Origin of the sequence: Hymenobacter sublimis, from assembly GCF_023101345.1 — a bacterium.
Lineage (GTDB): Bacteria > Bacteroidota > Bacteroidia > Cytophagales > Hymenobacteraceae > Hymenobacter > Hymenobacter sublimis.
In genome coordinates this window covers 1,170,244-1,400,929 of the sequence record NZ_CP095848.1, presented here as the reverse complement: position 1 = coordinate 1,400,929, position 230,686 = coordinate 1,170,244, and the positions used below count along the sequence as shown (strand labels likewise).

At 59.7% G+C, this 230,686-nt stretch carries 182 protein-coding genes, 1 tRNA gene, 1 other RNA gene and 1 pseudogene (2 of these 185 running past the window's edge); 85 read left to right on the top strand and 100 right to left on the bottom strand.

Going from position 1 to position 230,686, the window contains the following annotated elements; genetic code table 11:
• Both MWH26_RS05900 and MWH26_RS05895 read left to right on the top strand, forming a co-directional pair.
• On the top strand, window positions 1-298 hold the 3' portion of the coding sequence (locus tag MWH26_RS05900) for an ABC1 kinase family protein (RefSeq protein WP_247976467.1). Its footprint begins 1,016 nt before the window's first position; 298 of the gene's 1,314 nt are visible here — the last part of the coding sequence; the start codon falls outside the window, past its left edge; the stop codon is at window positions 296-298.
• A 170-nt stretch (window positions 299-468) separates the two neighbouring features.
• Window positions 469-1,329, top strand: coding sequence for a dienelactone hydrolase family protein (locus tag MWH26_RS05895; protein ID WP_247976466.1), 861 nt, complete (start codon window positions 469-471; stop codon window positions 1,327-1,329).
• Window positions 1,330-1,528: 199 nt separating this feature from the next.
• On the opposite strand, the gene MWH26_RS05890 is transcribed toward MWH26_RS05895, so the two are convergent.
• From MWH26_RS05890 to MWH26_RS05825, 14 genes are all read right to left on the bottom strand, one after another.
• Window positions 1,529-2,308, bottom strand: a complete 780-nt coding sequence (locus MWH26_RS05890) for a phenylalanine 4-monooxygenase (protein WP_247976465.1) — start codon at window positions 2,306-2,308, stop codon at window positions 1,529-1,531.
• Between the two features lie 369 nt (window positions 2,309-2,677).
• On the bottom strand, window positions 2,678-3,412 hold the full coding sequence (locus MWH26_RS05885; RefSeq protein WP_247976464.1) for a phenylalanine 4-monooxygenase: 735 nt from the start codon (window positions 3,410-3,412) through the stop codon (window positions 2,678-2,680).
• A gap of 254 nt (window positions 3,413-3,666) precedes the next feature.
• A complete protein-coding gene (locus MWH26_RS05880) occupies window positions 3,667-3,825 on the bottom strand; it encodes a hypothetical protein (RefSeq protein ID WP_247976463.1) in 159 nt (52 codons plus the stop codon).
• 48 nt (window positions 3,826-3,873) lie between these two features.
• Window positions 3,874-4,266, bottom strand: a complete 393-nt coding sequence (locus MWH26_RS05875; protein WP_247976462.1) for a hypothetical protein — start codon at window positions 4,264-4,266, stop codon at window positions 3,874-3,876.
• Window positions 4,267-4,379: 113 nt separating this feature from the next.
• The gene (locus MWH26_RS05870) at window positions 4,380-5,681 is read right to left on the bottom strand and encodes a helix-turn-helix domain-containing protein (RefSeq protein WP_247976461.1); all 1,302 of its coding nucleotides are present in this window, start codon (window positions 5,679-5,681) and stop codon (window positions 4,380-4,382) included.
• Window positions 5,682-5,886: 205 nt separating this feature from the next.
• A complete protein-coding gene (gene aroF, locus MWH26_RS05865) occupies window positions 5,887-6,900 on the bottom strand; it encodes a 3-deoxy-7-phosphoheptulonate synthase (protein WP_247976460.1) in 1,014 nt (337 codons plus the stop codon).
• A 136-nt stretch (window positions 6,901-7,036) separates the two neighbouring features.
• Window positions 7,037-7,819 carry a tryptophan synthase subunit alpha gene (gene trpA, locus MWH26_RS05860; protein ID WP_247976459.1) on the bottom strand — a complete coding sequence of 261 codons (783 nt, stop codon included), beginning with the start codon at window positions 7,817-7,819 and terminating at the stop codon, window positions 7,037-7,039.
• A 60-nt stretch (window positions 7,820-7,879) separates the two neighbouring features.
• Window positions 7,880-9,076 carry a tryptophan synthase subunit beta gene (gene trpB / locus MWH26_RS05855; RefSeq protein ID WP_247976458.1) on the bottom strand — a complete coding sequence of 399 codons (1,197 nt, stop codon included), beginning with the start codon at window positions 9,074-9,076 and terminating at the stop codon, window positions 7,880-7,882.
• Between the two features lie 81 nt (window positions 9,077-9,157).
• Entirely contained in the window at window positions 9,158-9,787 is a 630-nt protein-coding gene (locus tag MWH26_RS05850; RefSeq protein ID WP_247976457.1) for a phosphoribosylanthranilate isomerase, read from the bottom strand.
• On the bottom strand, window positions 9,787-10,602 hold the full coding sequence (trpC, locus tag MWH26_RS05845; protein WP_247976456.1) for an indole-3-glycerol phosphate synthase TrpC: 816 nt from the start codon (window positions 10,600-10,602) through the stop codon (window positions 9,787-9,789). Before trpC ends, MWH26_RS05850 begins: the two co-directional genes overlap by 1 nt.
• A 284-nt stretch (window positions 10,603-10,886) precedes the next feature.
• Window positions 10,887-11,900, bottom strand: a complete 1,014-nt coding sequence (gene trpD, locus MWH26_RS05840; RefSeq protein ID WP_247976455.1) for an anthranilate phosphoribosyltransferase — start codon at window positions 11,898-11,900, stop codon at window positions 10,887-10,889.
• 91 nt (window positions 11,901-11,991) lie between these two features.
• Window positions 11,992-12,558 (bottom strand): anthranilate synthase component II, encoded by a 567-nt coding sequence (locus MWH26_RS05835; protein WP_247976454.1) that lies wholly within the window; start codon window positions 12,556-12,558, stop codon window positions 11,992-11,994.
• A gap of 61 nt (window positions 12,559-12,619) precedes the next feature.
• Window positions 12,620-14,035, bottom strand: coding sequence for an anthranilate synthase component I family protein (locus MWH26_RS05830; protein WP_247976453.1), 1,416 nt, complete (start codon window positions 14,033-14,035; stop codon window positions 12,620-12,622).
• Between the two features lie 287 nt (window positions 14,036-14,322).
• Window positions 14,323-15,744: an alpha/beta hydrolase-fold protein gene (locus MWH26_RS05825; RefSeq protein ID WP_247976452.1), complete on the bottom strand. Its 1,422-nt coding sequence runs from the start codon at window positions 15,742-15,744 to the stop codon at window positions 14,323-14,325.
• 962 nt (window positions 15,745-16,706) lie between these two features.
• Here MWH26_RS05825 and MWH26_RS05820 point away from each other — a divergent pair.
• The 4 genes from MWH26_RS05820 (at window position 16,707) to MWH26_RS05805 (ending at window position 23,680) form a co-directional block, all read left to right on the top strand.
• A complete protein-coding gene (locus MWH26_RS05820) occupies window positions 16,707-19,724 on the top strand; it encodes a SusC/RagA family TonB-linked outer membrane protein (protein ID WP_247976451.1) in 3,018 nt (1,005 codons plus the stop codon).
• Between the two features lie 11 nt (window positions 19,725-19,735).
• Window positions 19,736-21,334 carry a RagB/SusD family nutrient uptake outer membrane protein gene (locus MWH26_RS05815; protein ID WP_244695706.1) on the top strand — a complete coding sequence of 533 codons (1,599 nt, stop codon included), beginning with the start codon at window positions 19,736-19,738 and terminating at the stop codon, window positions 21,332-21,334.
• A 94-nt stretch (window positions 21,335-21,428) separates the two neighbouring features.
• Complete coding sequence (locus MWH26_RS05810) at window positions 21,429-22,496, top strand: SusE domain-containing protein (protein WP_244695705.1); 1,068 nt, start codon at window positions 21,429-21,431, stop codon at window positions 22,494-22,496.
• A 335-nt stretch (window positions 22,497-22,831) separates the two neighbouring features.
• Complete coding sequence (locus MWH26_RS05805) at window positions 22,832-23,680, top strand: N-acetylglucosamine kinase (RefSeq protein WP_247976450.1); 849 nt, start codon at window positions 22,832-22,834, stop codon at window positions 23,678-23,680.
• A 129-nt stretch (window positions 23,681-23,809) separates the two neighbouring features.
• Here the strand turns inward: MWH26_RS05805 and MWH26_RS05800 are convergent, their stop codons facing one another.
• Window positions 23,810-26,725, bottom strand: coding sequence for an alpha-amylase family glycosyl hydrolase (locus MWH26_RS05800; RefSeq protein WP_247976449.1), 2,916 nt, complete (start codon window positions 26,723-26,725; stop codon window positions 23,810-23,812).
• Between the two features lie 192 nt (window positions 26,726-26,917).
• On the opposite strand from MWH26_RS05800, the gene MWH26_RS05795 reads away from it, so the two are divergent.
• The 7 genes from MWH26_RS05795 to MWH26_RS05765 all read left to right on the top strand — a co-directional run bounded on the left by MWH26_RS05795 (window position 26,918) and on the right by MWH26_RS05765 (window position 38,416).
• Window positions 26,918-27,910 carry a YfiM family lipoprotein gene (locus MWH26_RS05795; protein ID WP_247976448.1) on the top strand — a complete coding sequence of 331 codons (993 nt, stop codon included), beginning with the start codon at window positions 26,918-26,920 and terminating at the stop codon, window positions 27,908-27,910.
• 127 nt (window positions 27,911-28,037) lie between these two features.
• Entirely contained in the window at window positions 28,038-29,150 is a 1,113-nt protein-coding gene (locus tag MWH26_RS05790; RefSeq protein WP_247976447.1) for a Smr/MutS family protein, read from the top strand.
• Between the two features lie 248 nt (window positions 29,151-29,398).
• The gene (locus tag MWH26_RS05785) at window positions 29,399-31,261 is read left to right on the top strand and encodes a M1 family metallopeptidase (RefSeq protein WP_247976446.1); all 1,863 of its coding nucleotides are present in this window, start codon (window positions 29,399-29,401) and stop codon (window positions 31,259-31,261) included.
• A gap of 113 nt (window positions 31,262-31,374) precedes the next feature.
• An RNA gene (gene rnpB, locus MWH26_RS05780) (RNase P RNA component class A) lies at window positions 31,375-31,866 on the top strand.
• Between the two features lie 159 nt (window positions 31,867-32,025).
• The gene (locus tag MWH26_RS05775; protein ID WP_247976445.1) at window positions 32,026-34,587 is read left to right on the top strand and encodes a cellulase family glycosylhydrolase; all 2,562 of its coding nucleotides are present in this window, start codon (window positions 32,026-32,028) and stop codon (window positions 34,585-34,587) included.
• Window positions 34,587-37,007, top strand: a complete 2,421-nt coding sequence (locus tag MWH26_RS05770) for a glycoside hydrolase family 2 protein (RefSeq protein WP_247976444.1) — start codon at window positions 34,587-34,589, stop codon at window positions 37,005-37,007. The genes MWH26_RS05775 and MWH26_RS05770 overlap by 1 nt, the downstream gene beginning before the upstream one ends.
• Before the next feature lie 230 nt (window positions 37,008-37,237).
• Complete coding sequence (locus MWH26_RS05765) at window positions 37,238-38,416, top strand: sigma-54-dependent transcriptional regulator (protein ID WP_247976443.1); 1,179 nt, start codon at window positions 37,238-37,240, stop codon at window positions 38,414-38,416.
• A gap of 185 nt (window positions 38,417-38,601) precedes the next feature.
• Here MWH26_RS05765 and MWH26_RS05760 read toward each other — a convergent pair whose 3' ends face one another.
• Window positions 38,602-39,603: an acyl-CoA synthetase family protein gene (locus tag MWH26_RS05760; protein WP_247976442.1), complete on the bottom strand. Its 1,002-nt coding sequence runs from the start codon at window positions 39,601-39,603 to the stop codon at window positions 38,602-38,604.
• A gap of 116 nt (window positions 39,604-39,719) precedes the next feature.
• On the opposite strand from MWH26_RS05760, the gene MWH26_RS05755 reads away from it, so the two are divergent.
• The gene (locus MWH26_RS05755) at window positions 39,720-40,271 is read left to right on the top strand and encodes a hypothetical protein (protein ID WP_247976441.1); all 552 of its coding nucleotides are present in this window, start codon (window positions 39,720-39,722) and stop codon (window positions 40,269-40,271) included.
• Window positions 40,272-40,346: 75 nt separating this feature from the next.
• On the opposite strand, the gene MWH26_RS05750 is transcribed toward MWH26_RS05755, so the two are convergent.
• Window positions 40,347-42,770 (bottom strand): alpha-ketoacid dehydrogenase subunit alpha/beta, encoded by a 2,424-nt coding sequence (locus MWH26_RS05750; protein ID WP_247976440.1) that lies wholly within the window; start codon window positions 42,768-42,770, stop codon window positions 40,347-40,349.
• Between the two features lie 306 nt (window positions 42,771-43,076).
• On the opposite strand from MWH26_RS05750, the gene MWH26_RS05745 reads away from it, so the two are divergent.
• The 4 genes from MWH26_RS05745 to MWH26_RS05730 all read left to right on the top strand — a co-directional run bounded on the left by MWH26_RS05745 (window position 43,077) and on the right by MWH26_RS05730 (window position 48,070).
• Window positions 43,077-43,850 carry a DUF1573 domain-containing protein gene (locus MWH26_RS05745; protein ID WP_247976439.1) on the top strand — a complete coding sequence of 258 codons (774 nt, stop codon included), beginning with the start codon at window positions 43,077-43,079 and terminating at the stop codon, window positions 43,848-43,850.
• A 314-nt stretch (window positions 43,851-44,164) separates the two neighbouring features.
• Window positions 44,165-45,292 (top strand): alanine dehydrogenase, encoded by a 1,128-nt coding sequence (gene ald, locus MWH26_RS05740; protein WP_247976438.1) that lies wholly within the window; start codon window positions 44,165-44,167, stop codon window positions 45,290-45,292.
• Window positions 45,293-45,467: 175 nt separating this feature from the next.
• Window positions 45,468-46,067, top strand: coding sequence for an SMI1/KNR4 family protein (locus tag MWH26_RS05735; protein ID WP_247976437.1), 600 nt, complete (start codon window positions 45,468-45,470; stop codon window positions 46,065-46,067).
• Between the two features lie 83 nt (window positions 46,068-46,150).
• The gene (locus MWH26_RS05730; RefSeq protein ID WP_247976436.1) at window positions 46,151-48,070 is read left to right on the top strand and encodes an LTA synthase family protein; all 1,920 of its coding nucleotides are present in this window, start codon (window positions 46,151-46,153) and stop codon (window positions 48,068-48,070) included.
• 69 nt (window positions 48,071-48,139) lie between these two features.
• On the opposite strand, the gene MWH26_RS05725 is transcribed toward MWH26_RS05730, so the two are convergent.
• Entirely contained in the window at window positions 48,140-48,595 is a 456-nt protein-coding gene (locus MWH26_RS05725) for a type I restriction enzyme HsdR N-terminal domain-containing protein (RefSeq protein WP_247976435.1), read from the bottom strand.
• Between the two features lie 190 nt (window positions 48,596-48,785).
• On the opposite strand from MWH26_RS05725, the gene MWH26_RS05720 reads away from it, so the two are divergent.
• Together MWH26_RS05720 and MWH26_RS05715 are read left to right on the top strand one after the other, a co-directional pair.
• The gene (locus tag MWH26_RS05720; RefSeq protein WP_247976434.1) at window positions 48,786-49,559 is read left to right on the top strand and encodes an AMP nucleosidase; all 774 of its coding nucleotides are present in this window, start codon (window positions 48,786-48,788) and stop codon (window positions 49,557-49,559) included.
• A gap of 673 nt (window positions 49,560-50,232) precedes the next feature.
• The gene (locus tag MWH26_RS05715) at window positions 50,233-51,891 is read left to right on the top strand and encodes an amidohydrolase (protein WP_247976433.1); all 1,659 of its coding nucleotides are present in this window, start codon (window positions 50,233-50,235) and stop codon (window positions 51,889-51,891) included.
• An 88-nt stretch (window positions 51,892-51,979) separates the two neighbouring features.
• Here the strand turns inward: MWH26_RS05715 and MWH26_RS05710 are convergent, their stop codons facing one another.
• The 5 genes from MWH26_RS05710 to MWH26_RS05690 all read right to left on the bottom strand — a co-directional run bounded on the left by MWH26_RS05710 (window position 51,980) and on the right by MWH26_RS05690 (window position 57,871).
• Window positions 51,980-53,425 (bottom strand): T9SS type A sorting domain-containing protein, encoded by a 1,446-nt coding sequence (locus MWH26_RS05710; RefSeq protein ID WP_247976432.1) that lies wholly within the window; start codon window positions 53,423-53,425, stop codon window positions 51,980-51,982.
• A 115-nt stretch (window positions 53,426-53,540) separates the two neighbouring features.
• The gene (locus MWH26_RS05705) at window positions 53,541-54,056 is read right to left on the bottom strand and encodes a DinB family protein (protein ID WP_247976431.1); all 516 of its coding nucleotides are present in this window, start codon (window positions 54,054-54,056) and stop codon (window positions 53,541-53,543) included.
• Window positions 54,057-54,193: 137 nt separating this feature from the next.
• Complete coding sequence (locus tag MWH26_RS05700) at window positions 54,194-55,618, bottom strand: MFS transporter (RefSeq protein WP_247976430.1); 1,425 nt, start codon at window positions 55,616-55,618, stop codon at window positions 54,194-54,196.
• Window positions 55,619-55,927: 309 nt separating this feature from the next.
• Window positions 55,928-56,515, bottom strand: a complete 588-nt coding sequence (locus MWH26_RS05695; protein ID WP_247976429.1) for a nucleotidyltransferase family protein — start codon at window positions 56,513-56,515, stop codon at window positions 55,928-55,930.
• Window positions 56,516-56,680: 165 nt separating this feature from the next.
• The gene (locus MWH26_RS05690; protein WP_247976428.1) at window positions 56,681-57,871 is read right to left on the bottom strand and encodes an XdhC family protein; all 1,191 of its coding nucleotides are present in this window, start codon (window positions 57,869-57,871) and stop codon (window positions 56,681-56,683) included.
• Between the two features lie 322 nt (window positions 57,872-58,193).
• Between MWH26_RS05690 and MWH26_RS05685 the strand changes: the two genes are divergently transcribed.
• Window positions 58,194-59,696 carry a S8 family peptidase gene (locus tag MWH26_RS05685; RefSeq protein ID WP_247976427.1) on the top strand — a complete coding sequence of 501 codons (1,503 nt, stop codon included), beginning with the start codon at window positions 58,194-58,196 and terminating at the stop codon, window positions 59,694-59,696.
• 122 nt (window positions 59,697-59,818) lie between these two features.
• Here MWH26_RS05685 and MWH26_RS05680 read toward each other — a convergent pair whose 3' ends face one another.
• From MWH26_RS05680 to MWH26_RS05665, 4 genes are all read right to left on the bottom strand, one after another.
• Entirely contained in the window at window positions 59,819-62,158 is a 2,340-nt protein-coding gene (locus tag MWH26_RS05680; RefSeq protein WP_247976426.1) for a xanthine dehydrogenase family protein molybdopterin-binding subunit, read from the bottom strand.
• A gap of 138 nt (window positions 62,159-62,296) precedes the next feature.
• Window positions 62,297-63,280, bottom strand: a complete 984-nt coding sequence (locus MWH26_RS05675) for an FAD binding domain-containing protein (RefSeq protein WP_247976425.1) — start codon at window positions 63,278-63,280, stop codon at window positions 62,297-62,299.
• Window positions 63,281-63,285: 5 nt separating this feature from the next.
• Window positions 63,286-63,933 (bottom strand): (2Fe-2S)-binding protein, encoded by a 648-nt coding sequence (locus tag MWH26_RS05670; protein ID WP_247976424.1) that lies wholly within the window; start codon window positions 63,931-63,933, stop codon window positions 63,286-63,288.
• A 387-nt stretch (window positions 63,934-64,320) separates the two neighbouring features.
• Window positions 64,321-64,653: a hypothetical protein gene (locus MWH26_RS05665; RefSeq protein WP_244695672.1), complete on the bottom strand. Its 333-nt coding sequence runs from the start codon at window positions 64,651-64,653 to the stop codon at window positions 64,321-64,323.
• 238 nt (window positions 64,654-64,891) lie between these two features.
• Between MWH26_RS05665 and MWH26_RS05660 the strand changes: the two genes are divergently transcribed.
• On the top strand, window positions 64,892-65,185 hold the full coding sequence (locus tag MWH26_RS05660) for a hypothetical protein (RefSeq protein ID WP_247976423.1): 294 nt from the start codon (window positions 64,892-64,894) through the stop codon (window positions 65,183-65,185).
• Between the two features lie 143 nt (window positions 65,186-65,328).
• Here MWH26_RS05660 and MWH26_RS05655 read toward each other — a convergent pair whose 3' ends face one another.
• From MWH26_RS05655 to MWH26_RS05615, 9 genes are all read right to left on the bottom strand, one after another.
• Complete coding sequence (locus MWH26_RS05655; protein ID WP_247976422.1) at window positions 65,329-66,033, bottom strand: dihydrofolate reductase family protein; 705 nt, start codon at window positions 66,031-66,033, stop codon at window positions 65,329-65,331.
• Between the two features lie 161 nt (window positions 66,034-66,194).
• Window positions 66,195-66,282, bottom strand: a tRNA-Ser gene (locus MWH26_RS05650).
• A gap of 68 nt (window positions 66,283-66,350) precedes the next feature.
• Window positions 66,351-67,445, bottom strand: a complete 1,095-nt coding sequence (locus MWH26_RS05645) for an asparaginase (RefSeq protein ID WP_247976421.1) — start codon at window positions 67,443-67,445, stop codon at window positions 66,351-66,353.
• A gap of 157 nt (window positions 67,446-67,602) precedes the next feature.
• Window positions 67,603-68,382 carry a TatD family hydrolase gene (locus MWH26_RS05640; protein ID WP_244695669.1) on the bottom strand — a complete coding sequence of 260 codons (780 nt, stop codon included), beginning with the start codon at window positions 68,380-68,382 and terminating at the stop codon, window positions 67,603-67,605.
• Window positions 68,383-68,609: 227 nt separating this feature from the next.
• Entirely contained in the window at window positions 68,610-70,913 is a 2,304-nt protein-coding gene (locus tag MWH26_RS05635; RefSeq protein ID WP_247976420.1) for a glycoside hydrolase family 3 C-terminal domain-containing protein, read from the bottom strand.
• Between the two features lie 288 nt (window positions 70,914-71,201).
• Complete coding sequence (locus MWH26_RS05630; protein ID WP_247977061.1) at window positions 71,202-72,302, bottom strand: glycosyltransferase; 1,101 nt, start codon at window positions 72,300-72,302, stop codon at window positions 71,202-71,204.
• 49 nt (window positions 72,303-72,351) lie between these two features.
• Window positions 72,352-72,981, bottom strand: a complete 630-nt coding sequence (locus MWH26_RS05625; RefSeq protein ID WP_247976419.1) for a polysaccharide deacetylase family protein — start codon at window positions 72,979-72,981, stop codon at window positions 72,352-72,354.
• 127 nt (window positions 72,982-73,108) lie between these two features.
• Window positions 73,109-74,236: a glycosyltransferase family 4 protein gene (locus MWH26_RS05620; protein ID WP_247976418.1), complete on the bottom strand. Its 1,128-nt coding sequence runs from the start codon at window positions 74,234-74,236 to the stop codon at window positions 73,109-73,111.
• Between the two features lie 69 nt (window positions 74,237-74,305).
• On the bottom strand, window positions 74,306-75,709 hold the full coding sequence (locus tag MWH26_RS05615) for an oligosaccharide flippase family protein (protein ID WP_247976417.1): 1,404 nt from the start codon (window positions 75,707-75,709) through the stop codon (window positions 74,306-74,308).
• A 233-nt stretch (window positions 75,710-75,942) separates the two neighbouring features.
• On the opposite strand from MWH26_RS05615, the gene MWH26_RS05610 reads away from it, so the two are divergent.
• Entirely contained in the window at window positions 75,943-77,025 is a 1,083-nt protein-coding gene (locus MWH26_RS05610; RefSeq protein WP_247976416.1) for a GumC domain-containing protein, read from the top strand.
• Window positions 77,022-78,476 (top strand): O-antigen ligase family protein, encoded by a 1,455-nt coding sequence (locus MWH26_RS05605; protein WP_247976415.1) that lies wholly within the window; start codon window positions 77,022-77,024, stop codon window positions 78,474-78,476. The genes MWH26_RS05610 and MWH26_RS05605 overlap by 4 nt, the downstream gene beginning before the upstream one ends.
• A 195-nt stretch (window positions 78,477-78,671) precedes the next feature.
• Here MWH26_RS05605 and MWH26_RS05600 read toward each other — a convergent pair whose 3' ends face one another.
• From MWH26_RS05600 to MWH26_RS05575, 6 genes are all read right to left on the bottom strand, one after another.
• Window positions 78,672-79,904 (bottom strand): PP2C family protein-serine/threonine phosphatase, encoded by a 1,233-nt coding sequence (locus MWH26_RS05600; protein ID WP_247976414.1) that lies wholly within the window; start codon window positions 79,902-79,904, stop codon window positions 78,672-78,674.
• Between the two features lie 167 nt (window positions 79,905-80,071).
• Window positions 80,072-81,226, bottom strand: coding sequence for an ABC transporter permease (locus MWH26_RS05595; RefSeq protein WP_247976413.1), 1,155 nt, complete (start codon window positions 81,224-81,226; stop codon window positions 80,072-80,074).
• Between the two features lie 20 nt (window positions 81,227-81,246).
• Complete coding sequence (locus MWH26_RS05590) at window positions 81,247-81,504, bottom strand: helix-turn-helix domain-containing protein (protein ID WP_247976412.1); 258 nt, start codon at window positions 81,502-81,504, stop codon at window positions 81,247-81,249.
• A 278-nt stretch (window positions 81,505-81,782) separates the two neighbouring features.
• A complete protein-coding gene (locus MWH26_RS05585; RefSeq protein ID WP_247976411.1) occupies window positions 81,783-82,052 on the bottom strand; it encodes a c-type cytochrome in 270 nt (89 codons plus the stop codon).
• Between the two features lie 350 nt (window positions 82,053-82,402).
• A complete protein-coding gene (locus MWH26_RS05580) occupies window positions 82,403-83,620 on the bottom strand; it encodes a glycosyltransferase (protein WP_247976410.1) in 1,218 nt (405 codons plus the stop codon).
• Complete coding sequence (locus MWH26_RS05575) at window positions 83,620-84,666, bottom strand: lysylphosphatidylglycerol synthase transmembrane domain-containing protein (RefSeq protein WP_247976409.1); 1,047 nt, start codon at window positions 84,664-84,666, stop codon at window positions 83,620-83,622. The genes MWH26_RS05580 and MWH26_RS05575 overlap by 1 nt, the downstream gene beginning before the upstream one ends.
• An 86-nt stretch (window positions 84,667-84,752) precedes the next feature.
• On the opposite strand from MWH26_RS05575, the gene ruvC reads away from it, so the two are divergent.
• Window positions 84,753-85,388, top strand: a complete 636-nt coding sequence (gene ruvC / locus MWH26_RS05570) for a crossover junction endodeoxyribonuclease RuvC (protein WP_247976408.1) — start codon at window positions 84,753-84,755, stop codon at window positions 85,386-85,388.
• A 58-nt stretch (window positions 85,389-85,446) separates the two neighbouring features.
• On the opposite strand, the gene MWH26_RS05565 is transcribed toward ruvC, so the two are convergent.
• A complete protein-coding gene (locus MWH26_RS05565; RefSeq protein ID WP_247976407.1) occupies window positions 85,447-85,884 on the bottom strand; it encodes a hypothetical protein in 438 nt (145 codons plus the stop codon).
• Between the two features lie 196 nt (window positions 85,885-86,080).
• Between MWH26_RS05565 and MWH26_RS05560 the strand changes: the two genes are divergently transcribed.
• Window positions 86,081-86,299 carry a KTSC domain-containing protein gene (locus tag MWH26_RS05560; protein WP_247976406.1) on the top strand — a complete coding sequence of 73 codons (219 nt, stop codon included), beginning with the start codon at window positions 86,081-86,083 and terminating at the stop codon, window positions 86,297-86,299.
• Between the two features lie 79 nt (window positions 86,300-86,378).
• Here the strand turns inward: MWH26_RS05560 and MWH26_RS05555 are convergent, their stop codons facing one another.
• Entirely contained in the window at window positions 86,379-87,056 is a 678-nt protein-coding gene (locus MWH26_RS05555) for an MIP/aquaporin family protein (RefSeq protein WP_247976405.1), read from the bottom strand.
• 306 nt (window positions 87,057-87,362) lie between these two features.
• On the opposite strand from MWH26_RS05555, the gene MWH26_RS05550 reads away from it, so the two are divergent.
• A complete protein-coding gene (locus tag MWH26_RS05550) occupies window positions 87,363-88,175 on the top strand; it encodes a DUF547 domain-containing protein (protein ID WP_247976404.1) in 813 nt (270 codons plus the stop codon).
• A gap of 52 nt (window positions 88,176-88,227) precedes the next feature.
• Complete coding sequence (gene arsM / locus MWH26_RS05545) at window positions 88,228-89,196, top strand: arsenosugar biosynthesis arsenite methyltransferase ArsM (RefSeq protein WP_247976403.1); 969 nt, start codon at window positions 88,228-88,230, stop codon at window positions 89,194-89,196.
• Between the two features lie 317 nt (window positions 89,197-89,513).
• Here arsM and MWH26_RS05540 read toward each other — a convergent pair whose 3' ends face one another.
• Entirely contained in the window at window positions 89,514-90,314 is an 801-nt protein-coding gene (locus MWH26_RS05540; protein WP_247976402.1) for a PhzF family protein, read from the bottom strand.
• Between the two features lie 228 nt (window positions 90,315-90,542).
• On the opposite strand from MWH26_RS05540, the gene MWH26_RS05535 reads away from it, so the two are divergent.
• Genes MWH26_RS05535 through MWH26_RS05525 form a run of 3 tightly spaced genes read left to right on the top strand, consistent with a single transcriptional unit; the run spans window position 90,543 to window position 93,705 of the window.
• Window positions 90,543-91,097, top strand: coding sequence for an RNA polymerase sigma factor (locus tag MWH26_RS05535; protein WP_247976401.1), 555 nt, complete (start codon window positions 90,543-90,545; stop codon window positions 91,095-91,097).
• A complete protein-coding gene (locus MWH26_RS05530; protein WP_247976400.1) occupies window positions 91,090-92,697 on the top strand; it encodes a porin family protein in 1,608 nt (535 codons plus the stop codon). Before MWH26_RS05535 ends, MWH26_RS05530 begins: the two co-directional genes overlap by 8 nt.
• Before the next feature lie 27 nt (window positions 92,698-92,724).
• Window positions 92,725-93,705: a hypothetical protein gene (locus MWH26_RS05525; RefSeq protein WP_247976399.1), complete on the top strand. Its 981-nt coding sequence runs from the start codon at window positions 92,725-92,727 to the stop codon at window positions 93,703-93,705.
• Window positions 93,706-93,797: 92 nt separating this feature from the next.
• On the opposite strand, the gene hutI is transcribed toward MWH26_RS05525, so the two are convergent.
• Window positions 93,798-95,066 (bottom strand): imidazolonepropionase, encoded by a 1,269-nt coding sequence (gene hutI, locus MWH26_RS05520; RefSeq protein WP_247976398.1) that lies wholly within the window; start codon window positions 95,064-95,066, stop codon window positions 93,798-93,800.
• A 291-nt stretch (window positions 95,067-95,357) separates the two neighbouring features.
• On the opposite strand from hutI, the gene MWH26_RS05515 reads away from it, so the two are divergent.
• A complete protein-coding gene (locus MWH26_RS05515; protein ID WP_247976397.1) occupies window positions 95,358-96,914 on the top strand; it encodes a T9SS type A sorting domain-containing protein in 1,557 nt (518 codons plus the stop codon).
• Between the two features lie 81 nt (window positions 96,915-96,995).
• Here MWH26_RS05515 and MWH26_RS05510 read toward each other — a convergent pair whose 3' ends face one another.
• Window positions 96,996-97,805, bottom strand: a complete 810-nt coding sequence (locus tag MWH26_RS05510; RefSeq protein WP_247976396.1) for a class I SAM-dependent methyltransferase — start codon at window positions 97,803-97,805, stop codon at window positions 96,996-96,998.
• A gap of 151 nt (window positions 97,806-97,956) precedes the next feature.
• On the opposite strand from MWH26_RS05510, the gene MWH26_RS05505 reads away from it, so the two are divergent.
• Entirely contained in the window at window positions 97,957-98,475 is a 519-nt protein-coding gene (locus MWH26_RS05505; protein ID WP_247976395.1) for a 2'-5' RNA ligase family protein, read from the top strand.
• A gap of 127 nt (window positions 98,476-98,602) precedes the next feature.
• Here MWH26_RS05505 and MWH26_RS05500 read toward each other — a convergent pair whose 3' ends face one another.
• The gene (locus tag MWH26_RS05500) at window positions 98,603-99,532 is read right to left on the bottom strand and encodes a hypothetical protein (RefSeq protein WP_247976394.1); all 930 of its coding nucleotides are present in this window, start codon (window positions 99,530-99,532) and stop codon (window positions 98,603-98,605) included.
• Between the two features lie 108 nt (window positions 99,533-99,640).
• Window positions 99,641-100,072, bottom strand: a complete 432-nt coding sequence (locus MWH26_RS05495; RefSeq protein WP_247976393.1) for a BLUF domain-containing protein — start codon at window positions 100,070-100,072, stop codon at window positions 99,641-99,643.
• Window positions 100,073-100,228: 156 nt separating this feature from the next.
• Between MWH26_RS05495 and pncA the strand changes: the two genes are divergently transcribed.
• From pncA to MWH26_RS05480, 3 genes are all read left to right on the top strand, one after another.
• Window positions 100,229-100,819 (top strand): bifunctional nicotinamidase/pyrazinamidase, encoded by a 591-nt coding sequence (pncA, locus tag MWH26_RS05490; protein ID WP_247976392.1) that lies wholly within the window; start codon window positions 100,229-100,231, stop codon window positions 100,817-100,819.
• 101 nt (window positions 100,820-100,920) lie between these two features.
• A complete protein-coding gene (locus MWH26_RS05485) occupies window positions 100,921-102,015 on the top strand; it encodes a mechanosensitive ion channel family protein (protein ID WP_247976391.1) in 1,095 nt (364 codons plus the stop codon).
• Window positions 102,016-102,117: 102 nt separating this feature from the next.
• Window positions 102,118-102,687 carry a GNAT family N-acetyltransferase gene (locus MWH26_RS05480; protein ID WP_244695634.1) on the top strand — a complete coding sequence of 190 codons (570 nt, stop codon included), beginning with the start codon at window positions 102,118-102,120 and terminating at the stop codon, window positions 102,685-102,687.
• A gap of 90 nt (window positions 102,688-102,777) precedes the next feature.
• On the opposite strand, the gene MWH26_RS05475 is transcribed toward MWH26_RS05480, so the two are convergent.
• Window positions 102,778-103,512: an SDR family oxidoreductase gene (locus MWH26_RS05475; RefSeq protein ID WP_247976390.1), complete on the bottom strand. Its 735-nt coding sequence runs from the start codon at window positions 103,510-103,512 to the stop codon at window positions 102,778-102,780.
• 283 nt (window positions 103,513-103,795) lie between these two features.
• Here MWH26_RS05475 and MWH26_RS05470 point away from each other — a divergent pair, with 283 nt between their 5' ends.
• The 4 genes from MWH26_RS05470 (at window position 103,796) to MWH26_RS05455 (ending at window position 108,163) form a co-directional block, all read left to right on the top strand.
• A complete protein-coding gene (locus tag MWH26_RS05470; protein ID WP_247976389.1) occupies window positions 103,796-104,329 on the top strand; it encodes a hypothetical protein in 534 nt (177 codons plus the stop codon).
• A gap of 304 nt (window positions 104,330-104,633) precedes the next feature.
• Entirely contained in the window at window positions 104,634-104,993 is a 360-nt protein-coding gene (locus tag MWH26_RS05465) for a hypothetical protein (RefSeq protein WP_247976388.1), read from the top strand.
• A gap of 27 nt (window positions 104,994-105,020) precedes the next feature.
• On the top strand, window positions 105,021-106,316 hold the full coding sequence (locus tag MWH26_RS05460) for a PAS domain-containing protein (RefSeq protein WP_247976387.1): 1,296 nt from the start codon (window positions 105,021-105,023) through the stop codon (window positions 106,314-106,316).
• Window positions 106,317-106,642: 326 nt separating this feature from the next.
• On the top strand, window positions 106,643-108,163 hold the full coding sequence (locus MWH26_RS05455) for a malate:quinone oxidoreductase (RefSeq protein ID WP_247976386.1): 1,521 nt from the start codon (window positions 106,643-106,645) through the stop codon (window positions 108,161-108,163).
• A 231-nt stretch (window positions 108,164-108,394) separates the two neighbouring features.
• Here MWH26_RS05455 and MWH26_RS05450 read toward each other — a convergent pair whose 3' ends face one another.
• From MWH26_RS05450 to MWH26_RS05415, 8 genes are all read right to left on the bottom strand, one after another.
• Complete coding sequence (locus MWH26_RS05450; RefSeq protein ID WP_247976385.1) at window positions 108,395-109,501, bottom strand: SPL family radical SAM protein; 1,107 nt, start codon at window positions 109,499-109,501, stop codon at window positions 108,395-108,397.
• 73 nt (window positions 109,502-109,574) lie between these two features.
• On the bottom strand, window positions 109,575-110,525 hold the full coding sequence (gene ctlX, locus MWH26_RS05445; protein WP_247976384.1) for a citrulline utilization hydrolase CtlX: 951 nt from the start codon (window positions 110,523-110,525) through the stop codon (window positions 109,575-109,577).
• Window positions 110,526-110,576: 51 nt separating this feature from the next.
• Window positions 110,577-111,254 carry a class I SAM-dependent methyltransferase gene (locus tag MWH26_RS05440; RefSeq protein ID WP_247976383.1) on the bottom strand — a complete coding sequence of 226 codons (678 nt, stop codon included), beginning with the start codon at window positions 111,252-111,254 and terminating at the stop codon, window positions 110,577-110,579.
• Window positions 111,255-111,402: 148 nt separating this feature from the next.
• On the bottom strand, window positions 111,403-112,596 hold the full coding sequence (locus MWH26_RS05435; protein ID WP_247976382.1) for an acetyltransferase domain-containing protein: 1,194 nt from the start codon (window positions 112,594-112,596) through the stop codon (window positions 111,403-111,405).
• Between the two features lie 672 nt (window positions 112,597-113,268).
• Window positions 113,269-113,460 (bottom strand): cold-shock protein, encoded by a 192-nt coding sequence (locus tag MWH26_RS05430; protein ID WP_019949498.1) that lies wholly within the window; start codon window positions 113,458-113,460, stop codon window positions 113,269-113,271.
• A 254-nt stretch (window positions 113,461-113,714) separates the two neighbouring features.
• Window positions 113,715-114,143, bottom strand: a complete 429-nt coding sequence (locus MWH26_RS05425; protein ID WP_247976381.1) for a BLUF domain-containing protein — start codon at window positions 114,141-114,143, stop codon at window positions 113,715-113,717.
• Window positions 114,144-114,410: 267 nt separating this feature from the next.
• Window positions 114,411-115,424 carry a zinc-dependent alcohol dehydrogenase family protein gene (locus tag MWH26_RS05420; protein ID WP_247976380.1) on the bottom strand — a complete coding sequence of 338 codons (1,014 nt, stop codon included), beginning with the start codon at window positions 115,422-115,424 and terminating at the stop codon, window positions 114,411-114,413.
• Window positions 115,425-115,509: 85 nt separating this feature from the next.
• Window positions 115,510-116,334: a hypothetical protein gene (locus tag MWH26_RS05415; RefSeq protein ID WP_247976379.1), complete on the bottom strand. Its 825-nt coding sequence runs from the start codon at window positions 116,332-116,334 to the stop codon at window positions 115,510-115,512.
• A gap of 199 nt (window positions 116,335-116,533) precedes the next feature.
• On the opposite strand from MWH26_RS05415, the gene MWH26_RS05410 reads away from it, so the two are divergent.
• From MWH26_RS05410 to MWH26_RS05400, 3 genes and pseudogenes are all read left to right on the top strand, one after another.
• Complete coding sequence (locus tag MWH26_RS05410; RefSeq protein WP_247976378.1) at window positions 116,534-117,481, top strand: NmrA family NAD(P)-binding protein; 948 nt, start codon at window positions 116,534-116,536, stop codon at window positions 117,479-117,481.
• A gap of 261 nt (window positions 117,482-117,742) precedes the next feature.
• Window positions 117,743-118,768, top strand: coding sequence for a glycoside hydrolase family 43 protein (locus MWH26_RS05405; protein WP_247976377.1), 1,026 nt, complete (start codon window positions 117,743-117,745; stop codon window positions 118,766-118,768).
• 96 nt (window positions 118,769-118,864) lie between these two features.
• Window positions 118,865-119,608, top strand: a pseudogene (locus tag MWH26_RS05400) (ThuA domain-containing protein).
• A 777-nt stretch (window positions 119,609-120,385) separates the two neighbouring features.
• On the opposite strand, the gene MWH26_RS05395 reads toward MWH26_RS05400, so the two are convergent.
• Complete coding sequence (locus tag MWH26_RS05395; protein ID WP_262921987.1) at window positions 120,386-121,171, bottom strand: NADPH-dependent F420 reductase; 786 nt, start codon at window positions 121,169-121,171, stop codon at window positions 120,386-120,388.
• Between the two features lie 197 nt (window positions 121,172-121,368).
• A complete protein-coding gene (hutU, locus tag MWH26_RS05390) occupies window positions 121,369-123,132 on the bottom strand; it encodes a urocanate hydratase (protein WP_247976375.1) in 1,764 nt (587 codons plus the stop codon).
• Between the two features lie 500 nt (window positions 123,133-123,632).
• Between hutU and MWH26_RS05385 the strand changes: the two genes are divergently transcribed.
• The 4 genes from MWH26_RS05385 to MWH26_RS05370 all read left to right on the top strand — a co-directional run bounded on the left by MWH26_RS05385 (window position 123,633) and on the right by MWH26_RS05370 (window position 128,245).
• On the top strand, window positions 123,633-124,103 hold the full coding sequence (locus MWH26_RS05385) for a hypothetical protein (RefSeq protein ID WP_244695614.1): 471 nt from the start codon (window positions 123,633-123,635) through the stop codon (window positions 124,101-124,103).
• A gap of 240 nt (window positions 124,104-124,343) precedes the next feature.
• The gene (locus tag MWH26_RS05380) at window positions 124,344-124,598 is read left to right on the top strand and encodes a hypothetical protein (protein ID WP_244695613.1); all 255 of its coding nucleotides are present in this window, start codon (window positions 124,344-124,346) and stop codon (window positions 124,596-124,598) included.
• 596 nt (window positions 124,599-125,194) lie between these two features.
• Window positions 125,195-126,934 carry a phosphoglucose isomerase-related protein gene (locus tag MWH26_RS05375; RefSeq protein WP_247976374.1) on the top strand — a complete coding sequence of 580 codons (1,740 nt, stop codon included), beginning with the start codon at window positions 125,195-125,197 and terminating at the stop codon, window positions 126,932-126,934.
• A gap of 306 nt (window positions 126,935-127,240) precedes the next feature.
• Window positions 127,241-128,245 carry an MBL fold metallo-hydrolase gene (locus tag MWH26_RS05370; RefSeq protein WP_247976373.1) on the top strand — a complete coding sequence of 335 codons (1,005 nt, stop codon included), beginning with the start codon at window positions 127,241-127,243 and terminating at the stop codon, window positions 128,243-128,245.
• Window positions 128,246-128,585: 340 nt separating this feature from the next.
• Here MWH26_RS05370 and MWH26_RS05365 read toward each other — a convergent pair whose 3' ends face one another.
• Window positions 128,586-129,464 carry a DUF4097 family beta strand repeat-containing protein gene (locus MWH26_RS05365; RefSeq protein ID WP_247976372.1) on the bottom strand — a complete coding sequence of 293 codons (879 nt, stop codon included), beginning with the start codon at window positions 129,462-129,464 and terminating at the stop codon, window positions 128,586-128,588.
• Between the two features lie 66 nt (window positions 129,465-129,530).
• Window positions 129,531-130,448: an arginase family protein gene (locus MWH26_RS05360; protein WP_247976371.1), complete on the bottom strand. Its 918-nt coding sequence runs from the start codon at window positions 130,446-130,448 to the stop codon at window positions 129,531-129,533.
• 114 nt (window positions 130,449-130,562) lie between these two features.
• Between MWH26_RS05360 and MWH26_RS05355 the strand changes: the two genes are divergently transcribed.
• The 18 genes from MWH26_RS05355 to lysA all read left to right on the top strand — a co-directional run bounded on the left by MWH26_RS05355 (window position 130,563) and on the right by lysA (window position 149,410).
• Window positions 130,563-131,000 (top strand): copper resistance protein NlpE, encoded by a 438-nt coding sequence (locus MWH26_RS05355; protein WP_247976370.1) that lies wholly within the window; start codon window positions 130,563-130,565, stop codon window positions 130,998-131,000.
• A 222-nt stretch (window positions 131,001-131,222) separates the two neighbouring features.
• Window positions 131,223-131,957 (top strand): YebC/PmpR family DNA-binding transcriptional regulator, encoded by a 735-nt coding sequence (locus MWH26_RS05350; protein ID WP_244695604.1) that lies wholly within the window; start codon window positions 131,223-131,225, stop codon window positions 131,955-131,957.
• 157 nt (window positions 131,958-132,114) lie between these two features.
• Window positions 132,115-133,179, top strand: a complete 1,065-nt coding sequence (locus MWH26_RS05345) for a serine hydrolase domain-containing protein (protein ID WP_247976369.1) — start codon at window positions 132,115-132,117, stop codon at window positions 133,177-133,179.
• Between the two features lie 141 nt (window positions 133,180-133,320).
• Window positions 133,321-133,665, top strand: a complete 345-nt coding sequence (locus tag MWH26_RS05340) for a hypothetical protein (RefSeq protein WP_247976368.1) — start codon at window positions 133,321-133,323, stop codon at window positions 133,663-133,665.
• 134 nt (window positions 133,666-133,799) lie between these two features.
• Window positions 133,800-134,939 carry a 23S rRNA pseudouridine(2604) synthase RluF gene (gene rluF, locus MWH26_RS20135; RefSeq protein ID WP_262921986.1) on the top strand — a complete coding sequence of 380 codons (1,140 nt, stop codon included), beginning with the start codon at window positions 133,800-133,802 and terminating at the stop codon, window positions 134,937-134,939.
• 402 nt (window positions 134,940-135,341) lie between these two features.
• The gene (gene yiaA, locus MWH26_RS05330; RefSeq protein WP_247976367.1) at window positions 135,342-135,761 is read left to right on the top strand and encodes an inner membrane protein YiaA; all 420 of its coding nucleotides are present in this window, start codon (window positions 135,342-135,344) and stop codon (window positions 135,759-135,761) included.
• 76 nt (window positions 135,762-135,837) lie between these two features.
• The gene (locus MWH26_RS05325) at window positions 135,838-136,383 is read left to right on the top strand and encodes a sugar O-acetyltransferase (protein ID WP_247976366.1); all 546 of its coding nucleotides are present in this window, start codon (window positions 135,838-135,840) and stop codon (window positions 136,381-136,383) included.
• A gap of 461 nt (window positions 136,384-136,844) precedes the next feature.
• Window positions 136,845-137,852: a biotin synthase BioB gene (gene bioB / locus MWH26_RS05320; protein ID WP_244699057.1), complete on the top strand. Its 1,008-nt coding sequence runs from the start codon at window positions 136,845-136,847 to the stop codon at window positions 137,850-137,852.
• An 89-nt stretch (window positions 137,853-137,941) separates the two neighbouring features.
• A complete protein-coding gene (locus MWH26_RS05315; protein ID WP_247976365.1) occupies window positions 137,942-138,208 on the top strand; it encodes a hypothetical protein in 267 nt (88 codons plus the stop codon).
• 15 nt (window positions 138,209-138,223) lie between these two features.
• Entirely contained in the window at window positions 138,224-139,360 is a 1,137-nt protein-coding gene (locus tag MWH26_RS05310; protein WP_247976364.1) for an aminotransferase class I/II-fold pyridoxal phosphate-dependent enzyme, read from the top strand.
• A gap of 66 nt (window positions 139,361-139,426) precedes the next feature.
• Complete coding sequence (locus MWH26_RS05305; protein ID WP_247976363.1) at window positions 139,427-140,266, top strand: metallophosphoesterase; 840 nt, start codon at window positions 139,427-139,429, stop codon at window positions 140,264-140,266.
• A gap of 148 nt (window positions 140,267-140,414) precedes the next feature.
• On the top strand, window positions 140,415-141,047 hold the full coding sequence (bioD, locus tag MWH26_RS05300) for a dethiobiotin synthase (RefSeq protein ID WP_247976362.1): 633 nt from the start codon (window positions 140,415-140,417) through the stop codon (window positions 141,045-141,047).
• 123 nt (window positions 141,048-141,170) lie between these two features.
• Entirely contained in the window at window positions 141,171-142,493 is a 1,323-nt protein-coding gene (gene bioA, locus MWH26_RS05295) for an adenosylmethionine--8-amino-7-oxononanoate transaminase (RefSeq protein ID WP_247976361.1), read from the top strand.
• Complete coding sequence (locus MWH26_RS05290) at window positions 142,486-143,703, top strand: beta-ketoacyl synthase N-terminal-like domain-containing protein (RefSeq protein WP_247976360.1); 1,218 nt, start codon at window positions 142,486-142,488, stop codon at window positions 143,701-143,703. The genes bioA and MWH26_RS05290 overlap by 8 nt, the downstream gene beginning before the upstream one ends.
• 190 nt (window positions 143,704-143,893) lie before the next feature.
• Window positions 143,894-145,252 (top strand): M20/M25/M40 family metallo-hydrolase, encoded by a 1,359-nt coding sequence (locus MWH26_RS05285; RefSeq protein WP_247976359.1) that lies wholly within the window; start codon window positions 143,894-143,896, stop codon window positions 145,250-145,252.
• Between the two features lie 1,277 nt (window positions 145,253-146,529).
• A complete protein-coding gene (locus MWH26_RS05280; RefSeq protein ID WP_244695590.1) occupies window positions 146,530-146,688 on the top strand; it encodes a hypothetical protein in 159 nt (52 codons plus the stop codon).
• A 135-nt stretch (window positions 146,689-146,823) separates the two neighbouring features.
• Entirely contained in the window at window positions 146,824-148,149 is a 1,326-nt protein-coding gene (locus MWH26_RS05275; protein ID WP_247976358.1) for an aspartate kinase, read from the top strand.
• Between the two features lie 118 nt (window positions 148,150-148,267).
• Window positions 148,268-149,410 (top strand): diaminopimelate decarboxylase, encoded by a 1,143-nt coding sequence (gene lysA, locus MWH26_RS05270; RefSeq protein ID WP_247976357.1) that lies wholly within the window; start codon window positions 148,268-148,270, stop codon window positions 149,408-149,410.
• A 340-nt stretch (window positions 149,411-149,750) separates the two neighbouring features.
• Here lysA and MWH26_RS05265 read toward each other — a convergent pair whose 3' ends face one another.
• Both MWH26_RS05265 and MWH26_RS05260 read right to left on the bottom strand, forming a co-directional pair.
• Window positions 149,751-151,403 carry an ArnT family glycosyltransferase gene (locus MWH26_RS05265; RefSeq protein ID WP_247976356.1) on the bottom strand — a complete coding sequence of 551 codons (1,653 nt, stop codon included), beginning with the start codon at window positions 151,401-151,403 and terminating at the stop codon, window positions 149,751-149,753.
• 59 nt (window positions 151,404-151,462) lie between these two features.
• Complete coding sequence (locus MWH26_RS05260; protein WP_247976355.1) at window positions 151,463-151,657, bottom strand: hypothetical protein; 195 nt, start codon at window positions 151,655-151,657, stop codon at window positions 151,463-151,465.
• An 81-nt stretch (window positions 151,658-151,738) separates the two neighbouring features.
• Between MWH26_RS05260 and MWH26_RS05255 the strand changes: the two genes are divergently transcribed.
• From MWH26_RS05255 to MWH26_RS05240, 4 genes are all read left to right on the top strand, one after another.
• The gene (locus tag MWH26_RS05255; RefSeq protein WP_247976354.1) at window positions 151,739-152,341 is read left to right on the top strand and encodes a sce7726 family protein; all 603 of its coding nucleotides are present in this window, start codon (window positions 151,739-151,741) and stop codon (window positions 152,339-152,341) included.
• Between the two features lie 97 nt (window positions 152,342-152,438).
• Window positions 152,439-153,941, top strand: a complete 1,503-nt coding sequence (locus MWH26_RS05250; protein WP_247976353.1) for an SDR family oxidoreductase — start codon at window positions 152,439-152,441, stop codon at window positions 153,939-153,941.
• 87 nt (window positions 153,942-154,028) lie between these two features.
• Window positions 154,029-154,766 carry a hypothetical protein gene (locus tag MWH26_RS05245; protein WP_247976352.1) on the top strand — a complete coding sequence of 246 codons (738 nt, stop codon included), beginning with the start codon at window positions 154,029-154,031 and terminating at the stop codon, window positions 154,764-154,766.
• Between the two features lie 440 nt (window positions 154,767-155,206).
• Complete coding sequence (locus MWH26_RS05240; protein WP_247976351.1) at window positions 155,207-157,036, top strand: prolipoprotein diacylglyceryl transferase family protein; 1,830 nt, start codon at window positions 155,207-155,209, stop codon at window positions 157,034-157,036.
• 32 nt (window positions 157,037-157,068) lie between these two features.
• Here MWH26_RS05240 and MWH26_RS05235 read toward each other — a convergent pair whose 3' ends face one another.
• The 17 genes from MWH26_RS05235 to kduD all read right to left on the bottom strand — a co-directional run bounded on the left by MWH26_RS05235 (window position 157,069) and on the right by kduD (window position 181,899).
• The gene (locus tag MWH26_RS05235) at window positions 157,069-159,036 is read right to left on the bottom strand and encodes an alpha/beta hydrolase family protein (RefSeq protein WP_247976350.1); all 1,968 of its coding nucleotides are present in this window, start codon (window positions 159,034-159,036) and stop codon (window positions 157,069-157,071) included.
• A gap of 32 nt (window positions 159,037-159,068) precedes the next feature.
• On the bottom strand, window positions 159,069-159,554 hold the full coding sequence (locus MWH26_RS05230; RefSeq protein ID WP_247976349.1) for a hypothetical protein: 486 nt from the start codon (window positions 159,552-159,554) through the stop codon (window positions 159,069-159,071).
• Between the two features lie 572 nt (window positions 159,555-160,126).
• A complete protein-coding gene (locus tag MWH26_RS05225) occupies window positions 160,127-161,668 on the bottom strand; it encodes an aldehyde dehydrogenase family protein (protein WP_247976348.1) in 1,542 nt (513 codons plus the stop codon).
• A 124-nt stretch (window positions 161,669-161,792) separates the two neighbouring features.
• Window positions 161,793-162,833, bottom strand: coding sequence for a class 1 fructose-bisphosphatase (gene fbp / locus MWH26_RS05220; RefSeq protein WP_247976347.1), 1,041 nt, complete (start codon window positions 162,831-162,833; stop codon window positions 161,793-161,795).
• Between the two features lie 339 nt (window positions 162,834-163,172).
• Entirely contained in the window at window positions 163,173-163,646 is a 474-nt protein-coding gene (locus tag MWH26_RS05215) for a nuclear transport factor 2 family protein (RefSeq protein WP_247976346.1), read from the bottom strand.
• A gap of 19 nt (window positions 163,647-163,665) precedes the next feature.
• Window positions 163,666-165,039 (bottom strand): MFS transporter, encoded by a 1,374-nt coding sequence (locus MWH26_RS05210; RefSeq protein ID WP_247976345.1) that lies wholly within the window; start codon window positions 165,037-165,039, stop codon window positions 163,666-163,668.
• Window positions 165,040-165,116: 77 nt separating this feature from the next.
• Window positions 165,117-165,773 carry a beta/alpha barrel domain-containing protein gene (locus MWH26_RS05205; protein WP_247976344.1) on the bottom strand — a complete coding sequence of 219 codons (657 nt, stop codon included), beginning with the start codon at window positions 165,771-165,773 and terminating at the stop codon, window positions 165,117-165,119.
• Window positions 165,774-165,916: 143 nt separating this feature from the next.
• The gene (locus tag MWH26_RS05200; protein ID WP_247976343.1) at window positions 165,917-166,927 is read right to left on the bottom strand and encodes a sugar kinase; all 1,011 of its coding nucleotides are present in this window, start codon (window positions 166,925-166,927) and stop codon (window positions 165,917-165,919) included.
• A 200-nt stretch (window positions 166,928-167,127) separates the two neighbouring features.
• Window positions 167,128-168,564 (bottom strand): glucuronate isomerase, encoded by a 1,437-nt coding sequence (uxaC, locus tag MWH26_RS05195; RefSeq protein ID WP_247976342.1) that lies wholly within the window; start codon window positions 168,562-168,564, stop codon window positions 167,128-167,130.
• 340 nt (window positions 168,565-168,904) lie between these two features.
• Complete coding sequence (locus MWH26_RS05190) at window positions 168,905-170,557, bottom strand: UxaA family hydrolase (protein ID WP_247976341.1); 1,653 nt, start codon at window positions 170,555-170,557, stop codon at window positions 168,905-168,907.
• Window positions 170,558-170,686: 129 nt separating this feature from the next.
• Window positions 170,687-172,210, bottom strand: a complete 1,524-nt coding sequence (locus tag MWH26_RS05185) for a tagaturonate reductase (RefSeq protein WP_247976340.1) — start codon at window positions 172,208-172,210, stop codon at window positions 170,687-170,689.
• A 14-nt stretch (window positions 172,211-172,224) separates the two neighbouring features.
• Window positions 172,225-174,399 (bottom strand): pectate lyase, encoded by a 2,175-nt coding sequence (gene pelA / locus MWH26_RS05180; RefSeq protein ID WP_247976339.1) that lies wholly within the window; start codon window positions 174,397-174,399, stop codon window positions 172,225-172,227.
• 25 nt (window positions 174,400-174,424) lie between these two features.
• Window positions 174,425-174,739, bottom strand: coding sequence for a cupin domain-containing protein (locus MWH26_RS05175; protein WP_247976338.1), 315 nt, complete (start codon window positions 174,737-174,739; stop codon window positions 174,425-174,427).
• Window positions 174,740-174,982: 243 nt separating this feature from the next.
• Window positions 174,983-176,833, bottom strand: a complete 1,851-nt coding sequence (locus MWH26_RS05170) for a RagB/SusD family nutrient uptake outer membrane protein (RefSeq protein ID WP_247976337.1) — start codon at window positions 176,831-176,833, stop codon at window positions 174,983-174,985.
• A gap of 33 nt (window positions 176,834-176,866) precedes the next feature.
• Window positions 176,867-180,118 carry a SusC/RagA family TonB-linked outer membrane protein gene (locus MWH26_RS05165; RefSeq protein ID WP_247976336.1) on the bottom strand — a complete coding sequence of 1,084 codons (3,252 nt, stop codon included), beginning with the start codon at window positions 180,116-180,118 and terminating at the stop codon, window positions 176,867-176,869.
• 38 nt (window positions 180,119-180,156) lie between these two features.
• On the bottom strand, window positions 180,157-180,987 hold the full coding sequence (kduI, locus tag MWH26_RS05160; protein WP_247976335.1) for a 5-dehydro-4-deoxy-D-glucuronate isomerase: 831 nt from the start codon (window positions 180,985-180,987) through the stop codon (window positions 180,157-180,159).
• A 141-nt stretch (window positions 180,988-181,128) separates the two neighbouring features.
• Window positions 181,129-181,899 carry a 2-dehydro-3-deoxy-D-gluconate 5-dehydrogenase KduD gene (gene kduD / locus MWH26_RS05155; RefSeq protein WP_247976334.1) on the bottom strand — a complete coding sequence of 257 codons (771 nt, stop codon included), beginning with the start codon at window positions 181,897-181,899 and terminating at the stop codon, window positions 181,129-181,131.
• A 310-nt stretch (window positions 181,900-182,209) separates the two neighbouring features.
• Here kduD and MWH26_RS05150 point away from each other — a divergent pair, with 310 nt between their 5' ends.
• Window positions 182,210-183,238: a LacI family DNA-binding transcriptional regulator gene (locus tag MWH26_RS05150; RefSeq protein WP_247976333.1), complete on the top strand. Its 1,029-nt coding sequence runs from the start codon at window positions 182,210-182,212 to the stop codon at window positions 183,236-183,238.
• Window positions 183,239-183,446: 208 nt separating this feature from the next.
• Here MWH26_RS05150 and MWH26_RS05145 read toward each other — a convergent pair whose 3' ends face one another.
• The 8 genes from MWH26_RS05145 to MWH26_RS05110 form a co-directional block, all read right to left on the bottom strand.
• Entirely contained in the window at window positions 183,447-185,072 is a 1,626-nt protein-coding gene (locus tag MWH26_RS05145) for a glycoside hydrolase family 43 protein (protein ID WP_247976332.1), read from the bottom strand.
• 117 nt (window positions 185,073-185,189) lie between these two features.
• Window positions 185,190-187,121 (bottom strand): glycoside hydrolase family 88/105 protein, encoded by a 1,932-nt coding sequence (locus MWH26_RS05140; RefSeq protein WP_247976331.1) that lies wholly within the window; start codon window positions 187,119-187,121, stop codon window positions 185,190-185,192.
• Window positions 187,122-187,177: 56 nt separating this feature from the next.
• The gene (locus MWH26_RS05135; RefSeq protein WP_247976330.1) at window positions 187,178-189,517 is read right to left on the bottom strand and encodes a glycosyl hydrolase family 28 protein; all 2,340 of its coding nucleotides are present in this window, start codon (window positions 189,515-189,517) and stop codon (window positions 187,178-187,180) included.
• 425 nt (window positions 189,518-189,942) lie between these two features.
• Window positions 189,943-191,403, bottom strand: a complete 1,461-nt coding sequence (locus MWH26_RS05130; RefSeq protein WP_247976329.1) for a di-heme oxidoreductase family protein — start codon at window positions 191,401-191,403, stop codon at window positions 189,943-189,945.
• 275 nt (window positions 191,404-191,678) lie between these two features.
• Window positions 191,679-191,906 carry a DUF2905 domain-containing protein gene (locus MWH26_RS05125; protein WP_247976328.1) on the bottom strand — a complete coding sequence of 76 codons (228 nt, stop codon included), beginning with the start codon at window positions 191,904-191,906 and terminating at the stop codon, window positions 191,679-191,681.
• A 475-nt stretch (window positions 191,907-192,381) separates the two neighbouring features.
• On the bottom strand, window positions 192,382-194,922 hold the full coding sequence (locus MWH26_RS05120) for a type IA DNA topoisomerase (RefSeq protein ID WP_247976327.1): 2,541 nt from the start codon (window positions 194,920-194,922) through the stop codon (window positions 192,382-192,384).
• A gap of 123 nt (window positions 194,923-195,045) precedes the next feature.
• Entirely contained in the window at window positions 195,046-196,032 is a 987-nt protein-coding gene (locus tag MWH26_RS05115) for a hypothetical protein (protein WP_247976326.1), read from the bottom strand.
• Window positions 196,033-196,453: 421 nt separating this feature from the next.
• Window positions 196,454-197,422 (bottom strand): formylglycine-generating enzyme family protein, encoded by a 969-nt coding sequence (locus MWH26_RS05110; RefSeq protein ID WP_247976325.1) that lies wholly within the window; start codon window positions 197,420-197,422, stop codon window positions 196,454-196,456.
• A gap of 155 nt (window positions 197,423-197,577) precedes the next feature.
• Between MWH26_RS05110 and MWH26_RS05105 the strand changes: the two genes are divergently transcribed.
• The gene (locus tag MWH26_RS05105) at window positions 197,578-198,006 is read left to right on the top strand and encodes an EamA family transporter (RefSeq protein ID WP_247976324.1); all 429 of its coding nucleotides are present in this window, start codon (window positions 197,578-197,580) and stop codon (window positions 198,004-198,006) included.
• A 251-nt stretch (window positions 198,007-198,257) separates the two neighbouring features.
• Here the strand turns inward: MWH26_RS05105 and MWH26_RS05100 are convergent, their stop codons facing one another.
• The 4 genes from MWH26_RS05100 to MWH26_RS05085 all read right to left on the bottom strand — a co-directional run bounded on the left by MWH26_RS05100 (window position 198,258) and on the right by MWH26_RS05085 (window position 203,103).
• Window positions 198,258-198,899 carry a carbonic anhydrase gene (locus MWH26_RS05100; RefSeq protein ID WP_247976323.1) on the bottom strand — a complete coding sequence of 214 codons (642 nt, stop codon included), beginning with the start codon at window positions 198,897-198,899 and terminating at the stop codon, window positions 198,258-198,260.
• Between the two features lie 78 nt (window positions 198,900-198,977).
• Window positions 198,978-200,588, bottom strand: coding sequence for a SulP family inorganic anion transporter (locus MWH26_RS05095; protein WP_247976322.1), 1,611 nt, complete (start codon window positions 200,586-200,588; stop codon window positions 198,978-198,980).
• Window positions 200,589-200,771: 183 nt separating this feature from the next.
• The gene (locus tag MWH26_RS05090) at window positions 200,772-202,178 is read right to left on the bottom strand and encodes a HAMP domain-containing sensor histidine kinase (RefSeq protein WP_247976321.1); all 1,407 of its coding nucleotides are present in this window, start codon (window positions 202,176-202,178) and stop codon (window positions 200,772-200,774) included.
• A gap of 244 nt (window positions 202,179-202,422) precedes the next feature.
• Entirely contained in the window at window positions 202,423-203,103 is a 681-nt protein-coding gene (locus MWH26_RS05085; protein ID WP_247976320.1) for a response regulator transcription factor, read from the bottom strand.
• 281 nt (window positions 203,104-203,384) lie between these two features.
• Between MWH26_RS05085 and MWH26_RS05080 the strand changes: the two genes are divergently transcribed.
• From MWH26_RS05080 to MWH26_RS05015, 14 genes are all read left to right on the top strand, one after another.
• The gene (locus MWH26_RS05080; protein WP_247976319.1) at window positions 203,385-204,179 is read left to right on the top strand and encodes a polysaccharide biosynthesis/export family protein; all 795 of its coding nucleotides are present in this window, start codon (window positions 203,385-203,387) and stop codon (window positions 204,177-204,179) included.
• A gap of 51 nt (window positions 204,180-204,230) precedes the next feature.
• Window positions 204,231-206,624 (top strand): polysaccharide biosynthesis tyrosine autokinase, encoded by a 2,394-nt coding sequence (locus MWH26_RS05075; RefSeq protein WP_247976318.1) that lies wholly within the window; start codon window positions 204,231-204,233, stop codon window positions 206,622-206,624.
• A 132-nt stretch (window positions 206,625-206,756) separates the two neighbouring features.
• Window positions 206,757-208,400: a lipopolysaccharide biosynthesis protein gene (locus MWH26_RS05070; protein ID WP_247976317.1), complete on the top strand. Its 1,644-nt coding sequence runs from the start codon at window positions 206,757-206,759 to the stop codon at window positions 208,398-208,400.
• A 2-nt stretch (window positions 208,401-208,402) separates the two neighbouring features.
• On the top strand, window positions 208,403-209,557 hold the full coding sequence (locus MWH26_RS05065; protein ID WP_247976316.1) for a glycosyltransferase family 4 protein: 1,155 nt from the start codon (window positions 208,403-208,405) through the stop codon (window positions 209,555-209,557).
• Window positions 209,554-210,894, top strand: a complete 1,341-nt coding sequence (locus MWH26_RS05060) for an O-antigen ligase family protein (protein ID WP_247976315.1) — start codon at window positions 209,554-209,556, stop codon at window positions 210,892-210,894. The genes MWH26_RS05065 and MWH26_RS05060 overlap by 4 nt, the downstream gene beginning before the upstream one ends.
• Window positions 210,878-211,924 (top strand): nucleotide-diphospho-sugar transferase, encoded by a 1,047-nt coding sequence (locus tag MWH26_RS05055; RefSeq protein ID WP_247976314.1) that lies wholly within the window; start codon window positions 210,878-210,880, stop codon window positions 211,922-211,924. Before MWH26_RS05060 ends, MWH26_RS05055 begins: the two co-directional genes overlap by 17 nt.
• On the top strand, window positions 211,921-213,219 hold the full coding sequence (locus MWH26_RS05050; RefSeq protein WP_247976313.1) for a glycosyltransferase family 4 protein: 1,299 nt from the start codon (window positions 211,921-211,923) through the stop codon (window positions 213,217-213,219). The genes MWH26_RS05055 and MWH26_RS05050 overlap by 4 nt, the downstream gene beginning before the upstream one ends.
• A 52-nt stretch (window positions 213,220-213,271) precedes the next feature.
• Entirely contained in the window at window positions 213,272-214,111 is an 840-nt protein-coding gene (locus tag MWH26_RS05045; RefSeq protein ID WP_247976312.1) for a glycosyltransferase family 2 protein, read from the top strand.
• Between the two features lie 93 nt (window positions 214,112-214,204).
• The gene (locus tag MWH26_RS05040) at window positions 214,205-215,338 is read left to right on the top strand and encodes a right-handed parallel beta-helix repeat-containing protein (RefSeq protein ID WP_247976311.1); all 1,134 of its coding nucleotides are present in this window, start codon (window positions 214,205-214,207) and stop codon (window positions 215,336-215,338) included.
• 670 nt (window positions 215,339-216,008) lie between these two features.
• Entirely contained in the window at window positions 216,009-218,402 is a 2,394-nt protein-coding gene (locus tag MWH26_RS05035; protein ID WP_247976310.1) for a hypothetical protein, read from the top strand.
• A 298-nt stretch (window positions 218,403-218,700) separates the two neighbouring features.
• A complete protein-coding gene (gene gmd, locus MWH26_RS05030) occupies window positions 218,701-219,813 on the top strand; it encodes a GDP-mannose 4,6-dehydratase (protein WP_247976309.1) in 1,113 nt (370 codons plus the stop codon).
• Between the two features lie 128 nt (window positions 219,814-219,941).
• Complete coding sequence (locus MWH26_RS05025; protein WP_247976308.1) at window positions 219,942-220,892, top strand: GDP-L-fucose synthase family protein; 951 nt, start codon at window positions 219,942-219,944, stop codon at window positions 220,890-220,892.
• A 36-nt stretch (window positions 220,893-220,928) separates the two neighbouring features.
• A complete protein-coding gene (locus MWH26_RS05020; protein WP_247976307.1) occupies window positions 220,929-222,173 on the top strand; it encodes a glycosyltransferase family 61 protein in 1,245 nt (414 codons plus the stop codon).
• 31 nt (window positions 222,174-222,204) lie between these two features.
• Window positions 222,205-223,230, top strand: coding sequence for a glycosyltransferase family 2 protein (locus MWH26_RS05015; RefSeq protein ID WP_247976306.1), 1,026 nt, complete (start codon window positions 222,205-222,207; stop codon window positions 223,228-223,230).
• Between the two features lie 141 nt (window positions 223,231-223,371).
• On the opposite strand, the gene MWH26_RS05010 is transcribed toward MWH26_RS05015, so the two are convergent.
• From MWH26_RS05010 to MWH26_RS04980, 7 genes are all read right to left on the bottom strand, one after another.
• Entirely contained in the window at window positions 223,372-224,718 is a 1,347-nt protein-coding gene (locus tag MWH26_RS05010; protein ID WP_247976305.1) for an NAD(P)H-dependent oxidoreductase, read from the bottom strand.
• 108 nt (window positions 224,719-224,826) lie between these two features.
• Complete coding sequence (gene rfbC, locus MWH26_RS05005; RefSeq protein ID WP_247976304.1) at window positions 224,827-225,381, bottom strand: dTDP-4-dehydrorhamnose 3,5-epimerase; 555 nt, start codon at window positions 225,379-225,381, stop codon at window positions 224,827-224,829.
• Window positions 225,382-225,471: 90 nt separating this feature from the next.
• On the bottom strand, window positions 225,472-226,560 hold the full coding sequence (locus MWH26_RS05000) for an NAD-dependent epimerase/dehydratase family protein (protein ID WP_247976303.1): 1,089 nt from the start codon (window positions 226,558-226,560) through the stop codon (window positions 225,472-225,474).
• A 123-nt stretch (window positions 226,561-226,683) separates the two neighbouring features.
• A complete protein-coding gene (gene rfbF / locus MWH26_RS04995) occupies window positions 226,684-227,574 on the bottom strand; it encodes a glucose-1-phosphate cytidylyltransferase (RefSeq protein WP_311136883.1) in 891 nt (296 codons plus the stop codon).
• A 249-nt stretch (window positions 227,575-227,823) separates the two neighbouring features.
• A complete protein-coding gene (locus tag MWH26_RS04990) occupies window positions 227,824-228,606 on the bottom strand; it encodes a WecB/TagA/CpsF family glycosyltransferase (protein ID WP_247976302.1) in 783 nt (260 codons plus the stop codon).
• A 130-nt stretch (window positions 228,607-228,736) separates the two neighbouring features.
• A complete protein-coding gene (locus MWH26_RS04985; RefSeq protein ID WP_247976301.1) occupies window positions 228,737-230,140 on the bottom strand; it encodes an undecaprenyl-phosphate glucose phosphotransferase in 1,404 nt (467 codons plus the stop codon).
• 266 nt (window positions 230,141-230,406) lie between these two features.
• Window positions 230,407-230,686 carry the 3' end of a T9SS type B sorting domain-containing protein gene (locus MWH26_RS04980; RefSeq protein ID WP_247976300.1) on the bottom strand. Its footprint extends 1,631 nt past the window's final position, so only the last 280 of its 1,911 coding nucleotides appear in the window; its start codon lies beyond the right edge, outside the window; its stop codon occupies window positions 230,407-230,409.

Genomic DNA, 230,686 nt, shown 5'->3' with positions numbered 1-230,686 from the left:
TACTGAGGCCGGCATCGTGCGAGCCGAGGACGTGGAGGCCCAACGCAGCTTCTACGTCAGCACCATGCAGGCCTCGTTGGAGTTGGTGGGTCGGCCTTTTCGTCAGCCGAGCTTCGATTTCGGTGATCCTGCCTACCTGCAGAGTCTGTATGCTCTCGGCGACGACTTGCTGCAACAGCCGGAGCTACGCCAGCAGCGGGAACCGCGCGGGTCGGAGCACTTCATCTACCTCAATCGGACGTACGTAGGCCTCTACGCCTTACTAACTGAGCTGCGGGCATTCGTGCAGACGAATTAGGTTCAGCATGTGCTAAGTAACTCGTGTCATTCCTCGCCTTGTTCGGAATGACACGAGTTACTCACAACGAACTTTTTCCAAACCAACTCTCCGTAATGAAATAGTCCGATGAGACTTGTGTAGTTACATGAGCCTTATCGGACTGTCTCTTTTCACTCTTTTCTCTTTCCATGAAAAAATTCTGGACTCTTTGCGCGGCTCTGCTCGGCGTGGTATCGATGGCTTCGGCCCAAACCCTGAGCTGCTGCGTTAAGCCGACGGCTAGTCAGGATGCCACCGAAGTATTCGCTATGCTGGCCTCTAACGAAGATTTTTCGGGCGGCCACGATGCGCCCCTACCCTTCACGTACCAGGGCGCCGGTGAAATGGTGGAATTCAAAACCACCGATGGGCAAAGCAGCAAAGCGTTCGAAATCAAAAGCAACGTCCGCTCCGACAAGTACCTGCTGGTTATTCATGAGTGGTGGGGCCTGAACGACTACATCAAGCAGGAGGCCGCCCGCTTCGCCAAGGAGCTGCCCGGCGTCAATGTCATTGCCCTCGACCTCTACGACGGGCAGGTAGCCACCGACGCCGACCAGGCCGGTAAGCTCATGCAGGGCGTGAAAACTGAACGTGCCCAGGCCATTATCAAAGGGGCGCTGCTGTATGCTGGCCCCCGCGCCCAGGTAGCCAGCATTGGGTGGTGTTTTGGTGGAGGGTGGAGCATACAAACAGCCTTATTGGCCGGTCCTAAGGCCAAGGGGTGCGTAGCGTACTACGGCATGCCAGAGAAGGATGTGGCCAAACTCAAAACGCTGAATACTGATGTGCTTTTCGTTTTCGCCAAGCAGGACAAATGGATCAATCAGGAGGTAGTCAGTCAGTTTGGAAAGGACATGGCAACCGCCAAGAAAGGCCTTACTGTAAAAGCCTACGACGCGGACCACGCCTTCGCCAACCCCTCTAACCCCAAGTACAACAAGGGCTTTGCCGAGGACGCTCACGCCGCTTCCGTGACCTACCTGAAGAAAAACCTAAAGCTCAAGTAGTTAGGTAGCAGCCACAAGAAGGGCACTGCCTCCTGCTTTCTGGCCAACGTGCTACCCCTCTGACATGTGACAAGCCCTTGACGCTACCATACGGCAAGGGCTTGTCTCGTTAGAAGGCTGGTCATATGGAGAGGACGGGTGGCTTCGTTGCCCTCGTCATGACAACACTTCGCTCATCTACTCATTTACTACCTCATTGTTAATCTGCTAGTTGTGCTTGCAGTTCAGCTAGGCTTTCAGGAAGTTGGGGCATGCTTTCTAATACGAAATACAGCTCCTGAAATTTATCTTTCTCAAAGGCGGTATCCAGCACCCCAGTTAGGCTAAAGGGTAAGCGGGTAGGCTTCTCGCTGAGGCTGAACTTTACTTCTCCGTGCGACGAGAGTAAGCCAGCGCCGTAGATGCGTAACCCATCAGGCTGGCTGAGCAAGCCAAACTCCGCCGTAAACCAGTACAAGCGGGTAAACAGCTCCAGTGAATTGGGCTGGTGGCGGTGGTGTTGGGCAGCAGCACCCAACTGCTGCAGAAAGGCGGCAAACTCCGGGTTGGTAAGCAGCGGTACGTGCCCAAACACGTCGTGAAACATGTCGGGTTCTTCTAGGTAATCGAGTTGCTCCAGCTTCCGCAGCCAAGTTGTAGCCGGGAATTTCTTATCGGCCAGCAGCCCAAAGAAGATGGCATCGTCTACGATACCGGGCACCACCACCAGCTCCCAACCCGTTAGTTCGCGCAGCCGCGGGTTCACCTCGCGAAAATCCGGAATAGCTTCCCGGGTAAACCCAATGTGCTGCACTCCCGCCAGGAAAGCGTCAGCCGCCCGGCCAGGCAATAGGGCCATTTGGCGGTCGAAGAGCAGCTGCCAGACGTGCTGGTCGGCGGCGGTGTAGGCGCTGTAATCCTGGGTTAGCAAGGGCAGGGCGGCTGGGGTTGCGGCAGTAGCGGCGGGCGTAAGCGCAGAAGAAGCAGAAGACGATAACATACTCGGGAAATGAAGGGATAAAAAAACAGCCTGCCTCCGCACGAAGCGGAAGCAGGCTGTGAAAGTGTCAGGGGAAGTAGTACTTATCCTCCGTGGCACGCCGTGGCCGCTCCGCTCCGGGCGGGAGCGTAATAGGCATAAGCGTAATAGCGGGAGGTAAGTAGCATCGGGGCAAAAGTACAACGCAACAGCTAGCAAACAAGCCAGCGGGCAAGAAACCTGTTCTGCGAACCGCTGAGGCGGCGGCCGAAGTGAGCAGGAGCAGCAGTTGGTATCCCACCCCCGCTTGCTGCCCGTCCTGGCTCACTCCTGCCTAAACGCGAAACCGATTGCTAACCCACTGGCTGTTACTGGCCCGCTGCAAGGGTCTTATTTTACGGGCTGCAGTTCCCAGCCCGTGGAGAGCAAGGCGGCCAGCTCGGCTACGCTTTCCGTGAGTTGGTCCCAGCTATTGAGCACGAAGTACTGCTCCTGCAAATGCGCTTCACTATAAGGCGTGTGCAGCACCGTAGCCAGATCGAAGGGGGCGCGGCGAGTTGCGTCGCCGAGACAATGATGAATCTCGCCGGAGGAAGACAGCAAGCCAGCGCCGTACATGCGGGCCTCGTCCTTTTCCAGCACCATGCCAAACTGCACCGTGAAGCCGTAGAGGCGCTCTAGGCGGGTCAGGGCGGCGGCATCATGCAGGTGCTGCGCGGCCACGCGGCCCAGAAAATGCAGAAAGTCGGCAAAGGCATGGTCCATGAGCAGCGGTACATGCCCAAACACCCCGTGAAATAAATCGGGCTCTTCGATGAAGTCAAACTGCTCCATAGACCGAATCCAGACGGTAGCGGGAAACTTGCGCTGGGCCAGCAAGCCGAAGAAGTCGGCGTCGCCGAGCAGGCCCTGCACCGGTTCCAGCTGCCAGCCGGTAGCTTTGAGCAGGCGCTGGTTTACTTGCTCAAAATCGGGAATGGCATTGCGGTGAAAACCAACAGCAGCCAGCCCCCGGCCAAAGGCCGAGCAAGCCCGCTTGTGCAGCAGGGCCGTCTGACGGTCGAACAATACCTTCCAAACCAACTGATCCTGGGCCGTATACCGGTCGTACTGTTGCTGTACCATAGGAGGTAGCGAATAAGGGGCAGAAAAAAAGCCCGGCTCCTGGTAGGAGTCGGGCTTTCGCGAGATTTTCAGGGGAGAAGTGTCATGCTGCGCTTCTAACTTTCCTGTCCGCAAAGAGGCCCGACCTCGCCCTGCACGGGGCGAATATTCATCAGGTTAAAGCACTTTGCGGTTAGGTTCAGCATGATATTACAAATATACAGTTCTCCCTGAATACAGTGCCCTTAGCCCACGATTTTTTCGTGCGCCAAGTCCTACATCTTTAGCACGGCTCCTACAGCCGCCGGAACGGACTGCAGCGGGGCCACCACCCAACTTGGGCGGCGTGTTAGCCAGTAATCGAGGAAGTAGCGGCCAGCGCCGGTGCTTCCCAGTAAGATGTAGCCATAAAACAAGGGCTGTTGGCAGTACATACCCAGCAGTAACTTTTCATAATAGACAGCAGCATTCGGGGTGAGAAACTACAGCTTACCGCTGGGCTCGTAGGTCATACTTAGGCTCTTGGTGTCACCGGATACCTTTAGGTTTAGATGAGCCTGCACCGCAGAAGGGTTCAGAAGCACGGCCGTGGAACCGGCCATGAAGCGCAAGGTGCCCCGGGCCCCGGGAGCCAAAGTGGTTTTGGTGAAGATGCCGCCTCCGCGGGGCCGTTCTTTTATCTCAATGGGAACCTTGCCCACGTTGCGCGCCTCTACCTTGAAGGCCCCAGGCTGCCCGCCGCCCAGCACAAACTGCTTGCCGGCCTCAATAAATAAATCGGATGTCAGGTTGGCCCAGCAGCTGGTAGCTAGGGCGCACACGGCGGCTAAGGTCAGCAGCCAAGAGTGGGAGCGGGAAAAAATGGAAGCAAGCATGAGGAGTAGGGTTAAGGTGCAATGATGGCTCAAAGCAACTACCTGCTAGCTCCCTAACCGCTTCAATTTACCTTCTGGAACGTCCTACTATATGATTTGGCACGTTCATCCGCCTAGGTGCTCCGGCGGGCCACCTCGCTGGGCGTGACGCCTCGCAGCTTCCGAAATACCCGGTTGAAGGTGGACTTGGAGTTAAAGCCTACCTCCAAGGCCACGGCCAACAGGGTGTAGTGCCGAAACTGCGGGTCGCGCAGGCGGCGCTCGGCCTCCCGTATCCGGTATTCATTGATGAAGTCGTTGAAGTTCTGGCCGCAGCCCGCGTTGATGACCCTGGACAACCAGGAAGTGTTAGTGCGCAGCTGAGTTGCCAGCTCCCCCAAAGTCAGCTCGGGCGCCAGGTAGGGCCGCTCGGCTTCCATGTGGCGAAGCAGGCGTTGGGTCCAGCGTTCCAGCTCGGGGGCATCGGGGGCCGGCGCGGGGGTAGGCGCCGGCGCAGCCAGGTTGGCGGCCGCGCCGGCGGCCGCAAGGAGCTGCCGCGCCTTGGCCGGCGCGGCAGTGGGAGGTTGCACCAGGATAGGTGGTTCTGGAAGGAGGTCAGGTACGGGGGCCTCTTCGGCCGGCTGGAAGCGCAGGCTGGCTAGGCGGTAGCCCGTAAGAAGCCCGGCAATGCTGAGGTAGTAAAGCAGCAAGCCCGTGAACAGGTAGTCGTACCAAGCCTGATAGTAGCTCAGGGGCACCACAAGGTTAACAACGCCGAAGACTAGGGTTACGCCCGTGCCAATGCCCACTGCTATCAGTACGTTGCGCAGCCAGCGAAACCGAATTCGGTCGGTGTCGGAGAAGTTATCGTTGAGGTAGCGGGCGTAGGCGCGGTACTCGCGGAGGGTGCGTAGCGTGAAGTAGAGCACCAGCACGTAGCTCAGAATATCCACCACTACTTTAATGGGCTGCTCATCGGCCCAGGCCGCAACGGGGCCCTTGGTGCCGAAGTGGGCCGGCAGCGGCTGGCCCCGCAGCCCGTGCCACCACCCAACATCGTACAGCAACCCCACTAGGTACAGGCCTAGCCAGGCTAGCTCGGGCCCGAAGGCGCGCCAGTGCCGCCGCGTCAGTCGGAACTCCTGGTTGGTGAGGCTGCGAAAGTAGAAATACAGCGCTGGTCCTACGGCCAGCCAGTGGTGGAACGGAAAGTAGAACATGAACGTGCTATGGGCATCGTGCGCGTCGTACCAACCGGCAAAGCCGAGCATCCACTGAGCTAGGCGCAGGGCGTGGAGCAACAGCAACAGGGCCAGCCACCGGTCGGCGGCGGCGTCGTTGCGGCGGCTGCGCACAACTAGCACCGCGGCCACCACCATGCCCTGCACGAAAAACGGCAACAGCAATCCGCTGTACTGGTTGAAACCGAAGACCATACCAGCAAGGTAGCAGTAGATTAGCTTTCGGCTATATAAAACACCGCCCCGGCTCAGTTGAGCCGGGGCGGTGTGTCAAACCATTAACTACGGTAGAGAGGTGAAGTGTCGCGTTACGTCGTTGAACGTCTTGGGGCAGAACGATGCAGTTGTAATAACAGCAACTCACGTAACGCGAAATATTGCCTCTTTACCTCATTCCGGGTTATTCCAGCTCCTGGCGCAGCTGGTACACCTTGCGCAGGTTGTGAACCAAGCGCGCCGACTCCTGAAAATTCAGGGTTTGAGCTCCGTCGGAGGCGGCTTCTTCGGGCTTCTCGTGGGCCTCGTAGATGATGCCGTCGGCGCCGGCCATGACGGCGGCTAGGGCCATGGAAGGCACGTAGTCGCGGATGCCGATGCCGTGAGAAGGGTCCACGATGACGGGCAAGTGGGTCTTCTCCTTCAGGATGGGCACCGCGTTCAAATCCAGAGTGTTGCGCGAGGCCGTTTCAAAGGTTCGGATGCCTCGCTCGCAGAGGATTAGCTTCTCGTTGCCGCCCGAAAACACGTACTCCGCCGAAGACAGCAGCTCTTCGATGGTGCCTGAAATGCCCCGCTTGATTAGCACCGGCTTGTCAACGCCGCCTAGAGCATCCAGCAGGTTGAAATTCTGGGTGTTGCGGGCGCCTACCTGAAACACGTCCACGTAGTCGTGCATTTCCTCTACCTGCGACACCTGCATGACTTCCGTCACGATTTTGATGCCCCGCGCCCGCGCCATCTGGTGGAACAGTTTCAGCCCCTCCATGCCTAGCCCCCGGAAGGAGTAGGGCGAGGAACGGGGCTTAAATACGCCACCGCGCATAATGCGCACGTCGTTGTCCAGCAGGTGCTGCATGATGCTTTCCATCTGGGCCTCGCTCTCGATGCTGCAGGGGCCGGCTGCCAGTGTGAGGCTGCCCTCTCCTACCCGCACGCCGTCGCCGAGGTCGAGCACGGTGGGGCGCACCCGCCACTTGCGCGACACCAGTTGATACTCATCGGAAACTTGGTGAATATCCAGGATGCCCGGCAGCTGCCCAATGGTACGCAGGTCCACATCGGCTTTGCCGATGGCCACAAGGTAGTGGGCGCGCTGGGTTTTGACGTTGGTAATTTTGTATTTGAGGGCCTTGATGTGGCCTTCAATGGTCTTTTGAGCGGCTTCGGAGATATGGGCGTCGAGTTGGATGATCATATTCAGGGGAAGAGAAAGTCGATGGTCATGCCGAGCGTAGCGAAGCATCTGGCTCGGCTGGCTGACATTGCCATAGCAAGCAGGCATCAGCCGAGCCAGATGCTTCGCTACGCTCGGCGTGAGGTTCTTTGTAATGCTAGGCCAGCACCAACTGCACAAACCGGGTAGCGGCGGCCGGGGCATCATCGGTGCCTTCCAGGGCCCGAATCAGGGCCGAGCCGATAATGGCACCTTCGGCGTATTGGCAAGCCCGCTGGAAGGAGGCCTTGTCGCCGATACCGAAGCCGATGAGGCGGGGGTTACGCAGGTTCATGGCCTCAATGCGCTGAAAATAAGCCTCTTGCACGCCCTCAGCCTGGGTATTCGCGCCGCCGGTAGTGCCAGGACCTGATACGAGGTAGAGAAAGGAATCCGTCAGCTCATCAATGCGGCGGATACGCTCCGGGGCCGTTTGCGGGGTAATGAGAAACACCGGCCGCAGGTTGTAGCGGCGAAACAGTTCCTGGTATTCGGCCACGTAGTCGTCGAGCGGCAAGTCGGGCAGAATCACGCCATCTACGCCGGCGGCGGCAGCTTCGCGGCAGAAGTTTTCTACCCCGAACTGCATCACCGGATTGAGGTAACCCATGAGCAGAATGGGCGTTTCGGTCACTTCCTCCCGGATGCCTTCCAGCTGCTGAAACAGCACCCGCATGTTCATGCCGTTTTGCAGGGCCGCGGTACTGCTGGCTTGAATAACGGGCCCGTCGGCCAGCGGGTCAGAGAATGGCATGCCGATTTCGATAAGGTCGGCGCCAGCCATCGACAGCGACTTAATCAGCGGCACCGTATCGTGCAGGCGGGGGTAGCCGGCGGTAAAGTACACGTTGAGCAGGTTTTTACCTTTCTTCTGGAAAGCCTGTTGAATACGATTTTGCATGATGAATTTTGTTTGTCATGCTGAGTTTGCTGAAGCATGACACAGGTAGGTCAGCGGGCTTTACAGAATAGTGTCGGCGTACTTGAGGTAGGTTTCCAGGTCCTTGTCGCCGCGGCCGGAGAGGTTGACCACCACCACATCGTCGGGGCCGGCGCCCAGCTGGCCCAGGGCCGCCAGGGCGTGGGCGGTTTCGAGGGCCGGAATGATGCCTTCCAGGCGGCTCAGCTCAGCTACGGCGCGCAGGGCGTCCTCGTCTTCGATGCTAATGAACTGTGCCCGGCCCGAATCGGCCAGGAAGGCGTGCAGGGGGCCGATGCCGGGGTAATCGAGGCCCGCCGACAAGGAATACGGCTCGGTAATCTGGCCGTCCTCATCCTGCATGAGCAGGGTGCGGGAGCCGTGAATGATGCCCGGCTTGCCCAGCACCGAAGTAGCCGCCGAGTGTCCCGAGTTGACGCCGTGCCCAGCCGCTTCCACGGCCACTAGCTTCACGGAAGGCTCCTCCAGGAAGTGGTAAAAAGCGCCGGCCGCATTCGAGCCGCCACCCACGCAGGCCACTACGTAATTCGGTAACTCAGAACCGGTTTTTTCCAGTAGCTGCTTGCGCATCTCCTCGCTGATAACGGCCTGCAAGCGCGCCACCAGATCGGGGTACGGGTGCGGACCGACCACGGAGCCAATGATGTAGTGCGTGTCGACGGGGTTGCCGATCCAGTCCCGAATGGCTTCGTTGGTAGCGTCTTTGAGGGTGCGGCTGCCGCTCAGGGCGGCGCGTACCTCGGCCCCTAGCAGGCGCATGCGGTACACGTTCGGCTTCTGGCGCTCCATGTCAATTTCGCCCATGTACACGATGCACTGCATGCCCATCAGGGCGCACACCGTGGCCGTGGCCACACCGTGCTGACCGGCGCCGGTTTCGGCAATAATGCGGGTTTTGCCCAGGCGCTTGGCCAGCAAAATCTGCCCCACGGTGTTGTTTACCTTGTGGGCGCCGGTGTGGCAGAGGTCCTCGCGCTTAAGGTACACGCGGGTGTTATACTTCGCCGATAAGCGCTTGGCTTCAAACAGCGGAGTCGGCCGGCCCACGTAGTCGCGGAGTAGCTGCTGGTACTCCTGCTGGAAGGCGGGGTCGGCCAGAATATCGAGGTACTGCTGGCGCAGCTCTTCCACGTTGGGGTAGAGCATTTCGGGAATGAAGGCGCCGCCGAACTGGCCGTAGTAGCCGCGCTCCGTGGGTTGTTGGTAGGTAGTGCTCATGATTTCTCGGGAAGTTTTGGGGTAGGTAGCGCACCAAGCGGCAGCGCCGAAGCCCTGCCAAACGGTGCGCGCAACGGATACTTAAGGGCGTAACTGCTGAAACATCTGGCGCAGCAGCTCGGCATCTTTTACGCCGGGCTCAGTTTCAAATTGGCTGTTGAGGTCCAAGGCAAACAGGCCTGGAAGCTGCAGGTTTTGCAGGACGGCGGCGTGCTCCAGGGCCAGCCCGCCGGCCAGAAAATAGGGCACGGTCAGGTGGTACTGCTTTAAAATCTGCCAGTCGAAGGCCGTGCCGTTGCCGCCGGGCTGGGCGCCGGCCGTATCAAATAGGAAAAAGTCAACCTGCCCCACGTAGGGTAGCAGCTGGGCAAAGTCGAACTTCTCCCCTACCGCAAACGCCTTAATAACTGCTACCCCCGTAGCCCGCAGCAGCCCGCAGGTTTCGGGCGTTTCGGCGCCGTGGAGCTGCACCGCCTGCAAGCCGTACTCCGTGATGCGCTCCTGCATTACGGCCATGTCCTCATCCACGAACACGCCTACCTTGCGGATAGTAGCCGGAACCGTGGCCGCATCGGCGGGCGTGAGCGTGGGCGCGGCGTAGCGCCGGGATTTGGGGTAGAAGATGAAGCCCAGAAAGTCGGGCCGCAGGGCGGCTACCGCCCGCAGGTTGTCGGGCCGGGCCATGCCGCAGACTTTCAGGCGCACACTCATTATAGTAGGGTTACGGCTTCGGTGGCGCGGAGCTGCTGCACCAAGGCGGCGCAGGCCTTTTCGGGCCGCGAGTGACGCATGAACGTTTCCCCGATCAGGAAGCCTCGGTAACCCACCTGGCGTAGCGCCTCAATGTCGGCGGCCGAGGTCAGGCCGCTTTCCGTCACTTTCACGAACTCGTCGGGGATGCGCTGGGCCAGCTCGCCCGAGGTATCCAGGCTCACGCTGAAGTCGTGCAGGTTGCGGTTGTTGACGCCCACCAGGCTCACGGCGTCGGGGTGCAGGGTTTTGTCCAGCTCCTCGGCGTTATGAATTTCGAGCAGCACTTCCAGCCCCAGGCTTTTAGCCAGGCGGCCCAGGCGCAGCACTTCCTCGCCGCTAAGCACGGCCGCAATCAGCAGCACGGCGTCGGCCCCGATGCTCTTGGCTTCCAGAATCTGGTACTCGTCTACCACGAAATCCTTGCGCAGAATGGGGCAGAAATTAAACCGGCGGGCAATGGTCAGGTCCTCATTCTTCCCCCCGAAAAACTCGGTGTCCGTCAGCACCGACAGGGCCGAAGCGCCGGCCTGCATGTAGCCCAGGGTGGTGCGCTCCACCGGAGCGTGGGGGTTGATGAAGCCCTTGCTCGGCGACTTGCGCTTGAACTCGGCAATGATGCCGCTCAAATCGTCGCGCAGCAAGTAGCGGCGCAGGCTCAGGGGCGGCGTCGGCATGTAGAGGCTTTGCTCCAGCAGCTTCACCGGCACAAGGCTCTGGCGGTTGGCAACTTCCTGGCGCTTATGGGCAATGATTTTGTCGAGAATAGTGGGCATTGAAGGGCCGCCGGGTTCGTTGTGGCGGGATTTAGGGTGAATTCCTGTCTGGTGGAAAGGAATTGAGTGAACAGTATTTGGCAGAAAAGGAGCCCGAAAAGGCCAGAATCTTTATTCGGTTCTAGAGACGCGACACTTCGCGTCTGGTCATTGCTGATGGTATTTGTCATTCCAAGCAACGCCAGGAATCTGGGTTACTCATTCAACTATTTAACCCAGATTCCTCCTGCGTCGGAATGACAGTTGGTTCCAGATCATTCGACCAGAGGCACCATATGGCGTCTCTACGTTGTGGTGGCGTGGCTGTGCGTGGCGGCTACCAGCTTGCGTAGCGCCGTCCGCGCCCGCCCTGAGTCCAAGGATTCCTGGGCGGCGGCCAGGGCTTCGGCAAAGCTAAAGGTGGGTTCCAGGCACCGGATGGCCAGGGCCGCGTTGGCCGTCACCACGTCGCGTTGGGCCCGGGTAGCGCGGCCCTCCAGCACATCTACAAACAGCCGGGCCGACTCCGCCGCGCTTTTTCCGCCGGCCAGTTCCTCGGGTACTGTTGTCGTCAGGCCCAGGTCGGCGGCGGTTACTACCTGCTCGCCTGCCGGCGAAGCCAGCTTGGCAGCCGCTGTCAGCGAGAGTTCGTCGTAGCCATCGAGGGCGTGCACCACGGCGTAGCGTGTATTCGTTTGCTGCAGCAGGTAGTGGTAGAGGCGCAGCAGCTCCAGGCTAAAGGTGCCGGCTACCTGGTAGTTGGGCCGGGCCGGATTTACCAGCGGCCCCAGAATGTTGAAGAAGGTCCGCACGCCCAGCTCCCGGCGCACCGGCCCGGCGTGGCGCATGGCTGGGTGGAAGGAGGGGGCGTGCAAAAAGCAAATGTTAGCTTGCTCCAGCTGGCGTTGCAGCACGTCGTTGCCTACCCCAAACTCGACCCCCAATTGGGCCAGCACATCCGACGACCCACACACCGACGACACACCAATATTGCCGTGCTTAGTGACTTTGTAGCCCGCGCCGGCCACCACAAAACACGCCAACGTGCTGATATTAAGCGTGTCCTTGCCGTCGCCGCCGGTGCCCACAATGTCTACCGTGTCATGGGTGCCCAGCTCCGGGTCGCGGCTCAAACTCAGCAGGGCGTCGCGGAAGCCCGCCAGCTCCGGCACCGAAATCGGCCGCATGCGGTACACGCTCATGAAGGCGGCCATTTCGGAGGCGTTGGCCTCGCCCTGCCCAATGCGCAACATGGCTTCGCGCGCCTCGGCGTGGGTGAGCAACTGCTGCTCAAACAACTGATTAAGAATCTGTTTCACAATTCGCGGTAGCGGTCAGCGGATAATTTCCACGGGGGGGTTGGAGGTAGCAACAGCAAGAAAGCAGTGCCCGATAAGTAAGTGTGGCGGCTCAAGCCAACCAATTGGACAGCATCTGGTGGCCGTGCTCAGTGAGAATGGATTCGGGGTGGAACTGCACGCCGCGCACGTCGTACTCGCGGTGGCGAAAAGCCATTACCTGCCCGTCGGTGTCTACGGCGGTTATTTCCAGCGCCGCCGGCACCGATTCGGGCCGCACACTCCAGGAATGGTAACGCCCTACCTTGAAGCGAGCGGGTAAGCCGGCAAATAGCCGGTCCTCGGCGGTTACGGTGGCGTCCGTGGCTAGGCCGTGCACTACCTCGGGCAGGTTATAAAGCTCACCGCCAAAGCTTTCGGCCAGGCCCTGATGCCCCAAACAAACACCCAGCATGCGCTTACTGGGCGCGTAGCGGCGAATAATTTCCGGCATTAGCCCCGCCTCGGACGGTACGCCCGGCCCGGGAGACAGCAGCACGGCATCGTAGCCAGCCACGTCCTCTACCGTCAGCTTATCGTTGCGAATGACCGTTACGCCGTCGGTATGCCCCAACTCCCGCAGCACCTGCACCAGGTTGTAGGTAAAGGAGTCGTAGTTATCAATAACGAGGATTTTCATGACCTCAGGTTAAAACAGATTGGAAACGAATGACACGAATTCAACACACTAGCCGCACAGTTCAGACGGCTTCGGCTTCTTCCAAGGCTTTGCGCAGGGCGGCTAGCTTGTGGTGCACCTCGTTGAGTTCGGAATTGATGTCGGAAGCAGCCACTACCCCAGCCCCGGCCTGGAAGTAGAGCTGGCTGGCTGTGCTCAGGAAGGACCGGATCATGATGGCGTGGTTGAAGTCGCCGTTGAAACCCAGGTGGCCGATGGCGCCGCCGTAGTAGCCGCGGGCCGTGGGTTCCAGCGCATCAATCAGTTGCATGGCCCGGTGCTTGGGTGCTCCCGACAGCGTGCCGGCCGGGAAGGTGTCGGCTACTACCTGCAGGGAGCTGGCCTGCGGAGCCAGCCGGGCCGTTACCTCACTAACTAGGTGAATGACGTGAGAGTAGTACTGAATTTCGCGGAATACCTTCACCTTCACCTCGTCGCCGTGGCGGGCTAGGTCGTTGCGAGCCAAGTCCACGAGCATGACGTGCTCGGCGTTTTCCTTGGGGTCGTCGGCTAGTTTTTGAGCCAGGGCCGCGTCCTCGGCATCATGGCCAGTGCGGCGAAACGTGCCGGCAATGGGATATAAACTTGCCTGTCGGCCTTTTATAAGCAGCTGCGTTTCGGGCGAGGAGCCGAAAATTTTAAACGAGCCGTAGTCGAAGTAAAACAGGTAGGGCGAGGGGTTAATGGAGCGCAAGGCCCGGTACACGTTGAACTCGTCGCCGCTGAAGCCCTGCTGAAACCGCCGCGACAACACAATCTGGAACACGTTGCCCCGGCGGCAGTGCTGCTGCCCTTCGGCCAGCACCCGCAGAAATTCTTCGTCCGTCTGATTGGTCTGCTCCTCTCCTACCGTTTTGAATTTGAAATCAGGCAGGGAAGGATTCCGAATCAGGTTCACCAGCCGCGTAAGCCCGTCTTCATCAACAGTTTGCCCGGCCAGCGTGTGCTCAAACACGTACAGCTCGTTGCGAAAGTGGTTAACGGCAATTACGTAGCGGTAGGTGCTATAGAGAATGTCCGGAATTTGGCCGGCGGCCTGTTTCGCCGAGTTTAGCTCCAGGTCCTCGAAATACTGTACGGCCTCGTAGCCAAGATAGCCAAACAGGCCTCCCGTAATGAAATCGTGCCCCGTGTCCTGGGTCTGGAAGCAGTTAGCAAATTCTTGCAACCGGGCCAGGGCCTGTCGGGGGTCGGCTAGGGTTTCCGTGGCGGTAGTATCATCGGGGAAGGTTAGCGCCAGTTCGTTGCCGCGCAGCTCAAAGCGGGCCAGCGGATCAAAAGCCAGGTAGCTGAAGGCGTTTTGCTGGCCGTGGTAGTCGGAGCTCTCCAGCAGCAGGCAGTTGGCATACCGGTCGCGCAGCCGTAAGTACAGGCCCACAGGGGTTACCGTATCGGCCAGAACGCGCAGGTGGCGGGTGTGCAAGTGGAAGGTTTTCATCGGCTGGTTGTGGTAGTGAGGTAAAGGACCAGCGCCGGGAAATAAAAAAGCCCGGCGGGGCGGCCGGGCTTTTGAGCGAATGCGAAGTAGGTTGTTCAGCTGACCTTAGCGCACGCACAGGATGTCCCGTCCGGAGTTTCCGTAGGGCCACCACCACGCTTGCTGGGTCATTGAGAAGGTCATTGCCAAATAGGGTTGGGCGTTGAACGGGGCAAAGGTAAGTTCAGGTAGGTTTTTGGCAAGCAGAAGCCCGAATTTTTTTACTTAAACCTACACTACCTCGTAACTTATTGTTTCACAAGCAGCTGTCGTCCTACTTGGTCTTTAACCCGGACCAGCACCTCGTAGCTACCCGCCGGCAGGCGGCTGACATCAACGGCGCTACCACCCTTCACGTGCTTGCGAAGTACCGTTTGCTTCTGTTGGTTTAGTATGGCTACCTGCCCCTTGCCACGGCCGGAAGGCAGGTGCACGATCAGCTGGTTCTGCTCGGCATTTAAATAAGCGCCATATGGCAGAGGCCCCCGGTTTCTGCGCTGCTGCATGGTAGCATCCGGCTGATACAGCCACCGGTAGGCCGCCGGAAACTCTCGCTTCCAGAACCACTCCGTGTGCTTACCATCGGCGGGGGTAGTGTATTGCACCCCGGCCCCAGCTCGCGCCAGGGTGTCGTGCACGGCCTTCATCAGCGGCACCATGGTTTCGCTTTCCGTGGTACCGCTCACAAAGTAGAATTGCGTATTGGGCTGGGGCCGACGCGGACGCAGGTAGGCAAAAAGGGAATCTTTGGCAAACCAAAAGGCTGGCGAAAACACGCCTACCTTGCTGTACACCTGCGGGTATTTCAGGGCCGCATAGGTGGAAATGAGGCCGCCCATGCTGCTGCCGGCAATGCCCGTGAACTCCCGTCCGCTTAGGGTTCGGTAGTTGGCATCAATATAAGGCTTCAGGGTCCGGGCCAGAAAATCCACGTATTCGTTGCCCTGCCCGCCGCCGTACTCAGGGTTCTTCCAGGGCGAGAGTTCATTGAGCCGCTCCGAGCCGCCGTTGTCCACGGCCACCACAAGGCAGCCAGTGGCATCCAAGCCCTGCTGCTGCAGTTGGCTCAGGGTTTCATCTATGCCCCATTCACCCGAAAAGCTGGTGCAGGCATCAAACACATTCTGGCCGTCGTGCATGTACAGCACGGGGTAGCGTTTGGTGGGCGCACTGGCATAGTCGCTGGGCAAATACATCCACACGCGGCGAGTGCGCCCTAACTGGGGCATTGGGAAGGAGGTGCTGATAACTTGCACGTTGGGCTGCAGTGCAGTGCTTTGGCAGCGGCTGGCTCCGGCCGCCGACAGATCCTTCCAGTTATGCACCGTAAGCTGCAGCTCGCCATCCTTGTCGCCTGGAGTGCACACGCGGTTTTCAATATCCTGGTTGCGAGCGTCCGTTTCTACAGTTTCCCAGGAGCCGCGGGTTATTTTGTACGCGAAAGCCCCCTTAACAGAGGCCGGTAGCACCAACTGGTAGCTGCCATCTGGGTTGCTCGTAAACCGGTAGGCCGCGCTGGCGGGTTGCCACGAGTTGCAAGAGCCCGCCAAGTACAATGCAGCCCCGGCCGGAGTAGCGGCGGGCACTTGAGCAATGCGCAGGGTGGTTTGGGCTAAGCCCGCATGACGGAACAGAACGCTAAGAAGCAGGATGACCAGGGAAAGTCGCATGGAGCAGAAGGGCAGAATTCAGCGGGCAAGTTACCACTGTTCTCAGCGCTCAATGCCGCCTGATACCATGACAAATAAACTCAACGGTACATCTTTACGCTTGATGCGAAATAGAGGATAAACCCAATCTGTATTTTTCCTAGAATTTACTTTTTTCTCTTACCCGCACTTTCCCGCACGAAGTAAGTAAGCCCTCACCTAAAGCTATATTTTAGAAAACTACAATACGAGGGTTGAGTAGGTGCAGTGATAATTAACTCCCTATGCTAACTCCTAAAATATATACAAAAATCAGCGCTTTAAACCGGCATAAACCAGCAAAAGTCTATGCGCCTGTATTGACAAGTACCCCGAAATTATTATTGATAGTCTTCTTGACAATTTTGCACCAATAATTCCCCAGGTACCTAGCCAAATATGCCATACCAAAGCAAAATGTGTTAGATACTGGCACTAAATGCCATGGATCTTACTACGCTTTCCTCAATTCTTATATAAAGTTGACTAGTACGCCTCTATTGACCTTTTATAATTAGCATCAACACAGCACACTATTTTGTTAATACAGCACAAGGCAATTATACCTCTGTTTCCTCCCTTGAAATGGCCTAATTGCTAGCCTTAACCTATAGTAAGCCACAGCTGCGAAGGTGTGCTAAAGTAACGTGAATAAGTTCCAGATGCTCCGTAAGATTGCAGCATTTTCTTTACTGCCATACTCAGCAAAGAAAGTCCAATTATCACTATACCTGCTTCCCGCTTGTACCCCATTGTTTTTGTTGCTACCAGCGCTTTAACTTGCGCTGTTTAATAACAATTTGGTGATGTTGAACCCGGGCGAATGCGGCGATGATTCAAGCTCTAGCGACTGGAATTATTACGCTCCTACTCCTTGGATGAACCACTAAATTCCCACTCCGGTTTGTCCGGAAAAATCCATTTCAACCCCTAACTTCTTTTCAATGAAACACCCCTATCTAGCGAAACTGGCGCTGCCTCTCCTGTGCGCAGGTGTAAGCGTGAGCAGCGCATATGCGCAGGGAATCGGGACGGTGAGTGGCCGCGTACTCGATGAGAAGGGCGAAGGCATGCCCGGCGTTACGGTCCTGATTGAGGGTACCTCCCTGGGAGGCTCCACGAACTCCGACGGTTCCTTCTCTATCCAGAACGTTCCCTCGGGCCCCCACACCCTGGTAATGTCGTTCGTGGGTTACACCACCAAGCGGCAGCCGATCAATGTGACTGCAGGCCAAAACACTGCCGTTGAAAACCTATCGTTGGCTGAAAATACTACCCTTCTAAATGAGGCAGTAGTTATTGGTTACGGCACTCAGCGCAAGCAAGATCTGACGGGCGCTGTAGAGCAGGTATCGGAACGCCAGTTTGTAAAGGGCCAGGTAACGAACCCCGAGCAGTTAGTACAAGGTAAAGTAGCGGGCTTGCAGGTAACCACCGGCGGTGGTGCCCCAGGCGCCGGCTCCAGCATCCGCATCCGCGGGGGCTCGTCGCTGACCGCTTCAAACGATCCGCTGATTGTAATTGACGGGGTACCGGTAGACAACCGGGGTCTTTCTGGTACGTCCAACCCTTTGTCGCTGATCAACCCCAATGACATTGAGAGCATTTCGGTGCTGAAAGACGCTTCCTCCACGGCCATCTATGGCTCGCGGGCCTCGAACGGCGTTATTTTGATTACAACCAAAAAAGGCCTGCAGGGCGAAAAGCTTCGCGTAAACGTTAGCTCACAGAACTCCGTTTCGAAAGCTCGCAATGAGGTCGATGTGTTGAATGCCTCCGAACTGCGCGCTGTGGTGGCCTCAATTGGCAACGCTCAGCAAAAAACGCTGGTAGGCAACGCCAGCACCAACTGGCAGAACGAAATCTTCCGCACAGCCCAAACTACTGATAATAACGTCAGCATCTCGGGCTCGGCAGGCAAAGTGCCGTTCCGTGTTTCTGGAGGCTACCTGGATCAGGAAGGCCTACTATTACGTAACGATTTGAAGCGCTACACGGGCTCCGTTGGCTTGAACCCGGTGCTGCTCGATGGCAGCCTGCGCGTGAATGTCAATGTGAAAGGTTCTATAGTTGACAACAACTTTTCGAACCAGGGCGCTGTTGGCGCAGCCGTGTATGCTAACCCCACGTTTCCGGTTTACAACGGCAGCATCTACGGTGGCTACACGGAGGTACTGGACCCCAACAATCCTAGCAACCTGAATACGCTGGCTACCCGCAACCCGCTGGGCCTTATCAACCAGCGCCGCGACCGGAGCACCGTAAAGCGCAGCATTGGTAACATTCAGCTGGACTACAAGCTTCCCTTCCTGGAAGGCCTAAGCGCTAACCTGAATCTAGGCTATGATATTCAGCGAGGCCGAGGTACGGTATTCGTGCCAGTACAGGCCGCCTCTGACTTTAACCGGGTAGTAACCGTGAACGGCGCTACGGTTGGTCAGGGTGGCGTAAATAATGAGTACGCCCAGGACAAGAATAACAAGCTGTTGGAAGCTTACCTGAGCTACGGTCGTCAGTTTGGTGTCGGCCGCCTGGATCTGCTGGCAGGCCACTCCTACCAGAGCTTCGAGGATAAGAACTACGTGTTTGCTGACCGGATTGCTAGCGGCGAAGTATACACCGCAGCTCCTACCCTACTCAACGGCCAAAACTTTCGCGACCCACGCTACGTGCTGGTATCGTTCTTCGGCCGGGCGAATTACAACATCAACGACAAGTACCTGTTGACGGCTACCATGCGCGCCGACGGTTCTTCGCGCTTCTTGGAAAGCAACCGCTGGGGCTACTTCCCTTCGGCCGCCGCGGCTTGGCGCATTAAAGGAGAAGATTTCCTGAAAAACTCTACCGCCATTTCTGAACTGAAGCTGCGCGTGGGGTACGGCCAGACCGGCCAGCAAGACATCGGGGACATTTACCCTTACCTAGCGCGCTATACCCCCAGCGAGGCGTCGGCTCAGTACCAGTTTGGGGATGAGTTTACGAACACGTTACGGGCTGCAGCCTATGATCGTAACATCAAGTGGGAAACTTCCACTACCTACAATGCCGGTCTGGACTACGGCTTCCTGGACGGCCGAATTTCGGGTGCTATTGATGTGTACCATCGCAAAACCGATGACCTGCTGAACAACGTATTTATTCCGGCTCTAGCCAACCTCTCTAATAAGCTGACGACCAACGTTGGTTCGCTGGAGAACAATGGTATTGAGGGCTCGGTAAACGTAGATGTTGTTCGGGGCGAAAAGCTCAACTGGACCCTGAACGCCAATGCTACGGCGTACCGCGTGAAAATCACTCAGCTAACTAACGCCTCTGACCCCTCCTATCTGGGCGACGAAACCGGTGGTATTTCGGGTGGTGTGGGCAACAACATTCAAATCAACTCGGTGGGCTACCAGCCAAATGCCTTCTACGTTTTCCAGCAGGTATATGGCGCTGATGGCAAGCCGTTGGAAGGAGTATACGTGGACCGCAACGGAGACGGGGTTGTGAATGTTAACGACCGGTACCGTTACCAGTCGCCAGCTCCACGGGTAAGCTTAGGCTTCGGTTCCAACCTGAACTACGGTAAGGCCAGCTTGGCCTTCACGCTGCGCTCAAACATTGATAACTACGTTTATAACAACGTTCGTTCGCAGGCTTTCTTCCCAGTTGGTGCCTCCAATGGGGTATTGGGCAACTTCAACCGCGAGCTGCTGGTATCGAATTTCACTACCTCCCAGCTGCAGTCGGATTATTACATTGAGAATGCTTCGTTCCTACGGATGGAGAACCTAACGGTAGGATACAACCTGGGCAGTATTTACAATGACAAAGCGAACGTGAACTTGTCTTTTGCTGTTCAGAACTTGTTCGTAATCACCGACTACAAAGGGCTTGATCCTGAAATATTTGGTGGTATCGATAACAACATTTATCCCCGTCCGCGCACCTTCACTCTCGGGCTGAACATCGGCTTCTAATTCCCACCCCTATGAAGAATAAATTCTCGCGTACGCTGGCTACCGCTTTAATAGCGTTCAGCTTAGCACCCTTTACTTCGTGTGTAGGCGACCTAGACCAGACGCCTTCTTACGAGCCAACCACCGAAAACGTCTACAAAGACCCGACCCTAGCCCGGCAGGCGCTGGCTCGCCTCTACGCTACCATGGCTGTGAGCGGGCAGCAGGGTCCGGCTGGTCAGCCTGATATTCAGGGCATCGACGAGGGCTTCTCGAACTATTTGCGCCAGTACTGGATGGCGCAGGAGCTTACTACCGACGAAGCCATCCTCGGCTGGGAAAGTGACCTGGGGGTTCCGGAATACAACCGGATGACCTGGAACGCCTCCCACCCCTTCGTGCGGGCTATGTACGACCGGATTTTCTATCAGATTTCGCTTTGCAATGAGTTTATCCGTCAGACTACGGACTCTAAGCTCGACAGCTACGGCCTTTCTGATACCGAAAAAACCAACTTCCGGGCGTACCGGAGCGAGGCGCGTTTCTTGCGCGCCCTCAGCTACTACCACGCCCTGGACATGTTCGGTAACGTACCTTTCGCCACGGAAACTTCTGAGGTAGGCACTACAGCTCCCCAGCGCATTGAGCGCGCGGCTCTTTTTGACTACGTGGAGAAGGAGTTGAAGGAACTGGAGACGGAACTACCCACTCCCCGCGCCAATGAGTTTGGTCGGGCCGATCAGGCAGGAGCTTGGATGCTGTTGTCTAAGCTGTACCTAAACGCAAATGTGTATAACGGTTCAAACCGCTACACCGACGCCGTTACTTATACGAAGAAAATCATTGGCGCTGGCTACACGCTGGCACCGAGCTACGCGAACCTATTCCGTACGGATAACAGCACTACGTCCCGCTTAGAAATCATTCTGCCGGTACGCTTTGATGGGGTGCGCACCAAAACGTTCGGCGGCATGACGTTCATTGTTCACGCTGCAGTGGGTGGTAGCATGTCCGTGAATGACTTCGGCATTGACTTCGGCTGGGGCGGCACCCGCACCAAAAAGAACTTAGTAAACCTGTTCCCAACAGCAGCTACTGTTACGGACAAGCGTTCCATGTTCTATGCCAATGGCCAGTCGTTAGAAATCAACGACCCCGCCACCTTTACCGATGGCTACGGTATTACGAAGTTTCGTAACGTGTCTTCGACCAATGTAGCAGGCTCCGATAAAACATTCCCCGACACCGACTTCCCCATGTTCCGTTTGGCCGATGTGTACTTGATGTATGCTGAAGCCGTGCTGCGGGGTGGGGCCGGGGGCGACGCCGCCACGGCATTGGGCTATGTTAATGCCTTACGTCAGCGGGCCTACGGTAACACCAGCGGCAACATTACGGCCGCTGATTTGAATCTGAATTTCCTGCTGGATGAGCGGGCACGCGAACTGTATTGGGAAGGCCACCGCCGGACGGACTTGATCCGCTTCGGTAAATACACAACCGGGTACAATTGGCCCTTCAAAGGCAATGTGCGCACTGGTACAGATGTTGCCGCCACCCGGACGCTGTTCCCCATTCCAACCACGGATCTGACGGCAAATCCGAATCTGAAGCAGAACCCTGGTTACTAAATTTTGTGCAAGTGAACCGGAAGCTACCTAGCGAAGTTTCCGGTTCACTTACGTACTCGTAACCAACTTTTCCCACCATCTTACTTTTTCCCCTATGTCACACTGGCTTACTCGCGTTTCCGGGCTTTGCCTATCGGCTGCGGTACTGCTGACTTCTTGCGAGAAGGAAGGCGACCAGGTCACTTTACAGCAAAGTGGCACCGCCGCTTTGACTGCGTCTTCCAGCACGCTGGTTTTGAGCAGTACCAACGCTTCGGCGCAGGCCACTACGCTTACCTGGCAGCCTATTTCCTATGGTTACCAAGCAGCTGTTACCAACACGATTCAGATCGATAAGAAGGGTAACAACTTTGCAACGCCCGTTGAAATAGCAGCAGGAGCCGCTAACACCATGTCCTTTACGGTAGCAGAGTTGAATGCTCTGGCACTGCGGGCCAAAGCTACTCCGGGCTCGACCAATTCGTTGGAAGTGCGCGTGAAGAGCATGATTACTAACAAGGTAGCGGCTACCTATTCTCCTACCGTTGCTCTCACGGTAACTCCTTACCTCGTGGTGATTGAGTACCCGTCGGTGTACGTACCGGGCAACCACCAGGGTTGGGCTCCAGCTACGGCGCCTAAGTTGGCAGCTTTCAATAGCAACAACAACCAACTCTATGAGGGTTTCGTGAACATGACTGATGCTGCGCCAGAGTTCAAAATCACTTCCATGCCGTCGTGGGGTGGCACTAATTATGGCGATGGTACTGGTGGCAAGCTTTCGCCTGATGGCGGTGCGGGTAACTTGAAAGTACCTACTCCTGGTTACTACCGCTTGAAAGCTGATTTGGGCGCCTTGACGCTTGAAACTGTCAAAACCACTTGGTCGATAATTGGTGCGGCTACCCCCGGTGGCTGGACTACTGATACACCGCTGGTATATGATGCAGCTGCCGGTACCTGGAGTGCTAGAATAACCCTGACGGCCGGCCCGATTAAGTTCCGTGCTAATAACGACTGGACTATCAACTTCGGCGACGGAAATGCCAAGGCTACTCCGGCAGTGCCTGCTGATGGCATCCTGGAATACGGCGCCGACGATATTGTGGTACCTGCTGCGGGTACATTCACGGTGACGCTCGACCTGAGCAAGCCGGGGAACTATACTTACTCCATTAAGTAAGCAGCGTACCTTCAGCCTAAAAAGCTCCTGGTCACATCTGGCCAGGAGCTTTTTTGTGTCAGAAAGTGGCAGCCCTATCTCCTTTGCAGACACCTTCACAAAATGTACCTCACCACCCCGAGGCGGTAGTGTGGTAAATAAACATTTTGTGCCATTGATGTCAGTAGTACCTTAGTTAGGTTAGAAAGCACAAAAGGCGGCACTATGTGATTTAAAAGGTTCGTTTTTTTGTGCCAGAATATTTTCCGTGTTTCGCTTATAGTAATTCTCTGATTAGGACTGTAAAACCTAATTCGTACTGGATTTAGCCCATTTCTTCACCTTTCCAACTGAATATGATTCTTATTGCCGACGGCGGCTCGACCAAGAGCAACTGGTGCCAGCTTGATGATGCGGGTAACCGGGTGTACTTCAACACCGAAGGGTATAACCCTGATTTCATGGGTACCACCGCCATTGCGGCATCCTTGGACAAAAACCTGCCCGACACCCTACCTCGTCAGGAAGTAAGTAAGGTGTATTACTACGGCGCAGGCGTGCACAACGCGGAAAAGGCCGAGCGGGTGGCCGCGGCCATGCGCCAGATTTTCCCGAACGCCAACGCCTTTGTAGCCGAAGACCTGCTGGCCGCCGCCCATGCCCTGCTTGGCAACAAGCCCGGTTTTGCGGCCATCTTGGGTACGGGTACCAACTCCTGCCTCTACGACGGCGAGAAAATCACGTATAACGTAGACTCGCTAGGCTACTTCCTCGGCGACGAGGGCTCCGGCTCCTTTATTGGTAAGCGCCTGCTGCGCGACTACCTGCGTGGCTTGTTGCCCGATGGGTTGCAGGATATCTTCCAGGAGGAATTCAAGCTCACCCGCGACGAAATTCTGGACCGGCTTTACAACCAACCCCTACCCAACCGGTTTCTGGCCAGCTTCGCCAAGTTTACCTACGACCACAACAACATCAGCTACTGCCGCGAGATTGTGCTGCAGGGCTTCGAGACGTTCTTCGCCAACTTGGTAAGCCACTACCCCAACTACCAGGACTACACTTTTAACTGCGTGGGCTCGGTGGGCTATAACTTCCGCGACGCACTAACCCAGGTAGCTCGGAGCCACAATATGGAAGTCGGTAAAATCATCCGTTCCCCCATCGACGACCTCGTGTCGTATCACGAAGCTGCCCGGCGCTAAGCGGCCTGCTCGCTTCGCCCGGAGAACATAACTAAAAAGGGCCACCCTGCTGACAGGGTGGCCCTTTTTAGTTTCTCCTTACCTGCTGGCTCCCGAGAGAACCAGCTAGGTAGGAAGCAGATGCCTTCTTTACTTTTGCACTACCAACCGGATGGCTTGCTGCTGCTGACCGGTCGTGAGCTGTACTAGGTACACGCCATTGGCCAGGTTGCGGAGCGGCAATTCCAGCTCGTGGGCGCCGGCGGCCTGACGGGTAGCGGGCAGGGTGTGCACCGTGGCTCCGAGCAGGTTGGTAACCGTAACCTGCACGGTGGTTGCCTGGGGCAGGCTGTAACGCAGCTGGGCCGAAGCAGCGGCTGGGTTGGGCTGGGCGGTTAACTGCAGAACGCTTGCATCGCGCTGGCGCTTCGTGGCCAGCACCGTGCCGGCAGGTACGGCAACTTTGCGCGAGGTGTACACGGCATACTGGCCGGGCGCCAAAGTCATGCTCATGGTAGCGCTTGTCACGTTTAGCTGCTCGCTGGTGAGGTAGTTATACCAGGTGCCAGTTTGCGGGAAGGTAACCGTAGCGGTAGCGGGCACCACATCAAAGTTACCAACCACCGTTACGCTCAGGCGCGGGTCGGTGAGCTGCATGGTTTTCACGGCGCCGCTCAGGTTTTGGGTGAAGCTGGCCGGGTTTTCGAAAGCAGGCTCCTGCACTTTCAGGGCAATCAGGCTGCGGTACACGTCAAATAAACGGCGACGGTTCGGGTCTTGGTAGTAGTTCCACAGGATGGGCTTGTTGCCAAGCTTGCAGTTATCCGTGGGGTAGGGCTGAGGTACCGTACCATCGGGGCAGGAGAAGATCGACTTGTCGTAGCCTAGCTCACCAAACTGCCAAATCATTTTGGGGCCGGGCACGGGGAAGAAGAAAGCGGCTGCCATTTCCTGACGGGCCAGGGCAGTCGGCAGGTTTTTCACGCTGTAGGAACCCGAGGAATTACCGAACGTCAGGTTCTTGTACATCAGGCGCTCCTCATCATGGCTTTCCATGTAGGTAACCAGGTTGGGCTGGCTCCAGCCGCGCCCCCCTTGGGCGGTGCTGCCGTAGTAACCGTAGCTGAAATTGGAGTTGGGCAGGTAGCCCATGGTAGCCTCATTATAGTTGTAGGTCATAATACCCCACAGCATCATCCCCATATCGGACAGCACCTTCTCCTCGTCGTTGTTGCCCAAGTGCTCCAGAATAGGATACGCCGTCTGATCCACGCTCACCATGTAATCGTGGTAGTCTTTCCAGATGTTCACGCGCGACTGGTCATACTGGCCCCAATCGGCGGTGTTGGTGCTTACTTTCTGGGTAAAACCTTTGCTCAGGTCGAAGCGGTAGCCATCCACGTTGTACTCCTTGAGCCAGTGCTCAATAACGCGCTTGGAGAAGTAACGGGTGTAGGGGCTTTCGTGGTTAAAGTCGTAGCCTACGCTAAAAGGGTGCGTGGCATCCGGGTTAAACCAAGGGTTGTTGGCGGCGGGTTTGGTACCATCGAAGTACATCTGCACCATGGGGCTCTGACCGAAGGACTGATTGAGCACTACGTCCAGTACTACGGCAATACCGCGCTTGTGGCACTCATCAATAAAGCGCTTCAAATCGTTTTTCGGGCCGTAGTACTTATCAGGCGCGAAGTAGTACGACACGTTGTAGCCCCAGCTTTCGTTGCCCTCAAACTCATTGGACGGCATCAATTCAATGACGTTTACGCCCAAACGCTTCATGTAAGCCAGCGTATCGGTCAGGGTTTTGTAGTCGTGACGGGCCACAAAGTCGCGGGGCAGCAACTCATACACCACCATATCGGTGCGGGCGGGGCGCTGGAAGTTGGTGGTTTGCCAGGTGTAGGCCGGCGCGTTGCTCTGCAGCACCGACACGATGCCGTTGGTTTTTCCGGCCGGATACGCCTTCAGGTTCGGATACACGGTGTAGCCACCGGCGTTGATGTACTGGTCGTTGTCGGGGTCCAACACCTTTTCCGTGAAGGGGTCGGCTACGCGCATGGTTTCATTTACCAAGAACTGGTAGGCGTATTCCTGGCCGGGAGTCAGGCCATCAATTTGCACCCACCACCGGTCGTCAGCGGCGCGGGTAGCCGTAGCAGTCGTATCGGTGCGCTTAAGCTGGTAGGCAGCACCGGGCTGCCAGTTGTTGAAGTCGCCTAGCACGTACACCGATTTTTTGAAGGGTGCCGTGAGGGTCAGAATAGCGGAAGTGCCGTTGTTAATGTACGTAACGCCATCTTTCTTGGCTCCAGTGGGTAGGGCGGCCGTGGTGAAAGGCGCCCGCACGATTACGCTGCGCGTAGCCGAGGCAGTGTTGGTGCCGCTGGTGGCCGTCAAGACTAGGTCGTTCTGACCAGCTTGGGTTACGGGCACCGTGGCCGTGAGAACTTTGGTGTTGGTTTGCTGGGCTACCTGGGTGCCGTTGAGCGTCAGGGTTAGCGTGGCCTCGGTGGAAGCCTCGCCCCTAACGGAAACACTGGCGCCGCTGTTCACGAAAATGGGGTTTCCGTTCTGCGAAGCAGGGCTAGTAAAAGCCACGGCAAAAGCGGTTTGCGCCACATCCACGAAGATGTCGCCGCCGCCGGTAGCGCGGCCCACGGTGGTGCCGGCCGCGTTTTTAAAGATCATGGCCAACTTCTGAACTTGGTCGCCGGCCGCTACGCCGTACCAGCTGCGCACGCTGGGCGTGAGGGCGATGGTGTAGCGGTTAGGATTAGTGGCGTCGCGCGTCATTTTGGCGGCTGGGTCGGCCTGGTTGAACGTTGGGCTTTTCACGTACTTCCAATCGGAGTTGGAATTGCTTTTATCCGTGATAACGCCCGTCCAGATGTAGACGTCGCCGGTGAAATTGGCTAATGCTCCGTTGCCCTGGGTGGCATCGAACACAATGGTTACCGGGTCAGTGTCGCGGAAGAGGGCCGGCTGCGTAGTGACGACCTGGGCCTGCAGAACCGGGATTCCAGCCAGCAAAACCACCAGACTCAAAAAAAGTCGAAGTATTCTCATGTAAGATGGGGGTTGGGAATTTTGGAAAGTGAGAACAAAACAAATGCTCTATTAACACGAGGTTGCCGAAAGCATCTACTCAAAGCGCAAGAGGGCATTAAAGATAGGGGGTACCGGCGGTTGTTACCAAGTCAATAGCCGCTTTTATTGTAGCTTTACCTACCGCTTCCGGCTTTTTGCCTTTTCCTCTATATGGTGTCTATTCAGCCGTTTCGCCAGCTCGTTGCCTGCCTTACGTGGTGGGCAGCCCTGGCAGTCGGGGTGGCCGCCTTCCCTACCCCGGCTACCGCCCAGATACCCCGGCTGCCGCCCCTAGCCGCCCAGGTCGGTGCCCCTGTTCAAACAGCTGATACAATAAAGGCCCAGTCCGATACCAGCCGTCTAAGTCGACGGCTGCCGGTGCTGGCGGGAGGGCTAGTGGTATCATATTCCGGAACGCTTTACTTGCTAAGCCAAGGTTGGTACACCGGCGAGCGAAGCCGCCTGCACTGGTTTAACGACTGGCCCGAGTGGAAGCAGCTCGACAAAGCAGGCCACTTCTGGGGGGCTTTTCACGAAAGCCGGGGGGCCGTGGATATGCTGCGCTGGGCGGGCGTGCCCGAGCGCCGGGCCCTCTGGTACGGTGGTTTTGTGGGATTTCTGCTGCAGAGCCCCATTGAGCTGCTGGATGGCCGCGACCCAGCCTACGGCGCTTCCGCCACCGACTTGGCCGCCAACTTTTTGGGCTCTGTGGGCCTGATTGGTCAGCAGTTGGCTTGGAACGAGGTACGCATCATGCCCAAGTACTCCTTTCATACCACGTCCTACGCCAAGCTCCGGCCTACTGTATTGGGCCGGAGCTTGGCAGAGCAGCACCTGAAGGATTACAACGGCCAGACGTACTGGCTGTGCGCCGACGTAGGAGCCTGGCTACCAGCCACCTCCCGGTGGCCCCGGTGGTTGCAGCCGGCCGTGGGGTACGGGGCCCAGCAAATGGTATTCAACGACCCGGCGGCCAATGCTGCCCTGGGCCTGCGCTCCTACCGCCAGTATTACCTTAGCCTCGACGTGGACCTGCGCCGCATTCCAACCCGCTCCAAGCTCCTGAAGCGCGTGTTCTACGTGGCAAGCATCTTCCACCTGCCAGCGCCCGCCCTGGAGTGGAACACCAAGCGCGGCTTGGTAGCGCACGGGCTGTACTACTAGCTCCAATACCAGCAAAAAGCGCGGCAAACCGCCAGGCGCGCAGCCCTCGTAAAGTGCAGACGGGCCGGGCTCGTTTTGCCGGTTACCTTTGTTGCTTCTATTCCATCTGCATTTTCTTTCTGTTAATATGAACGTAGGAGACCGAGTACGCCTGCTTACCGGGCGCGAAGAAGGTATTATTACCCGCCTGCTCAGCGACGAGCTGGTGGAGGTAGCCATTGATAATGATTTCACCATTCCAGTGCTTCGCCGCGAGGTAGTGGTAGTAGCCGCCGAGGAAACCAAAGCTTTCGGGCAGAGTGCCGCATCCGTAGCGGCCGAGAAAAAAGCCGCAGCTTCCGGCGCGGCCCGGGCCGCTAAAGCCGCCGGCGTACCCGCTGCAGCAGCTCCTGCCCCCAATAAAGCGGAAGGTCCGGCGCCCATAAAGGCCGACAAGAACCTAACTCCGCCGGTTCAGAAAGGCTTGTATCTGGCCCTTACCCACCAGTCGCCGGAGCTGCTGGCTCTACAGCTTGTCAACCACACCGACCGGGACGTGCTGTACACGTTTGGTGAGGAGCGCAACGGGCAGTATCGCGGATTGTCGGCGGAGCGACTGGCGGCCAAATCGGCCAGCAAGCCCCTGGGCCACTGGCACCTCAAGGACTTCGATCAGTGGCCTGCGCCAGTGGTACAGCTGCTGCCATTTCAGCTCAATGGCACTACCGCCTTCGAGTTGCTAACCAAGCGCCTGCAGTTCAAAGCGGCCAGCTTCTACACCAGCCGTCAGCCCAACGTGCCCGTGCTGCAGCGCGAAGCCTACCTCTTTCAGCTCGACGAAAAGCCCGCCGCGCCGGCAGTGGTAGCCCCCGAGAAACTGGCCGAAACCCTGAAAGCCCAACTCACCGGCAACGCACCGGCCAAACCAGCCGCCGTAGCCCCTGCCCCGGAACCAGCCAAAGCCATTGTAGCCCCGCCCCACGAGGTAGACCTGCACCTGGAAGCCTTAATGCCGGAGGGTGGCACAGAAGGCCTGAGCAACACGGCCATTCTCAAGCTGCAACTAGAAGCGTTTGAGGATGCTCTGAGCCGGGCGCTGGCCACCAACATGCACGAAATCATCTTCATCCACGGCTCCGGCAACGGCACCCTGCGCAAGGAGCTGCACAAGCTGCTCAGCCGCAACCGCGACATCAAGTTCTTTGAGGACTCGCAGAAGGAGAAGTTCGGCTACGGCGCTACCCTCGTGCGACTGAAGTAGATATGGCCTAGTCTGGCAGAGCGTTGTAACTGGTACACTCTCACTCTCATAGGACGTCATTCAGAGCGGAGCGAAGAATCTCACTTGTTTCCATGAGAGCTATTCTCCGAGAAGCAGGCAAGATTCTTCGCTCCGCTCTGAATGACGTTCTGTTTTTTTGGCCAAGCCACCCTTTTACTCGCCGCACTCGCTCCAACGCAACCCTCCGAACCTATGTAGTTACTTTGCGGCAGAACTATATTTTCCGCATGAAACTGCCCGCGCTTCTCGCCGCCGCCCTTCTTTCCCTACCTGCTACGGCCCAGCAGCTGCCGGTTCCTCGCAACTTGCAGGCCACCTACGCCAAAAGCACCCGCGCTGAATCGGGCCTGCCGGGTCCTAATTACTGGCAGAACTCCGCTGAGTACAAGCTAAAGGTCAGCTTCGACCCAACCTCGCGGCGGGTGGCGGGCACCGTGGACATTGCCTACCACAATCAAAGCCCCGACTCACTACGGCAAATCTGGTTTAAACTCTACCCCAACCTCTACCAGAAAGGCGCGCCGCGGGCTAGCGGCATCAGCCCCGAGGACGTGAGCGAGGGGGTGAAAATCACCAAGCTGACCATCAACGGGCAGGCCCTGGACGTGGCCAAGCTGCGCGCCGACTTCACGAACCTCACGGTTCTCATACCCCGCGCCATCGGCCCAAAGCAGACGGCGCAGATGTCGGTTACCTACTCCTACGTCCTCAACAAAGGCTCCCACACCCGCACCGGCGAGGTAGAGCCCAACGCGGATTTTGTGGCTTACTTCTTTCCGCGCATAGCGGTGTACGATGACATCGACGGCTGGAACCGCCACCCCTACCTCGGCTCCCAGGAGTTCTACAACGACTTCGCCAACTTCTCCGCCGACATCACCGTGCCCAAAAACTTCGTGGTGTGGGCCACCGGCGACCTGACCAATGCCGATAAAGTCCTGACCAAAAAGTACGCCCAGCGCCTCCAGGACGCGGAACGCAAGGACGGCATCACCAGCATCATCACCGAAGCCGACCTCAAAGCCCGGGACATTACCGCCCCTAATGCCCAGAACACCTGGCACTTTGAGGCCAAGAATGTGACCGACTTCGTGTTTGCCACCACCGACCATTACGTGTGGCAGTCGAGCAGCCTGGTGGTGGACCCCGCCACCAAGCGCCGCACCCGCGTGGATGCCGTGTACAACATCAAGCACAAGGATTACGAGGAAGTTATTCACTTTGCCCGCCAGACCGTGGAGGCCATGTCGTACACTTTCCCCAAGTGGCCCTTCCCCTACTCCCACGAAACCATTTTCGATGGCCTCGACCAAATGGAGTATCCGATGATGGTGAACGACAACCCCACCAGCACCCGCCAGGACGCCATTACGCTCACCGACCACGAGATATTCCACACGATGTTCCCGTTTTACATGGGCATCAACGAAACCAAGTACGGCTGGATGGACGAGGGCTGGGCCACCATCGGGGAGTGGCTGATTTCGGGCATCATCGACCCCAAGCTGGACGACGACTACGGCATTGCACCCTACGCCGCCGCCGCGGCTACCGAGGTTGATTTGCCCATCATCACGCTCAGCACCCAGCAAACCGGCACGGCCTTTTTCCTCAACTCCTACCCCAAGCCCGGCCTGGGCTACCTCTACGTGAAGGATTTGCTCGGCGACGAGCTGTTCACCAAGGCCCTGCATACCTACATCCGCAACTGGAACGGCAAGCACCCCATGCCCTTCGACTTCTTCAACTCGATGAACGCCGGGGCGGGCCGTAACCTCAACTGGTTCTGGCAGCGTTGGTTTTTCGACAGCGGCTACCCAGACTTAGCCATTCAGCAAGTGCAGAAAACTGTCACCGGCTACGACGTGGTAGTAGAAGCCAAAGGCACCAAGCCCGTCCCCGTCGACCTGACCATTACCTTCCAGGACAATTCCACCCAGAAGCTCCACCGCACTATTGCCGTCTGGGAACAAGGCGCCCGCACCGTCACGGTGCCCGTAGCCACCACCAAACCCGTGAAACAGGTGAAGCTAGGCGCTACCCTCGTGCCCGACAGCTACCCAAAGGATAACGTGTGGGAGGGGAGGTAGACCCAGTGCTAGCCCTGGAGCGGCGACATATTGGAAACAAAACCGCGTGTTAAAGAACACAAAGCCCCAATGAGGCGGCTAATCTTGTTTTAAACCGCCTACCTTTGCCCGCAGTGATGGGTCGCCCCACCGCGGCGCCGGACGCAAGGATGGCGACGAGGAAAGTCCGGGCAACACAGAGCACCCTGCTTCCTAACGGGAAGGACTGGGCGGCGTAAAGCTTCTCAGGACAGCCAGTGCCACAGAAAATTACCGCCAGGCGGTGAAATGGTGAGTTGGTGAAATAGTGAGTTACTGTTCAATCTGCGCAAGCGGAACGTCAAACTCACCATTTCACAATTTCATCATCTCACCTTTGGTAAGGGTGAAAAGGTGCGGTAAGAGCGCACCAGCGGCTGGGTGACTATGCCGGCTGGGTAAACCTCAGGGGTTGAAAGACCAAATAAGCTGGCACGTTGGCCCTTCCGGGGCCGGCACCGGGCGGCTCGTCCGGCGCCAGCGGGTAGGTTGATGGAGCCTTTCCGCGAGGACTGGCCTAGATAAATGGTGGGGCCGCTGTTGCTTGCAAGGGCGGACAAAACCCGGCTTACAGACCCATCACCGAGTATCAAACGGCCGCTGCAGCTTCGGGTGCGGCGGCCGTTTTTGTGTTTATATGGTGTTACTTCGCGAAGTCAAACGTTTGCGTTATGTATAATTCCTTGCGTGCTGTTGGTGCTGCTTGCCGCGGCTGGTTGTCTGTTCCGGCCCTCTATGTTGGATTGTTGTTGCTTACCCAAGGCCCACTTGCGTTTGCCCAGAAGGCTCCTCCGGCCCGGGCCGATGTGTATGTGGATGCCAAAGGCGTACTGCGCTGGCAGGGTAGCAAGCAGGAAGTTGCCCTGTTTGGGGTGAATTATACCACTCCCTTCGCCTACTCCTACCGGGCCCACCAGAAGCTGGGCGTGAACCTGGAAAAAGCCATCGACCAGGATGTGTACCACCTCTCGCGGCTGGGCGTGGATGCCTTCCGGGTGCACGTCTGGGACGTGGAAATTACCGATACTGTGGGCAATTTGCTCCAGAACGAACACCTGCGCCTACTCGACTACTTGGTGCAGCAGTTGAAAGCGCGCCAGATCAAAATTATCCTGACTCCTATTGCTTATTGGGGCAACGGCTACCCCGAAAAAGACACGGCCCAAACCGGCTTCTCCTCCCTTTACCCCAAGGGCCGCGCCTACAACAACGAGCGGGCCGTGCGGGCCCAGGAAAAGTACTTGGGCCAGTTCCTGAACCACCGCAACCAGTACACCGGCCAGCTCAACCGCGAGGACCCCAACATCATTGCCTACGAGGTCTGCAATGAGCCCCACTACCGCCAGCCCGAGGCCGAAGTCAGCCGCTTTGTGCAGCGCATGGTGCAGGCCATGCGGGCTACAGGCTACAAGAAACCCATCTTTTACAACATTGCCGAAAGCCCCACGGTAGCCAATGCCATTCTGGGCAGCCCGGTGCAGGGCTTCACGTTTCAGTGGTACCCCTCGGCCCTGGTGGGCGGGCACACCTTGCGCGGCAACATGCTACCGCTGGTCAACCAGTATCCCATTCCCTACGCCCAGGATCCGCGCTTTGCCAGCAAGCCGCGCATGGTGTACGAGTTTGAGTCGGCCGATATTTTACAGCCCGTGATGTACCCGCTGATGGCCCGCTCCTTCCGCAGCGCCGGCTTTCAGTGGGCGACGCAGTTTGCCTACGACCCGCTGGCTATTGCCTTTGCCAACACCGAGTACCAGACCCACTACCTGAACTTAGCGTACACACCCGCCAAGGCCATCAGCCTGCTGATTGCGGGCAAGGTGTTCCGGCAAGTACCCCGGGGTCAGCAGTTCCGCTCCTACCCCCAGGACTCTACATTCCACGATTTTCGGGTGAGCTACCGCGCCGGCGTCAGTGAACTGAACACGCCCGAGGAATTCTACTACACCAGCTCGACCACCACGCAGCCGCGCAAGCCCGCTGCCCTGCGCCGCCTGGCCGGTACTGGCTCCTCGCCGCTGGTGACCTACGAAGGCACCGGCGCCTACTTCCTCGACCAACTGGCTACCGGCGTGTGGCGGCTGGAGGTGATGCCCGATGCCATTCAGGTGCGCGACCCGTTTGCCACTACCTCCCTGCGCCAGCCCGTTACGCGCATTGCCTGGAACACCCAGCCCCTGCGGTTAACCCTACCTAACCTGGGCTCCGACTTTACGGTGCGCGGGCTGAACGAAGGCAATACCTTCCAGGGTCAAGCCACGAATGGCACCGTGCACCTGCAGCCGGGCGTGTACATTGTGGCCGCGCGGAGCAAAAACACTAGCAACTTCACAGCCCAAACTACCCTGGGCGCAATCAAGCTAGGTGAGTTTGTGGCCCCGTCGGCTACCAACCTGCCTGTACAGGTGCTGCACACGGCCCCTACCCAGCTGCAAGCCGGGCAAGCTGCCACGCTCCAGGCCACGGTAGCCGGCGCCGCAGCCACCGACTCTTTGCTGCTAGTCGCGCAGCACTACTACGGCCCCACCCGCACCATTCCGATGCGCCGCCTCACGCTGACCACGGCCGAGGCCACGGTGCCCGCGAACTTGCTCTACCCCGGCCTGCTTCGCTACTGGATTGTCGTGAAAAGCAATACCCGAAACACCACCTTCCCCGGCGGCCACCCCGGCAGCCCCCGCGACTGGGACTACGCCCCGCGGGAGCAGTGGGAGGCCTCTATTGTGGCTGCTGGCACGGCCTTGCCGCTTTACGTAGCCAGCCAGGACCAGCAACGCACCGAAACCGGGGGCGTTAATGGGGGCGGCTGGGCCGATTACGTGACTACCAGCAATGGCCAGCTGGCGTTGCGCCTGCTTCAGAGTCCGCCGCCCGCTAGCCCCATTCCTTTCGCGGATCCGGCCGCGCCGGTAGCCTTTCTGCGTGCTTACTTCGGCGACCGGCTGGCTTCCCGTGCCTCCGATGTAAGCCGCTTTCAGGAGGTAGTGCTCCGCGGCCGGCGCGGGGCGGGAGCTGGCACGGTACGGCTGGTGCTGACCACCCGCGACGCCGCGGCCTACGTGGCCGACGTGGAGTTAGGCGCCGACATGCAGGAAGTACGGGTGCCCCTCACGGCGTTCCGGCCAGGGGCTCAGTCCTTGCTCCCGCGCCCCTACCCCAGTTTCCTACCACTCACCTTCCAAACGGTCGGCCCGGCTACCCTGCCGCTCGCTCAGGCCGAAGTGCTGCAAGTGCTCCTGGGGCCAACAACTGCTCCGGCTACCCCCGGACGACCTTTCCTTGACCTTGAATCGATATACCTGCGCTAATGCTGTTTCGCTCTTTTACCTTACCAAGCCGGCTGCTGCTGGCCGCGCTGGTAGCCCTGATTTCATGCACGCAGCCCGGTACTCTGTCTAGCCCTGGCTCTTCGCCCCTACCCCTCACCTTCAACGCCGACTGGGAGTTTGTGCGGGACGTGGACACGGCCGTGGGGCCAACCTTCTTCGCGCGCACTGACCCGTCGAAGCCCTGGGAAACGGTGGGCCTCCCCCATACGCCGCGCCTAGAACCGGTTGTTACCGCCGGTCGGCAGTGGCAGGGCACTTGCTTTTACCGCCGCTTTTTCCGGATAAGCCCTGCTGACACGGCCCGCCGAGTGGCCATCCGGTTTGAGGGTGCCATGCACGAGGCCGATGTGTATTTGAATGGCCGCCGCCTGCAACGTCACCAGGGCGGCTACCTACCCTTCACCGTCGACCTGACGCCCTATCTCCAGGTTAACGCCGATAACTGCCTGCTGGTCAAGCTTAACAACCAGGACAACCCCACCATTCCACCCGGCAAGCCGCTCAAAGACCTCGACTTCAACTACTACGGTGGCCTCTACCGCCCAGTGCAGCTGCTGATCCAGGACCGGCTGCGCATCACCGATGCCGTGGAGTCGGGGCGGGTAGCTGGCGGTGGGATTCTGGTGCACTATGAAAACGTGAGCCCCCAGCAGGCTACCCTTCACGTCCAGACCGAAATCCGCAACGACCACCACGCGGCCCGGCCTGCCAAGCTGCGCACCGTGCTACTCAATACAGCCGGCCAGGAAGTGGCCCGCGCTGTCACGGCTGCGCCCCTGCTCACGCCGGGCGCGGCCACGGCTGTTGCGCAAACTTTCTCCCTGAAGTCGCCCCAGCTGTGGTCGCCGGAGCAGCCTACCCTGTATCGGCTGCGGGTGGAAGTCCTGGACGATAAGGGCCGCAGTGTCGATCAGCAGGAGGTAGCAACGGGCGTACGGACTATTCGCTTTGCGCCCGAGGGCTTCTACCTCAATGGGCAGAAAACTCGGTTGCGCGGCACCAACCGCCACCAGGAGTATCCCTATTTGGGCTACGCGCTGTCGGATGAAATGCAGTACCGCGACGCCTGGAAAATCAAGGAAGCGGGCTTCAACTTCGTGCGCTGCTCCCACTACCCGCCCTCCCCAGCTTTCCTGCGGGCCTGCGACGAGCTGGGTATTCTGGTGATGAATTCTATTCCCGGCTGGCAGTTTTTTGGGGGCGAAGCCTTTCAGCGCAACAGCCTGCAGCACGTGCGCGACATGGTGCGCCGCGACCGGAACCACCCCAGCATTGTGCTCTGGGAAGCAGCCCTCAACGAAACCGACATGAGCAAGTCGTTCATGGATCAGGCCCACCAGGCGGTGCACGAGGAGCTGCCTTTCCCGACCGATGTGTACACCTGCGGCTGGCTGGATTACGCCTACGACGTGTTCATTCCGGCCCGCCAGCACGCCAAGGCCCCCGACTACTGGCACAAATACAACAAGCCCAAGCCCATCCTGCTTTGTGAGTACGGCGACTGGGAGTACTACGCCCAGAATGCGGGCTTCAACCAGACGGCCTACGCGGGCCTAAAGGAGTCGGAGCGGACTTCGCGCCAACTGCGCGGGCAGGGCGAGCGGGCCCTGGTGCAGCAAGCCCTCAATTTCCAGGAAGCCCACAACGACAACTTTGTGGGACCCGCCATCGGCGACGCCAACTGGCTGCAGTTTGACTACAAGCGCGGCTACGCCCCGGATATTGAGTCGTCGGGCATCATGGACATCTACCGCCTGCCGAAATTCGCCTTCTACTTCTACCAGAGCCAGTACGGTCCCGCCCCTGATGCTCTAGGGTTTGGCAAGCCGATGGTGTACCTGGCCAGTTACGCCCAGGCCAGCACCGCGCCGCGGCAAGTGCGGGTGTACAGCAACTGCGCCGAGGTAGAGCTGCAGCTTGATGGCAAAACCCTGGCCCGTCAGCGCCCCGACCAAGACCAGTATTCCTCTCACCTCCAGCACCCCTCGTTCACGTTCACCGTGCCGCCGTTCTCGGGAGGCACCTTGCGCGCCGTGGCGTACGTGAATGGCAAGGTGGCCGCCGAGCACCTGCGGCGTACGCCCGGCCCGGCTCATCACCTGCTGCTCCGCATTGATAAGAGCGGCCGTGACCTGACTACCGGCCGCCAGGATGCCGTATTCGTGTACGCCACCGTGGTTGATGCCCAAGGTACACCCGTGCCCGAGGCCGCTACCCCCATCCGTTTCGCCGTAACCAGCGGCGACGCTGAGTTGCTCGGCGACAACCCGGTGGCCGCCGAAGCCGGCATTGCCACCACCCTACTGCGGGCCGGTCGCACACCCGGCACAGTGCAGCTCACGGCCACTGCTCAAGGCCTGCCGGCGGCTACCTTGTCCGTGCGCAGCGTTAAACCGTAGGTAGAAAAGCCCGTCTAACTCGCCCCGGCAAGCAGCCTGATCATCTTTTTAAAGAGCAGAAAATTTAAAGAACGTCATGCAGAGCGCAGCCAAGTATGACGCCTAAGTACGTTCCTAGCACCTAATTTACTACCCCTATCACTCCCCGAACCAAGGTTTATAACCTAGCTAGCTTCATTGCCACCGGCTTTTCGTTACTTTGGTTTCTGCCATTTGCCCTTTCCTAGCCCATGCCCCGCATCTTAATTATTGACGACGAAAAAGCCATTCGGCACACGCTGAAGGAGATTCTCGAGTACGAAAGCTACCAGGTAGACCAGGCCGAAGATGGCCCCACGGGCCTGGATATGCTCATCCGCGACAAGTACGACGTGGTACTCTGCGACATCAAAATGCCCAAGATGGATGGCATTGAGGTGCTGGAGCGGGCCCGCATTGTGGCCCCCAACGCGGCCTTTATCATGGTGTCGGCTCACGGCAACGTAGAAATGGCCGTGGATGCTACCAAGAAAGGCGCCTTCGACTTCCTGCAGAAGCCGCCAGACCTGAACCGCCTGCTCGTGACCGTTCGCAACGCCCTGGACCGCACCAAGCTCACGGCCGAAACCACCAAGCTGGCTACTGAGAACAAAACGCTCAAGAAAAAGCTAGCCAAGAATTCCGAAATGATTGGCGACTCGGCCGCGCTTACGGCCGTGCGCAAAGCCATTGAGAAGGTAGCCCCTACCGATGCGCGTGTGCTCATTACCGGCCCGAACGGCGCTGGCAAGGAAATGGTGGCCCGCCAGCTGCACGAGCTCAGTAACCGCAGTAGTGGCCCGCTGATTGAGGTAAACTGCGCCGCTATTCCCTCGGAGCTAATTGAATCAGAGCTGTTTGGCCACGAAAAGGGCTCGTTTACTTCGGCCGTCAAGCAGCGCATCGGCAAGTTTGAGCAGGCTGACGGGGGCACCCTGTTCTTGGACGAAATCGGCGACATGAGCCTGTCGGCCCAGGCCAAGGTGCTCCGGGCCCTGCAGGAAAGCAAGATTACCCGCGTGGGGGGCGAAAAGGAAATCAGCGTGAACGTGCGCGTGCTGGCCGCTACCAACAAGGACCTGCTCCAAGAAATTGCCGACCGCAACTTCCGCGAAGACCTCTACCACCGCCTCTCCGTCATCCTGATTCAGGTGCCCGCCCTCAACGACCGGCGCGACGACATTCCTGCCCTCATCGAGAAGTTCCTGAAAGACATTGCCGCCGACTACGGCACCAAGCCCAAGCGTATTGAGGATTCGGCTCTGGCCTACCTGCAAAGCCTAGATTGGCGGGGCAACATCCGGGAGCTGCGCAACGTGGTAGAGCGCCTCGTCATCATGAGCGACGACACCATCTCGGAAGCCGACGCCCGCGCGTTTGCAGGGAAGTGACTTCCTGTCATTGCGAGGACCCAGGACGAAGCAATCCGTCCTCTCATTTGTGACCAGCTTTATGATATGACAAGCCCTTGACGTCCGCGCTGGTGTCAAGGGCTTGTCACATTTTAGGGTTAAGTACGTTGGCCAGGACGGATTGCTTCGTCCTGGGTCCTCGCAATGACACTGCCAATCATCCCTTATACCATCTGGTTGCAGCCGCGGATATCAGAATTATCCAGGCGACCCAGCACTTCAAAGGAGCCATCGGGGTGCAGGCGGGCCAGGTCTTTGGTTTCGATGAAGGCGCACGAGTCTACGTTGGCCAAATCGATGACGTTGATGGCGCCCGCGGCCCGGGTAGCCGAGACGGAAAACGGGTCGCTGGGGTCGCGCAGGAGTACGCGTAGCTGGGGCGGGGCGTGAAAGCGGCCGTCGCCGAAGCTGTAGGCCTGGCCCAACAGCTCCGTCATCCCGTACTCGGAGTGAATGCCGACGGGCCCAAAAGCCTGCTGTAACTCCGCGTGTAGCTCCTCCCGAATCATTTCACGGCGGCGGCCCTTCATACCGCCGGTTTCCAGCACCGTCAGGCCGTGCAGGGCCGGGTCGCCGGCATAGGCGGCGGCCAAATCTAGCAGGGCGTAGCTGACCCCAATCAGCAACACGCGGCGGCTAGAATCCTGCTTGGCTTGGCGCAAAGCCGCGAGCAGGGCGGCGTGGTCGTGGAGAAAGAAGGCGGCTTGAGTCTGGCCCGAGACCTGGGCAAAGTAATCGACCATGGCCACCAACGACGACTGACCCTGCTCCAGATACGAGGGTAGCAGCGCCAGCACCGTCCAGCCGCTGAGCGGGCCGTAATAGTGCTCAAAAATGCGGGCCGCGTGCCGGCGGTACAGCTGCGGGTCACGGACGTAGTGGTGGCTGCGCTGCTGCTGGGTAGTGCCGCTGCTCAGAAATACTTCTTGGGGCTCCCACTCGGTGGCATCAGTGCGGACTTCATGGGTTTTGAAGAACTCAATCGGCAGGAAGGGAATGTCCTCGACCCGGGTGATGGTCGTCGGCTCGCGGCCTAGGGCGCTTAGGTAGTCGCGGTAAGGCAAGCAATGCCGAGCTTGGTACTGAAACAGGCGTAGGGCAGCAGCCTCGGCGGTGGCTGTGGTCAGGTGCGATAGATGGTGAAGGTGCTCTTCGCGGAAACTCATTCGGGAGACTCAGGGTTAGCGAAACGGTAGAACAATGTGGGCGCTACTTCGTTCGTTCAGATGTTGTACCTTCCGGCCGGCGGGGCTGCTTCCTCCGGCGCATTATAGCTGTTTTTATGACCCTACTTCGTACTCTGAGCTATGCTGCTCTGCTGGCCTTTGCTGGGCTAGCAACGGCTTCCTGCGTTAGTGAACCCGACTACTCCGAAACGCCGGAAATTGCCTTCAAAAAAATTGTGGTCAACCGCATTATTAGGCCCACAGGTGCCTTCGATACGGTGGCCGTAACAGTTTCCTTCAAGGATGGGGACGGGGACCTAGGCCTGAACAACAACGAAATCAGCTTCCCTTACAGCCAGATAGACCAGAACGGGCAGCCGAACAAGTATTACAACAACTACTTCTTCACGCCCCAGGTCCGCAACAGCGACAACACCTACACTGATTTGCCCCTTGGCAATTTCAACTACAACAGCCGCTACCCCCGGCTGGAGCCGGAAAGCCAGGGTTCCCGGAAGGCGCCGTTGAAAGGCGAATTGACGTTTGGCCAAAACTTCTTCCAAGGCTCCTTTGCCCCTGGCGCCGTAGTTCGCTTTAAAGTGCAGATTGTGGACCGTGCCCTGCACGAGAGCAATGAAATCGTGACCGATCCGATTACCATTCGCTAAACCCAGCACTCCGCTACGAAACAGTCGGCCCTGGCTCTGGTTACCCAGGGCCGGGGCCGACTGTTTGTGGGCTACCTAGTAGATGGCCGGAAAGCGCTTGGGTTCAGCCTCTTGCATCATTTCGTACACGGCATCAAATACGTCCTCCACGTTGGGCTTGCTGAAGTAGTCACCATCGGAGCCGTAGGGCGGGCGGTGGGCCTGGGCTGCTAGGCAGCGCGGCTGGGAGTCGAGGAAGCGGTAGGCCTGCTGCTCGTCCAGCACCTGCTGCATCATGTAGGCGGTTGCGCCCCCGGGCACGTCCTCGTCGGCGAACAGCACGCGGTTAGTACGCTGCAAGCTGTCAGCAATGACGTGGTCTACATCGAAGGGTAGCAGGGTCTGCACGTCGATTACCTCTACGTTAATCCCCACTTCCTCCAGCTGCTTGGCGGCATCCAGCACAATGCGGCACATGGAACCGTAGGTTACGATGGTAAGGTCGTTGCCTTTCTTGAGCGTCTCGGGCTGACCCAGGGGTAGGGTAAACTCGCCCACGTTGCTGGGAATTCGCTCCTTGAGGCGGTAGCCGTTGAGGCACTCAATGACGATGGCCGGCTCATCACTGCGCAGCAGCGTGTTGTAGAAGCCGGCGGCCTGGGTCATGTTGCGCGGCACGCACAGGTGCATGCCCCGGATGGAGCCCAGAATCATCTGAATGGGCGAACCGGAGTGCCAGATGCCTTCCAGCCGGTGGCCGCGGGTGCGCACAATCAGCGGGGACTTCTGCCCGCCCTTGGTGCGGTACTGCAGCGGGGCCACGTCATCACTCAGAATTTGGATGGCGTAGAGCAGATAGTCGAGGTACTGGATTTCCGTGATGGGGCGCAGGCCGCGCATAGCGGCACCAATGCCCTGCCCCACGATGGTGCACTCCCGGATACCGGTATCGGTTACGCGCAGTTCGCCGAATTTTTCCTGCAGACCGGCAAAGGCCTGGTTTACGTCACCGATGCGGCCTACGTCCTCACCAATGGCGAAGATGCGGGGGTCGCGCTGGAAGTTAGCTTCAAAGCAGGCCTGCAGCACCTCGCGGGCATCCACCTGGGGGGCGTTAGCGGCAAACTCAGCCTTCACTTCCTCAATGTTGCCGATGGCCTCTTCGCTCTGGCTGAAGAGGTAGGAGTTGTAGCGGTCGGCGTTTTCGGCCAGGGCTTGCTCCAGCCAGTGTTGCAGGTCGCGGCGGGCGGCGCTGCGCTGGCCGCGCACTTGGCGCAGGGCCCGGCGCACGGTGCGCACCAGGTCGGCGCGGATGGGTGCGGAGTTGTGCTCTAGGGGTTCTACCAGCTCGTGCAGGCTGTTTTCGGCGCCGGTTTCGGCCACCAGCTTGTTGAGCAGCTGCACTACCTCGTCGCGCTCCTGCTTAATGGGGTTGAAGAACTCGCTCCAGGCAGTTGTACGGGCAATTTTTACGGTTTCTTTGGCCTCATTCTCAATCTGGTCGAGCTCAACTTCCGAAGCGTGACCTTCTTGCAGCAACCATTCGCGCATTTTACGCAGGCAGTCGTGCTCTTCCTCCCAGGAGAGGCGGTCTTTGCTCTTGTAGCGCTCATGCGAGCCGCTGGTGCTGTGGCCCTGGGGCTGGGTTACTTCCTGCACGTGTACCAGCACGGGTACGTGCTGGGCGCGGCACACCGCGGCGGCGCGCTGGTAGGTATCAATCAGGCCGGCGTAATCCCAGCCTTTCACCCGGAAAATCTCGAAGCCGTCCTGGCCCTCACCTTCCCGCTGAAAGCCCTTCAGAATTTCGCTGATGTTCTGCTTGGTCGTCTGGTACTCGGCGGGCACGGAAATGCCGTAGTGGTCATCCCACACACTTACGAGCATGGGAATCTGCAGTACGCCGGCGGCATTAATGGCCTCGAAGAACATACCCTCCGAGGTGCTGGCGTTGCCAATGGTGCCAAACGCTACCTCGTTGCCATTCACCGAAAACTGGCTAAACTGGTGCAACTCGGGATTCTGGCGGTAGAGCTTGGAGGCGTAAGCCAGGCCTACCAGGCGAGGCATCTGGCCGCCGGTGGGCGAGATATCAGCCGAGGAATTCTTGCTCTGGGCCAGGTTTCTAAAGTTGCCATCCTCGTCGAGGTGGCGGGTGCCGAAGTGCCCGTTCATGGCGCGGCCCGCCGTGGAGGGCTCCGCCTCCACATCGGCGTGGGCGTACAGCTGGGCAAAGTACTGCTGCAGAGTCAGCTCCCCGATGGCCAGCATAAAGGTCTGGTCGCGGTAGTAGCCCGCGCGCCAGTCGCCGGCCCGGAAAGCACGGGCCATGGCCAGCTGAGGCACTTCCTTGCCGTCGCCGAAAATGCCAAACTTGGCTTTGCCCATAAATACTTCCTTGCGACCGGCCAAGGAGGCCTGCCGGCTTTCCCAGCCCAGGCGGTAATCATGGAGGAGGTCTTCTTTGCTGAGGGAGGCGACGCTGGTTTGCACGTCGGCGGCGGTTTCGGCAGTGGACATAGAATGGGAGGCGGGTGGATTAGGAGCCGGAGGTGAGAAGGGGTGGGAGCCTGCCGCCCGGAAAGCAGGCCCCCAAAAGTACGGATTTACGTTTGATGCGGTGCCAGGCGTTTTTGTGGTTATCTTTGGAGTAGGGTGAGAGGGTAGGAAGCTGAGAGGCCCGGAGGTAAAAGAGTGTCGGAAGTTGCCGGCGACGCGTCAGAACCCTTTTCTGACCGGGACCTTATTCTTGACATTGGCCTTTACACGCTGCCTTCTTACGTCAACTCCTACCCTCCTACCCCCGCACCCTCTTACCCTTTAATTATGAAACACGTATTCTCCTTCCTGCTGGCCCTGCTCGTGGCCGCTGCCGCCCAGGCCCAGGGCGTGCTCAAATTCGAGCAAGAGCTGCATGATTTCGGCTCCGTACCCGAGGGTACCATGGCTACCCACGAGTTCAAGTTCAAGAACGTGGGCAACCAGCCCGTTATCATTGCCAACGTGCAGGCCAGCTGCGGCTGCACTACCCCCGACTGGACCAAGACCCCCGTGCTGCCCGGCAAAACCGGCATCGTGAAGGCCGTGTACAGCAGCGCCGGCCGGCCTGGCATCTTCAACAAAACCGTCACGGTAACCAGCAACGCCGCCAGCCCCAGCACGGTGCTCACCATTAAGGGCAACGTACTGAATAAGGAGCAAGTGAAGTCCACGCTGACGCCGGCCCAACTGGCCCAGTCGCCGCGCCTGGTGCTGGACCGCACCACCCACGATTTCGGTAAGATGGAAGCCGGGCAAGCCCCCGTGGCGCGCTTCACCGTGAAAAATACCGGCAAGCAAGACTTGGTGCTCGGCGCCATTACTTCGCAGTGCTACTGCGTAGGCTACCGCAACGTGCCTTCTCCCATCAAGCCTGGCCAAAGCGCCGTGGTGGAGTTGGTGTATAGCCAGCGGAAGCTGGGTGCCCAGGCCGAGCCCGTCGTCATTACCAGCAACGACCTGAACGGGGATGCCAAGCTGACGCTGAAGGCAACTGTAGTACAGGACCTGAACGCCGGCAGCATGGTCAAGGAAAGCGGCGCCTCGGTTCCGTTCAAGTAGGCATATCGATGTAGTTGCCCTAGTAGCAGCGCCCGTCATCCTGAACGCCGCGAAGGGCCTTGTCACGTTGGAACAGTAATCGTATCAACGATTTGTTCAGGCGGGGCAAGGTCCTTCGCGGCGTTCAGGATGACGGGCGTTTGGGGTGGTTGAAAAGGCTGCGGCGCACTTGTGCTGACTTTGGCGGGCCGATGCTGAGGTGCATTCTTTTTACTGTTCGCCCTCGTCCGCTCCTCACCAAATTCCGCCTTATCTTTGTCCCGCCTTTCCCGGGCAATCCTCATTCCACCCACCTTCACCCTCTGCTTCGAGTCATGATTATCGGCGTACCGAAAGAAATTAAGAACAACGAGAACCGCGTGGGCCTAACGCCCGCTGGCGTAGCTGAATTCCGTAAGCACGGCCACGAGGTGTTTGTGCAAGCAACCGCTGGCAACGGCAGCGGCTTCTCCGACGCCGAGTATCAGCAGGCGGGTGCCACCATTCTGCCCACCATTGCCGACGTGTACGGCAAGGCCGAAATGATTGTGAAGGTAAAGGAGCCGATTGCCTCGGAATATCCGCTTATCAAGGAGAACCAACTGCTGTTCACCTACTTCCACTTTGCCTCCGGCGAGGAGCTGACCCACGCCATGATTGAGCGCAAGGCGGTGTGCCTGGCCTACGAAACCGTGGAGCTGCCCTCGCGCGCCCTGCCCCTGCTCATCCCGATGAGCGAGGTAGCCGGCCGCATGGCCCCGCAGGAAGGCGCTAAGTACCTGGAGAAGCCCCTGAAAGGCCGGGGCATTCTGCTGGGCGGCGTACCCGGCGTGAAGCCAGCCGAAGTACTGGTGCTGGGCGCCGGCATTGTGGGCACCCAGGCGGCTAAAATTGCCGCTGGTCTGGGCGCCCAGGTCACCATCATGGACATCAGCCTGAACCGCCTGCGTGAGCTGGACGACTTCATGCCCAAGAATGTGGTAACCCAGTACTCCAACGAGTACAACATCCGCGAAGCCATCAAAACTGCTGACCTCATCATCGGGGCCGTGCTGATTCCGGGCGCCAAAGCTCCCCACCTCATCACCCGCGAGATGCTCAAGACCATGAAGCCCGGCACCGTGCTCGTGGACGTGGCCGTGGACCAGGGCGGCTGCATTGAAACCTGCGAGCCGACCACCCACGAAAACCCCACCTTCATCATCGACGACATTGTGCACTACTGCGTGGCCAACATGCCCGGTGCCGTGCCGTACACTTCTACCCTGGCCCTAACCAACGCTACCCTGCCCTACGCCGTGAAGCTGGCGAACCTGGGCTGGCAGGAGGCTTGCCGCCGCGACGAGGCCCTGCGCCTCGGCCTGAACGTGGTGCACGGCAAAGTGGTGTACAAAGGTGTAGCCGATGCCTGGGGCCTTCCCCTGGAGTCGGTGGAGTCGGTAATGGAAGAAGCGGTTGCTTAAGCACCCCGTCACTACCCAATAAGCAGAAAGGAAAGCCTTTCCGGCCGGATGGTCGGAAAGGCTTTTTCTGTAGCGCGAAGCTCCAGCCTCGCGCCGTGTTGCACGTAACGCGTTGAACCGGTACCCGTTGCCGTTCTTCAACACTGCGCGAAGCTGGAGCTTCGCCTTACTTCTTATGAGAGGAATTTTGTATACCGGCGGCGAGCTGACGGACCTCGTAAGCTTTGCCCGCCTTCCCTCCTACCTGCAAACCTTTCTGCGGGAGCAGAACGGGGTAGTGGCGTATTTCGGGGGGCTGCACATTCGGGGCTGCGTAACCGGACCGCCATGGCACGCGCTGGCCGAAGCCTGGCAGGGCGAAACGGCTTTCTGGCGCACTTACGACGAGGTTACGGAAACTGATATTCCCTTTGCCCAGGACTCGGTGGGCAACCAGTTCCTGCTGCGCGGCGACGCGGTACTGTTCCTAGACACCGAAACTGGGGAGCTGGCCGATCTGGAGGTGGATTTCAAGCACTTTTTGTTCGGGGCCGAGAAGTTTCCGCTCGACGCCCTCGGGATGGAGCAGCTCCGGGCGTTCCAGCAGGGTGGCGGCGTGCTGAAACCAGGCGAGTTGCTGAGCCTGCATCCGCCCGTGTGCATTGCTACCTCCGGCAACAGCAGGCCAACTTCGAAAGCCGTACCGGTTGCCGCTCGCCTTACTTGGCTAGCCGACTTCTACCGCCAAATCAAGGATTTGCCGGATGGGCAGCAAGTTCGCCTGAAGCCGCTGTAAGAAAGCGGCAGATCTGTTTTTGGTCGCCCGCCGTAGGTGGGTTCGTTTGCCTCTCGCCGGGTAGTCGCCTAGCGCCTCATTGTATGCCTTCATTTTTTTTGCAGTTGCTGCTGCGGCGTTTTGCCCTGCTGCTACTCATCTACATGCTGCTGCGGCTTGGCTTTTACTGGGCCAACCATGCCGTATTTCAGGAAGCCAACACGGCGCAGGTACTGCATGCTTTCTGGCACGGCATCCGGTTTGATATTGCCGCTCTGCTGCTGCTAAACCTGCCGTTTGTGCTGCTTTCCTTGGTGCCACGGGTGGGTGCTGGCTGGCAGGGATTGGTGCGAGGCGTGTACCTCACCCTGAACGCCACGGGCATTGCCTTGAACCTGATTGACACCCAATACTTCAAATTCATTGGGCGACGCACCAGCAACGAACTGCTCACGATTACCGGCGACATCCAGCGCCAGGCCGGGCAGCTGGCGGGCCATTACTGGTTTCTGCTGATTCCGTTTGTATTGCTGTTTGGCCTGCTGTGGTACGCCTACCCCTTGCCGAGTACCGAAGCCGTTGCAGCCCGGCCACTGCAAGGCCGGCGCCGGTGGCTGCAACTGGGTTTGGAGTTGCTACTAGTGGCGGGGCTAACGGTGCTTGGCATTCGCGGCGGCCTGCAGCTCAAACCCTTACGAACGGGGCACGCCTTCGTACAAACGCCCCCCCTGCTAGGCCACGTTACGCTTAACAGCACGTTTACCTTTCTGAAAAGTTTGGGCTACCAACCGCCCGAGCGGCGGAGTTACTTTAGCTCCGCGCCTGCACTCCGGCAGGCGTTGGCAGCGCACGAGCCCACCACGCGTCCCGGTGCTACCCGCCCCCCCGATAACGTGGTTATTTTGCTGGTAGAAAGCTTCGCCTCGGAGTATAACGGCATTGAAAACGGCGGGCAGGGCTACACGCCTTTTTTCGATTCGTTGGCGACTCAGGGTCTGTTCTTTCGAAACCATTACGCCAATGGCCGCCGCTCCATTGAGGCCCTGCCGGCCGTGCTGGCGGGCCTACCGGCCCTCATGGAAAGTCCCTTTATCACGTCCAACTTCCAAACGGATGAGCTGCACGGCTTGGGCGAAATTCTGGGCCGACAGGGCTACGCTACTTCCGTTTTTCACGGGGCGCAGAACGGCACCATGGGCTTTAACACCTTTGCCGGCATCACCGGTATCCAGCAGTACTACGGGTTGCAGGAGTACCCCGGCGGAGCCCAAAGCCCCGACTACGATGGGCACTGGGGCATTTTCGATGAGCCGTATCTGCAATACTTTGCCCGACAGCTTGGCCAGCAGCGGCAACCGTTTTTCTCGACGGTGTTTACCCTGACTTCCCATGAGCCGTTTCCGGTGCCGCCCCAGTACAAAACCCGGTTTGCGCCCGGCCAGCTGCCTATTCACGCCTCTATTCGCTACACTGATTTCGCCCTGCGTGAGTTTTTCCGCACGGCCGCCCGGCAGCCGTGGTACCGCAATACCTTATTTATCCTGCTGGCCGACCATACTTCCCAAACCCTGCGCCCCGACTACCAGAACACGCTAGGTAGCTACAAAACGCCGCTGCTGCTGTTTCATCCCGGCCGCAAGCTCCCGGCCGCCAACCCCCAGCGCATCACCCAGCAGGCCGATTTGCCCGCTACCGTGCTCGACTACCTCAACGTGCCTGCTCAGGGGCGCTTGCTACCCTTCGGCTACTCGGTGTTTGACTCTACAACTACTGGCCGGGCCCTGTTCCTGAGCGGCGGCAGCTACTTCCTCGTCCACTCCGATTTTGTGACGGAGCTGACCGTAGATAATAAAGTGCGGCTCTACCCCTATCAAACCCACCAGCTCCCCACTACCCCCCTAGCCGCTCCCAACCCGCAAAAGCTGTTACAGTACGGCAACGAGCTGAAAGCCTGCGTGCAGTTTTTCCTGAACGGCCTGGCGGACAATACTTTGTATAGGCAAACTGGTGAGATAGTGAAATAGTGAGTTCGATGTTCTGATTGCGCATATCACGCGGTTCAGGCCGCCAGAACGTCAAACTCACCATCTCATCTATCTCACCAGTTCACCATAAGCCGGCACTTCCGCCAGCCGCTCGTTGGTGCGTTCGGCGAAATTCACGCGCCAGCAGAAGTGACTGAGGCCATTGGTGAGTAGCAGCAGCGGGGCCCCGATTGTTTGATTGTAAGTCGCGGCCTGCAGGGCTACGGCGGCTGTAATCGGTACCGAGGGAGCTTTGCACTCGACCAGCAGCAGGGGCTGGCCGGTGGCATCTAGGGCCACTAGGTCGGTGCGCTTCTGGCGCTGGTTGTAGCGGTGGCCGCGTTCCAGGCTCAGCAGGCCTTTGGGGTAGCCGCGGTGGTTCATCAGGTAGTGAACCACGTGTTGGCGCACCCATTCCTCGGGCGTAAGCACCACGTTGCGCCGGCGCAGAACGTCCCAGATTAGCAAATTTTCGCTGGATTGTGTAACTTTGTACGCGAAAGGCGGCAGGTTCAACTCTTGCATCACCTCCAAAGGTACGGCCCTGGGTAGTCAACTCCCGCTTTTCGCCCCGTACCGTCGCACCCGCTCCGCTGGGTTCCGACGGTTTTTTTTGTACCTATTATTTCCGGCTGCGCGTAGCTGGTCACGGTCCTTCGCCGCGGCCGATACCGACGCAGCCTTTCCGTAAGCAACCCATAACCACCAATACCTTATGAAGACTAAAGCCGACATCGTCGAGAACTGGCTGCCCCGCTACACGGGCGTACCCCTGCATGACTTTGGTCAGTACATCCTGCTGACCAACTTTATCAACTACGTACACATGTTTGCCGAGCAGTTCGGGGTAGAGGTACGCGGCTTGGATAAACCCATGCAAACGGCCACGGCCAACGGCATTACCATCATCAACTTCGGCATGGGCTCCCCCATGGCCGCCACCGTGATGGACCTGATTTCGGCCGTGAAACCTAAAGCAGCCTTGTTTCTGGGCAAATGCGGAGGTCTGAAAAACAAAACCAAGCTCGGCGACCTGATCTTGCCCATCGCGGCCATCCGCGGCGAGGGTACCTCCGATGACTACCTGCCCGCCGAAATTCCGGCCCTGCCCTCCTTCCGCCTGCAGCGCGCCGTGTCGTCCATGATCAAGAAGCACGAAAAGGATTATTGGACCGGCACCGTGTACACTACCAACCGCCGCGTGTGGGAGCACGACGAGAACTTTAAAGAGTACCTGCGCCAGATCCGGGCCATGGCCGTGGATATGGAAACGGCCACCATTTTCACCGTGGGCTTCGTAAACGAAATTCCCCACGGCGCCCTGCTGCTGGTATCGGACAACCCGATGACGCCCGAAGGCGTGAAGACTTCGGAAAGCGACAAGAAAGTAACCGCCGATTTCGTAACCTCTCACCTGCAAATCGGTATTGAGTCGCTGCTAGAGCTGAAGAACTCCGGCGAATCAGTAAAGCACATGCGCTTCGAATAAGCAATTCGCTACCCTCTCAAAAGCCCCACTACCTGCGCAGGTAGTGGGGCTTTTCTATTCCGGACACACCTAGATTATATGGAACGTTCTGCCGAGCGCAAGCGAAGCACCTTGCCTGCTGACTCTGTTAAAATGAGCGGTCATGCTGAGCTTGTCGAAGCATCTCTCCCACTTCGTTGCTACTCTAGTTAATTAGAAGCTATTAACAATTGTCTTAAAGGCCGTCATGCAGAGCGTAGCGAAGCATCTCGCTCGCATCGTTGGGCTACTACCACAACCTCAGCACGCGAGATGCTTCGCTGCGCTCTGCATGACCAGCTGATGCAATTCATAAGTTCGAAGTCCAACTGTTCATGCGACCTAGCCAGCAGTAGAGACATTTCTACTCCGCTCAGCATGACCGTATTTTTGCTATTGAAGGATCAACACCAATCTAATGTCAACTAAGGCTGAGTGGACAGTAATTGGAAAGACTGTGACTGTGATGCAGGGGCGCAGCCGAAGGCTCGGCAGTACGGTCCGTAGGCGAGAAGACGCATGCTTTGGTTTTCCTCTATGGGGTAGTTCGTAAATCTGCTGAGCTCCCGCTCAACATCCGATTTTCTGCCTCAACTTGCAGCTTGCGGCACACAACTGCCGACTCTGCCTCACCCCACGACCAACTCAACCGTTCATGACCCAACGTTTCCGCCCGTTACTGGCGCTGCCTCTGCTGCTGGGAGGGTTCAGCGCCTGCCAGACTACCTCCCGCCAGGCCGCTGACTTGCTGGTGTACAATGCCACCGTTTACACCGTTGATTCGGCCTTCAGTAAGGCGCAAGCGTTTGCCGTGAAAGATGGCAAGTTTGTAGCCGTAGGTACGGCCGAGGAGTTGCGCGGAAAGTTTCAGGCCGAGCAGGAAGTGGACGCCAACGGCCAGTTTATCTACCCTGGTTTCTACGACGCGCACTGCCATTTCTACCGCTACGCCCTGGGCCTGCGCGACGCGGACCTGGTGGGTACTGGCTCCTGGCGGGAGGTAGTGCAGAAGCTCCAGCAGCAGCGCCAACAGTACCCGCAGGCGGCCTGGCTTACGGGTCGGGGCTGGGACCAAAACGACTGGCCCGGCAAGCAATTCCCGAACAAAGACACTCTGGATGCGCTGTTTCCGAACACGCCCGTGTTCATTGTGCGGGTAGATGGGCACGCGGCCCTCGTCAACCAGAAGGCCCTGGAGCTGGCCGGCATCACGGCCCGCACGCCCATCAGCGGGGGCACCATCACGAAGAATGCCGCCGGGCAGCTTACCGGCCTGCTGGTAGACAACGCCGTGGACTTGGTTACGGCCAAAATTCCGGAGCCTACCCCCACCGAAGCCAACGCCGCCCTGCTGGAAGCCCAGCAGCGCTGCGTGGCCGTGGGCCTGACCAGCCTCGCCGACGCCGGCCTCGACAAAGCCAACATCGACCAAATGGCCGCTTTGCAGCAGCAGGGTAAGCTCAAGCTGCGCCTCTACACCATGCTCAACCCCACGGCGGCCAACAAAGAGTTCTACTTCAAAAACGGCCCCGTGTATCAGGACCGGCTTACGGTAAACTCCTTTAAGGTGTACGCCGATGGCGCGCTGGGCTCCCGTGGGGCCTGCCTAGTAGAGGCCTACCACGATAAGCCCAAGGAAACCGGCTTCCTACTGTCCACCGAAAAGGAGTACCGGCAGCTGGCCAAGGACATTGCGGCCAGCAAGTTTCAGATGAACACCCACGCCATCGGCGACTCGGCCAACCGCATTATTCTGAACATCTACGGCGAGGCACTTAAGGGCCAAAAAGACCGGCGCTGGCGCATCGAGCACGCCCAGGTTATCACCCCAGCCGACATGCCCAAGTTTGGACAGTTTGGCATTGTGCCCTCGGTGCAGCCCACCCACGCCACCTCCGATATGTACTGGGCTGGGGAGCGACTAGGGGCTGAGCGCCTGAAAACGGCCTACACCTATGAGCAGCTGCGCAAACAGTACGGGCAGGTAGCCCTGGGCTCCGATTTTCCAGTGGAAGATATTAACCCGCTGTTCGGCTTCCACTCGGCCGTAGCGCGCCAAGACGCCAAGAACTACCCCGCTACTGGCTTCCAGATGGAAAACGCCCTAAGCCGCCCCGATGCCCTGCGCGGCATGACCACCTGGGCCGCCCACGCTGCCTTCGAGGACAAACAAAAAGGCAGCATCCGCCCCGGCATGGCCGCCGACTTTGTCATCCTCGACACCGACCTGTTGCAAGCACCCAAGGAAAAGCTCCGCGGCGCCAAAGTGCAGCAAACCTGGATTGCTGGCGAGCGAGTATTCGGAGGGAAGTAATCTAAGGCACAAGGGGTAGAATAGAGTAGAGCAATACTTCAAGAAATTGCTCTACTCTATTCTACCCCTTGTACGTTGGCATATCATGTCAGTCTACTATGACTACGCGTCGCGTTACCAGTTTAGCTTCAGCATACTGTACTTGTAGATGGTAAATGCCAGCTACCAGACCTGTTAGTGATAAAGTAAATGCAGGGTTGGGCTGCATTATTGTCCGGACAGGCCGGCCCAAGGCATCAAGTAGCTGCACCCGTTGGGGGGAATCGGATGCGTCAAGGTTTACATGAAGCACCTGTCGGCTGGGAACAGGCCAAGCGTTGGTGCGGGCGTCCGCGACGGATGAACTCACGTGTAGCACGTTAGCCTCGCGCAGGCGCACCAAGGCTGTTGTGTAAGCTAAACTAGGATGTTGCAGAGAGCCCGCCACCATGATGGCACCGTCAGGCTGCACTAATAGCGCGCTGACACCCCAGTTGTTGTTGGGGTTACTAGCAGCTCGGGGGGCGTCCTTGGACAGGAAATTGCCATCCACAGCTCCTGTAGTCACTACTCGCTCCGTCAAAAGGCCACCTGTCAGAAGGCGGCCATTGGGTTGTATACTCAGTGCTCTTATAGTGTTTAACTGATTACCGCGGTAATCAAAAGAAGCATCGGTTGTGCCATTGGGCCGCAAACGCCGCAGGTAAGGATGGCCGCTACCAGCACTGTTATATAGCCCCGCAGCGTAAATATTACCAACTTCATCCAACGTCAGCGCTCTAATTTCCGACGTATAGTAGTTGGTTAAGCTTGTAAAACTGTTATCTGGGGACCCGTCAGGATGTAGCTGCGTCAGGAGCGTACCCAGTTGGTAGGAGAATGCTGATCCACCTACCACTATTTTGCCATTGGGCAGTAGCAGCAGGGAATAAACGCCAGTATTTGCGGCTTGATATGGCCGAAAGTTAGCGTCGGGTTGCCCGCTAGCACCATCAAGGCGGTCGAGTAGTTGCGTAGTATTAGTACCTCGGACATTGAAATAACCGCCTAACAGGACGCGGCCGTCTGGCTGTACCGCTAAGCTGTATACCGTAGGGGTTGCGCCATTCAGCGCTACCGAGGGTGGGGCAAAGGGAGTATCGAGGGTTCCAGTTGGTAGTAAGCGACCTATTGCCACGCGCGCACCACCAGATAAACTAGAGAATGAGCCACCTACTACAATTTTACCGTCAGTCTGCAATGCCAGCGCCATTACCGGACCGTTGGCAGCACTTGCAGCAGTAAAGGCGGCGTCTACAGTTCCATCAGGCAGTAACCGAGCTAAATTATTAGCTGGCACACCGTTGATTTCCGTGAACACGCCGCCTACTACAAACTTTCCATCAGGTTGCCTTACCACAGCGGTAAGTACGCCACTCACGCGCGGTTGCGTACCGGCGGCTCCTTGCCATACCTGCGTAGGTTGAAAACTAGTGTCTACTACAGGACTCTGCGCTCTACTTGAAGAAGCCAGCCCTACTAGTACGCCGCTCGTGATAACCAGAATACGCCACATATGGGAAACCGCTAGAATGAAAATACCTGAATCTCAGGAACAAGGTCACATATTGCTATTAATATAGAACATTCTATTCACATCTAGATAGTACATAATTAATATATTATATGGGTTATGCTCGTTGCGGGGCCTCGTCGGCGGAGCCTCCGTAGATAGCAGGCACGGGAATGTCGAGCAGGCGTAGGTAGACGGAAAGCTGACCGCGGTGGTGGATGAGGTGATTGAGTACCATAGTGCGGGCTACGGCGGCGCGCGGCAGCGTCAGCAATATTTGCTCTCCGTGACGCAACGACCACTGGCCGTGGAAGGTAGCGTCATCTACCTGCTCCAGGGCCTTGTGGATGTTTTCGCCGTTCACATCAAAGCGGCGCAGCACCTCGTCGGTAGTAGCTGAATTAGGCATTGCTACGGTGGTTACGTCGGTGTCGGGGCCGGTTAGGGAGAGTTCCAGGAAACCAACCAGGTTGGCGATGTGGGAAGCCAGGCCCCCAATTGTCATGGACTTGGGGTGGGGCTGCCAGCAGAACTGCGCGGTAGGTACCCGCTCCAGTAGGCGGCGTGTGAGCTTTAATTCGTGGCGTAGTTCCTGGCTGAGAGCGGCTTGCAGGGTGGGTTGGGTGTTGGGCATGGAAATAGTACGGAAAAGTGGGTGAGAAACGTGCGCCAAAGTAACTACGAAGCCTGCGGATGGTTGTGCCCGCGCCCAAAAGAAAAGCCCCACCGAGTAATTCGGTGAGGCTTTTGGCAAGGGGCCAGCGGTGGCAGCTAGCGAGCCGTAGCTGGAATGCCCACGTTGGGGGTAGCAGGTGGCGGGCCTAGCGCGGCGGTTTCCGGGGCGGCAGCATCGCGCAGCTTTTTGCCGCGCAAGGTCAGCAGGAACAGCAGCCCTAGGATAAAGAACACAATCAGGGAAAGAATGCTGTTGCGCATGGAACCGGTTATCTGAGCGATGATGCCGAAGACGGCCGTGCCGATTACGATACTGAGCTTTTCTGTGACGTCGAAAAAGCTGAAGAAAGCCGCCGTATTGGGGGTGTTTTCAGGGATAATTTTGGAGTAGGTGCTACGCGAGAGGCTCTGGATAGCGCCCATGGTCAAGCCAATTACGGCCGCCAGCGCATAAAATGACCACCCAGCCTGCACAAAGTAACCCGCCACGCAAATGCACATCCAGATAAACACCGACCAGCTCAGGGCCCGGGTATTGCCAATACGCTCCGAAAGCTTGGCAAAGAGGTAGGCACCCAAAATACCAACTATTTGCAGCAGCAAAATGGTGACAATCAAGGCCGTGCTTTCCAGGTGCAACTCCTTGTCGCCGAAGATAGTGGCCACATACATCACGGTTTGTACGCCCATGTTATACGTGAAATAGGCCAGCAGAAAGCGTTTCAGATTGGGCAGGTGCTTGAGCTGATCTACTACCTTGCCCAGCTCCCGAAAACCATTGAGCAGCCAGCCGGAATCGGAAGAAGTAGCGTCTTCGGGGCGACCGGGGTCAGTGGGCAGACTAAAGAACGGAATCTGGGCGAAGCCAGCCCACCAGATGCCCGTGAGCAGAAAAGCTAGGCGAGTCGCGTGGCCCTCTTCCATTCCAAGTGTATCGTGCCCCATGATGAGGCCCAGGCAAATCAGCAGCAGCAGTACCGAGCCAATGTAGCCCATAGAAAAGCCCCGAGCCGATAAGGAATCGTACTTTTCCTCACTGGAAATCAAGGGTAGGTAGGAGTTGTAAAAAACAATGGAGCCGGAGAAGCCGATGGTGGCCGAAATAAAAATAAAGGTACTGGCAGTCAGCGTATCGGGCGTGAAAAAGTACAGGGCCGCGCAGGAAGCTGCCCCGAGGTAGCAGAAAATCTGCATGAATAGCTTCTTGCGACCTGAAAAGTCGGCGAGTGAGGTCAGAAATGGGCTAACCAAAGCAATGACCAGAAAGGCTGCGGAAATGGCGTAGGTCAGCAGAGAGGAGCCAGGCACTTCAAACCCAAGGAAGTTAACAACATCTGTTTGAGGGCTGATTTGCTTGGTGATGGCGCCCCAATAAATGGGGAAGATGGAGCTGGTAATTACCAGCGGGTACACGGAATTGGCCCAGTCGTAGAACGTCCAGCCGCGGGTAATGCGCTTGTCGTCCTTGGGAATGTTTTCGAAGCCCGCCTCGGGGGCCGGAACTGCGGCAGCGTCGCTCATATAGGGAATGGTTGAGGTAGGTTCGGGCAAGATAACGGGAAATCGGCGTGGCCGTTGCGTTGGGTACACCAGGTAGTCTTTTTGCGACTCTGCTCGCTCCGGCTGCCACCCTGCAGCAACCTTGTTGCGCCGGAAGTCACCTTGGGGGTGCCTCTCCAATCCTCATGCTCGACGGGCTTTTCTGTCTGAACCGGCTTCCGGCTAACTCGTAGCTCAACATGCGGCACACTTCACCACTGCTGTTCACTTGTGAAAATTGTGGTGGCTGGAGCTAGCAGGCAACCATGTTGCAGTGCGAGCAGAAATCAGCTACCCAGCCAACAAGGCGGCGTACTGCGCTTCCGTGTCTACATCTACGGCTCCGGCCGGGAACGGCACCGCGGCTACCAACTCAGGGTGTTGCCGCAGCAGCTGAGCAGCGCCAGCGCCGTCGGGTAGGTGCTGGCACCAGCGTACGGCTTCCGGCCCAAACAGCACCGGCACGCCCCGGACACCCGCATACTCGGTGGCTACTATGGGCTGGCCGGAGGTAGTGCGTAACTGCTCCAGCTGCCCCAGCAGACCCGTGCTGACATGGGGCTGGTCGCAGAGCAAGACAATAACGTCGGTCCAGGTAGCGCACAGGCTACGCAGCACGGCCAGACCAAATTTCAGGGAGGCGCCCATTCCCCGTTCCCAGGCTAAGCAGCGTGCTACTGCCACCGGCAGACCGGTAAGCTCCGGGAGCAGGGCTTCGTGCTGGGCGCCGGTAACCACCACTACCGGCGCCCCGGCGGCGGTAGTTACGGCCGTTTCGGCTGCGCGGCGCAGCAAAGTTTTGCCTTGGTATTCCAGCAGCTGCTTCGGTCGGCCCAGCCGCGTGGAGGCCCCGGCGGCAAGAAGTAAGATGGCAGGCATACTAGCGGAGGTTGAAAAGCGGGCTTGTTTTATCTGTCGGGCCTTTTAGCCGGAGCCCATCCTAGGAGAAATATTAATAGCGCTACTCAGTTATTTCTGCTGCACACGGAACTGAGTAAGAACCAAGTATAGCCAGCGGAATGAAGGCTGCAAGCGCCAACCCTCTTACAAGCCACACACCGCATCAACCCGGCCCTCAGTCACGAGCGGCCCGTCGGCGCGCAGGGGCGGATGAATGGGATGGGGCGAGTCGCGAAGGAAGCCGGCCGGCCGACCAGTTAGCACCGCCTGAATTTCGGCTACAATGGAAAGGGCAATTTCCTCAGGCGTCTCGGCACCCAAGTTCAGGCCAATGGGGCTATGAATGCGGCCCTGGAGCAACGTAGCCGCATCGGGCTCGTGTTGACGCAGATCATCGAGCAGGCGCTCATACTTCTTGCGCGGCCCCAGCAACCCAATGTAGCGGGTAGTGGTTGGCGGCAGCAAGTGGCGCAGCACGGCCAAATCGTAGTAATAGTTGTGGGTCATCAGCAAAGCGAAGCTGCCGTCATGGGGCTCCTCCCCTACCTGCGCCAGGGGCAGCACACGCACCACTTCGGCTTCCGGGAAGCGAGCCGGCTGGGCCTGAGCCGGGCGCCCATCCACCACATGCACCCGCCAGCCTAGCCCGGCCGCCAACCGTACTAGGGGCTGCACATCGTTGCCGGCTCCGTACACAGTGAGGCGCACCGGGGGCCGTAGGAGTTCCAAACTCACGCGCACCGTGCCGGCTGCCACGGGGTAGTGGCGGGTAGCAGGTTGCGCTGCTGCAAGGGCAGCGTGAGCATCGGTTAAAATTGACTGATACAGCGCAGCTTGGGCAGGCAGCGTGCCTTGAGCGGCTCCGCCTGAGGTAAGCAACAGGCGCTGGCCCACCTCAACCCCGGCTGCCGCCCCGGCTACGCCAAATACTGTGGCAACCACGGCGGGTTTTTCTACGCCTTCGGCCCAACGGCGTAGCAGCTCCACGGGGTTGTTGGGATTCTGGAAATCGAGGGGCTCCAGCAGAATCTGCACAATGCCCTGGCAGCCCAGCGCCGCCCCAAACTGCAGGTCGTCGTCGGGGTCCGTGGAGTCGTAGGTTACGACCGTGGGGCGACCCTGCTGAATGGTACGGCGGGCGCGCTGGCGGGCGTCGCCTTCTAGGCAGCCCCCACTAATGGCCCCGGTTAACACGCCCTCGTCTGTCACGAGCATCCGGGCGCCGGGGCGGCGGTAGGCGGAGCCGGCCACATCAACCACCGAGGCCAACGCGCAGGCCCGGCCCGCGGCGCGGTGGTCATCGTAGGCGCACAACAGGCGCTGAAGTTCAGTCATGACAATAGAAGCAGGGTGTGACGCTGGTCGGGCAGCAGCGGGTTTCGAAAGGTCGTGGGCAAGCTAGTCGGCCCCGAAGGGTTAGCAGGGAGTACGCGGCGCAAGCAAGGTAAGTTAGCTACCTGAGCCCTCAGCCTACTAGAAGCAGGGTGCTTACCCCACTAGTAACAGTGGGCAAACCAGAAGTAAACCAAGCTGAATACCAGATGTTTTAAACCTAAAATATGCAATACTCTATGTGTAAAATTTTATTTATTAGTCTGATACTACCAATAGTTTGAATTAGTATTACCAACTTACTATCCCACTTAACTACTACTTCATGTTAAAATCATCCACGACGCTCCGCTCTTTCTCTTTATTGAGCCTTGGTCTCGTTCTATTAGCTGGGTGCAGCAAAGAGGATATTCGGGTGGCCGAGCCCCAGAATAGCCTCAGCAGCGCCGCTACTGCCAACTCCGAAACGGTAGTACGCCGCAGCCAGCACTATATCATCCTCTCGTCTACGGACCAACTGCCGGCCGATTTGGCTAGCCAGACCCAGGCGGCCAACGGTACCCTTACTGAACAACTACCCGGAGCTGGCCTAGCCCTAGCCACTTCCTCTGACCCTGATTTCGCAGCTAAAGCTGGCCGCATCACGGGTGTACGCTCTGTTATTCACGACTTTAGCTACCAGGGCTACAACCCCGAGGCTGCCCGCGGAGTAGAGGCCGTGCAGGACGCCGACAACACCAACCCCGCCAGCACCGGCGACAACGACCGGTTCTTCCCGCTGCAGTGGGGTCACACGGCCATTCAGGCTCCCGAGGCTTGGAATACCGGGGCCCGCGGCCAGGGCGCACTAGTAGCAGTGCTCGACGGTGGCTTTGACTTAACCCACCCCGACCTGAAAGCTAACATTGTGGGCGCCGAGTCATTTGTGACCGGGGAGAAGGCCCAGTTCGTAGGCTCTGGCTTCAGCCACGGCACGCACACGGCCGGCACTATTGCCGCCGTTGATAACAACATTGGTGTAGTTGGGGTAGCCCCGGATGCCAAGTTGCTGCTGGTGAAAGTGCTACGTGATGGTGGCTCAGGCTCCTTCTCCTGGATGATTCAGGGTATTTACTACGCCGTATCGAAGCAGGCTGACGTAATTAACATGAGCCTGGGCGCTGCTATTCCGCGCAACAGCAAGTTCCGCGACGACAACGGCACGCCCAACGATACTTCCGACGATACCTGGGTAAACGAAACCAAGGAAATTCAGGAGCTGCTGGTAGCCATCAGCAAGGCTACTACCTACGCTACCAAGAATGGCGTTACGGTAATTGCCTCGGCTGGTAACGACGCCAACAATGGCCAGCGCGACCAGGACCTGATGCACATTCCTTCGGGCGCTACCAGCGTTATTTCGATTTCGGCTACCGGTCCCCTGGGCTGGGCCCTGAATCCGTCAACCACGCTCGACCGGGTAGCTTCCTACACGAACTACGGCACCTCCGACGTAACCTTCGCTGCTCCCGGCGGCGATTCAGAGTATCCTGGCAACGAGATTGTGACGGTAGCTGGCGTACGTCAGTATGCCTTCGCCTTTGACATGGTCTTCAGCTGCACCAGCCTGGGCCGCTACAGCTGGTCGGCAGGCACCAGCATGGCCGGCCCGCACGCCGCCGGTGTGGCCGCTCTTATCGTAGGCAAAAACGGGGGCCAGATGGACCCAACTCAGGTTCGGGCCACGATGCGCGCCTCGGCTGATGACCTCGGCAAACCCGGCCGCGACCCATTCTACGGCTACGGCCGCGTGAATGCCTACCGCGCCGTAACGCAGCCTGCTAACTAAGAATAACTAGTTGGGCACCCGCTTAATGAGTCAACAAAAAGGCCGTTCCCAATCGGGAACGGCCTTTTTGTTGTGCTACTATTGCCAAAGCAGCATTACTTAGCCAGGTAATTTCTAACGCGCTACGCCTGTACCATTTTCGTTTCCAGCACTTTGTCTGGCGTGATGGGGAGGCTGCGGATGCGCTTGCCGGTGGCGTGAAACACGGCGTTAGCCACGGCAGCGGCCACGCCTACCATCGAAATTTCGCCTATACCTTTCACGCCCATGGCGTTGATGTAAGGGTCGTGCTCTTCTACGAACTCTACGGTCATATCCGGAATGTCTGCATTGACGGGAATGTGATAGTCGGCTAGGTTAGAATTGGTATAGCGCGAGAAATTTTGGTCGCGCTTAGTAGCTTCCATCAGGGCCGAGCCGATGCCGAAAATACTACCCCCAATTATCTGACTGCGAGCCGTTTTGGCGTTGAGGATGCGGCCGGCGCCGTGCACACTCACCCAGCGCGTAACGCGCACGGTACCTAGTTCGGGGTCTACTTTCACCTCGCAAAAGTGCGCCCCAAATGAATGCATGGAGTGGCCCGCCATGTCGTCTTGGTGGCCGGAGTCGGCAGGCCCCGCGGCTAGGCCCGACTCATAGCCGGCTCCGTACTTGCCATTGCCAGTGCCCTCAATGTCGGTGGTTTCGTTGCGCTTCATAAGGGTAGCAAAATCCTCACCCTTCTTCTTGTCGTTTTTAAGGACTAAGCGGCCATTTTCTACCATCACATCAGCGGACTTAGCCCGGAACAGCGGCGACTTTTTATCGGCTACTGCCAGCTTAATAAGCTTCTGCCACACGTCCTGGGCCGCCATATAAATAGACGACGACACTGTGCCCGCCGCCACCGAACCGCCCGAGTTCGGGGCCGTGGGCAGCTTGGTGTCGCCTAGCTCGAAGCGCACTTTGTCGGGGGTAAGCCACAGTGCATCAGCCGCTACCTGGGTCATGACGGTGTACGTGCCCGTGCCGAGGTCGGTGGCGCCAGTCTGAACCAGCGCGTGCCCATCGGCATATAGGCGGACCCGGGCGGTACCCTGGTTGTTGTGTACGGGGTAGGAAGCCGTGGCCATGCCCCAGCCTACTAGCAGGCGGCCGTCGCGGGTAGCTCCAGCCTGAGGGTTGCGCTTGCTCCAGCCAAATAGTTCGGCCCCACGAGCATAGCACTGCTTCAGGCTCTTACTCGACCAGGGCTTGCCCGTGCTATGGTCCTTGTCAGCGTAGTTGCGCAACCGGATTTCCAGCGGATCAATGCCCAACTGGTAGGCCAAATCATCCAGGGAGCACTCAATGGCAAAGGAGCCGGGAGCTTCACCGGGGGCCCGCGTGAACGTAGATGTCATCACGTCAGCCCGCGCCAGCTGGTACGTTGCCTCAAAGTTGGGGCAGGCGTAGAGCAGGTTGATGATGCGGCTGTTGGGCTCGGCGTAGTTGTCCCAGGGCGAAGTGGTGGAGGTTTTTTCGTGGATGAGGGCCAAGAGCTTGCCTTCCTTGGTGGCACCCACTTTCAGGGTTTGGGTCTGGTCTTCGCGGTGGCCCATGCTAGTGAACATCTGCGGACGGGTGAGGGCCAACTTCACCGGCCGGCCCACAGCCTTGGCCGTCTGCACCGTTAGTACCGTGTGAGGCCAGGAGGAGCCCTTGCACCCAAAGCCACCACCAAGGTACTTCGTCACAACCCGCACCTGTTCGGCGGCCAGCCCCAGCATGGTGCTCAGGGCCTTCTGAGTTCGGGTTACGCCCTGCGTCGATTCGTACACCGTGAGGCGGTCGGGGGCCTCCCAATGGGCGGTGGTAGCACCCGGCTCCATAGGATTGTGGTGGTTGATGGCGTGCACGTAGGTGTGCGTGAGCTGCACCGGGGCCGCTGCGAAGGCCGCCTTTGGGTTGCCGCGCACAGTGTGACCTGGCGTTTTGCCGTCCTGCACCTTCAGCGGATCAAACAGCTCCGCCCGGGGGTCGGCGTAGGACGCTAAGGGCTTCTCAGCGGCAATGTTTACCCGCACCAGGGTTGCCGCGTGCTGGGCACGCTCCAAGGTATCGGCCACAACAATGGCCACCGGCTGGCCCGCGTAATGCACCTGATCTGAGGTTAGCGGTAGAAAGCCCATGGGCGCGCCAATGGCCTTTTTACCGTCGGCATCGTTGGGGGTTTTGGCCAGTTTGGGCAGGTTCTGATGGGTCAGAACTGCTAGCACGCCCGGCTCCTTTAGGGCCGCACTGACATCAATGCTCTGAATGCGCCCCTTGGTCACGTCGCTGGTTTTGAGCACGGCGTGCACCAGTCCAGGCAAGCTATTGAACTCAGCCGAGTAGCGAGCCTGACCCGTCACTTTGGCCCGACCATCTACCCTATCCAACGGCTGACCTACCGAGCCAGCCTTGGGGTTCGTTTCAAAAAATGCGGGTTCGGTATCCATGAGAAAGTGGAGCGTAATGCAGATAAAACAACGACGCTGAGTGCCAGAAGCTGGCCTCTTGTTCTTGCCGCCGTTGTTGAGAATAAAGGAGTTTTGCGGCAAGCGCCCCATGTGCCGGCTAGGCAGAAAGGGTAGTGCCTAGCTCGCCACTTTCATCAAGGCCTGTACTAGGGTGTTTTGGGCCAGCTCCACTTTGTAGCGGTTGTGCTCCCGGGGCTGGGCCCCCTGCAGCGCCGCCGCCGCCGCGGCTCGGAAGGTAGCCTCGGTGGCCGGCGCCCCGGTCAACACCTGCTCAGCCGCGCGGCTGCGCCAGGGCTGGGCCCCGACCCCGCCCAGCGCCACGTGGGCCGCGCGAATGCTACCCCCTTGCACCTCCAGGCCCACCGCGGCCGAGGCCAGGGCGTAGGCGTAGCTGCTACGCTCGCGCACCTTCAGGTAGGTGGAGCGCTGCGCGGGCGGGGCTGCGGGGATGGTCACGGCCACAATCAGCTCGCCGGGCTCGAGTATCGTCTCCAGGTGCGGCGTGTTGCCCGGCAGCCGGTAGAAGTCCGTGAGCGACACCTGCCGCTGCTTGCCCTTCTGGTTTTGCAGCGTCAGCACCGCGTCGAAAGCGACCAGAGCCACGGACAGGTCGCCCGGGTAGGAGGTGGCAATGCAGCTCTCGCTTACCCCCAGAATGGCCAGGTTGTGGTGGTCCCCCGTGAGGGCCGGGCAGCCCGAGCCGGGCACGCGCTTGTTGCAAGGAAAGGCCGCATCGCGGAAGTAGCCGCAGCGCGTGCGCTGCAGCAGGTTGCCCCCAATGCTGGCCATGTGGCGCAGCTGCGGGGAGGCGGCCAGCAGCAGCGACTCGGACAGGGCCGGAACCTGCTGCTGGACCAGCGGGTGCTCGCCCACGTCGCTCATGCGTTCCAGCGCCCCGATGCGCAGTCCGTCCTTGGTCTGCTCAATGCCGCGGAAGGGTAGCCGATTGAGGTCGATGAGTTGCGGGGGCTGCTGCAGGTTGGCCTTCATCAGGTCCAGCAGCGTGGTGCCGCCGGCAATGTAGGCGGCCTGGGGCGTGTCCTTGCGCAGGGCCGTGGCCTCTTTGGCCGAAGCGGCTGACGTGTAGCTGAAGTTGTTCATGGGGCTTAGCCTTTAGCTGATTGACCGGCCACTTCGCGCACGGCGGCCACAATGTTGGGGTAGGCGCCGCAGCGGCAGAGGTTGCCGCTCATGTACTCGCGCACTTGCGCATCGGAGCCGGCTTTGCCCTCTCGGATGCAGGCCACGCCCGACATGATCTGGCCCGGGGTGCAGTAGCCGCACTGAAAGCCGTCGTGCTTAATGAAAGCCTGCTGCATAGGGTGCAACTGCTCGCCCTGGGCCAGGCCCTCGATGGTGGTGATTTCCTTGCCCTGGGTCATGATGGCCAGCGTCAGGCACGAGAGGGTACGGCGCCCCTCCACGTGCACGGTGCAGGCCCCGCACTGGCCGTGGTCACAGCCCTTCTTGGTGCCGGTCAAATCCAGCCGCTCGCGCAGGGCATCGAGCAGGGTCACGCGCGGCTCGGCGTGGATCGTGCGCACAGTGCCGTTGACGTTCAACTTGATGGCCGATACCCCCTCCACGGTTTTGGAGAAGGCCGTCAGGCGCTCGGCCTGGCTGACCAAGGGTGGGGCCAGGGCCAGGCCTAAGATGCCGCCGGCCTGTTTCATAAAGGAGCGGCGTGTGCCGTCCTCCGGCCGGGGCTCGGGCTGAATCTCGTCCGGGCTGTCGGGAGAGGGAAATGTCGACATAGAAGTAGATAGATTAAAAGCGTACACTACACACCACCCGGAAAAGACACCCACCGTTTGCTACGCTGTTGGCCCGTACCACCCGAACAAAACACAGAGTAGCTGGGCAGCCCAGGGCCTGTTGTGCCTATACGTACTGCGTGGTGTATTGTTCAGGTACCTACATGAGTTATTATGCTGACAGGTAGCGCTCTGACCACTAATCTGATACCTACCCATGTGGTGGCGCCAAAAGCCTGGGGACTACCTCTAGGGTAGGCCACAACGACAGGAAGGTTTCAGAAGGCTGCCGAAGTGTACTCAATGGTCTTCTGCTTCACGCAACAGGCCGAAACTCGCGCAATGCGAATTTCGGCCTGTGTACATTGTTGTCTGTAGGAAACGCTACTAGCGGGTTGTGGTACCCGAAGTAGTGGAGCCCGAAGTAGTGCCGGTGGTAGTACCCGATGTGGTGCCAGTAGTGTTACCAGCGGTAGTACCTGTGCTCGTGCCCGAAGTAGTGCTGCCGCTAGTTGTTCCCATGGTCGTGGAGCCGCTGGTGCTGCCAGACGTAGTACCGGTAGTAGTAGAGCCCGAAGTAGAGCCGCTAGTAGTTGCATCAGTGCCCGTGCCTGAGGGCGAATCGGTGCTGGTGCTGGAGCAGGACGACAGCGCGGCTCCGGCGCAGAACAGTACTGTGAATAACCGAACGGACCAGGTGGAAATCTGCGTCTGTTTCATAGGAAGGAAGTTAGGTGATGGATGAAGTTCAGGCAGAGAGTCAGCCTAGTACGATGCGTATACGCAGTATATTTCAAAACCGATAATAAATAGCAATAAAATACTTTACAAAAAGAGCTTGGCGATGTAGCAGTTTAGCCTGGAAGCCTTGCTGTAACCCGGAGCAGGTAGCTCTGTTAAGTACACGCTTCTTGCTATCAGGAAAGCTACTGCTGGCCGTGCGCCGTATCTTCGGGGCATGAAACCGCCACTATTCCACCCTGGGCAGGAAGTTATCTGTACTAACGATGATTTTACCGTGCTATTGGTGCAGAACCCCAATATTCAGACGCCCAAACGTGGGCCTATCTACACCGTGCGCGGCGTTTATGATACGCACCGCGGTTACGGCATTACCCTAGCGGAAATCAATAATGCTGGGGTAGCGCCGGGCTTTCCAGAAGCCAACTTCCACGAATCGCGCTTTGCCCCCGTCCCTCCCCTGGAAGAAATTGACATAGCCGAAGCCATTGAGGAAGCCGTGACAGCGTAATCTAACTACGGGTAAGCCTATCTGGTAGACGCGGAAAGCGACTTCCTGAGCAGAACTCGCCCGTAGTTAGCATGATACACCAAGCTTATGCACAATCTCGTTTGGGTCAGCACCTCTGCTCCCGAAACGTGATTTTATTGCCTCTAGACTGCTTGAAAGCTATATTTTAGCCATACCACATCGTTGTCGAGCTGCTGCACTTCGGTTAAGTGCAGGCGCGTGGCTGGACCTTTGCGTAGGTAGTCGCTTACTTCAAATGTGGTTGGCGATTTGGGCGTGCCATCGGCAATAGGCAGCAGTAACAAACTCAGCTCATCGATCAGACCCGCGTTCAGTAGGGAACCGTTTAGGTGGCCGCCGCCCTCCAGCATCAGCGTTTCAATGGGAAACAGCGCCGCTAGCTGCTCCAGGGCCAAAGCAAAATCAACTTCCGTGCGGCCGGCAAACAGGTAGGAAATACCCTGGCGTTGCAGATAGTACAAGTAGTCATCGGTTACTTGTTCAGTGAGGACTTCCACAATATGGTCGCCGCCGGTGGTATTAGCGTCCCAGCCGAGGCGGCCGTGCGCATCTACCGCCACAGCAAAGGAAGTAGCTTGGGCATCCCCAACAAAGGGCTCGCGCGCAATTGGGTGCGGGGCAGGTTGCAGGTTGGGCTGCACGCCGCCGGAGAAATCCCGCTCCATGGTCACGCGCCCGCACATCCAAGCCTGGCTAGTAAAGGTTTCGTGGTACTTCTCGAAGTATCCGGCGAAAGTGTCGGTTAGCTTTTCGTCCTGCCAATTAGCAGACAGAATCTTTCCGTCCACGGAGGACATCATGTGGCAGATTACGTGGGGTCGTTTCATAGTATGCCTTAAACGGAGTGTGCGCCGCCGTGGCCCAGCAACTTCCTAATAAGTACCCAACCCACCGGACGAGTCCCGCCCACAACAGCCCACCACTGCGGCCCGGCTCCACCCGTAGAAAGAACAAAAACCGCATTTCTACAACGAAATGCGGTTTTCAGCAGAGAGGATGGGATTCGAACCCACGATGAGCTTTAGACCCATACACACTTTCCAGGCGTGCTCCTTCAACCACTCGGACACCTCTCTAGGATGCGGGGAAGTGGCGCAAAATAACACCCGATTTTCCGGATACGCAAGCCCCGTAGCGCTAAAGCTCAGATTATGGTGATTTCGCCGCGCAGGTCCTGGCTGAGCAGGTGGCGGGTAGCTGCGGGTTTCTGCTTGAGGCCCAGCACAAACATGAGCTTGGTAATGGCCGCTTCCACCGTCATATCGTCGCCGCCGATAACGCCCAGCTCGGTGAGGTAGGCGCTGGTTTCGTAGCGACCTTGCATTACCCGGCCCTCCTCGCACTGGCTCACGTTCAGCAGAAATACGCCCTGCTCGGTGGCGTCGCGCAGGGCCTTGAGAAACCAAGGAGCCGTGGGCGCATTGCCGGAGCCGTAGGTTTCAAGTACGCAGCCGCGCAGCCCATCGGCTTCCAGTTGGGCGCGCAGCATGCGCTCGGTTAGCCCCGGAAACAGGCGCAGAATGGTTACTTGTTCGTCGAGGTACTGGTGGGCACGTAGGTGGGCGGCGGGCAGCATCCGAATCTGCTTGTCGTTGAAATCCAGCTCAATGCCGGCCCGGGCCAGGGGTGGGTAGTTCTCGGAGCGGAAAGCATTGTACTGCTGGCTTTCGACTTTTTTTGCCCGGTTTCCTCTGATTAGCAAGTCATTAAAAAAGACACACACCTCAGGCACGCGCACTGTGCCCACCACGGGGTGGCGGGCGGCGGCCATTTCCAGGGCCGTAACTAGGTTGCGGCGGGCGTCGGTCCGGATGCGGCCTACCGGCACTTGAGCACCGGTAAACACTACCGCCTTGCCTAAATTCTCAAGCAGGAAGCTCAGCGCCGCCGCCGAGTAGGCCATGGTATCCGTGCCGTGTAGCACCACGAAACCATCATACTGCGCATACTTTTCCTCGATCAGAGCCGCCAGCCGCAGCCAGTCGGCCACGGTTACGTTGCTGGAGTCGATGGGCTCGCCGAGGTTGGTAACCTCCACCCGCATGTTAAGCTGGCGCAGCTCGGGCATCTTCTTCCGAATCTGCTCGAAATTCATGGGTACCAATTCCCCGCGCCGGTTATACGTCATCCCGACGGTACCACCGGTGTAAATGACGAGAATGGCCGTTTCGGGTTTGTCGGGTTGGAGGGGCAGCGCAGGGGTAGACAAGGGGTGGGTGGCTTGGGTGGTGGAGGGCATCAAACGAACAATCTGAACTGGCCGTCAAGTTAGGCAACCTCGTTCAGGCTTTGTCTGGCGTGGTACAGCTGAAAGGGACACGACTGGCGTCAGCATGGAGCGTGCTGGCCCAGCAAATGAGCCCCTTCTGCCACTGCCTACGCCCACGAGGTCTTCCCTACCCCTGCGCTGCTTCCCCAAACAGGGTCAAGGTGTTGCGGGTAGTGGCCTCGGCTACTTCTTCAGCGTCCTTGCCCAGGATTTCGGCTACTCGGCGGGCCACCAGGGGCAGATAGGCGGGCTCGTTCCGCTTGCCCCGGTGAGGAATGGGCGCTAGGTAGGGGCAGTCGGTTTCTAGCAGCAGGTGCTCCAGACTGATACCGGGCAGCACTTTGTCGAGGCCCCCGTTCTTGAAGGTGGCGACCCCACCGATGCCAAGTTTGAAGCCCAGCCGAATCACTTCTTCCGCTTCCTGCTTCGTGCCGGAAAAGCAGTGAAACACCCCGCGCAGGGAGCCATCCTGAGCCGCCGTGATGATGTCGGCGGCTTCACGGAAGGCCTCCCGAGTGTGGAGTACCAGGGGCAGGTTGTGCTTTTTGGCTAAGGCTACCTGAATGCGCAGGGCTTCCTGCTGCTCCTGGAGGTGGGTTTTATCCCAGTATAAATCGATGCCGCACTCCCCTACTGCGGCAAAGGGCCGGCGACTAAGCCACGTTTCCACTTCGTACAGCTCTTTTTCAAACTGGCGGGTGACGTGGCAGGGGTGCAGGCCCATTTGGGCAAAGCACTGGGTAGGGTATTTGGCTTCCACTTCCAGCATGGGGTCAATGCTGGTATGGTCGATGTTGGGCATGAAGATGGTCCGGACTCCGGCCTCAAAGGCGCGCAGCAGCATCTCATCTTGGTCGGGCTTAAACTGCTCGGAGTAAACGTGGGCGTGCGAATCGGAAAGTTGCATGCCGCAAAGGTGGTGAAACGGTGAGATAGTGAGGGGGTGAAACGGTGAAGGATGCCTCCTGGCCAGGACACAGGACGAGGCCATCCTGCCCCTCCATCTGACCAGCCTTCTAACGAGACAAGCCCTTGACGTATGGTAGCGTCAAGGGCTTGTCACTTCTTAGGGAGTAAGGAATTGATCAGGAGGGGTGGCTTTTTCGTGCCTCCTGGCCAAGACAACTCACCAATCTACAGCTTTACCTCTCCCGTCTGGCGGATGTCGCGGGAGGAGCTGCCGACTAGTAGCTTGAAGGTTCCGGGTTCCAGTACCCACTGCTTCTTGGCCTCGTCGTAGTAGCGAAAGGCGTCAGGACCCAAGTTCAGGGTCAGGGTTTTCGATTCGCCGGGCTTTAGGAAGACCTTCTGGAAGGCTTTCAGCTCCTTTTCGGGCCGCTTTACGCTGGCCTGGTCGTCGTGCACGTAGAGCTGCACCACTTCGGCGCCGGCTACCTTGCCCGAGTTGCGCACCGTGACCTTGACCGTGGCAGACTGTTTGCCGGGTTGCACGGTTAGCTTGCCGTAATCGAAGGAAGTGTAGCTCAGGCCGTGACCAAAGGCGAATTGGGGGGCAACTTTATAGGTATCGAAGTAGCGGTAGCCCACAAAGATATCCTCTTTGTAAGTCTGTTTCAGCGGGTTACCAGGGGTGCTGGGGTATTCGCCTAGTTTATGTGCCGGCGAGTCTTCCAGCTTCACGGGGAAGGTGAAGGGTAGCTTGCCCGAGGGATTTACCTCACCGAACAGAATGTTGGCCAGGGCGTTGCCGCCTTCCATGCCGGGGTACCAGGCCTCCACAATGCCCTTGGCCTGCCCGGCCCAGGCCGATACGTCAATGGGGCCGCCGCCCAGCAGCACCACCACGGTGTTGGGGTTGGCTTTGAGCACGGCCTGAATCAGCTCGTCCTGACCGAAGGGCATCTTCATGTCGGGCTTGTCGTAGCCTTCCGCGTCGTAGGCGTTATCAGCCCACACTTTGTAGTCGTAGCCGTGGGTAGCGCCCCCCACAATGATGGCTACGTCAGCGGCTTTGGCGGCGGCCACGGCCTGTTCGATTAGCTGCGGATCAGCTTTTTGGTTACGGGCAATTTTGTAGCCGGGGGCGTAGGTAATGGTGGCCTGGGAACCTAGGGCTTTTTGCAGGCCCTGAAGCGGCGTAATCTCATACTTGGCCTTTACCTGGGAACTGCCGCCGCCCAGGGCATTTTCGCGGGTAGCGTTGGCTCCAATGACGGCGAACGTCTTAGTTGTTTTCTTCAGGGGGAGAATGTTGCCGTCGTTTTTGAGCAGCACAATGCCTTCTTCCGCTACTTTACGGGCCGTAGCTTGGTGCGCGGGAGTATTGTAGGCGCCCGGCTTGCGCTTGGCCCCATCCAGCATGTTGGTGGCGTACATCACGCGCAGAATGCGGCGCACCTTGTCATCGAGCAGGGGCTCTAACGACTTGTCCTTTTTCACCGCGTCCAGGGCGGCCGTACCAAAGAAAAACCGGTCGTAGAGGCTGGGCATCTGCTCCGGCTTTACCTGGCTGGCTGTCTGATCGACGCTGTTGTACATCAGGGAAAGGTCGGTGCCCATTTCCAGATCGGTGCCGTTGCGCAGGCCTTCCTGGGTGTCGTGCACCGAGCCCCAGTCGCTGATTACCAATCCCTTGAATCCCCATTCGCCCTTCAGAATATCGTTCATCAGGTAGGCGTTATGGGTGGCGTACTGGCCCCGAAACTTGTTGTAGGAGCCCATTAGGGTATGAGCCCCACCCTCCTGAATAGCGGCCTGGAAGCCCGGCAAGTAAATCTCGCGCAGGGCCCGCTCGCTCATGTACACGTCGATGTCATTGCGGTGTTCCTCCTGGTTGTTGGCGGCGTAGTGCTTCACGCTGGCCGACACGCCCTGGTCCTGCACCCCGCGGATGTAGCCCACCACCATCTTTGACACGAGGTAGGGGTCTTCGCTGAGGTACTCGAAGTTGCGGCCATTCAGGGGCGTGCGCACAATGTTGATGCCGGGCCCCAGAATGATGTCTTTGCCCCGGAAGGCCGCCTCGCTACCCAGCACCGAGCCAAAGGCATAGCCCAGTTCGGGGTTCCAGGTAGAGGCCAGGGTGTTGCCGGTGGGCAGGTAGGTACCCGAGTCGTTTACGCCTTCGTCGGGCTTCCAGTCGCGGCCGTGCTCCAGGCGCACGCCGTGGGGGCCGTCGGAGGTTGCCATTTCCGGAATGCCAAGCCGCTTCACGCCTCCTGAGTTGAAGGAGGAGGTGGCGTGTATCATGGCAATCTTTTCTTCCAGGGTTAGCTTTTTGAGCAGCTGGTCAATTTTAGCCTCATTGCCCATCAGGGCCTGCTGGCGGTTGGGGCCCATTGCGGCAGTGCTTTTCGCCGCTGCCGTGGCCGGGCGAGCAGTAGTGGCTTTCGTTTGGGCCGTGGCTATGTGGGTAGTGGCGCAGAACAAGGCCGCCATGAGCACGGCCCGGGAAGTGGGTGAAAATGGGAGGAACATACAGCTGAGAAACGCGCGGTGGAACGTAAAGGTGGGAAGGTGGGCCAGCCGGTAAAAGCGGCCAGATTGGTTTGGCCTGGAGCTAGGCTTACCGGCTTGTGCTGCCACCGAATGTAGCCAAAGGTATTGGCAGCGGGCAGGAAAATCCACTTCCGAAAGGCGACGCTTATGCCCGTCAGGCAACTTTCCGGGCACCTTTACACACTTACCGCACACGTAGCGCGGGTAGGTAGCCACCCTGTTTGCAGCTGAGCCGCGAAAGCCGAGCGGTTAAAAAACAATCAACTTTTAGCGGTATTGCCGGCCCTTCCAGCTGAAGGATACTGGCAGTAGCCGGAACACCACCAGACTCCCGGTCAGGAAAATCGTGTAGAGCTCAAACGCGGGCAGCAGCACCAGCGGGGCGCGGCGGCCTACCCGTCGGAAACAGAGCACCGCCAGCGCGCCCTGTACCAACACCTTGCCTAGCCACACACTTAGGGCCGCCGCTGGCCCTGCTACAGCAGCCAACGCGGCCAGCAGCACGTAAAAGGAGCCGTACAGGCCGAGGCAGGTTTTCAGCCAAGTGGGCAAGGCCTCCACCCCGCGCAGCCACCGCCGCCGCTGGTGCAGCAGCCCCCGCCACGAGTACATGGGCAGCGACTCGGCCAGGATTTCGGGTCGGTACAGGTTGCGGGAAGTGTATCCCGCTCGGAGCACGGCTTTGAACAGCTCAAAGTCTTCGGTGACGGAAAAGGGTAGCCGCTCGTAGCCGCCGGTGGCCTCGTAGGCGGCGCGGGTTACGAGCATGTTGTTGCCCATGGCCGTTACGGGCCGGCCCAGGTCCGTGACAACCTGGACCAAACCCAGGGCCATCAGCCAGTCGAGGCCCTGGAGGCGGTGGAACAGCCGCGGCCCGGTCACCAGCGTTAGGCCCGTTACAATGCCCACGCTGGGTTGGGCGTGGGCCAGCAGACCCGTCAGCCAGGTAGGCGGCACGGCAATGTCGGCATCAGTGATGAAGAAGTAGGTAGTGGTAGCGACGCGGCTGAGGTGAGCCAGCACGTTGGCCTTGCCGCGGGCCGTGCCCAGGGTATCGGTAATAGGTACCACGCGAAATGAACCGGCGTAACCTTGCATGGCCGCCGCCGCCACGGCTGCCATCTGGTCCGTGGACCCGTCATCCCCGAGGAGCACTTCGAGTAGCTCGGGGGGGTAATGCAGAGCCCGGATGGCGTGCAGGCAGCGAGCAATGGCCGCCTCCTCGTTGCGGGCCGCCAGCAGGATGCTCACCCGGGGCAGGGGCTGGGGCACTGCACCCGGTTGCGCGCCCCGCGCGCGGGCAAACAGCACCACGGCGGTTGTCAGCAAAGCAAACCAGGCGGTAAAATACAGCGTCAGAAAAAGCATAAGGCGCACAAATCGGCCAGGAAAACAGGCGGGCTCCCTTACCCTTTTGTTACAAAGCAGCAAAGCGGTAGCCCCGCTCGGCAAAGTAAGCCAGGTAGCGCGGCAACACGTAGCGCAAGTTTCTGCTAGCCTTCACACTGTCGTGAAATACCACGATGGAGCCGGGCCGGGAGTGCCGGATGGCCGCTTGCAGGCAGGCCTCGGGGGCGAAGTCGGGGTCGTAGTCACAGGTCAGCACGTCCCACATAACTACTTGATGGGTAGGCCGGAGCAAGCGCGCCAGCGGAAGGGTAATGCGGCCATATGGTGGGCGCAACAGGGGTCTGCCTTCGGGCTGAAACTCCTGCAGCAAGGCCTGGCACCGAGCTACATCCTGCAGGTAATGGGCGCGGGAGTGGCTCCAGCCGCTGATGTGGTGGTAGGTATGGTTGGCTAGCCGGTGGCCGCCGGCTAGCACCGCGCGGGCTACCTCAGGGTAGCGGCGCAGGTTGTCGCCGACGCAGAAAAACGTACCGTGCGCCTGGTAGCGGGCCAGTTGCTCCAGCACAAAGGGCGTTTCTTCCGGAATCGGGCCGTCGTCGAAGGTGAGGTAGAGCGTAGGCGGGCCAGTAGCGGGCATCTGCCAGAGGCAGTCGGGCAGCAGGCGCCGCACCAAAGCCGGCATTCGGAACAGATGCATAAGAGAAAAGCAGTTGGTTTTAGCTCCTGATTATCAGTTATCAGCCGGCAGTTTCGATGCGTGTGCAAAGTGGAAAAGTTGTTTTCAGAACTGCTCTAACAACTCACTGACAGCTACAAACTAACAGCTAGCCACGCGCGGCCAGAATTTCCTGCCAGAGTAGGTGGGCACTTTCAGCCCACGAAAAACGCTGGGTGTTTTGTAATCCTTTCTGTATCAGCTCCGCGCGGTAGCTTTCGGAGGCGTGCACCTCCCCCAGCCCGGCGGCAATGGAGTCAACGGAAAGCGGATCAACCAGGCGGGCACCGCCGCCAGCTACCTCAGGCATAGAGCTGCAATTAGACGTAATGACGGGGGAAGCGCAAGCCTGAGCCTCGATGATGGGAATGCCAAAACCCTCAAAATAAGGCACATAGCAAGTAGCTAGAGCCGCCGCGTACAGCGCCACGAGCTCCGTATCGGTTACCCGCCCGGTCAGGTGCACATCGTGGCGGTAGTGCATGCGCTGGTACACCTCGAAAATAGGGCCCGCTTTCCAGGCCGTGCGGCCTACCACCAGCAGCTTGGCGGAGGAACCGGTAGCGGCCTTGAACTGGTCGAAGGCTTGCAGCAGGTTTACCAGATTTTTGCGGGGCTGCAGGGCACCTACGAACAGGAAATATGGCTTGCCGGCACTAAATCGCTCCCGGGTAGCCTGCTGCACAGCCACGGGCTGGGGCCGAAAATGAGCATCAGCGGCATTATAAACCACGCTGATTTTCTCCGGCCCTACCCCGTAGGTTTGCACTAGGTCCTGGCGGGTAGCCTCTGACACGGCCACTACCCGCCGGGAGGCCTTGGCAAAACGGGGCGTAAAGTACCGGTAGTACCGCAGCACCAGCGGGCTCACATCCTGGGGGAAGTGCTCGAAAGCCAGGTCATGGATGACGGTGACGCGGGGCACGCGGGTGCGCAGGGTAGTGTAGCCATCCGGACTCAGGAACACGGCCGGACGGCGGCGGCGCAGCCAGCGGGCTACGGCCCCCTCAAACCAGGCCAGCCACAGCAACGGATGGCGGGCCGGCGGGCCCAGCACGTGCGGCACTACATTCGGCCCAAACCGGTACCGCTCATCAAAGGCCCGGTCGAAGAGAAAGTGAAAGGTATGCTCGGGGTGCTGCTGCACGAGGTGGCGCAACGTCTCGTAGGTGAAGCGGCCGATGCCCTCCAACTTGTCGCCGGGTAGTAAAAAACGGACGTTGACGGCTATTTCCAAGGGCTTACGGAGGGGAAGGAGGCAAAGTAAAAGTAATTACGTGCTTGTTTTCGGTACGAAGGTAGTGAGCTAAACCGCTGGCGGCCGGCGCCGAAGCTGCCGTAACTCATTGACTTTTACTACCCCCAACCCCAGCACCAGCACCAGCAGCCACAGCCCGGCTAGGCCAGCCTCCAGCCACCAGGGCAGCGCGGCGTAGCGGCGCAGCGCGTACCAGCCCGCGCATAAGCCACTGAACGTCAGCATCAAGCGCAATAGCATCGCCCACGGTAGTTGCACCCCGGTGCGGCGCGGCACCAGCCACAGGTACCCTGCTGACACCACCACGGCGCACAGCAGGGTGTTGATGGCCCCGGCTAGGGCCCCGTAGCGGGGCATGAACACGAAATTCAGCCCCACGTTGACCACAATACTGCCCGTTACGAGCCAGGAAACGGGTTTTTCGTGGTCGGTGCTAGTAAGCAGGGTGCTGTAGATGGCGAAGAAGGCGTGCACCAGCACGTTCAGAAACAGCAGCTGCAGACACTGGGTCATGCGGGCTACCTCCTGGGCGGAACTGTGAGTAAACTGAAAAAACAGCAGTTCCCCCCGAAACAGGCCGAAGCCCACCACAAACAGCAAGGGCACCGTGACGACGCGCTGGCCGAACCAGAGAAGCTCCTGCTGCTCCTGAGTCCGGCCGGTGGCGTGGGCAAAGCGGGCAAAAAACAGCGGCAGCACCGTCCAGAGGTACATCATCACGGCATCAACCCAGCGGTAGGCGGCGGCGTAGTAGCTGGCTTCCTTGCTCGACACCAGCCGCTCCAGCATCAGCATATCTACCCGCTCATTTAGGCCGTACACCAGCGTAATGAAGGCCAGCGGCAGGCTCTCTAGCAGTACCTGCCGGGCCTGCTGCCAGCGCGGGCGCAGGGCCACCTTGCCGTAAAAACGTCGAATCAGTACCACTAGCAGCAGAAACGTGAACCCCACGGCCACCGTGCGCACGGCCACGTACCGATCCAGGCTCAGCCCTATGGGGAGCAGCGCCAGTACCAGCCCCAGCAGCAGCAGCCGCTCCAGCACCGACAGCACGGCATCGAGGTTGAACCGCTGGTGGGCCTGCAGCACCCCGCGCAAGAACAGAATGTATTGGGTTAGCAGCAGTCCGGCGGCCGTAATGGCCAGCAGCAGTAGCCAGTGGCCCCGGTAGCCCAGCACCCAGCCGATGCCCACGGTAGCCAGCAGAAAGCCCACACCCAGCCCGGCCCGCAGGGGTAGCAGAGTAGGAAAGAACTCGGTGAAAAAGCCAGGGGAAGCTGCCAGCCGCTTGGTTGTCAACTGGGTAGTACCCACGTCGGACACCGCCGCCACAATGGTAGCCAGGGTCAGCAGGGCCGTGAACGTCCCGAACACCTCGTGGCCCAGCCGGTCCTGGACCACGTTTTCCAGCACTACCCAGCCCGGTTTCACGAGCAGGTTGAGCAGCACCACAAAGCTGATATTTCCTAAAAATCGTTTGATGCTGCTTGCGTTAAGCTGAAAAGATGCCCGGGTTGAGGCGCGTCGCCGGCTAGTAGTCCGCGGGCTGGCCCGGCACAAAACTAGGGAAATTGAGCCGCCCGGCTTCGGGCGCTACGCGCATCCTGCGGCCATTTTTCCTCTATATTTGCTCGCCGCCGCCGTTAGGCCTTTTCCCTTCCCGGGCGGGCGGGCTGGTTTGTATTATGTCTGAATCGTATTCGCTGCTGGGCTTGTGGCCCATTATTAATCGGTGGAAAAAGCTGGTGGGCACGGCCCTAGTGCTGGCCCTCCTGACAAGTATCCTGGTTGCCTTAACCCTACCTAACATTTACAAATCGACGGCCGTATTCTTCCCCACCAACCCGCAAACCACTGACCCCGACCGAATTGCCACGGAAGGTAGCAAGCTGGAGTTGGGCGGCCGCACCGAAGATCTGGACCGTATTATCACCATTGGTCAGTCGCAGCCGGTGGGCGAGCTGCTCATCAAGCGCTACCGGCTGCATGAGCACTACCAGGTGGGCCCCGCCGGTACCGATGCCGCCGACGATGCCGCCCTGCGGGAGTTCAGCGCCAACCTCGATATTGTGCACAACGAGCGGGACGCCATTGAGCTAACGTTTCAGGACAAGGACAAGCAACTGGCCGCACGCATTGCCAATACGTTGGTACAAGTCATCGACTCCGTGAACCAGCAGCTGACGCTGGAAAACCGCCGCAACGTGCTCGGCCTCTACCAGCAGCGCTACCTGTTTCTGAACGCCGAGTTTGAACGTTCCCGCCAGCAACTGCTGCGAGCCCGCCGCCGCTACGGCATCTACGGGCTGGAACAACAGTCGCGCTACCTGGCCCGGGAGATTATTAAAGTGGAAACCGACCTCCGCATCGCCGAGGGTAGCGGGGCCAGTGCCAGCAAAGTGGCGGGCCTGCGCCGGGCTCTGCGTGGCCTCACGGAAGCTGACCAGGGCAACGTCATCAACCTGGAAAACTACACCCAGGGGGTTGACTCGCTGAACCTGTTCACTTCCCGCATGACGGATTTGCAGGACCGCCTGGTGAAGGCGCGCGGCGAGTACGAAACCGCCGATGTGGCCCTGAAAGGCAAGCTCTCGTCGTTGTACCTGGTGCAGAAAGCCTACCCCGCCACTAAGAAAAGTAAGCCCGTGCGTTGGCTGATTGTGGTAGGCTCCGTGTTCCTGACGCTGGCCTTGTCCGTAGTGGTGATTACGCTGCTGGAACTGTGGCGGCGCTCCAACCGCCGCCCCGCGGCACCGCTGGGCACATGAGGCCGCGGTTAGCCCAGTGGCTTCCTCACACCCCGGAGCAGCGCGTGTTTACGGGCTTCATCGGGTTGCTGCTGGGGGGCGGCGCGGCAACAGTGCTGCTGCACTCTCCCCTGGGGCTGCTCCCCCTGGCAGCCGGACTGGGCGTACTCCTGCTCTTTACGGAGTGGCGGCTGCTCTACTACCTGCTGTTCCTGACGCTGGCTTTTTCCCGGGAAATGCCGTTGCCCGGCGGCCTGAGCCTGGATGTTCCCTCGGAACCCCTGCTGCTAGTTCTTACAGGCTGCGTGCTGGCCACATTTCTGATGCATCCCCACGCCGTTTCGGGCCGGGAGCTGCGGCATCCGCTGGTGATTATCCTGCTGCTGATGCTACTCTGGTCGGCGGTGTCCACGGCTTTTTCCGTCGATACTACCAAGTCCGTCAAATACCTGCTGGCCAAAACCTGGTACCTAGTTCCTTTTGGGCTGGGTACACTGCTGCTGCTGCCGCGGCCCGCCGCCCTGTGGCGCGTAGCGGGCATTTACACGGCCGGGGCCTGCCTGACAGTAGTTATTGTAGGAGTTCGGCACGCGGCGCACGGCTTCAGTTTTGAGTCCATCAACGAGGCAGTGCAGCTACTGTACCGTAACCATGTTATCTATGCCACAGTGCTGGCCTTGCTCCTACCGTTCACGCTTTATGGGGCCCGCAGCACCCAGGGCGCAGCCCGCGTGGGCTGGCGCGTGGCCATGGGCATCCTACTTTTTGGGCTGATTACGTCCTACACCCGGGCCTCGGTACTTTCCCTGCCGGTAGCGGGCGTATTCTACGGGGTAGCGCGGCTGCGCCAGACGCGGCTACTGCTGGTCGGGGCCGTGCTGACCCTGGTGGCGGGTGCTGCTTACTTCCTGGACCAGAACAACTACATGCTGTACGCCCCGGAGTTTGAAAAAACGGTGTTCAACGGCGAGAACTTTGGCAAGCACCTGGAGGCCACCTACAAGCTCCAAGACGTGTCGGGGATGGAGCGGGTGTACCGCTGGGTGGCGGCCGGCCGCATGACGGCGGCCAAGCCCCTGGTGGGCAGTGGCCCCAGCACCTTTTACCCTGAGTATAAGCGCTATACTGTACGCAGCTTCCGCACCTACGTGAGCGAGAACCCCGAGAAGTCAACCACCCATAATTACTTCCTGCTGGTGCTAGCCGAGCAGGGCTTCCCGGGCCTCATTCTGCTGCTGATTCTGCTGGGCACAGCCCTGCTCACTTTCGAGCACCTCTACCACCAGACGCGCCCCGGCACCCAACCTCGCTACGTGCTGCTGGCCTGCGGCATGAGCTTGGTCATTATTATCTTCCATCTGTTACTCAACGAGTTGGTGGAAGTAGATAAAATCGGCTCTTTCTTCTTTCTCAACATTGCCATGCTGATTCGGGTAGGCACGTGGGCGAGAGGTGAGGCGGTGAATGAGTGACGTGTTGTCATGGCGAGGCTACCGACGCTATCCGTCTTAGCCAAAGCAATACCCTCCCAGATGTAACAAGCCCTTACCTCCAGTGCGGAAGTAAGGGCTTGTTACGTTATCAGGCTGGTCACAAAGACAGGAAGGATGGCCGCGCTTCGCTCGCCATGACAACTCACTCAATCACTCATTCACCGCCTCACCATTTTACTTAAACCGGCAGCTTAGGATGGTGACGTCGTCGGCGAAGCGGGTGCCGTGGAGGTTGTAGGCCTCTATTTCGCGGAGGAGCTCTTGGTGCACCGTGGCCAGGGGGGCGTAGCGGTTGTGGCGCAGCACGCGCAGCACGCCTTCCTCTCCAAACTCATTTTGCTCAGCGTCAAATACTTCCGTCAGGCCATCGGTATAGGAGAACAGCATGGTGCGCGGGGGCACCTGCACGCGGCCGACTTTCAGCATGGGCAGCTCATCCATCACGCCTAGCATAATGGTGCCTTCCTTGAGCAGCTGAATCGGTCCGCCGTCGGAAATCAGGAGCGGGTCGTTGTGGCCGGCATTTACGTACTGCAGCTCGCGGGTGCTCCGGTCGTAGAGGCCGAAGAAGACGGTAATGAACTTGTCGCCGCCGGCGTTGCGGAAAATCAGGTTATTCAGTTCCTGAGCCACGGTGCCGATATCGGCCTGCTGGCGCAGCAGGGTGCGCAAACCGGCTTGGAAATTAGACATCAGCAACGAGGCCGCCACGCCCTTACCCGACACGTCGGCGACGCAGAACAGGAAGCGGTTGGCATCCAGGTCCACCACGTCGTAGTAGTCGCCGCCCACGGCGGTGTGGGGCACGTAGGAGGCGTGCACGGCCACGTGGGCATCGTTGGGTAGCTTGCGGGGGAAGAGCATGGTTTGCACCTCCTGGGCAATTTCGATTTCCTTGCGCATGGCCGCGTTGGCAACCCGCTGCCGGGCCAGCCGCCGATTTTCAATGGCCCCGATAAGAATGTTGCTCAGGGTTTGCAGAAACTTAGTGGCTTCCTCGCTGGCGTAGTCCTCGTGCACATTGCCAATCAGGACGTAGGACAGCACTTCGCCATTTTGCACCACCGGAATGACGGTTTCCAGGTGCTGCCAATCGGGTCCTAAGTCGCCGAAGCTGCGTAGGGGGCAGGGCGTGGAGGTGCAGTTTTCTAGAATAATAGCCGGGAGAGCCAGCTTGCGAAAGTCGGAAAGCCCAGCCCCGAAGGAGACCATGCACTGCCACTGCCCTTCCTCTTTCACGTAGAGTACGAGCCGACGGATGTTGAGCTGGCCGAGCAGGGTAAACTGGAAAATTTTATACAGAGCCGCTTCCGTGGGGTCTAAATTGATGGCCTGGGTGATTTCCAGCAGAGCCCCCAACTCACGCTCCTTCAGGAACAGACGCTTTTCGGGAGTAATAGTTGGCATATGGTAAACGTGTGAAGTTGTAGAGTAGCGAGACGAGAAGGTGAGGACGGAAACTGATGAACTAGTACGTTTTACGTTCGGCGGGCAGGTGGTTACGCGGTAGGCGCTACTACCCCAAGGTGAGTTGAACAGTAAACCTTCTACTTCACTAGTTACCTCACTCACCCTTATCCCAGCGGAGTTTTTGGGTCGTAGGCGTCGCGCAGGCCGTTGCCTAGCAGGTTAAAGCTCAGCACCAGCAGGCTAATTACCAAGCCGGGCAGCAGCGTAAGCCAGAAACCAGCACTAGTACCCAGCAGTTGAAACCCTTCATTAACCATCAGGCCCCAGGAGGGTGCCGGCGGCTGTACGCCCAGCCCGAGAAAGCTCAGACCGGCTTCCAGCAGAATGGCCGCCGCAAAGTTACTGGTTGCCAGCACAATCAGCGGGCCGGTCATGTTCGGGAGCAGGTGGCGCCAAATCAGGCGGCTTTGGGGCAGGCCCAGCACCCGGCCGGCTTCCACAAAGGTTTTTTCGCGCAGGCTCAGCATCTGGCCCCGCACCACGCGGGCTACATCTACCCACATGGTCAGGCCCACAGCCACGAAGGAAGTCCAGACGCCTTTGCTATCTAGGGCCAGGGAAATGGCAATAACCAGCATAATGCCCGGAATGCTCCACACCACCGTCATCAGGCCCAGCAGCAGACTATCTACCCAGCCGCCCACGTAGCCCGCCACGGCCCCAATGAGCATGCCCAGGGCCATGGATATCAGCACGGCCACCAGCCCGATGCCTAAGCTTACGCGCGTGCCCAGCAGCAGCCGGCTCAGCTCGTCGCGCCCTGATTTATCGGTTCCCAGCCAGTACGTGCGCCGCACAATACGCTCCTGCTCTACCTCCTGGCGCAGGGTAGCAACCGGACCCGCGTGGCCTGCCACGGCGGCCAGGGAGTAGCGCTGGGCTTGGTCGGCCAGGGCCGAATGGTTCTGGTAGGGCGTCGTCAGCAAGGAGTCACCCTCGATGCGGTAGCCGGCAATAGGCACCTCCCGAAAGCGCGGCTCCTGGCCCTGCCACCAGGTGCGCAGAGGGTTGCTACTGGCGCGGTTGGAATCAGGCAGGGGCAGTTGCAGGATGGTGGCCTGGAAGCCCGGCGGCTCCTTTTGCAGCTGCACGAGGCCGTTGTTGGCGTTAGGCGAGTTGTCGGGCAGCACCCAGTAGCCGAGCAGGGCCACCAGCGTGCACAGCACAATAAAGCCCAGGCCCAGCATGGCCGGAGTGTTGCGCAGTAGGCGGCGGCGCACGTAGTAGCCCGGCGGCCGGGCAATCGGCTCAGACGACAAAGGAGCAGTTACGGCCACTGCTAGCGGGTATTATGTTGCAGCAGCCCTTCCTTAGAGGCCAGGAAAAAAGAGTCGCGCACAATGGCCCCGAAGGAGCTTTCCTCGAAAGCCAGCTCCGTATCGGGGTCGGGCCAAAAGCTACGGACGAGGTCCTGCTCCAGCAAACTGCGCAAGTGGCGCTCTAGCTCGGCGGGTGCCAGGCCGGTTTTGCGGCTTAGCTCGGCGAAGGGCGTGACGAAGTACAGTTCGTCCAGGATATCAAATTCAGCGTCGGTCACGGAGAAAGGCAGGTGGTTGTGCTCAGCAAAGGTAGCTTCCGGAAGGCTTAGGTAGGTAGCGGGAAGGAATGTCCCCGTCTAAAGTGCTACAGAGTACTTTTTACTTGACTGTCATTCCGACCGCAGGGAGGAATCTGAGTTACTCACAAGAAGCTAACCCAGACTCCTCCTTGTAGTCGGAATGACAGCTTTAGAGAGTTTGCTGTCTGGGTCACTACCCTTTTGGAGCAGTAAAGTACTTTACTAAGTAGCTAGTCCTGTGGCCCAGTCACTGCTTGTTACTCTTGGTACTCGACATAGGCCACAATGGCTTTGATTTCCTGGTCGGAGAGCTGGAAGCTGGGCATCTGTTGCTTCTGGTACTGGTTAAATATTTTCACGGCGTACTCGTCCTCGCTGGCTACCATTTTGCTGGAGTTCTTTACCCAGGCAGTAATCCAGGACAGGGGCCGGCGCTTGCTCAGGCCTGCCAGGGCCGGACCTACTACTACCTCGTTGATGGCGTGGCACTGGGCGCAGTTGCTTTCGAAGAGGGCAGTGCCGGCCAAAAGTGTTGCTTCTTGTTCAGGTAGCAAGCCTGCGCTTACTATGGTGGCAGAGTCAACCGTTCCCATTGGAGAATCCATAACACCACAGCCGCCGCCGACCTGCGTAGTTGCGGATTCACTCGCATTAGTGCCTGGGCTATCTAGCAGTCCGCTCACCGACAGTCCGAAGACCATAATCGTACAGAAAATCAGCACTAAACTCGCCGGCATCACAATTTCTAACCACGTCTTATTCATACGAAATGGGAATAGATGATGAAACAAAAAGTATAGAATAAGTACGCCCCGAAATGCCGTAAATGCAAGCGAAAATGCAGTTTTTACGTACTTAAAAGCACGCGCAAACTGCTCTAAGGCGAGGTAGCTTTTCGCCCCTTCCACTCGTAGCTGCCGCGCAGGCCCAGCAGACCCGTGGCCAGGGCGTACGGCCCATACGCCAGCTGCAGCACGGGCACCCACCATAGCCACTGCGGCCGCCCCAGAAACCGCAGCACCGGCCGCAAAAACACCACATCGGCCAGGAGCTTGAGGGCCCAGGCAGCTACCACGGCAGTTCCAGGCGCTACGCCTAGCAGCCACAGCCCCGCCCCTACCGGAAACGTGAGGTTGCTGAGCAGCACCAGCACCGCCAAGCGCCGGGGGGCCGCAGCTTGATAGTGGCGCCACTTGCTGGCCCAGCGCACCCGCTGCCGTAGCAGCAGGCGCACAGTGGGCTGGGCGGCGGTTTGTACCACGGCGCCTTCCTGACGCAGAAACCGGATGCTACCCGGAAAAGCCGCGTGCAGCTTATGAAGCAGAAATTCGTCGTCGCCGCTGGGCACAGCCTCGTTGCCCCGAAATCCGTCCACGGCGAAAAAGTCGGCGCGGCGGTAAGCCAGGTTAGCCCCGTTGCACATGGTGGGCTGCTCCCAACCGATAGACGCGGCCCCTACCCCTACAAGTCCCGCCAGCTCCAGCCCCTGCAAAGTAGCCAGCCAGCCCCGGCCCGTGAGCAGCACCGGCCCACTGATAAAGCGCGCGTCGGCATCCTGGGCCACTAGCTCGGCGTAAGTCCGGACCCACCCGGCGGGCACGCGGCAGTCGGCATCGGTGAAGAGCAGCCACGGGGCACGGGCCGCTTGAATACCGGTTTGTACCGCGGCCTTTTTGCCGGTAGGGGCACTGGGCTGACTGGCTAACTGTAGCACTCGCACCGGAAACGGCAAGTTGGCGGCCGCTTCAGCAACCACCTGGGCGGTAGCATCGGTAGAATGATCATCAATGATGAGCACCTCAAAGCCGCCCGCTACGGGCAGTTGCTGGCTTAAGTCGTGCAGCAACCAGGGCAGATTCGCGGCTTCGTTGCGAGCTGCTACCAGCACGGAAAAGGCAGGCGTGGCCGCAGCTTCTCCGTCTACTGCACTCGTGGGCGCGGCTTGCTTGCGGGCCTCTGAGGGTTTTTCAGCTACCTTTTCGGTATCTGAGGAGAGGCGGTGCCGCCAGGCTTGCCGGTACTGCAGCATCTGCCGGAGGTAGACGCCATTCACGCCGAGCAGGGCCAGCGCGGTAGCCCAGGCAACCCCAGGCATCAGGAGGCTACCGGCGCGGGCCGGCTTTTCTGGCGTTTTCGCAGCACCTTCATCCGCAACACAAAAAACAGCCCGATGGCGCTGGGCACGGCAATATTGAGCACCCACAAGCTCAGACTGGCGCTGAGCACTGGCAGTACCGGCTCGCCCAGCAACCCAAACAAATGGGTGGCCGACAGCTCCCGCACGCCCACATCGGCCAGGGCATTCAGGGAGGGCACCAACGACTTCAGCAGAAAGGTGCCGGCCACGGCCGCCGCCGAAGGCCCCAGCGGTGCCCGCACCCCATACGCCAGCAGCAGCAGCCCAAACTGCGCGCAGAATACGGCGTAGCGCAGGCTAGAAATCAGCAGCACGGCCGTAAGGGCGCGGGCCGGGTAGGTAGGCATAACGGCCAGAAACCTACTGAAGCGCCGCAACGGCCCCACGGCCTGCACGGCCGCCACCAGGAGCTGCGAGTAGTATAGGGGTAGCAACACGGCCGCATTCAATGCAATAGTAGCCGCCACTACCCCCAGTTGCGCCGCCGGGTAGCCCGCTAGGTAAAACCGCAGCAGAAAGTACAAAAGCCCCACCGAGCCCGCCACCACAGTAGCCACTAGCTGGCAGTAGCGCCCCAGAAACACGGCGCCCAGCGCATCCAGCCGCCGACTTTTCAGCTCCATGATGCGGCCGGCGTAGTCGCCTACCCGGTTGGGCGTCACGAACCCCAGGGTGAGGCCTACCAGCACGGCCCGGAAGCTGCGCCGGAAGGAAACGGGCTCCAAGTGCCGGGCCAGTCGCCACCACTTCCAGGCTTCCAGGCCCCAGTTGAGAGGCATTAGCAGCAAGGCTAGCAGCACCGGGCCCCGGCCTTCGCCGCTGAGGGTGCGCGTGAGCAGCCCGCGCCAGGCCGCCGCCGTGGCTTCATCGGCCACTACGGAGTGCCAGAGCAGCCCCAACGTGAGCAGGGTAATACCTAGTTTGCCCGCCACTACCAAGCCACGCCGCCGGGGCGCGGGTTCTTCCGGCTTTTGGACGTAGTTTTGTAGGTGGGGCGCAGACAAGTGGGCAGCAGGTTGGTTTGCCTTGGCAAGTTACCGACGAAAATCTACGCTACTCTGCCTATCTTCTCGCCTCCCTGTAACGCGCTATGATTCTACCCCTTGCCTCTGCTGATCTGCTGCCCAAAGTCATTATGGGCGTCGACCCCGGCACCCAAATTATGGGCTACGCCGTGATTGAGGTACAGGGCCAGCGCGTCACGGTGCTGCGCTACGATGTCATCGACATGAAGAAGCTGGGTACCAACCACGCCCTTAAGCTCAAGAAGATTTTTGAGCGGATGACGGAGCTAATCGAGGAGTTTCTGCCCGACGAGCTAGCCATTGAAGCGCCCTTTTTCGGGGTGAACGTGCAAAGCATGCTGAAGCTAGGTCGGGCCCAGGGTGTGGCCATTGCTGCCTGCCTTTCCCGCCAGATTCCCTACGTGGAGTACGCCCCCACCAAAGTAAAGCAGTCGGTAACGGGCTCTGGTAACGCCACCAAAGAGCAGGTAGCCCATATGCTCCGCCAAACCCTGCAGCTGCCCCCCATCGAGGAAGCCCCTAAGTTCCTGGACGCCACCGATGCCCTAGCCGTGGCCCTGTGCCACCACTACCAAAAGGGCAACAACGTGAAAGCTGGCGGCAAAAGCTGGGGCAAGTTCCTGGCCGACAACCCCAGCAAGCTAGCCGCCCCCGTAGCCGGCAAAAAGGTAGCGGTGGCTAAGAAGAAGCCAGCAGCGTAGGAGGCAGTCCAGTTCATGTAAGTTAACTTACCAGACAGGTGCATTAGGCTGGACACATCTAAACGCTCACCCAATCTTCTGTTTCCCGGTGTCGACCAAGTTTAATAGTATCGAACTCATCCATATGCCCTGTTGCAATCACCCCAAGCTCTCGTAGCATACTGTTGATTGCACTAGGTGCTATACTGCGCTGTCCAGCTTGCCAAAGTAAGGAGGCTTGACCACCTCGCCCCCCGAAATAGTCTGCTTCTAAATAGCCGAAGTGCGTGGGTCCGAGTAGTGCGAGTACCCGCTCTTCCATAAGGCGAGTAAGGCAACCAAATGGCATAATTTCTTCTGAAGGGCTAAACATATTAAGCTCATCGAAAAAAACCTCCGTTATTGGAATGAGCGAGAGACCTTGTCCTACCTCGACGAGCACCGCATGGTCATACTGAGTAGCTAGCGGTTGTAAGTCGTGGGTATGACCAATGAAAGCGCGAAGCGAATAGCCCATAGGTCAACTAAGAAAGGGAAGTAAGTAGACAAAAGAAAAATTAACTTGGTGGGTTTAGCGGCTGTCTTCTTCAAAATAGTTATTAACATAATCGATGTTATACCTAATGTCCTAGAAAAGGGCTGAGTTTTCAGCCTTACAGAAAGCTCATACACCTTTGCATATTACCCATAAACAACCAATCACCTACCCCTCCATGCAACGCCGTCCTATCCGCTCTACCTCGCTGAAAGCCGTGGGCTACGATGCTGCTACCCTTACGCTGGAAATAGAGTATCGCCACGGCGGGCTGGTGCGCTACACGGGGGTGCCGGCTGCTATTTACGAGGCGCTGCTGCACATTCCGGGCAAGGCCATGTTCGTGGAGCAGGTAGTGGAGCGCGGCGGCTATTCCCGTGAGCAGGTACGCGGATAGCCGCTGCCGTTGAAGCCCTTACCCTAGCCTAGGTTTCTCTTTCGTATTTTGTGATGCGGCGTGAATGGGTCAACTCTGCTTATGCCGCGGGCGGTTGGGGTGGCTCGCGCAGTTCCAAGAGTCGGTCGGTGACTACAGCCAGAAGCATGCCCGCTACCGGCGCCACCAGGTACACCCAGAACGCCTCCAGATGCCCGCTGACGAGGGCCGGGGCCAGGGAGCGAGCCGGGTTCATGGAGGCCCCACTGAGCGGGCCGCCCACCAAGGCCTCTAGCGCCACGGTGGCACTAATGGTTAGGCCCACCAGCAGCCCTTGCTCATAGAAGCTGGACGTCACGCGCAGAATCACTAGCATCAGCCAGAAGCTCAGGAACAGCTCTACCCCGAAGGCCTGAGCCGCGCCGTGGGCCGGCAGGGTGGCCCCCAGCGTGGAGCCCGGCGTAGCTAACAGCCGGACCAGCCCGCTACCCACCACGGCCCCCACCACCTGCGCTGCTACGTAAGGCAGCACCCGCCCACCCGGAAAGCGCCCCGCTGCCCAGAAGCCCACCGTTACGGCCGGGTTGACGTGGGCCCCGCTCACGTGGCCCAGCCCCTGAATCAGGACCAGCACGACCAGCCCGAAAGCAGCGGCCACACCACCGTGACCCAGGGCCTGCGTTTGCTCATTTACCACCGCCGCCCCGGTGCCGAACACCAGCAGCACGGCCGTGCCCAAGGCCTCAGCCAGCAGGCAATGACGAAGCATGGTTCTCATACAGAAACGCCAAAAAAAGCACAAGTCGCCCACCGGTGGGCACGGAACGGAACGGGTTGGGGCATGGATAGTCGTTTGTTATGAGGATACCGCCTGGGGGCACCCCAGCCGTTACGAGTAGGCCGGAAGATAGACACCGGCGGAATAGCAACGGCAGAAATAAACGCCATTGAGCTGAACAGACAGCTAGTATAGCAGTTGCTAGCTGTAGGTGTACGCCACCTGCCGAGCCTTATGTAGGTAGCCACAGCCGAAGTTTGTCCGAGTTGCATCTTCGGCGACCTAATTTGCCGTATGTCTGCTCCAATGAAGAACTCAACCAAGTCCCTGTTGCTGCTGCTGGCGGTGCCGCTACTGGCCGCCGGCTCGCTCCCCCGCCGAGCCTTTCCAGGGCCCGCGGCCCACCCCCGCACCTTCCGGAACTCTCTCGCCGCCAGCGCCCCCGTGGACCACAGCCCTTATGAGCGGCTGCTGAAAAAACACGTCAATGGGCAAGGTTTGGTTAGCTACGTGGGCTTTAAGGCCGACGAGAAGGAATTCAACCAGTACCTGGCCCTACTCAGCAAGAACCCGCCGGCCGCCAGCTGGAGCAAGCCCGAGCAGATGGCCTACTGGATTAACGCCTACAATGCCTATACCATCCGCCTTATTCTGGACCATTACCCCCTGCAGAGCATCAAGGATATTGGCTCGAAAATCCAGATTCCGCTCGTGAATACGCCCTGGGCAGCTAAGTTCTTCAGCATTGGGGGCGAGAAGATGAGCCTCGACCACATTGAGCACAACATCCTGCGCAAGCAGTACGATGACCCGCGCATTCATTTCGCTTTGGTGTGCGCCTCTATTTCCTGCCCCCGTCTGCGCTCGGAGGCCTATACGGCCGCCCGGCTCGATAAGCAGCTCGACGACCAAGGCCGGGACTTTCTAAATAATAAGGCCAAAAATAAGGTCGGCAAAACAAAGTCCCAGCTTTCCAAATACTTCGATTGGTACAAGGGCGACTGGGAAAAGAACGGGCAGTCGGTGGCGAAATGGGTGAACCGGTACTCCGCCATCAAAATGAACGACAACGCGCAGATTTCTTACCTAGACTATAACTGGAACCTGAACAAGCAGTAATCAACTCTGCCCAGACCTCTTTCAAAGCCTTTCCTTCTACCTCTTTCGTCATATGAGCTACTTAGAAACCACCGCCGATGTGTACCGCCAGGCGGCCCAGGAGCCCCAGGTGGGGCTATGCTGCACCACCAACCCCGTGTGGCAGCTGCCCGGCCTGCGCATTCCGCAGCGCATGCTGTCCATGAACTACGGCTGCGGCAGCACCGTGAACCCGCGCGACCTGACGGGTAGCCCCACGGTGCTGTACGTGGGCGTGGGCGGCGGCATGGAGTTGCTGCAGTTTGCCTACTTCAGTCGGCGCCCGGGCGCGGTGATTGGCGTGGACGTGGTGCCGGAAATGCTGGAGGCTTCCCGCGCCAACATGCTGGAAGCGGAGGCTCAAAACGAGTGGTTTCGCCGCGAGTTTGTGGAGTTGCGGGCCGGCGACGCCCTGCACCTGCCCGTGCCCGACGAGAGCGTGGACGTAGCGGCCCAAAACTGCCTGTTCAATATCTTCAAGCTCGATGATTTGCGCCGCGCCCTGCAGGAAACCTACCGGGTGCTCAAGCCCCACGGTCGCCTCGTCATGTCGGACCCTACCTGCGAGCAGCCCATGAGCGAGGAACTACGCGCCGACGAGCGGCTGCGGGCCCTGTGCCTCACCGGCTCCTTACCCCTGCAGCAATACCTAGACCTGATTACCTCCGTGGGCTTTGGAACGATGGAAGTACGAGCCAAGCGCGCCTACCGGGTGCTCTCGCCCCAGCATTACGCTACCGAGGAGCTGATTTACATTGAAAGCGTGGAAGTGTGCGCCATTAAGGACCCCATGCCCGCTGATGGTCCCTGCATTTTTACCGGCCGCACCGCCATTTACTACGGCCCCGATGAGCTTTTCGACGACCAAAAAGGCCACACGCTACTGCAAAACCAACCCCTAGCCGTGTGCGACAAAACCGCCGGCGCCCTCCTGGCCCTGGGCCGCACTGATATTTTCGTGTCGCCCTCCACCTACTTCTACGACGGCGGCGGGTGCTGCTAGGCCGAAGCCGCCCAAAGCCCGGCACGACAAGCGGTAGAACTAGCGGCGCAATTGACTGCTTGAGTGGCAACAGGATGCCCTTTCTGCAAGTAGCAACCGCCTAGTATAGGCCATAAAGTATAACCTAAAGGTTTCAATTACAACAAGACCGTCATGCATTGGCTCCACCTTTGCATGGCGGCATTATTTGGCTCATTACCAAAACTTTAACTTGTTTTCGGTAGCTTTTTCAAACCGAAAAGCCCGGAGTTGTAGCTGCGTGAATTAGCTGCAACTCCGGGCTTTTGTGGTAGGTAGCAAATTGATGTGCGACTGGCTTACGCGGCGCCTATTTCAATTTCGCCTTTCAGGTAGGTCACGGCGTAGCCGCTCATCAGCACCCGGTTGCCACGCAGCTCACACCACAGGTCGCCGCCGCGGGCTGATACCTGGCGGGCGTGGAAAGTAGTTTTGTTTAGGCGCTCAGCCCAGTAGGGCACCAGGGTAGTGTGGGCCGAGCCGGTTACCGGGTCTTCGGGCACGCCCACGCGGGGTCCAAAAAAGCGCGACACAAAGTCAATACCGTTGGTGCCGGGGGCGGTGGCAATAACGGCGCGGTACTCCACTTTGGCTAGGTGGCCCATATCAGGGTGCAAGGCCCGCACTTCGGCTTCCGAGTTGAACACGCACACCAAATCGGGGCCGGCGTGCATGCTGAGCGGAGTAGCCCGCAATCCATCTAGCAGGCCATCGGGGTGGGTGCTGAAGGGCTGGGGCGGGCGAGCCGGAAAATCAAGAGTCAGCCGGCCTTCTGTGCCCTGACTTACGCGCAACGGACCGCTTTTCGAGTGAAACACAATTTCCGGGCCCTGAAAATTGAGGTGACGGTACAATACGTGTGCCGAGGCCAGGGTAGCGTGCCCGCACAGCTCTACTTCCACGGCGGGCGTAAACCAGCGGATCTCGTACTCATTGCCTGCTTTGGGCACGAAGAAGGCCGTTTCGGCCAGGTTGTTTTCGGCGGCAATGGCCTGCATGGTTTCAGCGGGCAGCCAGGCCGTGAGCGGGCATACGGCGGCCGGATTGCCGGCAAAGGGCCGGTCGGTAAAGGCATCGACTTGGTAGAGGGGCTGGAGCATGATGACGGCGAAGGGTAAAGGATGGTTCAGCAAAACAGATCAGACGCCGAAGCTACAGGTTCCGGCCTTAAATGCATGCCGGGGCCGTGCTAGGTAGGAGCTGCAGCCAGCCCAGAATATAGGATTCAGAAAATAATTAAACCACCACGCAACCCCGGTGCGGTGGAGCCGGTCATGGCTGCAGAACGCTAGCGTACGACATCCTACCCCTTTTATCCGCGGCTGCCTATGCCTGATCCTATTGACATATTATTGGAGGGATGCCGACGAGGAAACCCCGCGGCGCAACGGGCCTTGTACGAGCGGCTGAGCTACCAGTTGATGGGCGTATGCCTGCGCTATTGCCCTTCCCGGGCCGAAGCCGAGGATGCCCTCCAGCTCACGTTCGTCAAGGTTTTCACCCGCCTCGACCAGTTTCGGGGGCAGGGGCCTTTTGAAGCCTGGGCCCGGCGCATTGCCGTTACTACCTCCCTCAACCTCTGGCACCAGCACCAGCAGCGCGGCCCGCACACGGAGTATGAGGAAGCCGCCGACCTGCACCACCCGGATGGCACGCCCTTCGATCAACTCTCGGCGGAGGATGTGGTGCGGCTGATGAGTCAGCTGCCCCCGGGCTACCGCACTGTGCTGAACCTGTACGCCATTGAGGGCTACTCGCACGCCGAGATTGGGGAACTACTAGGCATTTCGGAAAACACCAGCAAATCCCAGCTTTCCCGGGCCCGCCGTCTGCTGGAAGAACGCCTGCTCCTGCAGGCTCATACGCCTCACTACAATGACTGAACACGAATCGGAAGACCTTTACCACGACTTACGCCGCAAACTGGAAGGCTACGGCAGCGCCCCCCCGGAAGGCCTCTGGGCCAGCATCCAGGAGCAGCTACCCGCCCAGCCCCGGCGCCGACGCCGGCCCCTGGTAGCCCTACTACTCTTGGCTACCGCCCTCATCTGCCTGACCCTGGGCACGCGTACCGGGCAACAATCCGCCCCGACGACAGTCCCTAGCGACAACTGGTTTACGCTCTTTCGAGGGAAAAAACAGCCTGCTGGCCGGGCTCAACCGGCAGCCCCTACTGCTTCTGGCGCTAAGGAAGCGTTCTTGAAATCGGGGCCCGTAGCGGCAGATGTGGCGCTGGCCGCTCCGGCAGCTATAAGCGCGGCCAAGACCGAGGTCGGGCAGTTGGCGGAGGAGGAGGCTTTTGCTAGTCTTACTGCTCCCCTCCGTCCGCTTCGCCGCCGCAACGGTCTGGTTCTGTGGCCTTCCCCCCGACCAGTGCCTGAGCCCATTCCCTACCCTGAAGGCAAGAAACTCGCTACACCACCAGCCACCACACCTGAGCAGGCTTCTGCTTCCCAGCGTAAAGCAGGGGTAGCTACCCTGTTCGGGAGCCGCATTGCTTCGGCGGCCCGCCCGCGCCGGGCTCCGTTTGCCCGCTATCGGGAGACGGCCGCGGTTAACCGGGAAACCTCCGCCCGCACAGTTGCTTCGAGCTTAACTGGCCGCTCTTCTGCCCCGGCTCGCCGAGGGGTAGCAGGTCAGCGCGCAGAAAACCGCCCCGCTTCTAAGCTTGGCTCGGGGCAGGATTTTGCGAAGCGGACGGCGCCAACCACCGCTGCCCGGATTAGCAACGAGCCGTTGGCTTTACTAGCGGTTCGCCCCCCAGCCTTCCCTCAAGATGAACCGGAGGTGCGGACCAAGCGCCGCCCCCGCGCCCGGCCTTCACGACGGGAACTGCTGCTGCGCGGTTGGAGCGCCCAACTGCTAGCCGGCACCGGGCTCACTTACCGGGCGGTGGGCAGCGGAGCCACGCAGCTAGAGCAGCTAGAGCGCCCAAGCATGGGCTTCTCGGCACAGGCCAGTGGTGCCTACGCCCTTACCCGCCAGCTTACTGTTTCGGCAGGGTTAGGCTACGCGGAGTATGCTACCGCCCTGCGCTACCAGCTCAGCAAGTCCGGCCAAGACAGCGCAGTGAGCCGGGCCATCAAGTTCCGCGACGTGTACCGGTTTATAACCGTGCCCCTGCAGGTTCAATACACCCTACAGGGCAACCACCGCTGGCGAGTGGGCGTGCTGGGTGGCGGCACAATGGCCCTGCTTACCGGCGCGCGCACCACGGAGGGCACCGCCTGTAACTGCTCGCAACGGCAGTGGCAACCTGGTGTGGGTATTACTAACCCTTTTGCGCGGACGAGCCTGCTGCTGAACGCCGGAGTTTTTGCCAACTACCAATTTGCTCCGGGTCAGTGGCTTACAATTCGACCGCAGGGCCAGCTGTTTTTGAACTCCCTCACTGAACAGGCCTCGGGGCGCGCCGCCCGCCGCCCCTGGAGCTTGGGCATCCAAGCGGGCTACTCCTGGGACCTAGACCCGCGCAAACGCTAATTCTTATATCCAATAACCCATCGTATTATGACTCAGCGTAAGAATTTCCTTTACTCGGCCCTGCTACTGGCGCTGCCGTTGCTCTCTGGCTGCAACTCCGGCTCCGACCTAATTATTTGTGAGGATGGCAGCACTCCCGCTCCCGGCCCGGGCACTCCGGCTAGCATTACGGAGGTGCTGACCCAGCTTGGCGCTCCTACCCAGCAGCTTACCTACGACCCCACCCGCCAAAATCAGTTTACCGGAGCCTTGGGCACTAGGGTAACCATTCCCGCCCGGGCCTTCGTGCGGGCCAATGGGCAGCCAGTTACCACGCCGGTGGCCCTGGAGCTGCGGGAAATATTCGGTAAGGCCGGCATGATTCTTAGCAACCGGCCTACGGTGGCCTACGGGCAACTGCTGGAATCGGCGGGCGAAGTGTACCTGCGGCCAGCCCAGGACTCTAGCCTGCGCCTCAGCCCCGGTACTACCATCCAGATTCAGACCCAGAACCCACCCAACCTGGCCAGTCGGGATTCTATGCGCCTGTTTGTGGCTCCCGTACCTGGCGCCACGGCCACCAACTGTTTTACCTGGTTCCTTAATTCGGATTCGCAATCTAGCCTGAGCCCCACGCCTACCGGCTACCAGCTTGAGATTGGGAAAGTGTTGTTTGATGCCGGCATTGGCTGGTTTAACTGCGACCGGTTCTATGGTACGCCCAGCCCCCAGCCCATTATAGTCGACGTGGCCGGCCCGGGCATCGATCCGCAGCAAAATACTATGGTGTTTGCTGCCTTCCGCTCCTTTAATGGCAGCGTGCGCGTCTGCGACTTTACGGCCCCCGGCACCTTCCGGACCAACGGGGCGCCGGCCGGCGCAGCCGTGAGCATAGTTGTTATTCAAACTGTTGGGGGCAAGCTCTACTATGGTCGTCAGGATGGCCTAATAGCGGCGGGCACCCGTTTCAGCCCAGTGCTCAAGGAAACTACCACGGCTGCCTTGGTAGCTGATTTAGCTACTCTATAATTCGTGCTAATTAGATTGTTGAATGCATTATTATGCCCGGCTGCTTCGGTAGCCGGGCTTTTTAGTGCGCCGCCAACGCAACTGCCGGCTACTTATTCACGCTGCTGCCGCACGCCACCAATGATGACCTCACGCACGGGGTTTTCGCCTAGCCAGTAAGGTATTTCCTCGGCCGTGGGTACGTTCAGCACCAGCATGTCGGCGCGCTTGCCGGGCTCCAGGCTGCCGCACTCTTCTTGCTGCCCGATGGCCCAGGCGGCATTGAGCGTAACCGCGGCCAGGGCCTCCCGAGGCGTCAGGCCCATTTTTAGGCAGGCTACCGACAAGGCCAGCCACAGGTTTTTGCTGGGACAGGAGCCGGGGTTAAAATCGGTGCTAATGGCAACTGGCAACCCGGCCTCAATAAACTGCCGGCCCGGCGCGTACTGCTCTTGGCGCAGAAACAGCGGCACCAGCGGCAGTAGCACGCCCACCGTGCGCCCCCCCGACAGGGCCGCTATGCGGGCGGCGCCGGCCGGCGTCAGGTAGTCGCAATGGTCTACGCTCACGGCGCCCAGGGCCGCGGCCATTTCGCAGCCACCCAGGTCATGCAGTTGCTCGGCGTGAATTTTCAGCCCAAAGCCCAACTCCCGGGCTCGCCGCAAGTAGCGGCGCGACTCATCCACGGAAAAAGCGCCCTGTTCGCAGAAAATGTCCACGAAGGGAATTTGGCGGGGGTCTAGCTGGGGTAGCACATCCGCTGCTAGCATGTTCAGGTACTCGGCGGGACGCCCGTGGTACTCGGGGCCGGGCACGTGGGCTCCCAGGAAGGTAGCCACCACCCGGGCGGGTTGCAACGTGGCGGCTTGCTGGGTTACCCGGAGCAGGCGAAGTTCGGTGGCCACGTCCAACCCGTAGCCGCTTTTGGCCTCTATGGTTGTGACGCCGTAGCGGCGGAAGCCGGCCAGGTGGTGGAGGGCATGGGCCAGCAGCTCGGCCTCAGAGGCGGCGCGAGTGGCACGCACCGTGCTCAGAATGCCGCCCCCGCCAGCCAGAATATCCAGGTACGACTCGCCCTGGAGCTTGCGCTGAAACTCCGCGGCCCGATTTCCGCCGAACACCAGGTGAGTGTGGCACTCCACTAGCCCGGGCATCACAACCCGGCCCTGGGCCTCCAACACTTCCGTTTCTGGCGTTACCTGCGTTTCATCTAGTTCTGCCATCGGCCCCAGGGCTACAATCCGGTTGTGGCGGCAGGCCACGTAGCCATCCGAAATGCTGCGCCACTCGCCCAGGTTCGCGCCCGCCAGGGGGCGGCTGGAGTCGGGTCCGGCCATGGTCAGCAGGTGGTGGCAATGGCGAATGAGCAAGGTGTAGGACATAGCCAGCCCGGAGTGTAGCGTGTGGTTAGTGAGCTAAATATGCACAGATCCTGACTGCCCCTGCCGGTTCAGCTTGCTCGCCGCTTCGGCGGGAGCCAGTTTGCTGAGTGTATGACTTTTACTAGCCAGATGGAATATTTCCCTTGTGAATTGTAAAAAATAACGTGGGAAATACGCATCCATTCCTGGGAAACTACAGTTTATAGTCCGTCTGTGCTTATCTTACTTACAGAGTAATGCATAAGCATTCAGCTACTTACTACTTTTCATACACCCTTGGTCCTTTCCCAAATGAAGAAAACCCTACTCTCCTTGTTCGTACTGCTGGGTGGCCATGCGGGCTGGGCGCAGCTACCCACCAATAGCTACGCAGTTACGGCTCCCTGCCCAGCCAGCGCGGGTAACCCCTCGGTGTTGCAGCAGGTAAATACCGATGGCTCCCTGACTCCCATCGGAACCGTACTAGACGGTACTACTCCCCTGATTTTGAACGCCCTGGGTTTCGATGATGCCAACCCAACGAGCCTCTACGCCATGAGCGTGCAGCAGCCCGTTACAATGGCCAATTTCGACACGCCCCCTACCCTGTACCAGGTGGCTCTTGGTACGGCGCAAGCCACCAGCCTGGGCACCGTGACCCCGCCGCCAACTCCTACCACGGGCCTATCGGCGGTGAGCTTCCCGGAATTTGAGGCGCGCACCATCCGTCAAACCTTCAACTTTATCGGCGACGGCGGGGCCAGCTCCGAGTACTACGTGGGCGGGGCCACGGCCCGGGTAATTGCCAACCTGTTCACGGGTGCCCTCCGAATTGCCGACCTGCGCCTGTACGTCGGGACGGTGCAGCTGGCGCCCTTCAGCACGGCCACGCCGGTCTGGCACACCCTAGACACCTCCGATCCCGCTACGGCCGCCGTGGTAGCCACGTACCAGGGCCAGGTGCAGGCCTACCTGACCAGCGGGGGCAGCGGCCCGGTACCGGAGGGCGGTATTCAGGATTGGGTATATGACGTGCGCACTGGTAACCTGGTTAGCTACCTGGGGCTAGAAGACAAGTTCCTGACCATTCGCAACCCCGCTACAGCTCCGGCTGGCACTACTACCATTCCCACTGCCCCCATTCCAACCCAGCAAAACATCGGCTCCATGTTCACGGACCGCGACGGCAACGTGTACGCCGTGGATGCTGACGGGGGCACTATTTATAAGATTGACCGCCTCACTGGCAACTATTCGGGCAGCTCCTACGGCTCCGCTTTCGGCTGCTCCCGCGGCGACGCCGTGAGCTTGCCCGGCGCCCTACCCTTGCCCGTTACCCTCGTTAGCTTCTCGGCGGCGCGCACGGGAAGCGGGGTGCAGCTGCGCTGGCAGACATCCAGCGAGCATTTGGCTGCTTACTTTGCCGTGGAACGCAGCGCCACGACCACCGACTGGCAGCCCGTAGCGCGGGTGAAGGCCAGCAACCGGCCCAGCGGCCAACGCTACACCGCCACCGACCCTCACCCCCTAGCCGGACGGGCCTACTACCGCCTGGCCATGCACGATGTGGATGGCAGCGTGGCCTACTCTTCGGTGCAGGTGGTAAGCACCGAAGCGCTGGCCGTAACCGCTTACCCCAACCCCGCCCGGGAAGAACTGCGGGTACAACTCCCAGCCCCGGAACTGCCCGGCACCCTGGACTTGCTCAACGCCCGCGGCCAAGTGGTGCGCCACGTACAATCTGGCGCGAGCAGCAACCCGGTGCAATTACTCACCCAAGGGCTGGCGCCCGGGCTGTACCTGCTGCGGGTGCAGCAGGCCGGCGTTACCAGCACCACCCGAGTAGTGTTGGCCGGCGCCGGTAACTAGCCCTTTCACCCTTTACTACCCCAAGCACTACGCCCGCGGTACTGCCGTGGGCGTAGTGCTTGAGTATGCTGTGGTAGGCAGTTACGCGGGCCGATGCATAACGAGGGAGTAAATAAGCGGCAGCTTGCCGGGCAGGGCCGCAAGTTGGAAGCGGCCGGGTGTGGTTTCCTGCATGCCGGCAAAGCAGTTATAAGGCGAAAAGTCGTACTCCTGAAAGTCGGCCAGCTCCACGCCCTGCCGGCGCAGGCTGCCCAGCACTTCGCCCAGGTCGTGGTTCCAGGATACGGATGGATTGGCGAGCGGTGCCCCGGGCTCGGCGTAGGTGCCAACGGTCGTTTCTTCGATGGTTTCCCGATTGAAGTAGCTGTACTCGACTCGCGTAAACTGGCTGTCGAACATCCAGACCACCGGGTGCATTTCCACTAGCAGCAACCGCCCCCCGGGCCGGAGGTAGCGGCTTACTACCGCCGCCCAGCGGTCCAAATCGGGGAGCCAGCCTAGTACGCCGTAGGTAGTGTACACCAGGTCGAAGCCGGGCTCGGAAGGCAAATGCGCCGGCAGGCTGTACACGTCGCAGCACACGAACTCGGCGGGCAGCTGCAAGTCGGCGGCCAAGTGGCGGGCGGCCTTTATTCCCTCGTCCGAAAGGTCGACGCCCGTTACGTGGGCCCCCAGCCGGGCCAGGGAAAGGGTATCTTGGCCGAAATGACATTGCAGGTGCAGCACGCGCTGCCCGCGTACGTCGCCTAGCAGGGCCAGCTCAATTTCCTTGAGCGAGGATTGGCCCTGCCGAAAGCCGGCTACATCGTAGAACTCGGAGCGCAGGTGGTACTCCGTTTTAGCGTTCCAGAGCCTGCGGTTAAGCTCCAGATAGGTAGGGTGGTCAGGCATGGGGGCAAGATACAGGCTTTACTTTGCCTCGGAACTACCGCAGCCCTCCCACAGGGTAGCCGGTTGGTGCGCTGATACTGCGGTTTTTCGGCGTCCTTCTTGTCCTGGTCAAGGCAGTAGTCCGTACTGCTGATTCAACCCCTCCTGTTCCATGCTTGCTCCTACCACCGCGCCCCTCATCCTGACGCTCACGCTTGATGCTGCTGCGCAAGTCCACTTCAATGAGTTGCGCCAGCTGCACTTCCCGCCCGAGCGCAACTACCTGCACGCCCACGTCACCCTGTTTCACCACCTGCCGGGCCCTGAGGCCCCCGCCATTGCTGCTTACTTGGCGCAGGTAGCGGCCCGCTCTCCCGTGCTGCCCCTGCAGGTTACGGGCCTGCGGTTTCTGGGGCGCGGGGTAGCGTATGAGTTGCAGAACCCCGACTTGCAGCACCTGCACAAGCAGCTGCAAACTACCTGGGCCGCCTGGCTGACACCCCAGGACCAGCAACGCCTCAAGCCCCACGTAACGGTACAAAACAAGGTAGACCCCGCCGTAGCCCGCGCCCTGCACCAAGAACTAGCGGCGCAGTTCGTCCCGTTCGAAGCCACGGGCATCGGCCTCACGTTGTGGGCCTACCAGAACGGCCCCTGGCAGCAGTTGGCGCAGTTTGCTTTTACAGAGTAAGCACTGCTCGGCGCGCAAGTTTGCTAGAAAATGGCCGACAAAAGGCTCAGACTGTCAGGGCCACGCGCAACGAGGCCCAGTGGATGTAGCGGCAAAGCCGGAGCTTTTTCCTTGCAGCGGCACCTGCTTATTTCTTGCGGGCCGTGATGGTGTGGGTCAGGGCTTTGAACTGAGCCAGGGCAGTTTCGAAGTCCTGCCGGGCCACGCCCTGCATGGCCACCGCCGTGCTACCAATAATGCTGACCTGTTGGTACACCAGCACCCGCTGACCCTGTAACTGGGCAAAACCCTCGGTTTCGTAGGTAACCAGCTCGTTTACTTTAGTGGAGGACATTTTGCGCGCCGAGTAGCCCGTGAGGCCAGCCCGACGGGCCAGGGCCTGCTGGCTGATATCGGCGGCGGTGAGCGACGGGTTGTAGGGCAGGGTAGTAATCGTTACCACGGGCTCGGTGCCGTAGTCGGCGCGGCGCTGCCCACCCAGCGCGTAGATGTACTGCCCATTTTGGGCTCCCGCTAGGGCAAACGGCGACTTTTTCTCTTCCAGGGCAAATACCGCGTTGGCAAGGGAAGTAGCGCCAGCCGAACCGTCCTTCTGGTAGGTGGCCGTGAGTAGGCTGCGGCGCAGGGCCGTAGCCGTGGCCGTATCGGCGGCGGGGTAGCGCGCATCCAGCAGCACCGCGAAGGTGGAGTCGCCGAAGAGGAGCTGGGCTGATTCCTGGGCCGCCCCGAGTTGCACCCGCACCAGTCGGGCCGGGTAGGTGCCCGCTACTTCCCGAAAGTCGAGCACCTTGCCGCCCCGGGCTTCAAACCGCGCCGGGTTGAAGCCGGCAGCTTGGCGGTAATAGTTACTGCCCTTCAAATCATACACCTGCAACACGGCCCCGCCCCGCCGGAAGCCCGACAAGCCCGCCGCGGGCGTGAAGCCGGGCGGGGGAGTCAGCCATACTTGGGTACCTGCTACCGCCCGGGCCGGGCCAGAGCCTTGAGCCGGGCTGACGAGTGGCACAGTCAGCGAACTAAGCAGCCAGAGAATACGCGGGGTAGCAAACAGAGTCATACGCACGAGGAGGCCCGCAACCCAGCCACCAGCGGCGCGGCCTGGGCCCACAGCCCGCAAGGTAGGCAGGAAACCGGGGCCATGCGCGCCGCGCCAACGCGGCGTCCCTCAGCTAGGCAGTAAAAGAAGCGGACGCCCCGCCCCCACCTGAAACTCCCGCAGCAGCAGCCACAAGGCCGCATCGGTGACGGTGTGCATGCACGGAATGGTCTCGTCGCCTACCCCGCCGCCGGGCTGGCTTACGTCGTCCACCAGGCCCATGGTCCAGCAGGCAAACTGCCGGTGCGAGATGGGGCCATCGGCCAGCACCTGCACGCCGGTGTGGCGGCAATCCGCCTCAATGCGGTTGAAGACGGCTGCTATGGCCGCCGGCGTCCCTTCCAGTACCCCCAAAAACCGGTTGCCATCGTGCAACAACACGCCCGTAATATCGGCCTGCTGGTTATGAGAGCGGCATTGTTCCAGTAATCTGCCTAACTCCGACGCCGAAAGTCGGGCCACAACGTTACTTTGATAAATAAGATGATGAAGTAAACTCATGGGAGAGAATAGGAATGTTCTTTAACCGAGCAACATTGTCCTAAAAAATACGCACTGAGTGCTACTGCAGTCGACTTGTTTTCATCCCTATTTGATTTCCCAGCTTCCTAATTTGGGCCGGCAAAATCCAACCATCCTGTTTTTCTCCTGACACCTATGCAAGCCCTGCTGCTAATTGATATCCAAAACGATTTTCTGCCCGGTGGCTCCCTGGCCGTGGCAGGTGGCCACGAAATTCTGTCAGTAGTAAATCAACTGCAGAACCAGTACGAGCTGGTGGTAGCCACCCAGGATTGGCACCCCGCTGACCATCAAAGCTTTGCCAGCCAGCATCCCGGCCGCCACCCCTTCGAGCACATTGACCTGCACGGGCTACCCCAAACCCTCTGGCCCGACCATTGCGTGCAGGGCACGGCTGGTGCCGAGTTCAGCCCAGGTCTGAACCAGCACCGCATTGAGGCCATCTTCCGCAAGGGCACGAACCCGGAAATTGACTCCTACAGCGGCTTTTTCGACAACGGCCACCGCAAGAGCACCGGCCTGGCCGACTACCTGCGCGGCCGCGGCGTACGGGAAGTGCACGTGTGTGGACTCGCCGCTGATTACTGCGTTAACTTTTCGGCCCTCGACGCCTTGCAGGAGGGTTTTGCCGTGACGTTTCTGGAAGCAGCTACCCGCGCTATTTCCCCCGAAGGATACGCCCAGGCCCGGCAGGAGCTGGTGCGGCGCGGGGCCCGCATGAGCTAGGCGCGCGGACCGGTCGGGTTACTGCCAGGCTAACCTTTCCGACAAGTTCAGGGTAGAAAAAGGCCCCTGCCGGGCCGTTACTGCCCGGCGGGGGCCCTGCTATGGCTGATTTCTTTCCTGATTTGGAGCGGCTACGGCTGCTGGTGTACACGGTGGGCGTGGTGCTAGGCAGCTTGCTGCTGGGGTGGCTACTGAAACGGCTGGCTTTCTGGCTGTTGGGAGCCTATCACCGCCGCGAGCCGTCCCTCCTAGCCCAATCGGTGCTGCTGCACCTGAGTCAGCCCAGCGCCTGGTTTATCCCTATTCTGGTACTTTCTTTCCTGCTTCCGCTAACCTACCTCGATGGCCGGGCCCTGGAAGTAGCCCGCCGACTGGTGGAAACGGCCTTGCTCGCTACCTTCGCCTGGGGCCTGGTCAAAACCGTGGATGTGGTTGAGGACCTGGTGCAGCACCACTACCGCCTCACCGACGATGATAATTTGCGGGTGCGCAAGCTGTTCACCCAGCTGCAGTTCGTCAAGAAACTGGCCATTACGCTCATCATTTTTGTAGCTACCGCCCTGATTCTGATGAACTTTGCGACGGTGCGCAAGATTGGCACCGGGCTGCTGACTTCGGCCGGTATTGCCAGCGTCATCATCGGTTTTGCGGCTCAGCGCTCCATCAGCAACCTGCTGGCCGGTTTCCAAATTGCCTTCACCCAGCCCATCCGGCTCGATGACGTGCTGGTGGTGGAGGGCGAATGGGGCCGGGTAGAGGAAATTACGTTTACCTACGTGGTATTGCGCATCTGGGACGAGCGGCGGCTGGTGCTGCCGCTCAACTATTTCATTGAGAAGCCCTTCCAGAACTGGACGCGCACTACGGCTCAGCTGCTGGGCACCGTGTTTCTGTACACCGACTATACCATTCCCGTGGAGGCTGTGCGGGCGGAACTGCAGCGCGTGGTGCAAAGCAACCCGCTCTGGGACCAGCGCGTGTGCGTGCTGCAAGTTACGGACTCGAAGGAACGCACCCTGGAGCTGCGGTGCCTGGTAAGCGCCTCCAACTCCAGCCGGGCCTTTGATTTGCGCTGCGCCGTACGCGAACAGCTTGTAGGGTTTATTCAGCAGCACTACCCCGCAAGTCTGCCCAAAACCCGGACGCTAGTGGAGGCCCAGGACCAACCGTTTATGCCCGCTCCAAGCGAAGATTAACTTCGTAAAATTGGCTAATAATAGGCATTACTGGCGTATATTTGTAGATTATGCGGCTACCTCTGGTACTATTTCCAGAAGCAGTAAGCTGCTTCTTACTACATGATCCGCCTGGAATATTTCACCCCTTCTGATTTCGACCAACTTATTGCCTGGATTGACTCGCCCCACCTCCTCATGAACTGGTCGGGTCCCATGTTTAACTTCCCCCTCAACCCTGAAAAGCTGGAGTGGTACGTGCAAGATGCCAATGACCTGAGCTTCCCGGACGTATTCATTTTCAAGGCCATTGACACCACTACCGAAACCGTAGTTGGTCATATTTCCCTGGGCGGCATCAGCCAAAAAAACAGCTCGGCTCGCATCAGCCGGGTGTTTATTGATCCGCAGGCCCGGGGCCGGGGCTTTGCGCGCCACATGCTCACGGAGGTGCTTCGCTTTGGCTTTGAACAGCTGCATCTGCACCGCATCGACCTGGGCGTGTACGACTTTAACGAGGCGGCCATCCGGGCTTACACCCGGGCCGGCATGCAGCGCGAGGGCTGCTCCCGCGACATCCTCAAGTACGACGGCGAATACTGGAGCTTGGTGGAAATGAGCATGCTCGACCACGAATGGGCCGCTTTACACCCGACCCTTCCCACTACCACGGCCGCTGATGCCCTAGCGTAATTGGCAAGCGTGGTAGCCAGCACCGCGAGCGTTAGAAAACCAGTTGGTTTTCTAACGCTCGCGGTGCGTACAGGCCCCGCCCAGCAATTGCTACCGGTTATTTAGTAGTTGAAACCGCGCGTCTATCTGCTCGCGGGAAGCGCGCCGGATTTCCTCAGAACTGCCGTAGCCTACCTCTTGCTCGCCGGCCGCGAGGCGCTGCATCACGGAGTCGGCAAAGTCGTTGACGGGAACACCCCACGTGTGCAGGCCGGCCCCGCCCAGGTCAGTATTTACGGCAGGCGGCACAATTTCTAACACCTGAATGGGGGTAGCCGCCAACTGGTGCCGCAACGAAAGGGTAAAGGAGTGCAAGGCCGCCTTGGTGGCGCTATAAATGGGAGCCTGGGCCATGGGCGCAAAAGCCAGCCCTGAGGTAACGTTGATAATAGCCGGGCGGGGCTTCTGGCGCAGGTGCGGAAGCAGCAGGGTGGTAAGGTGAATGGGGGCTTCTACATTAATCACCAACTCCTGCCGCCGGGTTTCCCAGTCCTCGTCCTCTGTCAGCTGGAAGCGGCGCTGAATACCGGCATTGTTCACCAGCACGTTCAGCTGCGGCAGTTCGCGGCTAATCCACTCCACCAGTGCTACCCGCTCCCCGGCCTCGGCCACATCGCAGACCCGGGTGAGCAGCCCGGGCAGCTGCTGCCGGGCCTCCTGCAGCTTGTCTTCGCGGCGCCCCACGGCCAGCACCGTGCTGCCGGCCCGCTGAAACCGCTCGGCCAGCGCCAGCCCAATGCCAGACGCGCCGCCCGTAATTAATACCGTGTTTCCTTCCAAGTTCATGCCAGTGGGGTTATGCGTACGTGCCCGCCTATTGGGGCCCCTGACTTCCTACGACAGCACCCAGCCGGAAGATGTGCTAGCCCCAACCGGCTGCCAGCATAGCCAGCCACCAACCACTTCGGCTTTGCCGGGGGTAGGCTGCAGGCGCGGTACAGGGCTCCACCGGCAGGGCACTGGGCGAAATGTAAAAAGTAAATTTTCTGCGGGTTTGCCCCGCACTTTTATGTACCTTCCGCCCTTCGATATCCAGCCCACCAAGCTGCCCTGTCCTGGGTGCCCGCTCATGAAGCACTGCCTCCTTTTCCTGCTGCCCCTGCTGAGTGCTGCTCCCGTTGGTGTGCAGGCGGGCACGGGCGCTCCGGTCCGGACGACGGCCCCCATCATCCGCGACAAAGAAGTAACGGCGGATTTGCGGGCCGCGTGGCTGGGGGCTCCCCTGAAGCGGTTTCGGCACTTGGTACCGGAGCGGCGCTCCGTGCCCTCGCAAATCACCTACTACACCCGCCCCGACGAGGCCCTAACCATTGGCGGCTACGCCGTTACCGGCATCAGTTACGGCTTTTATAAAGGCCTGCTGTGCTGCGTAGAGGTGCGCGTGCTGGGTTCCAGCAACTGCCAGGGCATCTATAGCTTGCTTACCCGCACCTACGGCCCCAGCCAGATGGCCGCCACCTCGGCCCAGCAATGGACGAACCCGCAAGTGCGCCTTCTCTATACTGAGATGCCCAAGGGCTATGCTACCGTGGTAGTAGCCAGCACGCCCCTGGTGGCCCAGTACCAAGCTGCACGCCAGGCCGTCGGCAACGAAGCCGCCTAGCGCACTGCCAAAACCCGAAGACGCGCCCAAACCCAGCCCTTACTGCCCGGGCAGGCGCCGTAGCCGGAAGACCAGCAAACGATACGCTACCCCTTTTCAGCTGCTCTCCGCTGCCCAGCTGCCAGGCTTTGGGCAGCGTCCACACGCTCCATTCTTAAGCGCCTGGCAAACTCTGCTTTAGCTAGCGTGTGCAAGCTTCTTTACCGCGTTACGTATCGTTAGGAGGCATTTTTATCTTGAATGGATGCTAATAGAACGCCGGTGATGCGCTACCTTGGTCGTCGAATTCACTCAGCGCATCACGATGCCAGATACCTTACTCGATGTTAATCTGCAGCAAGTGGCAGACCAGGAGCTGGCTGGCACGTGGCGGGTTGCCAGCCGGGTACTAAGCCAAGCTGACCCTACTACGGCCCTGGCCTGCGCCACTCAGTTGCAGCTGCAGCCCCAGCAGCTGGTGCTGGTCCTGGACGATAGCTCGGTTGTGGGGCACTGGTCGGTGGAGCGCGACGCCCTGCTGAGCCGGCCCTACCTGCAGCTCAGCCTGCCTGAGCAAACTACCACGGCCCTGGTTACCCGCCTCCGCCGCTCGGCTATGAGCGGCCAGCGGGCCCTTACCCTTTACTTTCATTCAGGCATGGAGCTGCAGCTAGTGCAGCCTTAAGCTTACTGTTTCCGTCTTTCCGCCCGCATGAGTACACCTACTGCCTTTTCGCCCGATTACGAACGCCTGCAAACTGCCGTGGATGCCGCTGGGGTAGGCACTTGGGACTTGAACCCAATCAGTGGCGAGCTTATTTGGTCGACGCGCTGCAAGGAGTTGTTTGGCCTACCGGCTACCGCCACCATCACCTACGACGATTTTCTGCGCGGCCTGCACCCCGACGACCGGGACGCTACCGAAGCAGCAGTGGCCGAGGCCCTGAACCCGGCTGGTAGTGGCACCTGCGACATTGAGTACCGCACCATTGGCCTGCATGACGGCGGGCAGGTACGCTGGGTGCGAGCCACGGGGCGGGCTTTCTTTGATGCGGCCCACACCCAAGCAACGCGCTTTATTGGTACTATCACCGACATCACCCGCACCAAACAGGTGCAGGAAACCCTGAGCCAGAGTGAGGAGCGCTACGCCCTGGCGGCGTTGGCTACCAACGACGCCATCTGGGAGTGGAACCTAGTTACCAACGAGGTGAAGTGGAACCCCGCCATAGAGCGGGTGCTTGGCTACGGCCCCGAAGCTCGGTTTACCACCGCCGAGTGGTGGTACAACCACATTCATCCTGCTGATGCGGAGCGCGTGGTGCATGGCATCCACGAAGCCATTGACGGGGGCCGCACCGACTGGCACGACGAATACCGCTTCCAACGGGCTGATGGCAGCTACGCCAGCATGATGGACCGGGGCCACGTAGCCCGTAACGCCGAGGGCCAACCCCTGCGCATGATTGGGGCCATGCAGGACGTAACCCGTCAGCGCGAAGCTGAAAAAGCCCTGCGCCAGCGCGAGGCCGACTTCACCACCATGGCCGATACCATTGCCCAGCTGGCCTGGATGGCCGCCCCCGACGGCAATATCACCTGGTATAACCAGCGCTGGTATGAGTACACCGGCAGCAACCTGGAGGAAATGCGCGGCTGGGGCTGGGAAAAGGTGCATCATCCCGACCACATAGGCCGGGTAATGGAATTTGTGCGCACCGCTTGGTCGGCTGGGCAGCCCTGGGAGCTGACCTTCCCTTTGCGCAGCCACCAGGGCGAGTACCGGTGGTTTCTGACCCGGGCCGTCCCCATTCGCAATGAGCAAGGTCAGGTGCTGCGCTGGTTTGGCACCAACACCGACATTACGGAGCTAAAACAGCTTCAGGAACAGCTGGAGCGCTCCTACCAGGACTTGGAGCTGAAGGTAACGTTCCGCACGTTGGCGCTGGAGCGTGAGGTGCAGCAGCTCCGAACCCAGATTCAGCCCCCTACCCCGGAAGCCAGGTAGCAGTTTGGTGCACCTTAGCCGGGGCTTACTGGCAAGGCGGAGGAATGATTTTACGTGCCGTTGGCTATGAGGCCCAACAACGTCGAGTAGAAAAGCGGGAGTGCCTGTGCCGAGCGGTGGCGCAGGCACTCCCGTTTCTCTTAACACCTTGTTTGTATCTATTTACTGGCCTTGCACCGCGGAACGAGCCGCCCCTACCTCGTGTTTAGCTCACCTGCCGGGGCTCACCTGAGCCCCGCGGGAAGCGGGAAAAGCAGTTTCTTGGCAAACAAAAGCCACCTTTTCTGACTTTCCCCGTACTTCGTAAGTCCTATTCCGAAATACGCATGAGCACTACCGAATCCGCTGCTTCCCTGTCTGCCGATGTGGTCCTGATTGGGGCTGGCATCATGAGCGCCACCTTGGGCATGATGCTGAAGGAGTTGCAGCCTGATCTTACCATCGCCATTATAGAGCGGCTCGATGTGGCCGCCGCCGAAAGCTCCGACGCCTGGAACAACGCCGGCACGGGTCACTCGGCCTTTTGCGAGTTGAACTATACCCCCGAGAAGCCCGACGGCTCCGTGGACATCAGCAAGGCCATCAAAATTGCCGAGCAATTCGAGGAGTCCAAGCAGTTCTGGGCCTTTCTGGCCGAAACCTACGCCGTAAAGGAGCTGACGCGCTTTGTTAACCACATTCCGCACCTAAGCTTTGTGTGGGGCGCTAAAAACGTAGAATTCCTGCGCAAACGTCACGCGGCCCTCACGCAGTCGCCCCTGTTTCAGGGCATGGAGTTCACGGAGAGCCGGGAAGAAATGGAGCAGTGGATGCCTCTGGTGATGCACGGCCGCGACCCGCAGCAGCCCGTGGCCGCCACCCGCATGGACCTGGGCACCGACGTAAATTTCGGCTCCCTCACCCGGGGCATGTTTACCCTGCTCCAGCAGAAGCCGGGCGTAACGTTCTACTTTCACCACAACGTAGAAAAGCTGCGGCAGAAAGAGGACGGCATCTGGCGCGTGAAAGCCAAGGATTTGTCTACTGATGCTACCATCAAAATCCGGGCGCCGTTCGTGTTTATTGGTGCCGGCGGCGGTTCCCTACCCCTGCTTATCAAGTCGGGCATTCCGGAAGGCGCGGGCTTTGGCGGCTTTCCCGTGAGTGGGCAGTGGTTGAAGTGCGTAAACCCTGCCGTTATTGCTCAGCACCACGCCAAAGTGTACGGCAAGGCGGCCGTGGGCTCCCCGCCCATGTCGGTGCCCCACCTGGATACCCGCGTGATTAACGGCAAGCAGGAATTGCTATTCGGCCCGTACGCCGGCTTCAGCACCAAGTTCCTCAAGCAAGGCTCCTACCTCGATTTACCCCTGTCGGTGAAGCTGAGCAACATGCGCCCCATGATACTTGCGGGCCTGAAGAATATGCCGCTGACCAAGTACCTCATCAACCAGGTGCGCCAGTCGCCGGAAGACCGGCTGGCAGCCTTGCGCGAGTACCTGCCCGAAGCTCGGGCTGAGGACTGGCAACTGGAAATTGCCGGCCAGCGCGTGCAGGTTATCAAAAAGCACGAAACGGAGGGCGGCGTTCTGGAGTTTGGAACCGAGGTAGTGGCCGCTTCCGATGGCTCTATTGCCGCTTTGCTGGGAGCTTCACCCGGTGCTTCTACAGCTGTCAGCATCATGCTGGGTTTGGTGCAGCGCTGCTTCCCGGCCAAAGCCCAAACGCCGGAGTGGCAAGCCAAGCTGCGTCAAATGATTCCCTCCTTCGGCCAGTCCCTGAATGATAATCCGGCCCTAGTGCAAGAGATTCGCGCCCACACCAGCGCCGTACTTGGCCTGAAAGCTGACGTCGAAACTGCTCGCTAACCTTCGGATGCAGCCCAAGTAAAAAAGGCCACCCCAACGTTGGGGTGGCCTTTTGTTGTTATCATCGGTCGATAACTTAATTCGCTTTAAAAAAGGTTGTCATTCCGAACGGAGTGAAGAATCTGGGTCGAACTTAAGAAGCTAGCCCAGATTCCTCTCTCCATTCGGAATGACAACTTCTCGTTTCTGGTGACTACAAGCTAGTGTGGGTGACAGCCAGAAGCCAACTACCTAGGTCCAGTAGAGCAATGGGGAGTTGGGGAAGCGCAGCTGCCATTCCTGGTGGAAGAACTCCTTGAGCGTGCGCATGTCGGCGGGCTGGTACACGAACTTGGTACCACCAAACTTGTTGCGCTTCACGGCCCGAGTAGCCTCCTCCAAATCTAAGGAAGTATTAGGGTACCACTGCAGCAGCACATCCTTGGAGCCGGGCGTGAAGCGGTGTGTGATGCATTCGGCCGTCAGGTCGCAGGGGAAATCGAGGGTAGCGGCTAGCCGGTCGAGCAAGTGGCGGTACTCATCCTGCCAGCCCGGCAGGGGCATAATGGGTGCCAGCACCACACCTACCGGGTAGCCGCCCCCGCCCTGCTCCGAGGGCAGCGCTAGCTGGCGCAGGGCCCGGAGCCGGGCTTCCACGGAAGCAGTACCGCCTTCTAACTTGCGCACGGCGGCTTCAGCATTTAAACTAAAGCGGGCACGCGTGCGGCCGTGGTGGGGCAGCCCCAACAGGGAGTCTACGTGGTCGTACTTGCTCACGAAGCGCAGGTGAGTGCCTTCGCGCTGCCCAAAATACCGAATGCATTCGGCCAAGGAGCCGGTCAGGTGCTCAATGCCCAGCACATCCGTATAGCAACTCACCTCGAAGCTGGTAACGCGGCCGGGCTGCTCGTAGGCCTGGGTATTTTCCAGTAGTTGAGGCAGGTTAGCAAACACCTTCACCACGGGCGGGCCGGCCAAGCTGCCGGCCAGGTAGCAGTACTGGCAGTGGGCGGGACAGCCCTCGGCCAGGTTCATCTGCCAGTCGGCGGAGGGCGGCGTGGGCTGCAAGCGCAGAGAGCTAGGCGGGGCGCACACCACGGCCAGGGTGCTTTTGGCGCGGCGGTACGTGTCGCGGGCGTCTTCGCCACGCACCCCCGTGAGGCGGTTGCTTTTTAGCAGCTCTACTTCTAAGCCGTGCGCGGTAACGCGCTCCAGCATCTGCTGGCCGAAAGGCTGGTCCAGGGCATCAGGGGTAAACACTACCCGTTTGGGCAGCCAGAGCTTGGCCGCGTGCGTACGCGCTTCAGCAACGGGGGGCGTCAGGAGGTCGAGCGAAGGAAACAGCTGGGGTTCTGTCATAGCTAGTTATAACACCACGCGCCCCCAGATAGCTCCCGCAGAACTAGTATTTTACTACCCTCGGGCCGGTTTTTTACTGCTGCCGGTGGGGCCCTGCTACCGGTTCAGCAACGGGTAGAAATACCTCGGCCAGCATGCAGCGGGCACTGCCGCCACCAATGGTTTCAATGGTAGGAATGGTAAGCGGCAACAACTCGGCGTACTGCTCCAACAGCTGGCGCTCCTCGGGCCGTAGGGCATCGTAGGCACTCTGGGAGAGGGCCAGCAGCTCGGGGCCGTGGCTAGGCTGCAGCGTGAGCATGTTGCCGGCAAAACAGGCCACTTGGGCCAGCGTGATGGGCAGTATCTCGTGGCCGGTGCGGGTAAGCGACTCTACCACGGCGGCGCGCTCGGCGGGGTTGGTAATGCTTTCCAGGCACACCACGGCAAAGCGGGCCCCCACGCACATCATTACGTTGGTGTGGTAGATGTCGTGGCCATCAGCATCATGGGCCCGGAAGGCAACGGGCTCATAGCCTAGCTTCGCGGCCACTTCCCGAAACAAGCCTTCATCGGTGCGGGCCGACAGCGCAGCGTAGGCAATGCGGTGCACATGGTCGAAAATAATGCTACCAGTGCCTTCCAGAAACCGGCCCGCCTGTTCGTGCTCCGACAGGTCCACTACTTCCCGAATACCAAAATGCTGGCCCAGAGTTTCCAGAATGTCGGGGCGCCGTTCGGGCCGACGGTTGGGGGCACACATGGGGTAGAGCAGCACCCGACCATCGGGGTGAAATGTGCCCCAGTTGTTGGGAAACACCGCATCAGGGGTGTGCGGCTCGGCTGGGGCCTCGAACACGAGTACCTGCATGTGGTGGGCGCGCAACGTAGCTACTACGGCATCAAACTCGGCAAAAGCTCGCGCTTGAATAGCCTCCGCATCCAGGCCCGCCATATACCGCTGGAAGTGGTTGGACTGGGCCGTTTCGACGTTAAAGGTGAAGCGCGTGGGCCGGACAAGGAAGACGGTGCGGGCAGATTGCATGCGGCGGGAGGCTAGGTGGGAAGCACAAAGAAACAGGCTTCCCGCAGAATCTCACTGAGCGGGCGCCGTATGCTTCGCGGGCAGTGGCCCGGCTGCTTTAGCCCGGGCCACCACGGCAAACAGCGGATCCGTACGGCGCGGATTGGGGCTGCGGTCCAGCAGTTCACTGGGTTCCCAGCCGCCCGCGGCCCGTAGCAGCTGATCCACCAGCACCAGATGGCCCTGGTCGTCGAGGGCGCGCCAGGCGGCTATGGCTTTGCTGGGAAAGCAGCGGTTGGAAAACGTAATGACCAGCGGGGCGCCGGGCCGTAGCACCCGCGCCAGTTCGCGCAGCACCACCACGGGCTGGGTCAGGTAGTCGATGGAGACGCAAATGGCCGCTCCATCAAATTCAGCGGCCGCAAAAGGCAACTCGGGGGTGTGGTTTAGATCCTGCACCACGTAGGCTTGCAGGCGCGGATTGGCGCGCAGCTCCTGCTCATTCATGCCCAGGCCCACTACCCGGGCGTAGGCTACCTCGGCGGGCAGGTGGCTTACCCAGCTACTCATTAAGTCCAGCAGAACGCTGCCCGGCTTGAAATATTCCCGGTAGAGTTGGGTTACGGCAGCCAGCGCGGGCTCGTCGAGGTGGGTAACGAAGCGGGGTTGCCGGTAGAATTCAGCATCCGGGTTCTCGTCAAGGCGGCGGAAGGCGCTGGCGGGAAACGGCGAGGCAGGATCGAGGTGCATACGGTACGGAGGTTGGATACGGGCAGCGCGTTTCGAGGGAATCACCGGAGCAGTTAAAATCAGCCGGCGTAGTGCACCCCGCTGCCTGCGCATCAATACGAATTCTGCCGGCAGAAATACGCAAAAAATAGAGCCGCCAAGTATTTATTTATAGGTAGGAAAGCCACCAATGCCCATGCTGAGCCTTGTAATTGCGGTACCAGCGGCACGGCCAATACAAGGCGCATACTACCAGCAGCCATACCACGTAGGCGCGCAGCAAGCTAGGCTGATACGTGGCGGGCCACTCCTTGGCAGTTATAAACCCAAAGTTAACGGGCGCGCCAAAGCGTAGCTGCGTCCAGACCCAGGCGCTAACGCTAATCAGGGCCAGATGCAGTAGGTAGTAAAAGAATGGTACCTGCCCGAAGGTGCGCAGGATCTGGCTGAGCCGACCAGTGAAACGCTCCGCAGTGCTAAGCAGCAGCAAGGCTACCCCCAGCGTCAGGCACAAAAAAAGCAGGGACGGTGGGTACTTCGTCACGTTCAGAAATGAAAGCACGCTGTAGCTCAGCCCCCGGGCCTGCGTACCCCAGGGAGCGGGGTCACCGTACCAGTTGGTTGCACGCAGGGCCCCAAATAGCACCAGCAGGGCAGCTCCCGCCAGCCGGAGCCGCTGTTGCCGCTCCACCGCTGACCCCAAGAACCAGGGTCCGAGCCAGTAGCCCGCCGCCAGCACGGCTACCCAGGGCACCAGCGTGTAAGCGGCCAGCAAGGGCGGCAGTCCCGGCAGCGGAATAACTGTGGGGCTGTTGTGCAGCAGCGCCAACAGCGCATCAGAAACGGTAGCGAGCTGCACAGGTGGTAGGGCGTTGTGCCCTACCATTAGGACGAGGGCCAACAGGCCCAGCAGCCACCGGGGCAACCACAACAGGCCCGCCAGCAACACCATACCCCAGCCGATTACCCATATGACTTGCAGTAGCAGCAACTGATAGCTCCACTGTAACAGCAGGTTAACGACCACCAGCTCCAGCCCGATCAGCCACAGGCCCCGCGTAAGGAGAAACTTGCTTACGTGGCGGCGGTCAGTGTGCTTTTGTTGGTACAAAAAAATGCTAACGCCCGCCAGCAACACGAAGGTTGGAGCACAAAAATGCGTGATCCAGCGCGTGAAGAACAGCACAACCGAGGCCTGGCTGACGTCTTCGGGCCGCACGGGGGTAGGACTCCAGAATTCGCGCACGTGGTCTAGGGCCATAACCACCATCACCAGCCCCCGTACCGCGTCAATGGCCTGTATGCGCGGACTAGTAACACGGCGAAAGATAGGTAGGGAAGCAGAGTGAGTAGCATGCTGCATATACTAGAACAGGTTGAATAACGAAAAGCCGCACCCAAGCACCAGAGGCAAGCTGGAGATGACAGCTACGCTAACTTGGCTTGAGAACACAGAAAAATAAACAGTTTCCGGCGCCACTGGACTTAGTGCCTATTCATCTGGCTACGCTGAATTCCCTGCTGGTGCGGCAATAAGCACGAAAACAGCCCATCGATTTATGGCTTCCTGTTACCACAAATGCTGCTTGTGTCATGTCATTATATGCTGGTATAAGTTGACACAGGCTTGTGTCAACTTATACCAGCATATAATGACATGACACACAATCGACTCTGCCAATAATGCTGCGCTTAATTCGGCTCTTGTGTAGTGCCCAGCAAGTAGAGCAGAAAGGTGCGTTGCTTTATTTTCAAGCATCCGCTGTTGAAGTGCTATAACTATTAGCAGCCCAGCCTTGACGGCAAGATATAGGTTGGAAGGGAGCAAAAACAAGCCGCGTAGATTCTTACCTGACTTTTATTATTTGTGCTTTTGTACCTCGCCATCTAAAGCACTGTATGCTCACACAAGGTGAATTGCGTAGCGGCTGTCATGCAGGTCGCGGGGCCGCAATGCTCTGCCGTTGGAGTAGGTACCAAACAAAAGAAGCATGCCCAAGGGCATGCTTCTTAGCTTCTGAAAGAAGAGAGGAGATTAAGCGCGACGCACCTTAACGGCGTTCAGCCCTTTGCGGCCCTGCTCTACTTCGAACTCTACCTTGTCATTGTCGCGGATTTCGTCAATGAGGCCGGTTACGTGTACAAAAATGTCTTCGCCGGTTTCAGCGTTGTTGATGAAACCAAAGCCTTTGGTTTCATTAAAGAATTTTACGGTTCCTGTCTGCATGATGCTAGGAGGTGAATGATGATGAAGCAACCAGCAGCGAAACCCTATATATTAATTCAGCACGCGAATTAACGATAGTGACACGAGGCGATTTGCCTTTAACGATGTAAACATACGCATTATTTTTAGATTCTGCCTGCACCAGCGCGGAAGAGCTCTGCCCAGCGGCCCGCCGGAGCACGATGGACGACTACGCCGAACCCGAAGCCCCAGGTGGCTACGTTCCGGTTGGTTTGCCTAACCACCAGCCAGACTTACAGTTGGTAGCCTTCGTTTACCACGAACGTTTTGAGCAAAATGAGCATGCCTTCGTCAATATCGGGCAGATGGGCATCCAGGAAGGTAGACCGGAACGGATTGATGTAGCCAGTGAGGCGGAGGTAATCTTCACTGGACAAGGTTTGAAACCCCATTGACCAATCGGTAAACACCCGGGCTGTAATGGGCCCATCGGCCAGCGTGTGCACGCGGGTATGCCGGTAGTCGGCCTGAATAGTGGCGTAGATTTGCCGCACGGCGGGCGCCTCCCCTTCCAGCACTTGCAGAAAGCTGCCATTGCTGTAAAGCAGTAGCCCGGTAATATGAAGCCGCTGATTATTGGCCCGCGACTGTCGCAGCAGAAACTTCAGCTCCGCCGTAGTGGGTAGCCCAACCGCGGAACTCTGATAGACGATGTGATGCATGGCCGGAGAAAGGGGGCGCCGGTGCCGGGCGAGGTGCGTGCTCCACCAAGGAGCAGGAGGAATAACTTACGCAGTTCCCTCTTGATAAACAAGCTAAACAAGGGCTATTCCCAGACGTAGTCGGGCTGCTACCCACGGGCCAGCTGCCCGCTGCTACAGGCTGAACACCTCATACCGCCAGCCGCTACCACGCACCACGGCCGGCTGCTGAATACACTATCAGCAGCCGGCCTTGGTGCACGCAGATTCCTTAAAGCAGAGTAGTTGCTAGCCTACCTGCACGACAATTTTGCCGAAGTGGGAGCCACTACCCATGTACGCCAACGCTTCTTTAGCTTGTTCGAAACCAAATATTTGGCTGATGATTGGCTTCAGCTGGTTCCGGTCGAAGGCCTGAAGCAGGTCAGTGAGCATGTGGGTGCTGCCTACGTAAATGCCCTGAATGCGCTGGGTGTTGATGGGCACCATGCCCAGGTTAGGCGCCTCGTTGGCAGGACCTCCCACGGCCCCAATCTGGAAGATGCTACCCCCGGCCTTGAGAGCCTTCACGGAGCGGGCCATTTGACCGGCTACTTCCAGCACATAGTCAGCGCCTTGGCCCTGGGTCAACGCCCGGACTTGCTCGTCCCAGTCAGGGGTTGCTTTGTAATTAATAACGTAGTCGGCTCCCATTTCGCGGGCTTGCGCGAGCTTCTCGTCGGAGCTGGAGGTGATAATAACCTGGGCACCCATTAGCTTGGCTATCTGCAAACCAAAGATGGAAACCCCACCCGTGCCCTGCAGCAGCACCATATCGGTGGGCTTGAGCTGCGCCTGCACTACGAGGGAGTGCCAGGCCGTTACGCCGGCGCAAGGAAAAGCGGCAGCTTCCTCAAAGGAAAATGAGTCGGGTACTTTGGCTACCGAGTTTTCCGGGAAGGTCACGTACTCGGCCAGCACGCCGTCGGTGCTGCCACCCAGGGAGCGGGCAGTTTTGGCAGCCGAAAACGGTCCGTCGTGCCAGTCAGGAAAGAAGTTTACGGCTACTCGGTCGCCCACCTGAATGGTTGTTACGCTTTGGCCAACTTCGGTTACTACCCCCGCCGCGTCGCTGAACGGAATAAAGGGTAGCTTCTCGCCGGGGTAGCCAAACCAGCCGTTGGCCAGGGCCCAGTCACGGAAATTCAGGGACACAGCTTTTACCTGAATCTTAACTTCGTGGTCGCGGACCGCGGGCTCGTCGTAGTTGTTGAGCGTGAAGTTTTCCAGGCTTTTGGGTTCGTGCAGCTTGTATGCTTTCATAAGGTAGAGGCGCAGTTGAGTAAGGCCCGAACAACCCGCTCAACCCGCCAATTGTTCGGCCTTCGCCTACCCGCCACGTGGCCTGCTAACGGTAACGCAGGGCATCTTTGCGCATCCAACCGGTGGTCGTTACCTTTTCCCAGTTGGTGAAGCGCACGTACACGGCCTCCCCCCGCTCCTCGCCGAGGCGTACTTTGTCGCCCTGCACGCAGTGGGCTTTGCGGGGCTGCGTCAGATCGGGAGAGTTATAAAAATACGAGCGGGCTACCTGCACCACGGCCGTCTGAGCTCCTACGGCGCGGTCTGGTGCGGAGGAAGCTGCGGGTTCCGGGTCTATTTCGTAGCTGTAAGTATCCTCCGAATTTGCGTTTTCGGGCGGCGGAGTTGAACGAATGGGCTGCGTTGTCCGTGCTGGGGCAGCGGCCGGGCGGCTGCTCAGGCGGCTTAGTTCGGTGGCCTTCAGCCAGCCCGCCACAATAGCGCCGTTCGGGGTTTTAAAACGGGTTTTAACGAAGCCTTCGCTTTCCTCTTCCCCGTGCACTACGTCGCCGCGCAGCAGGTAGCGGCCAGTGGATGTGGTGTGCTCAGGAGAGGTGAAAAAATAAGCGGTTTCGGCAATTACCAGGTATTGGCCGCTGGCCCGAAAAGCCTGCCCTCCGGCCTCTGGGGCCTCATCCAGACCAGTTTTTTCGGCGTGCACGACGGCTGGGCGGCTGGTTTGCAGCTCCGAGTCCGAACGGCGCGCCTTCTCTTCGGAGCAGGAACTTAGCCAGGTTGCCGCCCCTACCCCCAGCAGCATAACCAGCCCGCAGGCGGCCCGGCGCTTGAGCGGCTGGGCTTGCCGGCGACTCCGGGCCTCGGCTGCCGCGGGCCGGAATGCAGACCTTTCTTCTTGCTGTAGCTGGCTCATAGGCGTAGTGGTCAGGGCGAATTTTCTGCCGGTGCTGACCGATATGCCTACGCAGTTTCAAACCTTCCGGCCGAGGAAGTGGTAGTACTATTTCCCGGTAACTGCCGGGCTTGTGTGTCGCTGCTGGAAGTTGCTCCGGCGCGGCTACGTAGGCAACCCATTCACGCCCGACGGTTTACGACCTCTTACGACTTCTATTGTGCCAGAACACCCCTCCTCTACCCCCGCTAACCAGCCAACTACTTCGCCCCCGGCTCCTATTGTGCTAGCCGGCGCCACCGGGGCCCTGGGCTTACTGATTGCCCACCACCTTCGGCAACGCGGCGCTACTGTGCGGGCCCTGGTGCGGCCCGGCGCCGCCAGCAAAGCCGAAGCGGCGTCGTTGCGGCTCCAGGGCGCGGAAATAGTGGCCGTAGACTACGCCGATGCCGCCGCGCTAACGGGCGCTTGCACTGGGGCCTCCTGCGTGGTATCGGCCTTATCAGGGTTGCGCGAAGTGATTGTGGACGCCCAGACCCAGCTGCTGAATGCGGCCGTGGCCGCCGGCGTGCCGCGCTTTATTCCCTCCGACTTTTCCGCCGACTTCAGCCGGCTGCCGGAGGGCGCTAACCGCAACTTCGATTTGCGCCGGGAGTTTCAGCGGCGACTCGATCAGGCTCCCATCCGGGCTACCTCCATCCTGAACGGCATGTTCACGGATTTGCTGACCGGGCAGGCCCCCTTGATTCTGTCGGGTCCGCGCCGGGTGGTGTACTGGGGCGACGCTGACCAGCCCCTGGACTTCACAACCATGATGAACACGGCCGAGTTTACGGCCGCCGCCGCGCTTGACGATGCCACGCCCCGCTACCTGCGCGTAGCCGGCGAAGTAGCCACCATCCGCGGCCTGCAAACGGCCGCTGAGCAAGCCACAGGCCACCGCTTTAAGCTGCTGCGGGTAGGCGGACTGGGCGTGCTTGCCACCATGATTAAGATTACGCAAACGCTGGTGCCGGCCCGCAACGAAGTGTTTCCTCCTTGGCAAGGCATGCAGTACCTGCACAACATGCTCAGCGGCCAAGCCAAGCTGACTGAGCCCCTGGACAACGCCCGCTACCCCGGCATCCGCTGGACGCCGGTGCGGGCAGTGCTGGCGGCCAGCAAGTAGCCGGCCACCTAGGCAGGGTAGGCTTTTTAAGCTCCACATACGCTTTGTTTTCCTTCAGCCCGACGCAGCCTCTGCGTCGGGCTGATTTTTTGGGTGGGCAGGCCAGAGCACGAAGCCGCCGGTGGCGCGGGGTAGAGCTTGATTCAGCTAGCAGCAATTTTATGTGTACTTACGCTACTTTGCCGCCGGAACTAAGCGCCTAATTGCTACACCAGACGGCCCCGACTGTCCTACCTTGTACTCCTCCTTTCTCTCTGCCGTATGAAGAAATTAGTATTGCTAGGCGCCGTGCTTAGCCTGTTTTTTGGCCGGAACGGGCACACTCAATCTTTGGGCTCGGTCGGCAAAACCGCTAAGAACACCTCAAAATTGGTGGGATCTGAACTGCGAGTGGGCAACCCGGTATTTCCGGGCTGGTACGCCGATCCGGAGGCCGTCATTTTTGGCAAGACCTACTGGATTTACCCCACCTACTCCGCCCCCTTTGATCAGCAGGTGTACCTAGATGCGTTTTCCTCGCCCGATCTGGTGCGCTGGACCAAGCACCCGCGCATTGTAGATACAACCAGCATCAGGTGGGCCCGCCGGGCCATGTGGGCGCCCGCCGTGGTGCGGAAAGGCGGCAAGTATTTTCTGTTTTTCGGGGCCAACGATGTGCACGAGGGCGAGGTAGGCGGCATTGGAGTGGCAGTGGCCGACCGGCCGGAGGGCCCGTTCCAGGACTACCTCGGCAAGCCCTTGGTTGGCAACATTCATAACGGCGCCCAGCCCATTGACCAATTCGTTTTCCAGGATACGGACGGGCAGTACTACCTGCTCTATGGGGGCTGGTCGCACTGCAACATCGCGCGCCTCAAGCCCGATTTCACCGGCTTTCTCCCCTACCCCGATGGTACCACTTTCAAGGAAATCACGCCCCAGAACTATGTAGAAGGCCCGATTATGTTTCGGCGCGGCGGCAAGTACTACTTCATGTGGTCGGAAGGTGGGTGGGCCGGCCCCGATTATTCCGTAGCCTACGCCGTAGCCGATTCGCCGCTGGGCCCTTTCCAGCGGGTAGGCAAAATTCTGCAGCAGGATGCGGCCGTGGCCACCGGCGCCGGCCACCACTCCGTTATTCAGGTGCCGGGTAAGGATGAATGGTACATTGTCTATCACCGCCGCCCCTTGGGTGAAACCGACATGAACCACCGCGTCACTTGCATCGACCGGATGTATTTTGATGCCCAAGGCCGTATTCAGCCAGTAAAAATCACTCAGGAGGGCGTAGCGAAACGCAAGCTGTAGATTGATGGTGCTGTAGTTGGTGCTTACCTGTCCGCCAGGCATTACCTTCTTCATCCCCAACTCGTAAACCATAGCCCACACTTCAACACAGCCCGTATGCGCCTGCTTGCCCTGGCTTGCTTTTTTGCGGCCCCTACTCTGTGGGCGTGCTCCTCACGGGAGGCTGATAAGCGCCGGCCCAAGCCGGCTACTGCGGTGCTGGTATTTTCCAAAACCAGTGGTTTTTACCATGAGTCCATCCCGGCTGGCATCCGAGCAATTCAGGCCTTGGGACAGGAGCACAACTTTCAAGTGGACACTACCACGAATGCTAACCTGTTTACCGCAGCCAGGTTAAGTTCTTACCGCGCGGTAGTGTTTTTGAGTACTACCCAAGATGTACTGACTGAAGATCAGCAAACGGCGTTTGAGCAGTAAATCCGAAGCGGGCGTGGGTTTGTGGGCATACACGCCGCTACCGATACGGAATACAATTGGCCCTGGTATGGGCAGCTAGTAGGTGCTTACTTCAATGGGCATCCAGCTATTCAGCCGGCCATTATTAACGTGGTAAACAGCGCCCATCCGGCCACTGCAGGCTTGCCGGCCCGCTGGTCACGCACGGACGAGTAGTACAACTTCCGCACTATCAGCCCTGATCTTACCATTCTAGCAACGCTGGATGAAAGCACGTACTCTGGAGGCACCAACGGAGCGAACCATCCCATTGCCTGGTGCCACGAGGTAGATGGCGGCCGGGCATTTTATACGGCTGGCGGGCATACTTCCGAGAGTTTCAGTGAGCCCTTATTCCGCCAACACCTGTTGGGTGGCATTCAATATGCCATTGGCAAGGAATAGAAGCGTGGGCATACCCCTGACTCTGAACGCGGCTAAACAGCAACCCCAGCGCAGCTTTTACCCCGAAGAGAAAGTACAATAATGCCGTCCGTGGGCGTAGCCGGGGCAACAGGCTTTGGCCAAGTTCCACTAGCGCCTACGGCTTCCGGAGCACCCACCGGAAGCTGATGTCCTTGGAATCATCCGTTAGCAAATCCAGCCACAAGTATATAATGCAGTCTGTGGTCCGCCCTGCCTCAGCAACTTAGTCTAGCTTCATCACACGGGGCTAGCCTTCACCAGCGCCACGTACAGCTGCTTGCTGCTACAGTTACAAGAAGTCCGGTAGTGGCTGCACAACTTTGGGCAAGATTGCACGGGTTACGCACCATTCCTGCACCGCAGTAGGAGGCCAACTAGCCACGGCCGCGCACTGCTTTCCTCGGTGGCTTGGTAGCGGATAACACGCTTGTAGCTGAAGTATGTACTCCCTCCTCCCACAAATGAACAACGCCGCCTGAGTTTCCTCGGGCGGCGCAGTATTGTGCTGCTTATGTGGTAATGGAAGGAATACTTCCGCTCAACGCCCAATGTCCTGACCAAAAATTGGGTGGAATCCAGAGCGAAAAGTATGTTCTACTAAGTCTGACGTCTGCGGACTCGAAACCACTCTATTGGTTCGCCCTTTCATTAAGGGGTAGCCAGAGAGAAATTTCGAGTCCGTAGACGCCAATCTGAGGGTTGATCAGAACTCAATGCACTTGTAGCCGGGGCAGCTGGTAGCCAGCTGCCCGGCGACTATTTTAGCTTGATACCTTGCGCTTCCATTGCCCGCTCCTGCTGGGCGTGGTTGGCCAGAAACTCGGCGTGCTGGGCCTCCGTGCGCTCGGTGCCGAGGCTAGCCAGATGCTCACGCAGCTTGTCGGCCGGCATGTCGGCGCCGTAGGACGGAGTACCGGGCTGCTGCCGCCACGACTGGTGTAGGGTCCCGTCGTCCACGGCGTCGAAGCCCAGTTCCTCCACCAGGGCCATTACTTTCTGCTTGGCTGCGGCATCGTCGGAGGCCACGGGCAGGGCAATGCGGCCGGGCGTGCCGGCGGGCTGACCCTTACCTTCAAGGTGGTGGGCGTAGATGTTATTGAACACCTTCACCACGGGGCGGCCCAGGTGCTGCTGCACCCACTCGCTCTCGGTCAGGCTACCCGTTTCCAGCTCCGGCATTTTACCGTCGCGCAGCAGAGGATAGTAGTTGCTCGTGTCGATAACGGGTACCTCAGCCGGCACGCCCGCGAATAAGTCCTTGGGCAGGTCGGGAATGTTCTTGAGCGGAATGGTCACCACGATGAGGTCGGTGCCAAGCTGGGCCGCTTCCTGAGCCGTGACGGGCGTAGCGCCGGTTTTTTCGGCCACCTCTTGCAGCGTCTCGGGTCCGCGGGAGTTAGCAATATACACCGTATGGCCAAGGCTGGTGAGCCGCACGGCCAAGGCGCTGCCGATATGGCCGGCTCCAATGATTCCGATGTTCATAAGTAGGGTTGTTTGGTTCGCGCGCCGGTGATGGTGCCAGCGCAGGGAGGTAAACAACGGAAGCGGGCGTTTTGCTTTTTTCTTTCTGGTTGAAGTGTGTTAGAACGAATAACGCCGCCAGAGTTTCCTCGGGCGGCGTTGATGATAGATTGTGGGGTACGGGGCAGTAGGTTTAAGCCACTAGCGGCAGACTCACGCCAGCTAGGAGGTTACTTATCTAACAATGTCTTTAGCCCCTTTACACTACTTTTTTACTACGCCTGCCCCGGAATCTTCACTCCGCGCTCCTTAGCTACCTGCTGGGCCAGTTCGTAGCCGGCATCGGCGTGGCGGAAGACGCCCATGCCGGGGTCGGTGGTGAGCACGCGGCGCAGGCGCTCGGCTTTTTCGGGAGTGCCGGTGGCTACTATCACCATGCCGGCGTGGGTGCTGTTGCCGATGCCCACGCCGCCGCCGTTGTGCAGGCTCACCCAGTCGGCGCCGGAGGCAGTGTTGGCCAGAGCGTTGAGCAGGGGCCAGTCGGCTACGGCGTCGGAGCCGTCCTGCATGCCTTCGGTTTCGCGGTTGGGCGAGGCCACGGAGCCGCAGTCGAGGTGGTCGCGGCCAATAACGATGGGAGCCGAGACTTCGCCGCGGGCTACTAGGTCGTTGATGACCAGACCGAACTGGGCCCGCTCGCCGTAGCCCAGCCAGCACACGCGGGCGGGCAGGCCGATACACGGGACCTTCGCCTGGGCCTTCTCAATCCAGCGGGCTAGCATTTTATTGTCAGGAAATGTTTCGAGCAGGGCGCGGTCGAGGCGCGCAATATCGGCTGGGTCGCCGGAAAGCGCTACCCAGCGGAACGGCCCTTTCCCTTCGCAGAACAAAGGCCGGATATATGCCGGCACGAAGCCGGGGTAGAGAAATTGGCCGTTCTCGTCGCGCACCTGCAGGCCGCCTTTTTCGGCTTGCCCGCGCAGGTTGTTGCCATAGTCAAGGGCCACCGCTCCGCCGGCCTGCAGGTCAATAATGGCCTGGCAATGCTTCACGATGGACTGTAGGGCTTGGCGCTTGAATTCCTCGGGGTTGCTCTGGCGCAGTTGCAATACGGCCTCAATGTTGCCCTCAGGAATGTAGTCCATTAGGTCGTGGGCTGAGGTCTGGTCCGTGACGATGTCGGCCCGGTAGCCGCGCGCCAGCAGCTCGGGTAGCACCGTGGCGGCATTGCCCGTCAGGCCGATGCTCCAACCTCGGCGCGCCTGCTTATACTGCTGGCACAGCTCCAGGGCGTGGTCCAGGTTGCGGGCTTGCTCGTCGAGGTAGCCCTCTTGTACCTTCTGCTTTACGCGGGCGTCGATGGGCTCGATGACCAGACACACGCCGTCGTTCATGGTCACGGCCAGTGGCTGGGCACCCGACATGCCGCCCAAACCAGCCGTGACGGTAATCGTGCCGGCCAGCGTACCACCAAAATGCCTGTCGGCTACGGCGGCGAAGGTTTCGTAGGTGCCCTGCAGGATGCCCTGGGTAGCGATATAAATCCAGGAGCCGGCCGTCATCTGCCCGTACATCATCAACCCCAACTTGTCTAGCTCGTCGAAGTACTCCTGGGTGCTCCAAGCGGGCACAATGTTGCTATTGGCAATGAGCACCCGCGGGGCATGCGCCCAAGTGCGAATCACGCCCACGGCCTTGCCCGACTGCACCAGCATGGTCTCGTCGGCCTCCAGGTTCTTGAGCGTGCTGACGATGGTCTGGTACTCCTTCCAGTTGCGGGCCGCGCGGCCGGCGCCCCCGTATACAATCAGCTCATCGTACACCAAGCTCACGGCCGGGTCGAGGTTGTTTTCGAGCATGCGTAGGGCCGCTTCGGCTTCCCAGGTTTTGCAGCGCAACGTGGTGCCGTGCTGGGCGCGCACGGTTTCCGTGGGCTTGTACTCGTAGTGCATTGGCCGGGTAACGGGCGTACCTACCTCGTCCGATTTGCTGGTGGCTTCGAGGTGGAGTTCGGGGGTAGGAAGGGCGGAGCGTGACATGGCGGGCGGCGAGTTGGGATGGTAGGAGGTTGGGCTGGGAAGATAAAGTTTTCCCAGGTGTTCCGGTTGCCACTCCCGCAACAGCAGCTCCCCTCCTACTGCCAGTCGCTGCCTGAGCCCGCGCCAACAGGCACGGTTGAGCCAGAACGAGCCGCAGTTGGCTTCATCCTACGGCGGCCGTAACTACCTACTGTTTTACAATAAGAGTAGCCGTGCTGCTCCTAACCAGAACTAGCAAAAAAAATTTTACGGAGCCTTGAGTGGCTGCTAGTGTTCAGTATTGCCTTACCCTCATTTTCAGGTTAGACACTGAACATGAACATCTTAGCTAAGAGTACTTTTCAGCACACGGTAGAGCCTGCAAGCTGAACAATATAAAATAAACAAGATTTTTTTAATCAATAAAAGGTTACCTGCATCCTGTTTGGAGTATAAAGCCCTGATTCCTTGCTAAGCACGCGGAATCAGCTCTGACATTCCACACTTTATCTACCAACACCATGAAAAAAGTACTGTTCTTAGCCCTGGCTGCGGCCTCTTTCTCTTTTGCTTCGTGCGGCGGTGGCAGCGGCTCTGAGAGCGGCGCTAGCGGCTCCGAGGGTGGTAGCGGCAGCGGCACTGGTACCGAAGCTACCGGCAGCGGTTCGGGCTCTATGGATGCTTCCGGCGAAGCTGGCATGAGCAGCGACACTAGCTCCATGGGCACGGGCTCCGGCGGCGGCGGCACTACCAGCAACGGTGACCAGAGCGCAGGTGGCACTACCGGTGCTAGCGGCTCCACTACGGGTGGTAGCACGGCCGGCGGCTCTACCGCAGGCGGCAGCACGTCCGGTGGCATGGGCACTACTGCCGGTGGTAGCACCGCTGGTGGCACTACGACGGGCGGTTCAACGGCTGGTGGTAGCACCGCTGGTGGTACTGGCTCCACCACGGGTGGCAGCACGGCTGGTGGCACCACTACGGGTCGCTAAGCTTGCGTAACCCCATTTCAAGAAGGCCCTTCAGCTAGCTGAAGGGCTTTTTTTGTGCCTGCTAACGAGCAGTTCCTGCAGAGGGCAGTTTGGATTATAGCTCGACACTACTAAAAAATCAAGATTCTTTATACTTCTGGTGGGTTACCTGGGCTGGCTGTTGGTATCAAGGGCCACCTTCACCTGTAGCGGGCTCGGCGCCATTCCGGCAACCTACCTGCTGCTCAACCTACCAATCTCATGAAAAAAGTATTGTTCCTTGCCTTGGCTGCTGCTTCCTTCACGTTTGCTTCCTGCGGTGGCGATGCCACGACGGCCAACGAAGGCGGCACCGGCGCCGATGACGCTTCGGCCACGGAGTCGCCCGCAACGGAGGCTGCCACTACTGCCCCCGCTGACTCCACCACGGACATGGGCGCTGGCGCCACAACCGAAGGCGGCGCTACCACGGCTGGTAGCACGGGCACCACCACTGGTGCTACCACGGCCCAGTAGTAATTTTCTGCGGTAGTGCAAAAAGAAGCCCCTCACTAGTTGAAGGGCTTTTTCTTGCGCTATTCGCAGAAAATTACCCAGTTGGACGGGCGCAAAGGGAGATTCACCAAATAAATAATCGGCATTCGTATACCTACCGCAGGATTCTCCGTATGTACCCGCGCTGGCTCACCCAGGCTGGCTTCCACCGCTTACGTTTTTGTATTATGCAGCGTTTTTCTACTCTTTTTCGCTTTTTTGCGCTCTTCTTGCTACTTGTGCTTGGAGCCGCTAACCGCCAGCACCCACTGGTTAATCTTTCCCTTTCGGAGGAAGTTTCGGCTTTCTTCCGCAGCGTAGCCTCTTCCAATAGCTAAGGCCCGCGCGTATCACCTCAAGGTATTGCCAAACGCCCTTCCGGCCGCCTCACGCACGCGGCCGGAAGGGCGTTTGGCTGCGTAAGACGGTCAGCTGACAGGCAAACAGATTCCTCATAATTCAGGCTTACGATGGGTAATTACGCGGTGGCTACCCATCTTGTGTAGTGACTTCTCTACCTTTGCCCGCTACCCCTGCCCCCGGCCCTAGGTGGCGGCTGGTACCTTCATCGACACTCCGTGAACCCGAATCGAATGGAAAACCCTACCTCCAACATCCCCGCCATGACCCTGCAGCTGGGTTCTTTCCAGGCGGCCGTCGACGCTAAACTTCAGGATTTTAACGCCCGCAACTTCACGGCTGGCTTCTGGCAGAAACAGGCCGACCTGTGGGTGCAAGATGCCGAGGCCCAGCAGAGCTTGCGCAGCTTTATGGGCTGGCTGCGCGTGGCCGAAACCATGCTGCCCCGCGTAGGCGAAATCGAGGAGTTTGCCCGCGAGATAAAGGACGCTGGCTTCCAGCATGTAGTAGTAATGGGCATGGGCGGTAGCACCATGACGCCCATCGTGTTCAAGCAGGCCTTCCAGCAGGGCCCCGAGGCTTTGCCTCTTTCGGTGCTCGACACCACTAACCCCGCCACCGTGCGCCAGATTGAGGAGTCGGTACCCCTGGCCCAGACGCTGTTCGTGGTAGCCAGCAAGTCGGGCACCACGGCCGAGCCTCTGGCTTTCGGCGACTATTTCTACGCCCGTCTGAAGGAGTTGAAGGGCGAGAAGGCCGGCGAAAACTTCGTGGCTATTACTGACCCCGGCTCCAAGTTTGTGACCCAGGCCACCGAGGAAGGCTACCGTCGCATCTTCCTGAATTTTGCCGAGGTGGGCGGCCGCTTTTCGGCCCTCTCCTACTTCGGGCTGGTGCCGGCTGCGCTGTACGGCATCGACATCAAAACCCTGCTAGAGCGCGCCATTGGCATGATGCGAGCTACCGGCGCCGAGGGCGACGTAGCGCAAAACCCTGGCCTGGAACTGGGGGTAGCCCTGGGTGTGCTGGCCCAGCAGGGCCGCGACAAGCTCACGCTGGTAGTGCCCGACAACCTCACCGACCTGGGCCTGTGGCTGGAGCAGCTCATTGCCGAAAGCACGGGCAAGGAAGGCAAAGGCATTCTGCCCCTAGCCGGCGACCCGCTCAATGGCCCTGAAGTGTACGGCCAGGACCGGGTATTCGTGTACGTGGGCTACGAAAACCAGCCCGACGAGGAAAACCGCCGCAAAGTGGCCGCGCTGGCGGCGGCAGGCCACCCGGTTATTACCATCCTCATGCAGGACGCGCTAGATTTGGGCCAAGAGTTCTTCCGCTGGGAAGTTGCCACGGCCGTGGCCAGCGCAGTGCTCGAAATCAACCCCTTCGACCAGCCCAACGTGCAGGCCGCCAAAACCGCTACCGACCAGCTGATGAAGGTGGTAGTGGAGCAGGGCGCCCTACCCCAGGAAACGGCCCCAGTACTCCAAGAAGGCGGCCTCGACTACTACGCCAGCGTGTCGGGGGGTAGTGCCGTAGAGGTACTGCGCAACTTCTTCGGCCAGAGTCAGCCCGGTAACTTCCTCTGCATTCAGGCTTACCTACAGGAGACGCCGGCTCTGAACCAGGAGTTGCAAGAGCTGCGCCGCGTGGTGCAGGAGCGTTTGCACATTGCTACGGCCTCGGGCTACGGCCCCCGCTTTCTGCACTCCACGGGCCAGTACCACAAAGGCGGCCCCGATACCGGTCTGTTCCTGCAGCTGACCACCGACCACGCCCAGGACCTACCCCTACCCGGCCGGCCCTATACCTTCGGCACCTTCCAGAATGCCCAGGCCGCCGGCGACCTGCGCGCCCTGCAAGATTACAACCGCCGGACCCTGCGCGTGCACCTGGGTTCCGCCGGGGAGGAGCAGGGCGTGGCTAGCTTATTGAAAGCTCTGCGCGAGGCACTGGCGTAAGCCGTGGTGCTTTCTGCTTCTTGAAAAAGCCCCGCCTGGTAAACCAGGCGGGGCTTTCTTATGGGTTTATTCAGAAAAAGCCGGCTGTCATTCCAAGCGGGGCGAGGAATTTGGGGTTACCTGCTACCTGGCTGACTCAGATTCCTCCTGCTCGGAATGACAAGGAAAAACGCTGTGCGTTACTGGCCTGGGCATTGGGCTCTGTGCGCTGCCCCGTCGGGGTGAGGCAGGGCAAATGTTCTGCCTACCATACCTAATTCAGATGAGGTTCGTACTGTATCTATCGTTTCACCTACTATTGAACTCATGGAAAAGGTCGCCGCTGGGGTTCACCAGCTTTCTATTCAGCGCTTTGTTAATGTATACTTTATAGAAACTGGCCACGCGGGTGCCTGGATCCTAGTTGATACCGGCCTACCGGGCTCAGAGAAGGCCATTATTGAGGCCGCCGATAAGATTTTCTACCCCGGCACGCATCCGGAGGCCATTATTCTTACCCACGGCCACATGGACCACTCGGGCTCCGCGCAGGCCCTGGCCGAGCACTGGAAGGTGCCGGTACTGGCGCACTCCCTGGAAATGCCCTTCCTGACGGCCCGCGCCGTGTACCCACCCGCCGACCCTACCGTGGCCGGTGGGGGCTCATTGGCTTTCGTGGCCCGGTTTTTCCCGCCCCAGTCCTTCCAGCTCAGCGACTACGTACAGCACCTGCCCGAAAACGACCTCGACCCGCCTTTCCTGCCCGACTGGCAAATTCTGCACGTACCGGGCCACGCCCCGGGCCAGATTGCCCTGTTCCGCGAAAAGGACCGGACCTTACTGGGGGCCGATGCCTTTGCCACGGCCAACCACGAGTCGGTGCCGGAGCTATTGCTGCAGTTGCCTAAAATCAGCGTAGCGGGGGCTCCGTTCAACTATAACTGGCAGCAGGTAGGAGAATCTATCCGCACGCTGGCGGCCTTGCGCCCCGAAGCCATCGGCTGCGGGCACGGCCCCGTGGTGAAGGGCCCCGCGGCCGCGGCCGGACTGCAAAAACTAGCCGATGAGTTTAAGATACCGGCCAAGGGCCGCTACGTGCAGGACCCCGCCCGCCTCGACGAAAACGGGGTGGCCTACCTGCCCCCGGCTCCCCACGACCCCATTCGTACGAAGTTTGCCATTGCCGCCGCGGGCCTGGGTGCTCTGGCCGGCGCGGCCCTCCTAATTAAGCGCTACCAGAAGCACAAGCAAAACGACTACCCCCAGAAGGAGTCGCCGCTGCCCAAGCGCCCCCGCACCGATGAAGTGGTGCGGTACCCGGAGCGCTACTAATGCATAAGTTCAAGCACTGCAAATCGGCCTCTCACATGCTACTGTGAGAGGCCGATTTGCTGTAGGGGTGTACACTTTTGGACTTTTGAATAGTAGAGGTTTTTGAGCAATATAAGAACGTCATGCAGGGCCGAAGGCGAAGTATCTCGCGTGCTGACGTTGTATGTTACTACCCAATAATTCGAGCGAGATGCTTCGCCTTGGGCTCTGCATGACGTTCTTTCTAACTAGGCAATGTTAACAATCAAGGTCTACAGACATCTTGCAGAACGTTAAGCTTCGCACGGCGTTCTTCGGATGCTTATTACGCCCCCTACTACTGGTAGGCTGCTCTGCTACATTACTTACCGGGCTCAGTTGCGGGTAGGGTCTCCGTGGTGCCAGGAGCCTGTCTGACGGTTACGTTGCCCGTAACGGTAGCGGCCCGCAATTGGGCCCCGCCCTTGCCCAGCGTCGCTACCAGGTTGTGGGGAAGCACACTTTTGCGCCTGGTGTTGAGTTCGGCCTGGACCCGCCCCTGTACCGTGCGGGCCATGATGGTAGCCGCGTACACGGCGGGCAGCTGCCAGGAAATACTGCCATTTGCCGTGCTTACATCAAGGCCCGGACCCTCCCAGGCCGCTCCGGTTAGGGTTAGGCTCAGGCTGCCTGCCGTGGTTTTACCGCGTACGTCGCCCCCTACCCCGCTGAAGCTGAGGTTGCCAGCGGTGCTTTCGCAGCGCAGGGTACCGCGCACGTTCTCCACCGCAAGGTGGCCGTTTATGGAGCGCAGAGTAAGATCAGTCTGGCTAGGTACCAACACCTCGTAGCTTACCTCCCAGCCATCCAAGGCCTCGTGGGGGCGGGCCGCACGCAGCGTATTGTTCTGGGTGCTGATGCGGACACTGGCAGCCAGAGCCTTAGCCGTGGCCTCACTGGCGGCGCGTCCTTGCACCCGGGCCCGCACCCGCACCGTGGGCCCGGCCCAGCTGCGCACCGTAACGGTCCCATTCAGGCGGGCATCTACCACCAGCGGAGTGCCGGTCGGCGGAGCAGGCAGCGTTAAGTCCCGGGTTTCACAGTACAGCTTCTGCAGGGCACTACCCGACGTGCGGCCGGTGCACGTTAGGGTAAAAGCCGGACCCGGCTCCGTTTTCGCTCGGGGTTTTGCGGGAGCTTTCTGGGCGGCCGCGGGCAGGGCAACCGCACTGGCTAATATGCAGGCAAACAAGTAGTTCATGACAGAATTAAAGCAGGCAGCTACCCGCCATCAGACAGGTAAGCATGCCAGAAAAACGACTGCGGGCTAGGCGCCCAAACTGGCGGCTACCCCCGTCAGGTAGGCCGTGAGGATGGTGGCGGCTAGGCGGGCCGTTTGGTTGTCCCGGTCGAAGATGGGGTTTAGCTCTACCAGTTCGAACAGCAATACTTCAGGCTCCTTGCCGGCCAGAAAAGCAGCTTCCGCGGCCTGGCGGGGCGTGAAGCCATCGGCACTGGGCGCCGAAACGCCGGGCGCGTACGCCTCAGCGCAACCGTCCATATCAACGCTTACAAAGGCCGGACCCAGCGCTGTAGCGCGGCGGAGCGCCCGCTGCATGTAGGTGGCCATGCCGTCGTGCTGCACGTGGGCCAGGGGCACAATGGTGGCCTGTTGCTGGTGCAGAAAGTCAATGTCTTCCCGGGTGTTCAGGTTGGAGTGCAGCCCGATTTCGGTGAACCGTTCCCCGGCCAGCACTTCCTCGCGCAAGAGCTTGCCGAAGGGCGTGCCGCTGCTCAGCACGCTGGGGCGGTCCTTCACGTCGGCGTGGGCATCTAGGTTGATGCCGCCCACTGAAGCGCCGGCGGTGGCGTCGCGCAGGCCTCGCACCGTGCTGTAGGAGCCGTCGTGGGAGCCGCCTAGCACCACTACCCGCGGGTACTGGTGAAGCAGGCGCGCCAGCTCGGCCCGGATGGTCTGGTGGTTGGCTTCGTGGTCGGGGGTAGCGCGCAAATCTAGGTTGCCGGCATCGGCGATGCGCAGGGCCTCCAGACTCACGTTGTGCTCCAGGTTGTAGGTTTTGTGGTAGCGGCGCAGCTCCCGCCGGATGGCCTCGGGGGCCTGAGCTGCCCCGGCCCGGCCCCCTTCCAGCACCGTCCCGAAGTCGAGGGGAATTCCAACCAGGCATACGTCGGCCTGGGGCAGGGCGGCGGCAGGCCGAATTAAGTCGCGGAGAAAGGTGGGCATGGGCCAAATGTAGAACCAAACCGGAGCTTCTTGCCCGGGCCGCCCCAGAATTCTTGCGGGCCTGTGGCAGTGCCGCCGGGGGCAGGTTCTGGCCGGGACGCGCTACCTTGCGTTATGCTCTATCGTTTGTTTTTGCTAGGGTGCCTGTTGCTGACCGCAGCCACTGGTATGGCCCAGCGCACCGCCTCCTCGGTTCCGCGCCTCGCGCCTTCGTTTTTTACTACCTACTCCTACCTCTCCTACACCATTCTCGACCGGGGAACCAGCCCCGTGCCCATGCCGGCCAAAGGGGTAGGCGGCACGCTCACGCTCCGCCCCGATGGGACCTTCCAGAAGCGGTTGACTCTGGCGGCCAACGGCGGCACCATGCGCTTCGACCAGGACGGGCGCTTCACCTTTGCCGCCGACCGCATCAGCTTTTCCTACACCGACAAAAAAGGCCAGCCCCGCACCGATCAGGGTCGGTTTCAGCTGCGCAACGGCCTGCTCACGCTCGTTATGGCGGGCTACCCCGAGGGTAACCAGAGCACCTACACACTCCGGCAGCAATAGAGGCCGCACGGCGGGGACATATAGGTGTCGAGCACGGCCAAAGGCTGCCGAGCCACGCTCACGTGCAACGGGGGCGGCTTTCACAGATCAACTCGAGGACAGAGTCCTTGCTAGGAAGCTGCGTTGCGCCCCGCCGGGCTTTCTGCTAACTTGCGGCCCCTTCGGCCCCACCCGCGCCGAAACCACCACTCACAAATTCACCATTTCATAAATTCACCATAGATGGGACGCGCGTTTGAATTCCGCAAAGGCCGCAAAATGAAGCGCTGGGACCGGATGTCCAAAGACTTTACCCGCATCGGCCGGGAAATCGTGATGGCCGTGAAAGAATCCGGCCCTAACCCCGATACCAACTCCCGCCTGCGCACGGCCATGCAGAACGCCAAAGGCGTGAACATGCCCAAAGACCGGGTGGAAGCGGCCATCAAACGGGCCTCCAGCAAGGAGGAAAAAGACTACCAGGAAGTGGTATATGAAGGCTACGCGCCCCACGGTGTGGCCGTCGTCATCGAAACCGCCACCGACAACCCGACCCGCACCGTGGCCAACGTGCGCATGTACTTCAACCGCGGTAACGGCGCCCTGGGCACGGCGGGCTCCTCTGACTACACCTTCACCCGCAAGGGCGTGTTCAAGCTGGCCGCCGAAGGCCTCGACCTCGACGAGCTGGAACTAGAGCTGATTGACGCCGGCGCCGAAGACGTGTACGCCGACCAGGAGGAGGACGAGCACGGCAACGTGAAAGACTACATCGTGGTAGAAACTGCCTTTACCGACTTCGGCCAGATGCAGAAGGCCCTGGAAGAAAAGGCCTTGAACGTGGTATCAGCCCAGCTGCAGCGCGTGCCCAACACCACCGTTCACCTCGAAGGCGAACAGCTCGATGAAGTAATGAACCTCATCGAGAAGTTCGAAGAGGACGACGACGTGCAGGCTGTGTACCACACGCTGGGGTAGGCAGTTTTAGGTGCCGCTTACGCCTTACATAGGGGCCGCTCCGTAGGGGCGGCCCCTATTTTTTGTAGTTAATTATCGTGCTGCTGTATGCTGTAGCATAGCTTCCGCTAATATTGCTCGACCTACCCTGTTTCTACCTGATGCCTTTCGGCTGCTTATGAAGAATATCCTTACCCTGGCCCTACTACTTTATTCTTTTGTCACAACAGCCCAACAAGCCGAACTCACTGCCTTACTCAAAAAAGAAAACGTAACTGGCATTCAGCTGATTTACTCCAAAAAGGGCGAGACCACGCAGTACAGCTTGGGGCTGCGCCAGGCCGGCACTACGCAGGCCATTGATGCCAACACTATCTTTCAGGCGGCTTCGCTGGGCAAAGTGGTGCTAGCCTACACGGCCCTGCGCCTGCACGACCAGGGCCGCCTCGACCTGGACAAGTCCCTGCTCAGCTACTACCCCTACCCACGCCTGCAAAACGAGCCCCGCGCCCAAAAAATCACGGCGCGGATGGTGCTAGGGCATACCACGGGCTTGCCTAACTGGGCGGGCTACCCACTGGCCGAGAGCTGGAAAACCTCGGCGCTTCACCTGCAGTTTGCGCCCGACAGCTGCTGGAGCTACTCCGGGGAGGGCTACGTATTCTTGCAGAAAACCCTGGAGCACCTGACCGGAAAATCGCTGGAGCAGTTGGCTCAACAAGAAGTTTTTGGTCCGTTGAAGATGCAGAACAGCAGCTTTATCTGGCAATCACGCTTTGACCAAAACGCCGCCTTCGGGCACGACAAGGCCGGGCAGCCTACTGATATCAAGCGGTTTGAGGAGCCCAACGGTGGTTTTAGTCTGCTTACCACGGCCCCCGACTACCACCGGTTTCTGCAGGCTATTGCGCGAGGAAAGGGCTTGCGGCCAGCCACGGCCAAGCTGCTTACCAACCCGGCCAACGACGCTAACCGCTGCACTACCCCCCTTACCCCCACCGACGCCCGCATTGCCTGGGCCTGCGGCGTGGGCTTAGCCGCTACCAGCCACGGCCCCGCCCAGTGGCACTGGGGCGACAATGGCGATTTTCGCGGCTTCTTCATGACCTTTCCCGACACCAAGGAAACCCTGCTTTTCCTGACCAATAGCGCCAACGGTCTGCGCCTCACCGACGATGTGCTGCGCTTGTTCGTAGGCCCCGGCCAGTACCAGGCCATGCAGTGGCTGAGTGAGGAAAAATAGCTGCTGACGAGGCCTGCGCATTCGGCCACTTCAGGACATTCCCACCCTTGCCACACTAGTGCCGTAAGTGGTCGAAGTAACCTTATCCGATCAGTTTCTGTCTACAGATTCTGGCCACTCCACTTCTCATCCTACCTTCCCATGCCCATTGCCTACAACACCCTGTTCCTGCTCGAAGCGGAGGACTTTTCTCTGGTAGAAATCAAAGCCCTGGACGTGCAGAGCGACGACCCGGCCCAGCTGTATTTCTGGTTTCGATTTGACAAAGCCAGCCACCACCTGGACAAACTGGAGTTTGTTTCCATGACTGAGAACGGGGCGGAGCAGCAGCGGGAGTTCCGGCAGGGGCGGCTGGCTTTCAACCGCAGCAGCGGTACTTACACCGCTGCCGATGCTACTGCCCCCGTGGAGCTGCAAGTGCAACCCACCGACTCTACGTCCGCGGAGCTAGACGAGGCCATCCAGCGCTACTTTGTGGCCGGATGATGGCCGGAGCAGTTACCGGTGGTTCTTTGGGGTAGGAAGCCGGGGTTCACTTACTTCCGCCGTATCTTTGTGGTCCGCCTGGCAGCTTTGCCGGGGCGGGCCATTTCTATTTTTGCCTTCAACACCCGTTGCCCATGCCTACTCGTCTCAACAAATACATCAGCGAAAGCGGCGTCTGCTCCCGCCGGGAGGCCGACCGCTTTATCGAGCAGGGCAACGTGTTGATCAACGGCAAGCGGGCCAACATCGGCGACCAGGTAACCAGCAAAGACCGGGTGTCGGTGAATGGAAACATCATTGAGCCACGGGCCGAGGAAGATGCCGTGTACATTGCCTACAATAAGCCGCCGGGCATTATTTCGACTACTGACACCGGCATCAAGGACAACATCATCCGGGCCATTAAGCACTCGGTGCGCATCTTCCCCATTGGCCGCCTCGACCGGGACTCCCAGGGCCTGATTCTGCTGACCAGCAACGGCGACATTGTCAATAAGATCCTGCGGGCCGGCAACAAACACGAGAAAGAATACATCGTGATGGTCGACAAGCCCATCAACGACTTGTTCATCGAGGGCATGGCCAACGGTGTCCCCATTGGGGGCACCATGACCCAGCCCTGCAAAGTAACCAAGGAAACGCCTTACATCTTCCGCATTGTGCTGGTGCAGGGCCTCAACCGCCAGATCCGGCGCATGTGCGAATACTTTGGCTACGAGGTAGTACAGCTGGAGCGCATTCGCGTGATGAACATTAACGTGAAAGGCTTGGGGGTAGGCGAATGGCGCGAGCTAAAGGAAAAGGAGCTGAAAGTGCTGATGGAGATGATTAAGGACTCCGACGGCACCGATGACGGCTCCACGCCCCGGCGGCGCAAGCGTCCCTCCTCCGCCGAGTTCTGGGCCGACCGCCCAGCGCGCAAAGGCACGGCTCCCAAGAGTTCCACGGATGCCCCGGGCCGTGCCAAACCCGCCGGTGCCTGGGTTGAGAAACCCACCGGCAAACGCGCGGCCGGTCGGCCGGCGCCGGCGCCCGCAGCTCCGGCCGAATGGCCCACTGGCCCGGGCCGCCCGGCGGGACCAGCCACCGGCGTACGACCTGATGGCCCCGGTTTTGGCAAAGCCAGCCGCCCAGCCGGCGCCCGCACCGGTGCGGGAGCTCGCCCGCGCGGTCTGGCCGCTGGCAAAGGTCCGAAAGGAACGGATGGCTCCCCGAAAGGCAAAACCAGCAGCCGCGGCACCCGCGGCGCCAGCCGGCCTGGCAAACGTTCCTAACCGAAAGCGCAATTTTACCAGAAAGGCGAAGCCGTTTCCTTGCAGAAAACGGCTTCGCCTTTGTAAGCAAAACTGCTGCGCCCAAGCGGCCTAGCGAGTCTCTGTAAAAGTCTGATTTTTGAGTTTTCACCACGTAAGCGCTGCTACTTGCTGATGCAAAACTGCTATAGATTACACGGGTTACACTTGCACATCAGGTTGTTTTAGGGTCAGATTTAGCGCTTTTTATGGAAAATACAGCTGGCGAGTATCAAGCGGGCAACACGGGTAGGCGGCTTAGGAGTAGGACCGGGCGAAAAGTCTGACGGGCGTGATAATTCGGCTGGCAGGCTGGCAGGCACCCACTACGTTTGGGCAGTCGGGCTTACCAAACCAACCTTATCCACCCGGCGCCTCCCGGAGATGAACACGAAACCTTCCAATGCCTTTATTGCCGCCTCTTGGGTAGCCCTGCTAACGGGATTATCGGCTTTCATGGTGGGACTTTGGAACGCGCAAATGCCGCTGAACGAGAAAGGCTACTACTTCACCGTGCTTATGTACGGGTTGTTTGCGGCCATTTCCCTGCAAAAATCAGTACGCGACCAGCTGGAAGGCATTCCCGTAACGGGCATCTACTACGGGCTGAGCTGGTTTTCCGTCCTGCTGACGCTGGTGCTGCTCACCGTAGGGCTGTGGAATGCAACCCTAGCCCTGAGCGAGAAAGGGTTCTACGCCATGTCGTTCGGGCTGAGCCTGTTCGCGGCCATTGCCGTGCAGAAAAACACCCGCGACGCCCGGGCCGGAGGGCCGACCCCGGAACCGGCTCCCAACCTCAGCTAGCGGCCGAGTGGTTGCGGGGCGGGGAAGTGCCAGTATCTTGGTGGGGCGGGCGCCCTTGCAAACCCGCTCTCACCCCATGGCTCCAACCGAAAAACAACAGATGCTGGCCGGCGAGCTGTACCAGGCCAACGACCCCGAGTTAACGGCTGAACGCCTGCGCGCCAAGCAGCTCTGCCACCGCTACAACCAGGAGCCAGTGCAGCTCAACAAGCAGGTGCTAGCCGAGCTGTTGGGCTACGAAACCGACGCGCACGTTGAAGCCCCTTTCCGCTGCGACTACGGCTACAACATTCGCCTGGGTCGGAATTTCTACGCCAACTACAACCTCACCATCCTCGACTGCGCCCCCGTCACCATCGGCGACAACGTGTTTATTGCGCCCAACGTCGTCCTGACGACGGCTGGGCACCCCGTGGAACCGGGGCCGCGGGTAGCCGGCTGGGAATTTGCTCGGCCCATTACCCTGGGCGACAATGTGTGGCTGGGGGCTGGCGTGCTCGTTATGCCCGGCGTAACCATTGGTGCGGGCACTACTATTGGGGCCGGCAGCGTCGTTACGCGGGACATTCCGGCCGGGGTAGTAGCCGTGGGCAACCCCTGCCGGGTGCTGCGGAGCATCTAACGGTTACGGTGCACCGCTGTTAGGTATACAAGACCAGTTGCTGAGGATTGGGTGCCTTTCTTTTACTACCTACCCTGGGGAAAGCCTGACTACATCACTGGAATAGTTAGCCGAGTAACAATTTATCCGATGCCGGCACTGCTCCTGCATCAGCCGCGCCACACCAAGCAGTAAGTAGCTGATTTACTGGACACATATACGGTTCAGCTAACTTACTCTGGAAGTTTTTCGCGGCGTTTCGCTCGGTATCGATTCCGCGTAGCAGAACAGTCGAGCTTACTTGGTATCACCTATCCTGTCGCAATAAGTGCAGAGGCTTCGGCAGAATGACAGCCGACTTCACCTTCCAGAATCGGCTTCTCATGTATCTTGCAGCCCGCGAGCTGGCTTTGGCTACTTCGCGGGCTACAGTAGTTCAGCCCCACCCCTACCTCAACTCACAAACGACTTCTTCCCGCCCCATGCTGATTCGTACCGACTGGACCCTTGACGAAGTAAAGGCCATTTATAACCAGCCCGTGCTGGAGCTGGTAACCCAGGCCGCGGCCATCCACGCCGAAACCCAGGCTACTGGCGAAGTGCAGGTCTGCACCCTGCTGAGCGTGAAAACCGGCGGCTGCCCCGAAGACTGCGCCTACTGCCCCCAGGCCGCCCGCTACCACACCGGCGTGCAGGCTCACAAGCTCCTACCCGATGCCGAGGTACTAGCCGCGGCCCAGCGCGCTAAAGACGGCGGGAGCACCCGCTTCTGCATGGGCGCCGCCTGGCGCGAGGTGCGCGACAACCGCGACTTCGACCGGGTACTGAACATGGTGACGGAGGTTAATAACATTGGGCTGGAAGTGTGCTGCACCCTGGGCATGCTGAACGAGTACCAAGCCGAGCGCCTCAAGGAAGCCGGCCTCTACGCCTACAACCACAACCTGGACACCAGCGCCGAGCACTACTCCGAAATTATTACTACCCGCACCTACGACGACCGGCTGAACACGCTGGAGCACGTGCGCAAGGCTGGTATTTCGGTGTGCTCGGGCGGCATTATTGGCCTGGGTGAAACCGACGAGGACCGGATTGCCATGCTGCACACCCTGGCTACCCTACCGGCCCACCCCGAGTCGGTGCCGGTGAATGCGCTGGTGCCCGTGGAAGGCACTCCCCTGGCTGCCCAGCCCCGCGTGAGCGTGTGGGAAATGCTGCGCATGATTGGCACGGCCCGCATTCTGATGCCGCGCACCATGGTCCGCCTCTCGGCCGGCCGCCAGGAAATGCCCGTCACGGAGCAGGCACTCTGCTTCTTGGCCGGCGCTAACTCCATCTTCTCGGGCGAGAAGCTGCTGACTACCCCCAACCCCGATTTCGACGCCGACAAGCAAATGTTTGCCCTGCTCGGCCTCAAGCCCCGCAAGTCGTTCAAAGACGTACCGGAAGGCGCCGTAGTGCTGGGCAAAGAAGTACCAGTAGGCGCGTAAGCACGTTGTTTCTTTCCTCAGCCAGCAGTGGTTCTTCATAGGGGGAGCTGCTGCTGGCTGATTTCATTCAGATTTTGTTCAGTACCCGCATGGACCTTACCTTCGACCTTAACCTAGACGCTTCCTTCGCCGACAGCATCCGCCAGCAGCACACCGGGGTAGATGCCCAACGCGCTATAACCGACCTGGAGGATCAGGTGGGGGGCACTTTGCACCAGCTGTACCAGCGTCACAAGCTGCTACCTGGGGTTGGCGACCAAGTGCAAATAGATGATACCTTGACCGTTGTGGTTACCGCTCGTCGTTTCGAGAGCGACGGTAGCCTGTGGTTTTCGGTGCAGCGCCACTCAGCTTAACTTCAGCTACACCGTATGCCGCCCGCTTCCTCTCCTTTGCACCAGCGGCTGACCGAGCACCTGGCCAAGCGGGAGGCCGACGGTACCCGCCGCCGCTTAACCCTACCTCCCGCGGGGCTGGTTGACTTCAGCTCCAACGACTACTTGGGCCTGAGCCGTCACCCGACCGTGCAGCAGGCACTGCTGGCTGCCGTAGATGCGGCGGGTAGCACCGGCTCGCGGCTGCTTACCGGCAACTCCGCCGCGGCGGAAGCCCTAGAAACTCAGCTGGCGCAGTTTCACGGGGCCGAAGCGGCCCTGCTTTTCAACTCTGGCTACGCGGCCAACCTGGGCTTCTTTGCCGCCGTGCCCCGCCGCGGCGACACAATTCTCTACGACGAAGCCTCGCACGCCTCCGTGAAGGATGGCATTCGGGGTTCCTTTGCTACTGCCTGGAGCTTCCGCCACAACGACGTAGCTGATGTGGAGCGCAAGCTGGCCCGCGCCACCGGCGCCGTATTCGTGGCCGTAGAGTCCCTGTATTCCATGGATGGCGACATGGCCCCGCTACCAAAGCTGGCGGCTCTTTGCCGGGAACGGGAGCTGTACTTGGTGGTAGATGAAGCCCACACCAACGGCCTCTACGGGCCGCGGGGCGAAGGATTGGTCGTTGAATTGGGACTGGAAAACGACGTATTCGCCCGCGTGCTCACGTTTGGCAAGGCCCTGGGCAGCCAGGGCGCGGCCGTGGTGGGCGATACCCTGCTCCGCGACTACCTCCTGAACTTCAGCCGACCTTTTATTTACACCACGGCCCTGGCCCCGCACTCCGTCGTTGCGCTGGCGGCGGCGTACGAGGTGTTGCCCGATTTATTAGCCGAGCGTCAGCAGCTTTTCGCGCTTTCCGACTACCTAAAAACTCGTTTAAACGCCGTGCCGGGGCTGCGGGTGCCACCGGAAAGCCACGTTATTCACCCGGTTTTCTTTGCTGGTGCGCCGGGTCCGGTTCGTGTGCGGCAGGTAGCGGCGGCGGCTCAAGCCGCGGGCTTCGATGTGCGGGCCATTGTGGCGCCCACAGTACCGGCTGGCACGGAACGGCTGCGGCTTATTCTACATTCTTACAATACGGAAATGGAAATTGACGCGCTGGCAGATGTATTGGCGCGGTGTTAGGTAGCGGCGGCTATAGCAGTGGCGTTGTGTTTATAATCTGGCGCACTAGGTGTTTCAGGTATACCCGTGACAATTATTCAAATGAAACTACCAAGGCGCAAGTTTCTCCAGTCAGGCGTGGTACTAGCAACGGGTTTGCTGTTGCTTGATGCCTGCTGGCTGGAACGATTTTTTATTGAAATCAATGAATTTAAAATAACTACCCCGTCCCCCGGCACACCTGGCCTGCGGGTTATGCAGCTCTCCGATTTACATTTGCAGTCAATAAATTACCAACTCGTCCGATTAACAAAAATAATAAGCAAGCTTAAGCCTGACCTACTAATTCTTACGGGTGATGCCATTGACAAAGCCGAGAATATTCCGCTGCTACACAATTTTCTGCAACTATTACCGCACGACCTGCAAAAAGTAGCTATTCTGGGCAATTGGGAGTATTGGGGCAAGATTGACTTAGCCGAACTCGCCTCTGTGTATAGCAGAAACAAGTGTCAATTACTTATTAACCAAACGGTAACTTACCAATTCGATAACAAAACCATTGCAATTACCGGCCTCGATGATTACGTGGGCGGCAACCCTGATTTGCCCGCTGCTTTAAAAACGTATACCAGCAGTGATTATCACATACTCTTAAATCATTGCCCGGAATATACCGCTACATTAGTAAAGCAGCTTGATGAAAATAAAAAAGTGGATTTTATTTTATCGGGGCATACGCACGGCGGACAAATTAATCTATTCGGGTTTATTCCGTTTCTACCCCGAGGTAGCGGAAAATACCTTAAGGGCTGGTACCAGGAAAACACGACCAAGCTGTACGTTTCCAAGGGTATTGGCACCAGTCTGCTACCGATTAGGTTTGGAGCAAGAGCAGAAATTGCCCTGTTTACGCTGGCCGGATAGCACTCCTTTTTCACCCAATACAAGTAGATATTAGCAGGCGGGTACTCACCAATTTTTAGGGTAAGGCTCCCATCTTTGTTTTTCTTCTGCTCAAACAGCCTGACGGCTACGGCGGGCGGGAAGTAGGTTTTATTGCACCCGTTTTCCTTTGGAACGACTTTTCATTACCGGCATCGGCACCGATGTGGGCAAAACCGTGGTTTCGGCCATCCTAACCGAAGCCTTACGAGCTGATTATTGGAAGCCCGTACAGGCAGGCCTGGAACCGAGTACCGATGCGGGCACGGTCCGCGGCTTGGTTGGTAATCCGGTGAGCCACTTCTGGCCTGAGCGCCACCGACTGCAGCTGCCGGCTTCGCCCCACGCCGCGGCCGCGGCTGAGGGCTTGGCACTGCACCCCACTGACTTTCAGCTCCCGCAAACCAGCAACCACCTCATTGTGGAAGGAGCGGGCGGCCTACTCGTGCCCCTGGCTCCGGGTTTTCTAATTGCCGACCTTGCTCAGCGCCTCGAGCTGGAAGTGGTAGTGGTGTCGCGCAATTACCTGGGCAGCATCAACCACACGTTGCTCACTCTGGAAGCCTTGCAGGCCCGCGGGCTGCGAGTGCGGGGCCTAGTGTTCAATGGCGAGCCTACCCCAGCTACCGAAGACTTCATTGCCCAACACACAGGCGTGCCCTTGCTACCCCGGGTGCGGCCAGAAGCGGAACTGTCGCGGGCGGTAGTAAGCCGCTACGCCGCCGAGTTTCGGGCGTGGTTTGCCGCTAATCCTTCGCAGTAGCCTAGCAGGGCGTGACAGGCAGTAAGGCTTTTTCCGGGCCGCCCTTCCCTACCGGTAGCAGCTTTGCGGCCTTGCCATTTAACGGTTCCCGTTACTTTTGCCGCCCTAGTCTGTTTCCTACCCATGCCTACCCTTTCCGAGCGGGACCATGCCGTTGTGTGGCACCCGTATACTCAAATGCAGACTGCTCCCCTGGCCGTGCCCATTGTGCGCGGCGAAGGCAGCTGGCTGATTGCCGAAGACGGCACCCGTTACCTAGATGGCATTTCCTCCTGGTGGGTGAACTTGCACGGGCACGCGCACCCGCACATTGCGGAGCGCGTGAGTGAGCAGCTCCGGACCCTGGAGCACGTGCTGTTTGCCGGCTTCACCCACCCCGCCGCCGTAGAGCTGGCCGAACAGCTGCTTGCCCTGCTGCCTACTCATCAGGCTCGCGTATTCTACTCCGATAACGGCTCGACGGCCGTGGAGGTGGCCCTGAAAATGGTGTTGCAGTACTTCCATAACCTGGGCCAGCCGGAGCGCCGCACCTTCCTCTGCTTCCGCGACTCCTACCACGGCGACACCTTCGGAGCTATGGCCGTGAGTAGCCGTGGGGCCTTCACCCAGCCCTTCTGGCCTCTGCTTTTTGAAGTGAAGTTTATTGATGTGCCGGTGCCGGGGAGGGAAGCCGAGGTGCTGGCCCAGCTTGATGTTCTGCTGGCCCGCCCCGAGGTAGCCGGCTTTATTTTCGAGCCCTTGGTGCTAGGCACGGCGGGCATGGTGATGTACGCGCCGGAGGTGTTGAGCGAAATGCTGCGCCGCTGCCACCAGCGCGGCGTGCTCTGCATTGCCGATGAGGTGATGACCGGCTTCGGCCGCACCGGACCGCTCTTTGCCAGCAGCTTGCTCCAAAAGCAACCCGACATCATGTGCTTTTCCAAGGGGCTCACCGGAGGCACCCTGGCCATGGGCCTGACTACCTGCGCCGCGCCCATTTACGAAGCTTTTCTGAGCGACGATAAGATGCGGGCCCTGTTCCACGGTCATTCCTACACGGCTAATCCCGTAGCCTGCGCCGCTGCCCTGGCTAGTCTGGAGCTAACCCGGGCCGACGAATGCAGCCGGCAGCGGCAGCGCATAGAAGCCGCTCACGACGCTTTTCGCCAAGAAATCGAAACCCAACCTGGCATCCGGCAGGTGCGGCACCGCGGCACCATTCTAGCCGTAGAGTACGACGCCGGTGAGGGCACCAGCTACTTCAGCCGCCTGCGCGACGCCTTCTATCAGCTGGCTCTGGATAACCACGTGGTGCTGCGGCCGCTGGGCAATGTGGTGTACTTGCTGCCACCCTACTGTACCACGGATGCGGAGCTAGGGCTGCTCTACAGCGTGCTGCGCCAGATGCGCGGACTGGTCCTCAACTTTCAGCCCGCCCCTACCCTGCCCGAATACCTGCATGACTGAGTTCGTTGCGGAAGACCTGATTTTGATTCGGGGCCGGGGCCGGGTGTCGGCGCTGGGCTTGGTGCCCGCTCCCGCTGCGGCCCCTACTTCTCCCTTCAGCGCCCACACTGCCGGCTTACCCGTGGCGGCCCTGCCTACCGCGGCTGAAGCCGCCGTAACTCAGTTGCGTCGCCAGGTTCCGGCCTACCGCCAGCTCGACCGCACCGTACTGCTGGGGTTGCTGGCGGCCCGCCAAGCCACCGCGGCGGCCGGCTGGCATTCGGGTTCAGCAGCTGCGCTACACCACCCCCTGGCCGTCAGCATGGGAAGCAGCCGGGGAGCCACGCAACGGCTCGAGGAGTTTCACGCCGAGTTTCTGGCTGAGGGAAGCGTTTCGGCCGCGGCTTCTCCGCTTACCACCCTGGGCAACGTGGCCAGTTGGGTAGCCTTTGATGCCGGTAGCACCGACGGCGCCACTCTTAGCCATTCCAGCACCTGCAGCAGCGCTTTTCAGGCCCTGGGCAATGCCATGGCCTGGCTGCGCGCGGGCATGGCTACGCGCTTTCTGGCGGGCGGCACGGAGGCCCCGCTCACTGGTTTTACGTTGGCGCAGATGCGGGCCATTGGTATTTATTCCCCTTACGCGGCCGCCCAGTGGCCCTGCCGCCCCGGGGCCGGCCGGCCCTCCACGTTTGTCCTGGGGGAAGGCGCGGCCGTATTTGCCCTGGAAAAAGTAAGCCGGGCGCGCGCGGCGGCAGAACCAACTACCGAACCTTTGTTTGTTCTGGAAAACGTAGGGTTTGGCTTTGAAGCCATTGGTAGTAAAACCGGCCTTTCTCCTGATGGTCAGCACTTTCAACAGGCCATCCGCCAGGCCTTGGCTCAGGCCCGGGTATCTTCTGCGGACATAGATGCAGTGGTGCTGCACAGCCCCGGCACCCCCGCCGGGGACGCCGCCGAGCGGGCCGCCTTGCGGGCCGTTTTCGGGGAACTGCTCCCCCCGCTCTTATCTAACAAATGGCTGATTGGTCACACCCTGGGCGCGTCGGCGGCCCTGAGCCTGGACTTTGCCCTGCACGTGCTGGCTACGCAGCAGTGGCCCGCCCCACCTTTCGCTACTGATTTGGCTGCGGCCGTTGCGCATCCCATTCGGCGCATTTTGGTGAATGCGGCCGGTTTTGGGGGCAATGCAGCCAGCGCGTTAGTATCCAGGCTGGAGGTGCCAGCCTGAGAGCAGACAGCGCGTTTTGATTTTATCATCCTGGGTAAAAGCTTCGGGGCCCGGCTGGAACCTGCTGTATTCCGCGTATCAGCCCATAACTTATACCCGGCCAACCCGCTACGGTCCTTACCTTGCGCCGCAACGCCCGAGGGCTATTGCGCGTCTCTTGCCCATTCCAATCCTGATCCTGATTCCAACCATGCGCCGTTCTACGCTGCTTTTGCTTTCCCTGGGCCTTAGCGCCACCGCCTTCGCCCAAACCAAACCCACTGCTACCCCCGACCCGCTCATTACGAAAATGGTGCAGGATATTTCGGAGAAAAACCTGCGCGAGGACATTGACAAACTCGTGAGCTTCGGTACGCGTCACACGCTTTCGGACACCAAAAGCAAAAAGCGCGGTATCGGGGCGTCGCGCAACTGGGTAGAAAATGAGTTCAAGAAATACAGCAAAGCCAGCGGGGGCCGGCTGAAAGTAGAGCAGGACACCTTCACCGTGAAGCCCGACGGCCGCCGCATCGACCGGCCCGTGGTCATGGCCAACGTCATGGCTACCCTACCCGGCACCGATCCCACGGACAAGCGCATTTTCATTGTGAGCGGCCACATCGACTCGCGGGTGACGGATGTGATGAACGCCACCGCCGACGCGCCCGGCGCCAACGACGACGGCTCGGGTACGGTAGCCGTGATGGAGTTGGCCCGCGTGATGTCACAGCAGCAGTTTCCGGCTACCATCATTTTCGTGGCGGTGCAGGGCGAAGAGCAGGGTCTTTATGGCTCCACCCACCTAGCCAAGCGCGCTAAAAAGGAAGGCTGGAACTTGGTGGCCATGCTCAACAATGACATCATGGGCAACTCCTCGGGCCACGACCCGGAAATCAAGGACGACAAGCGCCTGCGCGTGTTCAGCGAGGGGGTGCCCGCTACCGAAACCGCCGACGAAGCCCGCGTCCGCCGCACGCTGTCCTCGGAAAATGACTCGCCCAGCCGCAACCTGGCCCGCTACACCCGCTTGGCCTGCCAGCAGTACGTGCCCGGCCACGAGGTAGTGCTGGAGTATCGCCCCGACCGATTCCTGCGCGGCGGCGACCATACGCCGTTCAATCAGCAAGGCTTCACGGCGGTGCGTTTCTCGGAAATGAACGAGGATTTCCGCCACCAACACCAGGATCTGCGCACGGAAAGCGGCACCGAATACGGCGACTACGCCAAGTTCATGGACTTTCCCTACCTGCGCCGCAACACGGGCGTGAACTTGGCTACCCTGGCCAGCCTGGCCCTGGCCCCCGCCGCCCCTGAAAACGTGGGTGTGCTCACGGCCAACCTCACCAACCGCACGGAGCTGAAGTGGGAAGCCCCCAAAATGGGCGAGAAGCCCGCCGGCTACTACGTGCTCATGCGCGAAACCAGCGCCCCGGAGTGGCAGCAGAAGTTCTTCGTAACGGATACCAAAGCCGACCTACCCCACAGCAAAGACAACTACATTTTCGGGGTAGTATCGGTAGATGCGGAAGGCCACGAGAGCCTGCCCGTTATTCCGAAGCCGGTGCGATAAGCGGCTTCGCGCTGTCTGAAACTAAACCCATCCCCTTGAGTTAGTACACCGGCTCAAGGGGATGGGTTTATACCTATTTGACGTTACTACTCAATATTGACTTCCTTTTTGCAGCAGCTGACATACTAGAGTTTATACCTATTTGACGTTACTACTCAATGGAAAACCATTATATTTTTTCCTAAAATGTGTTTCGACTATCCTTATTGACTCTACTTTTTACGTTGCTATCTGGAATTGTTCCGGCCTGGGCCCAGTGTGACGTTTCTCCGTGGATTACGGTATGGCCAAGCGAAAAGGTAAAGGTGATTCAACCCCGTCAGGTTATCCTATTGTCAACAGATTTCTCTGTCTATCTTTCCAAGGAGATGCAACAAATAGGGTATGCTACCCAAGTATACCTGTGGTCAGCGCATGACTCGGTGCCCCTGATTGTGAAGGACCGCCCAGTGACGAATGGTGGTAACTTATCGGTAGTGCTCCAACCAAGCCACCCATTGCTGGCCGGTAACACTTACGAATTGAGAGCCAGCCGCAACAATGAAAATATCTCCTGGCTTTTCAGAAACCACGTGCGTATCTCGGGACAGCCAGTAAAAACCATTTACCAATGGCGAGTAACGGCCACACCCGATACCCAGGCGCCGGCTTGGGTAAGTACGCCAACTGTTGTAAAAAAGGTCTTTTCAGACAACAGCGAAGGCACAGAGAACTACGTTCACTTTACCTACCCTTTGCGCGACTCTTCCGACTGCCTCATTAAAACCACTGTGCGGCATACACGTAGCGGGCAGCAAACGACGGCCTACTTAACTGCCTGGAGCGACCAACTAGACGTAGGGTGGTTTACCTGCGGCGGACATTTTCGATTCAGTTCCCAAGAGGAGTGCACGGTCCTTTTTGAGGCCATTGATTCGGCGGGGAACCGAGCTACGGCCAGCGGGCAGCCAATACCTTTTACAACTCCAGTTATAGGGCCTGTTACGTGGCACTAAGCCTACTTCTCTTCCGGCCGAAGTTTCCATAGTAAACAGACGCCCGCCCGTGCGCTAACCCGATAAGTGCTGTAGGACCGATTTATTGGCATTATTAGCGAGGGTACGTGGATCGTAAGGAATTTTAAGTCAAAAAAGCCCGTCCTGCTGTTGAGCCACCGGATTTCGCCGGCCTGTCAAATAGAAAAATTCGCATACAGCCCGCTGGAATCTTTCGCAGAAACTCCGTACTTGCGGCCGCAAAAGCGCGGCGGCTCCTGATCCGCGGCGGTTTCTTTTCCCATGACAAACGCTACCTGTTTCTTCTGTACCACTACGCTGCTGGCTTCGGCGGAAGTAGCGGGCATGCGGACGAAGGTAGCGCCGGGCAAACGGGTAGCCCTGCCGGTATCGGCGGGCCTACTGATGGTCAAGAAATCGAAGAAACGCAACCCGACCTGACCGTCGCACCTGTTCGCCGTAGCCCTACTACTGAACCTTCAAGCGCCGGTCCTGCCCAGGATCGGCGCTTTTTTCTTTTCTGCCCGCAACCTTACGGGCTTTTCTGCGCCACTTATCTCCCGTTTTTCACCGTTTATGAAAATTTTAAAGTTTGGCGGCACGTCCGTTGGGTCGCCGCAGCGGATGCGCGAAGTAGCTGAGTTGGTTCATGCCCCCCACTTGCAGCGCCGCATCGTGGTGCTCTCGGCCATGAGTGGCACCACCAATGCGCTGGTGGAAATTGCTACCCTGCTCTACGCCGGCGACACGGCCGCCGCTACCGCCCGCGTGGAGGTCCTGCGCCAGCGCTACCACGAGGTAGCCCGCGAGCTGCTCCCGGAAGCTACTACCGCTGAGGCTGCCATTGAGGCGCTTAATCAGCATTTCGACACAATACTCCGCCTGACTTCGGCCCCGCTTTCCGCCGATGGGGAACGGGTGATACTGGCCCAAGGGGAGCTGCTGAGCACGTTGCTAGTGCACCGCTACGTAACCCAGGTGCTGCACCGCCCGGCCGTGCTACTGCCCGCCCTGGACTTCATGCGCCTCGACGTGGATGAGGAGCCCGATGCGGCCTACATTCGGGAGCACCTGGCCACTACCTTGGCGCCCTACGCCGCTGAGCAGCTGTTCATTACCCAGGGCTACATCTGCCGCAGCGCCCAGGGCCACATCGACAACCTCAAGCGCGGGGGCTCCGACTACTCTGCTTCCCTGATTGGGGCGGCCGTGGAAGCCGAGGAAATCCAAATCTGGACCGACATTGACGGGCTGCACAACAACGACCCGCGCGTCGTGCAGGGTACCTACCCCATCCGGGAGCTGTCGTTTGACGAGGCCGCGGAGCTGGCTTACTTCGGAGCCAAGATTCTGCACCCCAGCTCGGTGCTACCGGCCCGCCAGCACGGCATTCCGGTGCGCCTGCTCAACACCATGCAGCCCGAAGCGCCCGGCACCCTGATTTCGGCCAAAACCGGGGCCGAGGCCATCAAGGCCGTAGCGGCCAAGGACGGCATCACGGCCATCAACGTGAAGTCGAGCCGGATGCTGCTGGCTCACGGCTTTTTGCGCAGCCTGTTTGAGATTTTCGAGCGTTACCGCACCTCCATCGACATGATTACTACCTCCGAGGTGGCCGTCTCCTTAACCATCGACGACGCCACCCGCCTACCCCAAATTCTGGGGGAGCTGCAGCGCTTCGGCACTGTGGAAGTAGATGAAAATCAGTCCATCATCTGCCTGGTTGGCAGCTTGGGGCAGGACGCGCACGGCGCGGCCAACCAAGCCTTTGCCGCCCTGAAAGACATTCCAGTGCGCATGATCAGCTACGGCGGCTCACCCAACAACATCAGCATTCTGGTGCATACCAACGACAAAGTACGCGCCTTGCAAGCCCTGAATGCCGGCGTGTTTTTGAAGTAGGCTGTTAGCTGATGGCTAATAGCTGCTAGCTGTTAGTTATTGGCTACTAGCTTTTTACCGATAGTCAGGAGCTAACAGCCAACAGAGCTATTAGCTAACAGCTTAAAAACCTTTGATAATGCCTTTTCAACTTCCGGCGGAGCTTGCCCAGCAGCCCACGCCTTTCTATTACTACGACCTGCAGCTGCTAGATCAGACCCTGGTGGCGCTTACGGCAGCGGCCCGGCCTGGCAACTTCCAAGTGCACTACGCCCTAAAGGCCAATTCCAACCTACCTATTCTGCAACGCATTCAGCAGGCCGGGCTGGGGGCCGACTGCGTGAGTGGCGGCGAGGTGCAGCGCGCCCTGGAGGCTGGTTTCGCACCGGACCACGTGGTATTTGCGGGCGTGGGCAAGTCTGATGCGGAAATTAGCCGTGCCCTGGCCGCCGACATCTTCTGCTTTAATGCCGAGTCGGTGCCGGAGCTGCAGGTGCTCAACGAGTTGGCCGGGGCCCAGGGCCGCACCGCGCGGGTAGCCCTGCGCATCAACCCCAACGTGGACGCCCACACCCACGCCTACATCACCACCGGCCTCGATGCCAACAAGTTCGGCATCAGTCTGCCCGATTTGGCCGGTGTCATTGATGGGCTGGATAGCTTACTTAATGTGGAGTTGGTAGGTCTGCACGCCCACATCGGCTCCCAGATTACGGAGCTGTCGGCGTTTGCCAACCTGAGCCGCAAGCTCAATGAGCTGCAAACCTGGCTGGAAAGCCGCGGCCACCAGCTGCCCCACCTCAACGTGGGCGGGGGCCTAGGCATCGATTATCAACACCCCGATCAGCACTCCATTCCGGACTTTGCCGCCTATTTCGGCATGTTTGAGCAGCACCTGGAGCGGCGGCCAGGCCAGCAGGTGCACGTGGAGTTGGGCCGGGCGGTAGTGGCCCAGTGCGGCACGCTCATGAGCCGGGTGCTTTACGTCAAGGAAAGCCAGCAAACCCGCTTTGCCATCCTCGATGCCGGCATGACGGAGCTGATCCGGCCGGCGCTGTACGGTAGCTTCCACCTTATTCAGAACCTAAGCAGCCAGGGCCCGGAACTGGCCTACGACATCGTGGGGCCCATTTGCGAGTCGTCGGATACGTTTGGGAAGGCCGTGCTCCTACCCGAAACCCGGCGCGGCGACTTGGTGGCAATTCGCTCGGCGGGGGCTTACGGCGAGGTGATGTCCTCGGCCTACAACCTGCGCGAAAAGGCCGAGGCCGTGTACCGCTAATCGGCGCGGCAGCCTACCAAGTGGCCCCTGCTGCCCCGCCGAATTTCCGTCCGTCGGGTCACAGGCGACGCTGGCCGTGCAGAAGCTGCCGTTAGCCAAAAGTTGCCGCCAACTGGATGTTGCCTTTTCTACCTTTGACTCAATAACAAACGGCGCACAAAGGGTTTATTGGAAAGGAAGGCTCTTTGCGTGGTGTGTTGCAGTTGGTGAATGGAGTAGGGTGGATATAGAATAGCTGACTGCAACCCCGTAGAAAAAGCCGCTACCTCTGGTAGCGGCTTTTCTGTTTTTAGCCGGATTAGAAAGCAACGTTTTTACTTGAATTTCAAGGCGTTGGCACCTACCACCATACGGTCCACTTGCCGAGCTTTTGCTGCTGCTGAAAGTGGCGTAGCATCCACCGGCGCTCGGGCTTCAGCTCGCCTTTCACCAGCAATACCGGGTGTTGGAGGAGCAGGGCACCGAGGGCTGGCTCCTGCTGGGGGTCTTGGAGGTAGAGCAGGTAACGGTGCCAGCTGGTGCCGGGCTCAAACTGGGTTTCACGGTTGAGGCTGCTGTTGCCATCGTTCAGGAATACGGGCAGCTGCCCCAGCTCAAAAGCCAGGGAGGGCAGCAGTTGGTCGTACACAAGTACCTGGCGGCTCGTGAGCTGCTTGCTGCGCAGAAACTCCGCCAGCGGGCGGCTGCCGTTGAAGGCCAGCTCGTTCTGCTGCATAATGGGCTTGGCCGACAGCAGCAGGAATACCGTGAACAGGACCGTGGCCGCCAACAGGCGCGGGGCAATGCGCACCTGGTTCCAGAGCGTGAGCGTGAGCACCAGCGTAATAATGCCGGCCGCGGGCCAGATGGCCGTCAGGGGCTTTACCTCAAACCCCAGGTTGATGACCGTCGTGAAGATGGGTAGCAGGCACAGGGCCCCGAGCAAAAACCCATAAAACGCCACGATGCCCACGTACCAGCGGTGCAGGGCGGCCTCGGTGCAACGGCCCAGGTAGTACACCGTCAGGAGCACTACCCCGGGGAAGATGGGCAGCACGTAGAGCAGCAGCTTGGACTTGGAAAGGGAGAAGAACACCAGCGGCACCAGTACCCAGAAAATGAGCACGTTGCGCCACTGCTGCGGCACCGAACTCCAGGGCGTGCGCACGGCGCGGGCCACCAGGGCCACGGCCCAGGGCAGGCTGGTAGCCGGGGCCAGCACCAGGTAAAACCACCAGGGTTTGGCCCGGTTGAATGTGGCCGCGTTGGCAAAGCGCTCCACCGTATGCTCGAACAGGAAATAGCGCACAAAGGCCGGATTCTCGCCCATCAGGTACAAGTACCAGCTCAGCCCCACCAGCGCAAATGCCAAAAAACCCAGGGCGTGGTGGATGGTGAATGGCCGCCGCGGTTGGCCCTGCTTGAAGTAAAACCCAATAACCACCATCAGGGGTAGCACAAACCCCACGGGGCCCTTGGTGAGAAAAGCCAGCCCCAGCCCCACCCAAAACAGGTAGAGCCAGCGCGCCCCGCCACTGTGGTAGTAGCGCAAAATGCCGTAGGCGGCGGCCAGTTCCAGGGTGGCCAGGTAGGCGTCGGTGGTAACGTTGAGGGCCGAAATCAGCACGACGGGCAGGCTGCCGTAGATGACGGCGGCGGCCAGGGCCCGGGCCCGGTCTTGCGGGAACAGCAGCAGGGCCAGCCCGTACATGAGCCCCACTTGCAGCAGCACAGCCAGCACCGGCAGCAGGCGCACGCCCAGCGTGTTTTCGCCCAGCAGACCCAGGCCGGCGGCCGTGAGCCAGTACGTAAGCGGAGGCTTGTGAAAGTGCTGAATCCCAAGCAGGCGCGGGTGGAGCCAGTCCTGGCCCGCTAGCATTTCCCGCCCGATTTCCGCGTAGCGCGCCTCACTGCTTTCCAACGGCCCCCAACTGCCCAGCTGCCAGAAAAAGGCCGCACCGAGCACTAAAAGCAAGAGCCAGAGCCAGCGGCGGGAGGTCATTGGGAAGGGCATAGGGGTCGGCGGTAAAGGACACCCCAAAGGTAGCGACAAAGCGTACCTGCTGCTTTCCTTTACTGGTCGGCGGGGCTCTCGGGCTGTGGAGGCTCCTGCGGGGGCTGCTCTACTCGCTTCAGGCCCATGACCATAAACAGCAAGCCCAGAATAAGAAAGGCGGTGTGGTGCTTTCCAAACAAGCCAATAAGCACCCACACCAGGCCCGCGTAGAAAATGGGAGCCACCTGATAACGACCGAATAGCGTGTTCATTCCTCAAGGTAAAGAACCCGTAGCGTTGTTGGCCCATTCCGCCGAACTTTGCGGGCGCTTTGGCGGCTACTTGCTTCTTACATGAACGATCCGGAAATCCGTACTCTGCTCTACCCCTTGCTGCAAGGCGGAGTGTACGTGGATGAGCTGCCCACTGGCACCACCCGCGCCGATGTGGTCCACATCACGGAGCAGTTTATGCACGGCTACGAGCTGAAAGGCGACGCCGACACCTTGCAGCGCGTGGCCAAACAGCTACCCTGCTACGGCCGGGCTTATGATTTCGTCACGTTTGTAGTTACGGCCAAGCACTTGCCCAAGCTACTGCCCCAGCTGCCGGAGTGGGTAGGCGTGCTCGTGGCGTCCAGTGAGGGGCTGCACGCCCACCGCCCAGCTTTGTACAATGCCACCGTGGAGCGCCCTGCCGTGGCCGCGCTGCTGCGCCTGGAGGAAATCAAGCAGTTTCTGCTGGCCCAGGGGCTACCGGGTGTGAGCACCTACCGCCGCCGCGACGTGCTGAATTTTCTGCGCACCACCCAACTCGTGTCTCTTTCGGCCCTGGCCCACCACGTGCGCCGCCAGCTGATGGGCCGCATGGAGGAGCGTCTGGCTTTCCGGGCCGAGCGCAAGGCGGAGCGGCAGCGGGTAGCCGCCCGGCGCCGCAAGCGCCCCAAGCGGAAGTAACGCCGTCCTGTCCACGGCGCAGGAGCCGGGAAGTAGCTAGGAAAGATAACTTCCTGTTACAGAAAGCAGTTAGACAACTGAACTGTTTGCTGCTGCCATGAACATTCTGCTTACTGGAGCCACTGGCTACATCGGCCAGCGGCTGCTGCCGCTGCTGGTGGAGGCCGGCCACCACGTCACCTGCCTGGTGCGCGACGCCCGCCGCTTTGAGCTGCCCGAACGGTTGCGCAGCCAGGTCACGGTAGCGCAGGGCGACTTGCTGAAGCCCGATTCGCTGGCGGAGCTTCCCCTCGACATCGACGCGGCGTACTACCTGGTGCACTCCATGAGCGGGCACAACAAGGACTTTTTCCGGCTGGAACAGGAATCGGCCCGGCACTTTACCCACTACCTCAACCGCACCAGCGGCCGGCAGGTCATCTACCTTTCCGGCATTGCCAACGACCGGGCCCTGAGCGTGCATCTTCGCTCCCGCAAGGCCGTGGAAAAGGAATTGCGCCGGGCCGGGCAAGCTGCCCTCACGGTGCTGCGGGCCAGCATTATCATTGGCTCCGGCTCAGCCTCGTTCGAGATTATTCGGGATTTGGTGGATAAGCTGCCGGTGATGGTGACGCCGCGCTGGCTGAACTCGCGCTGTCAGCCCATCGGCATCCGCGACGTGATGCACTACCTGCTGGCCGTTCTCGATAACCCCGCTTGCCTCAGCCAGTCGTTTGATATTGGCGGACCCGACGTGCTGACCTACCGCCAGATGCTGCTGGACTTGGCTCAGGTGCGCGGGCTCCGGCGTTACATTATTACGGTGCCGGTGCTCACGCCGCGGCTCTCGTCGTGGTGGCTGTATCTGGTTACCAGCACTACCTTCTCCCTGGCCCAGAGCCTGGTAGAAAGCCTGCGCAACGACACCATTGTGGACAAGCGCCGTAGCATTCAGGCGGTAGTGCCCCACCCCTGCATGCCGTACCGGGCGGCCGTGGAGCTGGCCTTCCAGCGCATCGAGCAGAATGAAGTAGTCAGCAGTTGGAGCGACGCGCTGAGCAGCGGCGTGATGCCTCGTAACTACATGGACCACATTCAGATACCCCAGCACGGCCTGCTCCAGGACCGTCAGCTGCTGCGCTTTACGCGGCCACCCCAGGAGGTGCTGCGCAACGTGTGGGCCATCGGTGGGGAGCGGGGCTGGTATAAAGTTGACTGGCTCTGGCGCATTCGGGGCCTTCTGGACAAGCTGGTGGGCGGCGTGGGCTTGCGCCGGGGCCGCCGCTCCGCTACCAAGCTGCGCGCCGGCGACCCGCTCGACTTCTGGCGCGTGCTGGTGGCCGACAAAGCCAGTCGCCGCCTACTACTCTACGCCGAAATGAAGCTCCCCGGCGAGGCCTGGCTGCAGTTTCGGATTCTAGATAATGAGGATGGGTCGCACACTTTAGAGCAGCTAGCTGCGTTTCGGCCCCACGGCCTGGCCGGGCGCCTGTACTGGTACTCGCTGGTGCCCTTTCACTTCATCATTTTCAAGGGCATGATTGAAAATATTGTGCAGTACGGAGAAGCCACGCCCTACCCGGCTGCCGTTACTCCAGCCGCTGTCCCGGCTAACGGCTGAGCCCTGGCCGGATACTTGCCACCTGGAAACCCGTATTCTCTGCTGCACTTATTTTATATGGGCCATGTGCTACCCAAACCCGCAGGCATGAAAGCACTGCTTACGGCGGGCCTAACGCTTTGTGCTACGCCCTTGCTAGCCCAGGAGGCAGATTTGCCGCTTCCAACCGCTACACACAGCGCCGAGAATGTAATGCGGGTAGCTGCGTACGGCACCGCCGGCCGTGTACCGGGCTACTACCGCTACGCCGCCGCGGGCCTGGGCCTGGCCCGTCGTAACCGCTGGCGCTACCCCGACGCCGAGTACGATTCTGATTTCACTTTGGGGCTGCGGGTGGGAGCCGGCCAGCAGCAGGCGCTTACTGGTTCGGCTGCCACGGGGCATCCTCTGTGGGGCGTAAACCCCTACGTAGCGGCAGATGGCCGCTTTTTTGGAGCTGGGCTGGGCGTTTGGATAGGGCGGTTAGGCGACTACCGGGCCGAGGGCCAGAAGCCGGGCCGGGTGGTGCCCCAGCTCCGGGCTCGGGCCGGACAAGTAACCGGCTGGCACGGGGTGCTCACGTATGCCAACGAGTTTGGCGGCCTGGGCAATCCGTTTTTGCAACTAGGTGGTGCGTACGGCGGCTTGCTGCCTAGTGGTCGTTTGCGCCTAGAAGTTGGGGCGGCCATTACAACTCTGGCGCTGCCCGAGCAGGAAGTTGGGGTATACGCAGAAGCCGGCTTGCGCGGCGCCGTTGGTGAGGGCGGCCTGTACCTGCAGCTACCCATAGCGCCCGACGGAGCAGGCCAGGTAGGAGTTTATATGGTGTTTGGGGGTAGCAACTAGAAGCTATTACTAGGTAGCACAAAGGCCGCCCCCGGCCCAGCCGAGCTTTGTGCCAAGCACAAGCCCTGACCGTTTACCTGCTCCCGCTACATCAGCGCGTTTATTTGCTACAGAGCTCTGGGTATTCTAAAAGCCTGGTATAATGCACATATCTAATTTGTAATCATTCATTTACGCCCCGTTCTAGCCGGCCATAAAGTCTGGTTGCGTGGTATTTTCGTTGGCATTGCCTGCGTCCGCCGTTCTACCTTCAACTCGTTATCCACCGCACTATTCCTTCGTGACGGGCCCCAAGCCCCCTCCTTACCTACCAGTTTTTATCGTTGCATCCCGGCCGCCGCCTCTTGCCTTACTTCCTGGGCGGGGCGGCGGTTTTAGCTTCCCCTAGCTGCTTTTGCCTGAATACCCCAGATCAGTTTTTACTTCTTAGGATTTGCTGTATGCCGCTACCTACCCCTACTCCGTGGACTTTGGCCATCCCGCACGGCCCTGATTACTACTCAATTTTTTACGTGGCCGGGTTTGGGGTCAATCTGATTTTACTGCTGTGGGAAGGTCGAAGCCGGGGCTACCCGTGGCGGAGTTGGCTGGTGCTGCTGGCTTGTGTTGCTCTACCCTTTATTGTGGGCACCAAGCTGCTGGCCCTCTCGGCTCAGGAGTGGCAGGCCCTGGTTGCTACGGGGCAGCTACCGGCCTCCGAAGCTCGTTCTATTTTGGGTGGGGCTCTGGCCTCGGGAATATGCCTGCCCCTGCTACGGCGGGCGCTTGGGTATAGCCGGCACGTATACGATGCTTTTGCCCTACCCCTGTGCGTGGCCCTAGTGGTGCAGTGCGTGGGCTGCCTCCTGACGGGGTGCTGCTTCGGAGTGCCGACTGCGGGCAACTGGGGCCTAACCTACGCTCCCGACACGCTGCCCTACCTGGTGCAGGTATATCAGGGGGTGCTGCCGGCCGGGGCCGCTCACTCCTTGCCGGTGCATCCTACCCAGGGGTACGCACTGCTCTTGTGCGCGGCGGTAGCTACGGTGCTGCTGCTCACGCGCCACCGGCAGTGGCCGGGGGGCAGCTGGCGCTGGCTGCAGCTGGGCCTTTTGCTGGCGGGGCGGTTTGTGCTGGAGTTTTGGCGCGACCCAGCCGGCGAACCTGTGGGGGCCGAACTGCATACTCACGCGGGCCTAGCGCTGCTGCAGCTGCAATGGGCGCTGCTGCTCACGGCTCCACTTGCACTGGGTTGGTGGTGGCGGCTGGTACGGCAGGCCCGCCACCGGGCACCCGCCGCCGAGGTAGTTCCTCCCAATTTCCCCAGCCGCAACCTGCTGGCCGTAGCGGGCATGCTAGCCCTCACGGCGTGGCTGGGTCCCTGGGCCCTGAGCGCCCCAGAAATTGTCGTGATAAAGGCGCTACTACTGGCCGTGCTGGGCCTGGAAGGCGGGGCGTTGCTATTCCGGGCCGGCGGCGCTGGGTGGCAGCCCGGCCGGGTGGCTTTGCCCTTTGGTTTGGCCAGCTTGGTAGTTGTGCTTACCAGTCAAACGCCCCTGGACTCGGCCCTTACCCCGCCGCAGAAGTACTACACGCTCAGTGGCGGCTTCAGCGCGGGCCGCTTCCTGCGCGAGCAAAATAGCACGGGCTGCGGCGGAGCTACGCCCCTGGAGCAGTACCGGCACCGCTACGCCACGGGCACCATTGACTTTTCCCGGACTAGAATGGCCGGCGTATATCCTTATGGGGAAGTGCACAAAGCCGACAGAACCATTGGCATTCGCCTGCATGCCGGCCTCGATCATGAAACCCCGCTTTCCCCGGATAACTACAGTCGGCGTACCCTGCTGGCGGCCTTCAACCCTTACGTGCAAATCGACCGTCCTCGGCTGGGGATTGGGGGTGGTATTCTGTTTGGCGCCCTGGGCTACCACAAATACCGATTTGGCAACCAAATCAGTATTCTGGACCTGCAGGCCTCGGTACGAGTAGGCGAGCGAGAGAAGGTGTACGGGCTAGTTGAGTACAATTACCTTGGCTATGGTACCGCAAATCCGCAGCAGCGGGTGGGGGTAGGCACCGGACTGGGGGGCTCCCGCTGGCAACTCCTGGCCGGCGTAGCCAGCGCCAAGCTCTACGATATGCCAACAGGTGCTAGCCGGTGGTCGGGTTTTGTGGAGGCGGGCGTGCGCCCCACGCCTGCCTGGCAGCTCAGCTCCTTCGCCATCTTCGGCAACCCCAATCAGCAGCAAGCCGGACTGCGGATTAGCCGCCGCATCATGGCCCGCTAATGCTCAGCTACCCATACGCTTTAGCCACACTACTACTGCCCTACCAGCCGGGTGCCCAGGGCCTGCCGTAGCTGAGGCAAATCGTAGTGGTGCAGCACGCCGGGCAGGGCCCAGGAGTACGTGTCGTGGCGGGTGGGCTCGGCGAGGATTTCCTGAAAAGACGCTGGCGTCTGCCGCAGCTCTACCCTGCCGATTTGCGCCGTAAGTACGGCGGCGTGCAGGGCGGCTACCCCCGTCAGGCCCGTAGCCTGCACTTCTACGGGGGCTGCTCGCAACGAGCCAGTGCCACCTACCCACGCCAGCACCGTCAGGATGTCCGTGACCCGCTGTCCGAGTAGGGGCCGGCCCTCATGCAGGCTCAGCAGGGCGGGGCGGTACTCCCGGTTATAGTACTTGGGGTCGTTGAAGGCAGCGGGGTCAGTGGTTTCGCCGAGGCCGCGCAGATCGGGTAGCACCACCGCCGTTTGCTGCTGCAGGTAACTCTGGATGAAGGCTGTGCTGTCAGCCAAACGGGCCTTGCCACCGTCACTGAGCAGCAAGGTCACTTTCTGCGGGGTGCCGCGGGTGGGCAGCGCCACTAGTAGCGGCAACGGGGGCTCACCTGGCCGGCGGAGCAGCACCTTCTGCCAGGTAATGCCACGGACTACGGCTGTTCCTTTGGCTTCTGCGGTAACGGGTTGCGGGGCAGGTAGCTGCAACTGCCGCTGCACGGCGGTCCGCAGCTGCTCCGGCGTAAGCACCGACCGGGTCCGTTCGAGTTGCTGGGCGGCGGCAACGTATTCTGTAGTTAGGGTTTGCTCCTGCTGAAAGGCCGTGTTTACCTGCCCGGTAGTTGTGCACCACAGTTCTTTTTCGGGCAGCACGGCAAGGCTTCCTTCCCGGACGGGGGTAGCATCCTGCAGCAAAAACCGCCGAAACCACGTCACGGCCGCCTCGCGTTTGGGCTGGGAAATGCCGTGGCCGTCGTCATACGTGAACAAGCCTACCTGCTCCGGCTGGCCCAGCAGCCGATACGCTTGCTGCAGCTCCTGGTGGGTAGCCTCCATGCTGGGGTAGTCCACGAAATCGTAGCGACCCGCCAGCAGTAGCAGGGGCTTGGGGGCGAAGATGAGCGGATACTCCGTCAGGTCGAGGCCGGCCTGGCCGGCGCCGGGCAGCATCACGCAGCCATCGGCAGGGCCAGTCAGCTCCAGGTTTCGCTCGCCGACGGCCACGTAGCTGCACAGGGCCGCCACCTTTACCCGGTCGTCAACGCCCAGGAAATAAGCCGTTTGGGTGGCCCCGCCCGAGTTGCCCAGGCAGCCTACCCGCTCGGCATTCACTTCGCGGCGCGTGAGCAGGTAGTCGAGGCCCCGCACGTTGTCCCAGAGCTGGGCGGCCGGCACCGAGCGGCCCAGCAGCGCCGCTTGGGCGTTGAGCAGGGTGTGCTCCGTAGTGCCGCCCCGGGTCAGTGACTTGCCTGTGGCATCGGTCAGCTGCATCCGTTCGCCCTGAGAAATGGGGTCAATCACCAGCACCACAAAGCCATTCTGCGCGAATAAGATGGCCGTCTTCTGGTACGACTCCGTGGCTTTGGACTCCTGCTCGTGCCCGCAGAACAGCAGCACGGCCGGCCGCTGGCCCTTGCCATTGGGCACGTACAGGTTAGCCGTGACGTGGTGGTTGGGCGTGCTTTCGTAGATAACCTTTTCAATCCGGAACCCGGCCCGCGCCAGCGTGCCCGTCACCCGCGCCTTTAGGGGCGTGCGCGCTGGCAGCGGCCCCAGCACCCGCCGAAACCGCGCCCGCGCGCTATCCTGATACGCCCGCATGTTTGCCCCCGACTGCGTAGCCTGGCCCCAGGCCGCGCGGCGCTGGTCAGACTGCCCGTGCAACTCTTGCAGCAGGTAGGTGCTGAGCGTGGCCGGCGCCTTCCAGTCGATGACGTTGTACTGCTTTTGCGCGGCAGCGAGGGTAGGCAGCAGGGTTATGGCTGCTAGTAATGCTAGAGTTATCTTCATTCTAGAAGAGAAAAGACAAGCTAAAGCCACAACTATTCTAGATCAACGTTCGGCTTGCGTTTCAGCATTAAGTCCATGGTGTGATAATACCAGCGCCTACGCGGCCATAGCGTGCACCCCGTTAAGTCTAGCACTTTCGTGTGGTGGTAGGGCGGGCGTTCCTCATCTAGTAAGAAACTCCATTCCTGCGGCTGAAAAAGCAGCCCTAGGCGAATGCGCCAGCGTACCGCTCGAATGTCGGCGGGAACGATGCCCATTTCCAATAGCTGTTCCCGGTAGGATTCTTCGTTTTCGCTGTCGTAATCAGTGGCAAACGGGGCCGTTAGCAGAGGCCACGGCCAGGGCCGGTCTACCAGCGGAATCCGGTAGGCTTGTGCCAGCTTCACTAGCTGCGCCCATTGATTGTATTCCAAGTAGACTACCTCCCGACCGGCCACTACCGCCCAGCAGCCCGCCGGGTGAACTTCCGTTAGCTCATCCGCCGCTATTTGAGTGCGGTAAGCCAATGCAGAACCCACATAAGGATAAGGTCGAACCAGTCGCAGTTGGTGCTCTTCCACTGCGAAAACAGGAGCCTTAGGCCGTTCTGCGCGAATCCATTGCCCATAATCGGGTACGAAGCGAGCTTGGTAAGCGTATATACAAACTGTCCATCCTAGCAACAAGAAGAACAAGCCAGTTACCCCGGACCATACCCGTTCCACTGGCGAATCCATCTCGAAATAAGAGCCATCAGCTGAAATATACGTAGTAAGCGACTGGTAGCCGGGCGAAGGATTTGGAATAGCGGATTTACTGCCAGCAGAACTTACTCCGGGCTCTAGTAAGGTGCTATACTCTGGCCAGGGCTTGAAAGCATAACCTAGCAATAAAACACTGATGAGAAGCATGAACAGACCTCCTACGATAGGGGGCCAATGAGTATATCGGGAGTATCGGGGCTTTTCGTTGAGAATCATAGGCAGTGAGTATGCATGCGCTAACTAAGCCATAACCCTAGGTGTGTAACGGACTATAAAATAAAGCAGAAAGGCCACCTGCTTTTACCTGGGTGGCCTTTCTGCTTCATACGCATGTATGCCTTTCCTACTTAGATTTTCTCCGGCAGCAGGGTAGCATCCTCGAAGTTGCCCAGAATAGCTTTGTCGCCCTGGGTTACGGCTTCTACCAGCAGGGCCCCGCCCACGAATGCACCCTTCCAGGATTCGCCCAGGCCGCCGAACACCTCTTCCCGGTCGCCGCGGGAGCGGAGCTTGTTGAGGCCGACTTTGAAGGCGCGGACTTCCTTGGCGGTGCGGGCGGCCCACTTCTGGTCGTCGGAGGCCACGGCGGCTACCAGGGCCCCGTTCGAGATGTTCATCTCGCCGACCAGTTCCTCTACCCTATCCACCAGCACAATACTGTCGATGGGGCCGAAGGGCTCCTTGAAGTACAGCTCGCTCTGGCGCGGCAGGTTTACTAGGGCCCGCGGGGCGCGGTAGGCCGACATATCCTGGCCGGGTAGGAACAGGCTGTCGTCGAGCTTGCCCTCGTAGATGGGGGTAGCGCCGGTTTTCAGCGCGTCGGCGTAGAGGCGGTCCAGGTCTTCGGCTTGATTTTTATTGATAACTGGGCCGAAGGCCAGATCGGGCAGCTTGTCATCGGGCGAGTCCACGAGGGTGGGATTGCCCACTTTCAGGCTGCGGATGGCTTCCCAGTAGGTTTCCAGGAACTGCGGGAATAGGCGGCGCTCCACCACGAAGCGTACGTAGGCCGTGCAGCGCTGCTTGCCGTAGTCGTAGCCCTTTTTGAGCTGGTCGGCCAGGCTGGTCCAGTCACTGTAATTCCAGATGCCGTAGGTGTTCACGCCTTCCATTTCCAGCATGTAGCGCTTGTGCTCCTGGCTGAGGGCGTCGGCAATGTTGCGGCCGTTGTAGCGGCCGCCCACAAAGCTCAGGCAATCCACGGCCTCGTGCTTGACCAGCACGTCGCTCAGCTCCCCGCCCGAGCCACTGACCAGCGTGACGGGCAGGCCGCAGCGGCGGGCAATGGCGAAGGCCAGGCTCAGGGAAATGAAGCCCCCATCGGTAGGCGTTTTGGCAATAACCGAGTTGCCGCAGAGGGCCTGCACCAGCACCGCGTGCAGCAGCACCGACATGGGGTAGTTCCAGGAGGCAATGTTGCTGACCAGGCCCAGGGGCTTGCGCTGGCCCAGCATGCCCTCAATGTTGTCCACGTACCACTGCACGCCGTCAATGGCGCGGTCGATGTCGGTGAAGCCCAGCTTAAAGGTTTTGCCGATTTCCCAGATCAGCAGCTTGCCAATCAGGTCCACTTGGGGCCGGAGCTGGTCGAGGCAGTCCTGTACGCGCCGCTTGCGCTCGTCCAGGTCAGTGGCGGCCCAGGCGGTGGCTTCTTGCTTGGCGGCTACCACGGCGCGCAAGGCGGTAGCGTGGTCGAGCATGGGCAGGGAGCCAATTTCGGAGCCATCGACGGGCGAAGTGAACGGGCGGGGCTTGCCGGGCTCCTGCCAGCGGCCTTCCAGCAGATTCAGGAAGCCGGCGCCATCCTGCGCGAAGATTTCGGGAGTTACGGTGTTGGTTTGTTGCAGCAGAAAGCTGAACTCCACCTGAGGAGAAACGATTTTAGGCATGGTTGGGAAAGAGTAGGATGGCAACCACCCGTGAGGAAGGCGTTGCACACAAACAAAGTACCGGCTCGCGACCAGCAGGCACACGGTTACGGCCATACGGAGCCGGCCGGGCTAAGTAAGCAGATTAGGCGTGATTTTGTTCTACGCTTTCTTCCTTTGGTACTACCTCCGTCTCGCCCAACAACCTTTCTACCAAAGCCGGCGAGCCCACAAACAAGGGCGTACGCTGGTGAAACTCCGTAGCCACAATATCCAGGATGGACCCCGTACCCGACTCGGCGCGGCCGCCGGCTTGCTCAATCAGGAAGGCCAGCGGGAAAGCCTCGTACAGCACCCGCAGCTTCCCATTGGGGTTCTTGCCGGTGGGCGGGTACAAATAAATGCCCCCGGTGAGCAGGTTGCGGTGGTAGTCAGCCACCAACGAGCCCACGTAGCGGCCACTCTGACCCTCGCGCTTGCACTGGGTCAGGTAGTCGCGCACGTACTGGGGGTAGTCGAACCAGTACCCTTCGTTGCAGCTGAACACCGTGCCAGAGGTCGGGATGGTAATATTGGGATGGGAAAGAAAGAATTCGCCCAGGGAGTTTTCGTAGGTAAAGCCGGCTACCCCGTGGCCGGTGGTGTACACCAGCATGGTGCTGGAGCCGTACAAAATGTAGCCGGCCGCCACCTGCCGCCGGCCGCCCTGCAAAAAGTCCTCCCGGGTGGCCGCCTCCCCTACCTTCGACACGCGCCGGTAGATGCTGAAAATGGTGCCAATGCTGATGTTCACGTCGATGTTGGAGGAGCCATCCAGGGGGTCAATGGCCACCACGTACTTGCCCTGGGCGTTACCCGTGTGGATGATGTCGTCCTCTTCCTCGCTGAGCACGGCGCAGGCCTCGCCCCCGTTGGTCAGGGCCCGGATAAAGCGGATGTTGGCTTCCACATCGAGCTTCTGCTGGGCCTCGCCCTGCACGTTCTGCTGACCCATGCTGCCAATGATGGTGGTCAGGCCCGCCCGGTTTACTTCCCGGTTCACAATTTTGCCGGCCAAGGCAATGTCGCGCAGCAGCTGACTCAGCTCGCCGGTGGCAAACCGAAACTCGGCCTGCTTGCGCATGATGTAGCGCTCCAGGGTAGTGCCAACTGGCTGAGCAATCGTGTTTTCAGTAGAAATATTCATGGGCGATATGGGTGCAGAAGGCCCCGCAGCCTACGCCGTCACTATGCAAAAGCAGGAAGGCTGGAAAGCCCTTGTGCCTTGGAAAAGCCGCCGCGAGGTCTGGTGGGGTAAGCTGAATGATGAAGAAGTAAAAGCCTGACTGCGTACCGTTAAGCCGCTATAGAGACGCGGCTTCGCGCCTCGCTCGTCAGCTGATGTTGCGTGGTTTGTCATTCCAAGCGGAGCGAGGAATCTGGGTGTGCTACTAGAGGCTAACCCAGATTCCTCGCTTCGCTCGGAATGACAGCCAGAGTTGTCTAAGAACTGGAACGCAAAGATGTGCCTCTACACCTCCCTACCCTAGCTTTTGGCTTCGGGCTGTTTCTGGCTTTGCCAGAGCACTACCTGCCAGCCTTTTTTCGGGTTCTTGACTTGCACCACCACGTATTTGAGGTAGGCCAGATTGGGGGAGCCGTCGGGCTTGTTGGGGAGGGTGATGGTGATGGTACCGTTGACTACGGCAGCTTTACCGTCGTTGTAGGCGCGCACGTTCAGGGCTTCCACGTCAATCTTGTCGTACTGGCTTTTGCCATCCCGAATGCTCTGGATGTACTCCTGCTTGTTGTTCTGCTTGCCGTTGGAGTGGGTGTACACGAGGTCATCGGCAAAGACTTTTTCCAGCACGGTATAGTCCTTTTTTACCTGGGCCTCAAAGCGCTGGCGCTCCAGGGCCTCTACCTCCTTGGCCGCCGCTTGGTCTTTTTTCGACTGGGCGAAAGTGAGGACGGGCAGGGCCAGCCACAGCAGCACGAGCAGCAGATGCATTTTTTTCATAGCGCAGAAAGTCAAGAGGTTATTGGGCTGCCGCGGCAGGTTCATCCAGGTTGATTTGCTTCATGGTGGGGGCCAGGAAGTGCATCAGCACCCAGGCCAGCAGGTAGGCCCCACCGCAGATCAGGAACATGATGAAATAGGCCTTATCCAGCTGCCCGATGCTTTCGTAGTACACGAACATGCGCTTCTGCACCAGGGCCGAGAGCAGAATGCCGCCCAAGCCGCCGGCCATGCCGCCAATGCCGGTTACGGAAGCCACCGCCCGCTTCGGGAACATGTCCGATACGGTGGTGAAGATGTTGGCGCTCCAGGCCTGGTGGGCCGCGGCGGCAATGCCGATGACCAGCACCGCCAGCCACATGTTAATCTGCCCGAGCTGCTGGGCAAATACAATCGGGAATACGCACAGGGCAATCAGTAGCATGCTGGTTTTGCGGGCCCGGAACGGCGCCCAGCCCTTGCGGATAAAGTTCAAGGGAATCCAGCCGCCCCCTACGCTTCCGATGCTTGAAAGCATGTACACCATAGCCACGGGCAGGGCCACGTCGGTACCTTTCAGGCCGTACTGCTTGTTAAGGAAATCGGGCAGCCAGAACAGGTAGAACCACCACACTGGGTCGGTCAGGAACTTGCCCAGCACGAAGCCCCAGGTCTGGCGGAACGTGAGGAGCTTAAACCAGGAAACTTTGGGCTGGGTCTCAATAGAGGCCGCCGCCAAATCGTCCACGTCGCTGTGAATGTAGTCGAACTCGGCTTGGGTGAGCTTGGCGTGGCGGGCGGGCACTTCGTACAGCCAGAACCACAAGGCCAGCCAGACGAAGCCCATGGCCCCGGTGATGATAAAGGCCCATTTCCAGCCGATGGTTTCGGCAATCAAAGGCACCGTTAGCGGGGCAATGATGGCGCCCACGTTGGAGCCCGAGTTGAAGATGCCCGTAGCCAGCGCCCGTTCTTTCTGCGGAAACCACTCGGCGGTAGTTTTGATGGCGGCGGGAAAGTTGCCAGCTTCAGTTACACCCAGAAACGCCCGCGCCACGCTAAAGCCAAAGGTGCTGCTCACGAAGGCGTGCCCAATGGCGGCAATGCTCCACAGGAATGTGGAAAGGGCATAGCCGATTTTCGTACCCAGCTTATCGATGATGCGCCCTACCCCCAGCATCCCGAAGGAGTACGCCAGCTTGAAGGCAATTTCGATGTTGGCGTAGTCGCCGGCGTTCCAGTGAAACTCGGTTTCGAGGTAGGGCTTGAGCAGGGAAATAACCGCGCGGTCGAGGTAGTTGACCGTAGTAGCAAAAAACACCAGGGCGCAGATGGTCCAGCGGTACTTGCCCATGCCGGTGGCCCCGGGCGTAGCCGTGGAAGCGGCCGGGGTGGCGGGTGAGGTTTGTATCATCGAGTTCGAGGGAATTCGGTGGGAGATACTCTAGGGAAGGCAACGGGCGCCCGAAGGCAAAAGCAAGGCGGGAAATCTTACTTTTTCAGTGTATCGACGAAGGTGAGCAGACTGACAATCTGCCGGCTCAGGGCCTCGGTATCATCGGCATTTTTGAAGAGCTGGGAGCCCATGCCTACCACGTTCACGCCGGCCGTAAACCATTCGCGCAGACTGTCTTCGGTGGGCTCTACCCCGCCCGTCACCATCAGCGGCACCGTGGGCATAGGGCCGCGCAGGCTTTTGATGAAACCGGGGCCCAGCACGTTACCGGGGAAAATCTTGACGATGGCCGCCCCGAGCTGGGTAGCCTGGTACACTTCCGAAATGGTCATGGTGCCGGGCAGCCAGGGCGTACCGTGCTGGCGGCACACTTCGGCCACTTCCGCCGTCAGGCAGGGCTGCACCACGAAATCGGCCCCGGCCTGAATGAACCGCTCGGCATCCGCCGCCGTGTAAATCGTGCCGATACCCAGCAGCATGTCCGGGCAATTCTCCTGCACGAACGGGACCAGTTCCTGGAACACCTCAAAGGCGTTGGCGCCGCGGTTGGTAAACTCAAACACGCGCAGCCCACCCGCGTAGCAGGCCTGCAGGATGCGCTTGGTATAGGCCGCATCGGCGTGGTAGAACACCGGTACCACGGGGTAGTGCAGAACGGTTTCCAGGGCAGCGGCGGAAGAGAATCGGGACATGTTGTTTACGTTAATCATCAATAATCATTGTCATGCTGAGCGAAGTCGAAGCATCTCTACCGCTTCGTTGCAATGCTACCTTTATTGATATAGCCAGAGGTAGAGATGCTTCGACTTCGCTCAGCATGACACTACTCTTACTCCTACCGAAGCAAGCGGCCCGACGTATTGCCGGCCACGATATGCTCCACTTCGGCGGCTGTCACCAGGTTGATGTCGCCGTGAATAGTGTGCTTGAGGGCGGAAGCGGCCGTGGCAAACGTCAGGGCCTCTTGCAGGGTAGGGTACGTAAGCTGCCCGTAGATGAAGCCGGAAATGAAGGAGTCGCCCCCGCCAATGCGGTCCACCACCGGGTTGATGTCGAAGAACTCGGTTTCGTGGTACTGGCCGCCGCTGAAGGCAATGCCCTTAATCCGCTCGTGCGAGGCACTCTGGGTTTCGCGGCGGGTAGCAATAACCTGCTGAATCTGGGGGAAGCGCCGAATCAGCTGTTGGCTCATCGACACGAAGCTGTTCTCAGCTCCGGCTTCCGCCTTGATGCCGAACAGATCTTCCGCGTCGCCTTCGGTGCACACCACCAGGTCGCAGCCGGCCACCAGGTCGGGCATTACGTCTTGGGCCCGCTGCCCGTACTGCCACAGGTTGCGGCGGTAATTCACATCGGCTGAAACCGTAAGGCCCAGCCGCCGGGCGGCCGCAATGGCCTCTTGCGTAGCCTGCGCCGCCGTGGCGGATATGGCGGGCGTGATGCCCGTCCAGTGAAAAAGCTGGGCGTTGCTGAAAATCTCGTCCCAGTTAAACCACTCCGGCTGCAGGTTGGCGAAAGCCGAATCGTACCGGTCGTAGACGATGCGGCTGGCCCGCAGGGAAGCGCCCACTTCCAGGAAGTACAGGCCCAGGCGCTGCCCCTGAAATACGCAATGGCGCATGTCTACGCCGTGGTGCTGAAACTGCTGGGCCGCGGCCCGCCCCACGGCATTATCCGGGAAACAGCCCGCGTGAGCCGCCGGCACGCCCAAGTAAGCCAGGGCCGCTGCCACGTTGGCATCCCCGCCGCCGTAGGTGATTTCCAGGGAGCTGGCCTGCGACAACCGGTAGTTCAACGGCGGCGACAACCGCATCATGATTTCACCAAAGGTGACAACTTGCTTCATGGAAAGGAACGAGGGGGTTGAGTCGTTGCAGGATGTAGAGACGCAACACTTTGCGTCTTCCCGTTGCTGATGTTGTTATGACCGTACGTTACAGGTCGTTCTGAATTCGAGACGCGAAGTGTCGCGTCTCTACATCGTTCTGGCCTTAACAAGCGAGATGCTTCCTGCGCCAGCAGGACGCGCGCTAATGACTTTCAGAACTAGACCACCGCCGTTTCAATCGGCTGGGCTACCGTGGCGAAACCGAAGTACTCCTTGGCGTTGCCGTAGCAGATGTTCTGGATGATGCCGCCCAGCAGCTCCATATCCGCGGGCAGCTCGCCGTTTTCCACGTCGGTGCCGAAGAGGTTGCAGAGCACGCGGCGGAAGTACTCGTGGCGGGGGTAGGACAGGAAGGAGCGGGAATCGGTGAGCATGCCCACGAAACGGCTCAGCAGGCCCATGTTGCTCAGGGCGTTGATTTGCTTTTCCATGCCGTCCTTCTGGTCCAGGAACCACCAGCCCGAGCCGAACTGCACTTTACCGGCCACCGAGCCATCGTTGAAGTTACCAATCATGGTAGCAATCAGCTCGTTATCGGCGGGGTTCAGGTTGTAAAGGATGGTTTTGGCCAGCTTATCCTGCCCGTCGAGGCGGTTGAGGAAGCTGGACAGGGCGCGGCCCTGGGCAAAGTCGCCAATGGAGTCCCAGCCGGTGTCGGGGCCCAGTTCGCGCAGCATGCGGGAGTTGTTGTTGCGCAGGGCGCCGAGGTGGAACTGCTGGGTCCAGCCTTTCTCCCAGTCCATTTCGGCCAGCAGCACCAGCATGGCCGATTTGAATTTCAGGATTTCCTGCTCGCCCAGCGTCTCCCCTCCTCGCACCTTGGCGAAGATGGCGCTGATTTCGGCGTCGGTGTAGTCAGCGGCGTAAATCTGCTCCAGGCCGTGGTCCGACAAGCGGCAGCCTAGGGCCGCAAAGTAGTCATGGCGCAGGCGTAGAGCCGCTTTCAAGTCGTGGTAGGTCTGAATGTCCACGGCCGCTGATTGGCCCAGCTTGTCGAGGTAGGCGTTGTAGCTAGCGGCATCTTCCGGGGCCATGGCCTTGTCGGGGCGGAAGGTGGGTAGCACCTGCACCTCGAAGCCGCTTTCCTGAATGGCGCGGTGGTGCTCCAGGGAATCCGAAGGGTCGTCGGTGGTGCAGAGGGTTTCCACGTTCATGCGGCGCAGCAGGTTGCGCACCGAATACTCGGGGGTGCGCAGCAGCTCGTTGCACTGGTCGTAGATGCGACGGGCGCTATCCTTGTTCAGCAGCTCCGTGATGCCGAAGTAGCGCTGTAGCTCCAGGTGAGTCCAGTGGTAAAGGGGGTTGCGCACGGTTTGGGGCACCGTTTCGGCCCATTTTTCAAACTTCTCCCAGTCCGAAGCGTCGCCGGTGATGTAGCGTTCCGGGATGCCGTTGGCCCGCATGGCGCGCCACTTGTAATGGTCGCCGTAGAGCCACACTTGGGTGATGGTATCAAACTGCTTGTCCTCCGCAATCTGGTCGGGCAGCAGGTGATTGTGGTAGTCGATGATGGGCATCTGCTTGGCATACTCGTGGTAGAGCGTGCTGGCCGTGGCCGTTTGCAGCAGAAAATCGTCGTTGAGAAAGGGCTTCATAATCAACTCGAATGAAGTGGGCGGTACCCGCAGATTGGTGGGTGGCGGGATAAGTAAAGGTATTCGGACTGGAGCCAGAACAGGCCGTTTTTGGCGGCAGCAGGCAAGTTTTTCTACGCAAACGATGCCGGTCGGCAAGGAGTAGGTTAGGGTAATTGCCTGGCTGTAGAGACGCGACACTTCGCGTCTCGTCGTTGCTGAGGTTGTTTAAGGTGTGCGGTCCTAGTTGTTCTGGCGCCGAGACGCGAAGTGTCGCGTCTCTACAGTCGTTCTGGTATCAGCACGCGAGATGCTTCGACAAGCTCAGCATGACGTTCTGGGGGCTGTTCTACGGTCTGGTTTACAGCGAAACGCCGCGTTTCCAGGGGATGAAATCGGTTTGGCCGTGGCGCACGGCGGCTACCTCTTCCCCGCTGGCCACGCGGATGACGTAGTCGAGAATACGCTCACCAGCTTGCTCAATGGTTTCTTCGCCGTCGATGACGGTGCCGGTGTTCAGGTCGATGATGTCGGGCATGCGCCGGGCCAGGGCCGTGTTGCTGGAAATCTTCACCACCGGGGCAATGGGGTTGCCGGTGGGCGTGCCCAGGCCCGTGGTAAACAGCACCACGGTAGCGCCCGAGCCTACTTCCGCCGTCGTCGATTCCACGTCGTTGCCGGGGGTGCAGAGCAGGTTCAGGCCGGGTTTGGTGACCAGCTCGGGGTAGTCGAGCACGGCTACTACGGGTGAGGAACCGCCCTTACGGGCCGCCCCGGCCGATTTCATGGCGTCGGTGATTAGTCCGTCGCGGATGTTGCCGGGTGAGGGGTTCATGTCGAAGCCGGAACCCACGGCCACCGCCGAGTCGCCGTAGGCTTTCATCAGGGAGCTGAAGCGTTCAGCCGTGGCGGTGTCCACGGAGCGGTCCACTAGCTCCTGCTCTACCCCGCACAGCTCCGGGAACTCGGCCAGGATAACCGAGCCGCCCAGAGCCACCAGCAAATCCGAAACGTGGCCCACGGCGGGGTTAGCCGAGATGCCCGAGAAGCCGTCGGAACCGCCGCACTCTAGCCCAATGCACAGCTTGCTGAGCGGAGCTGGCTGGCGCGTTACCTGGTTGGCCATCATCAGGCCGGCAAACGTCTGGCGCAGGGCGGTACTAACTAGGGCTTCCTCGGTCCCGATTTTCTGCTGCTCCAGGATGTAAAGCGGCTTCTGGAAGTTAGGGCTGCGCTTATTGATTTCGTCCTGCAACATGCTCACCTGTGCGTTCTGGCAGCCCAGGCTCAAGACCGTAGCGCCGGCCACGTTGGGGTGGGTGATGTAGCCCGCGAGTAGCCCGCACAGGGTTTGGGCATCCTGGCGAATGCCACCGCAACCGCCCTCGTGGCTCAGAAACCGGATGCCGTCCACGTTAGGGAACAGCCGGGGCTTCTGGTGGCCATTTTCCGCCGAGTGCAGGTCCGTGGCCAGAATTTCTTCTACCGACTTACCAGCCTGCAGCAGCGAAATCAGTTCCTGAGTCTGGGGTTGGTAGCTTTTGCGGCGGGCGTAGCCGAGGTCATTCACCAGGGCTTCTTCCAGCACCTGAATGTTGCGGTTTTCGCAGAATACCAGCGGAATCACCAACCAGTAGTTGGCCGTACCCACCTGGCCATCGGGGCGGTGGAAACCCATAAAGGTGCGCTCCTGCCACTTGGTTACGTCCGGGGCCTGCCAGTCCTGGCGGCGCTGGTGGTGCTCGTCGTAGCTGTCGGTAGCGTGCCGGATGTTGCTGGTGGTCAGCAGGCCGCCTACCCCAATGGCTTCGCGGGCCGTGCCCACCAGCACCCCGTACATGTGCACCGGGTCGCCGGGGGCCAGGAACTGCAGGGCCAGCTTGTGCTTGGCCGGTATCTTGTCGGTAGTCGTGACGGTGGTGCCGTCCCAGGTGACGGGCGTGCCGATGGGCAGGTCCGTGAGGGCCACGAGCACGTTATCGTCGGGGTGAATTTTGGCTACCAGGTGTTTCATGGTTCGAGGTATCGAGGTATTAAGAGCGTTGTAGAGACGCGACACTTCGCGTCTCGTCGGCTGCGTCGTGCAACAGTGTCGCTCAAGCTTACCGTTCAACGACGAGACGCGAAGTGTCGCGTCTCTACCTTAGCTAACCGCTAATTCCCGGTTCAGGGCGTGGGCTACGGTAGCGCGGGCACCGTGTTCGAGCAGGGTTGAGAGGTAGCGCGTGACGCACTCCGCGAAGCCGGGCAGGGCCGAGAGGTCATGGCCCCAGAGCGCCTGGTTGTGCAACACGGTGCGGACGAGGTCGGCGGGCTCCAGGCGGGCCCAGAGGTCGGCGAAGTAGCCGGCTTTTTCGTCCTGAATTTCATAGGCTTGGCCGTTCAGCTCGCCGTACCACTTGCCTCCCTCCTGCCGGGTTGCCCGCATAAAGGCCAGGTAGGCGGCAAAGCCCAGGGCCATGTAGTGTGGCACGGCGTGCAGCTTCTGGTAGTAGTGCAGCAGCGTGGGCACGTTGCGCATCTGCATCTTGGCCGTGTAGTTCATCGAAATCGACAGCCATTTGTGCTCGATGGAGGGGTTGCGGAACCGGTCGAGCACCTGCATACCGAAGCGCTGGCCCATTTTTTCATCCACGGAGTAGGGAATGCCGGGCAGCAAATCGGCCAGCATCAGGTTGTGAATGAAGCCGGCCAGGTTGGCGTCGTCCATGGCCTCACGCACTGTCGGGAAACCCGCCAGGAAGGCCAGGCCGCAGCTCAGGGTGTGGGTGCCGTTGAGCAGGCGCAGCTTCAATTCCCGGAACAGGTTAATGTCGGGCTGCACGATAACGCCAGCGTCGGCCCGCTCGAAACTCAGGATTTCCTTTACCCGCGCGTCGCCCTCAATGGCCCACAGCGTGTACACCTCCGACATGGTCAGCAGCTCGTCCGCGTAGCCCAGCTCGGCTTCCAGCGCTGCCTGCGTGGCCCGGTCGGGGCGGCCGGGCACGATGCGGTCCACGAGGGAGTTGCACACCTGGTTGGCCGTTTCCAGCCAGTCGATAAACTCCGCGTCGAGGTTGTTGCGGTGGGCCTGCTCCAGCAGAATGGCTTCCAGCTTGGTGCCATTGTCGGGAATCAGCTCGGTGGGCACAATCACGAGGCCTTTGTCCTTGGCCCCGTTGAAAGCCTGGTAGCGGGCCAGCAGAAAGGCCAGCAGCTTGCCCGGAAACGACTGCGGCGGGCTCTGGCTGATGTCGTCCGACACGAGCTGAATACCTACTTCCGTGGTGTTCGAAATCACCACCATCAGCTCCGGGTTGGCGGCGCAGGCCACAATGTCGGCCCACTGGCTTTTGGCCGACAGCACCCGGCTGATGGCCGAGCACACCACGTTTTCCGCTACCTCGCGGCCGTCTTCAATACCCCGAATGCCGAGGGTGTAGAGGCCGTCCTGACGGGTGAAGGCGTCGATGTCGCCGCCGTCGGTGCTCTTCACCACCACAATGCGGCCGTTGAAGATACCTTGGCGGTTGGCTTTATCGATGAGGTAGTCAGGCAGGCCGCGCAGCAGCACGCCGGTACCAAATTGGAGGACTTTTTCGGGGAGTTCCAGCAGGGCGGGCGAGGGCAACGCCACGGTTGCCGGGGGCGCCTGAGAAACCAGTTGTTGGGATAAGTGCGGCATGGTCAGGACCGTTATTATGGTTTGCTGCCCGGGGCGGGCGTAGCGTTGCTATTGAGTTTCTGCTGCCAGCGGGGGTAGTCGCGGCTGAGCAGTTTGGCGGGCCAGACGCCGGCATACGCGTAGCCGGTGCGGCGCTCGTATTCGATGTCGGAGAGCTTGGGCCGGGGCTTGGAGTCGCGCCCGACGTAGATGGGCTGGTTGGTTTGCAGGTCGTAGAAGCGGGCCCAGATGGTAGCGCCAGCTTCGGGCAGAATTACCCGGTCGAAGCCCTTAGGCTGTTTGGGGTCGGGCTGGTCCTTGATGGTGTAGCCCGTGATTTTCACTGCGTCGAGCCAGGCGACGGCCGCATCCACGCTTTTCTTGATGGCGGGGGTAGGATTTTCAGTGTCCATGAGAAACTGCACGATGTACACGGTTTCCATGCCGCTCAGGGAGGGCAGCTCAAAGGCGCGGGCTTTTACGGGCTGAAAGGTTTTCTCGTCATGCTGGGCGCACCAGGCCGTGAGCTTGCCGCGCTGCACGTACTGGGTTTTCAGGATGCAGGCAATGCCGCGGGCCACGGCCTGGGTAGCGGGCTCCACCAGACTGGCATCGACTACGTCCAGGCCGTTGGTGCGGCGGCTTACGTCGCGGAGCACCTGCAGGGCCCGCACCATGGCGTTGTCGTTGTAGGTGATGTAGTGGCGGTAGCTGCTGGAATCGGGGTAGTACTGCGGGAAACCGCCGGTGCGCTGCTGCATGCGGAGCAGGTAGCGGATGCCTTTTTCGGCGGCGGCTTTGTAGGCCGCGTTGCCGGTGGCTTTGTAGGCGCCGGCTAGGTAGCGAATCTCGCGGGTGGTAGCCTCATTGTCGATGGTGGCGTCGTTGCGGCCGGCATCGTCGCGGGTGGCCGCTTCTTCGGCTACCGTCATCGGGTGGTCGTACTTGACCTTGACGTTGTTCACCATCTTGGGCCAGCCGCCTACCGTGCGCTGATATAGCAGCATGCGTTCCGCCACCGAATCAACCTTCACGGCGGCAAGGGGGGTAGCACCGCCCGCTGAAGCCGTAGCCGTAGCATCCGCGGGTTTGGCTTCCGGCTTGGGCGCCGTCGAGTACTTATCCGGCCCGCCGAGGTTGGAGGGCTTCAGCGGCACCGTGGCCGGCCGGCCCGACTTCGGGTACCAACGCCCACCAAAGGTCCAGTCGGCATTGATGTTGCGAGCTTTGGGGGCGTTTTTGGCCGAGCTTAGGTTGTTGCTGAACCAGGCGTAGTCGCCGCCCCGGCGGTGGTTATTGTGGTAGTACACGCGGCGGCCCCACTGCTTGGCTCCGGGCCCCGATTGGGCCCAGTAGATGTCAGCATCAGCCATATTCTCCCCAAACGTGCAGTTCACCAAGTAGAACTGGGCCTCGCGGTGGAAGCGGCCCAGCTTGAAGCCGGCGTCGCCCTCGAACACACAGTTCTTGAGCACCGTTTTGGAGTCCTCGTCGCTGGAGCCGTCGTGCCAGATGGCGGCGTTGGGGTTGTGGCAGATGAAGCGGCAGTTTTCGGCGTAGGCCCAGCCCCGGGGACAGTAGAAATCCACGCCGCCTTCCAGGGTACAGTCCTTGAAATAGTACAGGCCCGCATCCACGTCCCAGGGGCTGACGGTGTCGCCGCCCAGGGCCCGGAAGGTGCAGTGCTTTACCACCAGGCGCGTGGTGCCGGGCATGGTGCGTAGGGCCATCTGGTGGCCGGTTTTGCTGATGGTTTTCTTGCCGCTGGGCTCCGTGGGGCAGTCGATTGCTACCTCGCCCGGGGTATCAAAGCCGTAGCTATTGATGACGGTGAGGTTTTCTAGGGTGATGTCGGGGGAGTTGCGCAGGTTCAGTGTCGCCACGCCCCAGTCATCCTGGCCCGCCACCGGGTCGCAGCGCCAGGCGTCGCGGGCCTGGGCCGAGGTCAGGACCACGCCCTTCTCGCTCTGGCCTTTGAGGATGATATTTCGCTTGTCATCGAGAAAGACCTTTTCGCGGTAGGTGCCATTCTTGATGTACACCGTGCGCGGCTTGGTTGCCTCGTTGGGCAGGCTGTTAATGGCGGCCTGGATGGTCCGGAACTGGCCCGAACCATCCGCCGACACCGTTACCTGCTGGGCCCGGGCCGATAAGATTCCCATTTCCCCAACCCCCACCAGCAGGAACAGTATTGTCAGTAGTCGTTTCATAGTGCAGGGCACAAGCCGCCTCCGGTTACACAAAATCTTCCCGCATAGGGCTGAAGGAATCGAGCAGCACGCCCGCCTCTAGGCACTCCACGCCGTGCCACACGTCGGGGGCGGCGTAGAACGTGTCGCCGGCCCGTAGCACCCGCTCCTCCTCCCCTACCGTGCACCGGAACACGCCGCTTTCCACGTAGGTAATCTGGGAGTGCACGTGGTGGTGGCGCGCCCCAATTCCGCCCGCTTCAAAGGCCACTTTCACCAGCATCAGCTCGGGCCCATAGGCCAGGATCTGGCGCTGTACGCCGGGCCCCACCGTGAGCCAGGTAGGATGTTTGGAAGTCATGGGGTGATGAGGTGATGAGGTGATGAGGTGATGGGGTGATGAGGTGACAGGTAAAGGGTGAGAAGTGGAGGGTGGGTCGCTTGTTATTCCGAGGGCGGCGAGAAATCTCGCGGGCTGAGGTTGCAGCGGTAATCAGACGTCAGCATGCGAGATTCCTCGCTACACTCGGAATGACGTCCTTTTTATTACCCGTCACCTCTTACCGTTCTCCTTTTACCATTCACTTCTTCACCTCATCACCAGTTAGTAGCCGAAGTTTTGCTTAAGGGCGGGGTCAGAAGCCAGAGTGCTCTGCGGAATCGGGAGCAGCTCTCTGCCCTGGCCGGGTACGTACTCAGCGGCCAGGCCAGCGCCGGTGCTAGAGGCGGTAGTGGTGCCCAGGGTGTAAGAGGTGCCGGCGGGCCGCAGGTTAGCCAAATAGGCGGCATCAAGGGCCTGGCGCCAGTTCACGCGTACCGTCCCGGTGGGCGCCGTAGCATTAGCGGGCGAAGGGCGGTAGAACGAACGAGTCCACTGCACCGGGCCAGCGGCGGGCGTGCGGAAGTACATGTACTGGGGTACATTCTGGTACGGCGCCTGGGCTTTAGCCAGCTTCTCAATGTCGGCCTTCACCTCGTTCATGCGGGTAGCAAACAGGTTCCACCGAATCAAATCGTACTTACGGATGCCTTCACCCCCAAACTCCAGGTAGCGCTCATTCACAATGGCGTTGAACAGCGCTTCTTTGGAGCCCATGTTCAGCCCAGCCATAGCCTTGGCGGCGGTGCCGAAGGCCCGGGTGCGTACTTGCAGCAGGGCATCTTTGGCTGCCTGGGTAGGACCGTTCAGCTCGTTTTCGGTTTCGGCAAACATTAGCACCACATCCGAGAAGCGAATGAGTGGCCAGTTGTAGCCCAGGTAGTTGCTGGAACCCGTCACGAGCGGAATGTGCCAGTCGCGGCGGAATTTGCCATCGGCCACCACGTTCAGGGCCACGCCCGAGAAGAAGGTGCTGTTGCTGGCCATGCCGTAGGGGGCAATGGTTACCGGCAGGCGGGTGTCCGTCGAGTCGAAGGCGTAGAAATAGGTAGGCGCAATGACCATAGCACCCTGGCTGGAGCCGTAGGCACTATTGGCGTTCTGCAGGCGGGGGCCATTGTAGTAACCTAACTTACTGTCAGACACGGCATTAGAACCGCCCGCTCCTACCTGGAACATGATTTCGTTGGCGGCCTCAGCGCGCTGCTCATTAATGCTCTTGAATACTTCCAGGAAGCTCGGGTTCAGACGATGCTCGGTGGGCTTGGCCATCAACTCAGCGCACTCCTGACGGGCAATGCGGTAGTACTCCTGGTAGTCGGCGGGGCGCACCATCTGGTTGTCCTTCGGCGCATAGCCACCGCGGTACAGGGCCAGGCGGGCCCGCAGGGCCTTCACGGCGCCTTTGGTGATTCGCTCGTTGGCTGTGCCGGCGGCTGAGCGCCAGGGCACGAGCTTTTGGGCTTGGGCCAGATCGGCAATCAGACGGGTTAAGGTTTCGTTGCGGTCGGCGTTGGGCAGGTTGAAGTTCTGACCCGACACCGAAGGCGTAAACTGCGCCGGCACGTCGCCCCAGTTGCGGATCAGCTCGAAGTAATACTGGGCCCGCAGGGTCAGGGCCTCGCCGTGCAGGCGGTGCAAAGCGGCCGTATCAGCGGCCGGGCCGCTGGTATAAAGCGCCATCTGCGGAATCTGCTGAATGCAGATGTTGGCGCGCTCCACGCCCTGGTACAGTTGGTTCCAGGGGTTGGTAATTTCAGTGTTGGTAGACTGGGCTTTGTAGCGGGCAATGCTGCGGCGCTGCCCGTCGGGGGCGCCCGGTGAGCCAATCATTTCATCGGTATCCACGGAGTAGTATAGGCTGATGCGCTGTCCGTAGCCATTGTCGCCCGAGAGCGGGTCGTAGGCTCCGATAACGGCCGTGGTAGCGCCGGCCACCGTGCTGAACACGTAGGAAGTGGTGTTCAGCGCTACGGGCTCTACATCCAGAAAGTCTTTGCAGGAGGATACCAGCCCGGCGGTTCCGGCCAGCGCCACGGCAGCCACGGCAGTCCGGAAGGGGAAGATGGATTTCATATGCAAAATGTCGAAAAGCAGTGGGTGGGAAGGTTACAGGGCCAGATTCACGCCGAACAAGAAGGCGCGGCTGCGCGGGTAGGCGGCGTAATCAACGCCGGGCGTGAGCGGCGAGGAGCGGCGGGTGTTCACCTCGGGGTCGTAGCCGGTGTACTTGGTGAAGGTGTACACGTTGTTCAGGGTCACGTAGAAGCGAGCCTGGGTTAGCTTCACGCGCTGAATCAGGGGTTTGGGCAGGGAGTAGCCAAACGTTACGTTGTTCACGCGCAGGAACGAGCCGCTTTCCACGGCCCAGGAGTGCAGGAAGTAGCGCTGGGTAGGCGTCCAGATGGTAGCATTCCGGTTTACCTCGCGCAGGGTGTTGAGGTCGGTGATCCGGCTACCATCGGCGTTGATGGTGCGGTATCGGTCCTCCATAATGCCCAGCACGTTGCTGTACACCGTGTTGGGCGTGTTCGAGGTGAACTCAATCTTGTTGGCATTGTACACATCGTTGCCCAGCACGAAGTTCAGGAAGATGCTGGCATCGAAGTTCTTAAAGGTGAACTGCTGGTTGAGGCCGCCCGTTACCTTCGGGTTGGCATTACCAATAATGGTCTGGTCCAGGTCATTCACCACGCCATCCTTGTTAAGGTCCTTCAGCTTGATGACGCCGGGCTGGGCCACCTGCCCTACCGCCGTACCTGAGGGTAGCAGGCCTTGCTTGGGAATCCAGAGGTTGGTAGCTGCATTGTAGCCCTCAAAGTCGTCGGCCGTGTAGAAGCCGTCCGTCACGTAGCCGTACATCTCGCCCACCGGACGCCCCACCCGCGCCTTGAAGTCGGCGGCGGAGGCAAAGTTGGAGCCGGCCCAGCCCGAGTTGATCGGGGTAATTTCCTGGAGGTCGCCGCCCAGGCTTTCAATCCGGCCGCGGTTCATGGAGGCGTTGGCGGTGGCCGTCCAGGTGAAGTTAGGCTTGTTGAAGATGGTACCCGTCAGCTGCAGCTCAATGCCCTTGTTCGAGGTTTTACCCACGTTCTGGAGTTGGCTGAGGTAGCCCAAGAAGGGCGGGATAGGCACGTTAATAAGCAGGTCGGTAGTCGTGTTGTAGTACACGTCGCCGGTGAACTGCACGCGGTTGTCCCACAGGGCCAGGTCAACGCCCAAGTCGCGGGAAGTGGTTACTTCCCACTTCAACCGCTCATTGCCCAGCGTGGTAGCCGAAGAACCCAGCACCTGCGCGTGGTTGAGGAAGTAAGGGGCACTACCAGCAGTAAAGAGCTGGTCGTAGAGGAAGTCGCCGATGCGGTTGTTGCCGGCCTGGCCGTAACTCAGGCGCAGCTTCAGGTCCGATACGGCCGGTACTCCCGTGAAGAAGTCTTCCTTGGAAATACGCCACGCCGCCGAAGCGCCGGGGAAGAAGCCCCAGCGGTTGCCTTCCCTGAACTTGGAAGAGCCATCGGCCCGGAACGTGCCCGTAAACAGGTACTTATCGTCGAAGGAGTAGGTGAGGCGACCAAAGCCCGAGAGCAGCCGGAAGTTCTGCGGAATATCGGTGCGGGGCAGCACGGGCTGGGCCGTAACGCCGGTGGGTAGTACGCCCTGGTTGATGTTGGCCCAGGCCCGCTCGGCGGTAATGTCCAGGGGTAGGTAGTTGGTTTGGATGTACTGCAGCTTGTTGCGCTGCTGATACACCTCTTCACCCACCAGCAGGCCCACCGCGTGCTTGCCTTTGGTGAAGCTGTAATCCAGCACGTTCGAGTTATTAATCGTCGACTGGTTGGTGGTGGTGATGGTAGCAAAGGGCAGCTCGTTGTAGCCACCGGCCGGCTGGCGCAGGGTAGGCGAATTACGGCCGTTGAAGGTGCTTAGATCGGCATTCGTGATGTCGAAACCCGCCGTGGTCCGGAACACCAGGCCTTTGGCCAGGGTCAGGTCGGCATTGGCGCCCACGTTGAAGGTGCGGCGCTTGTCCTCACGGAACTCGCTGTCGATGGCCACAATGGGGTTTACCAGCGAAGACGTCGTGAAGAAGTCGGGGTCGAAGGCGTTGGGGTCGAGCAGAACGCCCGTGCTGCGCGGCACCGACAGCGGCAGGTACTGCACGGCATTGCGCAAGCGGGAGGTGGTGTTCGAGCCGGTGGTAGAAGTGCCGGCCCCGTTCACTTCCTGGTCGTTGAAGCGCATGTTCAGGCCGATGCGCAGCTTATCTGTGGGCTTGGTGTCGAAGCGGAAGTTCACCAGGTTGCGGACAAAGCCCGAACCGCGCTGAATGCCGTCTTCGTCGTTGCGGGTCAGGCTCAGGGCGTACGTGGTGCCTTTCACCCCACCCGACACCGACAGGTTGTGGGTTTGCTGGAAGGCGTCGCGCCCGAAAGCCTCGTCCTGCCAGTCCAGGAAGGGTGAGTTGCGGGCCCGCGACAGGGTGTCACTGAGGTAGTTGGAGCTGCCGAACAGGCGGCGGTAGGTTTCCAGGCTGCCGCTGCCGGTAGCGCCTACCTGCTGGGAGCGTTCAAACTGGTAGTCGAGGTAGTCGGCCGGGCCCAGCACGTCCAGCTTCTTGGCAATGCGGCGGAAGCCAGCAAAGCCATTGTAGCTGATAACCGTTTTTCCCTCGATGCCTTTTTTGGTCGTAATAATCACTACCCCGTTGGCACCGCGGGCCCCGTAGATGGCCGTGGCGGAAGCGTCCTTTAGCACGTCAACGGAGGCAATATCCTGGGGCGCAATAACGGACAGGGCGTTTTCAATCTGAATGCCATCCACCACGTAGAGCGGGGAGTTGTCCTGGGTGATGGAGCCGCCGCCCCGCACCCGCACCCGCACATCGAGGTTGCCGGGCGTGCCCTCCGAGGAAGTCAGCTGCACGCCGGCCAAGCGGCCCGTCAGGGCTTCAGCAGCGGAGTTTACCGGAATGTCCTTGATCTGCTGGGCGCTTACTGACGACACCGAGCCGGTTACGTCGCGGCGCTGCACGGCCTGGTAGCCGATTACTACTACGTCATCCAGGGTCTGGCTGTCCTCTTTCAAGGTCACGCTTACCTCAGTGCGGCTACCTACGGCCACCTCGAAGGGCAGGAAGCCGATGTAGCTAAAGCGCAGGGTAGCATTGGCCGGCACGTTCAGGCTGAAGCGGCCTTCCCCGTCGGTAGAAGCGCCGGCCGTGGTGCCTTTCACGACTACCGTTACACCCGGCAGGGCCTCGCCCTTTTCCGACTTAACGACGCCCTGCACGCGCTGCTGCTGCGCCCAGGCCGGTGCCGCCGCCGCTAGCAGCGGAGTCAGCAACAGTAGATTTCTTTTCATGACGTAGAGTGTGGGAATTATGTGGGATGTAGCGCCAGTTAGCGCAAATCGGTAATGGGCGCGGGGTCCATGTCGGTGTATTCTTGGTTTTCGCCGCCCATGCCCCAGATGAAGGTGTAGCCGGCGGTGCCGCAGCCCGAGTGAATGGACCAGGGCGGGGAAAGGATGACCTGCCCCTCGCCTACCCACAGATGGCGGGTTTCCTGGGGCTGGCCCATGAGGTGGAGCACGCGCTGGCCCTCCGGCAAATCGAAGTAGAGGTAGGCCTCCATGCGCCGGTCGTGGGTGTGGACCGGCATGGTGTTCCACACGCTGCCGGCATGCAGCTGCGTGAGGCCCATTACCAGCTGGCAGCTCTGAATGCCCTCGTTGTAGATGTACTTGTAAATGGTGCGCTGATTGGCCGTTTCCAGGGCGCCCAGGGTTACCGGCGTAGCTTCGGCCTGCGTGAGGCGGGCAGTGGGGTAGGCGGCGTGGGCGGGCGTGGAGAGCAGGTAAAACTTAGCCGGCTGGCTGGCTTCCTGACTGGCGAAGGATACCTCGCGGGCATCCTTACCCACGTACAGGCAGTCCTGGCGGCCCAGCTCGTAGATGGTGCCATCCACGGTTACGGTGCCGGCGGCCCCGGTATTCAGCACGCCCAGCTCCCGGCGCTGCAGGAAAAACTCGGCCTTTAGGTTCCCGGGGCAGGGTAGCACAATCGGCTCAGCGGTGGGTACTACACCACCCACCATCATGCGGTCATAATGCGTGTACACCAGCTGAATTTCGCCGGGCACAAATAGGTTTTCCAGCAGGAAATTCTCGCGCAGCTCGGCGGTGGACATAGCAGCTGTTTCGCGGGGCCCGATGGCGTAGTACTGGCGCATTTTCAGTGGTGAAATGGTGAGATGATGAGTAGTGAAATGGTGAGTGGTGAGATGGTGAGTTTGACGTTTGATCGGCATCGTTTGCGCAGATTGCGCGGCTGGAACGACAACTCACCATTTCACCATCTCACTAGTTCACCTTTACCTGCCCATCCAGCCGCCATCGACGGTGAGGATGGTGCCGTGGATGTAGTCAGCGGCCGCAGAGGCCAGGAAAACGGTGGGGCCTTTGAAGTCGTCGGGGGTGCCCCAGCGCCCGGCCGGAATGCGGCCCAGAATGCTCTGGCTGCGGTCGGGGTCCTGGCGCAGGGCCTGGGTGTTATCAGTGGCGATGTAGCCGGGAGCAATGGCATTCACGTTCACCCCGCGGCCGGCCCACTCGTTGGCCAGGGCCTTTACCAGCGAGCCAATAGCGCCCTTGCTGGCCGCGTAGCCCGGCACATTAATACCGCCCTGGAAGGTCAGTAGCGAGGCCGTAAAAATGATTTTGCCGCCACCCTGCGCCAGCATCCGGCCGCCCAAGGCGCGGGCCAAACGAAAGGGCGCATCCAGGTTGATAGCCAGCACGTTGTCCCACAGCTCGTCGGCGTGCTCGGCGGCCGGGGCCCGCTGAATAGTGCCGGCGTTGTTGATGAGAATGTCGATGCGCGGGAAGTCCTGCTGCACCTGGGCCAGGAAGGCGTCTACCTGCTCGCGCTGGCTGAAGTCGGCCTGGTAGGCGCGGAACTGCCGGCCCAGGGCCTGCACTTGCTGCTCCGTCTCGCTGCCGCTCCGGGCCAGGGAGGCCGAAACGCCAATGATGTCGGCCCCGGCTTCTGCTAGTCCCAGCGCCATGGCCTGCCCGATGCCTTTGTTGCAGCCCGTTACCAGCGCTACCTTACCAGACAAATCGAACGAAGTGGGACCCGACATATAGAGGAGAATGTTTGTAAACTTTTCGAAGAAATCCGGTGTACTTTTGAAACAGCCGGATGGCCGGCGGCATGATTAAGATTAAAAGATGCCTTTCCGAAAAGGAAGTATCTGGTCTTAATAATTTGCGCAAACGATGTCGGGAACGTTGCCAACTATCGTCTAGGGCAGGTAAAGCCGCCTTCTCCCGCCGTTATTCGGCCCAACATTCTGCTTACCTGCCTCCGCGCGTTCCTCCTACAATAGCCTCGGTTTTAGGACAAAAGTAAGTACCCACTCTCCTACTCCCATCTTCCTACCGCTCACACCTGTGGAAACCTTTACCATCAAAGACATTGCCCGCGAGCTAGGCATCTCTACCTCCACGGTATCCCGGGCGCTGCGGGGGAGCTATGAAATTAACCCCGAAACCAAGCGGCTAGTGATGGAGTGCGCCGAGCGCCTCAACTACCGCCCCAACCCCATTGCCCTGAGTTTGAAGGGTAGCGCCAGCCGGGCCATTGGCGTTATTCTGCCCCAAATTGCTAACTACTTTTTCTCCCAGGCCATTAATGGCATTGAGGCCATTGCCTACAATCGGGGCTACCACGTCATCATCTTTCAGAGCCAGGAATCCTACGAGCGGGAAATTGCCAACGTGCAGCAGGCCATGTCGAGGAAGGTGGATGGGTTGCTGATGTCGCTTTCCAGCGAAACCGCCGATGTGGCGCACTTGCAGGAAGTACTGGATAAGAATGTGCCCCTGGTTCTGTTCGACCGGGTTTCGGCCGAGTTGAACGTGACCAAAGTAGTGGCCGACAATTTCGGCGGAGCCTTTGCCGCCACCGAGCACCTGATTCAGTCGGGCCGCAAGCGGATTGCCCACCTCACCATTCAGCCCTGGCTGAGCATCACGCAGGAGCGCCTGGCCGGCTACCGTGCCGCCCTGGAAAAGTACGGCCTGGAGTTCGACGAAAGCCTGATGCGCTACGGTAGCTTCGGCCCCGATGAGGTAGGCCCCATGGTCGACGACCTGATGCGCCTGCCAGCTCCCCCCGACGCCTTTTTCACCGCCTCCGACCGCCTGGCCGTCGGTTGCCTGCAGGCCCTGCGCCAACGCAACCTGCACATTCCCGAGGACGTGTCCTTAATTGGCTTCACCAACCTCAACGTCGCCGATCTGCTGGCCCCGCCCCTAAGTACGGTAGTGCAGCCGGCCCAGGAAATCGGGCAGCTAGCCGCCGAGCGCCTCATCGACCAGATTGAGCGCAAGCACCGCGCCCTGCCCGTTGAAACCGTAAAAATCCCCACGGAGCTGATTGTGCGCAGCTCCACGATGGTAGAAGTGGTGAAATTGTGAGGTGGTGAAATAGTGAGTTTGCTGTTCTGTCCTGGCGAGGAGGCACGATGCGGCCATTCGTCCTTCACGAAGTCTTACCCTTAGTAAATAGACAAGCCCTTGACGCTACCATACGTCAAGGGCTTTTCACTTTATCAGGTGTCAGGCACAAGAGAGGAAGGATGGCCGCGCTTCGCTCGCCATGACAACTCACTCACTTACAACCTCACTACTTGGCTTCTTCCACCCGAAACCAGTCCACGTCGGCGGTGCCGGCGTCGTTGGTTTTGCCGGGGCGGGTGCAGAACAAGCCTACTTTGGCCCCAATCCATTTGCCTTCCCGAGCCGTGAATTCGGTACCGAGGGGCTGAAACTGCTCTCCATTGAGGCTGTAGCTGAACTGGCACTTGGCACCTTCCCGCACGGCTACGCGCAGGTAGAGGGGCTGCTTATTCGGCACGACAATGGGGGCCGTGGTGGTTTCGGGGGTAAGCTTATCGGCGTTTTGGCATACCGCCTGCGCTAGGTGGAGCTGGCCAGCTTTGCTGGTGAGCGTGAGGGCAGCGTAATCGAGTCCCATCATCACGAGGCCCACTTTTTCGCCCTCGAAGCGCGGGGTAAAGGTAAGCTTGGCGGTAACGATAAACTTCTCGGCGGGCAGCTTTTGCAGCAGCAGGTTAGGCACCTGCCACAGGTTCTGGTAGCCTTCTGGCAGTGGCACCGAGTACAGGCGCAGGAAGCCCGCACTGCCGTTGAGGAAGTGCCAGCCCGGCTGGGGGTTGGCGTGCCACTGCCACTGCAGGCCGAGGGTATTAGCGTCAAACTCGTCGGAGGTAGCGGGCGTAGCCAGGGGCTGGGGCTTGCCCTTCACGGCGGGCTTGCGGTAAGTAAGCACGGGCTGGCCGGTACCGTCACCATCGGGGTCCTCGCCGATAATGGGCCAGTCGTTTTTCCACTGCATGGGCTGCAGATGCATCACCCGCCCGTAGGCGCCCTGGTCCTGGAAATGCAGAAACCAGTCCTGCTTACCATCGGGCGTATCAACCCAGGCGCCTTGGTGGGGGCCGTTGATGGGGGTGTTGCCCTGGGCTAGCACAATCCGGTCTTCGTAGGGGCCGAACACGTTTTTGGCGCGCAGCACTACCTGCCAGCCGGTGGCTACCCCGCCGCCGGGCGCGAAGATGTAATAGTAGCCGTGACGCTTGTAGAACTTGGGGCCTTCGATGGTCGGGTGCTTGTCGTGCCCATCAAATACTAGCACTTCGTCGCCGAGTAAACGCAGGCCATCGGGGCTCATGCGGCTCACGGCCAGCACGCTCTTAAAGCCCGCGCGCGAGCCCGCAAACCCATGCACCAGGTAGGCCTGGCCGTCTTCATCCCAGAGCGGGCAGGGGTCAATCCAGCCCTTGGCTTCCTTGATGCACACGGGCGTGCTCCAGGGGCCGGCCGGATTCTTGGCTTTCGTGACGAACAGCCCCAAGTCCGGGTCGGGGTAGTAAATGTAGAACTCCTTGCGGTGGTAGCGGATGGCCGGGGCCCACACGCCGTTACCGTGCTGGGGTAGGTTGTAGCGGGCAAGGGGCGGCTGTTGGGTGAAAACTGCACCAATAAGCGTCCAATTCACTAGGTCGCGGGAGTGCAGGATTTGCAGACCCGGCGCAGCGTTAAAGCTGGAGGAAGTGAGGTAGTAATCCGGCCCCACCCGCACCACATCGGGGTCGGAGTAATCGGCGTAGAGCACCGGGTTTTTGTAGCTGCCATTGCCCAAGTCCGGCACCCACACCTTCGACAAGGAAGATTGAGCCGCGGAAGCCAGCGGCAACAGAACAAGCAGCAGTAGAGAAAGACGTACCAAGGGCTGTAACGCTGAGCTCCGGCTCGGCGCACGAGCGGAGCGAGTATGGAACGTGAGCCGACGCGTGGTAGGCGCGTAGAGACTCGTTCCGCTCGTGCGCCGAGCCGGAGCTCAGCGTTACTTAGCCTGTTGCAGCAGCCAGGTCGCTAGGTCCTTCGCCGCCTGAAAGTTCTGGTACTCGGCCGGAATCTTGCGGCCGTCCACGTATTCGTTGTAGAGCCACGGGTCGCCCACGGCGAAGACTGTCCCCTTGCCTACCTTGGCGGTGGCCATGATAACGCTGCCGCCTTGGCTAACCAGGGGCTGGGCCGGGGCTTTCACGTCCAGCGGGGCCAGCTCCTTGATGTAGGCGGCGCGGGCCGTTTTGAACACCGCATTACCCGCGGGCAGCTCTACCCTACCCTGCTCAAATTGGGTTCCTTTCACCATGTTCAGGTTCTGGCTTTTAAACTGGATGCCAAAGGCCTGGGCTAGGGTGTTGAAGCGCGGAATCTCGCAGTTGCTGGTGTCATTTGCCATGAGCACCAGCGTGCCGCCGTCTTTCACCCATTTCGTTAGGGCCTGCACGTCGGCAGGTTGCACGAAGTTGGGTTTAGCGGTTTCCTTTTTGGTGTCGGGGTCCACGATGATGTACACGTCCACACCTTTCAGCGCGGCGGCCGTGGGCGCGGTAGTTATAGTAGCGGTTTTGGCGCCCAGGTCGCGCAGCTGCTGGCCCCAGAAATAGAAGCCGCCGTGGGTGCGCTCATCCCAGGTGTAGTGCCAGGTTTCCTCCTGCCCGCTAAGGGCATTCTTGCGCAGCTCGTGGTTAAAATAGTTATCCACGGCCACCGTTTTGCCTTTGCCCAGGGTGCTTTCGGCGGCCACTTCCATTTCCAGGCTAGCGAGGATGAACGGCCCGACGCCTTTCAAATCGTTCTTGCGTAGGGGCTCGGAGAGGTAGTACTCGAAGCTACCGTCGCGGTAGGGGTTGCCGCCCAGGCCACCCACGCTTACCGTGCCGTTGAAGGCCAGGGCGCTGCTACCTTCCGTGGCCACGAATTGCTTAAGCAGGCCGTCATAACCTTTGCGGGCCACCTCGGCGTACTTTTTATCGAGGTAACCCATGCGCACGCCTTTCTGCAGAAAGTACACGAACATGCTGCTGCCGGAAGCCTCCTGGTAGTTGCCTTTGCGCGCGGCCTGGTCGACCACCAGCGCCCAGGTGCCCGTTTTGGGGTCTTGGTATTTTGCCAGCACGGGCGCCAGGCGCTGCACGTTTTTGATAAGCTGCTGGCGCTGCGGGTGGTTCTGAGGGAAATAGTCCAGCACATCTACCAGGGCCATGGCGTACCAGCCCATGCCCCGGTCCCAGAAGTTCGGCGACTGGCCCGTTTGCTTGTTGGCCCACTTTTGCTCCCTGCTTTCATCGTAGCCGTGGTAAAGCAGGCCGGTTTTGGGGTCCACCAGGTTCTTCTCGATGAGGGCAAATTGCTTGGCTACGTCGTCGAAGCCAGCGGGCTGGTTGAAGGCCTTGCTGTACTCGGCGTAGAAGGGCTCGGCCATGTAGAGGCCATCCAGCCACATCTGGTTGGGGTACACCTTCTTGTGCCAGAAGCCGCCGGCCTTGGTGCGCGGCTGCCCTTCCAGCTGCTTGCGCAGCAGTTGGGCCGCTTTCTGGTACTTCTCGGCCTGGGGCACCGACATCTGGCTGAGCGTGAGCAGGGCGTGGCCGGTGGTCAGGTTATCGAGGTTGTAGTCTTCCAGCTTGTAGGTGCGAATGGTGCCATCGGGCCGCACAAACTGGTCGAGGTCTTTCTGAATGTAGGTGAAGTAGCGCCCGTCGCCGGTGCGCTGCCACACCCGCTCCAGGGCCTTCAGCATCAGCCCCTGCTCGTAGTCCCAACGGGCCGTTTTGCGGTTGCCAATGACGATGGAATCGGGGTGCCAGCTGATGAAGGCATCCGCCATGCGCTGCGACATCGGCCGTCCCGTGCTGGGCGTGGTTTGGGCCTGGGAAGTAAGCGAGGCGAGCAGCAGACCGGAAAGCAAGAAGCGGCGGGAGAGCATGGGTAGGGAGTAGCGTGTCGGGGATTTTAAGGAGATGCTTCGCTCTGGAGGCGCCATTACAGCTTAGAAACCGTCACGACTTTCTTGGCCACTTTCTCACCCATTTCTACGCCTTTTTTCGCGGCTTTGGTGTCGGTGTTGCGCAGGGTTACGGCCTTGCTGCGGCTACCCGTAACGCGCAGTAGCAGGTCGGCGCCGGGAGCGTAGCGCAGGTTGTCGAAGCTGATGTTGCGGCTGTTTTGGACTTCCAGCACGGGGTTGGTTTGCTTGGAAATCAGGGTCACGTTCTTGAGGCGGATCCCGTCGGCTTCCTGGCACACTAGGCCTTTATTGCTTTCCAGCACTGTGTTTTCAATGTCCACGTCTTTAATGGCCATTTCCGGCAGACCGCGCACCAGAATACCCGTGTTGGCGCCCTTACAGGTGACGTTCTTGATGCGGAAGCCGCGAAACTGGGGCGTGCCTTCGCCCAATGGCTCGGCCTTGATTTCCGGAATGCCGTAGGCGTCGCCGTTTACTTGCACCGGGTCTTTGGCGGCGTAGTACATGTCGAAAAGAATGGCCTCGCCGGCAATGTCCGTCATGTCCACGCCATCCACGAAGATGTTTTCTACTACCCCGCCGCGGCCTCGGGCTGTTTTAAAGCGCAAGCCCACGTCGGTGCCCATGAAGGTGCAGTTGTTTACGTAGATGTTGCGCGCCCCACCCGACATTTCCGAGCCAATCACGAAGCCGCCGTGGGCATGATACACTTTCGTGTCACGGATAATAAAGTTCTCGGTGGGCACGCCGCGCCGGCGGCCTTCCTCGTCGCGGCCCGATTTGATGCAGATGCCGTCGTCGCCCACGTCGAAAGTGCAGCCTTCCACCAGGCCGTTGCGGCACGATTCCAGGTCTAGCGCGTCGGTGTTCTGGCCGTACCAGGGGTTGCGGGCCGTGACGTTGCGCAGGGTGATGTTGTCGCAGAGCAGGGGGTGAATGGTCCAGGCCGGGGAGTTCTGGATGGTGAAGCCTTCCAGCAGAATCTGCTTGCAGCGCTGCAGGCTGAGCATGTTGGGCCGCAGAAAGTCCTTGAACTCCTGATACTTGCTGTAGTCGGGCTGCTGACCCGCCTTAATTGTCCAAGGCTTGTTGAGCGTGGAGCCTTTCAGGGAGCTAGCCGAGGGGTACCAGGTTGTGCCCTTCTCATCCACTACCCCACCCGATTTTACCAGCCGCTGCCACTGCCCGGCGTTGAGCTTTTCCTTTTTCACCATGCGCCAAGCGTCGCCGGCCCCATCAAAGGTGCCCTCGCCGGTAATGGCAATGTTCTCCAGGTCGTAGCCGGAAATGGGCGACTGGTTGCGCACGGCGTCCTCGCCTTCCCAGTTGGTTTTAATCAGCTGATAGTCGGAGAGCTTGTTGCTGAATTGCACCAGGGCGCCCTTGGCCACGTGCAGGTTTACGTTGCTTTTCAGCTGAATGGGGCCCGTGAGCCACAATCCGCGCGGCACCAGCACTACCCCACCCTTCTGGCTGCAGGCCTCAATGGCTTTGCGGAAGGCTTCGGTGTTCAGGGTTTGGCCATCGGCTACGGCCCCGTACTTCGTGATGTTGAAGGTATCCTTGTTAAAAGTAGGCTGAAGCACTACCGGCAAATCGTACTGGTACTTGCCCGTGAAGGCCAGGGGCTGCAGGTGGCTGGCAATGCCTAGGTTCATCTTTTTCACGTCCTGAGCTACCAGCTGCGCCACCCGCTCCGCGCCATAAGCAGAGAAGTGCGTGTTATCGAGCTTCGTGTTGTTGGCGCCGTTCTGGTAGCTCCAGAACAAGGGCTTGGAACCGGCGTCGCCGAGTTGGGAGTACAGGCCCCAGCTGGTTTCGTGCAAGTCAATCAGGGGTACTTTCTGGGTTTTGGCTACCTCCTTCACTACGCCGGGGTAGTCGCCGTGGTCATCCTTGCGCTTGCCTTGCTCGTCAAAGTAACGGCGGCCAACGGGCGTGAGCAACACAGGATTGGCGCCTTTGGCACGGGCTTCCTGCACGTAGCGGGTCAGGTTTTGGCGGTAGGCGGTTTGGGGGGCGGCGTAGCGGGCGGTGTCTTCCTGCTTGCTGTCGTTGTGGCCGAATTGAATGAATACCCAGTCGCCGGGCTTGAGCTGCTCCAACACTTTGGCCCAGCGGCCCTCGTGGCGGAAATTGCGGGTGCTACGCCCGTTCATGGCGTGGTTCTGGATGGCCACGCCCCCATCAAAATACTGCCGGAAGTACATGCCCCAGCCGCGCTCGGCTTTGTCCAGGGGCTTGTCCGACATGGTGGAGTCCCCGACCAGGAAGATGGTGGTCTTGCGGTCATCGGCGGCCGGGCGGAAGGCCAGCAGCGCAACGGCCAGCAGCAGAACGGCAAATGGTTTCATACAGAGCGGGTGGGAAGGAGTTCAAGAACCAGGCACGCTTGCTCAGGGTGCACCCGGGAAAAGGAGTTTTCCGTGACCCGGCGCGGGTGAGTGAGTGCTGAATACATGTTAAGGTTAGCGGAATAGTTGGCCTACCCTGCACCCTCGTCCAGCATTTTTTGTGCAATCGTTATCGGGAACGTTCCCAATGCCAGCATTCGTGCCCGCGGCGACAGCTACCTGGCGGCAGCGCCTACCCTATCTACTCACTTTGCCTTGGGGCTTAACTAGCTGAAGCTGCCCGTCAAATTGCACTTACCGCTACCCACAAAAAAAGAGTGCGGCCGGAGCGCGCACTCTTTTTTGTATTAGCAATCGACGTGTACAGAGTCCGGGGCCGCCGAGTAAGTATCTATGCCGGCCGCCGCGGGGTTGCTGCCAGTTGCTTAGATGGAGCTGAGGAAGGTTACCAGCGCATCACGCTCTTGCTTGCTCATCTCGGTCACGATTTTGCGTGAGTTTTCGCCTTCGCCACCGTGCCACATAATGGCCTCTATTACGTTGCGGGCACGCCCGTCGTGCAACAGGTTGGTGTGGCCGTTTACGGTTTGCTGCAAGCCTAGGCCCCACAGCGGAGCCGTACGCCACTCGCGGCCGGAAGCCAGGAAGTCGGGGCGGTTGTCAGCCAGGGCTGGGCCCATGTCGTGGAGGAGGAGGTCGGTGAAGGGAGCAATAACCTGGTTTGATACCTCAGGACGGCCGGGCAGCGTACCGGTTTTCATGCGCGGCACGTGGCAGCTACCGCACTCCGCCTTGGCAAACATTACGGCGCCTAGTTGCGCCTGAGGGCTGCTATTGTTGCGGAAGGCCGGTACCCCCATCGTCTGGGTGAAGACGGTCAGGTCACGGATTTGCTGCTCGCTTAGGTTCAGTTGGGCCGAGGCGCTGGTTTCGCCGGGCTCCACCGGGAACACCGGCGAGGTCAGGCCCATGTCGCCGTTGGCGGCACCGGCATTTTGCTGCCGCAAAGTGGGTTGGTTGGCTTTCCACCCGAAACGACCAATGCGGGTGCGGCCCTGCTCTACGTCCCACACCCGGTTAGGCCGGCCCGAAACACCGTTGTTGGTATTCACGCGGGCAAACTCCAGAATGGTTTCTTCGCGCACGGCTTCCAGCAGGCCCAGGCCCGTTACCTGAGAACCAGTGCGGGGCGAAATCATGGTGCCGGTGGGCAGGTTTTGCGTGGTTTTCACGAAAGTGTACGTGGGCCGCCGCAGGCTAACGGTGCTGCCATCCTTGAACGGCAGGCTGGGCTGTTCCGTGTAGCGCACCAGTACGTTGCCTTCGGCGCTAGCGCCGCGCACATCATCTTGGGCGTCAACTCCTTCTACCACCATCAGCGGCTGAATCTGGTCGCCGAAACCGGGCACTGGCTTGGGCTCCCCGTGGGGGCCGGTGCCTGGCAGACTCACGCGGAACAGCAGCTGCGGGGCCAACTCGCCGGTTGTGGCATTCACCCGGGGCAGACCAGCGCGGGAGCCGCCCAAGTGGCAGCTTTCGCACCGCACGTTGTTCCAGAGGGGAGCTACCTCGCCCAACTCAAACGTGCGCTGGAACACTGTCTTACCATTCAGGTGAGCCGTCATGTCAACACCGCCCAGGTTAGGGGCCGGCTGAATCATGCTCAGGCTGCTGACGTCGTTCACGGTGGTCTGGCCGCCCGCTAAGGTGAACGTGGGGAAAACTTGCCCCCAATCCACGTTCAATTCGTCATCGCCCTCATTATTGGCCGATGTTGTAACCTGCAATGCGTCAGGACCTTCCAGCTCAGGTTTTTCGCAAGAGGTTAGCACTGTCAATCCTACCGCACAACTTACCAACTTCCAGGAGGTAAAGGGTTTTATCATATAATTGTTCTAAAATGGGAATGAAACTGCAGCAATATACAATATAATTCTACTTTGATATTATTATATTCCGTATAAAACTATTTTTATTTTCTATGACTATACTGCCTAAAACTTGGCTTTTTCAGTTAATGCAGCGCAACACTGGTTACGTGCCACCTGCGTGCGTTAGTTAGCCTTCTCAAAGTTGGAAGCAATGAGCCTTCTTTTAGTCTACTTGCAGCTATGTATTGCCACGGCGAAACAGCAACCTATCAGACTTCTTACCCCTCGGGTTAGCCCAACCGCCGTACTAGCCAGAGCACAGCACTTAGCAATAAGCTCAGCAGCAGCATGGAAACAATGGGCGCGTAAAACAGGAAGCCCGGCCGCTCAATGCGGATGTCGCCGGGTAGGTGTCCGAACCACTTCAGCAGGCTGCCGCCCCCTAGCCAGAGGAAAGCACCCAAAGCCACCAGAATCAGGCCGAGAACAACGAAGCTTTTACCGAGTTGGGGCGTCATGGGTAGGCTGATATTGTATCGTGCGTTATAATCCCTCAAAAAACCACTCCCACCACGTATGAGGATGAGGTCTATCCCAATCGGCTTTTCGGTGTAGGGCAACGAATGAATAGATTCTGGAAGATAGCTGTACTCGTGTAAGCGTAGCAATTTCTGAGGCAATTGCAGCAGCGCGGGGCCACTGGCGTTTTCATCAGCAACCGCTGCCCTAGCGCTGAAACAACTGAAACGCAGCACCAGGAACTGCCCATTAGCGCAAGTCAACCGGAGCTGGCTATGAAACGACGCACCTTAAATCAGCGGCCCGTTTTCTGTAGTGTAAACTACATGGGTAGCTTTTCTAGGGCTATAACAACTTACTAAACCCTAGCAACTTCCCGCTAATACTGGATTCAGCAGGACACGCTTCATTAGTTGAAGTTGCCTGCTGCTCCCAGGAGTAATAGCAAATGCGCAGAAATAGAGGGTGAGTTCATTACCCCTGCCCAAACACCGGCTCTATCCTGCCTTCGGCACCTACCTGCAAGGCGGCCTCGTAACGGTTGCCGGTTTTGGCCGACACGAATCCGCGGATGACGCCGGTTTTGCCTTTGCGCAGAAGCTGATTCATCTGGCTGTCGGTGAGGGTTTTACCACCCCACTCGAACGGCACCCGGAACTGGCAGTCCTCGCGGAAGCGGGAGCAGCCCCAGGCACTTTTACCTTTCAGCATCTGGCCCAGGCGGCACACGGGGCACGGAATCTGGCCGGGGTCGGTGGCCGTAGTAGGCTTGCTTTCGGCGGCGCGTACCAACTCCAGCGTGTACTGCGGGGTGAGGCGGATGGCGGCGCTAAACTTGTTGCCGGCGTCATCCAAAAAGCCCTGCATAGCCTGGGTACGGCCTTTTTTCAACAGGTCGCCTACTTGCTTGTCGGTGAGCTTCTTGCCCTCATACTGGGTGGGTAGGCGCAAGGCGCAGCCCTCGCGCCAGCGCGAGCAGCCCAGGGCGGTTTTGCCGCGCAGCACGTGGCCACTGCCGCAGGCTGGGCACGGCCCCAGCGCCCCGGGCACGGCGGGGGTAGGTGCGGCAGCCGGAGCCGCGGGCCGGGTAGCAGCGGCTTTGCTTCCAGGGCCAGCGGCGTCGGGGCTGGCGACCGTCACGGCGCGGCCGGAGCCGTCCTGCTTTACCTCGTGCACCATTTCGCGCACCAGCTGTTTCAGCTCGCCCAGAAATTGCTCTTGGTCGAGCTGACCGCCTTCAATCTGGCGCAGCTTTTTTTCCCACTGACCTGTCAGCTCCGCCGATTTGAGGGTGGGGTTGCGAATCAGCCCGATCAGCTCCACGCCGGTAGCAGTGGGCACGATTTTCTTTTTGTCGCGGCGGATATAGCCCCGCTTAAATAGGGTTTCAATGATGGCCGCACGGGTAGAAGGCCGCCCGATGCCGTTTTCCTTCATGGCCTGACGCAATTCATCATCGTCGACGTTGCGGCCGGCGGTTTCCATACCGCGCAGCAACATCGCCTCCGAATACTCGCGCGGGGGCTGGGTCATTTTGGAGTCGAGGCGGGGCTTGTGGGGGCCGTTTTCGCCTTTCTCGAAGCTGGGCAGCACGGTATTCACCACGTCATCGTCGCCCTCGCCGGCCGCTTTCGGGGCCGAGGGAGCCTGCTGCTTCTCCGGGTCGCCGTACACCACGCGCCAGCCCGGGTTCAGAATCTGGCGGCCCCGTACGCGGAACGTGCGCCCGGCTGCTTCGGCCGTAACGGTTGTGTTCGACACCTCACAATCGGGGTAGAAAGCGGCCAGGAAGCGACGCACAATGATGTCGTAGACGCTGTGCTCGGTGCCGCCCAGGCCACTGGCACTAGCGCCGGTTGGGATGATGGCGTGGTGGTCGGTGACTTTGTTATTGTTGAATACTTTGCCCGACTTCTTGATTTTGCCCGCCAGCAACGGAGCCGTGAGGCTATTGTAAGCGCCCAGCCCGCGCAAAATGCCCGGAATTTTTGGGTACTGGTCGTCGGGCAGGAAAGTGGTGTCGACGCGGGGGTAGCTCACCACCTTTTTCTCGTAAAGAGCCTGCACCGTTTTCAGCGTGTCTTCGGCCGACAGGCCCAACTGGTTGTTGCACTGCACCTGCAGGGAGGTCAAATCGAATAGAGAAGGTGGGGTTTCCAAGGCCTTCTTGATTTCAACGTTGGTGACCGTGAGCGGCACGTCCTTCACGGCGGCCATGGCGGCGTCGGCCTCTTCTTGGGTTACAAAGTAGCCACGGGCTTTCAGGCGGGCCTTTTCGTCGGGCTCATCGTCTTCGGTCTTGCCTTTTTTGGGCGGGGCCACGTGGCTGAACATGGTGCCGCGGTATTCGGTGCGCAGTACCCAATAGGGCTCGGGTTTGAAGTTCTGAATTTCGTGGTAGCGGTCTACGAGCAAGGCCAGGGTAGGCGTCTGCACCCGCCCGATGCTGAGCACCTGGCGCTGGCCGGGCGCATACTTCAGGGTAAACAGGCGGGTAGCGTTCAGCCCCAGCAGCCAGTCCCCAACGGCGCGGCTTTTGCCAGCTTGGTACAGCTTGTCAAACTCCGCCCCGTCGCGCAGGTTCTGAAAACCTTGGCGGATGGCTTCTTCCGTAAGAGAGGAAATCCAGAGGCGCTTGGTGGGCTTGCGGTACTTGGCTTCTAGCAGCACCCAGCGCTGAATCACCTCTCCTTCCTGGCCCGCGTCGCCGCAGTTAATAACTTCTTCGGCGTTGGCCAGCAGGTTTTTAATGACGGTGAACTGGCGCACTACCCCATCGTCGCGGCGCATAAGCTTGATGCCGAAGTTCTCGGGCACCATGGGCAAATCGTGAATGCTCCAGCGCTTCCACTCGGGGCGGTAGTCCTCGGGCTCCCGCAGTTGGCAGAAGTGGCCGAAGGTCCAGGTTACCTGGTAGCCGTTGCCTTCAAAGTAGCCATCCATTTTGCGGGTAGCACCCAACACCTGGGCAATTTCGCGGGCCACGCTGGGCTTTTCAGCAATACAAACTTTCACTAGGGGCTAATTCTCGCTGATTCGTACTCAAATTTTGCTGGCGGCAGCGCCAGTGAGGAATCAACAAAGATACGCCGAGAAAAAGTCGGTTTACCCGCGGCGTTTGCAGCGGGTCGAAGCGGGTCAGGAAGCCGAGGCCAGCTCCAGCTCATGCTGGGTTACAAAGTGGTAGCGCACCTCGTAAAAGCCCGCATTCGATACCCGGTCCAGCATCACCACGCTTTCAATTTCAAAGGGCAGCCCCCGGGCCGCAATCCGCACTGGGTTCAGGCGGCGCTGGAAGATAATTTCTTCGCGGGCAATGTGCAGGGCCGCATTTTCGGTGGCCGCCTGCACGCGCACATAAAACAGGTTGGCCAGCGGAAACTGCCGGTGCTCCAGAATTTCGCCGTCCCAGTTATCGAAGTTGTCCAGCTCTTTGGGGAAAGCGCTGTCGTAGCGCTCATCCAGCACCTTCTGCTTTACCTGGTGGTAGGCAACGGGCGTGTTAAGGCGGTGAGTAATCAGTTTTACCAGATGGGCCACCTCCAGTTGGGCACCCTGCTCAACCAAGCTACCGCGGTGGTAAAGCCCAAACAGGTTTTCCTGCTCGTTATGGGTTATTACTACCCCGCTGGCGGCCGCTACCTCGCGCAGTTCCTGGTCGTAGAGGCGCTGGCTGGCGTAGAGTTGGCCCCAGCGGTTGTCGGGGGGTAGCAGCACGCCAAACTCGTCGGGCGGGGTGAGCACCATGGTCGAGGAATTGTTGCCCTCAAAGATGCGGGGGTAGTACTGCTTAAGCTGGCTAAAGCTGAGCCCAGCCACCCACAAGGCAAACGTGGTGCGGTGCAACCGGAACGTGCCGCCTTCGCTTCCCACGTAGTAGCCAATGGAGGTGAAGCGACTAGCCTGGTTTAGCGGCAGAGTAATTACCTGGGGCTCGTTGTCGGCATTGAGGCCGAAAAAGCACGGATGCCCTTGTTCGGCGAGTTGAAGAACGTGTAGGCCGAAGGGAATATTCTCCTGTATTCCGGGCAGGCTGGTACCGCGGTACTCCAGCTCCTGCTTTTTCACTTCACTAGCTAGGTGCACTAGTGAATCATAGGCAAACAGTTCTTCAATTTTTCTCAACCCGTGCATGGTAACACTACTGATTTCTGTACCGCACGGCAATATATTGCGATATGGTTGAATTTTTGTAATATACAATACAATATATAGTACATAAAATTATATTATTAAGAAATAACTATTTTTACAATCGATTCACAACCAGCCTCTTGTTTTCTACTTGTAGCAGCAGCTCCTCCAGAATAAAGTCAGAAGCTTCTGGCCTGGGTAGCACTTGCGGTGAGTAAGTTGGGCGGGCTCGAAGGTAGCGGTAGGCAAGGCAGCGGCTAGTGGCAGACGTGGGCACAAGGAGTAGAGCAGGGCCTGGTTGGCCCAGCGCTACCTGATAACATCTACTTTCTCGATTCTTTGGGCTACCATCCTACGAACTCCGGCAAGGCACGTGAATGCGCGCCTGCAACAGGTGTAGTAGTTAACTAGCCTACTCTGATTTCTTGCGCATGTGCACGCTGGCCACGCACCGGAATCCCAACCAGCTTTGCGGCCCCGGGTAGGCTTGCCGCGTTTCCAAGGTCAGGCCTACCACCGAGGACTTGAAAGAGCCCCCTTTTGCTACGCCTTTGGTAGCCGTCATTTCAGCCACATTGCCGATTATCTGCTGCAGGCCAACATTATTGGGCGGCCCGTCGGTGATGCGCTGGAGCGGGAATACCTCCTTGGCCGGGGCGCACTTGAATACCTGGTTGCTGCCCGCTAAGTAGTAGTTTTCCCGCAAGTTGAAGGGCAGTGCATACGCCACTTCCTCCGCCGGATGCGGCAGCTGCTGGGCGTCTAGGCAGGCCGTGAGGTCGTCGGCCTGGGCTAGCTTTTGACCCTTGGGTTTGCGAACCGGGCGGGTCTGAATTACTTCGAAAGGCCGGGGACCAGCCCCTACCCCACCGGCGGCGGCCAGCTGCCACTCTTGCTCCGTGGGGAGGCGGTAAGTTACCGTCACAGTGTAGTCGCGCAACTCTGGGTGTTGCTTCCGAAACTCCGCGCCCTGAAAGTAAGCCCGGTTAACCACAGCGCTCCGCCACCGACAATATGCCTGGGCCTGCTCGTAGCTGATGTTAGTGGCTGGGTAATAGCGGTAGCCCGGCGCCCGGAAGTAGGACTGCGGCGCCTGGTCCTGCTCAGGGTCGACGACGGGCTGCCACCCGGTCGAGTCGGGTAACTGGGAGCGGTATAGGGCAAGCGTAGAGTCGCGGCGCAGAAAGTGCAGGTACTCCAGCCAGTGGATGTTGGCTACCTCCGTTTCATCCATGAACAGATTCTCCGCCACGCGGGTAGTGCCGGGCGGCTCAGGCAAGCCCGGCTGCGTGGCTCCCGTCCGGGTACCTTGGGCCCAGATGAAGGCGGGTAGCAGCAGAATTAGGCCCACGGCGGCGCATACGTTGCTTTTGTTTTTCATACCCAATCTACAAGAGGCAGCAGCCTGGAGCTTTTTGTTTAGCGCAGTACCAAATATAAAGCCATAGCCCGCTACGTGCCCAGGTAAAACCTGCCGTTCCCGGCTAAATTATGGCTGGCTCCGTATTTGGTCAGAGTCTTCTTGATCAGGAATCTATGTGGTGGATGTTTTCGTTGTTGGCTGCGCTGTCGGCCGCCGTTGTGGTTACGCTTTCCAAGGTAGGCGTCAAAAATATTGAGTCGAGCGTGGCCTTTGCCGTGCAGTCGGTGCTGATTGTGGGCGTGGCCTGGGGCGTAGTGGCCTGGCAGGGCCACCTGGGGCAGGTAGCTGAAATTGACCGGCGAACCTGGCTGTTCCTGATTGCCGCCGGCGTTATTACCTGTGCCTCGTCGCTGTTGTCGTTTCAGGCCCTGAAGCTGGGCCCGGCCTCCCGCACCTCCTCCTTCGACAAAATCTCGCTGGTCTTTTCCATTTTACTGGCCGTGTTCTTTCTCAAGGAAAAAGTGACTTGGCAGGTTATCCTGGGCGCTACCATGATGGCCGGCGGCGCAATGCTCATTGCCTTTACCCGCAGTAGCGAGTGATCCGCTGTTTCGCTTCGTAAACAGGATAGGGTCTTGGGCATACTTCAATACCTACCGTATCTAGCGTAGTCAAAACGAAGCGCTCCATACACGCAAAAAACCGCCGCAGCCAGTAGCCGCGGCGGTTCCACACATCGAAAGCGCACTCCCCTCAGACTACGCCCGATGATGCTAGTAGTGACATAAGCCGGGTTAGTCCGGTGCAGAATCTCGTTTTCTCTTTTGGTATTGGATGCCTGAGGGCCCGGGTATTAGTGACCAGCAGCGCTGGTTCTGTAGATTTCCTTCAGCTTGCCTTGCAGGTCATCTTCTACCTTCAAGTCCTTGAGCAGGCCTTCTTTAATATCATAAACCAAGCCGTGCAGGCGCGGGGGCTTGGCACCTTTGCGCGCGTTCTGAATGATGTTGGTTTTGGCCAGGTTACGCACCTGCTCAATCACATTGAGCTCGACCAAACGACGTAGCCGGGTTTCCTCGTCGGCAATGGCCGAAATTTCGGCGTCGTGCACCCGAATTACGTCCCGGATGTTGGTGAGCCAGCCATCAATGAGGCCGTACTGCTTGTTGCCAGCGGCGGCGGCTACCCCACCGCAGCCGTAGTGCCCTACCACCAGAATATCCTCTACGCCCAACACTTCCACGGCGTATTGCAGCACGGAAAGCAAGTTGTAGTCGGTGTTCACAACCATGTTGGCAATGTTGCGGTGCACGAACATTTGCCCTGGGCCGGTGCCCGTAATAGACGCGGCTGGCACCCGCGAATCGGAGCAGCCAATGAACAGGTACTGGGGCTTCTGGCCGTTAGCCAAGCGGTTAAAGAAGTCCGGATCAGCGGCGCGCTTTTCTTCAACCCATTTGCGGTTATTTTCCAGAATTGGCTCGATGCCTTTCATAAGCGGGGAATTAAGGAGGTGAGTAGAAAGGAAAGGTACTAGGTGTACACCACGGCGGTAGCGCGAAGCTCCTCCGTATTAGTGTCCTAGAACCTGTACGTGCTCAATGCCGCGTAGTTCCACCTGAATGCCGCGTTCTGGGGCGGAAAGGCGGAAGTTTTCGATGGCTTCCAGCACATCGTAATCAATGTGGGAGGAGTTCGTGCCATCGATGAGCACGTGGGTGTTGTTTGGCAGCTCGTGCAGGACCTTTACAATGCTGGCCTTATTCAGGAAGGAAACCTGCTCTGATAGTTTCAGATGCAGCGGCCCTGACTGCTGGGACGGAGGAGTGCTCAGGAAGTAAGCCGACTCGTAATTGGCCTTCAGAATGTAGAAGATGCCCACTATCAGTCCCACCGATACACCTTTGAGCAAATCCGTGAACAGAATGGCGATAATGGTGATGATGAAAGGCAGAAACTGCTGCCAACCCAGCTTCCATTGGGTGCGGTAGAGGGCGGGCTTGGTGAGTTTGTACCCCACAAGCAACAGCACCGCCGCCAGGGCCGACAAGGGAATCTGGTTCAGCACCGACTCTAGGAACAGCAAGCTGGTAAGCAGCAGCAAGCCATGGAAGAACGTCGACATCCGGGTTTGGCCGCCGGCATTAATGTTGGCGGAGCTACGCACGATAACGGCCGTCATGGGCAGGCCACCGAGCAAGCCATTCAGCAGGTTGCCGACGCCTTGCGCGAGCAGTTCCCGGTTGGGGGGCGTCACGCGCTTATACGGGTCAAGCTTATCTACGGCCTCTACGCTGAGCAGCGTTTCAAGAGAGGCGACGATGGCAATGGTAAAGGCTACCGTGTAGGTAACGGGTCGGCGGAAAGCAGTCCAGTCGGGGGCGGTAAACACGTTGGCAAAATCCTGCCAGGCCGTAATGGACGGGAGGTTGACGAGATGCTCAGGGCGAATGCGCAGCACGGGCGCGGCCACGTCGAGCACATTGTTAAGCACAATCGACAGCACTACCACAATTAGGGCGCCTGGCACGAGGCGCAGGAAAGCCACGCGCTTGGTAAGTATGTTATCCCATACCAGCAAGGTTCCTAAGGAAACTAGCCCTACCAGGGCCGAGCCGGCGCTAATACCGCCCATGGCCTTTTTAATAGCCGAGAAGGTGTTCAGGCCATCGAACTGCAAAAAGTCCATGTCCTCGAAGTAATCCGCATCGGCGCCCACAAAATGGGGAATCTGCTTTAGAATCAGAATCAGGCCGATGGCGGCCAGCATCCCGCGAATTACGGAGGTAGGGAAGTAAAGGCCGATGATACCGGCCTTGGCCACACCCAGCAGCATTTGCATGACCCCGGCTATAACCGTGGCGGCTAGCACGGCCTCAAAGGTGCCCAGCGTGCTAGTAGCCGAGAGAATAATGGCGGTTAGACCCGCGGCCGGGCCACTGACACTAAGCTGCGACCCACTTATCCACGAAACGATTACGCCTCCAATAATACCGGAAATAATTCCAGCCAGTAGGGGTGCTCCGGAAGCCAGCGAGATGCCTAAGCACAACGGCAGGGCTACCAGAAATACAACCAGGCCGGCGGGCAAATCTTTGCCTAGCGTTTTCCAGGGGGAATTGGGAATGCCAGTAGGCTGCTGCAGAGCTACTGGCGCTTCGGATACCGGAGCAATTTTCGACATGAACGAGGGGAAGTAGAGAGGTCGGATACTCCGGGCGGCTCCACAGAAACCTACCAGGCGTATGCAAGTCTATGACGCCGTCGTTAAGACCTAATTAAAAGGGAGTTAAAACCAAATTAAAATTATAAATGATTAATTTTCATATACTTATAAAGCACCGCTGTAAGTCGTTAATTCTTCGTTTTAGACTACTGCGGCGGGTAAATCGAGGGTAACGGCTGTGCCTTGCTTCAGCTGGCTTTCTATACTGACGATTCCCCCGTGCAGCTCCATAATTTTTGCCGTTAAAGGCAGGCCGATGCCGTGGCCAGGAACGTTGCGGACTGCTTCGGCCCGGAAGAAAGGAACGAATACCTGCTGCCGGTCGGCCTCACTCATGCCCACGCCCTGGTCGCGCACCACTAGCTGAATCCGGGTGCGGGTGGCCGTGAGCGTGGCTACAACGGGTTCGGTGCAGCCACTGGAAAACTTGCAGGCGTTTTCCATAATGTTCAGGAAAGCGGCCAGCAGCAACGCTTCGTTGCCCAACACGCCATACGGAACCCGGCGCCGGTTATCAGCGGGTTCCCCAAAGTCCAGGTCGATGCGGCAGGTAGGATGGCGGCGGTGCACCTCCTCATGGGCCAGCAACAGCAGCTCATCGAGCCGAACCAGAGTGCGCTGTACCTGGGAGGGGTCGTCGGAGGCGCGGGCAATCTGGAGCAGGCCGTTGGTGAGGTCTTTGAGCAACCGGGCCGCATCGAGGGTACTTTGCAATACGCGGCGGTACTCCTGGGGCGTGCGCTCCTGCTGAAGCAAGGCTACTTCTAACTGACCGATAATGGCCGTGAGAGGCGTGCGCAGTTCGTGGGAGGCGTCGCGCACGAAGGTGCGCTGCCCGGCAAAAGCCGTTTCCAGGCGGTTCAGCAGACTGTTAAAGCGCTGGGCCAGCAACGATACCTCATCTAGCCCCTCGGCTTGGGAAAGGCGGCGGTGCAAGTCGGAAGCCGTAATGCTGTCAACTTCCTGAATAATGCGCTGCATGGGCTTGAGGGCCTGTCCTGCAAAGAAGAATCCTCCAATTCCGACTATTACGAAGGAAGCGAGTAGCCCTGAGAGCAACACGGTAAACAAGTCGTTCATCTTCTGGCGGCTGTCGGCATCGACGGAGGAAGCCACTACCACAAAGTCGCCGCGGGCCGCGTCGCGGTAGAGCAGCCCCACGGTCTGGCGGTAGTCGTCCTCCAGCACTACCTCCCGGCCGGCTTCGCGCACGGTGCGTAGCAGTTCCTGGGGTACTGGCTCGCGCCCGTCGCGCCCTTCCTTGAATACTACCCGGTCGTTGGCATCGAATACGCGCACCTCTTCCTGGGGAAGGGTACGGTAGAACTGCCGCAGGTACCGGCGGTAGGAGGCCCGGCTTTCCTCATCGGCGCGGTTGGTTCCGTCGAGGTAGACGTGGGCAACAATGCGGGCCCGGGCAAATAGGCTCTCACTAAAAAACTCCCGCCGCGAATGGTAGGTGAAGTAGTAAATCACCAGAGAGAACAACAGCAGCGTAACGGCCAGAATAAGGGCAAACTGCAGCGTCAGGCGGGTGCGAATGGTCATGAAGCAGGATGTAGTGGGCAGGCCCGACAAGGAAAAAGCAAGGTAGCACCGAACGACTAAGGGTAGCCCGAGGCAGGAGGGCTCCTGTCGTCAGCATAGCTAGTGGGTGTTGCCAGTTAAGGTCTACGCACACTAAAAAACGCTTATGCTTCGCCGCTGGCTCTGCACAATGTTCCTCGGGTTGACTGTAAGACCTCCTAGCTTCCGGCTGGCCTTTCTACCTGCTTCACCCCTTCTTATACGCTTAGGCTTCTTCCTTCATCACGTAGCCCATACCCACCAGCGTATAGATCAGCTTGGGGGTGAAGTCCTTGTCAAGCTTTTTGCGCAAGAAGTTGATATACACGTCAATGACGTTGGAGCCCGTATCAAAGGACGTTTCCCAGACGTGTTCCAGAATGTCAACCCGCGATACTACCCGGTTTTGGTTGCGTAGCAGATACTCCAGCAAAGCAAACTCCCGGGCCGTAAGCTGAATCGTTTGGCCGGCGCGCTGCACTACTTTGCGCACGGGGTCCAAGGTTAAGTCGGCTAGGCGCAGCACGGCCTCGGTGGTGGGCATTTCCTGGCGGCGGCGGGTAAGGGCCCGGATGCGGGCCAGCAGCTCTTGGAAGGCAAACGGCTTAACCAAGTAGTCGTCGGCGCCGGCATCGAGGCCCCGGATTTTGTCGTCGGTTTCGCCGAGGGCCGTGAGCATCAGAATAGGCACGCCCGTATCCTGGGCCCGCACCTGACGGCATAGTTCCAGGCCACTCAGGCCGGGTAGCAGATTATCCAGAATCAGTAAATCGTAGGTGCCAGCCTGAGCTAGGCGCAAGCCCAGCAGTCCGTCGGCCGCTAGGTCCACGGTGTGGTGTTGTTCCGTCAGGCCTTGGTGCAGAAAGGAGGCCACTTTGGGTTCGTCTTCAACCAGCAGAATCTTCATGGGCAGGCTATACGCAGCTTAAAGTCAGCAAGGTAGTGTCCGGGGCCAGAAGTAGAGAAATACTGGGCAATTGTAACCAGCAAGGGGTCATTTCCGTTGCCTGTAGCAATACAAAAAATTATCAGAATAATTTAAATATTCCTTGACATTGCGGATTGAATCCAATACGTTTATGGAAATATTCAATGGTAAGCTTATGCCCAAACAACTGATTTAGACTCCTCTGCCAGGTTTTGGTTAGTAGCTGCCTTCTCCCGCTTCACCTCTCTCCCTCCGCTGCTATGCTGTCAATGCTCCGCCGTTTCGGCCGTACTTTTCTGTTGCTGTTTTTGCTAATGCCGCTGATTTTCAGCGGGTGCGTATCTCAAAAAAACCTACCCTACCTGCAGGGGGGCAACTACAATACCCGCACGCCCGTGGCGGCCGACAATGCCCCGCAGCGCTACCGCATTCAGGCTGGCGACGTGCTCAGCATTCGGGTGCAAAGCACTCAGTCCCAACTCAATGAGGCCTTCAATACGGTGGACACTCGCGCCGTGTTCAATGGCGACCCGGGCAACCTCTACCTGACTGGCTACTCCGTAGATGATGCCGGCAATATTAACCTACCCACCGTCGGCCGGCTCAAGGTGCTGGGCCTCACGGTAGAGGAAACCCAGGCCGCCGCCCAGCAGCAGGTAGCCCGCTACGTGCGCGACGCCAACGTACTGGTAAAGCTGCTCTCCTTTAAAGTAACGGTGCTGGGCGAGGTGCGCAATCCGGGCCGCTACTTCGTGTATAACGCCCAGTGCACCCTCCTGGAAGGCCTGGGTCTGGCCGGCGACCTGACCGAGTTCGGGAACCGCCACAACGTGAAGCTCATCCGGCAGACGACCAAGGGCTCGGAAGTGGTGCTAATCAACCTAACCGACCCTGCCCTGCTCACCTCGCCCTACTTCTATCTACTGCCCAACGATGCCTTGTACGTGGAGCCCCTGAAGGCCCGCACCGACCGGGGCAACGCCGGCAACCTCGCCCTGGTTTTCTCCGGCATTTCAGCTGTCGTGCTGATTCTCAATTACCTGAAAGTTTTCTAACGCTACCTCCCGCGCCTTTCCCGCGTCTACCCCATTTAACTACCAATCGGAATGGAATCACGTCCACACACTCCCGCCGATGAACTTGACCTGCACGAGCTGTTTTTTCGGCTCCGTCAGCGCTGGCCCTTGTTCCTGGCGTCGCTTCTGCTAGCCGGCCTGCTGGCCTTTCTTTACCTACGGGTAAAGGAGCCGGTGTATGCTTTCCGGTCAACTATGCTGCTCGGCGACCAAGGCACGGGCTCTAAGCAAGCGCAGGAATTGCTCAAAATCCTGGAAGTAAAGGAGAAGGGCACCAAGATGGAAGACGAAATTGGGCTGCTGACTTCCGCCGACATGGTGGGTCAGGCCCTGCAGCGCCTCCCCTTCAATGTGCAGTATTTCGCCGCGCCGGCTACCTGGCTGAACAGCTTCCGGGATGTGCAGGTGCGCGAGCGGCCCCTGGGAGCCGTGCCGTTCCGGCTAGTACCCGACCCCTCCGCTCCCCAACTCACGGGCGTACCTATTTACGTAGAGCCCCTCTCCGACGGGCGCTTCACCCTGAAAGCCGATGCCGACAAGGGCACTCTTTATAGCCTGCCTACCGGCGAGCTAGTGCGGGAAGTGCTTGATGTGCACCTAAACGAAACGGTGCGGGCCGGCGACACGCTGCGCCACCCCTTGCTCACGGCCGTAGTGCAGGCCGAGCCCAGCTACCCAGCCGGCGGTACGGCAGAGCGCTATTTTGTGCTGCTGCGCGACCATGTCAGCCTGATTGGCGAGTACTCCCAGCATTTGAGCATCAAGCCCATCGACCGGGAATCACGCATGATCGAGCTGACCAGCAAGGGTAGCGTGCCCCAGAAAGAAATGCAGTTTCTGGATACGCTAATGCGCAATTACGTGCAAAACGACCTGCAGACGAAGAACCTGACGGGCCAGAAAACGGTAGCCTTCCTCGACAAGGAAATTGGTCACCTCTCCGACTCGCTCCGCCGCTCTACGGCCGCGCTCAGCTCCTTCCGAGCCGCCCGGGGGGTAGTTGATGTAGAGGCTCAGTCGGCCCGCGGCATACAGCAGCAGGGCGAGCTGGAAATGCTTCGGGCCAAGGTGGCTACCAACCGCAAGTACTACCAGAACATGCTCAGCTACCTGCGGGCCAGCAAGGGCACCAACCAAATTGTGGCCCCCAGCAGCGTGGGCATTGAAGATCCGGTGGTCAACAACCTGATTCTGCAGCTCACCGACCTGAACAGCCAGCGGGCCGCCTTGGGCGTGAATGCCAGCGCCGAAAACCCCATGGTAACCGTGCTCGATGAACGTATTCGGCTGGCCAAAGAAACCCTGACTCAGACGCTGAACAACATGACCCGGGCCGCCGACATTGCCCTGCGCGACCTGGACTCGCAGCTGGGCCAGGTGCGGGGCACCATGAACCGGATGCCGGAAAATGAGCGGCAGCTGGCTACCCTAAAAAGCAAGACCGACTTCAACGACAAGAACTACCAGTTCCTGATTGAGAAGCGCGCCGAGGCGGCCATTGCCCTGGCCACCAACGCCACCGACAAGAAAATAGTAGACGAAGCCGGCATGAGCGGCGACGGCCCCACGGCGCCCAAACCCGGCGTGGTGGCCCTCATTGCCTTGATAGCTGGCCTAGTGCTGCCCCTGGGCCTGACCTTGCTGCTGGACAAAGCCAATCGCCGCATCCAAAGCAAGGAAGACCTCTCGCGCATTACCAACATTCCAATGTTGGGCGTGGTAGCCCACGGCACGGCTCAAGACAAGGAAAACATGCTGCGCGACCCCAAGGGGCCCATTGCCGAGTCGTTCCGCTCTATTCGGGTGAACTTGCAGTACCTGGCCGCCGGCCTAGACAAGAAGCTGATTGGGGTTACTTCCTCGGTGCCGGGCGAAGGCAAAACCTTCTGCTCCGTGAACCTGGCCTCGGAGATGGCGCAAAGCGGCCGTAAGGTGCTGCTGCTGGAGTGCGACCTGCGGCGCCCTACCGTGGCGGGGTATTTCCAGTTGGGCCAGGCTTGCACTGAACACGGCCTGAGCAGCTACCTCATGGGGCTGAGCACGTTGGAAGATTGCCGCCATGCCTCCGGCGTGCGCAACCTGGATGTGATATGCTGCGGCCCAATTCCGGCCAACCCCACCGAGCTGCTAGAAAGCCCGCGCATGGAAGAACTGCTGGGCCAGCTGCGCGAGCAGTACGACTACGTTATTGTGGATACCCCGCCTACCGGCTACGTGTCAGAGTTCTTCATGCTGCTGCGCCACCTCGACGCCAACATTTACGTGGTTCGCCAGAACTATACCGACAAGGGCCTGATCAGCCACATCAACGAGCTGCACCACGAGCAGAAGATCAAGCACATTTACATGATCATCAACGACATGTACTTCACCAAAACCTACGAGTACCGCCACAAGGAAAAGGTGTACGCGTACGGGTATTAAGAAGGTCGCTCCCCATTCCTTTCCGCTCCCTGCTCCCGCCGGAAGACGCTGGCCGACCCTCCCGCGCCTTCCGGCAAGATTCCCCGCTACCTCTCCCGCGCTGCGCTCAACCCTTTCTACCCGGATAGCCTCATGGCATCTTCTGCATCCAACCTGACCACTGCCGCCGTCAATGGTGTCAAGTGGTCGACTGCGGCTACTATTACTATTTCCTTGCTTCAAATTGGCTACACCGCCACCATGGCCCGCCTACTCACGCCGGCTGCTTTCGGGCTGGTGGCATTAGCCGGGGTTATTCTGCGTTTTGGCTCTTATTTCGCCCAGATGGGCATGGAGCAGGCCATTATCCAGAAGCCTGAAATTACCCGTGCCGATGTGCGGGCTGCCTTCACCTCCTCGCTGGGCCTGGGCATTCTGTTTGCCGGGGCCCTGGCCCTGGGCGCCCCGTTGGCGGCCGGTATCGTGCGGGCACCCGAGGTAGTACCGGTGGTTCGGATGCTGGCTGTAGGCCTGCTCCTGACGGGCTTTAACGCCACGGCCCTGAGCCTGCTGCGGCGGCGCATGAAGTTCCGGACCCTGGCCATTATCGAGGTAACATCTTACGTGGTCAGCTACGCTGCCCTTGGCATTGGACTGGCGTTTCAGGGCTTTGGCGTCTGGAGCTTGGTGGCGGCTATGCTGGGCCAGGGCGTGCTGCTGACCATTCTCAGCTACGCCGCGGAGCGCCACGACCTGCGCCTGCTCTTCGACTGGGAAACCTACCGCCCCCTGGTGGAGTACGGCGGCCGGATGTCGGCCATCAGCTTCCTGGAGTTCCTGACTGGCTCCCTGGATACCTTGCTAATTGGGCGGCTGCTGGGCGCGGCGGCTCTGGGTATTTACAGCCGGGGCTGGATGCTGATTGGCTTGCCGGTGTACCTGCTCACGACCAGCGTTTCGAAGGTCGTATTTCCTTCCTTTAGCCAAATGCAGACCGACCGCCCGCGGCTGAAAACGGTGTACTTGAGCAGCATCACGCTGATTGCGGCCCTGGTAATTCCTATTTGTGCCGGCGCGGCCGTAGCTGCCCCCGAGATTGTGCAAGTAATGCTGGGCCCGAGCTGGGCGGCGGCCGTACCCATTCTGCGGGTAGTGTGCGCCGCTTTTGGCATGAGCATGGTTACCATGTTTGCCGGGGTCGTCTGCGACGCTACCGCCACGCTTACGCCCAAGCTCTGGCTGAATTTGGGCTACGCCGTGTTGCTGACGGGCTTGTTCTACGGGCTGAGCCGCTACGGACTGCTAGGGGTAGCTGGGGCCGTGGTCATCGGGGAAGTTATCCGGACGGTGCTGTACCTACTGCTCATGCGCCGGGTGCTGAATGTTACTGTTGGGCAGGTGCTAGGTTCCTATGTGCCTGGACTTTTGGCCGGGGTGGCCGTGGCCGCCGGCATTGCCGCTACCCGCTTCCTGCTTCCTGCTGGCACGGTGCCGGCTGCCGTGCTGCTCGTGGCCGAAATTCTGACCGGAGCCTTGCTCCTGGCAGGCCTGGCCGTGGGCGCGCCGCCCGCCCGCTTGCGCACCGTGCTACGCCGCCTACTAAGCAGCTTTCAGGGAGGTAGCAGCTCAGACGGCCGCTTCTCGGGGCTGCTGTACGCCTTTTCCCGACGGCTGGCCCGGCTCGATGGCGAGGTGACTCCCGTTCCGGTTTCCGCTTCTGCCCCCACTGCTACCCCGCCCGCCTCGTTGCGGCCGCACTCCGCCCTGCTGCCCGATCCTGAAACTGAACTCGTTTAGTTATGCGCGTACTGTATGACCATCAGGCCTTTACGCTGCAGGATTTTGGCGGTGTTTCGCGCTACCACCACGAGCTGCTTTGCCACGCCAACTGGCAGTCGGAGCTGGCCGTGGCCCTGAGCAACAACCTGTACCTGCGCGACCGGAAATACTCCAACCACCGCACGTTTCTGCCGGATGTGGCGCTGCGGGGCCGCTGGCGGGTGATAAAGCACTTCAACCACCGGGCTTCCGTGCAGGCCCTGCGGCGCGGCGCCTTCGACGTGTTCCACCCTACCCTCACCGACAACGACTACTTTCTGGAGTTGCTGGAGGATCGGCCCTTGGTCATCACCCTCCACGACATGATTCCGGCCCTGTTTCCGCAGTACTATACCAACCGAGACGGAAACACGCTGGAGCGCATTGCACGCCGGGCCAACCGCATCATCACCGTATCGGAGCACACCCGGGCCGACGTGCTGCGGCTGCTGCCCGTAACGCCCGAGCAGGTATGCGTCGTGCACCACGGCCACGCCGACCGGGAATACAGCTCTAGCGGGCCCGCCCTACCCACGCCGGAGCGGTACATATTGTACACGGGTAGCCGCGCCCTGTATAAAAACTTCCGCGTGCTGCTGGAGGGTCTGGCCTTGCTGCCGCCGGCGGTGGCGGCTGGTCTGCACTTGGTGTGCGCCGGCGGAGGTGCTTTCACGGCCGCTGAACAGCAGGAGCTGCAGCGCGCGGGGTGGGCCCGGCGGGCGCACCAGTTCGGGCCCGTCTCGGATGCCCAGCTGAACACGCTGTACCGCAACGCCCTGGCTTTTGTATTCCCTTCCGAGTACGAGGGCTTTGGCCTACCCATTCTGGAGGCTTTCGGGCAGCAGTGCCCCGTGCTGCTTAGCCACGCTTCCTGCTTTCCGGAAATAGCCCAGGAAGCGGCCCTCTACCACCATCCGCACCGGCCCGCCGAGCTGGCCCAGCAGCTGGAGCGCCTGCTCTCCGATGCCCGCCTGCGTCAGGACCTGATTCGGATGGGGCAGTTGCGCCTGCTGGACTTCACCTGGCAGCAAACCGCCCGGCGCACCCGGGCCGTGTACGAAGCCGCCAGCCAGGACATTAACCGGCCGGACCAGTCTTGGCCCGTTGCGCCGCCTATTCCTGCCCTTGAGCTATGAAAATAAACTTACGCTTCCGTCATGTATTGCCCATTCTGGGGGTGATGGCCACGGACCGGGCCTTCAATGAGTTTGTGGTGCCCAACGGCGAAGATCCTTCCCTGGTACTGTATAGCTACGCCATTACGGGCTTCTCCCTACTGCTCATTGCAACCTGTTTTCGCTACCTAAGCCCGGTAATGCGGCGCTGGCTACTGGTTACGCTGGCCGCTACCGCAGTGCTGGCCCTGGAGTCGTACAACGGGTGGGGTACGCCCATGGTCTACCCCCACGTGTTTGCCAAGCTGCTGGCCCTGCTGCCCATTTTCGCCATGTATGCTTACTACCGGCGCCATCCGCTGCCGGCGGGGCTGCTAATGGTGCTACTGCTGGCGGGGCTCGTTATCAACCTAGCATTTTTCCATCCCGATGCCCTGAGCTTGTCGGCGTTTCTGGAGAATGAACGGGGCTTTGATGTGACATCGGCCTTTCTGCTGCTGCTGCCGGCTCTGTACTATTTCAATCAATACCTGAGCCGGGGCGGGCTGCCGCAACTGGCCGTATTCTTTGTTTTGCTGGCCCTGATTGTGTTTCTGCAGCACCGCACCGTGTGGCTGACCACGGCCCTGGCGCTCGTGCTCAACGTCCTGCTGGTACTAACCGGTCGGGTGGAAGGGGTGCGCCTTAGTACAACCCGCCTGATGCCTGTGCTGCTCATGCCCCTGCTCATGGGCCTGCTTGGGGGGGCGGCCCTGGTGCTAGACAACCCCAAAGTGCTCCGCAAGCTCGAAAGCAGCGTGGAGGACATAGAAAACGTGGACAAACAGGGCACGGGTAGCTGGCGCCTGCAGCAGTTTGAAAGCTACCAGTCCTATGTGGAGGAGCACCCTCTTGCCGGTATGCGCCTGGAAGGCTTCGAGCTGCCTGTGCAGTTCTACGGCGACGGGGACCACCCCGTCTGGGCCGACCGCACGGGCCACCACTTCCACAGCTTCTACCTCGACCGGCTATTCTACTTCGGTATTCTGGGGCTGCTGCTAGTGCTGGTTGTGCCCATCTGGCAGCTGTGGAAACGGCTGCGGCAGCGCGTGCCTTTTGACCCGACTACGGCCGCCTTTGTGAGCTACGCCGGCTGCGCCCTGCTCTACGGCGTTTCCTACGACTGGCCTCCCTACCTCTACGGGGTTATTGGGCTGACGCTGGCCATTGCCGGGCCGGTGTCAGTGGCGGCCTTCGGGCCTGGAACTCCGGCAGCTTCGGCTCCTCTCCCCGTGGGCCCGCCCACCGCGGACGGGGCCCCCGTTCGGCTTCCTTATCCTGGTCTTCAAGCTCCTGCCGCGCATGCTGTCCACTCCTGAACTATCCGCTCCGGCCGCCCCGGCTCCGCTGCAAACGGCCGTACTACTGCTCATCTTCAACCGGCCCGACACGACCCGGCAGGTGTTTGAGGCCGTGCGCCGGGCCCGCCCGCCGCGCCTGTACGTGGCCGCCGACGGTCCCCGCGCTTCTCACCCCACCGATGCCGCTACCTGCGCCGCCGCCCGGGCCGTAGTAGCCGACGTGGACTGGCCCTGCGAGGTATTCACGCTGTTTCGGACTGCTAACCTGAACTGCGGGGTAGGCCCGGCCACCGCCCTCGACTGGTTTTTCCAGCACGAGGAAACCGGTATTATTCTGGAAGATGACTGCGTGCCGGCTCCCTCCTTCTTTCGCTTCTGCGAGGAGCTGCTGGTGCGCTACCGCCACGATACCCGGGTGCTGCACATTGGGGGCAATAACTTCAGCCGGGAGGCGCGCCGCCCCCAGCCCGCCGGCGCCGATTCCTACCATTTCTCGACCCAGGTAAACAGCTGGGGCTGGGCTACGTGGCGGCGCGCCTGGCAGCTCTACGATTTTCACCTGCGCGACTACCACCAGCTGGCCGCCGAGGGCAAGTTGCGGGGCCTCTACAGCTCCTGGCTGGAAAACCGCTACCGTCTCAGCAAAATCAGCAGCGTGGTGGGCCTACCGCAGCCACCCGACGTGTGGGACTACCAGTGGCACTTTACCATTGTGGCCCACGCCGGCCTGTGCATAGTGCCGGCCGTGAACCTGGTGGGCAACATTGGTTTCGGGGAGCAGGGCACGCACACGCTAGATGCTACCGACGAGTTTGCCAACGTGCCCACCACGGACCTGGCCTTCCCGCTGCAACACCCCGCCTTTGTGCTGGCTGACTGCCGCCGCGACCAACAGCGCTTCCGGGAGTTTCTGTGGGGCCGCTTGGGGGCCAAGGCCCGGCGCCTACTGGCCCGGGTAGTACCTGAAAAGCCTACCCCTACGCCCGCCTCGGCTGCGTCCCCGGTTTCGTCCTCGTCTCCTCCCGTTCCGCACACCCAACTGATATGAACGTTCTCATTTCAGCCTACGCCTGCAACCCCGCACACGGGGGCGAGGACAGCAACGGCTTCAACTGGGCCTGGCAAACGGCCCAACGTGGCCACCGCGTGTGGTGCATCACCAACCCCGATGGGCGCGCCGGTATTGAGCCGTTTATGGCCGAGCACGGCCACGAGTTGTCCGCTGATCAGCTTCAGTTCTTTTATGTGGCCGTGCCGGCCTGGGTGCAGTTTCTGCACCGCTGGCAGTTTGGCGTGTACCTGCATTATATGGTGTGGCAGTTTCTGGCCTGGCGCCGGGCCCGCCGCATTTGCCAGGAAGTAAACGTTGACTACGTGCACCACGCCACCTACGGCAGCCTGCAGATGGGCTCCTGGATGTGGCGCCTAGGCAAGCCCCTGATTTTTGGCCCCGTGGGCGGCGCGCAGCGGGCCCCGGAGGCTTTTCGGGCTTTTATTCCCGGCTGGTTTAAAACCGAAACCATGCGCAACGTCATCGGCTGGCTGCTAATGACTTTCGACCCGAATGTGCGCCAGACCCTGCGCCACGCCGCGCTGGTGCTGGCAGCTAATACCGAAACGGCCGCGCTGGCCCGGCGGCTGGGTGCTAACCGGGTAGAACTGTTTCTGGACTCCGGCCTACCGGAATCTTTCTTCCTGCCCACCTGCCCGGAGCGGGAAGCCGGGCCCGTACTGCGCCTGCTGTGGTTAGCTCGCCTGTACCCGCGTAAGGCGCTGCTGCTGGTGCTGGACGCGTTGTCAAGGGTAGACAAACGCGTTGCATTTCACCTGACCGTCATCGGCGACGGTCCTCTGGGGCCGCAAGTTCCCGGCTGGATTACCCAGTACGGACTCACGGACCGGGTAACCTGGCGCGGGAGCGTGCCTTGGGCTGAGGTACAAAGTGCTTTTCTTAGTCACGATGCCTTCCTGTTCGGGAGCCTGCGCGACTCCTTTGCCACGCAGTTTCTGGAGGCTATGGCCACGGGCCTGCCCGTAATTACCCTCGACCACCAGGGCGCCCACGATTTTATTCCGGCCGCTGCCGCTATTAAAGTACCCGTGACTACCCCCGCAGCTACGGCCGATGGCCTGGCTCGCGCCGTGGAATACCTCCACGACCACCCGCAGGTGCGCCCTGCCATGGGCCAGGCGGGCTACGCCTTTGCGCGTACCCAAACCTGGGCGGCTCGCACCTACCGACTTATGAAGCTAACCTCGGTTCAGGTGCCGCCGCGCCACGCCTGGCGGGCTCACCACTCAGCGGCCCAGGCGTCGCGGCTGGCTACCGCTCGGCTAGCCTGAGCTACCCTAGTGTACCCTTTTAGACTTCTCCCCTTAGCTTACCCCGGATATCATGCTTTACATTGTCATCCCGGTTTTTAATCGGAAGGAATTCACTCGGGCCTGCCTGGAGTCGTTGCGCGGCCAGACGGAGCAGAACTTTCGCGTGGTGGTGGTAGATGATGGCTCCACTGACGGCACGGATCAGATGCTGCGCACCGAGTTTCCGGAGGTACTCATTGAGGAAGGCGACGGAAACCTGTTCTGGACGGCGGGCGTGAACCTGGGCATTCGGCGGGCCCTGGCCGAGGGCGCTACCCGCGTCATGACCCTTAACAACGATGTACTCACAGCCCCCGACTTTCTGGCTCGTATGCTGAGCTGGGCCGAGCGCCACCCCACGGCCGTGCTAGGAGCCCTGGAGCTAGACGTAACCACCGGCCAGCCCGTGTACGGGGGCGAAACCCTGGATTGGCGTACCAACACCCGCCAGGACCTGCTGGAAATTTTGCCCGCTGAGCAGCGCCGCGGCCTGCACCCAGTTACCTACCTGCCCGGCCGCGGCCTACTGATTCCGCGCCTCGTGCTGGAAACCATCGGCCTCTTTGATGAGAAGCGCCTACCCCACTACCTCGCTGATTTCGACTATACCAGCGTGGCCCGTCGGCACGGCTTCCCGGTTTACTGCAATTACGACGCCCAGCTCAGTACCTACCCCGAGGAGAGCGGCCAGGAAATTACCCGGCGCCAGCGCAGTTTGCGCGGCTACTACCAGCATCTGTTCGGGATTCGGGGTGGCGGCAACCTGCGCAACTTCACGTATTTCAGCCTCAAGAACTGCCCCCGGCCCTACCTCCCCTACTTCCTGCTGAATGGCTACGCCCGGCGGTTGGTGGGCTACTTTCTGCATTAGTACCTGAGCAGAACTGGTTAGGGGCGCTTATCTACTCTTTATTCTTTCTGCTTGGTGCTTTTTTCCTCCTTATTACGGCTCTTTGGAGCAATCATGCTGCTGTTGGTGGGTAGCCGGTGCACGCTGGCTGGTCAGGATGCCGTGTTGGTTATTACGCGCGGTGGCACGTACTCCGGCCGCTACGAGAGCAACAGTTCCGAGCGGGCCTGCATTCGCATTGCTACCACCGAGCCGGTTATCCTGGAAAATTGTGTGCTGCGGGGGCCTGGCCGGCTGATTGACGCTACCACCGGCGGGGCCCGCCTCACCGTGCGTAACTGCCGCGGCTACGGCCTCCCCCCCACCATCGACAACCAGGCCCGGGGCCGTTTTCTGGAAATTAACAGCGGCGTGAGCCTGCGGGTAGAACACAATTACCTGGAGCAAACAGCTGGCATGCTGGCCTACCAGTGGAGCGGCGACGGCTCGGCAGCCCAAACGCTGACGGTGCGCTATAACTCCGCCCGTAATATTGACGGCCGCTACCGCAACGGTGGCGGGGCCCACGTGAGCTTTTTGCAGCTCAACGAGGTGCACGGCGTGGGTCACATCGACATTAGCTGGAACCAAGTAATCAACGAGCCTAATAACAGCTTGGTCGAGGATAATATCAACCTGCACAACTCCTCGGGCACCGCCACCAGCCCCTTGCGCATCCACGACAACTACATCCAGGGAGCCTACCCGGTGCCCGCCACGGCCCCCAAGTTCACTGGCTCGGGCATTACCATGGACGGCGACGCCTCCTCGGCCCTGACCACCACAGCCTACGCCGATGTTTACCGGAACCACATCGTCAGTACCTGCAATGCGGCCATGAACATTGCGGCCGGTCACCACAACGTCTTTCACCATAACCGAATGATAACCAGTGGCCTCCTACCCGATAGCACTCGTCTGCCATCCACTTATTCAGGAGCCTCTATTTTTAATTTTTACCGCAAGCCAGCCACGGTTTTCTTCGCCAACCGGATTGAGAATAATACCATTGGCTTCGTGAGCTGGGGCCGTAACTCCCCTAGCCCCGACCGGCACGATTTGAGCACGGGTGCCTGCGCTGAATGTACGGGCACTACGCATCTGCCCGGCCCAATTACCCTGCAGCTGGAGCAGCAGGAATTAAAAAACTGGCAGGCTAGATTGGCCCAAACGGGCCAGGTTGCAGGGACCACCGCTACTACGCCCTAACTGCCTCAGTACGTGCTGAAAGACCTCGCTAAAACGGTAAAACGCTGATTGCCAGCCAAGGCAATTTCCAAATGCCCGAATTTTATACAATCAGCCTGTCAGCTACGGACAGGCTGATTTTTTTGTTACACGAAGGTTGTAAATTAGAATAATACAATATCTTTTCTTTCACTTGGCCTTTGTGTTTTCAATCTATTGTATACATTTGCATTGAACCCAAGGAATCAATATAGTACTTTTCACAGTCTAGTATTGAGCAGGTTCTTCCTCAGGTGCCCGAATGCCTCAGTTTCCAACATTCGAATTGCATCTAATGGAGAACCGAAAGTTCAGGGGCCTACATTGGCCTCTGGTGGCTGTAAATGGAACGTGTAGTGAGATAAACAGGTTTGCCACAGACAATTCAAGCCTAGCCTAACAAGCTAAACGACAGTACTGGTTGCTTCGAGGTAGGGTTGAAGCATGCACCAGGCGCCGGGTGCCGCTCTTAAACCCAGCCAGTACTGCTTAGCTTACGGTGGCCGACTTGCCAACTCACAAATAGCACAAATTCTATCCAGCTACCTGGAACGAATTGACTTAAGGGGAAATGTCAACGCTCATTTCTACCTGGTTTCTTTCTTTGAAGGCTCACAGAATGCAAAAAGCCCTCGGACCACATTTTTTCCTGATGACTCAACGCAACCGCTCTGGCGCCCGCTTCCTGTCTCTTTCGGCAGCTGTGCTGTTCCTGCTTACTCTTGCCCCAACTTTCGGTCATGCGCAGGGCCAGTATCCGACCAACATCACCTATTCAGCCCCAATAACCATTACCCAAGGGGGTACTTACACCGGCAACTTCCGCAGCACGGACTCCAACACGCCCTGCATCCGGATTCAGACCACGCAGCCCGTAACCATTAAAAACTGCGTGCTGGTAGGCGCCGGCGACCTGATTGACGCCAAAAACGGCGGCTCTACGCTCGTTATCACCAACAACAAGGGCTACGGCATTCAGCAGAGCGCTGATAACCGCCGCCACGGGCGCTTTGTAGAGGTGAACACGGGCCGCTCGGTTCGCATCGAGAACAACTACTTTGAGCATACGACCGGCATTGCCGTGTATCAGTGGAGCGGCGACGGCTCGGCCAACGGCACGCTAACCGTGCGCTACAACTCCGCCAAGAATATTGATGGCCGCTACCGCAACGGCGGGGGCCAATACGTACAGTTCTGCGGCCTGAACCAGGTGCGCAACGTGGGCAACATCGACATCAGCTGGAACCAGGTGGTGAATGAGCCGAATAACAGCTTGGTAGAAGACAACATCAACTTCTACAACTCCGGCGGCACCCAGCAAAGTCCGGCCCGCGTGCACAACAACTACGTGCAGGGCGCCTATCCCTACCCCGCCAACAGCAGCACGTTCACGGGTACGGGCATCACTACGGACGGCGACGGCTCCTCGGCCGCTACCACCACAGCCTTCCTGAACGCCTACGAAAATCAGTTCGTGTCGACTTGCAACTCGGCCATGAACCTGGCGGCTGGCCACGACATCAAGTACTACAACAACCGCATGGTAACCAGCGGTCTGCTGCCCGATGGCTCGCGCCTGAATGCTACCTACTGCGGCACGTCCATCTTCAATGCCTACCAGCAGCCGAGCAGCGTGTTCTACAACAACTCGGTTAGCAACAACACCATCGGCTATATCAAGTGGGGCTACAACTCACCCATGAGTAACCGCCACGACCTGAGCAACGGGGCCTGCTCGAACTGCACGGGCACGACCCACATGCCCAACCCCATCACGCTCCAGTCGGAGCAGGCGGAGCGCACGTTTTGGCAGCAGAAGCTGCAGCAGAACAACATTGTAGTGGGCGCTGATGCTACTAACAGCACCATTGCCTCTCCTACGCCTGCTCCGGCACCTGCTCCGGCCCCGGCACCAGCGCCGGCCCCAGCTCCTGCTCCTACCAATGCAGTGTTTGTGCGCGGCATTAACGTAAACGGCGGCGCTACTACCATTGATGGTCAGGCCTGGCAGGCTAGCAGCGCCAGCGGCATCAGCATGAACGGTCACGGCGCTACGGCCCCCAGCCTGGCACTGAACCCCTCCACTGAAGCGGCCCGCACCGAGATGTTGCGCACCTTCCGCTACTCCAACGCCTTTGACATCAAGATCGGCAGCCTGAGCAGTGCTACTTACTCCGTGTACCTGTACGTGGTTGAGAACATGAACGCGAAAACCTACAGCGTGCAGATGGAAGGCAAAACCGTGCAGAGCAATTACAACAGCGGTCCGGTGGGCACCTGGCGCAAGCTCGGTCCCTTCACCGTAGCCATGACCGATGGTACGCTCAACATCACGACCACGGGCGGCCACGCCAACCTAGCAGGTATTGAAATCTGGCGTCAGGGCACCAGCACGGCCACTACCACGGCCCCCGCCCCGACTTCTATGCCTGCTCCGACTTCCATTCCCGCTCCGGCTCCTACTACCGTCACGGCCGCTACCTTTTTCCGAGCCATCAACCTCAACGGAGCCACCGTTAGCATCGACAACAACGCCTGGGAAGCCAGCACTGCCCCGAACTACACCACCAATGGCACGCCCTTCGCTAACCAGGGCATCAGCCTCAACCCGGTAGCTACCACGGCCCAGGCCGACATGATTCGCTCCTCGGTGTACTCGCGTAACCTGAACTTTACCATGAGCAACGTGCCCAACGGCTCGTACGAGGTGTACGCTTACATCTGGGAAGATAACGACGCCCAGACCGTGAGCATCAGCGTGAATGGCCAGGCGGCCCTGAACAACTATGACACGGGCTCTGCTGGTGCCTGGAAGAAAGTTGGTCCCTACGTGGTGGCCGTAACGAACGGTACCATTCAGCTGCTGGGCAGCGGTGGCGACATCAACCTCTCGGGGGTGGAAGTTTGGCGCCAGAACGCGGCCACTGCCTTCCTACCGGTAACGCCCGCCCGCGCGGCTCAAGCCTTTGCCCCGATGGCTACAGAGTTGAATCCGCTGACGGGTGGGGGTAGCGCCCTGGCGCTTCTAACACCCACGTTTGCCTAACTTCCTGCTGCCTCAGTTAAGCAGCGCGTAGCCCGGCCGCCGCTTCCGCACAAGCTGAAGCGTTGCAGAGTACAAAAGCCTGATTCCCGAAAAAGGAGTCAGGCTTTTTTTATGCCCAAATGTGTGCCTACGCCGTCAGGAGCCGGTATTCGGGGCTTGTATTTTAACTTATTCAAGTTATAAAATAAATTTTTCTGCAAAATAGGTTGTTTATCAAATTCAAAATACAATAATTTGTCGTTAAAGTTATACAGTAAAGTTCCTCTGCTTTGGCTGTTCACTCTCATTCATTCAGTATATGAAGCGCGCACTTATTACGGGCATTACGGGCCAAGATGGCTCTTACTTGGCAGAACTACTCTTGAGCAAAGGCTACGAGGTGCACGGCATCAAACGCCGCTCCTCTATGTTCAACACCGAGCGTATTGACCACCTCTACCAGGACCCCCACGAGAAGCACGTGCGCTTCAAACTTCACTACGGCGACCTAACCGACTCCACCAACCTGATCCGGATTGTGCAGGAAGTGCAACCTGATGAGATATACAATCTGGGGGCCATGTCGCACGTGAAGGTGTCCTTTGACACGCCCGAGTACACGGCCGACGTGGATGGTATTGGCACGTTGCGGCTGCTAGAGGCCATCCGGATTCTGGGCCTCACCCACAAAACGCGCATTTACCAGGCCAGCACCTCCGAGCTGTACGGCCTGGTGCAGGAAGTGCCCCAGCGCGAAACCACGCCGTTCTACCCCCGCTCGCCCTACGCCGTGGCCAAGCTCTACGGGTTCTGGATTACGGTCAACTACCGCGAGGCTTACGGCATGTACGCCTGCAACGGCATCCTCTTCAACCACGAAAGCCCGCAGCGCGGCGAAACCTTTGTAACGCGCAAAATCACGCGCGCCGCCGCCCGCATTGCCCTGGGCCTGCAGGATAAGCTGTACCTGGGTAATCTGGATGCCAAGCGCGACTGGGGCCACGCCAAAGACTACGTAGAAGCCATGTGGCGCATGCTTCAGCAGGAACAGCCCCGCGACTACGTGGTAGCCACGGGCGTTACTACCACCGTGCGCGAATTTGTGCGCTTGGCCTTTGCTGAACTAGGCATAGAGGTAGGCTTCAGCGGCGACGGGGCCGCGGAAACGGCCTTTGTAGTGGCCTGCCACCACCCCGACTTCCAGCTGCCCCTGGGCCAGGAGGTAGTAGCCGTCGACCCGGCTTACTTCCGCCCCACCGAGGTAGAACTGCTGATCGGGGACCCCACCCGGGCCAAAACTGAGCTAGGCTGGGAGCCCCAGTACGATCTGCCGGCGCTGGTCCGGGACATGGTGCAAGCCGATCTGCGCCTGTTCCGCCGCGACGCCGTGCTGCTGGAAGCCGGCCACCAGATCATGTACCACGATGAATAGGTTTTGTTAGGGTAGGAGGTGCAAGGGTAAGAGGATAGGAACTTCTAATTCTTATACCCTTGGGCCTTCTGCTTTCTTACCCTCACCCCTTCCACCTCACTCCCCTCTTTTCACCTGCCTCTCTCCCTATGGAACTGAACGCTAAAATATACATTGCCGGCCACCGGGGCATGGTGGGCGCCGCGCTCATGCGCCGCCTCGAACGGGCTGGCTACCATCATCTTATTACCCGCACATCCAAGGAATTAGACCTGCGCGACCAGGCGGCCGTGGAGGACTTTTTCTCCCTAGAAAACCCCGAGTATGTACTGCTGGCCGCGGCCAAGGTAGGCGGTATTCAGGCCAACAACACCTACCGCGCCGACTTCCTCTACGACAACCTGATGATTCAGAACAACGTGCTGCGTGAAAGCCACCGGTGCGGAGTGCGCAAGCTGCTGTTTCTGGGTTCCTCCTGCATTTATCCGCGGCTGGCTCCCCAGCCCATCAAGGAAGAGTACTTGCTCACGGGCCCCCTGGAGCCAACCAATGAGCCCTACGCCATTGCCAAAATTGCGGGCCTGAAGCTTTGTGAGGCCTACCGGACCCAGCACGGGGCCAACTTTATTACCGTGATGCCCACCAACCTATATGGCCCCGGTGATAATTACGACGCCCGCAACTCCCACGTGCTGCCGGCTTTGCTACGCAAGTTCTCGGAGGCCGTAACGCTGGGCCTGCCGCGGGTGCCGGTGTGGGGCACGGGTACGCCCCGCCGCGAGTTCCTGCACGTAGACGACCTAGCCGATGCCTGCTACCACCTGATGCTACATTACGATGGTGCCGAGCCCGTTAACATCGGGACCGGCCGCGACATTACCATTCAGGAGCTGGCCGACTTAGTAGCCGAGCTGACGGGCTACGCGGGCGAAATCCTGTTCGACTTCTCCAAGCCCGATGGCACGCCGCGTAAGTTGTTGGATGTAAGCAAGCTGCATGCCCTGGGCTGGCAGCACTCTATTGGGTTGCGCGAAGGCATTACGGCCGTGCTGCAGTCCGCCGATTGGCAACGAGCTACCTCCCAGCCCCAATTAGCTTAGCGTTCCTTCTTCCCCTCCCCTCCTATTTCTAGTACTATGCACGACGTACTACTCCGGGCCCGGCGTAAGGCGGGTCGTTTGCTGCGCGAGTGGATACCCCAGAATATGCGCTACCGCCCTATTGGCGTGCATGCCAGCAGCCGCGAGCTGGCCGCTCGGCCGGCCGGAGGAGTCGCTTACTTTGAGGTAGTGCCCGCCCATACCTCTACCCTCAGCATCCCCGACGACTTTTATAAACGGGCCTCCACCTACGGAGGGCTGCACGACAAGCCCCTGCGCCAGGAGAAAGTACCGGCGGCCTTCGTGGTAGAGCTTATCGATGGCCGGGTGTACGCCGATAACTTCAACAGCGTAGCCGTTATTGCGGCCGACAACCGCCTGGTCGGCGACGTATCGTTTCAGTACGACGGGGCCCGCTGGGATTTGACGCCGCCCGAGGAAAATAACATTTTCCGGCAGCGCTACTTCCAGCGCCCGGTGGAGCTGCCGGGCACCTTGTGCAGCCTGCTCTCGGGTGGGGGCGCGGCCAGCGGCAACTACTACCACTGGCTGATTGATTCCCTACCTCGTTTGTACCTGGTGCGCGAAGCCGGCCTGCTCGATGCCGTTGATTACTTTCTGGTGTATGATAAGTCCAAGCGGTTTGTGCTGGACACCATGGGCGCGCTGGGCATCGGGCCGGAGCGCTTAGTGGACGTCACCACGAACCCGCACGTACGAGCCCGCTGCCTACTGGCTACCCCCGGGGTGCGCGGCAACCTTACCCACACGCCGGCCTGGGCCTGCAAGTTTCTGCGCAGCATTCTGCTCCCGCCCCCGGTAGTAAATCGCTCCTTCAGCCCCTACATCTACATCAGCCGCCGCGACGCGCCGGGCCGGCATATTCTTAATGAAGAGGCCCTGGAAGCCATGCTGCGCGAGTACGGCTTTGAAACCCACGTACTCACTCCTTACACCCAGAACGAGAAAACGGCCCTGTTTGCCCAGGCCCAGATTATTGTCTCGGCGGTGGGAGCTGGGCTGGCTAATATTGTGGTGAGCCCGGTGGGTGCCCAACTGATTGAGCTGTTCCCCAGCAGCTTCGTGGTGGCTGATTACATGGAATTTACCGCCCGCATCGGCATCGACCACCACTACCTGGTGTGTGATACGCCTAACCCCAGCCGCACGCGCGCCGGGGCCCAGCGCGACCACCTAACCGTGGACCTGGATGCCTTGCGGCCCCTCATCGAAAAAGCCCTGCGCAACCAAGCCCAGCATACCCCGGTGCGCTCGGTGTAATTCCAGGCTTTGTTTTTTACTCTCCCTGCCTATGCCCTCTGTCCTACTTTCTCTGGTGTCGTGGAACAGTGCGGACTCCATTGAGGCCTGCCTGCGTTCGGCTTTAGCTCAGTCGTGGTCTGATTTTGAGTTGTGGGTGGTTGACAACAACTCGCACGACGACACCTGCGCCCGGGTAGAGGCGCTAGCGGCCACCGATTCTCGCCTGCGCCTGCACCGGCTGCCCCAGAATACCGGTTTCTGCGGGGGCCACAACTACGCCCTCGACCGCACCACCACGGATCTGGTGCTGCTGGTGAATCCCGACATCGAAATGGCCCCCGACTACCTGGCCCAGGCCATAGCAGCTATACATCGAAATCCGCGCATTGGTACGGTGTGCGGCCTGCTGCTGCAGAACCAGGACGAGGACCCACGCATTGATAGCGCCGGCATGGTAGCCCTGCCCGACGGCCGCTACGGCCTGCGCCTGCACGGGCAACGGCTCAGTGAAGTAGCGCCCCTGGCAGCTACCTACGTAGACGGTGCCGATGGTGCCCTACCCCTGTTCCGGCGGCGCTTCATTGATGATTTGCGCGTGCAGGGCGAGTTTTTCGATTCCCGTTTCTTTGCCCACAAGGAGGACTGGGATATTGCTTGGCGAGGCCGCCTTTTCGGCTGGCATACTTTGTTTGAGCCCGCTTGTCGGGCCTTGCACCCCCGGCAGTTCCTACCCTCCAACCTACGCTTGCGCCGGCGCCTAAACAGCGCTATCAAGGTAGATGCCGTGAAAAACCAGTGGCTGTTGCTGCTGAAAAACACAACCCGGGAGCAAGCCCCTGGCCTGCTGGCTCGCGCTATTCCGCGCCAGCTGGGTATTCTGGCTTATTCGTTGGTAGCGGAGCGCGACTCCTTGCGGGCCGTGCGCTACCTCTGGCAGCACTGGCGCCAGGTACTGACCACCCGCCGCCTAGTGCAGCAGCGCGCCAGCCAGCCGTGGCAGCCACCTGATGAGCCCAGCGCCCACCTGCCAGCACAACCAGCTACAGCTCTTCAGGTAGAAAGCTCTGTGCGGTAGTTCATCAACAAAAAGATCCGCAGCCTTGCGTGGCTGCGGATCTTTTCATTCGTGGGCTAGTTGAAGCAAGGCACTTCCCAGCCCCAGCAATTCATTGACTGCCAGGGCTTAGATTGCGCAGTCTGATTATAAATTGCGTATCTACAGTACAGGCTCAGAAGCCGTTAGCGGAGAAGCCGTGGAGCCAACAGACGGCTGGAAGTAAGCCGCTTGCTCCCGGCGCAACTGGTCAATCAGCCGGCCTTCGGGTAGAATCACGTCGTCGTAGGTCAGCACCTGGTCCTTGGGCACATCGTGGCGCAAAATGCAGCCTTCGGCCACGCCAATGGGCAGCAGGTTTTCGCGCTGGGTGACGTCCGCGTTTTCGGCCAGGCCATAGGTGTGGTAGTGCCCAATGCCATCGAGCACTTGGCCGGCGTGCAAATCAATTTTGGCAGCCGTTACTACTTCTACGCACATGGGGCCGGCCGGCGCGAGGGCCGCGTCTTGGAACAGCACGGCTCGGGCCACGGTGGTCGGGGTTTCAAAGTGGCACAGGTGGTAGGGCGTGTAGAAGCAGTACAGCGGCCCCGGCCCCAGCTTGTAGAGCTTGAGGTAGTGCTGCTGCACGGGGTCATCAATAGTGCCCAGCACGAACACGCCGGGTCCGGGCTCCGCTCCCACCACGTAATCCACGACGCCGGGGCCACCATTGAGCAGCAGCTCGTGCGGGTACCAGTCGGCGGCCTGGGTAACGGGCGTACCGGGGGCCACGGTGGGGCCCAGCATGCCACGGCGGGCCACGCGCATGCCTAGGGCATTGGCTATTACGGCCTGCTCGAAGCTGATCTTGCTACCATCGGCGAAGCTGGTCACCATGCTCGGGTTCTGGCCCCACTGGCGGGCAAATCCTTCCTGGGTAGTGGGGTTGCGGTAGGGGTCGTGCAGGCCCTTGATGTTGCCGCAGAGCACAGGCGTAACGCCCAGGCCCTTCACGAAGCGGGCCAGGTTCAAGGTCACGCCGGGCTGGTCGCCATCGGCCACGGTGTACACTACCCCGGCGCGGTCGGCGTATACTTTTAGAATAGGCCCCACGGTTCCGTCTAGCTCGGCATTGAGCAGCACAATGTGCTTGCCGTGCCGGATGGCTTCCAGTACCACGTGCGCCCCGTGCTCTACGGCCCCGGTCACCTCAATAATGGCCTCGATGCCGGCGGCCTGGCTTAGCAGCAGCGCATCATCGGTAATGGCCGGACGGCCCTGGGCTACGCAGGCTTCCAGCTGGGCTACCGTGCTAACCTCGGCCACGTCCGTTACCCCGGCTTCGGCGTAAATGGCGCGGGCTTTCTCGGGGGTGCGGTTGGCAATGGCTACTAGCTCCATGCCGGGTACGTAAAGGCAAATTTGCCGGGCTACGCCCCGGGCCATGAAGCCGGCCCCTACCATGGCCACCCGAATGGGCCGGCCCTCGCGCTGGCGCTGCTGCAGCGCGTTATCAATGATGAGCATCTGAATCTAATTAAGTAAGTACAGCTGACTGTTTCAGGGCAACCTCATGCAGTCAAGACCTCGCTCACCGTCCGTTCCATCCACCGCCTCGACTTTGGATATTTCGTTTTAGCTACCGATTGTCTCGGGCACGCGCAGCACAAAATCCGGGTGTTGCTGATCCTTTTCGGAAATGATAGTGGGCTCGATGGGCCACTGGATGCCAATGGCCGGGTCGTTCCAGCGCAGGCCCCGCTCAAAGCCGGGCGCGTACTTGGCCGACACCTGGTAGCCGACATCGGTATTATCCTGCAGGGTAATGAAGCCGTGGGCGAAGCGACCGGGCACGAACAACATACGGAAGGAGTCGGCGGTCAGCTCCACCCCCAGCCACTGTCCGTAGGTAGGCGACTCCTCGCGCAGGTCCACAATCACGTCGTAGATGGCACCGCGGGTGCAGCGCACCAGCTTGGTTTCCTCGTGCGGGGCCAGCTGTAGGTGCATGCCGCGCAGGGTGCCACGCCGCGGGTTAGATGATACGTTGGCTTGCAATGGGGGCATGAGGATGCCGTGGGCCGCAAACTCATCGGCGCACCAGGAGCGGGCAAAAAAGCCCCGGTCGTCGGCCATGCGGTCTACGTCGATGATAAACGCGCCGGGCAGCTCAGTTTCGGTGAAAATCATAGGTAGGTGATTGGAGATGATACAAAGGGCGAGCCCACGCGGGGCGTCATCTGGCCGTGCCCGATGCGCGGGATAAGGTGTGGGGGAGCCTTAGGCAATTACCGGTGCCAGTGCGGGCCGAGTGGCCACGGCGCGTACCCAGCTCAGGTCGTCGCCCAACTCGTGGGTTTCGCGCAGGCCGGTGAGCACGCGCAGGCGCATCAGCTCCGAGGAGCGGAAGGTAGCATCGCGGAAATTCATACCCAGCAAACCGTCGCGCAGCTCGTCAATGGTATCGGAGAGGGTGCGGCGAGGCTGATGGGTGGGAGCCAGCTCCCGGTACAAGCTGAAGTCGACGCGGTAGGAGCGTTTGTCGGGCGGGGCAGCCGCATTCAGGCTTACCTGGGTGCCGGGTAAGGAGTCGGCCACAGCGTAGGCCAGGTCACGCACTTGGTAGTTCCACTGCTCCGAACCGGTGTTCACGGCCAGGAAGGTGCCGCCTACCTCGGCGGGGCGGCCAATGGCCCACTCAATAGCCCGGGCCATGTCCTGCACATGAATGAGGGGGCGCCAGGGCGTACCGTCGCTTAGAATGCTGATTTCTCCGGCGGCCACGGCCCCGGCCACGAAGTCGTTGACTACCAGATCCAGGCGCAGCCGGTCGCTCCAGCCGCAAGCCGTGGCAAAGCGCAGGCAGGTAATCAGGAAGTTGTCATCAGCCAGGGGACGCAGGTCCTGCTCGGTCATCACCTTGGAGCGGGCGTAGGCCGTCAGCGGGTTCAGCTCCGAAGTTTCCCTTTTGGCCCCCTCGCCGCCGGCCCCGTACATGCTGCAGCTGCTGGCAAAGATGAAGGAGCTGACGCCGGCAGCTTTGGCCTGACGCGCCAGTTCGATACCAGCCCGGTAGTTTACATCCAGCGTCACCTGCTCATAGGTCTGGCCCATGGGGTCGTTGCTGATGGCGGCCAGGTTTACTACCGCATCTACCCCATCGAGCAGGCCGGCGGGCAGCTGGCGGATGTCGCCGAAAATCTGCCGGTCCAGGCGCGACTCCGGCAGGCGGCGGGCCCCGGTGAGGCAATGGGCAAAGTAGCCCATGTCATACCCAATTAACTCAGCCTGCGGAAACTGCTGACGCAGATGACGCACGACACCCGGGCCCACATAGCCCATATTACCCGTGATAAGGATTCGCTGCATACGGTGAAGTAGTGAGATGGTGAGATAGTGAAATGGTGAGCTAAAAGTGCTAATGGCGCGTATTGGGCGGTTCGGGCCGCCAGAACGTCAAACTCACCTTTTCACTAGCTCACCAGCTCACCTTTAGTCGGCGGGCATGATGGTGGGGGCGGCTACCCGCTGGTGCGGGGGCGCTACCACGGGAGTGGCCAGGATGTCGGCTAGCACGGGGTCCGGCTCCGCCGATTCGGGTTCGTTGCTCCATACTTTCCACTGGGCCCGGCCCTGCTGCCACATTTCTTCCAGCATATTCTTATCGCGCAGCGTATCCATGGGTTGCCAGAAGCCGGTGTGCCGGAAGGCAGCCAAGCGGCCCTCGGAGGCCAGACGCTCCAGCGGTGCCTTTTCCCACACCGTTTCGTCGCTGTCAATGTAGTCGAACACGGAGGGCTCAAGGACAAAGAAGCCGCCGTTAATCCAGGGCGTTTCGCCGCCCTCGGGCTTTTCCGTGAAGCTGGAAACCAAGCTGCTCGACTCTTGCAAGTTAAATACCCCAAAGCGGCCGGGTTGGCGCACGGCCGTGAGGGTAGCCAGGGCCCCTTGCTGGCGGTGGTAACGTACTGCTTCCCGGATGTTTACGTCCCCTACCCCGTCGCCGTAGGTCAGGCAAAACGTTTCGTTGTCAACGTAGTCGCGCACCCGGCGCAGGCGGCCGCCAGTCATGGTTTCCTGACCGGTATCCACCAAGGTCACAGTCCAGGGCTCGGCGTGGTTGCGGTGGATCTGCATCTCGTTGCGGTCCATGCGGAACGTTACGTCGGAGTTGTGCAGAAAATAATCAGAAAAATACTGCTTGATCATATGCCCCTTGTAGCCGCAGCAAATAACAAAGTCGCGAATACCGTGGTGGGCATAGATTTTCATAATGTGCCACAGGATCGGCCGGCCCCCAATTTCTACCATTGGTTTAGGCCGTACGCCACTTTCCTCGCTGATACGGGTGCCGTAGCCGCCCGCCAGAATTACTGCTTTCATACGCGTGAGGGGTTGTAACTGGAAGGTCAATAAAGAAGTCAGCGAGAGGAGCGCAACCCCTAAGTTGGGTGGTACTTATACAGCGCTAAAGTTCCTGAAATATACTGCTAATTGTAATATTGTCAATAATTATTATCAATATTTTTAAAATAAAGTAAAGTTCACCTCAGCATTGTACCGAGAACAGCACATAGCAAAGCACCCACACCTAGTAGGTAGGCAGGGACGCTAGTATGTAGCAAGTAAGTGTTAGGCTGCTGGCCGGGGCACGGGCCGACCGGCTACGTGAGAGGCCGCGCGCCGAGTAAGCAAGTACACAAACCGGGTATTAGTGACTAAATAGCGGCGCCACAAACGGCGCGGCTCCAGCCACAGGCGGTAGGCCCACTCCAGCCATAGGCGGCGGGCCCACAGTGGCAAACGCGGCTCTAAGCCCGCGTACACCGGAAACGCCTGCCCTACCCCAAGCATACACGCCCGCACACGCCCCTGGTGAGCGGCCATCCAACGTTCCTGCCGGGGACACCCCAGGGCTACGAACAGCAAATCGGGGTCGGCGGCGTTGATGGCTGCAACCTCTGCTGCGTCTTCTGCGGGCGTTAGGGGCCGGAAGGGCGGCGAGTGTACCCCAGCAATGCGGAGCGTGGGCAGCTCCCGCCGAGCCCGGGCTACCATAGCTGTTAATACCTCAGTAGTAGTGCCGTAGAAATACACAGACTGTCCGCTTTCAGCCGCGGCTTCTAGCAGGGCCGGCAACAAATCCATGCCGGCCACGCGGGGCTGGGGCGGGGTATCGGGGTTGAGCCACTGCACGGCCGCAGCCACGGGACTACCGTCTGGCGCTACCACTGCAGCCTCGCGCAATAGCTGCCGAAACTCCGGGTCGCGCTGGGCTTCTACCACCATGTGCACGTTAGCAAAGCACACGTAGGCTGAACTGCGGGCCTTGCCTAGCTCCAGAATAGTGGAAACGAAGCTGGCTACCGGGCCGGTGGAAATCCAGGAATCCAGAACGGGTACCTTTGGCAGCATAAGGTAGAAAGTGAGGTAGTGAAAGGGTAAGTTAAACGTCAGCTTAGGGAATGGCGTGAAGTAATTTTGCTGCTACTTCTCGTCTCGGAGAACAGCAAACTTGCCACTTCACCACTTCTCATTCTCACCGCTAATAGGCGTTTTTCTCGCCTTTTACCATGTTCCAAAGCGTGAGGCCGATGATTTTCATATCGAGGCCAAACGACCAGTTTTCCACGTATTTCAGGTCGTACTCTACTCGTTTTTCCATGGTGCCTGCCTCGCGGGTTTCGCCTCGGAAGCCATTCACCTGGGCATAACCCGTAATGCCGGGCGTTACGGCGTGGCGCATTTGGTAGGTACGGATGTGCTTGCTGTACTCCTCCAACTGGGAAATCATGTTGGGCCGGGGGCCTACCACCGACATGTGGCCGAGCAGCACGTTAAAGAACTGGGGAAGCTCATCGAGGTTGTACTTGCGCAGGTACTGGCCTACCCGGGTGATGCGGGAATCATTTTTGGTGGCTTGCAACTCGCTCTGGCCGTGGTCGGTGCGCATGGTACGCAGCTTGTAGCACGGGAAAAGCTGGTTGCGCTTGCCAGGCCGCATCTGCTTGAAAAACACTGGTCCTGGCGAATCCAGCTTGATGAGCAGGGCCAGCGCCGTGAGCACAAACGGGAATACGCCCAAGATAATGACCAAGGAAAAGGCAATATCGAACAGACGCTTCAGCAGCTGGTTGGTGCGGATGCCCAGGGGTGCGTGCCGAATGGTCAGGATCGGCATGTGGTCGTAGAAGTAGACGTTCACATCTTTACGGACAGTGCCGCGGAAATCGGGGACAATACGGAACGACAGGAAATGGTCATCGGCAAAGCGCGATAGGTCTTCAATCAGCTGCCGACGGTCGAGGGGCATGGCGAAGTAAATTTCGTCTACTTGGTCGCGCACACAGAAGTTTTTCAGATCAGAGACGCGGCCGCGCACTAGGTGTTTCAGGCTGGCGGGCACGTGTTCGGTGCTATCCGTGAAAAAGCCCATGAACTGGTTGGCAATCGGGTCGTGGGACTGCAGGAAGCGGTACAGCTCCTGGCCGCTGGCCCCCGCCCCCACAATCACGAAGCGGCTGTGGGGCCGCGCCAAGTGCGTATGGTAGGCCCGGTACAGAAATGTTATTAGGAAGCGCCCAGCTACCACGGCCGTCACGGAGAAGCTGTACACCGAGAATAGGTAGCGCACAGGCAGCCAGTACATACGCATAGCTACCACCGCCAGCAGCACAATACCGGCGTGCAGCAGGAACGTGCGCATCAGGTACAGCAGCTTTTCGGGGTAGGTAATGAGCCGATCGGTGCGGTAGATGTTGGCAAACTGCCCCGAAATGATCCACCAGATCAGGGCGAAGATGGCGTAGAAGAACGGGTAATAGCCCCCAAAAGACCAGTTGCCCAGGAATAAGTAACCAGCTACCCGAAAAGCTCCGAAAATCAGCAATACGTCTACCAGAGGCAGGATAAAGCGCGAAGTATCAGCGTAGTGTCTGTAGCGTTCCATAAGCTAAAGAGAGAGGTGCTAAGGAGACTAAACCGTGAAAAAATGTGAAAACACCAATCGAGTGCTTACCCAACAAAGAAACGCATAATTGTTCTTTAAACAATAATAAATAGTATTAATTTTTAAAAGCTGTAAACTATACCTCAAAATGATTCAGATAGTTACATCCAGCCCCAAACTTCTCGGGTAAAGCCACGCTGCCCGCCCGCTACGGCACATACCGTAACGGGCGGGCAGCTTGAAATTTTCCTATAACACTCTCTTGCTCAGGGATTCACCTGTAGCCAGCCTTTGTACTTACGACCATCGGTGTAGGTAATTAAAAAATAGTAGGTGCTGGCCACGCCTGCGCCGGCCCACGTAAAGCTCCGGCTCCCTGAGCGGTACACCTCCCTTCCCCACCGGCTATAAATGGCAATGCCTCCAAAGCGGCCGTCGCACAAGTCGGGCGGCAGGTCAGGTAGCACAAACGAATCATTCTTTCCGTCGCCGTTGGGCGTGATGATGTTGGGCGGCAGGAAGGCCACCGTATCGGGCGTTGGGACC

Excerpts from the sequence above, each read along its gene's own strand:
- MWH26_RS05795 (WP_247976448.1), top strand. The coding sequence starts at position 26,918 with ATGGTGTCTATTCAGCCGTTTCGCCAGCTCGTTGCCTGCCTTACGTGG.
- MWH26_RS05385 (WP_244695614.1), top strand. The coding sequence starts at position 123,633 with ATGAAAAAAGTACTGTTCTTAGCCCTGGCTGCGGCCTCTTTCTCTTTT.
- MWH26_RS05435 (WP_247976382.1), bottom strand. The coding sequence starts at position 112,596 with ATGCAGCATGCTACTCACTCTGCTTCCCTACCTATCTTTCGCCGTGTT.
- MWH26_RS05365 (WP_247976372.1), bottom strand. The coding sequence starts at position 129,464 with ATGAACTACTTGTTTGCCTGCATATTAGCCAGTGCGGTTGCCCTGCCC.
- MWH26_RS05785 (WP_247976446.1), top strand. The coding sequence starts at position 29,399 with ATGAAACTGCCCGCGCTTCTCGCCGCCGCCCTTCTTTCCCTACCTGCT.
- rfbF (WP_311136883.1), bottom strand. The coding sequence starts at position 227,574 with ATGAAAGCAGTAATTCTGGCGGGCGGCTACGGCACCCGTATCAGCGAG.
- MWH26_RS05440 (WP_247976383.1), bottom strand. The coding sequence starts at position 111,254 with ATGCACCTCGATCCTGCCTCGCCGTTTCCCGCCAGCGCCTTCCGCCGC.
- MWH26_RS05610 (WP_247976416.1), top strand. The coding sequence starts at position 75,943 with ATGTCTGAATCGTATTCGCTGCTGGGCTTGTGGCCCATTATTAATCGG.
- bioB (WP_244699057.1), top strand. The coding sequence starts at position 136,845 with ATGCTGATTCGTACCGACTGGACCCTTGACGAAGTAAAGGCCATTTAT.
- MWH26_RS05015 (WP_247976306.1), top strand. The coding sequence starts at position 222,205 with ATGCCCTCTGTCCTACTTTCTCTGGTGTCGTGGAACAGTGCGGACTCC.
- MWH26_RS05720 (WP_247976434.1), top strand. The coding sequence starts at position 48,786 with ATGAAGACTAAAGCCGACATCGTCGAGAACTGGCTGCCCCGCTACACG.
- MWH26_RS05850 (WP_247976457.1), bottom strand. The coding sequence starts at position 9,787 with ATGAGTGTGCGCCTGAAAGTCTGCGGCATGGCCCGGCCCGACAACCTG.
- MWH26_RS05605 (WP_247976415.1), top strand. The coding sequence starts at position 77,022 with ATGAGGCCGCGGTTAGCCCAGTGGCTTCCTCACACCCCGGAGCAGCGC.
- MWH26_RS05770 (WP_247976444.1), top strand. The coding sequence starts at position 34,587 with ATGCTGTTTCGCTCTTTTACCTTACCAAGCCGGCTGCTGCTGGCCGCG.
- MWH26_RS05140 (WP_247976331.1), bottom strand. The coding sequence starts at position 187,121 with ATGCTCTCCCGCCGCTTCTTGCTTTCCGGTCTGCTGCTCGCCTCGCTT.
- MWH26_RS05685 (WP_247976427.1), top strand. The coding sequence starts at position 58,194 with ATGTTAAAATCATCCACGACGCTCCGCTCTTTCTCTTTATTGAGCCTT.
- MWH26_RS05035 (WP_247976310.1), top strand. The coding sequence starts at position 216,009 with ATGACTCAACGCAACCGCTCTGGCGCCCGCTTCCTGTCTCTTTCGGCA.
- MWH26_RS05225 (WP_247976348.1), bottom strand. The coding sequence starts at position 161,668 with ATGCCTAAAATCGTTTCTCCTCAGGTGGAGTTCAGCTTTCTGCTGCAA.
- MWH26_RS05125 (WP_247976328.1), bottom strand. The coding sequence starts at position 191,906 with ATGACGCCCCAACTCGGTAAAAGCTTCGTTGTTCTCGGCCTGATTCTG.
- MWH26_RS05000 (WP_247976303.1), bottom strand. The coding sequence starts at position 226,560 with ATGCAGCGAATCCTTATCACGGGTAATATGGGCTATGTGGGCCCGGGT.
- MWH26_RS05370 (WP_247976373.1), top strand. The coding sequence starts at position 127,241 with ATGGAAAAGGTCGCCGCTGGGGTTCACCAGCTTTCTATTCAGCGCTTT.
- ruvC (WP_247976408.1), top strand. The coding sequence starts at position 84,753 with ATGATTCTACCCCTTGCCTCTGCTGATCTGCTGCCCAAAGTCATTATG.
- MWH26_RS05630 (WP_247977061.1), bottom strand. The coding sequence starts at position 72,302 with ATGCTTTTTCTGACGCTGTATTTTACCGCCTGGTTTGCTTTGCTGACA.
- MWH26_RS05485 (WP_247976391.1), top strand. The coding sequence starts at position 100,921 with ATGGCTGATTTCTTTCCTGATTTGGAGCGGCTACGGCTGCTGGTGTAC.
- MWH26_RS05110 (WP_247976325.1), bottom strand. The coding sequence starts at position 197,422 with ATGAAAAACAAAAGCAACGTATGCGCCGCCGTGGGCCTAATTCTGCTG.
- MWH26_RS05830 (WP_247976453.1), bottom strand. The coding sequence starts at position 14,035 with ATGAAAACCTTCCACTTGCACACCCGCCACCTGCGCGTTCTGGCCGAT.
- MWH26_RS05475 (WP_247976390.1), bottom strand. The coding sequence starts at position 103,512 with ATGAACTTGGAAGGAAACACGGTATTAATTACGGGCGGCGCGTCTGGC.
- MWH26_RS05205 (WP_247976344.1), bottom strand. The coding sequence starts at position 165,773 with ATGTCCCGATTCTCTTCCGCCGCTGCCCTGGAAACCGTTCTGCACTAC.
- MWH26_RS05870 (WP_247976461.1), bottom strand. The coding sequence starts at position 5,681 with ATGGTCTTCGGTTTCAACCAGTACAGCGGATTGCTGTTGCCGTTTTTC.
- MWH26_RS05790 (WP_247976447.1), top strand. The coding sequence starts at position 28,038 with ATGAACGTAGGAGACCGAGTACGCCTGCTTACCGGGCGCGAAGAAGGT.
- MWH26_RS05215 (WP_247976346.1), bottom strand. The coding sequence starts at position 163,646 with ATGAAAAAAATGCATCTGCTGCTCGTGCTGCTGTGGCTGGCCCTGCCC.
- MWH26_RS05555 (WP_247976405.1), bottom strand. The coding sequence starts at position 87,056 with ATGAGAACCATGCTTCGTCATTGCCTGCTGGCTGAGGCCTTGGGCACG.
- MWH26_RS05090 (WP_247976321.1), bottom strand. The coding sequence starts at position 202,178 with ATGACCATTCGCACCCGCCTGACGCTGCAGTTTGCCCTTATTCTGGCC.
- MWH26_RS05885 (WP_247976464.1), bottom strand. The coding sequence starts at position 3,412 with ATGGTACAGCAACAGTACGACCGGTATACGGCCCAGGATCAGTTGGTT.
- MWH26_RS05065 (WP_247976316.1), top strand. The coding sequence starts at position 208,403 with ATGCGCGTACTGTATGACCATCAGGCCTTTACGCTGCAGGATTTTGGC.
- MWH26_RS05670 (WP_247976424.1), bottom strand. The coding sequence starts at position 63,933 with ATGTCGACATTTCCCTCTCCCGACAGCCCGGACGAGATTCAGCCCGAG.
- kduI (WP_247976335.1), bottom strand. The coding sequence starts at position 180,987 with ATGCGCCAGTACTACGCCATCGGGCCCCGCGAAACAGCTGCTATGTCC.
- MWH26_RS05175 (WP_247976338.1), bottom strand. The coding sequence starts at position 174,739 with ATGACTTCCAAACATCCTACCTGGCTCACGGTGGGGCCCGGCGTACAG.
- MWH26_RS05455 (WP_247976386.1), top strand. The coding sequence starts at position 106,643 with ATGAGCACTACCGAATCCGCTGCTTCCCTGTCTGCCGATGTGGTCCTG.
- MWH26_RS05705 (WP_247976431.1), bottom strand. The coding sequence starts at position 54,056 with ATGCCCAACACCCAACCCACCCTGCAAGCCGCTCTCAGCCAGGAACTA.
- MWH26_RS05765 (WP_247976443.1), top strand. The coding sequence starts at position 37,238 with ATGCCCCGCATCTTAATTATTGACGACGAAAAAGCCATTCGGCACACG.
- MWH26_RS05275 (WP_247976358.1), top strand. The coding sequence starts at position 146,824 with ATGAAAATTTTAAAGTTTGGCGGCACGTCCGTTGGGTCGCCGCAGCGG.
- MWH26_RS05200 (WP_247976343.1), bottom strand. The coding sequence starts at position 166,927 with ATGAAGCAAGTTGTCACCTTTGGTGAAATCATGATGCGGTTGTCGCCG.
- MWH26_RS05170 (WP_247976337.1), bottom strand. The coding sequence starts at position 176,833 with ATGAAATCCATCTTCCCCTTCCGGACTGCCGTGGCTGCCGTGGCGCTG.
- MWH26_RS05080 (WP_247976319.1), top strand. The coding sequence starts at position 203,385 with ATGCTGTCAATGCTCCGCCGTTTCGGCCGTACTTTTCTGTTGCTGTTT.
- trpC (WP_247976456.1), bottom strand. The coding sequence starts at position 10,602 with ATGCCCACTATTCTCGACAAAATCATTGCCCATAAGCGCCAGGAAGTT.
- MWH26_RS05280 (WP_244695590.1), top strand. The coding sequence starts at position 146,530 with ATGACAAACGCTACCTGTTTCTTCTGTACCACTACGCTGCTGGCTTCG.
- rfbC (WP_247976304.1), bottom strand. The coding sequence starts at position 225,381 with ATGATTTTCACCGAAACTGAGCTGCCCGGCGCGTTTATCATCGACGTA.
- MWH26_RS05820 (WP_247976451.1), top strand. The coding sequence starts at position 16,707 with ATGAAACACCCCTATCTAGCGAAACTGGCGCTGCCTCTCCTGTGCGCA.
- MWH26_RS05645 (WP_247976421.1), bottom strand. The coding sequence starts at position 67,445 with ATGCCCTCCACCACCCAAGCCACCCACCCCTTGTCTACCCCTGCGCTG.
- MWH26_RS05565 (WP_247976407.1), bottom strand. The coding sequence starts at position 85,884 with ATGGGCTATTCGCTTCGCGCTTTCATTGGTCATACCCACGACTTACAA.
- MWH26_RS05805 (WP_247976450.1), top strand. The coding sequence starts at position 22,832 with ATGATTCTTATTGCCGACGGCGGCTCGACCAAGAGCAACTGGTGCCAG.
- uxaC (WP_247976342.1), bottom strand. The coding sequence starts at position 168,564 with ATGAAGCCCTTTCTCAACGACGATTTTCTGCTGCAAACGGCCACGGCC.
- MWH26_RS05165 (WP_247976336.1), bottom strand. The coding sequence starts at position 180,118 with ATGAAAAGAAATCTACTGTTGCTGACTCCGCTGCTAGCGGCGGCGGCA.
- MWH26_RS05240 (WP_247976351.1), top strand. The coding sequence starts at position 155,207 with ATGCCGCTACCTACCCCTACTCCGTGGACTTTGGCCATCCCGCACGGC.
- pncA (WP_247976392.1), top strand. The coding sequence starts at position 100,229 with ATGCAAGCCCTGCTGCTAATTGATATCCAAAACGATTTTCTGCCCGGT.
- MWH26_RS05185 (WP_247976340.1), bottom strand. The coding sequence starts at position 172,210 with ATGCCGCACTTATCCCAACAACTGGTTTCTCAGGCGCCCCCGGCAACC.
- MWH26_RS05710 (WP_247976432.1), bottom strand. The coding sequence starts at position 53,425 with ATGTGGCGTATTCTGGTTATCACGAGCGGCGTACTAGTAGGGCTGGCT.
- MWH26_RS05420 (WP_247976380.1), bottom strand. The coding sequence starts at position 115,424 with ATGAAAGCATACAAGCTGCACGAACCCAAAAGCCTGGAAAACTTCACG.
- MWH26_RS05310 (WP_247976364.1), top strand. The coding sequence starts at position 138,224 with ATGCCGCCCGCTTCCTCTCCTTTGCACCAGCGGCTGACCGAGCACCTG.
- MWH26_RS05245 (WP_247976352.1), top strand. The coding sequence starts at position 154,029 with ATGAAAGCACTGCTTACGGCGGGCCTAACGCTTTGTGCTACGCCCTTG.
- MWH26_RS05530 (WP_247976400.1), top strand. The coding sequence starts at position 91,090 with ATGACTGAACACGAATCGGAAGACCTTTACCACGACTTACGCCGCAAA.
- MWH26_RS05235 (WP_247976350.1), bottom strand. The coding sequence starts at position 159,036 with ATGAAGATAACTCTAGCATTACTAGCAGCCATAACCCTGCTGCCTACC.
- hutI (WP_247976398.1), bottom strand. The coding sequence starts at position 95,066 with ATGTCCTACACCTTGCTCATTCGCCATTGCCACCACCTGCTGACCATG.
- MWH26_RS05715 (WP_247976433.1), top strand. The coding sequence starts at position 50,233 with ATGACCCAACGTTTCCGCCCGTTACTGGCGCTGCCTCTGCTGCTGGGA.
- MWH26_RS05695 (WP_247976429.1), bottom strand. The coding sequence starts at position 56,515 with ATGCCTGCCATCTTACTTCTTGCCGCCGGGGCCTCCACGCGGCTGGGC.
- bioA (WP_247976361.1), top strand. The coding sequence starts at position 141,171 with ATGCCTACCCTTTCCGAGCGGGACCATGCCGTTGTGTGGCACCCGTAT.
- MWH26_RS05380 (WP_244695613.1), top strand. The coding sequence starts at position 124,344 with ATGAAAAAAGTATTGTTCCTTGCCTTGGCTGCTGCTTCCTTCACGTTT.
- MWH26_RS05210 (WP_247976345.1), bottom strand. The coding sequence starts at position 165,039 with ATGATACAAACCTCACCCGCCACCCCGGCCGCTTCCACGGCTACGCCC.
- MWH26_RS05760 (WP_247976442.1), bottom strand. The coding sequence starts at position 39,603 with ATGAGTTTCCGCGAAGAGCACCTTCACCATCTATCGCACCTGACCACA.
- MWH26_RS05465 (WP_247976388.1), top strand. The coding sequence starts at position 104,634 with ATGCCAGATACCTTACTCGATGTTAATCTGCAGCAAGTGGCAGACCAG.
- MWH26_RS05010 (WP_247976305.1), bottom strand. The coding sequence starts at position 224,718 with ATGCTCATCATTGATAACGCGCTGCAGCAGCGCCAGCGCGAGGGCCGG.
- MWH26_RS05020 (WP_247976307.1), top strand. The coding sequence starts at position 220,929 with ATGCACGACGTACTACTCCGGGCCCGGCGTAAGGCGGGTCGTTTGCTG.
- MWH26_RS05285 (WP_247976359.1), top strand. The coding sequence starts at position 143,894 with ATGCGCCGTTCTACGCTGCTTTTGCTTTCCCTGGGCCTTAGCGCCACC.
- MWH26_RS05470 (WP_247976389.1), top strand. The coding sequence starts at position 103,796 with ATGAAGCACTGCCTCCTTTTCCTGCTGCCCCTGCTGAGTGCTGCTCCC.
- MWH26_RS05325 (WP_247976366.1), top strand. The coding sequence starts at position 135,838 with ATGGCTCCAACCGAAAAACAACAGATGCTGGCCGGCGAGCTGTACCAG.
- MWH26_RS05100 (WP_247976323.1), bottom strand. The coding sequence starts at position 198,899 with ATGAAAGGCATCGAGCCAATTCTGGAAAATAACCGCAAATGGGTTGAA.
- MWH26_RS05095 (WP_247976322.1), bottom strand. The coding sequence starts at position 200,588 with ATGTCGAAAATTGCTCCGGTATCCGAAGCGCCAGTAGCTCTGCAGCAG.
- MWH26_RS04990 (WP_247976302.1), bottom strand. The coding sequence starts at position 228,606 with ATGCTGCCAAAGGTACCCGTTCTGGATTCCTGGATTTCCACCGGCCCG.
- MWH26_RS05825 (WP_247976452.1), bottom strand. The coding sequence starts at position 15,744 with ATGCGACTTTCCCTGGTCATCCTGCTTCTTAGCGTTCTGTTCCGTCAT.
- MWH26_RS05730 (WP_247976436.1), top strand. The coding sequence starts at position 46,151 with ATGCCTTCATTTTTTTTGCAGTTGCTGCTGCGGCGTTTTGCCCTGCTG.
- MWH26_RS05515 (WP_247976397.1), top strand. The coding sequence starts at position 95,358 with ATGAAGAAAACCCTACTCTCCTTGTTCGTACTGCTGGGTGGCCATGCG.
- MWH26_RS05075 (WP_247976318.1), top strand. The coding sequence starts at position 204,231 with ATGGAATCACGTCCACACACTCCCGCCGATGAACTTGACCTGCACGAG.
- arsM (WP_247976403.1), top strand. The coding sequence starts at position 88,228 with ATGAGCTACTTAGAAACCACCGCCGATGTGTACCGCCAGGCGGCCCAG.
- MWH26_RS05290 (WP_247976360.1), top strand. The coding sequence starts at position 142,486 with ATGACTGAGTTCGTTGCGGAAGACCTGATTTTGATTCGGGGCCGGGGC.
- MWH26_RS05665 (WP_244695672.1), bottom strand. The coding sequence starts at position 64,653 with ATGAAACAGACGCAGATTTCCACCTGGTCCGTTCGGTTATTCACAGTA.
- MWH26_RS05450 (WP_247976385.1), bottom strand. The coding sequence starts at position 109,501 with ATGACAGAACCCCAGCTGTTTCCTTCGCTCGACCTCCTGACGCCCCCC.
- MWH26_RS05890 (WP_247976465.1), bottom strand. The coding sequence starts at position 2,308 with ATGTTATCGTCTTCTGCTTCTTCTGCGCTTACGCCCGCCGCTACTGCC.
- yiaA (WP_247976367.1), top strand. The coding sequence starts at position 135,342 with ATGAACACGAAACCTTCCAATGCCTTTATTGCCGCCTCTTGGGTAGCC.
- MWH26_RS05755 (WP_247976441.1), top strand. The coding sequence starts at position 39,720 with ATGACCCTACTTCGTACTCTGAGCTATGCTGCTCTGCTGGCCTTTGCT.
- MWH26_RS05105 (WP_247976324.1), top strand. The coding sequence starts at position 197,578 with ATGTGGTGGATGTTTTCGTTGTTGGCTGCGCTGTCGGCCGCCGTTGTG.
- MWH26_RS05480 (WP_244695634.1), top strand. The coding sequence starts at position 102,118 with ATGATCCGCCTGGAATATTTCACCCCTTCTGATTTCGACCAACTTATT.
- MWH26_RS05510 (WP_247976396.1), bottom strand. The coding sequence starts at position 97,805 with ATGCCTGACCACCCTACCTATCTGGAGCTTAACCGCAGGCTCTGGAAC.
- MWH26_RS05835 (WP_247976454.1), bottom strand. The coding sequence starts at position 12,558 with ATGAAAATCCTCGTTATTGATAACTACGACTCCTTTACCTACAACCTG.
- MWH26_RS05745 (WP_247976439.1), top strand. The coding sequence starts at position 43,077 with ATGAAACACGTATTCTCCTTCCTGCTGGCCCTGCTCGTGGCCGCTGCC.
- MWH26_RS05540 (WP_247976402.1), bottom strand. The coding sequence starts at position 90,314 with ATGCTCCAGCCCCTCTACCAAGTCGATGCCTTTACCGACCGGCCCTTT.
- ald (WP_247976438.1), top strand. The coding sequence starts at position 44,165 with ATGATTATCGGCGTACCGAAAGAAATTAAGAACAACGAGAACCGCGTG.
- MWH26_RS05580 (WP_247976410.1), bottom strand. The coding sequence starts at position 83,620 with ATGCCTGGGGTTGCCTGGGCTACCGCGCTGGCCCTGCTCGGCGTGAAT.
- MWH26_RS05250 (WP_247976353.1), top strand. The coding sequence starts at position 152,439 with ATGAACATTCTGCTTACTGGAGCCACTGGCTACATCGGCCAGCGGCTG.
- pelA (WP_247976339.1), bottom strand. The coding sequence starts at position 174,399 with ATGAAACGACTACTGACAATACTGTTCCTGCTGGTGGGGGTTGGGGAA.
- MWH26_RS05810 (WP_244695705.1), top strand. The coding sequence starts at position 21,429 with ATGTCACACTGGCTTACTCGCGTTTCCGGGCTTTGCCTATCGGCTGCG.
- MWH26_RS05430 (WP_019949498.1), bottom strand. The coding sequence starts at position 113,460 with ATGCAGACAGGAACCGTAAAATTCTTTAATGAAACCAAAGGCTTTGGT.
- MWH26_RS05690 (WP_247976428.1), bottom strand. The coding sequence starts at position 57,871 with ATGACTGAACTTCAGCGCCTGTTGTGCGCCTACGATGACCACCGCGCC.
- MWH26_RS05600 (WP_247976414.1), bottom strand. The coding sequence starts at position 79,904 with ATGCCAACTATTACTCCCGAAAAGCGTCTGTTCCTGAAGGAGCGTGAG.
- MWH26_RS05750 (WP_247976440.1), bottom strand. The coding sequence starts at position 42,770 with ATGTCCACTGCCGAAACCGCCGCCGACGTGCAAACCAGCGTCGCCTCC.
- MWH26_RS05190 (WP_247976341.1), bottom strand. The coding sequence starts at position 170,557 with ATGAAACACCTGGTAGCCAAAATTCACCCCGACGATAACGTGCTCGTG.
- MWH26_RS05655 (WP_247976422.1), bottom strand. The coding sequence starts at position 66,033 with ATGAAACGACCCCACGTAATCTGCCACATGATGTCCTCCGTGGACGGA.
- MWH26_RS05255 (WP_247976354.1), top strand. The coding sequence starts at position 151,739 with ATGAACGATCCGGAAATCCGTACTCTGCTCTACCCCTTGCTGCAAGGC.
- hutU (WP_247976375.1), bottom strand. The coding sequence starts at position 123,132 with ATGTCACGCTCCGCCCTTCCTACCCCCGAACTCCACCTCGAAGCCACC.
- MWH26_RS05085 (WP_247976320.1), bottom strand. The coding sequence starts at position 203,103 with ATGAAGATTCTGCTGGTTGAAGACGAACCCAAAGTGGCCTCCTTTCTG.
- MWH26_RS05060 (WP_247976315.1), top strand. The coding sequence starts at position 209,554 with ATGAAAATAAACTTACGCTTCCGTCATGTATTGCCCATTCTGGGGGTG.
- MWH26_RS05735 (WP_247976437.1), top strand. The coding sequence starts at position 45,468 with ATGAGAGGAATTTTGTATACCGGCGGCGAGCTGACGGACCTCGTAAGC.
- MWH26_RS05130 (WP_247976329.1), bottom strand. The coding sequence starts at position 191,403 with ATGATAAAACCCTTTACCTCCTGGAAGTTGGTAAGTTGTGCGGTAGGA.
- trpB (WP_247976458.1), bottom strand. The coding sequence starts at position 9,076 with ATGAGCACTACCTACCAACAACCCACGGAGCGCGGCTACTACGGCCAG.
- kduD (WP_247976334.1), bottom strand. The coding sequence starts at position 181,899 with ATGTCGGGTCCCACTTCGTTCGATTTGTCTGGTAAGGTAGCGCTGGTA.
- MWH26_RS05495 (WP_247976393.1), bottom strand. The coding sequence starts at position 100,072 with ATGAGTTTACTTCATCATCTTATTTATCAAAGTAACGTTGTGGCCCGA.
- MWH26_RS05725 (WP_247976435.1), bottom strand. The coding sequence starts at position 48,595 with ATGCAAGAGTTGAACCTGCCGCCTTTCGCGTACAAAGTTACACAATCC.
- MWH26_RS05340 (WP_247976368.1), top strand. The coding sequence starts at position 133,321 with ATGCCCATTGCCTACAACACCCTGTTCCTGCTCGAAGCGGAGGACTTT.
- aroF (WP_247976460.1), bottom strand. The coding sequence starts at position 6,900 with ATGATCATCCAACTCGACGCCCATATCTCCGAAGCCGCTCAAAAGACC.
- MWH26_RS05535 (WP_247976401.1), top strand. The coding sequence starts at position 90,543 with ATGCCTGATCCTATTGACATATTATTGGAGGGATGCCGACGAGGAAAC.
- MWH26_RS05355 (WP_247976370.1), top strand. The coding sequence starts at position 130,563 with ATGCTCTATCGTTTGTTTTTGCTAGGGTGCCTGTTGCTGACCGCAGCC.
- MWH26_RS05635 (WP_247976420.1), bottom strand. The coding sequence starts at position 70,913 with ATGTTCCTCCCATTTTCACCCACTTCCCGGGCCGTGCTCATGGCGGCC.
- MWH26_RS05345 (WP_247976369.1), top strand. The coding sequence starts at position 132,115 with ATGAAGAATATCCTTACCCTGGCCCTACTACTTTATTCTTTTGTCACA.
- MWH26_RS05700 (WP_247976430.1), bottom strand. The coding sequence starts at position 55,618 with ATGAGCGACGCTGCCGCAGTTCCGGCCCCCGAGGCGGGCTTCGAAAAC.
- MWH26_RS05550 (WP_247976404.1), top strand. The coding sequence starts at position 87,363 with ATGAAGAACTCAACCAAGTCCCTGTTGCTGCTGCTGGCGGTGCCGCTA.
- MWH26_RS05880 (WP_247976463.1), bottom strand. The coding sequence starts at position 3,825 with ATGTACTGCCAACAGCCCTTGTTTTATGGCTACATCTTACTGGGAAGC.
- MWH26_RS05025 (WP_247976308.1), top strand. The coding sequence starts at position 219,942 with ATGGAACTGAACGCTAAAATATACATTGCCGGCCACCGGGGCATGGTG.
- MWH26_RS05680 (WP_247976426.1), bottom strand. The coding sequence starts at position 62,158 with ATGGATACCGAACCCGCATTTTTTGAAACGAACCCCAAGGCTGGCTCG.
- MWH26_RS05405 (WP_247976377.1), top strand. The coding sequence starts at position 117,743 with ATGAAGAAATTAGTATTGCTAGGCGCCGTGCTTAGCCTGTTTTTTGGC.
- MWH26_RS05625 (WP_247976419.1), bottom strand. The coding sequence starts at position 72,981 with ATGCATCTGTTCCGAATGCCGGCTTTGGTGCGGCGCCTGCTGCCCGAC.
- trpA (WP_247976459.1), bottom strand. The coding sequence starts at position 7,819 with ATGCAAAATCGTATTCAACAGGCTTTCCAGAAGAAAGGTAAAAACCTG.
- ctlX (WP_247976384.1), bottom strand. The coding sequence starts at position 110,525 with ATGCAATCTGCCCGCACCGTCTTCCTTGTCCGGCCCACGCGCTTCACC.
- MWH26_RS05675 (WP_247976425.1), bottom strand. The coding sequence starts at position 63,280 with ATGAACAACTTCAGCTACACGTCAGCCGCTTCGGCCAAAGAGGCCACG.
- rluF (WP_262921986.1), top strand. The coding sequence starts at position 133,800 with ATGCCTACTCGTCTCAACAAATACATCAGCGAAAGCGGCGTCTGCTCC.
- MWH26_RS05415 (WP_247976379.1), bottom strand. The coding sequence starts at position 116,334 with ATGAGCCAGCTACAGCAAGAAGAAAGGTCTGCATTCCGGCCCGCGGCA.
- MWH26_RS05040 (WP_247976311.1), top strand. The coding sequence starts at position 214,205 with ATGCTGCTGTTGGTGGGTAGCCGGTGCACGCTGGCTGGTCAGGATGCC.
- MWH26_RS05640 (WP_244695669.1), bottom strand. The coding sequence starts at position 68,382 with ATGCAACTTTCCGATTCGCACGCCCACGTTTACTCCGAGCAGTTTAAG.
- MWH26_RS05070 (WP_247976317.1), top strand. The coding sequence starts at position 206,757 with ATGGCATCTTCTGCATCCAACCTGACCACTGCCGCCGTCAATGGTGTC.
- MWH26_RS05350 (WP_244695604.1), top strand. The coding sequence starts at position 131,223 with ATGGGACGCGCGTTTGAATTCCGCAAAGGCCGCAAAATGAAGCGCTGG.
- MWH26_RS05260 (WP_247976355.1), bottom strand. The coding sequence starts at position 151,657 with ATGAACACGCTATTCGGTCGTTATCAGGTGGCTCCCATTTTCTACGCG.
- MWH26_RS05050 (WP_247976313.1), top strand. The coding sequence starts at position 211,921 with ATGAACGTTCTCATTTCAGCCTACGCCTGCAACCCCGCACACGGGGGC.
- MWH26_RS05045 (WP_247976312.1), top strand. The coding sequence starts at position 213,272 with ATGCTTTACATTGTCATCCCGGTTTTTAATCGGAAGGAATTCACTCGG.
- MWH26_RS05265 (WP_247976356.1), bottom strand. The coding sequence starts at position 151,403 with ATGCCCTTCCCAATGACCTCCCGCCGCTGGCTCTGGCTCTTGCTTTTA.
- MWH26_RS05460 (WP_247976387.1), top strand. The coding sequence starts at position 105,021 with ATGAGTACACCTACTGCCTTTTCGCCCGATTACGAACGCCTGCAAACT.
- MWH26_RS05525 (WP_247976399.1), top strand. The coding sequence starts at position 92,725 with ATGACTCAGCGTAAGAATTTCCTTTACTCGGCCCTGCTACTGGCGCTG.
- MWH26_RS05135 (WP_247976330.1), bottom strand. The coding sequence starts at position 189,517 with ATGAAACCATTTGCCGTTCTGCTGCTGGCCGTTGCGCTGCTGGCCTTC.
- MWH26_RS05815 (WP_244695706.1), top strand. The coding sequence starts at position 19,736 with ATGAAGAATAAATTCTCGCGTACGCTGGCTACCGCTTTAATAGCGTTC.
- MWH26_RS05800 (WP_247976449.1), bottom strand. The coding sequence starts at position 26,725 with ATGAGAATACTTCGACTTTTTTTGAGTCTGGTGGTTTTGCTGGCTGGA.
- MWH26_RS05425 (WP_247976381.1), bottom strand. The coding sequence starts at position 114,143 with ATGCATCACATCGTCTATCAGAGTTCCGCGGTTGGGCTACCCACTACG.
- MWH26_RS05560 (WP_247976406.1), top strand. The coding sequence starts at position 86,081 with ATGCAACGCCGTCCTATCCGCTCTACCTCGCTGAAAGCCGTGGGCTAC.
- fbp (WP_247976347.1), bottom strand. The coding sequence starts at position 162,833 with ATGAATATTTCTACTGAAAACACGATTGCTCAGCCAGTTGGCACTACC.
- MWH26_RS05315 (WP_247976365.1), top strand. The coding sequence starts at position 137,942 with ATGGACCTTACCTTCGACCTTAACCTAGACGCTTCCTTCGCCGACAGC.
- MWH26_RS05875 (WP_247976462.1), bottom strand. The coding sequence starts at position 4,266 with ATGCTTGCTTCCATTTTTTCCCGCTCCCACTCTTGGCTGCTGACCTTA.
- MWH26_RS04985 (WP_247976301.1), bottom strand. The coding sequence starts at position 230,140 with ATGGAACGCTACAGACACTACGCTGATACTTCGCGCTTTATCCTGCCT.
- MWH26_RS05505 (WP_247976395.1), top strand. The coding sequence starts at position 97,957 with ATGCTTGCTCCTACCACCGCGCCCCTCATCCTGACGCTCACGCTTGAT.
- gmd (WP_247976309.1), top strand. The coding sequence starts at position 218,701 with ATGAAGCGCGCACTTATTACGGGCATTACGGGCCAAGATGGCTCTTAC.
- MWH26_RS05500 (WP_247976394.1), bottom strand. The coding sequence starts at position 99,532 with ATGACTCTGTTTGCTACCCCGCGTATTCTCTGGCTGCTTAGTTCGCTG.
- lysA (WP_247976357.1), top strand. The coding sequence starts at position 148,268 with ATGCCTTTTCAACTTCCGGCGGAGCTTGCCCAGCAGCCCACGCCTTTC.
- MWH26_RS05895 (WP_247976466.1), top strand. The coding sequence starts at position 469 with ATGAAAAAATTCTGGACTCTTTGCGCGGCTCTGCTCGGCGTGGTATCG.
- MWH26_RS05055 (WP_247976314.1), top strand. The coding sequence starts at position 210,878 with ATGCTGTCCACTCCTGAACTATCCGCTCCGGCCGCCCCGGCTCCGCTG.
- MWH26_RS05360 (WP_247976371.1), bottom strand. The coding sequence starts at position 130,448 with ATGCCCACCTTTCTCCGCGACTTAATTCGGCCTGCCGCCGCCCTGCCC.
- MWH26_RS05660 (WP_247976423.1), top strand. The coding sequence starts at position 64,892 with ATGAAACCGCCACTATTCCACCCTGGGCAGGAAGTTATCTGTACTAAC.